Origin of the sequence: Sulfitobacter donghicola DSW-25 = KCTC 12864 = JCM 14565, assembly GCF_000622405.1 — a bacterium.
GTDB classification, from domain to species: Bacteria; Pseudomonadota; Alphaproteobacteria; order Rhodobacterales; family Rhodobacteraceae; genus Sulfitobacter; species Sulfitobacter donghicola.
The window spans coordinates 1-224,057 of the sequence record NZ_JASF01000005.1 but is presented as its reverse complement, the minus strand read 5'-3'; the positions used below and the strand labels follow the sequence as shown (position 1 = coordinate 224,057).

Genomic DNA, 224,057 nt, shown 5'->3' with positions numbered 1-224,057 from the left:
GCAGGAATCCAGATGCCATGACCTACCACTTGTGGAATTACGATGCTTTTAGAGGCGTGGCGACTAAAAAGTAAGCTCAACGATTAAAAATTAATCTAAATTGAATCGCTCAACTTGGTGCTGTCGCAGGGGGGGGGCCGAGTGTGCTGGCTCAACCCGAAAAACCCCGGGCGCTGCCGGGGTTCATAGGAATAGACAATAGGCTTTGCTTAGGCGGCGTGAAGTACCTGACCACGGGCGCGTGCGCCGTCGGCTGTGCTAACTTCCAGACCATCCGCATATAGAATATGCGGCCCGTCACAGAAGAACTGGAACAATGTCTGTTCTTGCATGCCTTGGTCGCGAATGAATTCGCCGTCAACCAAGGTGCGCGCAGCAACCAGTGCGCGATCCGCACCGAACATCGCCTGTGCGCGCCAGTCGCGGATCAAACACATCTGATCGCCAGCCAGCACAACATCCCGTTCCGGACGTGTGTGGCCCAAAGAGCCAGCCGCCAATTCGATGGTATGCACCAAACGCGTAGAGCGCTGGATGTGCAGGATGCGGGTGATGCCGCTGTCACGTGTAATTACTTTGTCGCCGACATTGATAAATTCGACAGGCATTTCGCCTTCGAGTGTCAGCAGTGTGGTGCCTTTTAGCAATCCAGTATCGCGGTTTGCATAAGGCGCATATTGGCCCGTTTGTGGAGTTTTTCCACTAACGCACCCGACCGTATTCGGTTTCATGGGCGTCTCACTTTTATTGTCTAAACCTGCCTCAGGTTATCCAGCAGAATATGACAAAAAAAAGTAAATGTCTTGCTCTTTTTGAGAGAGTTTTAAAGGTGAGTCATAAATGTTGGCTTTTCTCTTCTGCGCGGAAGGTATGATTTGTCTTTTGGAAAATTCAAGCAAAAACAGTCGCTTGAGGGGGTGATTGATCCGGTCTTGAGTTGTGTTTTTTGAGGCGGGAGATCGGTTGGTTATCTATGGCTCATTTGAATCCCAATTAATCTAATTTCATTTGCGCTCCAAAAAACTTGGCAGGGTTTGTTGCAACCCGGGGGAGGCGGCGATGCCACCTAACCCAAAAAGCCCAAGAAAAGGGGCCTGTGGCGGAGTAAAAAGGGAAATTCTTTAAATTTCTTTGCTTTGAAGGTCAGGAACTATGCCTGAGCCCATTGACACCACCGCAGTCGACAGTATGTAGGCCCCCATGCGGGTGTGGCGGAATTGGTAGACGCACCAGATTTAGGTTCTGGCGCCTATGGCGTGGGGGTTCGAGTCCCTTCACCCGCACCACTTCTTTCTTCTAACAGTTTGAATATATCGTCTGGCGCGCAGCGTTTGCGGCTGCGCCCGATTGTTATCGGCATTGGGTCGCTTGTGGTTTGCCGTTTTGATGCAAAAAGGTAAGCTGGATCAGAAAAAGCGATCAGTGAGGCGCAGATGATCAAAAGCCAGATAACCCTAAAGCAACTAGAAGCATTTGCCTTTGTGGTGGATACTGGCACCTTTCGCGCAGCAGCCGCGGCGTTGGGCACAACGCAGCCCAACATCTCGGCGCGCATAGCCGCGCTGGAATCTACGCTGAATGTCGTTTTGTTGATCCGCGATTCAGGCTCTGTCAGATTGACGGCCAAGGGCGAAAAGCTGTTGCAAAAGGCCCGTGACGTTTTGTGGGCTGGTGAGGCGCTGTTGGAAGAGGCCGCTCGGCAGGATTTGATCGAAGAGACCCTAAGGCTAGGGGTGACCGAGCTGGTCGCTTGCACGTGGTTGCAGGATTTTCTGCGGTTGATCAAAGAGGCCTATCCCAATCTGCGCATTCAGCTGGAGGTCGACATTTCCACCGCGATTGATGCCCGCTTGATGGAGGGGCAGCTGGACCTTGCGTTGCAAACAGAGCCCTTTAAATCAGCCAGTTTTGCCAGTGAACCCCTCGGCCAAGAGGCATATTGTTGGGTGGCAAGTGCAGAATTATCCTCGGCGCTAGACGCGGCGGCAGGCATCGAGGAATTATTTGATGCTACGATTTTAACGCATGCAAAACATACACAGGCCTGCGCGTCCTTGCATCAGATGGCAGCAGATCGCGGGCTGCCGCGAGACCGGATCGTTCATTCCAGTGCGTTATCCGCCTGTTTGCCCATGGTCCTCGAGGGGATGGGGGTCGGGATGTTGCCAGAGCGGTTGGTGGAGCGTGAGATTGCAACAGGCAAGCTGTATCAGATCCAGACAGGCTGGCTGCCTGATCCTTTGTCTTTTTATGCGCGCTATGCGCAATCACGGGCAGGTCTTTACGTGAAAAAAGCCGCCCAGCTCGCAAGCCTCGCGATGAATGCGCGCGCGATAAATAAAATTGATTAGGGTGAGAAGATTAATCAATTTGATTATCCGCCCTCTTTCAGGCCATCTAACCCTGTAACATCCAGCAGGAGCCCGAAATGGCATCAACATCCATTCGCCTTGGCGTCGATATCGGCGGTACTTTCACTGACGTTGTTTTAGAAAAAGACGGCGCGTCCTTTTCAACAAAAGTTCTGACGACCTATGCGGCGCCTGAAAACGCGATCATCGACGGGATGCATCAGGTCTGCAAGAAAGCGGGCGTGTCGCCCTCTGACATTGGGCAGATCATTCACGGAACCACGCTTGCCACGAATGCGTTGATTGAACGGCGCGGCGCCAAAACGGCACTGATCACCACCGAAGGTTTCCGCGATGTGATCGAAATGCGAACGGAATCGCGGTTTGAACAATATGACCTGAACCTCAACCTGCCTGATCCGCTGTTGCCGCGGCACATGCGCTATACTGTGGCAGGGCGGGTTGATGCGAATGGCGAGGTCTTGATCGATATGGATCGCGCCGAGGTCGAGGCCGTTGTCGAAAAGATCGCCGAGGCCGGATTTGAAAGCGTCGCAGTGGGGCTGATCCACTCCTACCTTAACCCCGCGCATGAAGAGTTAGTGCGCGAAGTGCTGGCAGAAAAACTGCCCGATGTCTCGGTTTCGATCTCATCCGAGGTTAGCCCGCAGATGCGCGAATACGAACGGTTTAACACCGTTGTAGCCAATGCTTATATCAAACCACTGATGGCCTCCTATCTGGGCCGTCTTGAGGATCGCCTGAAAGGGGAGGGCGTATCCTGCCGTATCTTCCTGATGCATTCGGGTGGTGGGATTATCTCGATCCAGAACGCGGCGGATTTCCCTGTGCGCTTGGTTGAATCCGGTCCTGCGGGGGGCGCGGTTTTTGCGGCCCATATCGCGGCGCGCTATGGGTTGGACAAGGTGCTTTCATTCGACATGGGCGGCACCACGGCCAAGATTTGCCTGATCAAAAATCAAACGCCCAAAACGTCACGTGTTTTTGAGGTCGCCCGAACCTACCGTTTCAAAAAAGGCTCTGGCATGCCCATCTCGATCCCCGTGATCGACATGGTCGAGATCGGCGCAGGGGGCGGATCATTGGCCCATGTCGACGCCATGCGCCAAATCCGCGTCGGCCCAGAAAGCGCCGGCTCCGAGCCTGGTCCGGCCTGTTATGGCCGGGGTGGCGAACGCCCCGGCGTGACGGATGCCGATCTGGTCTTGGGCAAACTTGATCCGGATAACTTTGCAGGGGGCTCGATCAAACTGCACCCAGAGGAGTCAAAAGCCGCGTTGAACAAAAACGTGGGCGATATTCTGGATATGGACGCGGTTGAGGCGGCCTTTGGTGTGGCTGAGGTGGTGGATGAAAACATGGCCAATGCTGCGCGCGTTCACGCGGTAGAAAACGGCGAAGACCTAAGCGAATACACAATGATCGCATTCGGGGGCGCGGCGCCGCTGCATGCTGGGCGCCTTTGTGAAAAGCTGGGTGTTGATCGCCTGTTGGTGCCACCAGGGGCTGGGGTTGGCTCGGCCATCGGGTTCTTGCGGGCGCCTTTCAGCTTTGAGGCGAACCGATCTGTTTACATGAAACTGTCCGATTTTGACGGCGAGCGGATCAAATCCTTGCTGTCCGACCTCAAGGCAGAGGCGACAGGTTTTGTACGCACCTGTGATGAGGTCAGCCCGATCCTGTCCGAGTTCAAAGTCTATATGCGTTATACGGGGCAGGGCTGGGAAATCCCGATTGAACTGAGCGAAGAGCAGGCGATGAACCCCGATGCTGCCGTCTTTGAGGCGCGGTTTATCGAAGATTACAGCAAGCTGTTTGGCCGCCCCGTGGAAGGCATGGATATCGAGATTACCGTTTGGTCGGTGAATGCAACCACGCCGCCAGAACAGGTTGCGCGGATGGATGAAACCACAGGTGCCGAGGCGGCAGAGCCTGCAGGCACGCGCCAATTGTTTGATGCGGCATCCGCCAAATACCTCGATGCGCAGATTGTGAACCGCTTTGATATGCCAGCGGGTCAACGGGCGTCAGGGCCTGTCGCCGTTGTCGAGGATGAAACCACCATCATCGTGCCCGCCAGTCGGGATGCGGTGCGCCAGCCTGATGGCTGCATTGATGTTGTGAAGAAGGGATAAATCGATGGCTACGGAACATTCAAAAGTCGCCTATCAGGTCATGTGGAACCGCCTGATCTCGGTTGTCGAAGAGCAGGCCCAAGCATTGGTGCGCACCGCGTTTTCCACATCGGTACGCGAAGCGGGGGATTTGTCGGCGGGGGTGTATGACACGCAAGGCCAGATGTTGGCCCAAGCTGTCACCGGCACGCCGGGGCATGTGAATGCCATGGCCGATGCGGTGGCGCATTTCATCCGCCGGATTGGCCGCCCAAACATCATGGAAGGGGATATCTATATCACCAACGACCCATGGGAAGGTACAGGCCACCTGCATGACATCACCATGGTCACCCCGTCCTTCCACAAGGGTGCATTGGTCGGATTTTTCGCCTGTACGGCACATATCGTGGATATTGGCGGGCGTGGTTTCGGGGCCGACGCGCAATCGGTCTATGAAGAAGGGCTGTACATCCCGATCATGAAATTTGCTGACAAGGGCGAGGTGGACCAGACGCTGGTGTGTATCATCCGTGGCAACGTGCGCGAGCCCGACCAGCTGATTGGCGATGTTTATGCTTTGGCAACGTGCAATGAAATCGGCCACCGCCGTTTGATCGACATGATGGAGGAATTCGACCTCGAGAGCCTTGAGGGTATTGCCGAATTCATTCTGGACAACTCCCGCCGCGCCACGATTGAACGCATCGCAGCCTTGCCGCAAACCTCAGCTGAGGGCGAGATGACAATGGACGGTTTTGACCGCCCGATCACCCTAAAGGTCAAGGTGAGCGTCGAGGGCGACAAGATTGTCTCGGATTTTACCGGCACCACGGGCGTCGACAAAAAAGGCATCAACTGCCCGCTGGTCTATGCCAAAGCCTATGCGTGTTATGCGTTGAAAGTGGCGATAGCGCCCGAAATCCCGAACAATGCCGCCTCGCTGGCACCGTTTGAAATCACCGCACCTGAAAACACCATCGTTAACGCCGTGCATCCCGCACCCGTCGCGTTGCGCCACATCGTGGGGCACTTTGTGCCTGATGCGGTTTACGATGCCTTTGACAAAATCGTGCCGGGATTGGTTCCTGCCGAAGGGGCAGGGTGTTTGTGCAACTTCCAAGTTTCCCTACGCCCCCGTATGGATGCGCCTGCACCTGCAAACGCCCGCCGTTCCGAGGTGCTGACCTTTAACTCTGGCGGTTCTGGCGCGCGGCCAGAACATGACGGGCTGAACGCAACGGCCTTCCCATCGGGTGTGATGACCATGCCGATTGAGGCAACTGAACACGCAGGCCCCGTGATCATCTGGCGCAAAGAATTGCGGCCCGATTCAGGTGGCGCTGGTAAAACCCGTGGTGGACTGGGCCAATACATGGAAGTCGGCGCGCAAGAAGGGCACGAGTTTGACATCCAAGCCATGTTCGACCGTGGCGAACACCCCGCAAGGGGGCGCAGAGGTGGCAAAAACGGCGCGAACACAACCATCGTTCGCAGCGATGGCGCCGAGATGCACGTAAAGGGCAAACAATTTGTCCCACATGGCGAACGTGTGATCATGGCCTTCCCAGGGGGCGCGGGCTATGGCGCGCCAGCGGATCGTCCTGTTGAACTGGTCAAGCGGGATCTGGCCCGTGGCTATATCTCGGCCGAAACAGCGGCCAAGGAATACGGCCTCTCCGACGCCGAAATTGCCCAAGTTGCAGCTGCCGTTGCAAAGGGCGATGTCCAATGACGCGCTTATTGCCCACGCAGGGCAACTAGGATGTGATCCGTGTCAGGGGCCTTAGCCTAAGGTCCCTGACGCATGCCCGCCTTTTCCAGAGGGCTGGCCAAGGCAAGGGATGCCTTGTTGGCACAGGCCTTACGCCGAGGCGAGCTCCAATCCGGAAAGATGCCCCAAACATTCAATCACCTCGCCCACACCTACCGATTGTTTGAGGTTGGTGAAGAGGAACGGACGCCCTTCGCGCATGCGTTCTGCATCACGCTGCATCACGTCCAAAGAGGCGCCAACGTAGGGTGCCAGATCGGTTTTATTGATGATCAGGATGTCGGATCGCGTCAGCGCAGGCCCGCCTTTGCGGGGGATTTCCTCGCCAGCGGCTACATCAATCACATAAATCGTCACATCGGCCAGTTCGGGACTAAAGGTTGCCGACAGGTTATCGCCCCCGCTTTCGATCAGCACCATCTCTAGGTCTGCGTGCCGGTCTTGCATTTCGGCCACCGCCGCAAGGTTGAGCGACGCATCCTCGCGAATGGCTGTATGCGGACAGCCGCCCGTCTCGACCCCAATAACGCGATCCTGCGGTAGGATTTGCATGCGCATCAGGGCTTCGGCATCTTCCTGCGTATAAATGTCATTGGTGATCACCCCGAGTGAGAGCTGGTTTTTCAGCACCTCTGACAAGCGCGCGGTCAGCGTGGTTTTGCCTGCACCAACAGGCCCCCCGATGCCTACGCGCAATGGGCCGTTCATCTTTGTCATGATTGGAAAATCCTTGGTTCAAGTGTTTCGTGCCGCATGGCCGATATGTCAGAAAGAAAGGCGCTGCCCGAGATATCATCAAGGCCCTTGCCGTCGGTCTTTTGCGCAACGTCAATGCAAACGGCGTTCAGCTGGGCCAGTACGGATTGCGCGCCTGTTTGCCCCAGCGGCATCAGCCGTTGCGCCGCAGAGACGAGATTGCCCAGAAACGCCTGAAGGAAAAGGGTGATCACCTCGTCGACGGGCAAATCCGCCAGCTTTGCAGCCCGCCCCAGCGCGATTTGAAACTGATAAGCGGGAAGCTCCATGTCCCAAACCTGTGACGTGATCCGCGCAAAGGCTTGGCCCTGCCTTTCGCCTTCGCGCAAACGCTCGTGACAGGGGGCATAGGCGCGGCACTGCTGGTTCAGGATGTGCAGCGCCTGCGCGCCCTCGGCCTCATAGGCCAAACGAAGCCAAAGGGCATCAGAATGCCCCGCGCCGTGCCGCGCGATATCCTCTAGCCATTCGCGCAGCTCTGCTGCGTCTGTGATCCAGCCACTGTGAACCGCCTGCTCCAGACCATGAGAGAAGGCAAAAGAACCCAGCGGATAGGCAGGGGATAGCCATTGGGTCAGGGTGAGCAGCTTGGGGTCAATGGGCATGGGCGGAATGGCCGTGTTCGTGCGCATGTGTGCGCCCGTGCCCATAGGCGCCGCCCTCGGGCGTGAAGGGTTCGGTGGTTTCCACAATCGTTGCACCCAGATGTTCCAACATATGTTTGATCACTGGGTCGTTCATGATCACCAGCCTGTCTGCTTCGATCTGGCAGGGCGTGTGGCGGTTGCCGATGTGCCATGCAAGGCGTTGCAGGTTGTCGCCTGTCACAGATAAAACCGCCTCGGGGGCTGCCCTGACCGCGATCAGGCGGCCATCGGATAGCTCCAATGCATCGCCTTGATCCAGCGATTGGGTTTTCTCAAGATCGACAACAAAGGACAGGCCGCCGTCCGTGTCCAGCCGTTTGCGCCGCAAAAACCGGTCGTCATAGGGCAGGGTGATCGTATCTGCATGCGCGGCATGGGAATGGCGGTGCAGGGTTTGAGCCAAAGGGAGTGTTGTCATAGCCGCCTCAATACAAAAAGTAACGCTGCGCCATGGGCAGCTCGGTTGCAGGTTGGCAGGTGAGCAGCTCACCATCCGCGCGCACCTCATAGGTTTCGGGGTCTACCTCAACCTCTGGCGTGGCATCATTCAGCTTGAGATCGGATTTGCCGATGGTTCGCGTGTTGCGCACGGCCAAAGTTTTCTTGGCAAGACCTAGCTTGTCGCCGATGCCCTCGCTTTGCGCGGCCTCAGAAACAAAGACAACGGCCGAGTTTTCAACCGAGCGGCCATAGGCGCCGAACATGGGGCGTGAATAGACCGGCTGAGGTGTCGGGATCGACGCATTCGGGTCGCCCATTTGCGCCATAACAATGCTGCCACCCATCAATACCATCTCCGGCTTTACCCCAAAAAACGCAGGGTCCCACAGGACAAGGTCAGCCCGTTTGCCTTCGCTGATCGAGCCGATTTCGTGGCTGAGCCCATGGGCAATGGACGGGTTGATGGTGTATTTTGCGATATAGCGGCGCACACGGAAATTGTCGTTGTCGCCGGTTTCCTCAGACAGGCGTCCGCGCTGCTTTTTCATCTTATCCGCTGTTTGCCACGTTCGGATCAATACTTCGCCAACGCGGCCCATGGCCTGACTGTCTGAGGCGATGATCGAAAACGCGCCCATGTCGTGCAGGATGTCCTCGGCGGCGATGGTTTCACGCCGGATACGGCTTTCGGCAAAGGCGACGTCCTCGGGGATGGATTTATCGAGGTGGTGACAGACCATCAGCATGTCCAGATGCTCTTCGATGGTGTTGACGGTAAAGGGGCGTGTCGGGTTTGTGGAGGAGGGCAGAACGTGATCTTCGCCGCAGATTTTGATGATGTCGGGCGCATGCCCGCCGCCAGCCCCTTCGGTGTGGAACGCGTGAATGGTGCGCCCTTTCATTGCGGCAACGGTGTTTTCGACAAAACCGGATTCATTGAGCGTATCGGTGTGGATCATCACCTGAATGTCCATGGCATCCGCCACAGACAGGCAGCAATCAATCGTTGCAGGGGTGGTGCCCCAATCCTCGTGCAGCTTTAGCGCGCAAGCGCCCGCTTTCACCTGTTCTTCCAAGGCGGCGGGCAGGCTGGCATTGCCTTTGCCCGCAAAGGCAAGGTTCATCGGAAAGGCATCAGCCGATTGCATCATCCGCCCAAGGTGCCAAGGCCCCGGGGTGCAGGTGGTGGCCAAGGTGCCATGGGCAGGGCCAGTGCCGCCACCCAGCATGGTGGTCAGGCCCGAATGCAAAGCATCTTCGATCTGCTGGGGGCAGATAAAGTGGATGTGGCTGTCAAATCCGCCTGCCGTCAGGATACGCCCCTCGCCAGCAATGGCTTCGGTGCCTGGACCTACGATAATATCGACGCCCGGTTGGGTGTCGGGGTTTCCAGCCTTGCCGATTTTGTAAATCCGGCCATCGCGTAGCCCTACATCGGCTTTGTAGATGCCCGTGTAATCGACGATCAGCGCGTTGGTGATGACCGTATCAACGGCCCCCTCGGCGCGAGTGATCTGGGATTGCCCCATGCCGTCGCGGATGACTTTGCCGCCGCCGAATTTGACCTCTTCACCATAGGCCAGCGCGTTCTGGCCAGTGCCACCCGTTAGCGCCGCGCCTGCGCGCTCGGCGGTGAGGTCGCGTTCGACTTCGATGATCAGGTCGGTGTCAGCCAGACGGACCTTGTCCCCGACAGTAGGGCCAAACATGGCGGCATAATCGGATCGTTTGATGGTTGCTGGCATTAGAGCGCTCCCATAACTTTTTGATTGAAACCATAGATTTTACGCGCCCCGCTAAAGGGGATCAGCTGGACTTCGCGGCGCTGTCCGGGTTCAAAACGAACGGCAGTGCCTGCAGCAATGTCCAATCTGCGCCCGTGGGCGACATCGCGATCAAAATCCAGCGCGGGGTTGGACTCGGCAAAGTGATAGTGGCTGCCAACCTGCACAGGGCGGTCACCAGTATTGGCCACCATTAGCGTAATGGCCTCGGCCTGCGCATTCAGGACCAATTCGCCCGCGGCGGGGATGATTTCACCAGGCTTCATGAGCGTTTCTCCGCACGGGCAGCTTTCAGCCGTTTAGCGGCAAGAACGGTGAAACATGTCCCCACAAGGAGGGCGCCGATGATCCAGTTTTCAGAACCATGCGGGTGCAGATGGGCGCCAGTATGGGCAAGGGCAGGAGAGGCGAGCAAAAACAAAGGCAAAGCGAATTTCATTGGGAATCTCCTAGCGGATCGGGTTGTGAACGGTGACCAATTTCGTGCCATCGGGAAAGGTGGCCTCGACTTGGACTTCGTGGATCATGCTTGCGACGCCATCCATACATTGATCGCGGCTGACGACTTCGGCACCTGCCTCCATCATGTCCGCAACAGAACGACCGTCGCGCGCCCCTTCCACAACCGCATCCGTGATGAGGGCGATGGCTTCGGGGTGGTTCAGCTTGACGCCTCTGGCCAGCCGCTTGCGGGCGACCTCGGCGGCCATGGCAACCAAAAGCTTGTCTTTTTCTCTTGGGGTGAGGTTCATTTTGTCAAAGTCTCCATGACGTGGGGAGCTGGTCGTTCGTCAACCGCTCCAGAATGGGCATCAGGGTTTTCCGCATCTCAAAACCGTCTGCAGCAATGAGGCGAAGGGTAAGGAGGTCTGGCCCCAGCAGGCTGCATCCGCCTGTTGCGGGCAGCGCGTTGCGCAGGGGTTCTAGATGGGTTTCAGCATTGGGCGCGACATAGGCAAGGCTCACCATGGCGCGCGCCCCCCCAGCCACAGCCCTGCGCGACAGGTGGCGCATTGTATCCCCATCCAGATCAAGCCCGTCCCAATATAGCGGCTTGCCGCCGCGGTTGATCCGAACGCGGTCTTTGAACGAAACCGATGTCAGGGTTTCGCCCATGGCTGCGCGGCCAAAGATGATGGGTTCCACCATCAGGAAACGCCCGCCTTGATCCAGATCGACCGTCAGATGGCGGTCTAATGCGGAACCTTCAAAAAGGATCATCTCTTGGGGGAGCCAGTTGATCTGGGCATTTGCCTCAACCTGAAGCGTTGCCGTCATGCGGGCGCGCCCGCTGTGGGCACGATACGCCCGTTCCGCCGCCTGCGTGGTTAAGGTCAGCGTGCTGCCCTCGCTGGCGCTGGCCGAGATATCAATCTGATCGCCCCCCGTCAGCCCACCAGATGTATTGATCAGAATGGCCTGCAGATCATCAGCGCGCGGGAACAGGGCCTTCATCGCGCCAGATGTGCGAAAGCGATTGATGCCGCTTGTGCCCTCCACCCGTTTCGAAGACAGCATGAGCGTGCCTTTGGTGCGCGGGACGGGCCCAATGGCGGTCTCGATCTTATGTGCAGCTTTCGCGGTGATGGCCTGATTCCTGTATTGGTTCTGCTGCATCTTTGGTCAATGGGCGCCAGAAGTGATTAGTTTGGGGCAGAATTAGGCTGCGGAACGCTGGGTTTGAGTAAAAATTAACCGAACGTTAGAATTATAGCCTAAAAATTAGGCGTTCGAGATTGAGGGGGCCGCGTTTCGCCCTCCGTCGTTGAAACCAAAGCGGACACATCCCTTCATGTTGCCACCTTCTGATGAGCATTCGCGCGTTGGAGGGGATTGGGTGTGTGACGGCCAACCGATTGGACCTCGAAGAGGCCGCCACACGAAATGCAACAAACGTTGCGGAGATAAGGCTACGCTTTCATGTGCATTCGTGCAATGCGGCGTGCGCTCCGCGGGGAGTTAAAATGATCAAATTCACCAAAACCCTGACCAGCGCAGCTGCGCTCACCATTGCAGGCACCGCAGCTATGGCAGCGGATTGCACCGTCAAAGTGGGCGTTCTGCATTCGCTTTCTGGCACCATGGCGATTTCTGAGACCACATTGAAAGACACGATGCTGATGCTGGTTGAACAGCAAAACGCCAAAGGCGGCGTTCTGGGCTGTGACCTAGAGGCGGTTGTTGTTGACCCTGCTTCGGACTGGCCACTGTTCGCCGAAAAAGCGCGTGAGCTGCTGACAACACACGAAGTCGATGTGATCTTTGGCAACTGGACATCTGTTTCGCGTAAATCCGTTCTGCCTGTGATCGAAGAGCTGAACGGCTTGCTGTTCTACCCTGTTCAGTATGAAGGCGAAGAGTCCTCCAAAAACGTATTTTACACAGGCGCCGCGCCAAACCAGCAGGCGATCCCAGCGGTTGACTATTTCCTCGAAGAATTGGGCGTAGAAAAGTTTGCGCTGCTCGGCACTGACTATGTTTACCCACGTACCACCAACAACATCCTCGAGCAGTATCTGCAGGATAACGGCATCGCAAAAGACGATATCTTTGTGAATTACACGCCGTTTGGCCATTCCGACTGGGCAACGATTGTTGCGGATGTTGTGGCCTTGGGTGAAGACGGTAAATCCGTTGGCGTTATCTCGACAATTAACGGCGATGCGAACATCGGCTTTTACAAAGAGCTGGCAGCGGCGGGCATCTCGGCAGACGATATTCCGGTTGTTGCCTTCTCGGTTGGCGAAGAAGAGCTGTCTGGTCTGGACACAACAAACCTCGAAGGTCACTTGGCCGCTTGGAACTACTTCCAATCCGCAGAATCCGATGCGAATGCTGAATTTATCGATGCATGGAAAGCCTATGCAGGCGCAGATCGTGTGACCAATGACCCAATGGAAGCGCATTACATCGGTTTCAACATGTGGGTGAACGCGGTTGAAGCAGCAGGGTCCACAGATGTGGATGCGGTGCGCAGCGCGATGTATGGTCAGGAGTTTCCAAACCTGACAGGCGGTACTGCGGTAATGTTGCCAAACCACCACCTCGCGAAACCGGTTCTGATTGGTGAAATTCAGGCCGATGGCCAGTTCGACATCATCTCGAAAACTGCCGAAGTTCCAGGTGATGCATGGACAGATTTCCTGCCTGCTTCCGCGGTTCTCAAATCCGATTGGAAAGATCTGGAATGCGGTATGTACAACACGGAAACCAACTCCTGCGTACAGATCAAATCCAACTACTAATCTGATCTCGTAAAATCCGGCCAAGGCGGCGTTTTCGCCTTGGCCTCACTTTAATTGGTGCATTCCCCCATGATCCGTATTTTGACCTTTGTGCTGGCCCTGTTGTGCCTGCCGTTAACCGTGCACGCCCAAGACCTGCAAAACCTGTTGCAGGAACACCAGAAAGTGGTGGCAAAGCCTTCGCGCAAGACGGTTGGCCCGCTGTTAGAGGCTTTGGTGACATCGGGTCTGCCGAACGTGCCGCAGTTTTTGGAAAACTGGCAGGAGAAAAAGGTCTATAACCGCAAGGATGACGGGCTGTTCTTTTATGGGGAGGAAACGGATGGCACTTTGGGGTTTATAGATCCCGATACGGGTGGCGCCGTTGCCGTAGAGGATGTGAAATCCCTTAAACAAATCAAACCCAATGGCGGCGTTCGTAAAGAAATCGCCTCGGCATTGGTGCAGTTTCAACTAAGCGACCCCGACCTGAACCGCCGCAAAGATGCCGTAAACGCGATTGCACGCAATATGGTGGGAAGCATGCTGGCTCCGTTGCTTGGCTCTATCGCGCAAGAACCCGACGCCGCATTGAAGGCGCGCAAAGAAAAGCTGGCAAACTACCTTGGGGCGCGGTTCTCAGAGGATAGCGCACAGCGCATCGCCGCGATTGAAGGCATCGCAAAAGACCTGAGCGTCGAGGGCCGAGCCACTTTATCGCAAATTCTGGCAAGCAAGATTGAAGTGTCAAAGGGCGCATCCCAAAGCAATCTGGCCAAGACATTGATCGTCGGCCAAGACATCACCCGCCAAGAGGCTTATTCATATCTGGTCGAGGAGGCTGGCCTAACGCCGCTGCTCAGCGAAAATGAGCTGCGCCTTGCCCTTGAAGCCCATGTTGACGGGGGGAAGATCGCGGGGGTGCCGGTGGCCCAGCTGGATGATCTGGAACTGCGGGTAGAGACCTATGATGCCCTTGCCGCGCAGGGCGTGGTGCCTGAACGGGTCACCGAGGCCGCAGTGGATGATGCCCTTAAGCTGTACAAAATCCACAAGGTTTATCTAGAGCAGGACAGCAAGGTCACCGAGGCCGCTTTGATCGCGCAATCGGCTGTGCAAACGCGGGTTGGCGTGAACCAGTTCTTTGATCTAAGCCTTGATGCGGTTTCGCTGGCTTCGATCTATTTCCTTGCTGCTGTTGGCCTCGCCATCACCTTTGGTGTGATGGGGGTGATCAACATGGCCCATGGCGAATTCATCATGATGGGCGCCTATACTGGCTATGTGGTGCAAAGTTTTGTGCCCAATTACACCGCCTCGCTGATCGTGGCGCTGCCTTTGGCCTTTATCGTGACCTTTGCCGCAGGTGTCGCGATGGAGCGGCTGGTGATCCGCTGGCTTTATAACCGCCCGCTAGAAACCTTGCTGGCGACTTTCGGGATTTCCGTGGCCCTTCAGCAGCTGGCCAAGAACATCTTTGGCACGCAGGCGCGCCCGCTGACCTCTCCGGGGTGGCTGGATGGCGCGTGGATCATCAATGACGTGGTACAGATCAGCTATATCCGCATTGCGATCTTTATCTTGGCTTTGGTGTTTCTTGGGCTGCTTTTGTTTGTTCTGAAAAGAACCCGTCTGGGGCTGGAGGTGCGCGCAGTCACTCAAAACCCCAGCATGGCCGCCTCTATGGGGATCAATCCGGATAAAATCAAAATGCTGACGTTTGGGCTTGGCTCTGGCATCGCGGGGATTGCGGGTGTTGCGATTGGTCTCTTTGCCAAAGTGACCTCTGAAATGGGCTCTGACTATATCGTGCAATCCTTTATGACGGTTGTTGTCGGCGGGGTTGGCAATGTCTGGGGGGCGCTTGCGGGGGCGGCGATGATCGGCACCTTCCAAAAAGGGGTTGAATGGCTCAACCCGTCGAACACGCTGGCGGCGCAGACCTATATGATCCTGTTTATCATCCTCTTTATACAATTCCGGCCAAAGGGCATCATCGCCCTCAAAGGCCGCGCAGCAGGAGATTGATCCCATGCGCAAGAGCTTTTTTGCCGATAACCCCTCTGTCCTTTGGTTCCTTGCCTGTCTTGGCCTCTTTACGCTAGCGGTTACCCTGTTGTCCGAGGCCACAGGCGCGGGGGTTATCTCGACCTCTTTTGTCAAAACCTTGGGTAAGGTGCTGTGCCTTTGCCTTGTTGCGGTGGCGATGGATGTGGTCTGGGGCTATTGCGGTATCCTTTCGCTGGGGCATTTCGCGTTTTTCGGGATTGGCGGCTATGCGGTGGGCATGTGGCTGATGTTTGCGCGTACCGAAACGATCGTGACGCAAAACTTGGCCGAGCGGGTCATCCCCCCAACCCCAACCGAAATAAACGATGCCATCGCCACGCAAATCTTTGGTGTGGTGGGCGCGTCCGAATTTCCGCTGATCTGGGCATTTTCCCATAGCCTGCTGTTGCAGTCGCTGATGGTGGTTCTGGTGCCGGGGCTATTGGCGCTGATCTTTGGCTGGCTTGCGTTCCGGTCGCGTGTGACGGGCGTTTACCTGTCGATCCTGACCCAAGCGATGACACTGGCGCTGGCCCTTTACCTGTTCCAGAACGACAGCGGTCTGCGCGGCAACAATGGCCTGTCCGGCCTGCAAAACATCCCCGGATTTGAAAGCGTGCCGCAATCGGTCGTTTCCATGGGCTTCTTTTGGGCCTCTGCTGTTGCCTTGGCGCTGGGCTATGTCCTGTTTGCCCGTATTCTGACAGGCAAGATGGGCAGTGTTATCCGCGCTATTCGCGATGATGAATCCCGCGTGCGATTTCTTGGGTATCAAGTGGAAAGCTACAAGCTGTTTGTCTTTACCCTTACCGCTATTGTCGCGGGAATTGCAGGGGCGCTTTATTATCCCCAAGCAGGGATCATTAACCCCGCCGAAATCGCGCCGATTGCCTCTATCTATCTTGCGGTATGGGTGGCGATTGGCGGGCGCGGGCGGCTTTATGGTGCGGTGATCGGGACGGCCTTTGTATCGCTGCTGTCCAGCTGGTTCACGGGCGGCAGCGCGCCTGACGTTAATCTCGGGTTTTACACGATCCACTGGACCGATTGGTGGCTTGTGCTGCTTGGTGTGTCCTTTGTGGCGGTGACGCTGTTCTTCCCAGGGGGCATTGGCATGATCTTTGACAAGCTAAAGAGGGACGCATCATGAATACGCTTCTTGAGCTTTCGGGCGTCTCGGTTTCCTTTGACGGGTTTAAGGCGATCAACAATCTGGCCTTTCAAATTGCCGAACCTGAAATGCGCGCGATCATCGGGCCGAATGGTGCGGGAAAAACCACCTTTATGGATATCATCACGGGCAAGACCAAACCGGATGAAGGGCGCATCCTATGGGGTGAGAAATCAATCGAGCTGATTGGCAAATCCGAAAGCCAGATCGCCCGCGAAGGCATTGGCCGTAAGTTCCAGAAACCAACCGTGTTCGAAGAACAAACAGTGCGCGAAAACCTTGCCATGGCGTTGAAAAACCCGCGCGGCCCTTTCGAGGTTCTCTTTTACCGCAAAACCGCCGAGGGCGCTGCGCGGATCAAAGCCTTGGCCGAGCAGATCAGCCTGACCGATCAGCTGGCCCGCAAAGCAGGCGAGCTAAGCCATGGTCAAAAGCAATGGCTCGAGATCGGCATGCTTTTGGCCCAAGATCCGCGGCTGCTGTTGGTAGATGAACCCGCAGCAGGGATGACATTGGCCGAGCGTGAAAAGACCACCGAGATCCTTGTCGAGGCGGCCAAAACACGCGCTGTTGTCGTGGTAGAACACGATATGGAATTTGTGCGCCGCCTGAATTGCAAAGTGACTGTGCTGCACGAAGGGTCTGTTTTGGCCGAAGGGTCGATCGACCATGTCACCCAAAACCCCGAAGTTATTGATGTATATCTGGGACGTTGAACTATGCTGAATGTCGAAAACCTGACCCTGCACTATGGTCACTCGCAGATTTTACATGACGTTTCGATGTCGGCGAACTTGGGGCAGGTGACCTGCCTTATGGGGTCAAACGGCGTGGGGAAAACCAGCCTGCTCAAAGCGATTTGCGGGGCCCACCCGCGATCTGGTGGCACTGTGTCGCTGGACGGCCATGCCATCGCGCAATCCGCACGTGCCCATGTACTGGCGCGCGAAGGGGTCGGTTATGTGCCCCAAGGGCGGGATGTGTTCCCCTTGATGACGGTTCGCGAAAACCTTGAAACTGGTTATGCCTGTCTGGATCGGGCCGAGCGGATGGTCCCTGACGAGATTTTTGAACTGTTTCCCGTCCTTCAGGAAATGCGCCACCGGCGGGGCGGGGACCTGTCGGGCGGGCAGCAGCAACAGTTGGCGATTGCGCGGGCTTTGGTTGCCAAACCCAAATTGCTCCTGCTGGACGAGCCGACAGAGGGTATTCAGCCAAACATCATCAAACAGATCGGAGATGTGATCCGCTTCTTACGGGATCGCGGCGATATGGCGATCATCCTTGTTGAGCAGTTCTTTGATTTTGCTTTTGATCTGGGCGATGAATTTGTGGTTCTGAAACGGGGGGAGGTCACGCTCAGCAGTGACAAAGCCTCAACCGAGCGGCAGAAGCTGCTGGACGCGGTCACGATCTAACGTGCCAGCAAAGCGGGGGCGTTTGCCATTTGCGCCTTGTTTGCGCTAGACCTCTTCACAGGGTGCAGTAGAACAGATGTAACTTACCCTCGGAGCAAGAGATGATCAGGGAAACCCTTACGTCGCTATCATCTATCGCCGAAATCGGGGCCGATACGATCATCGATGTGCGCGCCCCTGCCGAATTTGCACAGGATCACATCCCAGGTGCGATCAACCTACCTGTCCTAAGTGATGCACAAAGGGCCGAGGTGGGCACGATCTATGTTCAGGACAGCCCGTTTCGCGCGCGCAAAATCGGGGCCGCTTTGGTGGCGGCGAATGTTGCGCAGCATTTGCAGGGGCCCTTGGCCGCACAGCAAGGGGATTGGCAGCCGCTGGTCTATTGCTGGCGCGGGGGGCAGCGATCAGGGTCGTTTGCGACAATTTTGGAACAGGTCGGCTGGCGCGTTCGTTTGATCGAAGGCGGCTACCAAAGCTATCGCCGCAAGGTGAGCGAGGCCTTGTATACGGCGCCTGTTCAACATCGGCTCATGCTGATTTCTGGCGGAACAGGCACGGCCAAGACGGCCCTTTTACATCACCTGCACGCCCAAGGGGCGCAGGTTTTGGATCTGGAGGGGATGGCCCAGCATCGCGGTTCCTTGTTCGGGGCCATGAAAGGCGGACAACCCGCGCAAAAGATGTTTGAATCGCGCCTTGCCGCAGCGCTAAGCGGCTTGGACCCTGCCAAGCTGACGTGGGTTGAGGCGGAAAGTAACAAGATCGGCGCGCGGGTGATCCCGCCGATGCTGTGGCACGCAATGCGCGCGGCCCCTCGGATAGAGGTACAAGCCGCGCTGGCAGAGCGCGGCAGGTTCCTTGCCACGGCCTATCGTGATTTGATCGATGATCCTCAGGGTTTGGTCGGTTTGATCGATCAGTTGCGGCCTTACCATGCTGCCGCCCATATCGACAGCTGGCGCGCGCTGGCCAAGGCGGGCGATTGGCCCCGTTTGGCCGCGCAACTGATGCAAGAGCATTACGATCCGCGCTATGCGAAATCTCAGGCACGCGCTGCACCACCCGTTATGGCCACCACATTGCCGAGTTTAGACGATGACGGGCTGCACCACGCCGCAATACAATTGCACGCGCAATTTAGCTGACTTTGATCGCAGCCTCCCCACGGGTGAGCTGGCCAATGATAACGGCTTCTTGGCCTTGCTTGGCCATCTCGGAAATGGCCTGTTCGGCGGCGGCTTTGGGCAAGGCGGCCAGCAATCCACCAGCGGTTTGTGGATCATGCAGCAAGGGATCAGAAATGCCGCTGGTTGGCGCCGCTGCAATATTCGCGCTGAGCAGGGATGATTGAAAGCCCGCTTGGGACAAGGCCTGAGCGCCGTCATAAAACGGGATTTCCTTGTGCCACAACTCGGCCTGAAGGCCCGAGGCCTTACAGATTTCCTGCACATGACCTGCCAGACCAAAACCCGTGGTGTCCGTCATTGCGTTGGCATGCTGTAGCGCCTTTGCCGCGATGATCTGGGGCTGTTCCATCTGGGCGAGGGCCTTTGTCACGGTGGCAGCAGGGGCAGCGCCAGCCATATGGGCGGCAAGGATCACGCCAGAGCCGATAGGGCGCGTCAGAACCAGAACATCCCCGTCTTGCGCGGTTGCAACGGTAAGGGGCATTTCCGCTTTTGTACCTGTGAGCGTAAAACCAATCGTCATTTCGGCCCCCATTGTGGTGTGCCCCCCCACAATACTTGCGCCTGCTTGGGCGAAAATTTCTCCCGCTGCCGCATTGATTTCCTTGAGTGTGCGTTCCTGAAGGGCGGCCGACATGCGCGGCAGGATGATGCTAGAGAGGGCCGTCTGAGGTGCCGCGCCCATAGCCCAGATATCCCCCAGCGCATGGACCGCAGCAATACGGGCCATTTGCACAGGGTCTAGGATAAAGGCGCGCAGGTGATCCACGCTGATTACCTGAAACCCACCCCCTGATTGGCGTATAACGGCAGCGTCATCACCGGCTCCTGTTACAATCTCGGGCGCATGGGCCTGCGGTAACGCGGATAGCGCCTGCTTTAGCGCCTCACTACCAACCTTTGCGCCGCACCCTCCACAAAGAGGAAGGGAGGGGGCCTCATCCGCGCCAAGGGCCCGTTCAGACGGGGGAAGCTGCTGAGCCATTAGGGGAAGTTCATCGAGCTGGTTCATAAAGCTGCGATCGATCTTGTCTTTCCATTTCCACAGCAAAGGGCCAGCAGGGGCAAAGCCGTATTTCTCGGCCATCGCAGATTTGCCACCCAGCGAAATCAGCTTGAGATACGAAGATTGAGGTTTGAATGGTTTTAGCGGCCCATTGGTGAGAACTGCCCGCATGTTGTGATGCAGCACTGGGGCTGCACGAACGGCAAAAACACCCGCCTTTGGGCGGGGAGCAAAAGGCATATGGGCGCAGTCACCGACAGCAAACAGGGTCTCATCCCCTTTCACGCGCAGATCAGGATCAACCACGATGAACCCCTCGGCTAAGGGCAAATCGGTTGTCGCCACCCATGGGTGGGGGAAGGCACCAGCCGCTCCAACACAAAGGGCCGCTTGAACCGCAGGCTGATCCTTTATCACGACTGAGCCAGCCGCAATGCGTTCGATCTGTGCATGGGGTAAAAACGTAATCCCCATATCGATCATACTGGCGGCCAGTTTTGCACGGGCAGGGGCGCCGACACCTGATATTTCAGGGCCGGATTCGATCACGGTAACTTGGGGCTTTGCGCCGGATTGGCGCAGGGAAAATGCCATGGCCATGGCCAATTCGCATCCAGCTACGCCACCGCCAATCACCGCAACGCTTGGTTCTTTTTGCCCCGATTGAACCGCCGCCAGAAAATCACGCCATTCGCGTGCATAAATGTCCAAAGGTTTCGCACCGACCGCGTTTTGCGCAAACCCGTCGATATCCATGCGGGCCGTGATGCCGATATCAATAGAGGCAACATCATAGGAGAGCGGCGCGCGCCCTTCGACAGAAACAGTTTTGGCAACGCGATCAATACCGGTGGCATGGCTAAGGATCAGCCGTGCCCCTGCAAAACGGGCAAGACGGACCAGATCAATTTCCAGCGTGTCGCGGTCATAATGCCCCGCAATATGACCCGGCAGCATCCCGGTATAGGGCGCTGTTGGCCCTGGATTGATCACCGTTAGCCGGGCACCGGGTAGCGGGTTCATACCCCACTTGCGCAAGACCAGAGCATGGGCATGCCCCCCTCCGATAAACACAAGGTCGCGTGTGAATGTGGTGGTGTTATGCATCGGGGCGCTCATACGTTATAGGGATGTATTCAAGGAATGTGATATCTTGGCGAAAGGGGGATTGTCCAAGCTCAATCGCACAAATAGTTGTGAAGTTTATTAAAAGGCGCTGAGAGGCGGCGGCGTTCAAAGTGACGCTACGTGACCAAGGCGCAGTTTTCCACATACAGATGGACAGCGCCTGTGATCTTTGGCTTATTCCAATGACCGGTGCGGGGAATGGCCTTTTACGGGAGGATTTATGGCGCATGACTGTGTAATCGTCGGTAGCAGCTTTGGTGGCGCGACAGCCGCTGCGCGAATGGCAAACTGGATGGAACCTCTGCCAGTTTGTCAGAAGCGGGAGATGCGAAACAACAGCAAAGGCAGTGCCAGATTTCTATCGGTAAATCCCTTGGCACCCATGCCAAATGCGCAGGGGTGATGGCGCAGGGCTGCCAGCCGCCACGCATGGGAATAATATAGCGCCCCCGATGATAATCGCGGAACGCGCAGTAAATTTAATCAAGGCAGATAGGGTTTCCCCAACACCTGCTTGGACACTGAAGACACTTTAGGAGAAAATAGAATGCTCGGACAAATGATGCATATGCCGCTAACGGTCGGCAGCTTGATCGACCACGCGGCGCGGTTTCATACCAAAGGCGAGATTGTTTCGGTTGAAACGGCGGGTGGCATTGAAAACACCACATGGGGCCAAGTTGGCGCCAACGCGCATCGTCTGGCCTCTGCATTGCGTAAACTGGGCCTTTCCGAGGGCGCGCGTTGTGGCACAATCGCATGGAACAACCGCCGCCATCTGGAAATTTACTTTGGTGTCGCGGGCGGCGGTTTTGTTTGCCACACGATTAACCCCCGCATGGGCCCCGAGCAGATGGTCTATGTGATCAACCACGCCGAAGATCAGGTGTTGTTTATCGACGGAACCTTTGTTCCGGCTGCTGGTCAGTTGGCACCAGCGCTAAAGCACACAAAACACATCGTTATGTTAGGCCCGCGCGACGAGGCCGCCGCCAAAGCGGTTCCAGGGCTGTTGTTCTTTGACGAGTTGCTAGAGACTGGTGACGCGTCCGAGCCATGGCCCGAGATCGACGAAAACGCCGCCTCTAGCCTGTGCTATACCTCTGGCACCACAGGCGATCCCAAAGGCGTGCTATATTCCCACCGCTCTACAGTTTTGCACTCAATCGCGGGGAACCAGCCAGACGGTTTGGCAATTTCAGCGATGGATACGGTTTTGCCCGTTGTGCCCATGTTCCACGTAAACGCATGGGGCGTGCCCTATGTGGCGGCGGCAACGGGGTGTAAACTGGTGCTACCAGGGCCAAACCTTGACGGTACCAGCCTTGTGAACCTGATCGACAGCTCGGAGACCACTTTGGCGCTGGGCGTGCCGACAATCTGGATGGGGCTGTTGGCCGCGTTGGAGGAAACCGGTTCAAAAATGCCCAGCCTGAAGCGCACGGTTGTTGGGGGCTCGGCCTTGCCTCCGTCGATGATCCCGAAGTTTGCCGAATATGGCGTGGACCTGATCCACGCATGGGGCATGACGGAAACCTCGCCACTGGGGTCGTTGAACCAGCTTTTGCAGCGCCACACCAAACTATCCGCCAAAGAGCAGGCGGAAATCCGTCTGGGGCAGGGGCGCCCGCCTTACGGCGTTGATCTGCGCGTCCTTGATGAAAACGGCAACGAGTTGCCCCACGATGGAGAGACGCAGGGCGATCTGCAAATTCGCGGTCCTTGGATTGTGGACACCTACTTTGGCAAGGATGCATCGGCGCTTACGGCGGATGGTTGGTTTGACACGGGCGATGTGGCCACCATTGACGAAGAAGGGTTCATGGTGATCCGCGACCGCTCCAAGGATATCATTAAATCCGGTGGAGAGTGGATTTCTACGGTGACGTTGGAAAATATCGCCATTTCGCACCCCGCCATCGCGAATGCGGCGGCCATTGCCGCCTTGCATGAGAAATGGGATGAACGCCCCGTTTTGGTGGCCATCAAATCCGGTGAGGTGAGCGAAGAAGACCTGCTGGCCTTTTATAAAGGCAAGGTCGAAAGTTGGCAGATCCCTGACCGTGTGATTTTTGTTGAGGAATTGCCAATCGGATCTACGGGCAAAGTCCAAAAGAACAAGCTGCGCGAGGCCCATGGAAAAGTGCTGCTCGGCGCCTAAGCGGTGAGCGCATGAAATGATCGGGGCGTCGCGTTGTGAAAAACGCGGCGCCTTTTTTCTGTTTGCGGCTCCATTCCGAAGCCGCGCGTGTTTCAGGGACGGGCTTTGAACGCTGGATGTGTTGCTGCGGCGGCGCGGACCAGCGTCGCAATTTCCTCTAGCTGGCTGGCCAAGCCTGAGGTGCTGCGCCAAACCATGCCGACAGTTCGTTTTGGATGGGGGGCACCCATATTGGCAACCGCTACATTGGCTGAGCGCGTTTCAACCGGAACGGCCATCTCGGGAATAAGCGTCACACCTATCCCCGCGCCAACCATCTGCACCAATGTCGTCAATGATGACCCGTCCAACCCTTCACGCGGCAGGCTATTGCGCATCGAGCAAAACGACAGAGCCTGATCGCGAAAACAATGACCCTCTTCGAGCAACAGCAGCTTCATCTGGCTGAGCGTGTCCATATCTGGCACGGGGCGATCCGCATCATGGGCGGGGCGAACCAGCACCATCTCTTCGTCAAACAGGGCCACCTCGGTGAGAGAGGGCTCAGAGACAGGCAGGGCAACGATGGCGCAGTCCAGCTTTCCTGCGCCCAGCTCTTCGATCAGTTTGTGGGTCATCGTTTCACGAACCAGCAAATCAATCTCGGGGTGGGCGGCGGTGATGTGGCCGATCACAGAGGGCAGCAGATAGGGCGCAATGGTTGGAATGACCCCGATGCGCAACCGCGAGAGCGCATTGCTAAGGGCACCGCGCGCCATTTCCGATAACGATTCCGCATTCCGCAAAATCTCACGCGCGCGGACTTCGAATTCTTCCCCAAAGGGGGTGAGCTGTACGTGCCGCGCATTGCGTTCAAACAGTTGCAGGCCAAGGGCGGCCTCTAGGGCCGCGATTTGCGCCGACAGGGCGGGTTGCGAAATAGAACAAGTATCCGCCGCGCGGCCAAAATGGCCTTGCAGGGCGACGGCCTCGAAATATCTGAGCTGTTTTAGGGTAAAGTTTATCATAATCAAAACCTATTATAGGCATTGGAAAATCAAACTTAAAGATATCATTTCGGTTTGTTAGAACGAGTCTAGGGAAGGCGAATCCCTTCCCACAGAATTCACAACTTTCGGAGAGTATCATGGACGGATCAGATAACGGCGAAAAGGGCGGCTGCCCAATGGGCTTTGGCGCCAACAAACAGACAAACAACAGCGGCCGTTCCAATAGCGATTGGTGGCCAAACCAGTTGAACCTAAAGATGCTGCACCAGAACCAGCCCGTATCTGACCCGATGGGCGGCACGTTTGACTATGCCGAAGCGTTTAAAACGCTGGATCTGGATGCGTTGAAATCCGATATCTACGCCCTGATGAAAGACAGTCAGGATTGGTGGCCAGCGGATTATGGCCACTATGGCCCGTTCTTTATCCGTATGGCGTGGCACTCGGCGGGGACGTACCGGACCAGCGATGGACGTGGGGGTGCCAGCTCGGGCTCGCAGCGTTTTGCGCCGCTGAATTCGTGGCCGGATAACGTCAACCTTGACAAGGCGCGTCGCCTGTTGTGGCCGGTTAAGCAGAAATACGGCAATAAAATCTCTTGGGCCGATCTGATGGTTCTGGCGGGCAACTGCGCCTTGGAAGACATGGGGCTCAAGACCTTTGGCTTTGGTGGCGGTCGCGTCGATATTTGGGAGCCCGAAGAAGACATTTATTGGGGATCCGAGGAAATCTGGCTGGAAGAATCTGGTGGCGCGAACAGCCGCTATTCTGGCGAACGCGATCTCGAAAACCCTCTTGCCGCGGTGCAAATGGGCCTGATCTATGTGAACCCTGAAGGCCCAGACGGGAACCCTGATCCAGTCGCATCAGGTTTTGACATTCGCGACACATTCGGCCGCATGGGCATGAATGACGAAGAAACCGTGGCTTTGGTTGCGGGTGGTCACACCTTTGGCAAGGCGCATGGCGCTGGCGATGCTGGCCTTGTCGGGCCTGAACCAGAAGCTGCACCAATTGAGGCGCAAGGCCTTGGCTGGGTGTCAACACATGGGAATGGCAAAGGCGTCGACGCAATCTCCTCGGGGATCGAGGGCGCATGGACACCCACGCCAACAACTTGGGACATGAGCTTTTTTGACATGTTGCTGGATTATGAGTGGGAGCTGACGAAATCTCCTGCTGGGGCGCATCAGTGGAAGCCAGCTGGCGGTAAGCTGGGCAAGGCCGTGCCTGACGCGCATAGCGATGCCAAGCACCCGCCGATGATGACAACAGCGGATTTGGCGCTGCGTGAGGATCCGATCTATCTGGAAATCTCCAAACGCTTTAAGGCCAACCCAGACCAGTTCGCTGATGCATTTGCGCGTGCGTGGTTCAAACTGATCCACCGCGACATGGGGCCGATCAACTGCTACTTGGGCAAAGAAGTCCCATCAGAAGAGCTGATCTGGCAGGACCCGATCCCTGCGGCGACGGGGACGCTCAGCGATGGCGATATTGCAGCGTTGAAAGAGGCCGTTCTGGCAAGCGACCTGACCATTTCCGAGCTGGTCACAACCGCTTGGGCTTCTGCGTCGACCTTCCGTGGGTCTGACAAACGCGGTGGTGCAAATGGTGCGCGTATCCGTTTGGCTCCGATGAAAGACTGGGAAGTGAACCAGCCAGCTGAGTTGGCCAAGGTTCTGGAGCAGCTCGAAGCAATCCGCGCGGCGTCTGGCACGCCCATCTCGATGGCGGATATGATCGTGTTGGCGGGTTCCGCAGCCGTTGAAGCGGCAGCCAAGGCGGGCGGTCACGATGTGACAGTTGCGTTCACACAGGGCCGCGGTGACGCATCCCAAGAGCAGACAGATGTTGAAAGCATTGATGTGCTTCAGCCAGCTGTTGATGGCTTCCGCAACTATGCGTCGCGTGCATTCAGCGTCTCAGCCGAAGAGTTGTTGGTAGATCGCGCACAATTGCTGACGCTGACAGCACCAGAAATGACCGTTCTGGTTGGTGGCTTGCGCGGGTTGGGCGCCAACTATGCGGGCACCTCGCATGGTGTTTGGACGGACAAACCTGGTACGCTGAACAATGATTTCTTCAAGGCGCTGATGGATATGGGCGTGACGTGGAAATCTGTGGACGGTTCTGACGTCTATGAGGCACGCGACAACGCCACAGGCGACGTCAAGCGCACAGGCACACGTGTTGATCTGGTCTTTGGATCAAACAGCCAGCTGCGCGCCTTGGCCGAGGTCTATGCCTCGGATGATGGCGAAGCCTTGTTTGTCGAGCAGTTCGTCAACGCATGGGTCAAGGTAATGGAGCTGGATCGTTTTGATCTGTAAGCCTCTGCCTAACCTAGGCTGCACTTCATAAAGAAAGAGGCGCCTTCGCAGATTGCGAGGGCGCCTTTTTTGTGGGGCTGCCATTGGGAAGAACCCTTAGAATAGGGCCATCCAGATACCTGCAAACATTAGGATGCCGCCGATATTTACAAAAATATGCCAGATGGAATAACGGTATGGCATGGTCTTTTGCGCATAAAACACGGTGCCAATCACATAGCTTGCGGCACCTGCAATGATGCACCACAGGGTGGCTAAAGGCACTTGGGTAAGGTCGGGCAGGGCCATCAGGCCAAGGGCGCCCAATCCTAGGTAGGACGCGGTGGACCATTTTGATTTCACGGTGGCATTGGTGATTTTATTCCAGATTGCCAGCACGGTCAGCGCCCAACACAAGCACAGTAAAAACAACGTCCACGGCGTTCCCGCCTGCACAAAGAAGGGGGTGAAGGTGCCCGTGATGCTAGGATAGATCGCCGCGTGGTCGATGCGGCGCAGCAGCAGCCGTTTGGCGTGAAACGGCGAAAAGTGATAGGCAGAAGACGCAATGTTAGAGATCAGCAGACAAAGCACATAGATGACCGCCGCCACGATCAAACCGCCGCTCAGCGCTGCAAAGGCTTTGAACAGCAAGGCCGCGCCCGCAGTCAAAGTCAGGAATAGTCCGGCAAGGTGAACGGCTATATCTGCGCGTCGATGGGCGCGGATGGGGCTGGGGTAATTGGGTTCGGTCATGGCTGTCTCGACTGTGATTTCATTCGCGCTACGTGGCAGATGTGACAAAGTCCATATTAAGCGGCTGGTTACGCAGGGGCAAAATGCTTTTGCGGCGCCTCAAGATGAAATTTGGGGCAGGGTGGGGCTGCATTTTTCGAAACACCTTTACAAAACTAGTTTTATAGTTATGTTGGGTGGCATGAGTACAGCCAGCCCCACCGCCCGCGCCCTTGCCGCCCTTGGACATGATGTTCGCCTGTCTATTTTTCGTCTGCTTGTCAAAGCAGGGGAAGACGGGATGCGGATTGGCGATATTGGTGAACACCTTGATCTTGCGCCCTCAACATTGGCCCACCACTTGTCGACCTTGGTAGGCGCAGGGCTGGTTTTGCAAGAAAAGCAGGGCCGTGAAGTCACTAACAGAACGAACTACCCCGCAATGAACGAATTGCTGACCTTCCTATCGTCAGAATGCTGCGTTGGTGTGACTGCCATCATGAAAGAAGGCGCGGCATGAGCTTTTCAACTCAAACATAACTATAAAACTGGATATTTAGACATGAGCGATGTCACCCACCCCCAACACTCTACGCTTTCGGTTCTGCGAATCCTTTGGAAAGATCACCGGATCTGGATGGTTTCGGTTTTGATCTTGTTACTGCTGGCGATTTTTGATCGCCCCCAAGCGATCGATAGCGCGAATTTTGTGCTGGCCGCTGTGTTGCATACGGCGCCGTATTTGCTGCTTTCCATCGGGCTTGCTGCTTGGGCGGGCGCGACAGGCGCTGATAACTTGATTGCGCGTGCTTTTGTTGGGGCGCCTGCCTTGATGATTGTACTGGGCGCCTTGGCTGGGGGGCTTTCGCCTTTCTGCTCTTGCGGCGTAATTCCGTTGATCGCGGCGCTACTCGCGATGGGCGTTCCTTTGTCGGCTGTCATGGCCTTTTGGTTGGCTTCGCCGATCATGGATCCGTCGATGTTTTTCCTCACCACGGGGGTTCTTGATTTTGAGTTTGCGATTGCGAAAACTCTGGCGGCCCTTGGTCTGGGTATCTTTGGCGGCACCTTTGTGCATTTGATCGGACGCCGAGGCGTGTTTGATAACCCGCTAAGAGAGGGGATCGGTAACGGCGGATGTGGTGGTTCCAAAATCACCGCGCCAAAGCCTGTTGTATGGGATTTTTGGAAAGACTCGGAAAGGCGCGCCCGTTTTGGCCGCGATGCCATGAGCACCACGATCTTTTTGCTTAAATGGCTGACGCTGGCCTTCCTGATCGAAAGCCTGATGCTGGCGTGGATTCCAGCCGAAACCGTGACTTCGGCTTTGGGGGGGGAAGGCATCGTGCCGATCATCATCGCGACCTTTGTCGGGGTGCCCGCCTATCTAAATGGTTATGCTGCACTGCCGCTGGTTGCAGGTCTGATTGATCAAGGCATGGCACCGGGTGCTGGTATGGCATTTCTGGTGGCAGGGGGTGTCACGTCGATCCCTGCGGCGATGGCGGTCTGGGCTTTGGCGCGCCCTCAGGTGTTTGCGCTTTATATCGCGCTGTCGCTGTCAGGGGCGTTTATCGCCGGGGTTTTGTTCCAGATTTGGGCGCTCTGAAATCCCGTAGGCATTTCTAGTGAAAGCCCCTCAGCAGCAAGCCTGGTGAGGGGCTTTGGCGTTAACCAGCCCAGATGTTCTGGTAAAGCTGAACGATCTCATCCTGCCTTGGCACCCGCGGGTTGTTCTGCGGAGAGCCAGAGGCCAAGGCCTGCGCGGCCATGATCTCAAACTTGGCTGTATCTTCCTTGTGGCCAAGATCACGGGGGGAGGGGACCTTTAGGTCTGCATTCAGCTGCGTCAGGTTCTCGACCAGCTTACCAGCGGCCAGTGCGTCACTGTCCCCATCGCTTGCCCAGCCCATCACCCGTGCACAGGTCGCATAGCGATCCTCGGCGGCGCTGACCGAGAATTTTGTGATCTCGGGCAGCAGCATTGCATTGGACAACCCATGCGCCACATGGAAATGCGCGCCAATCGGGCGGCTCATCCCATGTACAAGGGCAACGGAGGCGTTGGAAAAGGCCATGCCAGCCTGCGAGGCGGCCAGCATCAGGGCCTCACGGGCCGGACCATTTTCAGGATCAGCACAGGCCGCCCTCACGTTGTTTGCAATTGCGGGCATAGCGGCCAGCGCAAAGGCGTCGGTATAGGCAAAGGATTTGCGGCTCACATAGGCCTCGATCGCGTGGGTCAAGCTGTCTACGGCTGTGTCTGCCGTAATGCGCCACGGTTTTGTCGTGGTAAATGTCCAATCGATCAGCGCCGCGGTCGCCACACAGGCAAGGCCCGAAAGGTTATATTTCTCGGTTTCTTTTGTATCTGTAATCACGCACCAACGGGTGAGTTCAGACCCCGTGCCGCCTGTCGTCGGGATCAGGATCACCGGAGGGCCGCATTTGTCGATCTGGTAGGGGGCTTTGTATTCCCTGACATGCCCTTCGTTGACGCTCATAAAACTGATCGCCTTGGCCGTGTCCATCGGGCTGCCACCGCCCAAGCCAATGATGCAGTCAAAATCATCTTTGCGAAAGGCGGCGATGCCTTCATCGAGGCAAGTATCAGTGGGGTCTTCGATCACGCCGTCAAAGACAGCCCAGTTCAGATTTGCCTTATCCAAAACATCCGTGACGGTCTGCACATGCCCCAAGGACACAAGATTCTTATCCGTAACAATCAAAGGGCGTGACAGCCCGAGCTGAGCCAGAACTTCCGCTGTTTCCTGCGCAACGCCCGCGCCAATGCGAATGACACGGGGGGATTGTACGCGGCCGATACCATCTAGGGTCATTGGAAATTCCTTAAAGTCAAAAATGAGAATCGTCTCATTATGACTTTAGGTCGTATTTACTCAAGCACATGCACAGCCCGAATGAATAAAGCGAATTAGGCTTGTCTTTTTACCAGCTTATGCTTTGAAATGGTGCCCCCACACGGACTCGAACCGCGGACCTATTGATTACAAATCAATTGCTCTACCAGCTGAGCTATAGGGGCACTGGGCGGTCGTTTAGACCCAATAGAAAGATGGTGCAAGAGGCTTTTATCATCCTTTTGCAGGTTTTCTCACTCTGCTAAAGAACTCGAGGCAAAAAACTAATCAGGTGGCAGGAAAAAATGAAACTGATCTTACATGCAGGTGTGCATTTTACCGAAGAAGACCGGCTGATGAAGTGTTTGCTTAGGAATGCAGATGACTTTGCGGCCAGAGGGGTCATGGTCCCTGGGCAGAGCAAATATCGTGGGATTATGCGTGAAACGTTGAATGCGATGGTGAGCGCACCTGCCTCGGAAATGGCGCGTGATGTGCTGATGGATGCGATGTTGGACGAAGGAGAGGCCGAGAGAGTGATTCTGTCGGACGCGAATTTCTTTCGAACACCAAAGACGGCCGTACAGGAGGGGATGTTTTATCCCGCTGCTCCGGTGCGCATGATGCGCATGGCCCAGATTTTTGACCAAGACGACGTCGAGATATTTTTAGGGATTCGGAATCCAGCGACGTTACTGCCCATTTTGTACAGCAAGGCCGAGGCCTCCAATCCTGCGGATTTCTGGGGCAGCCGCGATCCGCGGGACATTCTATGGTCTGATACACTGGATCTGCTACGCCAATCGGTTCCCGATGTTCCGATCACTGTGTGGTGCAATGAGGATACGCCGCTGATTTGGGCGCATATCATCCGGCAAATGGCGGGTCTGCCAGATGATCAAAAGATTATCGGCGGGTTTGACCTGTTGAGCTCGATCATGAGCAGTGAAGGGATGAAGCGGTTTCGGGCCTATCTAAAGGATCACCCAGTGATGACCGAACATCAAAAACGCCGTGCCATTGCAGCGTTTTTGGATAAATACGCGCTGGATGATCAGGTCGAAGAAGAGCTGGATATGCCAGGGTGGACCGAAGACTTGGTGGATGAGATGAGCGATATTTATGACAATGATGTCGCGACGATTGCCGCCTTGCCAGGTGTTCGGGTGCTCATGCCTTAGGCCTGCCTAGAGAGGTGAAATTCCTCTGTTGTTAAATTTCAGCTGCATGTGATAGCGGTTTTGTAACATAACGGCGGGGATTAGATATGAGCGAGTTTGAAAAAGCCTCAAAGGGCGCAAAAATGGATTTCTCACAGGACATGTCCTATGGGGATTACCTAGGGCTTGATCCGATCCTGTCTGCGCAGCATCCCTTGTCGGATGCACATGACGAGATGCTGTTTATCGTGCAGCACCAAACATCCGAACTATGGATGCGTCTGGCGATTCACGAACTCGAGGCCGCGCGCGAAGCAATGCTGATGGGGGAGCTACCCAAAGCGTTTAAAATGCTCACCCGTGTGGCGCGGATATTCGAACAGCTGAATTCGGCGTGGGATGTGCTGCGCACGATGACACCAAGCGAATATACTGCTTTTCGTCCCAGCCTTGGAAACTCTTCTGGATTTCAATCGCACCAGTATCGGCTGGTTGAATTCATCTTGGGTAACCGCAATAGCGCCTTGATGAAGCTGCATAAACACCGCGCAGAGGCCTATAGCCGCCTTGAGGGCGAGCTGGGCCGCGCAAGCCTGTATCAGGTCGCCATATCCATGCTATGCGCCCGTTTTGAGCAAGAAGACCTAGCAGGCCCCAGCGGCCAATCCGATTGGCAGGCCGATCCGCGCATTCAGGATCTGTGGCAGCGTGTCTACGAAGATCCTTCGGCCCATTGGGAGCTTTACGAGCTCGCCGAGAAGCTGGTTGATCTGGAGGATTACTTCCGCCGTTGGAGATTCAACCACGTCACAACGGTTGAGCGCATTATCGGTTTCAAAAAGGGCACGGGGGGCACGGCGGGTGTATCTTACTTGCGCAAAATGCTCGAAGTCGAACTCTTCCCCGAACTTTGGAACGTGAGAGGCGCTCTTTAAGGGCGGGAACCTTGGATAGAATAGGCGTGCATGCAGTGCCCTTTGGGGGTATTGAGTCGCGTTGAAAAAGCGAGGTGTTTTCAACGCCCTTTGCCGCGAAGGTGATGCATCGCCTTAACGCCTAAGGGCGCTTTTACTTGCGGGCTAGCAGCGGGGATATGGCCATGCTCAGCGCAAATAGCCCGCCTGCCATCGTTACAATGCTGGGGCCTGCTGGCGTGTCAAAGACGAAAGCCCCCCAAAGCCCGCCAAGCGCGGAAATGCTGCCTGCAAGGATCGCATAGGCTGCCATGGCTTCGGGCGTGCGCGAAAACGGGCGTGCCGTTGCAGCGGGAATGACCAGCATCGCCGCGATGAGCAAGGCACCCACAACTTTGATGGCCACAGCAACCGTAATGGCAAGGGCAAGGGTCAGCGCCAGCTGCTCGCGGCGCGGCGCGATCCCGCTGGCCGAAGCAAGGTCGGTCGATAGCGTTGATGTCAAAAGCGCCTGCCACCGCCATACCAGCAAGGCCATAACCATCGCTGCACCCGACCAGATCACCGCCAAATCGGTTTTGGTAACCGCTAGGATCTCTCCGAACAGGTACCCATCCAGATCAACCCGAATGCTGTCGATCAGCGAGACAGCCACCAACCCCAGCGCGAGGGCAGAGTGGGCCAGAACACCCAATAGGGCGTCCGAGCTGACCTGCTTTTCGGATAGGGCCGTGATGATCAGCGCCATGGCCAAGGCAATGCCCAAAACACCCGCAAAAACGGGCAGTTCAGTTGCCAGCGCCAATGCGACACCCAAAATCGCGGCGTGGCTGGTGGCATCCCCGAAATAGGCCATGCGGCGCCAAACCACAAAACACCCCAAAGGGGCAGCGGCCAAAGCTACGCCAAGACCCGCAAGCGCGGCCCTTACAATAAAGTCGTCGAGCATCAGGAGGCCTCTTTATGCGCGTGGTCGTGATCTGGGTGGTCGTGGTCATGATTGTGGTCATGTTCGTGGCGATACAGGGCCAGCGCCCCTTGGGTACCTGTACCAAAGAGGGCGCGGTATTCGGGTGCGTCCGCGACAACCTGAGGTGTGCCCTGACAACAGACATGACCGTTAAAGCAAAGCACACGATCCGAGGCGGCCATGACAACGTGTAGGTCGTGGCTCACCATGAGGACCGCGCAGCCGCGCGTTTGGCGCACAGATTCAATCTGGCGATAGAATTGGGCCGCTCCGGGTTGATCCAACCCTTGTGTGGCTTCATCCAGAATGAGGATATCAGGGGATTGTAGCAATGCGCGCGCCAGCAAAACCCGCTGAAACTGCCCCCCCGACAGTGCGCCAAGCTGGCGAGAGGCCAGTTCGGGCACGCCCGCATCTTCCAAAGCAACGCGCGCGGCTTCCTTGCTCACCCGTGAGGGCAAGTTCAAGAACCGTTTGACCGAAAGAGGAAGCGTAGCGTCGATGGAAAGGGACTGGGGCACATAGCCGATCTTTAGCCCCTCGGCACGGGTCACAATGCCTTTTGCGGGTTTCGCCGCGCCGATCAAGGCCCGCAGCAGAGAGGATTTACCAGACCCATTCGGCCCGACAATGGTAACGATTTCACCCCGATTGATTTCAATATTCACGTCGCGCAAAACAGTATTGCCGCCGTAAGCCAGCGTTAGGTCTTTGGTCTGGATCAGGCTCATTATGCCACGCCGTCCACGCAGTTTGAACACAGGCCTGTCGCCTCAACGACGGTGCGTTCAATCACAAATCCCGCCGCAAGGGCTGCTTCGCCAAGGCGCCCTTTGGCCGGCGCCGTTTCTGCTTCGGCGATGGTTTGGCACTTGCGGCAGATCAAAAACGCGGGCGCGTGATCATGTCCGGGATGCACACAGGCCGTATAGGCGTTCAGCGCCTCGATTTTATGGGCAAACCCAGCCTTCACCAAAAAGTCCAGCGCGCGGTAAGCGACAGGCGGCTGGGAGCCGAGCCCTTCTTGGGCCAGAATCGACAAAACATCATAGGCCCCCATGGCACGGTGGTCAGCCAGCAGGATTTCCAACGTGCGCCGGCGTACGGGCGTTAATCGCAAACCGTTCTCGGAGCAGTGTTTTTGTGCTTCGGCCAGCATGGTTGTCATGCAGTTATCATGGCTTTGGCATTGAAAGCCGATTGGATCAGACATTTAGCACCTGCATTCTTAAGGTGAAATTTAGTGATTGATATGTTATAACATACAAAGTAGCAAGTGCGACAAACATGAAACTAGGAGTCGCCATGCGCCGTTTACTGACCTCGTTAATTCTTCTTTCTAGCCCAGCCTTGGCAGATGATACACCCCGCGTCGTAACCGACATTGCGCCCATCCGCGCGCTGGTTGCGCAATTGATGGAAGGGGTCGGTGAGCCGGACCAGATCATCCCGACAGGCTCGGATCCCCACAGCTATGCGATGCGCCCCTCCGAGGCCCGCGCCCTGAGCAATGCTGATCTTGTTGTTTGGGTTGGCCCATCTTTGACCAATTGGCTCGAAGAGCCATTGGACACCTTGGGAAAAGACGCCCAGCAGGTGATCTTGATGGAGCAAGAGGGGATCGAAACCTTCGAGATGCGCGAAGCCGAAGAGCTGCTGGCGGCGAATAGTCACGATGACCATGACGGCCATGACGATCACGATGACCATGAGAAGCATGACGGCCATGACGATCACGATGATCATGAGAAGCATGACGACCACGATGACCACGATGATCATGACGATCACGAGAAGCACGACGATCATGATGGCCATGACGATCACGATGACCATGAGAAACATGACGACCACGAAGGTCATGATGATCACAAAGAGCATGATGACCACGAAGGTCATGACGATCATGCCGACGAAAAACACAGCGACGAACACGCCCACCACCACCACGATGGAGAGGATCCGCATGGCTGGCTGTCCCCCACAAACGCGGTTCTCTGGGGCGGTATTGTCGCTGGAAAATTGACCGAGCTTGATCCAGAAAACGCAGCGACCTATGCGGCAAACCTTGAAACCCTCGAGGGGGAATTAGCGGGCCTTAAAGAAGAGTTCACACCCGTGTTTGCCCCCTATAAAGACACGCCATTCATCGTGCTGCACGACGCGTTTCAGTACTTTGAACAAGCTTTTGATGTTCAGGCGCAGGCCTTTATCGTTCCCGGCGATGGTAGCTCACCTGGTCCTGCCAGCCTAAAGGCGCTGCGTGAGTTTTTGAAAGAAAACCCCGCCGAATGTGCCTTTATCGCGCCTCAGGAAAACGAAAAGCTGCTGCGTACCGCCATTCAGGGGCAGGGGACGCGGGTTGCTGTTCTGGATACCATGGGGGATGGCGAGAACCGCTATGGTGATTTCCTGCGCAAGTTCGCAACTGACATGGCGGATTGTTTTGCCGGTAAAGAGCAAGAGTAACAGCCTGCGCTTTTGTGCCGTCTAAAAAGAATAATGGCTCCGCTGATCTGCGGAGCCATTGATGTTGCTGAAAATGCTTTATGAAAATTCGTATCCGTTCAAAGTGGAACCGCTAGGGCGCCGGTCGTGATCTCAAACCCTGAATTCAGAAGGGCCTAAATACGGGGGCTATTTTGGCCCGATTCCGTCACAGGTTTATGACAGAAGGCCGAGGGGCGGTCTGTGGGGGCAAAAACTTTGGCTTTTCGAAAATAACTTAATCATCTTTTAACAAAAATGTTGGCGAACTGCCTTGAAGGCAAGCGTGCGCCAAGAAGCTGAACAAAGGATGATGATCTGCGTTCAGCCCCCCTTGAAGCTCCCCTTAAGCGAGACTAATCTTGTGCGAACGCTTGGGCGGGTATGGTCCCGTGCAACCCATTGAAGGCAGAGCATATGCAAGACCCCGTAGAGACATATATGAACCTTGTTCCTATGGTTGTGGAACAGACCAGCCGCGGAGAGCGCGCTTACGATATTTTCTCACGTTTGTTGAAAGAACGTATTATTTTCATCAACGGTCCGATCCACAGCGGGATGAGTCACCTTATCGTAGCCCAGTTGCTGCACCTTGAGGCGGAAAACCCCTCAAAAGAAATCAGCATGTACATCAACTCGCCCGGTGGTGAAGTATCCGCCGGCCTGTCGATCTATGACACCATGCAATACATCCGCCCCAAGGTTTCGACCCTGATTTGCGGCATGGCGGCCTCGATGGGGTCTGTCATTGCGGTGGGTGGTGAGAAGGGAATGCGCTTTGCGCTGCCGAACTCCGAAGTGATGGTTCACCAGCCATCTGGTGGCTCGCAAGGGATGGCATCAGATATCCTGATTTCGGCCCGTCATATCGAGCAAACCCGTGAACGGATGTACCAGCTTTATGTTAAACACTCGGGTCAGGATTATGAGACGGTCCAAAAAGCGATGGATCGTGACACATGGATGACGCCACAAGAGGCGAAAGAGTGGGGTCACATCGACGAGATCGTCGAAAGCCGTGGCAAACAAGATGATGACGATGCGCCTAAGGGCAAAAAGGGCAAGTAAGTCACAACAGGTCACACCTCGGTTTTCGCGATTGCAGGACCGGGGTGGCTGACTTAGACTTAATCCCAACTCACACCTTATCGCCTGCCTTTGGGCTGGCGTGATCAAGTTTAGACCTGAAAGGGCTCACATGGCCAATTCAAACTCCGGCGATAGCAAAAACACCCTGTACTGCAGCTTTTGCGGAAAAAGCCAGCATGAGGTGCGCAAGCTGATTGCAGGCCCAACCGTGTTCATCTGCGATGAATGTGTCGAACTGTGCATGGATATCATCCGTGAAGAGACGAAGGCATCAGGCCTAAAGGCTACGGATGGCGTTCCAACACCAAAAGACATCTGCGAAGTTTTGGATGACTATGTGATCGGTCAGGCAATGGCTAAACGTGTTTTGTCTGTCGCGGTTCACAACCATTACAAACGTCTGAACCACGCCCAAAAGGGTGGCGATATTGAATTGGCGAAATCCAACATCCTGCTGATGGGGCCAACAGGCTGTGGTAAGACGCTGCTTGCCCAGACGCTGGCACGGATTTTGGATGTGCCTTTCACCATGGCTGACGCAACCACATTGACCGAAGCGGGATATGTGGGCGAGGACGTTGAAAACATCATCCTCAAGCTGCTTCAAGCGTCGGAATATAACGTTGAACGCGCACAACGCGGCATCGTTTACATCGACGAAGTTGATAAGATCACCCGCAAATCCGAAAACCCGTCTATCACCCGCGATGTTTCGGGTGAGGGCGTTCAGCAGGCTCTGCTGAAGCTGATGGAAGGCACGGTTGCCTCGGTACCACCGCAGGGCGGGCGCAAGCACCCCCAGCAGGAATTCCTGCAGGTTGATACAACCAACATCCTGTTCATCTGTGGCGGTGCGTTTGCCGGTCTGGATAAAATCATCGCCGCGCGCGGCAAAGGTTCTGCAATGGGCTTTGGCGCGGATGTGCGCGATCAGGATGCCCGCGGCATTGGCGAAATCTTTACCGACCTTGAGCCCGAAGATCTGCTAAAGTTCGGCCTGATCCCTGAATTCGTTGGCCGTCTACCCGTTTTGGCAACGCTCGAAGATCTGGATGAGGACGCATTGGTCACCATTTTGTCCGAGCCAAAGAATGCTTTGGTCAAGCAATACCAGCGTCTGTTCGAGCTTGAAGATACGCAGCTGACCTTTACCGAGGATGCGCTGAAAGCCATCGCGAAACGCGCGATTGAGCGTAAAACCGGCGCGCGGGGCCTGCGTTCCATCCTCGAGGATATCCTGCTCGACACGATGTTCGAATTGCCGGGTATGGAGAGCGTGACAGAGGTTGTTGTGAACGAAGAGGCGGTGAATTCTGATTCCAAACCTCTGATGATCCACGCTGAGGCAGAAAAAGAGCCTGCAAACGCGGGCTGATTTTTGCAAAGATTTTTATATAAAGGGCAGGCCATTTTGGTCTGCCCTTTTTGCATTCAGGAGACGACATGAAACGCATTTCATCTGGTGGTGAGTTTGAAAAGAAGATCGGCTATTGCCGCGCTGTGGTCGCAGGGGGCTTTGTGCATGTCGCGGGGACTGTGGGGCAGGGCGACGATGTCGCGACGCAATGCCGTGACGCCCTGCGCATCATCAAGGACGCGCTGGAAAAGGCGGGCAGCAGCATGGAGAAAGTCGTACGCGTGACATACATGCTGCCCGACCGTTTCGAGTTTGAGCCCTGCCACGCTATTCTGGCCGAAACCTTTGGTGATCACCCGCCAGCGGCGACGATGATTGAATGCGGTCTGATTGATCCAAAATACCGCATTGAGATCGAAGTGACCGCATTGGCCTAAATGCTTCTGCGGAATGCGATATTGCTAACCGCCTTGACGGTTAGCGGGTGCCTCTTTGAGGATGAGAACCGGTTTGCCAGATCGATCTTTCCCGATCTGAGCTATGATGAGGTGCTGGCGTTCAAGCCTCGGTCGAAGCTCTCACATGGTTGTACCTATATTGTCTTGAGGCTGCCCTTAGGCGGGCCAAAGGCGCCGCCGACTGTCCAATTTCCCGACTTGTCATATTATGATGACCTTGTTCAGGCAGGGGTGTGGCTGCCAACTGGGGATACAGAGCAAATAAAACCTGCAAGCTTCCTTTGCCTGAATTCAGATCAATCGGAAAAGTTTGACGGAGCAGGGATCGCAGGGTTTGGAGATGAAATACTTCAGATCCTTAAGGGGGCTGACGCTTGGTTTGCGACTTACGGAGGTGTCGAGGGGCGAAAACTAGTGCTTTATGCGCCCGATGCACGGCTTGCCGTTTGGGTGCGGTTTGGCGACTAGGCAAGATACCCCCAATTTGCAGTTCTCATCACTGGACCTAAGTGCGTGAATGCGCCATATCAGAGGGAACTGAATAAGGAATTCTTTTATGGGACTCATCAACAGTTTGCTCAAAGCCTTCACGTGGTGGGACGGTCAGACGCTCAACACGCGGCTATTCACATGGCGCAAAGGCGAAAAAGTAGGCGAAGACCCTCAGGGCAACGTCTATTACCGCAATGCAGACGACAGCAAACGCTGGGTGATTTTCAACGGTGAAATCGAAGCAAGCCGTATTGATCCCGATTGGCACGGCTGGATCCACCGCACCTATGACGAGCCGCCAACAGATAAACCTTTGGTTCACAAAGAATGGGAAAAGCCGCATCAGGAAAACCTGACAGGCACAATGCTGGCCTATGCACCAGCAGGGTCCATTCGCCGTGAAAACCCAGCTGACCGCGGTGATTATGAGGCGTGGAGCCCCGAGTGATGCGCAAGCTAGCTTTGATTTTGGCGTTTTGCGCCTCTTCTGCTGCCGCGCAGCAGGCCAGCAAAGGGCAGGGTGCAATTTTGCGCGCGCTCGACAAAACGTCGGGCGCAACCGTTGATCTGTCGATTCCAAATGGGCAGGTTGCATCGCTTGGACGGTTACAGGTTGTTCTGCGCGAATGTCGTTACCCAAAAGGGAACCGTTCGGGTGATGCCTATGCGTCCTTGGAAATATCCGAGACAGGCCGCGCTGGTACTGTCTTCTCGGGGTGGATGGTGGCATCCGCACCTGCGTTGAACGCCATGGAACACCCGCGTTACGACATTTGGGTTATCCGCTGCATCACGTCCTGAGGCGTGGTGTGCAGGCCTGTTCCAAAGGCTGCGGGCTGATTTTTCGCCTCTGACAGCAGGGAATGATATTTATCGCGGCTGATCTCAATCGCGCCAAGAGAGGCGAGGTGATCTGTGATGAACTGCGTGTCAAACAGGGTGAACCCCCCGTCATTCAAATGTTGAACCAGACAGGCCAAGGCAATTTTCGAGGCATTTGTGCGCCGCGAAAACATGCTTTCCCCAAAGAAAGCCCCACCAAGGACAACGCCATATACGCCGCCGACCAGAGTTTGCCCGTCCCAAACCTCTAATGAATGGGCCTGTCCAAGGTTAAATAACATGCCGTAAAGCTTGCGGATTTCCGCGTTGATCCACGTATCTTCGCGATCAGCACAGCCATCCAAAACACCGTCAAAGTCGCGATCAACGGTCACCGTCCACGCGCTGCGCCGCATCGCACGGCGCAGGGAGCGGGAAATGTGGAAGCTGTCGAGGGGCAGGATGCCGCGCCTGCGCGGATCGACCCAGAAAACCTCTGGGTCGTCGCGTGATTCACTCATCGGGAAGATGCCGACGCTATAGCCGTGTAGCAAAAGCTCCGGTGTTAGCGTGGTCATCGGCCTTAGGCATCCCCAAAGGTAGTTTCCAGCCACTGTTCTAGCCAGTGGATGTTATAGCCACCAGAATGGATGTCTTTTTCCTGCAATAGCGCATGGAACAGGGGCACAGTGGTATCAACACCATCGACAATCAGCTCACCCAAGGCGCGGTTAAGGCGCGCCAAGGCTTCGGAGCGATCGCGGCCATGCACGATCAGTTTGCCGATCAGGCTGTCATAGTAAGGTGGGATCGAATAGCCGTCATAAAGCGCACTATCCATCCGCACACCCAACCCACCCGGCGCGTGATACTGGGTGATTTTACCAGGGCAGGGGGCAAAATTGGGCAGTTTTTCTGCGTTGATACGCACTTCAATCGCGTGGCCGTTGATGTCTAGATCATCTTGGGTAAAGGACATTTCCCGCCCTTCAGCCACGCGGATCTGTTCACGGACCAGATCAACGCCAAAGATGGCTTCGGTTACAGGGTGTTCTACCTGCAAGCGTGTGTTCATCTCGATGAAATAGAACTCGCCATTCTCGTAGAGGAACTCGATCGTGCCAGCACCGATGTAGTTGATGTTGGCCACCGCATCGGCACAGACCTTACCGATATGCGCGCGTTCTTCTGCTGTGATCGTCGGGCCGGGTGCTTCTTCGAATACCTTTTGGTGGCGGCGCTGTAGGGAACAGTCGCGTTCACCCAAATGCACAGCCTTGCCCTTACCATCGCCAAACACCTGAATTTCGATGTGGCGTGGCGTGGTCAGGTATTTTTCGATATAGACTTCGTCGTTGCCAAAGTTGGATTTACCTTCGGCACGGGCCGTTTGATAGGCTTTTTCCATGTCATCGGCGGTTTGGGCAACTTTCATGCCTTTCCCACCACCACCAGCGGTGGCTTTGATGATCACGGGATAACCGATCTCTTCGCCGATGCGCTGAGCATCTTCAAGGGTGGCAACACCGCCGTCAGACCCTGGAACACAGGGGACACCCAGTGCTTTCATGGTGTCTTTGGCCGTGATTTTATCGCCCATGACGCGGATGTGTTCCGCTGTGGGGCCGATAAACGTGAGGCCGTGATCTTCGATCACTTGAACAAAACCTGCGTTTTCCGACAAAAAGCCATAACCGGGGTGGATCGCCTCGGCGCCGGTGATTTCACAGGCTGCGATGATCGCTGGGATCGACAGATAGGATTGTTGGGACGAGGGCGGCCCAATGCAGACGCTTTCATCGGCCATACGCACATGCATGGCGTCGCTATCCGCAGTTGAATGCACAGCAACGGATGCGATGCCCATTTCACGCGCGGCGCGGATGACGCGCAGGGCGATCTCTCCGCGGTTGGCGATTAGGATTTTATTGAACATGGGTGATCCGCCTTATCCAAGGATCACAAGCGGCGCGCCAAACTCGACGGCGGCGCCGTCTTCGACCAAAATCCGCTTTACGGTACCCGCGCGCGGCGCTGGGATGTGGTTCATGGTTTTCATGGCTTCGACGATCATCAATGTATCGCCTTCGGAAACCTGAGAGCCCACAGAAATGAACGCAGGCGCACCTGGTTCTGGGGCTGTATAAACGGTGCCAACCATGGGCGAGCTCACTGCGCCTGGGTCGGTTGAGGGGTCTGCGCTGACGGCTGCTGGGGCTTCTGGAGCGGCAGCAGGTGCAGGGGCGGCAGCGATAGGTGCCGCGGCAGCCTGAACAGTTTGAGGGGCCATAATCTGCTGTGGAGGCTTGCGAGAGACGCGCACATTCAGGCTGTCGTCTTCGGCGTAATCGCGTTTAACCTGCAGTTCTGTAAGGTCATTTTCGTTCAGCAGTTCTGCCAAAGCGCGGATAAATGCGACGTCACCGTCATGTGTATTTTTTGTCATGTCGTTCCTCGACCGTTGCGAAGGGGGGCATTTCCATCATGCCGTTTGCAGGGCTTATATGGCATGGATAGGAGCATGGAAAGACGCGACTTTACCCGCGGTCATGCCCAACAAGGCCCGAGATGAAAATCAGAGGATGGTTGATGCAACGCGTGTGACCCGCGCCGAGCAATCCTGCGTAGTATTTAGCACTTGGGAAATATGGGGGTAGGGAGGCTTCACAAAACCGTGATCGGGGTCGCGCAGATGCCGGAAACAGAGTGTGGTTCCGTCTGTCTGAACCTTACCGTGCGCTTCAATTGGCCCAACCAGATGCATCCGGTTGGATGAGCTGCCCAAGCCCGACAATAAAGAGCTTTGCGCAAAATCTTTGGGCATAGAAAAGGGGGCAGATATTGCCCCCTGATCAAATCGCGTTAACCAACAATAAGGATATCGTCCAACAGGCCAAAGGCATCAGGGGACAGATCGGCCAGTGTCACATTGTTCACTGTCAGAACCGACCCGTGATCCAAAGGCCCCTCAGAGGCTAGGTTGTAAAGGGCGCTTAGGTTGATGACGGCATCGCCACCGGTGAAGGCGGTGTTGTCGATAACATCGTCATAAGCGATAGCCCCGCCAAAGGGCAGGAGGATATCAATCCGGTCGCCTGCGCCAAAGTCGGTGATTTCGTCGCGGCCGCTATTGCCCGCAAAAACAAAGACATCTGCGCCAGCGCCACCTTCCAACAGATCACGTCCCGCGCCGCCATCAAGAGTGTCATCCCCTTGGTTCCCGAAAAGGCGGTCATTGCCGGATTGGCCTGCGATATAGTCTTCGCCGTTGCCACCATAGGCCTGATCATTGCCTTGGCCTGCAAAGACGACATCATCGTCATTGCCGCCAAAAATCCGGTCGTTGTTGTTTCCGCCGTCGATCGTATCTGCGCCACTGCCGCCGGTGATCTTGTCGTTTCCGGCCCCGCCAAAGATCAGGTCGTCACCGCCATTGCCATTCAGCTGGTCTTTGCCGCCTTCGCCGGAAAGCGTGTCATTGCCCGTGCCGCCGTGGAATTTGTCGATCGCATTGCCACCAAGGAGTTCATCGTTGCCACTGCCACCAAGAACGTTACCAGCCGTCCCGCCAGAAGAGCTGAAGCCCTCAAATTCGAGGCTGAACAGATCTGTTACCGAATAGTGGTCATCGCCAGCACCAAGGTTAACATCCTTCAAAGTCCCAAGGTTCAAAACCGTGTCATTTCCCTGACCCATAAAGACGGTGCCAGTGATGGTGCCGATCGTGCTGCCGCCATCAATGCCGCCGATGCTTTGGTTTACCAAACGATCATTGCCAGAGCCCATTTCGACAGGTCCTTGGATGAGACCGCTGTTGAACAGGCTGTCCCAACCATTCCCGAAACGAACCTGTCCAGCGACCAGCCCATCGTTGAAAAAGTTACGCCCGCCGTTGCCGAGCAAATCAACAGCATAGGGGCTGCCTGCGGTTTTGGTAATCACGCCAGACAGCGTGTTTGTCAGCTCAATCCCAACATCCGAGTTCGCCTGAACAGGGCCAGAGATAAGACCGCTGTTAGTGACATACCCCCCAAATTCCGCAAAATCGAACCCCATCAGGGTTTCTCCAGCGAGGTTTTCACCCGTAAATGAATTGGTCTCAACGTTAAATGTAATAGGCATAAGTTCTTCCCCAAGAAATTCTCTGACACATTTACGCCTTATTTATTGAGCGACATAGAAAATTCGATTCTTTGTTTCGCGGTTCGGGACAAAGAGCGGCAGAGGCTAAGGACTATGAGAGCTTTGCAAATAAAAAGCCCCGCAAACTGCGAGGCTTTCCATATTTTGTCTTTTGAAATCGAATCAGATGGCGAGGTATTCCGCGCGCAGCTCTTCGTTTTCCAGAACCTCTTGGGCGCTACCGTCAAAGACGACCCCGCCTGTATCAAGGATAACAGCGCGATCAGCCAATTGTAGGGCGCGAACGGCGTTCTGTTCAACAAGGATGGTTGTGATGCCTTGTTCCTTAATGATGCTCAGGGTCTTTTCGATTTCGTCAACGATGACGGGGGCCAGACCTTCGTAGGGCTCATCCAGCAGCAACACTTTGATGTCGCGGCACAGGGCGCGGGCAATGGCCAGCATCTGCTGTTCACCACCTGAAAGCGTGATGCCTTCCTGCTTTTTGCGCTCGCCCAAGCGGGGGAACAATTCATACACGCGCTCTAGCGACCAGCCCAAAGGCGGGGCGATTTGCGCCAGCTTGAGGTTTTCCTCAACCGTGAGGCCCGCGATGATGCGACGATCTTCGGGTACCAGCGCAAGGCCGGCGGCAGAAGCTTCGTAGCTTTTCATCTTGTGAAGCGGCTGGTGGTCTAGCCAAACTTCACCGTGGGTGAGCTGTGGATCACCGATCTGTGCGATTGTGCGCAGTGTCGATGTTTTGCCCGCGCCGTTACGGCCCAAAAGCGCGAGGATCTCGCCCTCATGTACGTTAAAGCTGACGCCTTGAACGATGTAGCTTTCGCCGTAAGACGCATGGATGTCCCAAACCGACAGAAAGGCAGGAGCCGTGCTGGCGTGGTTGGCGTTTTTATTTCGTGTCTCGGTCATATCTATGTCCTTTAGATGGGGGAGGGGCAGGGCGCGTTAAACGGCCTGAGTCTCGCCCAGATAGGCTTCTTTAACTTTCGGATGGCCCTTGATGTTATCAGGGGTGTCTTCAACCAGTGGCGTACCTTGTGCCAACACGGTGATCCGTTCAGCCAGAGAGAAGACAACGTGCATATCATGCTCGATGATGGCGATTGTGATGTCGCGCTCTTCTTTAATCTGCTTGAGCAGGTCGATTGTGTTGTTGGTGTCGGCGCGCGCCATACCCGCAGTCGGCTCATCCAGCAGCAGCAGGCGTGGCTCTTGTGACAGGCACATCGCGATTTCAAGGCGGCGTTTGTCCCCCCGTGACATCGACGACGAATGCATGTCGCGTTTGTCATAGAGGTTCATGTCTTCGAGCATGGCTTTCGCCTTCTCATAGACGTCCTTTTCGCTTTCGACACTGCCGATGGCATGCATGCTATAGGCGCCGTCGCGTTTGGCAAAGCAAGGGATCAACATGTTTTCCATGACGCTCAGATCTCCAAAGATCTCTGGTGTTTGGAAAACGCGGGAAATACCCATCTGGTTGATCTCGAACGGTTTGCGACCCAGAACAGATTGCCCGTCGAACATGACAGAGCCCGTATCAGGGATCAGTTTGCCCACGAGGCAGTTGAGAAGGGTAGATTTACCCGCCCCGTTTGGCCCGATGATCGCGTGAACCGTGTTCTCTGCCACGCTGAGGTTTACATTCCCCAGCGCTTGCAGACCGCCGAAGCGTTTGTTGACATTTTTGACTTCAAGAATACCCATGTCGTGCGCTCCTTATTCAGCAGGTGTTGTGTTGCCGTCAGGCGATTTCGGTTCGGCGGACTTGCGGCGGAACATCTTACCGACGCGCTGACCACCCTCAACCAGACCACCAGGCAGGAAGATAACCACCAGCATGAAGACCAGACCAAGCGTCAGGTGCCAGCCTTTGCCCACGAAGGGGTAAACCAGCGCGACGAACAGGTCTTCGATACCATCGGGCATAAAGGCAAACCACTGTTCCAGAACCGTTTTGTTGATCTTGGATACGATGTTTTCCATGTATTTGATGATACCAGCACCCAGTACCGGACCAATCAATGTACCCGCACCGCCAAGGATGGTCATAACAACAACCTCACCAGAAGCCGTCCAGAACATACGCTCGGCGCCAACTTGGGTATCCATTGCAACCAACAGACCGCCAGCCAGACCAGCATACATGCCCGAGATCACAAACGCGGCCAATGTGTAGGGGCGTGAGTTAAGGCCAGTATAGTTCATACGCTGCTGGTTGGATTTAACCGCACGCAACATCATACCAAAAGGAGAGCGGAAGATGCGGATCGACAGGTAGAAGGACAGCAACATAACGATCGCCGCGATGTAGTACCCTGCGTTAAAGGTAAACACCCAGTCACCGATGTTCAGCTCCGAGCTTGCCTTCATGTCCAGACCGAACAGGTTGGCACGTGGGGACTGTCCATCAACCAAGGCACCATCAAGGACGCGTGGATCAGACAGCTTGGGCTGGAGGCCCGTTTCGCCGCCTGTGATCGGTGTCAGAACCGAGTAGGCCAAAGCATATGACATTTGCGCAAAGGCCAGTGTCAGGATCGAGAAGTAGATGCCCGAGCGGCGCAAGGAAATCCAGCCAACCAGAAGAGAGAAGACACCTGCAACGATAACCGAAATGATGATCGCTGGAATGACGTTCATCGTCAGCAGCTTCATCATCCAGATCGCAGCGTATGATCCCACACCCAAAAAGGCAGCGTGTCCAAAGCTGAGGTAGCCGGTAAGGCCAAACAGGATGTTAAAGCCGATGGCAAAGATACCAAAGATCACCAGACGTTGCATCAAATCGGGGTAACCCGCGTTGAACTGCGCCATAGCAGAACCTTCAGGGAAGGGGTTTAGAATGAAAGGGGCTAGCAAGCTCAGGATGGCGACAATCACCAACAGACCTGCATCGCGTTTTGTAAGTCCTAGCATGGTTTTAGTCCTCCATCACGCCGGCACGGCCCATCAGGCCACGGGGGCGCGTCAACAAAATGATGATCGCTACAAGGTAGATGATAATTTGGTTGATGCCCGGAATGATCTCCAGAACACCGGCCATTGAGGCAAAGCTTTCCACGACGCCCAGCAGGAAACCCGCCAGAACAGCACCCGGAAGCGAGCCCATACCGCCCACAACAACCACAACAAAGCTAAGCACAAGGAAGTCCATGCCCATGTTGTAGTTCGGCGAGTTGATCGGCGCGTACATCGCACCAGCAACACCCGTAACCGCAGCAGCAAGACCAAACATAAAGGTAAAGCGTTTGTCGATGTTGATGCCCAGCAAACCAACCGTTTCACGATCTGCCATACCCGCGCGAACAACCATACCAAAGGTGGTGAACTGCAAGAAGGCAAAGACGGCACCAATAACAACCGCAGCAAAGCAGAAGTAGATCAGACGCCAGTAAGGGTAGATGATGGTGTTCGGATCAAACCCAAGCATCGCGCCAAAGTCGAAAGACCCAGCAAAAGCAGCAGGTGCTGGCGATGGGTAGGGGTTTGCGCCGTAGAAATATTTGATCAATTCACCCAGAACAATCGCCAGACCAAAGGTCACAAGGATCTGGTCCGCGTGGGGGCGGTTGTAGAAGTGTTTGATCAGGCCACGCTCCATGATGAAGCCAATGGCGATCATCACTGGAATGGCGAAAAGGACGGAGAGGGGAACAGCCCAGTCGATCATCCAAGCACCCGTAGATTCGCCAAACCATTGCTGCACGTACAGCACGTCGTCGAATTTCGGATTGCCAAGGAAGTCAGTGCCGGAAGGCTCTGTCGCCTTATGGCTCAGGGTCAGGAGACCGCGAAATGTCACGGCGCAGAAGGCGCCGATCATGAACAAAGCACCGTGGGCGAAGTTAACCACCCCCAAGGTGCCGAAGATGAGCGTCAAACCAAGGGCAATCAGCGCATACGCCGAACCCTTGTCGAGGCCGTTTAAAATTTGAAGAAGGATTGCATCCATGGTCTGTCCCATCTGTCACAGGTGCCACACGCCCACCGAATAGAAGAGGGGCGTCTTGCGGATTTGCAGGCTATTTTTGAGTGGTGATACGAGGTGCAGGGCAGGCGCATAGCCCGCCCTGCAAAAGCGATAAGCTATTATGCGCCTGGGTTACATGTACCCAAGGAACCGCCAGCCATCTGTGGGTGATCTACCGCATACATGACCTGCTCTGCAGGTGTCACTTCTACGATTTCAACCAAGTCGTACTGGTTTTCTGGGTTCTCTTTACCCTTCACAACCAGAACGTCTTTGAAGCACTGGTGATCTTCGGCACGGTACAATGTTGGGCCGTTGCCCAGACCGTCGAATTCAAACCCTTCCATGGCTTCGCCAACGGAACATGGGTTGAAGGATTTGCCACGTGTTACAGCATCAGCATACAGCAGTGTCTGAACGTAGCATGTGTGCGCCGCCTGAGACGGTGGGAAGCCGTACTTTGTACCGAACGACTTAACAAAGGCGTTTGTACCAGCGTAACGGGAGCCCAGTTTATCTTCCAGCGACCAGTCCCAGTTCTGGGAGCCGATGATGCCTTTGATGTTGGCACCCGCACCACGAGCCATCAGCTCGGAGTAAAGTGGAACAACGATTTCGAACTGTTTGCCGTTAACGGATTGATCACGCAGGCCGAACTGAACAGCGTTGGTCAGAGAGTTGATCATGTTACCACCGTAGTGGTTCAGAACAAGCACGTCCGCGCCGGACTGGATCACAGGAGCGATGTAGGAAGAGAAGTCGGTGGATGTCAGCGGTGTTTTCACAGCGTTAACAGTTTCCCAACCCAGTGCCTCAGTAGAGGAGCGAACCGCTTCTTCTGTGGTGTAACCCCAGTTGTAGTCCGCTGTCAGGTGATATGCCTTACGGTCTTTGCCATATTCGTTGGCAAGGATTGGCGCCAGAGCCGCACCAGACATGTAGGAGTTAAAGAAGTGACGGAAGCCGTTGGCTTTCTTATCTTTACCCGTTGTGTCGTTGGAGTGTGTCAGGCCAGCCATGAAGATAACGCCTGCCTCTTGGCAAAGCGCCTGAACAGCAACCGCAACACCGGAGGAGGAACCACCGGAAATCATTACCGCGCCGTCTTTTTCGATCATGGACTTCGCAGAAGCACGTGCCGCGTCAGATTTTGTCTGCGTGTCACCTGTTACGAAGTTAACTTTTTTACCCAAGATGCCGGTACCGTCCAGCGCTTTGGAAGAGAAGGTCTGCAGCATGCCGCCGTCGCCTTCGCCGTTGAGGTGCTCAACAGCCAGCTCGAATGCGCGCAGCTCGTCCGCGCCCTCATCCGCATATGGACCAGACTGTGGAACGTTAAAGCCCAGCGTTACGGTGTCGCCGGTTGGTGCGTTGGTAAAGCCGCTGTGGCCGTCCGCGCGCAGATATGTAGGCAGTGCAAGACCAGCACCGGCAGCTGCACCGGCTTGGATCAGACCACGACGTGTCGGATTAAAGATTGACATTGATGTCCTCCCGAAAGTTTTCAAACAGCGACCGCTTCCTCTTGATGGGCGTTGGTGCTGGCACGGAATTCGTGCAAATCCAGTATCGGTTTGGGATTGGCGTCTCGCAACAAGGCCCTTGATGGGCGCGATTTATTTGTAAATAAGTAAACAGGCAAATTGTAATACCTGTAAATTAACTGATGTTGCAGCGCAGAAAGCCTCTGAAAACGGGCGATAATACTTTGGGAGGAAAATATGGACCGAGAAAGCCTAACAGGCAGCCGCATCCGTGAAAGAAGGGTGATGCAGGGGGTCAAGCAGGCTGACCTTGCCCGCGAAATAGGCATTTCGGCCAGCTATCTGAATTTGATCGAACACAACCGGCGCAGAATCGGTGGGAAGCTTTTGCTAGATATCGCCGCTGCTTTACAGGTCGAACCTCAGGCCCTCACCGATGGTGCCGAGGCCGCTCTTTTGGGCGCTTTGGGCGAGGCCGCGCAGGCGGCAAACCTATCGGCTGAGGATGCTGGCCTTGCGGATGCTTTTGCGGGGCGCTTTCCTGGCTGGGCCGAGGCCTTGGCCGCCAGTCAGCGCCGCGTTGCTGCGTTAGAGCGCACAGTTGAGACCCTGAGTGATCGCATTGCCCATGACCCACATCTGGCGGATTCGATGCATGAATTGCTGACAACGGCCGCCGCTGTGCGCTCGACAGCTGAAATTCTGGCAGATGAAAACGGGCTGGAGCCCGAATGGCAGGACCGCTTTCACGCAAATTTGGATGCGGATAGCCACCGTTTGGCGCAAAGTGCGCAATCCTTGGTGGGGTATCTAGAGCAAACCAATGGCCCAACCGCTTCCAGCCATTCCCCTCAGGAAGAGGTGGAACTGTTTCTTGAAGCGCGAAATTTCAGGTTTGAAGAACTGGAAAACGGCAATGAGGGGGTATCGGCCGAAGGGTATATCCTTCGAGAAGGGGGCGCTCTTTCTGAGGCGGCGCGTTTTATTTTAAAGGGGGTGATTGAACAGCTGCAAATTGACGCAAAAGCCATTCCCCTAGGCGCGCTGGAAAAGGCGTTAACCCATCAAGACCTCGATCCCGTTGCCTTGGCGCGCAGTTTTGGTGTGCCTGTGGTCTTGATGCTTCGCCGATTGGCCATTGTCCCGTCCTTAAATGCCGGTTTGGTTGTGTGCGACCGCTCGGGGACGGTTATCTTTCGCAAATCAACCGATGGTTTTTCTGTCCCTAGGTTTGATAGCTGTTGCCCGCTTTGGCCGTTATTTGCGGCGCTGGGGTCTTCGGGCACGGTATTGCGCGAACGGGTCGGGCAGCTAGGCCGTGGACAGGTTCAATTTGATGCCTATGCCACAACCGAACTGGCCTCGGCCTCGGCCTATAATATCCCTGCGCCCGCACGCGGGGTTATGTTGTTGCTACCTGTTCCTGCAGGGGATTCTACTGTTAAATCACGCTCGGTCGGGGCGACCTGTCGCATTTGCCAACATGATAACTGCCGAGCCCGTCGAGAGCCTTCGATAATGAAATTGCTATAGTTGTTACAATTCGACCTTTGATTTTGACTCGCCCTTCAGATGTGTGCATCCTAGGCGGTAGGTTGCAGGTGTAGAAACTGATGTCAGATCAGAACCGCGTTTGCGCCGATTGGGAGGAGCTAGCATGAGCAAGCATGTGGTGTTGGTGGAGGATGAGACCAACATAGCAGAAGCGATCCGGTTTTTACTGGGTCGTGACGGCTGGCGTGTTGAAACGCTGGCCAATGGCGGTAACGCGACCGAAGTCATACGTGGCGCAATGCCTGATCTGGTCATGCTGGATGTCATGTTGCCGGGTAAAACCGGATTCGAAATCCTTGCTGAATTGCGAGGGGATGAGGATTTGGCCGATCTACCTGTCTTGATGTTGACAGCACGGGGGCAGACGCGCGACCGCGAGATGGCGTTGCAGGCAGGCGTGAGCCGTTTCATGACCAAACCGTTTTCGAACGAGGAAATGCTAACAGCTGTACGTGAATTGACGGCGGGCCGCGTTAACTGATGCCCGAAATGCGGCTGTTTTTAGAGAGACGAAGCTATCGCCGCCGCCGGATGATGGATGCCGTCCGTGTCCTGCCGCTTCTTTGTACCTTGTTGTGGTTGCTTGTGCCAACCATGTGGCCCAACGACCCCGCTGACGGGGCACAAACGCCGCTCTCGACCGCTGTTTGGTATCTTTTTATTGTCTGGCTGATTGCGATTCTGGCCAGCTTGGCCTTGTGGCTCCGCATTCGGACACATGACGAAACCGACGGAGCCGCCCCGCAAGAGCCGCGTATCTAATGGTAACCCTCAACCAACTTATCGCCGTTAGCCTTGTCTATGTTGCGGGGCTGTTTTTTGTGGCCTTTCTGGCCGAGCGGATGGCCCTGCGCGGAAAAGCGGGATGGCTGTTGCGCTCGCCATTGGTTTATACGCTGTCTTTGTCGATCTATTGTACAGCTTGGACGTTTTACGGCGCGGTTGGCTATGCTGCGCGATCGGGGTTAGAGTTTATTACCATCTATCTGGGGCCGTCGCTGGTGATGATCGGCTGGTGGTGGATGCTGCGCCGTTTGGTGCGGATTGGCCGCGCGCAACGTGCGACATCGGTTGCGGATTTGATTTCGGCGCGTTTTGGTAAATCGAACCTTTTGGCGGTTATGATCACGGCCATGGCCGTTGTTGGGGTGACGCCCTATATTGCCCTTCAGTTACAATCAGTTACCCTATCGGTGTCGATCTTTGCGGCGCTGGATTTGGGCGAAATCGCAGGGGCAGAGCAGACAAAGAATGCAGCCTTTTGGGTCGCTGCGGGGCTGGCCATTTTTACCTTGTTGTTTGGCACGCGAAATCTGAACGCAAATGAACGCCACCACGGTGTGGTCATTGCGGTGGCGGTGGAGGCTGTCGTCAAATTGCTGGCGTTATTGGCTGTTGGTGCTTTTGTCGTTTGGGGCGTGGCGGGGGGCGTGTCGGATACGGTTGCGCGGATTGACGCTTCGCCCATCGGAACATGGCAAACGAGTGGGTCGCGTTGGAGCACGTTGATCTTGCTCTCTGCGTCGGCTTTTGTTTGTTTGCCGCGTATGTTTCAGGTGATGGTTGTTGAAAACGACGACGAGCGGCACCTGCAAATCGCCAGTTGGGCTTTCCCTCTTTACCTGTTGGCGATCAGTTTGTTTGTGGTGCCGATCGCTGTGATCGGTCTGGAACTGATGCCACAAGACGCCAATCCGGATCTATATGTTCTGACTGTGCCCCTTAGTCAGGGGCAAAACGGGTTGGCTATGCTGGCGTTCTTGGGGGGGTTCTCTTCTGCGACGTCGATGGTGATCGTGGCGACACTGGCGCTGAGCACAATGATGTCGAACCACATTGTAATGCCTTTGTGGCTGAAACTAAGCCCGATAGGGGTGCAGCAATCTGGCGATGTGCGCAGCGTTGTTATCCGCGCGCGTCGTCTGTCGATTATTTTGATTATCTCGCTTGGATACCTCTATTACCGCGGGTCTGGTGGCTCTGGCGCATTGGCCGCGATTGGCCTGATTTCTTTTGGCGGCGTGGCGCAGTTTTTGCCTGCGTTGCTTGGAGGGATTTTCTGGCGCGGGGCCACGCGCACAGGCGCGGTGAGCGGATTGGCCATTGGTTTTTTTGTTTGGATGTACACGATGTTACTTCCCAGCTTTGGGCCTGATGGTGTTCTTCCTGCATCTGTTTTTGAGACGGGGCCATGGGGGCTGTCGCTGCTGCGCCCCGAGGCATTGTTCGGGATCACCGGTTTGGACCCGACCGTTCATGCGGTTTGGTGGAGCCTGTCGCTGAACACGTTGTTTTTCTTTACGGTTTCCATTTTCAGCTTCCCAACCCCGTTGGAGCGTTTGCAGGGCGCACAATTTGTAAACGTGTTCGAACGCTCCTCTCGATCAGCACGGGGATGGAGTGCGAGCGAAGGCGGAGCCGAGGACCTGATGATCATGTCGCAACGAATTTTGGGGGCAAAAGAGGCGCAGTCGTTTTTCGCCAGTCAGGCTTTGGCGCAGGGGCGCGTGGGGATGCCGCCTGCGCCCACGGCCGAATTTGTTCAGGAACTAGAGCGCGAGCTGGCCGCCTCTGTGGGGGCTGCCACTGCGAACGCGATGATCGGCCAAATCATTGGCGGCCAAGCGATATCGGTTGAAGACCTTTTGGCTGTTGCTGATGAATCGGCGCAGATTCTGGAGTATTCCAGCCAGCTTGAGGTGAAATCGCGTCAGCTAACGGAAACAGCACGTGAGCTAAGCCGCGCAAATGAGAAACTGACACAGCTTTCCTTGCAAAAGGACAGTTTCCTTAGCCAGATCAGCCATGAATTACGAACGCCGATGACGTCCATCCGCTCGTTTTCCGAAATCCTGCGAGATATCGAAGGGTTAAGCGAGACCGAAAAGACCCGCTATGCGTCAATCATTCACTCCGAAGCCATTCGCCTGACGCGTTTGCTGGATGATTTGCTGGATCTCTCCGTCCTTGAAAACGGTCAGGTGTCGCTAAACCGTAAGACGGTAAACCTGCATGAGGTAATTGAGCAGGCCGTGACCACCTCTTTGGCGAGTTCGCCGCGTAAGTTGGATGTCCGCCGCCGCATGCGTCATGAGGACGTGGAATTGTTTACAGATGGTGATCGTCTGGCGCAGGTGTTTATCAATCTTGTGACAAATGCGATTAAATATTGCGATGCGGCAGCACCCTGCCTCACGATTTCGGTGCGCAGAGAAAGTGAAATTTGTGTTATTTCCTTTGCGGATAACGGCAGCGGCATCCCTGCGGATGCAGAAGCGCTAGTTTTTGAAAAATTCGCGCGATTGGGCAGCGGTGAAGGCGATGGTGCTGGCCTAGGATTGGCGATTTGTCGCGAAATTATGCTGCGCCTTGGCGGGGATATCAATTATGTGCCCGACCACACTGGCGGGCGGTTTGAGGTTCGCCTGAACAGCAATGTTTCTTACAAGTAAATGCTAACGGGCTGGCTGCTATAAAGGCGCTGGTAACCATTCTAGCTTAGCAAAAGGTCAAAGGCGGGGGTAAGCCGTCTGATTGGTCTACCCACTTGGTTGGTGGGGGCAGGCCTGTGACTAGAGGTAAAGGAACGCGGCGAGGATGAGTACGGAGCAAATGACATCGCTGGTACACCGTAAGGCGCGCACGGGGCGTGAAATACAGGCCGCGCGGTCCATGTCATTGGCGCGTGCGCTGCGGGTCACAGCCGCAAAGCAGGCAGATAGGCAAATGGGCCTAGCGGCGAGTGCGATTGGCGTGACACGCGAAACCGTCGGAGCCGAAGACATATCCGATTGTCTAAAGGATGATTGGCTGGTTCTATTGATGGATGGTGAAGGCGGGCAAGTTGGCGCGGTTTTGTTTGACCCATCCTGTGTTACGGGGCTGATCCAGCAGCAAACGATGGGTAAGGTTATCAAGGCCGCAGAGGAGGAAGAGGCCCGTCGGCATACGGCAACCGATGCGGCGTTATGCGCCCCTTTGGCTGAAGCTCTGTTGCGGAATGCAGCGGGGTTACCAGATGACCAAGAGGATTGTGAGCTGCTGGCGGGGTATCGTTTTGGCGTTTGGGCACAAGAAGTGCGTCAGGCGACGATGGCTTTGGAGGCGCCCAGCTTTGAAGTGGTGGAAATGGTTCTTGATCTTGCTGCGGGGGCGCGAACCGGCAAGGTAACGTTGATTCTGCCCGAGCCATTGCGCGCGCCGATCCCGCAAATAGATGAAGTCGAAGCCGTTGACGACGAAATTCCTGAGGTTGGCCAGACGCTTGTGGACAATACCATGGCCCTCCACGCGGATTTAACGGTCGCCCTGGCGCGGTTAAGCTACTCTATTCAGCAAGTGAGCGGGTTTAAGGTGGGCGATGTTTTAGACCTCAATATATCAACCATGACGCAGGCCCTTGTGATTGATGCAAATGGCAGGGCCATTTGTCGCGGCACGTTGGGGCAGGTTGATGGGGTGAGGGCTGTTCAGGTTCAGCATCAAAAAGGAATGCGAGATGCCGAGCCGCGCAGGCGCGCATCTGATCGGGAAGATTTGGACCTTCCTGATGTTACAGCGCCCCAACCCAGCCAACAGCCGCCACCGGTCCAAGAGGATCGAAGGGCACCGCCGGAGGTGGAAAGCCTGCCTGCGGCCTCAGACATCGATATTTTTGGAGATATCAAGGACCTCCCAGAGATGCCCGATATGGAGGAGGCCGCTCAGGCCGCCGATGATCTGGTTCGTGACTGGGGGGCAGAGGGGGCCGAAAACGAGGTCTCATAAGGTAAACAAGCGGCGCTTTGGGCACCGCTTGATCAAGTTTTTGTCCGCAGGATCAGGAAGATTGCTGTTCCAGATAAGGGCGGATGTTTTCGAGATCATAACCCGCCGCATGAGTTGCAGCGAGGATATCATCAGCAGATTGCTTTCCAGCTTGCCCAAGCGCCCAAGCAATGGAAGAACGGGTTCCGGATGCGCAATAGGCAAGGGTAACGCCATCCTGTTCAGCCCCAATGGAGCGGTTATGCGCGACAACCTCTTCGTTCATGGTTGCATGGGTCAGGGGCTGAACTGCAAATTCCAACCCTGCCTCTAGTGCTGCAGCTTGCATGGCCGCAGCAGAGAGGGTTGGTGGTACTTCTTCGTCCGGACGGTTGCACAGGATGCGGGTGATACCCGCTTCCTTTAGGGCAGCCATCTGATCTGGCGAAATTTGCGGTGCGACGAAATAGCGGGGGGTGATCTGTCTGATATCCATCCAAGCTAATTACTCTGCTGGAACGGATCTGTCCACCAAGGCGATGACGCGGGGGGCAAACCACATGCCGGCAACCATTGCAGCAAAGAAGATAATGCCCGATGCGCCACCATAGCTAAGCGAGGCGAGAGCAGGCCCAGGGCAGAGACCAACCAGCCCCCAACCAATGCCAAACATAACCGCGCCGCTAACCAGACGGGGATCAAGCTTTTGTTCCGGCTGGGATGGGAAGGTTCCCCCCACCAACGGGGTGCGGCCCCGTGTAGCGGCCCATGCGATGGCCATCGGGAGGATCGCGCCGCCCATGACAAACATGAGCGTGGGATCCCATGCACCAAACAGGTCTAGGAAACCCATAACTTTCTGCGTGTCTGTCATCCCTGACAGGTGCAGGCCAAGGCCAAACAGGCCGCCTGATATCATTGCAAGGATCAAACGCATTAGAACATCCCCCGAAGAACTGTAACGCTGATCACACCAGCGGCAATGTAGATACATGTTGCGACCATGCCGCGCAGGCTCAGGCGAGATATCCCGCAAACCCCGTGACCCGATGTACAGCCGTTTCCGACGCGGGTTCCAAGGCCAACCAAAAGGCCAGCGATAACCAACAAGAACCCGTTATCTGTCGCGTGGGTTTCTACCTGACTACCTGCCATGAACAGCAGGGCAGGCACGATGATCAGCCCCGCCAAAAAGGCCAGCCGCTCGGCCGCGGCATTACGTGCCGTGCCATCCACAAGCCCGCCCAAGATGCCGCTGGCACCCATGATACGTCCATTCCCAAGCAGATATACTGCACCGGCCGAGCCAATCAGCGCGCCGCCGATCAAGCCCCAAATCCAATCTATTGGCATTTTGTCATTCCTGTTTCGTAGGTTTTGAAAAAGTGAGCACCGCGATAGCCATTTTCAAGCGGTCACTGAGTGAGTGGAAGTAGGAAGGGGGGCTGATCGATCGGTCGTATCGGCGCGCGTGGGTTCGATAGCCCTAGGGAGGCCCCACAACTGCTCAAAGCCGAGCGGCATTTTTGTTAAAGGGGCCAAGCGCCCAGATCGAGACATTACACATTCCTATTTCGATATGTGTAACGTAGTGTTCTGGTTTTACATTGGCAAGTGGCGCAAAAACGCCTGTTTCAGGCGAGGAAAATACCCATAATAACCATCATCAATCCAATGACAGACAAAAAGAGCGCACCAAGGTTCAGCGGCACAACTTTTTTCAGCTCTTCGCGCATTTCGCTATCGTCCATTCCAGAGCGCTTTGCGCGGCTGACGCGGATGATGCAATAGACCAGCCCCAAAAGGCCCAGAAGGGAAAGCGCGGTGCCCACCCATACGATAATGTCAAAGACTGAAGAAGATGTTTGTTCCATACCCCCGCAAATAGGATAAACCGCGCCGTTCAGCAAGTGTACCTTGCAGGGGCGTTGGGGGCAGGGTAGCTAGACCTTTCAAACAACCGTTCCCGAGCAGTAAAAGGAGCCAACATGAGCGATTTCAGCACAAACCCAGCGCCCGCCGAGGATGCAGGCGATGCATCTTACCGCGTCACCGCAAACGAGCTTCGTCAGTTCGTGGAGCGGATCGAGCGTCTGGATGCCGAAAAGAAAGACCTCGCCGAGCAACAAAAAGAAGTGATGGCCGAGGCAAAATCGCGCGGCTATGACGTAAAGGTTCTGCGCAAAGTGATCGCACTTCGCAAACGTGAACCGGATGATATCGCCGAAGAAGAGGCGGTATTGGACATGTATAAAGAAGCGCTTGGCATGTAGCCAATGCGTTTTGCTGTTTGGATAGGGTGAAACGGTGCTTGCACGCAGCGCGCCCCCCAAATAGAAGAACACAAATTTTTCTGCCCGCGCGGAGTGGCGCGGCCAAACGCTATGGAGCAAACATGCAGGTCAAAGAGACGCTGAACGAAGGTCTGAAACGCGGCTATAACATCACCCTTACAGCCGCCGAGCTGGAAGCGAAGGTGACAGAAAAGCTGAAAGAAGCGCAGCCTGACGTGGAAATGAAGGGTTTCCGCAAGGGTAAAGTCCCTATGGCATTGCTGAAAAAGCAATTCGGCCAGCGTGTTATGGGCGAAGCGATGCAAGAAGCCATCGACGGCGCGATGAACGACCACTTCGAATCTTCCGGCGATCGCCCAGCGATGCAGCCTGACGTGAAAATGACCAACGAAGACTGGAAAGAGGGCGACGACGTCGAAGTCGAAATGTCCTATGAAGCGCTGCCAGCGATTCCCGAGCTGGACCTAAGCGGCATCGAGTTGGAGAAACTGGTTGTAAAAGCAGACGATGCCTCCATCGAAGAAGCACTGGCTTCCTTGGCGGAAACAGCTCAGGACTTCAAAGCGCGCAAGAAAGGCTCCAAAGCCAAAGACGGCGACCAAGTGGTCATGGACTTTGTTGGCAAGGTTGACGGCGAAGCGTTTGAAGGCGGTTCCGCCGAAGATTACCCGCTGGTTCTGGGCTCCAACTCCTTTATCCCAGGTTTCGAAGAGCAGCTGGTTGGCGTGAAAGCCGAAGAAGAAAAAGACGTAACAGTAAGCTTCCCTGATGATTATCAGGCAGAGCACTTGAAGGGCAAAGAAGCGGTATTCGCTTGCACCATCAAGGAAGTTAAAGAGCCTGTTGCCGCTGAAATCAACGACGAGATGGCGACCAAATTCGGTGCCGAAGACCTTGCCGCGTTGAAGGTTCAGATCGGTGAGCGTTTGGAAGCCGAATATCTGGGCGCCTCCCGCGCTGTGATGAAGCGTGGTCTGCTGGACGCGCTGGACAAAATGGTTGATTTCGATCTGCCACCGTCCTTGCTGGAAGCAGAAGCAGGTCAGATTGCCCACCAGCTGTGGCATGAAGATAACCCAGAAGTTGAAGGCCACGATCACCCAGAGATCGAAGCCACAGACGAGCACAAAACACTGGCAACACGCCGCGTGCGTTTGGGCCTGTTGTTGGCTGAGTTGGGTCAGAAAGCCGAGCTGGAAGTTACAGACGCAGAGATGACACAAGCGATCATGAATCAGGCGCGTCAGTACCCAGGTCAGGAACGTCAGTTCTTTGAATTCGTTCAGCAAAACCAGCAGATGCAGCAGCAGATGCGCGCACCAATCTTTGAAGACAAGGTTGTTGATCACGTGGTTGAGCAGGCAAAAGTCACTGAGAAAGAAGTTTCCAAGGACGATCTGCAAAAAGCTGTTGAGGCGCTTGAAGACGAGTAAGCCTCGTCCTTGCACCAGAGATAGAAAGGGCCGCCCTGTTGGGTGGCCCTTTTTCGTTTGGGGTCAGCCTGCCTTGAGGCCCGTTTCCACCAACATGCCGCGCCTCTTGGCCTCGTAATAATAGCCGCGCGCGTACCATTGGATCGCGGTGGCCTCATCCCCGTCTGATAGCAGCCACGCACCGCGCAGGTATTTCCCCGCAAATTCCAGATTGGTATCGGCGTTCAGCAGGTCATTCGGCTGGCCGCGAAACCCCATTGTCCGCGCCGTCTGTGGCAGGATCTGAAGCAAGCCATAATAGGGGCCATTGCGGGCCGCTGGGTTGTGGGTGCTCTCACGGATCGCAAGGCGGTGCACGAGACTGCGGGGGAGGCCGTAGTGGTCTGCCCAGCGGTTGATCGAGGCGCGCAGCTGGGGCGTCTCGTTGGGGAAGAGGGGCAAATCGGCTGGCTCTGGAGGGGTGTTTGGCGTCTTTGTGCTGCAAGCTGCTAGGCTGGCGAAACACAGGGTTAAAAACGAACGACGGGGGAGGTGGTGCATGACGATGTCCAAAGGAGTGGGTTTGCGTGGACATTAAGGGAGCAGAGAGCCGCGAAACAAGGCGCCGGCTTGGCGTGGGCATGGTTTCGCGTATAGATAGGCTATGCCTACCTATCCCTGTTGAGGGGCTTGGTTTGGCGGCGCCTCTATCAGATAGAAAAGTGAACATGCCAAGAATGACTGAAATTGAAACGATCTATTTCTACGCCCAAACGGATGATTACGCCGAGTTTTCCAATTTTGCGCCTTACGGTGTTGAGATGGACGACAAATGGTGGCGGACGGTCGAACATTACTTTCAGGCGATGAAGTTTCGTGACAGCGCCTATCAGGAAAAAATACGGGGGAGCGGCAAACCCAAAGCTGCCAAAGCTCTTGGTATGACACGCGAAATCAAGCTGCGGGAGGATTGGGAAGAGGTCAAAGACCAAATCATGCTGGAGGCTGTGCGCAAGAAATTCCAAACCCATGAGGTGCCCCGCCAGATGTTGTTGAACACAGGGCATGCAAATATCGTCGAGAATGCTCCGATGGATGCCTATTGGGGGTGTGGGCCGGATGGGGCGGGGTTGAACAAGCTGGGCAAGATTCTGATGGTTGTGCGTGATGAACTAACAAATGCCTGAGTTGAGGAGCCGCCAACGAAAAACGCCGCGCAAAATGCGCGGCGTTTGAATTTGTACAGAGACGTTAGACTTACTTGTCTGCGTCTTCCGCTGGTGCTTCTTCGTCGGAAGAGACAGCTTCGGCAAGATCGTCGTCGTCGGACGCGGCAGAGCCGATATCGTCGAACAATTCGGAAATCTCGAATTCTGCTGCTGCTTCTTCTTCTGCTGCCAGTTCCTGAATGGATTTACCAGCGGCCTGAAGTTCAGCTTCCTCGGGTGAACGGGCGACGTTCAGCTCGATTGTGGCTTCTACTTCTGGGTGCAGAACAACAGTTACATCGTGAACGCCCAAGTATTTGATTGGTGCGACCAGAACGACCTGCTTGCGATCAACGGTAAAGCCTTCGGCGGTTGCGGCTTCGGCGGCGTCCCGTGTTGTAACGGAACCATAAAGCGCGCCTGCGTCCGATGCGGAACGAATCACAACAAACTGTTGGCCGTTCAGCTTTTCGGACATTGCTTCTGCTTCTGCTTTCGTCTCGAGGTTTTGTGCCTCAAGCTGGGCTTTTTGGCCCTCGAATGCTTCTACGTTTGCTTTGGAAGCTGTCAGCGCCTTTTTCTGCGGGAGCAGATAGTTACGTGCGAAGCCTGGTTTAACGTCAACGACGTCGCCCATTTGGCCCAGCTTTGGAACGCGTTGGAGAAGGATAACTTGCATATTGTTTACTCCTTACTTCACTGCGTATGGCAGCAGGGCGAGGAAGCGGGCGCGTTTGATGGCACGGGCCAGTTCACGCTGCTTTTTCGCAGATACTGCGGTGATACGGGAAGGAACGATTTTGCCGCGCTCAGAGATGTAGCGTTGCAGAAGACGTGTGTCTTTGTAATCGATGGCCGGTGCATTGTCGCCCGAGAATGGGCAGACCTTGCGGCGGCGGAAAAATGGTTTTGCAGCCATGGGTTAAGTCCTTTTACTCAAGCTAAAATCAGCGACGCTCACGGCGCTCTGGGCGCTCGTCACGTTTTTGCATCTGAACCGATGGCAGGTCTTTGTGCTCATCGACTTTGATGGTCAGAACGCGCATTACGTCGTCGTGCAGACGCATCAGACGTTCCATCTCCTGCACGGCAGGTGCCGGTGCATCGGAGCGCAAGAAGGCATAGTGGCCTTTGCGGTTCTTGTTGATTTTATAGGCCATCGTTTTGACGCCCCAGTACTCGCTGTCTACGAGTGACCCGCCGTTGTCGGACAGGACTGTGCCAAAATGTTCGATCAGGCCTTCGGCTTGCGTGTTGGACAAGTCCTGACGCGCAATCATAACATGCTCATATAGCGGCATGTGTGCTCCACTTATTTCAAGGCGCATTTCATAGGCAGGGCGATGATCCTTTGCGGCCCCACCACGAGAGTCTGCGCGGTTAAATCGTCTAGCAAAGGAAGCCCCGCATATACACCGTTTGACGGTTTGTGCAAGCAGGCATGTCCGAGCGGAACATAAGATTTTATTAAATGCCGCGCGACCGCCGTGAGGGTGCCCCGTTTTAGTCCTTTTTCAACGTCAAACAAGGTGTTGAACGTACAAGGATTTTGCCATGACTTACGCCACCAACTCTTCCTTTGCGCCGGTACCGGCGATTGGTATTCCCTATCGGTTGAACGGCAACCGCTTGATGGGGCGTCTTGCGCAGCGCATGGGCGCGGCAACGATGATGTTTGTGGCATTGTTTGTTTGGCTTGCCCCTGGTGCGGGATGGGAAAGCGACATTATGCTGTTCAAGCTAATGGTTTCCATCATCGCGGCGTTTTTGTGTGTTGGTTTGTGGCAGGCAAGCTTGCCCCCCCTGCCGCCGATTGTGGAAATTGATGTCGCGGCTTGTGAAATCCGATTGGTCCGAGAGGGGGCACCTGCAGATCAGCGAATTCTTGAGCGCTGCGCTTTTTGTGATCTTCATCTGGTTGAACTAGAGGGGCGCCACATCACCTTCTGGGGGCACAGCAATCGTCTGCTGGCAGAGATCACGCTAAGCAATGCAACCGCCCATGCCTCCCTATTGGCGGCATTACGCTCAGCGGGAAAACTCCTTTAATTCAATATAGCTGGGCTTATGCGCTGTTGTTCACATGCGCGCACAAGGTGTTGATAGCTGCGGGATTGAGTTTTCGCAGGGGCGGGGCAATTATACCGCCATATTCAACATGGAGTATCCCCAATGAAATCTCTTGTAATGGCGGCTTTGCTGTCTGCTTCCGCGTCGATGGCGTTTGCCGCTGAAAAGTACACCCTTGATTCCAGCCACAGCCAAGTTGTGTTTTCTTATGAGCACTTAGGCTTTTCAACAACTTATGGCATGTTCTCGGGCTTTGAGGGCGAGATCATGTTTGATCAGGACAGCCCTGCAAACTCTTCCGTATCCGTTTCCATGCCGACCAAATCGATGTTCACCGGTTGGGAAAAGCGCGACAGCCACTTTATGGCTGACGACTTCTTTGGCGCGACTGACGAAGATGTGATCACGTTTTCTTCCACCAGCATCAAAGTGACAGGCGATGACACGGCCATGATCACGGGTGATCTGACAATGAACGACGTCACAAAATCCGTTGTGCTGGACGCCAAACTGAACCAAGTGGCGGACCACCCGATCGCGGGCAAGCCTTGGGTTGGTTTTAACGCAACCGCGACGTTGCTGCGTTCCGATTTTGGTGTTGGAAAATTCGCCCCCCACGTGAGCGACGAAGTTAAGGTTGTGATCTCTTTGGAAGCTGCAAAAGCTGAATAAGAAGCGATCAATCAAATAGAAAAGGGCCGCGGGAAGGATGCTTCCTGCGGCCCTTTTTTGTTATTGGTCCGCTGCCTTGGTTGCGGTGAGTTGCACAGATGTTTTCACCGCAAAGGCGAGTGAGCTTTCATCGGGCATATTCGCACCAATGCCAAAGTCGCGGCGATCCAGTGTCAGGTCGGCCTTCATATTTGCGGTATCGCCCTCAACGGACAGGTGGAAAGGCATCGACAGGGGGATTGTCTGATCTTTGATCGTCAATGTCCCCTCGGCCAAAAAACCATCAACACCAGTAATGATATCGGCTTTGAAAATGGCTTTGGTGAAGGTCTCGGCATCAAAGAAATCGGGTCCCATGGCCTGATCGGTCACCGAGCCGAGCGTGAGGGAGCCGATGGAGATAACCACCTCTACATTGCCTGAAGGGCCGCTGGGTACATCGGGGTCAAAGGCGATCTTAGCCGTCCAATCGGCAAAACGCCCCTCAACGGCCGAGCCGAACTGGGTCACGGCGATGTTGATGTCACCCTGTTGGACGGTCCAGTCAGAGGAGACCTCGGCCAAGGCGGCGGCCTGTGTGGTTGAGCCATGTGGCTGGTACAAGCCGCCCAAGCCACCGGCGGTTAGCGTGACTGCCCAGACCACAAACGCGCCAAGCAAGGGAGAAACCCCATGGCGGGAGGGGGGGAGGTCGGCCAATTCAGGTGCGCCGTTCAACATACGGCGCAAGGTTGCGTCCTTGTCGATGATTTGGTGTTTTACTGCGCCCAGAACATGCAGCGCGATTGTTGCGGCCATGACTTTGCCCAATACCCAGTGGGCCCCGCCAAACACGGCGGCGACAGTTTCTGATTTTGGCACCATTGGCAGGCTTTGCCCCAAGGGCCACCAGATAGGCGCAAAGCCGGTTGTGGCGGCGTGGTGAATCCAACCAGACAGCGGGACCAACATCAATGAGCCATAAAGCAGCCAATGTGCCACCTCGGCCAGAAAGGTCTCGGCCTTTGCATCTGGATGAAGGGGGGCGGGTTTTGGCTGGGAGATTGCCCAAAGGATGCGTGCAAGGGATACAAAGAAGACTGCGACGCCAAGCGTTTTGTGCAAGGAAAAGAACCATGCCTTACGGGTGAGCTCTTCGGAGGTGTCAAAAGGCAGGGCGTTGGCAACAAGGGCAACTGGGATCAAAGTGATTACCAGCAGCGCGGTAAGCCAATGGAGGGTGCGCGTAACGCTGCCGTATCGGGTGTGGGAATTGCGAATTGCCATGGGGGACTCCGGATTAGTTGATACGACTGTATCTAACTTGTCCTGCCTCGGGAACAATTGGCGTTTACGCAGAGGCAGTGTGCGCTCTTGTGACAGGGCGCGTGCTTCGTTACACCGATGCCGAACATTTTCAGGAGACAGTTCATGAGTACCGCATTCGTTTTCCCAGGGCAGGGCGCACAAACTATTGGGATGGGCCATGATCTGGCACAGGCCTATCCGGCAGCACGCGCTGTTTTTGAGGAAGTTGACGATGCTTTGGGTGAAAAGCTGTCTGCGCTGATCTGGGAGGGGGATATCGAGACGCTGACGCTGACCGAAAACGCCCAGCCTGCTTTGATGGCGACGTCTATTGCTGCGATGCGCGCGCTTGAGGCGGAAGGTATCGAGGTCAGCAGAGCGTCATTTGTGGCAGGGCACAGTTTGGGCGAATATTCGGCGCTATGTGCGGCGGGCGTTTTCTCGTTGGCGGATACGGCGCGTTTGTTGCGCACACGCGGTCGCGCGATGCAGTCGGCTGTTCCTGTGGGGCAGGGCGCAATGGCGGCGATCTTGGGGCTGTCTGGGGATGATGTGACGGCATTGGCGCAAGAAGCTGCTGGTGATGACGTGTGCCAGCTGGCGAATGAAAACGATCCGACGCAGAACGTTATCTCGGGCAGCAAGGCGGCGGTTGAGCGCGCAATCGACATGGCAAAGTCAAAAGGGGCCAAGCGCGCCTTGCCTTTGCCTGTTTCTGCACCTTTCCACTGTGCCTTGATGCAGCCTGCTGCTGATGAAATGGCCAAAGCTTTGGCCGGAGTTGAAATCAGCGCACCTGTGGTGCCTTTGGTTGCGAATGTTCTGGCCGAAGCGGTGTCAGAGGCTGATCCCATCGCTCAGTTGTTGGTCGAGCAGGTCACAGGCCGCGTGCGCTGGCGTTCCTCGGTCGAATGGATGGTGGCGCAGGGTGTGACCGAGTTTTGGGAAATCGGGGCGGGCAAGGCCCTATCGGGTATGATTCGCCGGATTCACAAGGAAAGCACCCTACGCAATGTTGGCGTATCTGCTGACGTGAAAGCTGCCGTTGAAGCCTAAGGTGCTCTCTCGACGCGCGCTTCTGATCTGTGCAGGCGCGGCCCTGTCCGGCTGTGGCGGGCAAATGCACGGGCTTCGCCGCAGGTTGGGTTTTGTCGTGGTGAACGAGCGATTGTTGCTGCACGGTGTTGTGGGCAGGCGCGCATTGGCCGAGTTTGTGGCCGTTCTGGCGGAAAACCCGCAGATCCAGACGATTGCCTTGCAAGATATACCCGACACGCGAGACGACGATGTCGTCATGGCTATGGGGCAGGAGATCCGGCAACGCGGCCTGAACACCGAGCTTCAAAGCGATAGCGACATCGCAGCGGGTGGCGTTTCGCTCTTTATCGCGGGAAAAGAGCGCCGGATGGTGAGTGGCGCTGGCATCCACTTAAGCAGTTGGAAAGACAAAGGCGTTGTCGGCAGTACCTTACCGAGAGAGTCTGATGCACATGAGAAGCGGCGGCAATACGTTGAGCAGATGCTCGGCTCGGACGCCTTTTACTGGTTTGCCTTGCAGGCAGCGCCAGAGGGCGGGATACATAAGATGAACGCGCAAGAGATTGTGCAATACGGGCTTTTGACGGAGCCTGTAAAAGTATGGAATGAAGAAGGATAAAATGATGTTTGATCTAACGGGAAAGAATGCACTGATTACGGGTGCATCAGGTGGCATTGGCGCCGATATTGCGCGTGCGCTGCATGCTCAGGGGGCTACCGTGGGTCTATCAGGGACGCGCACAGAGCCGTTGGAGGCTTTGGCCGCAGAACTGGGGGAGCGCGCCCATGTGCTGCCCTGTAACCTGAGCGATATGGAAGCTGTTGAGGCATTGCCGAAACAGGCGACCGAGGCGATGGGTTCGGTTGATATTTTGGTGAACAACGCGGGCATCACCCGTGACAACCTGTTTATGCGGATGTCGGATGATGAATGGCAGTCTGTTCTGGATGTGAACCTCACGGCGACGTTCAAACTGTGTAAGGGTGTCATGCGCGGCATGATGAAGGCCCGTTCAGGGCGGATCATCAATATTTCTTCTATCGTCGGGGCCACGGGGAACCCTGGGCAGGCGAACTATGCGGCATCCAAGGCTGGCATGATCGGCATGTCCAAAAGCCTGGCCTATGAGGTTGCCAGCCGTGGAATCACGGTGAATGCGATTGCGCCGGGTTTCATTGCGACAGCGATGACGGACAAGCTGACCGATGATCAAAAATCGGGAATCATGACGCAAATTCCGGCTGGTCGGATGGGCACTCCAGATGAGATCGCAGGGGCTGTTGTATATCTAGCCAGCGAGCAAGCGGCCTATATTACAGGGGCGACCTTGCATGTGAATGGTGGCATGGCCATGTTATAGACGCGCTTGGATAAGCGTTTGCGTACCCCGCATCATATGCTAAAGGGGGCGCAGGAAAACCAGACAGGCGCTTGATCGTGTCCTGTCCCTTGTGCAAACAAGGAAACGAGCCGCCCTAATTCGGGGCACCGTCTGACGCCGTGTTTTTGTGCGGTTGGCAGATACCCAAAAAGGGGCCAGTTGGCCCGATGAGTGAGGACTATAGTATGAGCGACGTCGCAGACCGCGTTAAAAAGATCGTTGTTGAGCACCTTGGTGTTGAAGAAGATAAAGTAGCTGAAAACGCTTCTTTCATTGACGATCTTGGTGCAGACAGCCTCGACACTGTCGAGCTGGTAATGGCATTTGAAGAAGAATTCGGCATCGAAATCCCCGATGACGCAGCTGAGAACATCCAGACTTTCGGCGACGCGGTAAAGTTCATCAAAGAAGCCTCCTAAGCGGCTTTTGGCCGGGGCTTCTCGGCGATAAAATTCTTAAAACGGCGCCTTCTTTTGCAGAACGGCGCCGTTTTTGATTCTATCGGTATTTTTGGCTTGTTCCCTTTGGCGGGAGGCGGCACTTGTTGGGGATCAATTGAATTCTACAGCAGAAAGCAGCCGCCTGAATGTCTCGTACCATTCCGACAATTAATACCCCTCGCGTTACGTTGCGCGGTATGCGCCCCGAAGATTTTTCCCGCTTCGCCGAGATTTGGGCGATGCCTGAGGTGGTCACTCATATCGGTGGGAAACCGCGGGCTAAATCTTTGAGCTGGGACTCGTTTTTGCGCAATGCGGGGCATTGGCAGATTGTGGGGTTCGGGCAATGGGCGGTGCAGATTCACGGCCATTCTGAAATGGCGGGGCAAAGCGGTTTTTTCTACGGCTCTCGTGGTTTGGGAGAGGATTATGATCCGTTCCCCGAGGCGGGGTGGTTGTTGGATCCGTCATTTCAGGGGCAGGGGTTTGGGTTGGATGCTGCAACGGCGGCGCATGATTGGTTTGATCGGGTGATCGCGGGGCGCACGGTTTGTATGCTGGCACCTGAAAACGAGGGTTCTTTACGGATTGCAAAGGCTTTGGGGTATGAACCGTTTCGGGAGGAAACCCTAGAAGGGGATACTGTTTTGCTGATGTCCAGGAATGGCCCGCCTGTTTAAGCGGTTTCGGGAATCTTCCCTTGTTTGGGGGGTATTCCTGCCTGTTGGTACCCTGAGACTTGAATATTGTCCTGAGGGCAAGGTATAGCCAAGTCTAAGCAAATATTACACCAAAGGGCAGAGCATATGCGCAGAGTGGTCGTTACGGGATTGGGTTTGGTCACGCCATTGGCTGACGGAGTTGAAGAAAGCTGGAAGCGGATTTTAGACGGGAAGTCCGGCGCGGGGCCGATTACGGTTTTTGACCCGAGCAAGGTTATCACGAAATATGCCTGCGAAGTGCCATTGGGAGACGGCACCGACGGCACATTTAACGCCGATAGCTATATGGCGCCAAAGGATCAGCGTAAGGTTGATACATTCATTCTGTTTGGTTTGGCTGCTGCGCAGCAAGCGGTTGAAGACGCGGGTTGGATGCCTGAGGACAAAGAGAGCCTTGAGCGCACGGGTGTTCTGATTGGTTCAGGTATTGGCGGTTTAAATTCCATCGCAAACACAGCCGTTATGATGGCCGAGAAGGGCCCCAAGCGGGTTAGCCCCTTCTTTGTGCCGGGCGCGCTGATCAACCTGATCTCGGGGCAGGTTTCGATTAAATACGGTTTCAAAGGGCCGAACCACTCGGTTGTGACGGCCTGCTCGACCGGCGCGCACGCGATTGGCGATGCAAGCCGCCTGATCCAATATGGTGATGCGGATGTGATGGTTGCGGGTGGCGCAGAAGCGGCCATTTGTGAGATCGGCATCGCGGGCTTTAACGCTTGTAAGGCGCTGAGCACCAAAGGCGAAGATGATCCACAAAAGGCAAGCCGCCCTTATGACAAGGACCGTGATGGTTTTGTGATGGGCGAAGGCGCTGGGATTGTGGTTCTGGAAGAATATGAGCACGCCAAGGCGCGTGGCGCAAAGATTTACGCTGAGGTGATCGGCTATGGCCTGTCCGGCGATGCCTATCACATCACGGCGCCGTCTGAAGATGGTGAGGGCGGCGAGCGTTCCATGCGTGCAGCCCTGCGCAACGCTGGTAAAGAGCCTAAGGACATTGATTACATCAACGCGCACGGTACCTCTACGATGGCGGATACCATCGAATTGGGCGCTGTTGAGCGGATGCTGGGCGAGCATGCAAGCTCGGTCACCATGTCGTCGACCAAATCGGCGACGGGCCACTTGCTAGGCGCTGCTGGTGCGATTGAGGGGATTTTCTCGATCCTTGCGATCCGTGACCAAATCGCGCCGCCAACGATCAACCTTGATAACCCAGCGGTAGAGACAAAGATTGATTTGGCGCCGAATGTAGCGGTAAAGCGTGAGATCAACGTCGCGCTGAGCAACTCATTCGGGTTTGGCGGTACAAACGCCAGCGTATTGTTTGGGAAGGTCGAATAATATGTGGCGCCATGTTGCGGCTAATGCTTTCACCTTTTTGATGGTGGGGCTTTTCCTGCTGGGCGGGCTGATCATGTGGGGCAAGGGGCAATATGATGCCCCTGGGCCGTTGACGCAGGCTGTTTGTGTGCAGGTAGCAGGCGGTAGCAACATGCGCCGAGTCAGTGAAAATCTGGCGGAGCAGGGGGCGGTTTCATCGGCCTCTATTTTCCGCATTGGCGCTGACTATGAGAAGAAATCCAGCAAGCTAAAAGCTGGCAGTTTCCTTGTTGAGCCGGAAGCCTCGATGAAAGAGATCGTCGATGTGATTACACGCGGTGGCGCCAGCACTTGCGGTACCGAGATCGTGTATCGCATCGGTGTAAACCGCGTGAGCATTCAGGTCCGTGAGTTGGATCCGGCGACAAACCGTTTTGCCGAGCTTGCTCAATTCACGCAAGGTTCAGATGAGGTGCCTGCGGAATACACGCAGATGCTAGAGCAGTCTGACGTGCGGTTCCGGATCGCAATGGCCGAAGGCGTGACCAGCTGGCAGGTTGTAAATGCGATTTCGGGCATGGACATCATGGAAGGCACGGTCGCTGAAACGCCTGCGGAAGGGTCATTGGCGCCAGACAGTTATGAGGTGCGTAAAGGGGATGATCGTGCAGCATTGATTGCGCGTATGCAGGACGCCCAAGAGCTGCTGGTGGCTGCAGCATGGGAAGCGCGCGCAGATGATCTGCCGATTGACAGCCCTGAAGAGCTGTTGATCCTTGCTTCACTTGTGGAAAAGGAAACGGGTGTTGCAGATGAGCGCAGACAGGTTTCCAGCGTATTTGTGAACCGTTTGAACCAAGGCATGCGTTTGCAAACGGATCCGACGGTTATTTATGGCATTACGCGCGGTGAAGGTATTCTGGGCCGTGGGTTGCGTCGCAGTGAGTTGCGCGCGGAAACGCCTTACAACACCTATGTCATTCCGGCCTTGCCTCCGACACCGATTGCAAACCCGGGGCGCGCCAGCCTGATGGCAGCCGCGCAACCGGATGAGACGCCATATATCTTCTTTGTGGCCGATGGTACGGGCGGTCACGCCTTTGCGGTCACGCTGGATGAGCACAACCGCAATGTCGCGGTGTGGCGTCAGATCGAGGCGGATCGGGCTGCCGCGGCGGAAAACGGTGACAACAACTAGTGTTGCACCGACCGTGCGTTGCGGCAGCGAACGGCTAACAATCACCTGATATACAAATCTCATGCTAGGAGATTTGGGACACGGCCCTAACGGATAGTTGGGGCCGTTTTTCATTTTTTTCGATTGGAGGAATCCAAGCGAAAGGACCGAGAACAGATGAATGTCGAGCCGGTGCCACAGTTCGACGAGCTTGCGCAAGCGGAGGCCATGTTTGCCTCCGTGCAGCGGACGCTTGCCGAGCTAAGAGAAGCATTAGAGAGCCTGAAGGAACAGGCCACAACCGGAGAGGAAATCGATGCAACAGCAGCGTCAAAGACCGTAAGCCAATTGGCTGAAACGGTTACGCGTTGCCAAAAAGCGGGGCTAATCCTGAATGACTGCCGAAATAAACAAGCGGGAATCGCGCGAGGGGGATATGCCCTCGATCTCGATCAGGCGCGGGCTGAAATCGGGTGCAAGCTGGATCGGCTCCGTTGCGCCATCGGTTCAGGAGAAGTTCCTGAATGAGCTGGAGGAGGGAGAGCTTCGTGCTCTCCCTTACCTGTTTGAATTTTGGGCGATGGCGCATCAACTGCCGCCTGAGGGGGATTGGCGGTCGTGGGTGATTATGGGAGGGCGCGGTGCGGGGAAAACCCGCGCGGGCGCTGAATGGGTTCGATCGGTTGTCGAGGGCGCGCGCCCTTTGGATGCGGGCCGGTGCCGTCGCGTGGCGCTGGTGGGCGAGACGATTGATCAGGTGCGCGAAGTGATGATTTTTGGCGATAGCGGTATCTTGGCTTGTTCGCCAGAGGATCGCCGCCCAGATTGGGAGGCAACGCGCAAGCGGCTGGTGTGGCCGAATGGGGCGGTTGCCACGGTGCATTCCGCCCATGACCCCGAGGGGCTGCGAGGGCCGCAGTTTGATGCGGCGTGGGTGGATGAGATTGCGAAATGGAAGAAGTCTCAGGACACGTGGGACATGTTGCAGTTTGCGCTGCGCTTGGGGGATCATCCGCAGGTTTGTGTAACGACGACACCGCGCAATGTTGGTGTGCTGAAGCAATTGTTAAAATCCCCATCTACCGTGGTCACTCATGCGCCCACTGAGGCGAACCGCGCGAATTTGGCGGCTTCGTTTCTGGAGGAAGTCCGCGCGCGCTATCGCGGGACGCGCCTTGGGCGGCAAGAGTTGGATGGTGTGCTGCTAGCGGATGCCGAGGGCGCGTTGTGGACATCGGAGATGTTGGAGGCAGCGCGGGTGAGCAAGATGCCCGCGCTGGATCGCATTGTCGTCGCTGTGGACCCTGCGACCACGTCTGGTGCGTCATCGGATGAATGCGGGATTGTGGTGGCTGGGGTGCAGAGCAGTGGCCCTCCGCAAGAGTGGTGCGCCTATGTTCTTGCCGATTGCACGGTTTCGGGATTAGGGCCGAGTGGTTGGGCGCGGGCCGCTATTCAGGCGATGGAGCGTTTCGGCGCGGATCGCCTCGTCGCTGAGACAAACCAAGGCGGGCAGATGGTACAGGAGGTGATCCGTCAGGTTGATCCTTTGGTGCCATATAAGGGTGTTCACGCCAGCCGCGGCAAGGCGGCGCGCGCCGAACCAGTCGCGGCGTTGTATGAGCAGGGGCGGGTCAAGCATGTTGCCGACCTAGATGGGTTAGAGGACCAGATGACGCGGATGACGCGCCATGGCTATGAAGGCGGCGGATCGCCTGACCGCGTGGATGCGTTGGTTTGGGCGTTACATGAGCTCATGATTGAACCCGCAGCCAAGTGGCGGCAGCCGGGGGTACGTTCATTATAGGTGTGATGTAGGGGGGCTTTGGCCTCCCTTTTTTGTTTGTGCGGGTGTTGCGCGGCCAGCGTTCGCATTGGTTCGGCAGCGTTAAACAATTGGTGAGAGATTGTTCTTCAGAGGCGCCCAAGCAGTCAGGCTGCCACGGGATTTGAGCAAGGAGAAGCTTAGGTGTTTGATTTTCTAAAGCGCGCAACGGTGGACGTTGCAGAGGCAAAGGCGTCATCAACGGGGCGGGTCGTTGCGATGCAAACAGGTGGGCGTGTGGCATGGAGCCCGCGTGATACTGTTTCGCTCACGCGCACGGGTTTTGCCGGCAATCCGGTTGGTTTCCGCTCTGTCAAGCTGATCGCCGAGGCTGCCGCTGCTTTGCCGCTGGTTCTGCAGACTGCGGAGCAGCGTTTTGAAACCCATCCTTTGTTGACGTTGATGAGCCGTCCGAACGGGGCGCAGGGCCGTGCCGAGCTGTTGGAAGCGCTATATGGGCAATTGTTACTGTCTGGTGATGGTTATTTGGAAGCTGTCGGCGGTGATGCTGGTGTGCCGATGGAGTTGCATGTGTTGCGCTCTGACAGAATGTCGGTTGTGCCAGGGGCGGACGGGTGGCCGATTGCTTATGAATATGCGGTTGGCGGGCGTAAGCATCGTTTTGACGCAACGCAGGGGGCGCCGATCTGTCATGTGCGCAATTTCCACCCTCAGGATGATCATTACGGGTTCAGCCCGATGCAAGCGGCTGCCACGGCTGTTGATGTGCACAACTCGGCTTCGCGGTGGTCAAAGGCGTTGCTGGATAATGCGGCGCGTCCTTCTGGCGCGATCATTTACAAGGGCGCTGACGGGCAGGGCGCCATGAGCACCGATCAATACGAGCGTTTGGTCAGTGAAATGGAAAGCCATCATCAAGGGGCGCGCAATGCGGGGCGTCCGATGTTGCTGGAAGGGGGGCTGGATTGGAAGCCGATGGGCTTTTCCCCCTCGGACATGGAATTCCAAAAGACCAAGGAGGCTGCTGCGCGAGAGATTGCTTTGGCCTTTGGGGTGCCTCCGATGTTGATCGGCATTCAAGGCGACGCGACTTATGCCAATTACCAAGAGGCGCATCGTGCGTTTTATCGCCTGACGGTTCTGCCGCTTGCTACGCGGGTCACGGCAGTGCTGGGGCAATGGTTGTCAGGGTTCACGGGCGAAAAGATCGATTTGAAGCCCGATCTGGATCAGGTGCCAGCGTTGAGCGCTGAGCGTGATGCGCAGTGGTCGCGGATTGCGGGGGCAGATTTTCTTACAGAAGCGGAAAAGCGTTCTTTGCTAGGCCTGCCTGCGGTGGTTGCGGATGAGTGAGCACCCGGTTGAACGCTTTCAATGTGCGCCAGGAATGCGGTTGCAAGCACATGAGCGGGTCAGCGCGATTCATTTTGAAAACCTCGCAAAGCGGTTGGACCGGATCGAGCTGATGATGGAGCGGTTGGAGCGGCGGTTGTGGCTCACGGTTTACGGGGTGGTCGCGGTGATCCTCGCGCAAGCGGTGCAATCGTTTCTGGTGGTGGGGCCTGCGGGCTGAACGGGTAAACAGGAGAAAACCATGAAGAGCAGTGGAAATACCTTCGCGCAGGTCGCGGAGAACGGGGAAGGTTTGGCCAATCTTGAGCGCAAGTTCATGCAATTTGACGATGTCGCCAAGGTAGATGGCGGCGTTGAGATCAAAGGTTATGCCAGCTTTTTCGGGGACGTCGATCAGGGCAATGACATTGTCGAAAAGGGTGCCTATGCAACCAGTTTGAGCGCGCTAAAGGCGGCCAATCGCGGTGTGAAAATGTTGTGGCAGCACGATCCCGCCCAACCGATCGGTGTTTGGGATGACGTGCGCGAAGACGCGCGGGGCCTGTTTGTAAAGGGTCGCATTTTGCAATCGGTTGAGAAGGGACGCGAGGCCATCGCGTTGATCGAAGCGGGGGCGATCGACGGGCTGTCCATCGGGTATCGCACTGTAAAATCCACAAAGAATACCAAGGGCCAGCGGCTCTTGCAGGAACTGGAGCTTTGGGAGGTGTCGCTGGTGACCTTTCCGATGCTGCCCAGTGCGCGGGTAGGGGCAAAGGCGGATGATTTCGTTCGCATTGGTGATGTCCTGCGTGAGATGGCGGAGGTTTTCGATACGGCGTGCGCCGCGATCAACCCTTTGCAACAGCAACCATAACGGGGGAATGCGAGATGAGCAGAACCGAACAAGATGCCAAAGGGGTTTCCCCTGCGGAGGACGTGCGACGTGCCGTGATGGGTTTCGTAACACAATTCAAGGGCTTCCAAGCCGAAATTGAGACCAAACTTCAACAAACAGAAGAGCGAATGACAATGTTGGACCAAAAGACAATGACAGCCGTACGTACTCCATTGGCGGGTGCCACGGATGCAGGTGCGCCCCATCAAAAGGCGTTTAATGCCTATGTGCGTTCAGGCGATGACGATGGCTTGCGTGGCCTTGAGCTGGACGGCAAAGCGATGTCTACGGCTGTGAATTCAGACGGTGGTTATCTGGTTGATCCACAAACCTCCGAGACGGTGAAATCGGTATTGAACACCACGGCTTCCATCCGCGCGATTGCATCCGTGGTGAATGTAGAGGCCTCGTCTTATGACGTTTTGGTGGATCATTCGGATGTGGGGGCTGGCTGGGCGACCGAAGCGTCGAACATCGGTGAAACAGACACACCGCAGATTGATCGCATTACGGTACAATTGCACGAGCTGAGCGCACTGCCAAAGGCGTCACAGCGTCTGCTGGATGATGCTGCCTTTGATATTGAAGGTTGGCTTGCTGGCCGCATCGCTGACAAATTCGCACGTGCCGAAGCGGGTGCGTTTGTGAATGGTGACGGTATCGACAAGCCAAAGGGCTTTCTTGCGCATGCATCTGTCGACAATGACGTTTGGGCGTGGGGTAATCTGGGCTATGTGCCAACGGGTATCGCAGGCGAAGTGACTGCGGATGCGATTGTTGATGTGGTTTATGCGCTGGGTGCGCAGTACCGCGCAAATGCTTCCTTTGTCATGAACTCTAAAACCGCTGGCCTTGTACGCAAGTTGAAGGACATGGACGGCCGTTTCTTGTGGTCTGACGGTCTGGCAGCGGGCGAGCCTGCGCGCCTGATGGGTTACCCTGTGCTGATCGCTGAAGATATGCCAGATGCGGCGGCAGACGAGATGGCTATTGCCTTTGGCGACTTCGCTGCAGGTTACACCATCGCCGAGCGCCCTGACCTTCGCATTTTGCGTGATCCGTTCAGCGCCAAGCCTCACGTCCTGTTCTATGCAACCAAGCGTGTTGGCGGCGATGTCAGCGACTTTGCTGCGATCAAGCTGTTGAAATTCGGCACCTCCTAAGGCGGAGAGCTGAATCCAGAGCGGGTGATCCTGCTCTGGTACGGGCGTGCGCCCTGAATACCCCTCCGCATTGTCTAGCTGCTCCCCTCTGACCGAGCAATGCGGAGATGCGGCGTGCGCCCGGTCTGGGGAGTTAGCCAGCAGGGGAGGAATGAATGGCCAGTTTTAGAGAGGCTTTTGGATGTTGATCGAAGAGACAAATGTGCCGGATGCGGCCCTGCCGGTTGCGGCGTTCAAAGCGCATATGCGTTTGGGCACCGGATTTGGCGAAGATACGTTGCAGGATGTCGTCCTAGGCAGTTTCTTGCGGGCGGCGATGGCAGCGATAGAAGCGCGCACGGGCAAAGTGCTGATGGAGCGTGAGTTCACCTTGGTGTCTTCGTTGCAAGAGCAGCAGTCGGCACTGGTGCTTAGTGTGGCACCTGTTACGGCGATTGTTAGCCTACAGCGTATCTCGCGTAGCGGGGCGGCTGAGGTCATCAGCTCGGATGCTTATTGGTTGGACCGTGAAGGCGGCGTACCGCGCCTGCGGCCTACGGGAACATGTTTGCCGCTGCCGGAAACCGGCGGTGAGTTGCGGGTGCAGTTTCTAGCAGGTTTCGGCCCTGAGTGGGACGATATCCCCGCTGATATGCAGCAGGCTGTGTTGATGCTGGCCGCCCATTACTACGAGTACCGACATGACACAGCGTTGAGTGATGGGTGCATGCCCTTTGGCGTGACTTCTTTGATTGAGCGTTTCCGTACCCTTCGCATGGGCCGTAGCGGGGCGGCGATATGAGTGTGCCGCATCTGAATAGGCAGCTTGTTCTGGAGGCCCCAAACACGCTGAGCGATGGGGCGGGTGGCCTGATCAATGGGTGGGTGCCTGTCGGCGTTCTCTGGGGCGAGGTGAGCATGCGCAGCGGGAGTGAAACGGCGCGCAATGGTGCCCGGGTCAGTCAGACGGGTTTTCGGATCACAGTTCGCGCAGCACCCGTGGGGAGTGCCCAACGACCACAATCACACCAACGGTTTCGTGAAGGAGACCGGATTTTCACCATTGAAGCAGTTTTCGAGGCCGACACAACGGGCCGGTATCTGACCTGCTTTGCACAAGAGGAGAAGGTTGTATGAGCTATGCGATTTCGGCCGCACTACAGGAGGCAATTTTTGGCGCATTGACTGCGGATGCTGCGCTGGGTGCTTTGGTTGGTGACGGGATTTATGACGCGCTACCAGTGGGCAGTCTGCCTGATTTGTATGTTTTGCTGGGGTCCGAGACGGTGCGCGAAGCATCCGACGGCAGCGGCGCTGGGGCGGTTCATTTCATCAATATATCGGTGGTGACAACGAATGCGGGCTTTAGCAGTGCAAAAATTGCTGCGGCCGCTGTGAGTGACGCGTTGCATGAGGCGCAGATGCCTCTGACGCGCGGCTCTCTTATTTCGCTGCGCTTTGAGCGGGCGACAGCGAAACGGGTGGATGCGGCGAGCGCCCGCCAAATCGATCTTAGGTTCCGCGCACGTGTGCAGGACGACTAATTCTTAACGCCGCAAGGCAATCATCAGGAGTACAGGACATGGCTGTTCAAGCAGGTAAAGACCTTTTGGTCAAAGTGGATATGAGCACGGACGGGAATTTCGAAACGATTGCGGGGCTACGTGCGACCCGTGTCAGTTTTAACGCAGAGACGGTGGATGTCACGACATTGGACAGCGAAGGCGGCTGGCGTGAATTGCTTGCCGGGGCGGGGGTCCGTTCGGCTGCGATTAGCGGTTCGGGGGTTTTCCGCGACGAGGCAACGGACGAGCGCGCGCGTCAACTGTTGTTTGATGGTCTGACGCCGAATTTTCAGGTGGTCATCCCTGAGTTTGGTGTTGTTGAGGGGCCGTTTCAGGTGACCTCGTTAGAATATGCGGGCCAGTTGAATGGTGAAGCGACCTATGAGCTGTCTCTCGCATCAGCGGGTCAGTTGCAGTTCGTTCCTTACGTAGATCCGATTGAATGATCATGGAAAATCGGTGGAGGGGAGAAGTGGTGCTGGTCGTGAATGGTCAGCACCACGTTATGAAGCTGACGCTAGGGGCCTTGGCGGAGTTGGAAGACGAGCTGGTTGAGGAGTCGCTGATGACTTTGGTCCAGAGGTTTGAAGGGGGCGGTTTCAAGACGCGCGATGTCTTGGCATTGCTGTCGGCTGGGATGCGAGGTGGAGGCGTTCAAATGGACGCTGACACACTCGCACAGGCTGACATTGATGGCGGCCCCATGCGGGCCGCACAAGCGGCGGCTGAATTGCTGGCCCGTGCATTCGTGGTGGCACCTTGAGTGAGGGGTTTGATTGGCCTGCGTTGATGCGTGGGGGGCTACACGGATTGGGTCTGACCCCTGATGTGTTTTGGTCGCTGACACCTGCTGAACTGCGCCTGATGTTGGGCAGCGAAACCAGCAAAGCTCCGATGTTGAGCGCTGGCCTTGAGGCGCTGATGGCGGCCTATCCTGATATTAAGAAGGACAAAAATGATGAGTGATGACGAAAGTTTCGAAGATCTGACAACAGATGCCTCTGAGTTAAACCAAACATTAGGTCAGACAAGCGTTCTGGTCTCTGGTTTTGACAGCGAGTTGCGCCGGATGAGCACATCACTGGCGGCAACTGGCAAGGATGTTGCCACCCTTGAAAAAGGGTTGAGCCGAGGTTTGAGGCAGGCATTTGATGGTGTTGTGTTCGACGGTATGAAGCTGTCTGACGCCCTGAGCACGGTTGCGCAGTCTTTGTCCAACAGTGCCTATAACGCCGCGATCAAACCTGTGACTGAACATTTTGGCGGGCTGCTTTCGCAAGGTGTCACCGGGTTGGTCGAAGGGATTTTACCTTTTGCCAATGGAGCGCCATTTAGCTCGGGGCGGGTGATGCCATTTGCGGATGGCGGCGTCATCTCTCAGGCGACCCATTTTGGCATGCGCGGTGGCATGGGGGTGATGGGGGAAGCAGGCCCCGAAGCGATCATGCCCTTGGCGCGCGGCGCCGATGGCAAGCTGGGGGTGCGCGCCGGAGGTGGCGGTGGGGGCAACAACGTTGTTGTGAACATCTCAACCCCGGATGTTGCTGGATTCCAAAGATCGCGCGGCCAGATCGCCGCACAGATGAGCCGAGCGTTAAGTGCTGGCCAAAGAAATCAATAAGAGGAGAGTTTGGCCATGAATTTTCACGAGGTGCAATTCCCTGCGAGTCTCAGTTTTGGCGCCCTTGGCGGGCCTCAGCGACGTGTTGACGTTGTCACGCTGGCAAATGGTTACGAAGAACGCAACACCCCCTGGGCGCATTCGCGGCGCGTATATGATGCGGGTTTAGGGCTGCGCTCATTGGACGACATTGAAACGGTTATCGCGTTTTATGAAGCGCGTTATGGTCAGATGTATGGTTTTCGGTGGAAGGATTGGTCCGACTATAAATCGGCAATTCCTTCTGCGGCGATCTCGCGAGAAGACCAGCTGATCGCGACGGGCGATGGTGAGACCTTTTCCTTCCAGCTCATCAAGACGTACCGCTCTGGCGGGCATAGCTATGCACGCCCGATTAAAAAGCCAGTGCGCGGCACGGTGCAGATTGCGGTTGAACAAGACGACAAGCAGGAGAACATCGATTACAGCGTCGATGAAACCACAGGGGTGGTGACGTTTTTCCACCCGCCAGATCCCGATACACGTGTTTATGCGGGGTACGAATTTGACGTGCCTGTGCGTTTTGACAGCGACAGCTTGCTGACAAACATGGCCAACTTTAACGCTGGCCAAGTTCCTGACATTCCTGTTCGAGAGGTGCGCGTGTGATGGCTGATTTCAATGAAGAACTTGCCGCGCATTTAGAGGGTGGTTTGACAACTGTATGCCATGCTTGGGCGATAACACGCAAAGATGGCGAAGTGTTTGCCTTTACGGATCATGATATGCCGCTGAGCTTTGCAGGGCTTGAGTTTCGGGCGGACACGGGGCTGAGTGCTTTGGCGTTGGCACAATCTACGGGGTTATCGGTTGATAACTCTGAGGCGTTGGGTGCGTTATCGGATGTTTCATTGCGCGAAGACGAGATTGAGCAGGGGCGATTTGACGGCGCTGAGGTCCGCGCGTGGAAGGTCAATTGGGCTGATCCATCCCAACACTGGTTGAATTTTCGTGGCCATCTGGGTGAGTTGATCCGCGCGGATGGTGGCTTTCGCGCCGAGCTGCGCGGCCTAACCGAAGAGCTGAACCGTCCTTTGGGGCGTGTGTATCAAAAACCATGTTCAGCAGTGCTGGGTGATGGGACGTGCCGCTTTAATCTGGCGCAGGATAGCTACTCTCAAACCTTACCTGTTCAGACGGTTGAAGGGGGGCGGCGTTTTGCGTGGCAGGACTTTTTATCCTTTGATGCGGATTGGTTCACACGGGGGCGGTTGGAAATTCTGGATGGTCCTGCCCAAGGGTTGTGGGGGACGATTAAATCTGACCGGATTGAAGATAACGTAAGGATCATTGAACTGTGGGAGCCAATCCGCGGCGACGTGGCGACAGGTACGCAGCTGCGTTTGGTGGCGGGTTGTGACAAGCGGTCCGAGACTTGCCGCCTGAAGTTTAACAACTTTATCAATTTTCAAGGGTTTCCGGATTTGCCGGGTGAAGACTGGGTCGTTTCGGTGCCAAGCAGCACAAATGTAAACGATGGCGGGTCGTTACGATGACAGGGCAAGATATTGTTGCGGTCGCGCGCGAATGGATCGGAACCCCCTATATTCATCAAACTGCGATAAAAGGGGCCGGTTGTGATTGTCTTGGGCTGATCCGTGGCGTGTGGCGAGAGGTCTATGGAAGCGAACCAGAAGCCGTTCCGGCCTATTCAATGGACTGGTCCGAACCGCAGGGAGAAGAGCGCTTATGGAAAGCCGCTCTGCGCCACCTCAAGCCAAAAGAAAAGACAGAGCTAGAAACGGGTGATGTCTTGCTTTTTCGTATGCGCCACGGCGCAGTCGCCAAACACCTAGGTGTGCTTTCGCAGACAGGTGAAACAAAGCGATTTATCCATGCTTATTCCCGCCAAGGGGTTGTCGAAAGCGCGTTAAGTGCGCCGTGGCAGCGCCGAGTTGTGGCGTGTTTTGAATTTCCAAAGGAGACAAGCTGATGGCTACGATATTATTTTCAGCAGCAGGGGCGGCCGTTGGGGGCTCTGTTGGGGGGACGTTTGCAGGCCTGTCTTCTGTCGCCATCGGGCGTGCCGTTGGCGCGACTGTGGGGCGTGTGGTTGACCAGAAAATTCTGGGGACAGGCAGTCAGGCTGTCGAGACGGGCAAGGTTGACCGGTTTCGGATTACCAGTGCAGGCGAAGGCGACCCGATAACGCAGCTATACGGGCGGATGCGATTGGGAGGGCAGGTGATCTGGGCTTCGGATTTCGAAGAGGTCAGCGCCACAACTGGGGGCGGAAAGGGTACCAGTTCGACTACAAAAACAACAACGTATAGCTATTCGGTGAACCTTGCGATTGCACTGTGCGAAGGTGAGATAACCCGTGTTGGCCGCATCTGGGCTGACGGAGAAGAGATCGCGCCGGATAGCCTGAACATGACGGTTTACACAGGCAGCGAAGACCAGCAGCCTGACTCGCTGATGGAAGCGATTGAAGGCACTGGATTGGTGCCAGCCTATCGCGGAACGGCTTACGTTGTTCTGGAAGGGTTGGGGCTGGAGCCTTTTGGCAACCGCGTTCCCCAGTTCAGCTTTGAGGTGATGCGCCCTGAGCAACGCGGCGCTGATGGTGCATCTCATGCGTTGAGCTATGGCGTTGAAGGGGTCGCGCTGATCCCTGGCACGGGTGAATATTCTCTTGCTACAACGCCGGTCAGCTATGGCGGAGAAAACGAGGCGCGCTGGAGTGCGAATATCAACTCGCCTTCTGGGAAAACCGATTTTTCGACCTCTCTTGAGGCGTTGGACGAAGAGCTGCCAGAGCTAAAGTCCGCTTCCTTGGTGGTTTCGTGGTTTGGTTCTGATTTACGTGCAAGCGAATGCCTTGTGCAGCCAAAGGTTGAGGACCCGCAGATTGAGGGTGAAGAGATGCCTTGGACGGTTGCTGGCGTGACGCGCAGCACCGCTGAAATCATCGCCCAAGGTGATGACGGGCGCCCGATTTACGGGGGCACCCCTGCGGATAAAGCGGTGGTCGAAGCCATTCAGGCGATGAACGAAGCTGGCAAAGCGGTTATGTTTTATCCGTTTATCCTGATGGATCAGCTTGAGGGGAACAGCCTGCCAAATCCTTACACAGGCGAAGATGGCCAGCCTGAATTGCCTTGGCGTGGACGTATCACGCTGGATGCGGCCCCCGGGCAGGATGGTTCTAGCGATGGAACAGCCGCGGCCGAGAATGAGGTTTCATCCTTTTTCGGCACTGTAACGGCGTCGGATTTTGCAATCGAAGACGGCGAGGTGACCTATACCGGTCCACAGGAATGGAGTTTGTCCCGCTTTATCCTGCATTACGCGGCATTGTGTAAAGCTGCTGGCGGGGTTGATGCGTTTTGCATTGGTTCAGAAATGCGCGGGCTGACGCAGATCCGCTCTGGCCGGAACAGCTTTCCTGCGGTGGAGGCATTCATTTTGCTTGCGGGCGAAGTGCGCAATATCGTTGGGCCAGATACCAAAATCAGCTATGCTGCTGATTGGTCAGAGTATTTTGGCTATCAACCTCAGGACGGCACAGGGGATCGCCTGTTCCATCTTGATCCACTATGGGCGGATGCAAATATCGACTTTATCGGCATCGACAACTACATGCCGCTGTCGGATTGGCGTGAAGGTGTGGATCATCTGGATGCGCAGAATTGGGACGATATTTACAATCTTGATTACCTTCAGGCCAACATTGAAGGTGGTGAAGGGTATGACTGGTATTATGGCTCTGTCGAAGAGCGGGAAGCGCAAATTCGAACCCCGATCACGGATGGCGACCATGATGAGGCGTGGATTTATCGTTACAAAGATATTCGAAACTGGTGGGGTAATCTGCACTACGACCGGATCGACGGAGCGCGCTCAAATGACCCAACTGTATGGTTGGCCGGTCAAAAACCGATTTGGTTTACCGAATATGGCTGCGCTGCGATCGATAAGGGTACGAACCAACCAAATAAATTTCTGGATCTGAAATCTTCCGAAAGTAGTTTGCCGCGCCATTCAGATGGGGCAAGGGACGATCTGATCCAGATGCAATATCTGCGGGCGATGATCGACTATTGGAGCAAGGCCGAGAACAACCCCGATGGGATCGAATACGACGGTCCAATGATCGACATGAGCCGCGCCTTTGCTTGGGCATGGGACGTGCGCCCCTATCCGTTTTTCCCGAACAACCGCGAATTGTGGAGTGATGGGGAAAGCTATGCCAGAGGGCACTGGCTCAATGGGCGGACCTCTTCGCGCAGCCTTGCTTCCGTTGTTGCAGAAATCTGTGCACGTTCTGGCGTATCGTCCTATGATACGACTGGTTTATACGGGTTGGTGCGCGGCTATGGGGTGAGCGAAGTCAGCGATGCGAGATCTTCATTGCAACCGTTGATGGTGCGCTATGGTTTTGATGCAATCGAACGGGATGGCGTATTGAAATTCCAAATGCGGGATGGGCTACGCGAGACATCTTTGGATGCTGAGCGCTTTGCCGTCAGTGAGGATTTGGATGGCATCACCGTCCAAAGCCGCGAAGCGGATGCGACCCTGTCAGGACGTGTCAGGCTGCGCTTTGTCCAAGCCGACGCCAGCTTTGATGTGATCTCGGAAGAGGCGGTTTTACCCGATGAAGAAACCCATGCGGTTTCAGCTTCGGAATTCTCGATGCTGATGACCCGCGCCGAGGGGAGGCAGGTGGCCGAACGCTGGCTGAACGAGGCGCGTATCGCGCGGGATAGTGTGAAATTCGCGCTGCCACCTTCCAAAATGCCGGTACGGGCAGGGGATGTTGTTTCGATCCCCGCTGACCAAGGAGAGGGCGCATCGCTGTATCGTGTGGACCGTGTCGATCAGGCCGAGCATCAACAGGTGGAAGCAATACGCATCGACCCTGAAATCTATGATCAGGCGCCTCTTGCGGATGAATTGGTCACGCTTCGCCGTTTCGTTGCACCTGTACCTGTAACACCGCTGTTCTTGGATCTGCCGCTTCTAACCGGAGACGAGACCCCCTATGCACCTCATATTGCGGCCAGTGCAAACCCTTGGCCGGGGAGTGTGGCGCTATACTCAAGTGCGACAGATCAGAACTATGCGCTTAATACCATACTCCCGCTCCGCTCGACGGTTGGCGTTACGCAAACGGCGCTGTCATGGGCCTGCTCAGGATTGTTTGATCGTGGAGAAGGGCTGCAGGTAAAGCTGGTCAGCGGCCAATTGGAAACCGTGGATGAGCTCGCCTTGCTGAATGGCGCCAATCTGGCGGCGATCGGTGATGGCAGCAGCGGGAATTGGGAGGTGATCCAGTTCCAAAAGGCTGAACTCATTGCGCCTCAGACTTATCTGTTAAGCGATCGATTGCGCGGGCAGGCGGGGTCGGATGGGTTAATGCCGGATGTTTGGCCTATTGGGTCTCAATTCGTTCTGCTGAATTCAGTGCCTCTTCAGATTGAAATGAATCGCAACCAAAGAGGGGTCGAGCAAAACTATCGCATCGGGCCGGCGCTACGGCCGGTAGATGATCCGTCTTATCGCCACTTGCAGCTCGCATTTGAAGGAAATGGTTTGCGGCCCTACGCCCCAGCCCACCTTCGGGCAGTTGAAACGGCGGGGGGGGATATATCTGTTACTTGGTTGCGGCGGACCCGTGTAGATGGCGATAGCTGGGACGTTGTGGACGTGCCCTTGGGGGAAGAGAGCGAAAGCTATCTCTTAAGGGTTGTCAAAGATGGCCAAACCCTCCGTGAGGAACTCCTTGCCTCGCCGAACTTTGAATATCCCGAAGCAAGCCAGTCTTCGGATGGGGCAATCGCACCCTTTCATATCGAAGTTTCTCAGGTCTCAGCGAGTTACGGCGCGGGGTTGCCCAAACGGATCGAGATCCAAGCCGCATGAGGCAAATCGGGTTGCCGGATCTGCTTCATGCTGCACGGGTCATTCAGGCCGCTCCGGTAGAAAATCGAAAAGAGACTGCTCGCCAACTTGTTTGGCGGGCACATGTTGCAGACAAATATGTCAAACGCCTGCGCAAGCTGCATCCCGAATGGGGAGATGGCAGTTTGCGAGGGGCGGCTGTTGCCAGCGGTTGCTTAACGGGCCAACCGTTTAACTCTTTGCATATCCAGCATTGTATCCTGATTTTACTGCAAGTCCTGCGTGACACGGAACACAAGAGTTCACGTAAAACTTAACCCAACGGGTTTGCACTTTTTCAGACAGGGGCTACATAGGAATGGCAGCCGCGTTTAAGGAGCAGCACAGATGGTTAATCCGCACAGCAAAATCACATCTGTTGATCCCGTCTGGGACCAGATCAAACTGGATGCGCAACAGGCCGTTTCGAAAGAGCCGCTTATCGGCGGCTTTGTGCATGCAACGATCCTGCATCATGCGTCGATCGAAAAGGCGCTGTCGTATCGCATTGCCGCAAAGCTGTCGTCGAACGAGATGTCGATGATGGTGGTGCGAGAGGTCGTTGAACAGGCTTATGCGGCGGATAGCTCGCTTGTTGATGCAGCGCGTGCGGATCTTGTCGCGATTTTCGAACGCGACCCCGCCTGCCATCGGTTGTTGCAGCCGATCCTATATTTCAAAGGGTATCAAGCGGTCCAAGCATACCGTGTTGGTCACTACCTGTGGCGCCAAGGGCAAGAGGATCTCGCGTATTTCTTCCAGATGCGTATTTCTGAGATTTTCGGCGTAGATATCCACCCCGGTGCAACAATCGGCAAAGGCATTATGATCGACCACGCCCACTCGATCGTGATCGGTGAAACCGCTATTGTCGGGGATAATGTTTCGATGCTGCATTCCGTCACCTTGGGCGGGACTGGCAAAGAAGAGGAAGACCGCCATCCCAAAATCGGCGACGGTGTTTTGATCGGGGCAGGGGCCAAGGTATTGGGTAACATTAAAATCGGGCATTGCAGCCGCGTGGCGGCCGGCTCGGTTGTGTTGGAAGACGTTCCAGAGTGTAAAACTGTTGCGGGAATCCCAGCAAGAATCGTGGGCGAGGCGGGCTGTGACCAGCCTGCTGTTTCGATGAACCATATGTTGGGCCCATGGGATGAATGAGGCCCCCACTACTGAATAACAAAAAAGGCCGGAGCAATCGCTCCGGCCTTTTTTGTTCCCGAGACTTGCCAGTATTAGGCAAGCATTGTCATGGGCGCTTCGAGGTTGGCTTTGATTGCATTCAACAACTCAGCACCCATGGCCCCATCAATCACACGGTGATCAACGGATAGCGTGACAGACATTACAGTTGCGATTGCTAGTTCGCCATCACTGCCAACCACTGGCTTTTTGGCGCCGGCACCGACGGCTAGGATCGCACCATGTGGCGGATTGATAACTGCATCGAAATTATCAATGCCAAACATCCCGAGGTTCGAGATCGCAAAGCTGCCGCCCTGATATTCATGCGGTGCCAATTTGCGATCACGTGCCCGCGATGCAAGGTCTTTCATCTCTGTGCTCAGCGCAGAAAGGGATTTCATCTCAGCATCTTGCAAAACCGGAGTGAACAATCCACCCTCAATCGCCACAGCAACCGCCACGTCGGAAGGCTTTAGTTTGAAGACCTTATCACCGGCCCAAACCGCATTGGCATCAGGCACTTGTTGCAAGGCAATTGCACAGGCTTTGATGATGAAGTCATTCACCGACAGCTTGATGCCGCGTGGCTCTAGTTGTTTGTTCAACTGCGAGCGGAACGCCAACAGCGCATCCAGCTGAATGTCACGGCGCAGATAGAAATGCGGTACAGTCTGCTTTGCTTCGGTCAGGCGCGCAGCAATGGTTTTGCGCATCCCGTTGAGCGAGATTTCCTCATACTCACGACCTTCATACATCTTGGCGATCGCATCACTGGATTGCCCCGCAGGAGCAGCTGCCGCAGGCGCAGCGGCGGCTGTCGAAGCGACCGGAGCAGATTGCGCCGGTGCTGCCGTTTGCGTCAAACCTTCAACATCGGCTTTTACAATCCGCCCATGTGGGCCAGAGCCCGCGATCTGGGACAGATCCAACCCTTTTTGCCCAGCAATCCGGCGGGCAAGAGGAGAGGCAAAGATGCGCATCCCATCCGCCTTGACCGGCGCAGGGGCTGCAACGGGGGCAGATGCGGCCTCGGGTTGGGCAGGGGCCGCCGCCGCCGCAGGGGCCGCCGCTGCTGGAGCAGCCGTGCCGATATCATCGGCGCTTTCGCCATCTTCCAGCAAAATAGCAATCGGCGCATTTACCTGAACGCCTTCGCTGCCTTCAGGCACAAGGATTTTACCGATGATACCCTCATCCACGGCTTCGAATTCCATCGTCGCCTTGTCGGTTTCGATTTCGCACATGACATCGCCAGAGGAGACTTCATCACCCTCTTTGACCAGCCATTTGGCCAATGTGCCTTCTTCCATTGTAGGGGAAAGGGCGGGCATTAGAATTTCTGTAGGCATTGTGACCGCTCCTTATTTGTACGTGACTTTTTTCACGGCTTCGATCACTTCTTGGGTGGTGATCAGCGCGTGTTTTTCAAGGTTCGCCGCATAGGGCATCGGAACGTCTTTGCCCGTGCAGTTGATGACCGGCGCATCAAGGTAATCAAACGCCTCTTGCATCACAACCGAGCTGATGTAGTTCCCGACCGAACCCTGCGGCCAGCCTTCTTCAACAGTGACCAAACGGTTGGTTTTCATAACCGATTTGATGATTGCAGGCGTGTCCATGGGGCGTAGCGTGCGCAGGTCGATGACCTCGGCCATGATGCCTTCTTCGGCCAGCTTTTCGGCGGCTTCCAACGCATAGGTCATCCCGATGCCAAAGCTGACGATGGTCACATCATCGCCTTCGCGCCAGATGCGCGCCTTGCCAAACGGTACGGTGAAATCATCCATCTCAGGCACGTCAAACGAACGGCCATAAAGGATTTCGTTTTCTAGGAAGATCACAGGGTTTGGATCACGGATCGCGGTTTTCATCAGCCCTTTATAATCCGAAGCCGAGTAAGGCATCGCAACCTTTAGGCCAGGCACTTGCATGTACCACGCAGCATAATCCTGCGAGTGCTGCGCGCCAACACGTGCGGCAGCACCGTTCGGCCCGCGGAACACCATAGGCGCGCCCATCTGACCGCCAGACATATACAATGTCTTGGCCGCAGAGTTGATGATGTGGTCAATCGCCTGCATGGCAAAGTTGAACGTCATAAATTCAACAATCGGGCGCAGCCCGCCAAAGGCAGCACCCGTTGCGATACCGGCAAAACCATGTTCGGTGATCGGCGTATCAATCACCCGTTTGGAGCCGAATTCATCCAGCATCCCTTGGGAAATCTTATAGGCGCCTTGGTATTCGGCCACCTCTTCACCCATCAGGAACACGTCGCCATCGCGGCGCATCTCTTCGGCCATACCGTCCCGCAATGCTTCGCGTACGGTTTGTTTCTTTAGGGTCGTCCCCTCGGGCCAATCTGGCGAGGTGTTGGTCTGGGGCGCTTCAGGGGCGGCGCTGGCTGCGACGGGTGCGGCTTCTGCTACGGGGGCAGGGGCCGCCGCTGCTGGTGCGCTGGAAACCGCGTCAGCTGCCGATGCATCTTCGCCGTCTTCCAGTAACACGGCGATCGCTGCGTTTACCTGAACACCTTCAGTGCCTTCAGCGACAAGGATCTTGCCAATCACACCTTCATCCACGGCTTCGAATTCCATCGTCGCCTTGTCGGTTTCAATCTCGGCCAGAATGTCACCAGAGGCGACCGTGTCGCCTTCTTTGACCAGCCATTTGGCCAATGTGCCTTCTTCCATTGTTGGGCTTAGGGCGGGCATCAAAATTTCAGTTGCCATGGTCTCAAGCCTCCTGCGACGTTTCTGTGGCGTAAATATCGGTCCAAAGTTCGCTCAGGTCCGGCTCGGGGCTTTCTTTTGCGAACTCCGCGCTTTCGTTGACGATGGCCTTGATCTCTTTGTCGATCGCTTTCAGGCTGTCCTCGGTGGCGTGTTTGCCAGTCAGCAGCAACGAGCGGACCGCTTCAATCGGGTCGCGTTCATCGCGCATCTTCTGCACCTCTTCACGGGTGCGGTATTTGGCGGGGTCCGACATCGAGTGCCCACGATAGCGGTATGTCTTGATCTCGAGGATATAGGGGCCTTTGCCCGAACGGCAGTGTTTAACCGCCGTTTCACCCGCCGCCTTAACAGCAAGAACATCCATACCATCAACCGCTTCACCCGGAATGCCAAAGGCAAGACCGCGTTCGTAAATCTCGGCAGAGGAGGTAGAACGCTGCTGCGATGTGCCCATCGCATATTGGTTGTTTTCAATGACAAAAATACAAGGCAGATCCCAAAGAGCCGCCATGTTAAACGCCTCATAAACCTGACCTTGGTTCGCGGCGCCATCACCAAAATAGGTAAAGGTCACGCGCCCGTTGTCTTTGTATTTATCGGCAAAGGCCAAACCAGCCCCCAATGGCACCTGAGCGGCAACAATGCCGTGACCGCCATAAAAATGCTTCTCTTTCGAGAACATGTGCATCGAGCCGCCTTTACCTTTGGAATAACCGCCTTCGCGGCCCGTCAACTCGGCCATCACGCCATTTGCATCCATCCCACAGGCCAACATATGCCCGTGATCGCGATAAGAGGTAATGCGCTTGTCGCCTTCTTCGGCAGCGGCCTCTAGGCCAACAACGACGGCCTCTTGGCCAATGTAGAGGTGACAAAAACCGCCAATCAGGCCCATGCCATATAATTGTCCGGCTTTTTCCTCGAACCGCCGTATCAACAGCATGTCACGGTAATAGGCCTCTAATTCTTCCCCAGACACATTCGCTGGGGCCGTTTTGGCATTTGGCTTTTTGGCAGCCATAAGGCGATCCTCCCGACAGCGCTGCACCGCATCGCTGAAAAATAGTTTAACGTTAAACTACATCTTACAGGATTCGGAGCGCCTTGGCGAGGGGGCAATGTGCAATGCAGCCATGCCCAATGTGGTTAGCTCATTAAACTAAATGTAAACTTTTAATGTTTAAGGGAAAATTCCCATAGCGGGCAGGGCGGGAAACCTTAGCGAATGACGATCTCATCCGCGCGCACCATGCCCAAGACGGATCGCGCTTGTTCGTCCAGCAGATCCAAATCCAGATAATCGTCAGAGAGGCGGTGGGTTAGGTTCTCCATCTGGGCAACCTCTGCGCGCACCTTGGTGAGTTGGTCGCGCATCTGGTTCGCTTCGGCCAGAATTTCGGCACGGCGGAACAGGCCGAAATCACCCTGCACAGCGGCAAACATGAAATACAGGCTCAATGCAAAAGAAATTGCAAAGAAGAATAGCGGGCCGAATGCGGGTTTGCTCATGGAATGACGCCTCAACGGGGTGCTTGTGAAATCTGCCAAATAAACCACCTCTTGTCGGGTGGTTCGCGCAGTATGCCACAGCTGATTCGCAAAGGGAATCCCCTGCGAATCGTCGATTGTCATTTACTCAAACATATGTGGGAAGAATGGCGCAGCTACGCCATCAGCCCCCCAATGCTGCAACACCGGGAAGGGTCTTGCCCTCCATCCATTCCAAAAACGCACCACCCGCCGTTGAGATATAGGTGAAATCATCCGCGGCACCCGCTTGGTTCAGGGCGGCGACGGTATCGCCCCCGCCTGCAACGGAAATGAGCGTACCCTGACGGGTGTGATCTGCTGCGGCTTTTGCGGCTGCAACGGTGGCTGTGTCGAATGGCTCAATCTCGAACGCGCCCATAGGGCCGTTCCAAATCAATGTCTTAAGGCCGGCGAATGCGATTTCCACCTGTGACACGGTTTCAGGCCCTGCATCCAGAACCATCTGATCATCGCCCAGAACCGTATCAGGGCCAAGCAGGGCAACTTCATGTTCTGCCCCTGCTTTGAACTCACGTGCAACCAAACCATCAACAGGCAATAGAACACGGCAGCCTGCTTTTGCGGCTTGGGCCATGATGTCACGGGCTGTGTCAAAGTAATCAGGCTCGCTCAGCGATGCGCCCATTTTCGCGCCTTGTGCGGCCAGAAACGTATTGGCCATGCCGCCACCAATCACCAATAGATCAAGGCGGTTCACTAGGTTTTCCAGCAAGGCAATCTTGGTCGAAACCTTGGCGCCGCCCACCACTGCGCCCACGGGGCGCTCGGGTTTGGACAATGCGGCCTCCAGCGCCGATAGCTCGGCCTGCATCAGGCGACCGGCACAAGAGGGCAGGTGGCGCGCCACCCCTTCGGTCGAGGCATGCGCACGGTGCGCAGCCGAGAATGCGTCGTTACAATAGATGTCACCCAGTTTTGCCAGGCGGGCGGCAAACTCGGGGTCATTTGCTTCTTCACCAGGGTGAAAGCGGATGTTCTCGATCAGAACCACTTCGGCAACGGCGGCCTCGGCAGTCAGGCTTTCGGCAGCGTCCAGAGTTTCAACCAAAGCAACCGTCCGCATCAGCGCTTTTTCAAGCGCAGGCAGCACCTGACGCAGGCTCATGTCTAGGTTTACCTTGCCCTTGGGGCGGCCAAAATGGGCCAGCAGGATCGGGGTGCCCCCCTTTGCCAGAATGTCGTGAACCGTAGGTACAATCCGTTCGATCCGCGTCGCATCGGTGACCTTGCCGTTTTCCACAGGCACGTTGATATCCACGCGCACCAATACGCGTTTGCCGTGTAGATCCATGTCGTCCAGTGATTTCCAGCCCATACCATGTCGTCCTTCGTGTCTGCGTTCAAAGTCATCTGTTGTTTTGCCGTTATCTTGCCTAGGGTCAATGCATCGCCTTGGCAATTCTGGTGATCAGGCTTAGGTACTCTGTATAAATATGAAGGAGAACGGCATGGCCGAGATCAAAGACCCAGAAAACACCATCTTGATGGAGCTGAAAGACGGCACCGTTACAATCCAGCTTTTGCCAGACGTCGCCCCCCAGCACGTTGAGCGCATGAAGACACTGGCCCGTGCTGGCGCATATGACAATGTTGCCTTCCACCGTGTGATCGACGGCTTTATGGCCCAGACTGGCGATGTACAGCACGCCAACATGGAAAAAGACTATAACCCACGTGCCGCAGGCACCGGCGGTTCCGAGCACCCAGACGTGCCCGCAGAATTCTCCAAGGTGCCACACGCGCGCGGCTCGCTTGGCGCGGCACGCTCCGCGAACCCGAACTCGGCCAACAGCCAGTTCTTCATCAACTTCAAAGACAATGATTTCCTGAACGGTCAGTACACTGTTTACGGTCAGGTTATCTCGGGGATGGAGCATGTTGACGCGATCGTTAAGGGCGAGCCACCTGCCAACCCTGACCGCATGATCAGCGTGAAAGTTGCCGCAGATGCGTAAGCTGTTGTCTGGCGCCATTCTGGCGACCCTCGCTGCCGGATCGGCCATGGCTTCTGGTCTGCAAATCGAAATTGCAGGTCAGGCCAATGGCACCGTATCCATTGATCTGCTCGAAGATGTGGCCCCTCAGCATGTTGAACGCATCACGGCCCTTGCCGCGAGCGGCCAATATGATGGCGTCGTGTTCCACCGCGTGATCGACGGCTTTATGGCGCAAACAGGCGACGTAGAGCATGGCCGCAAAGGCGGCGACATGCGCCGCGCAGGTACAGGCGGCTCTGACATGCCCGACCTTCCAGCCGAATTTTCAGACGTACCGTTTGAAAAAGGCGTGGTCGGCATGGCACGGGCGCAAAACCCGAACTCGGCCAATAGCCAGTTCTTTATCATGTTTGACGCAGCACCTTTCCTGAACGGTCAATACACGGTTGTTGGCCGTGTGACGGCTGGGCAAGACGTGGTTGACGCGATCAAGCTGGGAACAGGCGGCAACGGTGCTGTTGTTGGCGAGCCCGACATGATGAAAACGGTCACCGTCACAGAGTAAGCAAAGCCAAGTCTTTGACTTTGAAAAAAGAAAAGGCGCCTCATGTGGGGCGCCTTTTTTTGTCCTAGGCTGTGAAGGTTAAAAGCCAGTCGTGGAAAAGGGCAATTTGCTTTTGCTTTTTCGGATCAGATTGCGAGACCAGATAGAAATTATTTTGGGTCTGGATGGATTGCTTGAACGGTTCAACCAATGTGCCGCGCTGAATGTGGCTTTCTGAAAACATCCTGTTCACAATGGCCACGCCGCGCCCGCTTGCGATGCTCTCAAGGGCCAGCAGGGATGAATCCACCGGCATCCAAGGGGCGGGAACAGGGCCATCCACCCCCAAGGCCTGAAACATCAACGGCCAATCGCTTTCGATCCCGATGATGGGCACCGTGTCGGCGTCTTTCAGCGCGTTTGGGTCGCGTTGGAAACGGGTCGCCTCCTTGGGGCTACAGACCAGCGATGCTTGGCCTTGACCAAGGGGCCAGATGTTTTCCTCGGGCCAGTCACCGTTTCCATAGCGAATATCCACATCAATAGTCGCGTCATTCATGCGGTCCGACCAAACGGTGGTGGATAGAATAATGTCGATTTCGGGGTGGAGCGCGCGAAACCCATGCAACTGCGGCGCAAGAACCATAACGCCAAAGGAAATGGACGCCCGCACCCGCAGCGTGGTTTTGGATTTGGGTTGAAACAACCCCTCGGTCGCCGTTTGCAGCCCCTGAAACGATGCGCGAACAGGCTGGGCATAGGCCTGTCCGATGTCGGTCAGCTCAACCCCCTTGGGCAGGCGCCTGAATAACTTCATCTCTAGCGTTTCTTCCAGCAGCTTGATCTGCTGGCTTACAGCGGCAGGCGTCAGGTTCAGCTCCTCTGCCGCCGCCGCAAAAGAGCTGTGGCGTGCTGCGGCCTCAAAGCTTCGCAGCCAAGTGACATGTGGTATCTGTCTCATCGCGCAACTCCTATTGAGCAGGGGGCTAAGATGCCCAAACATCTTTTGTGCATAAGTCTGGGATGCACAACCAAAATCACCCCTAAGGCGAAAAACTGATTGTTTGATCAACTCGGCCAAAGCCCTTCAACTGTTCGTCCAAACAAATGTGGATGCGACCAATGGAGAATTCCGAATTCGATTATGTGATCGTTGGGGCTGGGTCTGCTGGATGTGTCATGGCCAATCGCCTTTCAGCCAGTGGGAAATTCACGGTTCTTTTGCTGGAAAGCGGTGGCAGCGACGCGCGGTTTTGGGTCAAAGTCCCTTTGGGCTATGGGATTAACGTTTCTAACCCTGCTGTGAATTGGGGGTATTTTACCGCCCCTGATCCAGGCCTTGCGTGGCGATCCATCTCGTGGCCGCGTGGCAGGATTATTGGCGGTTCAAGTTCGATCAATGCCATGGCCTATGTTCGCGGGCAGGCTGGTGATTTCGATGATTGGGCAGCAGCGGGCGCAACGGGGTGGCATTGGGACAATGTGCGCGCGGTTTATGATCGCATGGAAACCCATTGCGAAATCACCCCAACGGGCCAAACAACCCGAGGCAACGGGCCTGTTTGGGTGTCTGACCTGTCAGATCAAATGTCACCGTTTTCGAAAAACTTCCTAAAAGCCGCAGCCGAGGTGGGCTATAACATCATTCCCGATATGAATGCCCGTGATGGTGACGGGATCAGCTATTACCGCAGCACGGTTCGGGGCGGCCTGCGCTGGTCTTCGGCGGATGCTTTCCTAAGGCCCGCCCAGCGGCGCCCCAACCTTAGCACCCTGCGCAACGCCGAGGTCGCGCATCTGACCTCACTGAACGGCACTGTCACAGGTGTGAGCTTTCTTCACGGGGACAAGCGCAAAAACGTTAAGGCGCGGCGCGAAGTGATCTTATGTGCGGGGGCCGTTAACTCTCCGAAAATATTGCAGCTTTCTGGCTTTGGCCCTGCACAGCTGCTGCGCCAGCATGGCATCCCCGTCGTGCGCGATCTGCCGCACGTCGGGCAGGGGCTTCAGGACCATTTGGCAGTGTCCTATCAATTTCACGCCAAGGAGCCGACGTTGAACAACACGTTGGGGCGGACAATTGGCAAGCTGTTTGCTGGCGCTAGATACCTTTTAACCCGCAAAGGGCCGCTGGCCGTCCCTGTGAACCAAGTTGGCGGTTTTATTCGCTCAAAAGCGGATCACGAAACACCGGACGTACAGCTGTATTGCAATCCCGTTTCCTACAGCCTGTCAGAGACGGGCCAGACCATCGTGGACCAAACCGCGGGGTATCAGCTTTCGGCGCAGCCCTGTCGCCCGACCAGCCGAGGCGCGATCGAAATTGCCTCGGCCAATCCTCTTGAGGCCCCGCGCATCACGCCAAATTCATTATCCACCCCAGAGGATAAGGACACCGCCCTTGCTGCCAGCCAAATCCTGCAGAAACTGGCCAGAACAAAGAGCCTAAGCACGGTAACCAAAGCCGCGAAAGCGCCTGATTTGCTGGCTTTGGATGACGCGGGGCTGTTAGAAGATTTCCGCAACAGAGCCTCAACAGTCTATCACCCGACCTGCACTTGCAGGATGGGGCGGGATGATCAGGATTCAGTATTAGATGCGCGGTTGCGGGTGCACGGCGTGTCGGGCCTGCGCGTTGTTGATGCCTCGGCGTTTCCGAATGTGACTTCAGGCAATACAAATGCCCCAACGATGATGTTGGCCATGCGGGCTGCCGATCTCATTCTGGAGGATGCAGGATAATGGGCTGACACCCCTTTCGGCTTTGACACAACAAAAAACGCCGCAAGCGGGGCTTGCGGCGTTTCAAATCTAGTATGGCAGCTGCGCTTAGGACGCTGGGTTTGCCTTTTGGGCAGGTGCTGCTGCAGGTTTAGCGTTTGGGTTCAGTGGATCGTCCTGACGCTGAACAGAGCCCTCAAAGTGGGCACCGCTCTCTATAGCGATTGTTTTGTGGATGATGTCACCTTCAACGCGTGCAGTAGACGTCAGGCGAACCTTCAGGCCACGTACGCGGCCAACAATGCGGCCATTGATGACAACATCATCTGCGATCACTTCGCCTTTGATGGTTGCTGTTTCACCGATGGTCAGCAGATGCGCGCGGATGTCGCCCTCTACAGTCCCTTCAACCTGAATGTCGCCAGTGGTTTTCATGTTGCCTGTGACGTGCAGATCAGCAGACAAAACCGAGGCGGGTGGCTTGGCCTTTGGGGCGCTTGCTTTGAACTCGCTTGGCTTTGGGGCAGGCGCAGCTGGTGCTGCTGACGCTGGCATAGCTGGTGCTGCACCTGTTGCTGGAGTTTCTGTGCCACCAGTGGCTGGATCGTTGATTTTGCTCTTAGAAAACATCGTTTGCTGCCTTGATATAGATCATTGGATTAACAGGTTTGCCACCAACACGCACTTCATAGTGAAGGTGCACGCCGGTTACCCGTCCTGACGCACCCATATCACCAATCCGATCGCCACGCGATACTCTTTGTCCAACCTTCACGCGCATTTTTGACATATGTGCATAGCGGGTTTCGATGCCAAATTCGTGCTGAATCTTCACCAAACGTCCATATCCTGAGCCCCAACCGGCGTGAGTCACAACACCGTCCGCCGTCGCATAGAGAGGCGTGCCCAAACCTGCGGCAAAGTCGACACCGTTGTGCATGCGGCGACCGCCTGTTTTTGGATCACGGCGGAAGCCGAATTTGGAGGTGAATCGGAATGCGTTCTGCACGGGATTCGCAAAAGGTGCCTTGGAGGCGGCAAGGCGGTAAAGATTGAGTCGGTCCATCTGGTTCAACAGACGGTTCGCACGCAGCGTATCAACCGTTGGCTGATCGCCCCGTGTGGTAAAGCTAAGCGGCGTGAGCGGGCCACCCTGACCAGAGTAACCGCGACGGACGGTTTCCAGAATGCGGTCGGTGGGCATGCCAGCGGCGCGGAACATACGATCCAGCGGCGCAACCGACACGGTCATCGCTTCTTCGAGCTGGCGGAAGATCGCATCGTTCTGCTCTTGCATAACAGCGATCTGATCGGTCAGCTCTTCGGCTGCAAGCAGGGCATCTTGCGCATCAAGAACAACTTGGTCACGCTCTTTGGCCGTGCGGGCCAAAGCATCGGCCAGAAAATCCATCGGCGCAGTGCTGGCCGCAACCTGAACGGCGCCGCCGTCCTCGGATTGAAGCTGGGCGACCTGTTGGCGCGCGGTTTCGCGGTCCTTCATAGTGTCCCGCAGTGTGGATTGGATCACGTCGATGCCTGTTTCCAGTTCGCGGCGGCGTGTTTCGGATGTCAGCAATTCGGATTGCATGACGGAAATCTGGGTGAGGGCGGCGTTGAACCGCTCTTGCGCGGCTAGGGCCTCTTCGGCGCGTGTGTCGCGTTGTGCGCTTAGGTCGTTCAGGCGGGCCTGATAGGTGCGCTGATCCCGTTTCGCTTGTTCGCGAAAGTTACCAGAGCCGATACTGTCCATCAAAATGACCGCTGTGGCGATAATCGCCCATGCCACCAACAAAGAAGATCCAGCCAAGGCGACCAACTGCGTTGCAGGGCGTAGGCGGATGAAACGGGTGTCATTGTCTGATTTCAAAAAGACGCGTCGTTCTGGAAAATAGTTCTCCAAAAGAGCATTTGTTTTTATCGCGAGCTTTGTGCGCACTTATTTTTCCCTTCAGTCCCTCAGGCTTTGCGTGTCCCTCACAAAGCCTTAACGATATCGCAATAACTTTCACAAAGCCTTGGGGCAACCTTTATGGGGCGGACCGGTGTCGGTCCGCTTGAATATGTGGCAATTGGGCAAATTTCCGCCTATTTCAGCGCGTTAAATCGCAAAGTTTACAGGGTTTCGGCGAGAGGCCAGTAAAAGTCTGGTGGGATGCCGGCCTCGGCGCGTTTCTCTTCGTTGAAGGGGGGTTTGAGGTTCCCGTGGAAATATTTGCGCACTAACGCATGAAATTTCGGCGTCGGGTCCAATGCATCGCGGCCACAAAGATAGTGAAACCATTTAGAGCCATAGGCAACGTGGTGCACTTCTTCGGCATAGATAACTTCCAGCGCTTCAACAGCCTGATCTGCTTTGGCCTGTTTGAACACTTTGATCATACCCGGCGTGACATCAAGGCCACGGGCCTCTAGCACCATGGGAACAACGGCCAAACGGCCCATCAGGTCATCTACAGTATCCTCGGCCGCGCGCCACATGCCTGCATGGGCTGGCAAAGCGCCATAAAAGCTGCCCTCAGCCTCAAGGCAGTCACACATCAGATTGAAATGTTTAGATTCTTCATCTGCGGCTTTGACCCAGTCGTCATAATAACCAATCGGCATTTCAACATCCGAAAACCGCGCAATGATGTCCCAATGCAGGTCCACGGCGTTTAATTCGATATGGGCAACCGCATGCAACAGCGCGATCCGCCCTTCGGGAGAGCCAGGCCTGCGGCGCGGCACATCCCGTGGGCTCAACAGCTCGGGCTTTTCAGGGCGCGCAGGGTGAAGCGGCGGGGTTGCGGTGCCGATCTCTGGGTGGCTGCCATCCGCACGGGCGGCACGCCACTGTGCCGCAAAGTCACGTGAAATACGCGTCTTTTCGCGCCCATCGGCCGTGCGCAGAACGGTCTCTGCCATTTTCGCCAGCGGCATCATAAGGCGCGCACCGTTTCCAAAACCTCCTCAACATGGCCAGCAACCTTAACCTTGCGCCAGATTTTGGCGATATTTCCAGCCGCATCAATAAGGTAGGTCGCCCGCTCAATCCCCATGGATTTCTTGCCATACATGTTTTTTTCGACCCAAACACCATAGCTTTCGGTAACTGCCCCTTCCTCATCTGACAGCAACGGAACCGTTAGATCATGTTTGGCTGTGAATTTGTCATGCTTTGCCATCGTGTCGCGGGATAGGCCGAAAACTTTGGCTCCTGCCGCTTCAAAAGCCTCCAAATGCTCGGAAAACCCGATGCTTTCCTTGGTGCAGCCGGGCGTGTCGTCGCGTGGGTAAAAGAACAACACAACAGGCGCGCCTTGCAGCGCTGATAGCGTCACGTCGCCGCCGCCAGTGACGGGCAGGGTGAAATCGGGTGCGGGGCTGGAAAGTTCAGGCATATCAAAACTCTTTGTTGTGAGAGAGGTGGCCTTGGACGGCGGCCATACCTCTGTCATAGTATTGCTGTAGCGTCGCGGAAAGGCTGCGCTGCCTGTGATGTAACACTCTTTACCAGTGACCGGAACCTAATGGCCGACCCAATCCCGCAAATGCCTCCCAAAAAACGGCACCGCGAACGCGGCTGGTTTTTGCTGTTGCTGGGTTTTTGCAATGCTGTGTGGTCCTTGCTGGTTTTGGTGACGGTGATTGCTGTGGGGGCGGTCTATTTCTTTTATGACCGTCCAGTTGTTGTGCCTGCATGGGTCGAAGCCAAAATCCACGACCGTTTGGAAACCGAATTCCCCGATGCCGAGATCAAGATCGGAGAGCTTCGCCTGCTGATGGAGGAAGGGTGGCGCCCAAGGGTGCGCTTGCGTGATATTTCCGTGTCCAACACCAAGGGGCGCGAATTGGTGCGTTTTTCCGAAGCGCGGGTGCGTCTGTCGATGGCTGCCCTGCGTGAGGGCAAGGTCCAGCCTGCCGAGGTCGCCCTACAGGGCGTTTTTGCGACGATTGTCCGTGAAAAGGACGGGCGGCTGGGGTTGCAGACCGATATCGCGGCACCCTCTGGCGGGCAAACGGGCGGGGCCAATACCCCTGGCGCGCTTGTTTCACGTATTGACGAGACGCTGCAGCAGCCTGGCCTTGCCGCGCTTTCCCATGCCGAGCTGCGCGGCCTGACGTTGCAATTCATTGATCGGCGCGCAGAACGGGCCTTTACCCTTGATGGTGGGCGGCTGATTGCAAAACGCGAAGACGGCGCGCTGGTTGTGACCTCGGATCTTGCGGTTTTGGGGGATGGCGCTGCCGCGACAACCCTTTCTGCGAATTTCACCAGCGAGATCGGATCGCTACAGGCAGAATTCGGTGTTCAGCTAAAGGACGCATCGGCCAGTGACATTGCCACGCAAAGCCCCGCTTTTGCATGGCTTGGGGCGCTGCGGGCGCCGATTTCAGGCGCTGTGCGCTCGGGTGTGTCAGAGGATGGCACGCTGGCGCCATTAAGTGCGACATTGCAAATCGGCGAGGGCGTGTTGCAGCCCAATGAGGGAACACGCCCGATCCCGTTTGAACAGGCGCGCAGCTATTTCACCTATGATGCAGCCGACGGGCTGATTGTGTTTGACGAACTGTCAGTGCGCAGCAAATGGGTGACAGCAAACGCCAATGGCACCGCCACTTTGGCGGGGCTGCGCGAAGGCGCGCTGGAAACCATGGTTGGCCAATTTGAAGTGACCCAGTTGCGCGCCAACCCGCTGAATTATTACCCCGAACCTGTCGAACTGGACGGAGCCGAAGTTGATTTCAAACTCCAGACGGCGCCTTTCAAGATTGATATCGGGCGGTTGGATGTTTTTGATCAGGGCCAGACCCGCCACGCCTTTGGTACGCTTGAGGCCAAGCCCGAAGGCTGGCAGCTGGCGCTGGATGCACGGGCCGATACCCTCACGCCTGAACGGATCATGGAGCTGTGGCCAGAGCCGGTAAAGGTCAAGACCCGCAATTGGCTGGTCAATAACCTGATTTCCGCTGATATCAACAATGCCGACTTTGCCCTACGCATCCAACCCGAAGAAAAGCCACGCCTTTTTCTGGCCTTTGATTTTCAAGCAGCCCATGTGAAGTTCCTAAAGAACCTGCCGCCCATCACGCAGGCCAGTGGCCACGCCAGCCTTGTTGGCACCCGCTTTGTGGCCTCGGTTGATGAAGGGGTTGTGCAGGCGGGCAGTGGCGGCGCGGTACAGGTTGAACGCTCGGCCTTTATTATCCCCGATACGACGGTCAAGGACGGCGCGCCTGCGATTGTTCGGCTGAATGCGCGCTCTTCGCTAACGGCGGCATTATGGACCATCGACCAACCTCCTATGGAGGTGATGAAAAAGACAGGGCTATCGACCAATCTGGGCGAGGGGCAGGCGATTGCCACAGGCACGCTGGCCTTTCCACTGAAACGTGGCGGCAGCCCTTCGGACATCAAATTTGACGTGACGGGCGATCTGGTGAACCTGTCCAGCACCCGTTTGATAAGCGGGCGCAGCCTGAAATCAAAACGCATGTCCCTTGTCGCCAATAACAAAGGGGTCGAGATCGCTGGCGCGGGCAGTTTGGAAGGCGTGGCCTTTGACGGGCGTTGGCGCCAACCCATCGGGGCGGGTTCAAACAAAAGCACCCTGCGCGGGACGGCGCAGATCACGCCACAGGCGCTGAGCGCGTTTAACGTGGCGCTGCCCAAAGGCATGGTGCAGGGCAGCACCCCAGCCAGCATCGGGATCAACTTTGAAAAAGGGCAATCCCCTAGGATGACGATCAGCAGCCAGTTGCAGGGCGCAACCTTGCAAATCCCGCAGCTGGGCTGGCGCAAAAGCGCGGGCACAAAGGGCCAAATGGATTTGGCGATCCGGCTGGGGGCGCAGCCCGAAGTCACCAGCATCTCTTTGAACGCTGCGGGTTTGGCGGCAAAGGGGAATATCACCTTGGCCAAAAATGGCGGGCTAGGGGTGATGGAACTATCCCAGCTCAAGCTCAAGGATTGGCTGGATGTGCGCGCCGCTTTGGTCGGGCGCGGGTCTGGGCGCTCGCCTCAGGTGGTTGTGCGCTCGGGCAGCCTTGATATGCGCCGCGCTGAATTTGGCGGCAGTGGTGACAGCAGCGGAGGGGGCGAAGCGCGCTCGGCGGCGGCGCCTATGCAGGTGCGTCTGAACCGCTTGCAAGTCACCGATACCATCTGGCTTCAGGGGTTGGCGGGTACGTTCCAAACCACGGGCGGGTTGGATGGCCCGTTCGAAGCACGGATCAACGGGGGCACGGGCATTTCGGGTCGCGTGGTGCCGCAAAACGGGCGCACGGCTGTGCGGGTGACTTCATCGAATGCCGGAGGGGTTTTGAAATCTGCCGGTGTCCTGCAACAGGCCGTTGGCGGCGCATTGGATTTGTCTTTGCTGCCTGTCGGCAAGGGCGGCGCGTTCGACGGCAAGCTCAAAATCGATGGGGTCTCGATCAAAGATGCGCCCTCTATGGCGGCGCTGGTGAATTCCCTTTCGATTGTCGGGCTGGTGAATGAGATGAACGGCGATGGCATCTTTTTCGATGAGGTCGAGGGAGAGTTTCGCCTCACGCCTGGTCGCATGACGATCAAAGAGGGCAGCGCGGTTGGGGCCTCGCTCGGGCTGTCCGTGGATGGGGTTTACGCCACCGATACAGGGCAGATTGCCATGCAGGGGGTGATTACACCTGTTTATCTGCTGAATGGTATCGGTTCGCTTTTCACGCGCAAGGGCGAAGGGCTGCTTGGCTTTAACTATCGCCTGACGGGAGAGGCGAAAAAGCCGAAAGTGTCGATCAACCCGCTTTCTGTCCTGGCGCCAGGTGGTTTGCGCAATGTGTTGCGCGCGCCCAAAACCGAATTGCCAGCCGTTGAGGGCGAAACTTTGCCTGAACCGGACGAAACACAGAAAACCCGCGTTGAACCTGCCTACGAAGGCCGTTAGGGGGCGGTTCTATGAAGCTAAGTGATTTTGATTTTGACCTCCCCGAAGAGCTGATCGCAGTGCGCCCCGCGCAGCCGCGCAGCTCGGCCCGTCTATTGGTTGCGCAAGCAGACGCGATCCATGATCAACATGTGTCCGATCTGGTCAGTTGGCTGCGCGCGGGCGATCGGCTGGTGCTGAATGATACGCGCGTTATTCCGGCGCGCCTCACCGGAGCCCGCCATCGCGAAACAGGGCAGGGGCCGGTCTCGGCCAAAATCGAGGCAACCCTGCTGGAGCCACAGGCCGATGCGGGGGTGTGGTCTGCTTTGGTCAAACCGCTAAAGAAGCTGAAACAGGGCGAAGAGATCGTTTTTTCGCCAGAGCTAAGCGCGACTTTTGAAGGGATCGATCAGGGGCTTGCCTATCTGCGGTTTAACCTAACGGGTGAAGATTTTGACACTGCGCTAGACGCGGCAGGGGCGATGCCTTTGCCGCCCTATATCGCGGCCAAACGGCCTGCGGATAGCCAAGATAAAACAGACTATCAAACCGTCTGGGCAAAAACGGCAGGGGCCGTGGCCGCACCAACGGCATCGCTGCATTTTGACGCCGCGCTATTGCAACAGCTGCGCGATTTGGGCGTGTCCTTTACCTATGTGACCCTTCATGTGGGCGCGGGGACGTTCCTGCCAGTTAAGGTTGATGATATTTCAGATCACAAGATGCATGCCGAATGGGGGCAGGTCAGCGCGCAAGCCGCCCAAGAGATCGCCCAGACCAAGGCCGAAGGCGGGCGCGTGATCCCCGTTGGCACAACGGCCCTGCGTTTGATCGAAACCGCAGGACGCCAAGGCGAAATCGCCCCATGGGAAGGGGATACAGATATCTTCATCACACCGGGGTTCCAGTTTAACGTGGCGGATGCGCTGATGACGAATTTCCATTTGCCAAAGTCGACGTTGATGATGCTGGTGTCTGCCCTGATGGGCCAAGAAACCATTCGCAACATCTATGCCCATGCGGTGAAAACCGGTTATCGTTTTTTCTCATACGGTGACGCATCCTTGTTACTTCCTGCGCGTAAAAGCGACTAACAAGGTCGCTGCCAAGCAGGACACCGCCAAAACGGTTCCGCTACGGCTAAGGTGACAATTTCGGAGCAACGCAATGATTCAGGTCCTCTCCAGCGCTTGGGCGCTTTTGTTTGGCATGTGCCTTTTGATGGTCGGGAACGGCATGCAGGGCACATTGATGGGTATTCGGGGTGACATCGAAGGGTTTGATACCTTTATGATGTCTATTATTATGTCTGCTTATTTTGTCGGGTTTCTGGGCGGCTCTCGCCTTGCCCCTAAAATGATCCGGCGCGTGGGCCACGTGCGGGTTTTTGCCGCCCTTGCATCGGCGATTTCTGCGGTGATGATCATCTATCCGACTTTCCCGAACGTCGTTGTTTGGACCTTGGGCAGGATATTGATCGGCTTTTGCTTTTCAGCCGTTTATGTGACGGCGGAAAGCTGGTTGAACAACGCGGCAGATAACTCGAACCGCGGCAAAGCTCTGTCTCTTTATATGATCGTGCAGACCTTTGGTATTGTGGCCTCACAGGCGCTTTTGCTGACGGCTGAACCTGATGGTTTTATCCTGTTTATCATTCCATCCATCTTGGTGAGCCTTGCAATCACCCCTATTTTGCTCAGCATCACGCCGACACCTGCTTTTGAAACCACCAAACCGATGAGCCTGCGCGAGCTGATGAATTTTTCGCCGCTCGGTTGTGTAGGCATGTTTCTATTGGGGGGGATTTTCTCGGCTCAGTTTGGGATGTCATCGGTTTATGGCTCAGAGGCGGGCCTGAGCGTTCCCCAGATTTCCACATTCGTGGCGACCTTCTTTATCGGGGCGGTGGTTCTGCAATATCCGATCGGGTGGATTTCCGACCGTATGGACAGACGATACCTGATTATCATTGTTTCGATCATCGGTGTTGTCGGATCGTTCATGGGCATGTTTCTGGGCAGCGTGTTTTGGTTGCTGCTTGTGTCGGCGTTTGTCGTCGGGGGCATGTCCAACCCGTTGTATTCCTTGCTGATGGCGCACACGAACGACTTTCTTGAGCATGACGACATGGTCGCGGCTTCGGGGGGGCTGATCTTTATCAACGGGCTTGGCGCGATTTTGGGGCCGATGATCACAGGGTGGATCATGGGGACGTCATTAGGGCCAGGGGGGTTCTATTTGTTTACGGCGGTTCTTTTTGGCGGGATCATCCTTTATGCGGGCTATCGCTCGACTGTTCGCTCGGCTTTGCCTGCCGAAGACACGGGATCTTATGTTCCGATGCCCCCAACAGCCACGACTGTTGCTGTTGAGATCGCGCAGGAATACGCAATCGAGACTGAAATCGAAGAGGAAGAAGCCGCTTTGGCTGAGGAAGAAGCCCTTGCTCAGGAGGCCGAGACCGCTGAGGAGCCAGCAAATGCACCCTGAATTTGCTTCCTAAAGGAAACCTAATCCCAGCCGCGAAAAATGGTTGCGCTAAATGTGACGCTTTTGTTGCAATTTGTGTGTTTCATAAAAGTTTAATCTGTCCTTAACTGAACGGGTTAGGCGCATTTTTGCGCGGAGGAGGTAACAATGGTTGGTCCCGATAAGGTACTAGAGTTTTGGTTAGACCGTGTAGGGCCAAAGGGGTGGTATAACTCTGATGCGGCTTTGGACGCGGAAATCCGTGAGACGTTTCTGTCCACATGGGAGGCAAGCCGGGAGGGCAAGCTGGACCATTGGCTGAGCTACCCATCCGGTGTATTGGCGTATTTGATCGTGACCGATCAGCTGTCGCGCAACATGTTCCGCGATAGCGGCGATGCATTTGCGACCGACGCGGCCGCCCTTGCGATCGCTAAACGCGCGATCTGTAAAGGCTGGGACATGAAGATCGACGAGCCGACGCGCCAGTTCTTTTATCTGCCGTTGATGCATTCAGAGAACCTGTGTGATCAGGATCGTTGCATCCGCCTGATGGTCGAGCGGCTGCCCGAAACGGGGCAGAGCAACCTGCTGCACGCGCAGGCCCACCGCGAGGTTATTCGCCAATTCGGCCGCTTTCCTTATCGCAATGCTGCGTTGGGACGGTTGGAGACGCGCGCAGAAAAAAACTATGCCGCGCAGGGCGGTTACGGGTTTACGTTGCGCCAGCTGCAAATGGATTTGGCAGCTTAATTAAATATTTACACAGCTGTTTCACAAAGCCCGCAAGCGCCCGATGGTGTTTGCGGGCTTTTGCATAGCTGCCTTGTTGCTCTCGCCATTGCTGAACTTATCTCTATAGTTTAAGGGTGAACTAATTTTTCTAGTGACTTGCGCGAGGTGCAAAATGGCTGATTCATCCTTTGATCTAATTGTGATTGGTGCAGGGCCGGGCGGCTATGTCGCCGCGATCCGTGGTGCACAGCTGGGGATGAAGGTCTGTATTGTCGAACGTGAAAACCTCGGCGGGATCTGCCTCAACTGGGGCTGTATCCCGACAAAAGCGCTGCTGCGCTCTTCCGAGGTGTTCCACCTGATGCACCGCGCGAAAGAATTCGGCCTAAAGGCTGACGGGATCGACTATGATCTGGACGCGGTTGTGAAACGCTCGCGCAAAGTGGCGGGGCAGCTCTCGGGCGGGATCGGCCACCTGATGAAAAAGAACAAAGTAACGGTCGTCATGGGCGAGGCCACGATTGCCGCAAAAGGTAAGGTCAGCGTCAAGACGGACAAGGGCACAGACACGCTCAGCGCGAAAAACATCATCGTCGCAACCGGCGCGCGCGCACGCGAGCTTCCAGGCCTTGAGGCGGATGGCAAACAGGTCTGGACCTATCGCCACGCGTTGCAGCCCCCCCACATGCCGAAAAAGCTGCTGGTCATCGGATCGGGCGCGATTGGCATTGAATTCGCCAGCTTTTATAACACGCTGGGTGCCGACACGACTGTTGTCGAAGTGATGGACCGCGTGCTGCCGGTAGAGGATGAAGAGATTTCAACCTTCGCCAAGAAAGCATTCGAAAAACAGGGCATGAAGATCATGCAAAAGGCGATGGTCAAAAAGCTGGACCGCGCCGCAGGGAAGGTCACCGCGCATATCGAAGTGGGTGGCAAGGTGGAAACCCATGAATTTGACACCGTGATCAGTGCTGTCGGCATTGTCGGCAATGTTGAAGGGCTTGGCCTAGAGGCTGCTGGTGTCAAAATTGACCGCACCCATGTTGTCACCGATGAATATTGCCGCACAGGTGTTGACGGGCTTTATGCCATTGGCGACATCGCGGGCGCGCCTTGGCTGGCCCATAAGGCCTCTCATGAGGGCGTGATGGTTGCCGAACTCATCGCTGGTAAACATGCCCACCCCGTCAAACCCGAAAGCATCGCAGGCTGCACCTATTGCCACCCGCAAGTGGCATCGGTCGGCTATAGCGAGGCAAAAGCCAAAGAGTTGGGGTATGAGGTAAAGGTCGGGCGCTTCCCGTTTATCGGTAACGGCAAGGCGATTGCACTGGGCGAAGAAAGCGGGCTGATCAAAACCGTATTCGACGCCAAGACAGGCGAATTGCTGGGCGCTCATATGATCGGTGCCGAAGTGACCGAGCTGATCCAAGGTTATGTGGTGGGGCGCCAGCTGGAAACCACCGAAGAAGACCTGATGAACACGGTCTTCCCGCACCCGACCTTGTCCGAGATGATGCATGAGTCCGTTTTGGACGCCTATGGCAAAGTCATCCACATGTAAGATTTTCGCCTGCGCGGGTGCTTTACGACCCGCGCAGGCGCTGACATACTCAACCCATGGTAAGCCTGAATCGCGTTGTTATGGGTCCTGCGTCGCGCAAGATGATCCAAGAGCTCAAGCCTCAACGCTTGAAAGTAGCTGAGATATCAGGCCACTACGGCCAGCAGTTTGCCTTCAAAAGCTATACGCAGTTCCGTTATCCCGAATATGATATTTGCGCCGGACCCTACCTTGATCCTGTATCGGGCAAGCCGCGCAAATTTGATCTGATCCTCGCGAACCAAGTGTGGGAGCATCTGGACCGCCCCTATACTGCAACCCGCCATGTGCGCCAGATGCTGAAAAAGGGCGGCAAGTTCTGGGTGGCAGTGCCGTTTTATGTGCCGTTTCACGCCGCGCCGATGGATAATTCGCGTTGGTCTGCGCGGGGGTTAAAGAATTTCTTGATCGAATGCGGGTTTGAGGAGCATTTGGTCCAGTCGTATCAATGGGGCAACCGCCACGTCGCGCAGCGCAACCTCGAAGAGGTTTGGCCGCCGGAATACGTTGAAGGCGTTGACGACATAGAAAACGATCCCGAGATGCCGATTTGCGCATGGGCCATGGCTGAACGCAGCTAAATCCTCGTCTTCCTATTGATGTTTATCTTTTGCCCGCTCTGCTGTGAAAGATGCGATGTTTACTGTTTGTTCACATTTTTCCATTGGAGAATCCCGCCACCCCGCCTATATCCGATAGGAACGACAGGGGGCCCAACATGGCTGAGCTAAAGAACATCGAAGTCCGCGGCGCGCGCGAGCATAACCTCAAAAGCATTGATGTGGATATTCCGCGCGATCAGCTGGTGGTGATTACGGGGCTGTCTGGCTCGGGCAAATCCTCGCTTGCCTTTGATACGATCTATGCCGAAGGGCAGCGCCGCTATGTCGAAAGCCTTAGCGCCTATGCACGTCAATTCCTTGATATGATGCAAAAACCCGATGTCGATCACATCTCGGGTCTGTCGCCTGCGATTTCGATCGAGCAAAAGACAACCTCGAAAAACCCGCGCTCAACCGTCGGCACCGTGACCGAGATTTACGACTATATGCGTCTGCTATTCGCCCGTGTCGGCACGCCCTATTCTCCGACCACAGGCAAGCCAATCGAGGCCCAGCAGGTCCAAGACATGGTCGACCGCATCATGGCCATGGAGGAGGGCACACGCGCCTATCTGCTGGCCCCCATCATCCGCGACCGCAAAGGCGAATACCGCAAAGAATTCCTCGAGCTGCGCAAATCTGGTTTCCAGCGGGTCAAAGTGAACGGCGAATTCTATGAATTGGACGAGCCACCCACGCTGGACAAGAAGTTCCGCCATGACATCGACGTGGTTGTCGACCGCATCGTGGTGCGGGAAGGGCTGGAAACCCGCCTTGCCGACAGCCTGCGCACCGCTCTTGATCTGGCCGATGGCATTGCCATTCTGGAAACCGCACCCAGCGAGGGCGAGGCCGAGCGTTTCACCTTTTCCGAAAAATTCGCCTGCCCAGAGAGCGGCTTTACCATCCCCGAGATCGAGCCGCGCCTGTTTTCCTTTAACGCGCCCTTCGGGGCGTGCCCGTCCTGTGATGGTCTGGGCAAAGAGCTGTTCTTTGACGAACGTCTTGTGGTGCCCGACCAGAACCTGAAAATCTATGACGGGGCGCTGGCACCATGGCGCAAGGGCAAAAGCCCGTATTTCAAACAGACCATTGAGGCGATTGCCAAACACTATGGCTTTAGCCCGAATACCAAATGGAAAGACCTCGACGCCAAGATCCAAAAGATCTTTCTTTATGGATCGGGCAAAGAGGAAATCCAGTTCCGCTATGACGAGGGCGGGCGCGTGTATGAGGTAAGCCGCGTCTTTGAGGGGGTGATCCCCAACATGGAACGCCGCTATCGCGAGACCGATAGCAACTGGATCAGAGAAGAGTTTGAGCGCTATCAGAACAACCGCCATTGCGGCACCTGTGAGGGCTATCGCCTGCGCCCCGAAGCACTGGCCGTAAAGATCGGTAAAGAGGCGCATCTGCTGCATGCAGGGCAGGTTGTACAGATGTCGATCCGCGAAGCATTCGCGTGGTGCGAGACAGTTCCAGAGGCTCTGACCCTTCAGAAAAACGAGATCGCCAAAGCGATTTTGAAGGAAATTCGTGAACGCCTTGGATTCTTGAATAATGTTGGATTAGAATATCTTACGCTGGCACGTTCAAGTGGTACATTAAGTGGCGGAGAGAGCCAACGCATCCGTTTGGCCTCTCAAATTGGCTCGGGGTTAACTGGGGTTCTTTACGTCTTGGATGAGCCATCCATCGGGCTGCACCAGCGCGACAATGACCGCCTGTTGCTGACGCTCAAGAACCTGCGCAATCAGGGTAATACCGTGATCGTGGTTGAACACGACGAAGAGGCAATCCGCGAGGCCGACTATGTCTTTGACATCGGGCCAGGGGCGGGGGTGCACGGCGGGCAAGTGGTTAGTCATGGGACGCCAGAGCAGGTCGCCGCTGACCCGAACTCGGTCACGGGACAATACCTCACAGGCGCGCGCGAGATCGCCGTGCCAGCCACGCGGCGCAAAGGGAACAAGAAGAAGGTGCAGGTGGTCAAGGCCACGGGCAACAACCTGCAAAACGTGACGGTTGATTTCCCACTGGCCAAGTTCGTCTGTGTCACAGGCGTATCGGGGGGCGGTAAATCCACTCTTACGATCGAGACCTTGTTCAAAACCGCCTCGATGAACCTGAACGGCGCCCGTCAAACGCCAGCGCCTTGCCAAACGATCAAAGGGCTAGAGCATCTGGACAAGGTCATCGACATTGATCAGCGCCCCATCGGCCGCACGCCACGGTCAAACCCTGCGACCTATACAGGGGCCTTTACACCCATCAGGGATTGGTTTGCGGGCCTGCCAGAGGCCAAGGCGCGTGGCTATAAGCCCGGTCGTTTCTCGTTCAACGTCAAAGGCGGACGCTGCGAGGCCTGTCAGGGCGACGGTGTGATCAAGATCGAGATGCACTTCCTGCCGGATGTCTATGTGGAATGCGAAACCTGCAAAGGCGCGCGCTATAACCGCGAAACGCTTGAAATCAAGTTCAAGGGCAAAAGCATCGCCGATGTGCTGGATATGACGGTCGAGGATGCGCAGGCGTTCTTTACCGCCGTGCCGTCGATCCGCGAAAAGATGGATGCGCTGATGCGCGTTGGTCTGGGCTATATCAAGGTTGGCCAGCAGGCGACCACCCTGTCAGGGGGCGAGGCGCAGCGCGTCAAGCTAAGCAAAGAGCTCAGCAAACGCTCGACAGGTCGTACCCTGTATATTCTGGATGAACCGACAACGGGTCTGCATTTCGAGGATGTGCGCAAGCTGTTGGAAGTGCTGCATGAATTGGTCGATCAGGGGAATTCGGTCGTGGTGATCGAACATAACCTCGACGTGGTGAAAACAGCCGATCACATCATTGATATCGGGCCAGAAGGCGGCGATGGCGGGGGGCGCGTTGTGGCAACGGGCACGCCTGAACAGGTCGCCGAGGTCGAAGAAAGTTATACAGGCAAATACCTCAAGCCGATGCTCACCGCGCGCGCCGCTGCTGAATAATCACGTCGCGTTCAGGCGCGAGTATTGCATTAACGACGGCTTTAGGGGGTATCCCTTTGCATAGCCCCCTCAGCCTAGGCTGAAGGGGCCTGTGGGAAAGGCCTGTTTGCGAACCTAGCTGTCCCGACCACGCGCGGCGAAACGAGGCAACATCGCTGAAAAATCGCGCCCCTTGCCATCCTCATTCTCTACGAATTCTGCGTATAGTTCACGGGCGAGGGCACCCATGGGCGTGTCGGCGTCTACCGCTTTGGCGGCCTGCTGGCTGAGGCCAAGATCCTTGAGCATCAGCTCGGCTGCAAAGCCGGGGGTGTAATCATTATCCGCAGGGGATTGCGGCCCAACGCCGGGGGCAGGGCAATAGGCGTTCATCGACCAGCTATAGCCCGACGACGTGCTGACCACATCGAACATCTTTTGGCGATCAAGGCCCAGTTTATCTGCCAAAGCAAAGGCTTCGCAGGTGACGGCCATGGTTGCGCCAAGGATCATGTTGTTACAGATTTTGGCCGCTTGGCCTGCGCCTGCTTCGCCGCAATGCACGGCCTTTTGCCCCATGATGTCAAACAACGGGCTTGCCGCTGCAAAGGCCGCATCGCTGCCACCTGTCATAAAGGTCAACGTACCGCCAGAAGCGCCGCCAACACCGCCAGACACAGGCGCATCAACAAACCCCAGCCCCATTTCAGCAGCCTGAGCGCCAACATGGCGCGCGCTATCCACGTCAACGGTGGAACAATCAATCAAAACCGCGCCGCTTTTCATCGCGGGGAGGGCCTGATCCGCGACAGCACGCAAAATCGCGCCATTGGGCAGCATTGTGATGACAAAATCCGCATCCGCGCAGGCAGCTTGCGCGGTTTCGGCCACGGCCACGCCCTCTGCGGTTGTGCCAGCGGTATCAAACCCGACGACGGTGTGACCCGCCGCGGCGAGGTTATGGGCCATTGGGCCGCCCATGTTGCCTAGGCCGATAAATCCGATTGTAAAGCTCATATCTGTCTCTCCCTCAGAGTGTGAGTGCGTTTTTTCCAAGCGGTGCCAGCATTTTAGCAACGGCGGCTATTGGGACGTCGCCCGTTGCATATTGCCAGCTTGGATTGCGGTCTTTGTCGATGATAGCGGCGCGAATACCCTCTAGGAAATCGCCATGCTCGGAGGCGCGGGATGTAAAGCGGTATTCAAGGTCCAGCGCCTTTTCCAAGCTGAGAGATGGGCCGCGCAGGCGGTGGATCATCTCGACAGTGGCGGCCATGGAGAGGGGAGCATTGCGCCCCATTGCCTTTAGGGTCTTGGCAGTAAATTCGCTGTCATCGTCGGCCAACATACGGCGGATGTCTTCCAGCGCTTCGCCGGTGAAAAGACGGTCAATCTGCTCTTGATGCTGGCGCAATGTGCCTTCAGGGGCAGGTTTGATGTGGGGCTCTAGCTGCGCAACATCGCCAGTTTCCTCAAGCGCCGAGATCAGATTTATCCACATTGACTGTGGAATGTAACTGTCTGCAAATCCTGCATAAATAGCATCATCTGCATTCATGCGACTGGCAGTTATCCCCAGATACTCACCCAGTCTCCCAGGGGCGAGGGCCAGCATCAATGACCCCCCAACATCAGGGACCAAACCAATACCAACTTCGGGCATGGCGATCTGGCTGGTTTCACCAACGATGCGGTGAGAGCCGTGACACCCAATGCCAACACCGCCCCCCATGGTGAAGCCCTGAAGAAAGGAAACCACAGGTTTGGGGTAGGTGAAAATCTTGTTGTTCAGGCGGTATTCATCCGCCCAAAACTTTTGCCCATAGGCGTAATCGCCTTTGGTGCCTGTCTCATATAATTCGGCAATATCACCGCCTGAGCAGAAGGCGCGGTCGCCCTGCGCATCCATCACGATGACATGGACCTCGTCATTGTTGCGCCATGTGTCCAGCGCATCTTCGATCGCTAGGCACATCTCATATGTCATTGCATTCAAGGCCTTAGGGCGGGTCAGAGTGATCCGACCTGCGCGCCCGACAATGCGGATTTGAATATCGCTCATCGGTTTTTCAACATGTCGCGGGAGACGATGACGCGCATGATTTCATTTGTGCCTTCGAGGATCTGGTGAACACGTAGGTCGCGCACCAGCTTTTCGATGCCATAATCGGCAAGGTAACCATAACCGCCATGCAATTGCAGACATTGGTCAACCACGCGGCTGCCCGCATCGGTCACAAACTTTTTCGCCATGGCGCAATGTTTGGTTGCATCCGGCGCGCCATTGTCCAGCTTCCACGCCGCTTGCCGCAAGAACACGCGTGCGGCCTGAAGCTCAATCTCCATATCCGCGAGGCGGAATTGCAGGCCTTGGAACTGGTCGATGGGTTTCCCAAACGCCTTACGCTCGCCCATATACTCCAAAGTTTTGGTGAGCGCGGTCTGCGCGGCGCCAAGGGAACAGGCGGCGATGTTCAAACGGCCGCCATCCAGCCCTTTCATCGCATATTTGAAACCATTACCTTCTTCGCCAACCAAATTCCCTGCGAAAATGTTGCAATTGTCAAACTGTACTTGCGCCGTTGGCTGGCTGCGCCAGCCCATTTTATCTTCCAATCCGCCAAAGCTAAGGCCCTCTGTCCCGTCTTCGACGTAAACGGTGGATACGCCAGCCGCGCCGTCATCACCTGTGCGCACCATGCAAACGTAGGCGTCGGAATAACCGCCGCCAGAGATGAAGGCTTTGGTCCCGTTGATGGTATATCCCTCGTTGGTGCGTTCCGCGCGCGTCTTGAGCGCGGCTGCATCCGACCCAGAACCGGGTTCGGTCAGGCAATAGCTGAGAACGGTGTTCATCGAGAGCACATCCGGCATGATCCGCGCCTTCAGCTCGTCCGAGGCGAAACTGTCCAGCATCTTGGCGCACATGTTGTGGATCGACAGAAAGGCCGCAACAGAAGGGCAGGCCATGGAGAGCGCTTCGAACACCAGCGTCGCATCCAGACGCGACAGGCCAGAGCCGCCACCTTCCTCGGATACGTACAATCCGCCAAAGCCAAGCTCGGCAATCTGTGGCCATAGCTCTTTTGGAATGGTCTCGGCCTTTTCCCATGCTTGGGCATTGGGCGCGATATATTCTTGGCCAAAGGCGTAAGCCATATCAAAAATAGCGGTTTGTTCTTCGCTGAGCGCAAAATCCATGTCGTCCTCCCGAGGATATTGGGCGCAAGATAGGTGCAAAATCTTGCGAGAGTTTTGCAAGGGCGCGCCTGTTCACGCGCCCTTGGCTGTCTTATTCCCGAAAGGGCTTATTCCATCACTGGGATAGAGAATTCGCCGCCTTCTTTAATGCCCGAGGGCCAGCGTGCGGTCACGGTTTTGGTGCGTGTGTAGAATTTGAACGCGTCAGGACCGTGCTGGTTCAAGTCACCAAAGACGGATTTCTTCCAGCCGCCAAAGGTGTGATAGGCCAGCGGCACAGGGATTGGCACGTTGATGCCGACCATGCCCACGTTGATCCGGTTGGCAAAGTCACGCGCCGCGTCACCGTCACGGGTGAAAATCGCGGTGCCGTTGCCGTATTCGTGGTCCATGGCAAGGCCGATCGCCTCTTCATAGGTTTGCGCACGGACACAGGTCAGAACAGGCCCAAAGATTTCCTGCTGGTAGATGTCCATGTCTTTTGTGGCATGGTCAAACAGGTGTGGCCCGACGAAATAGCCGTCCTCATAGCCTTGCAGTTTGAAATCACGGCCATCAACAACCAGCTTCGCACCTTGGTCGATACCCGTCTGAACCAGACGTTCGATGTTTGCCTTGGCAGCGCCCGTCACAACAGGGCCGTAATCAACGTCATTGCCAGCGGTATAGGGGCCAACTTTCAGTTTTTCGATACGGGGGACCAGCTCTTCGATCAGGCGGTCAGCGGTTTCATCGCCAACAGGAACCGCAACCGAAATCGCCATGCAGCGTTCGCCCGCCGCGCCATAGCCTGCGCCGATCAAAGCATCAGCCGCTTGCGCCATATCGGCGTCTGGCATGATGATCATGTGGTTTTTAGCGCCGCCAAAACACTGAACGCGCTTACCTTGGGCACAACCCGTGCCATAGATGTATTCCGCAATCGGGGTAGAGCCAACAAAGCCAACGGATTGGATGACATCGTTGTACAGGATCGCATCAACGGCTTCTTTGTCGCCATTCACAACCTGCAAGATACCTTTTGGCAGGCCCGCTTCTTCGGCCAGTTCGGCCAGCATCAGCGGCACAGATGGGTCACGCTCGGACGGTTTCAGGATAAACGCGTTGCCGCAAGCGATGGCAGGGGCAAACATCCACATCGGGATCATCGCAGGGAAGTTAAACGGGGTGATGCCCGCCGTCACACCCAGCGCCTGACGCATGGAGTACATGTCGATACCAGGGCCAGCAGAATCGGTGAACTCACCCTTCAACATATGAGGCGCGCCGATGCAGTACTCAACAACCTCAAGACCGCGCTGAACATCGCCAGCAGCGTCAGGCAGGGTTTTACCGTGCTCGCGGCTGAGGGCTTCGGCCAGTTTGTCCATGTCGCGGTTCAGCAGGTCGACCAGCTTCATCAGCACGCGTGCGCGGCGCTGTGGGTTGGTTGCGGCCCATTTCGGCTGGGCTGCGGCGGCATAGGCTACTGCTTGTTCCAGCTCTTCTTTGCTGGCCAGTGGGCATTTTGCCTGCACTTCGCCAGTGGCAGGGTTCATAACATCAGCGAAACGGCCGGACGTGCCTTTGACGTGTTCGCCGTTGAGGTAGTGCGTAAGTTCTTGCATCGGGATCTCCTGTTACGTTGAGCGCAGTCTAGTCTTGCAAAAAGCCTTGGGGTAGGGGCAAGAGGGCAAAATTGCTTTGCGTTTTTGTCGGTATGCTGTTTGATGTGTGATGCTCTGCTGCAAAGCGTTGATCGGGAGATGAAAATTGAAGAACTGGGATGATCTGCGCCTGTTTCTGGCTGTCGCGCGCGAAGAAAGCCTGTCTGGCGCGGGCAAGGCGCTGCGGCTTGATCCCGCGACCTTGGGGCGCCGTATGGCGCGGCTCGAGAAAGACATGCAGGCGGCGCTATTTGTGAAATCGCCGCAAGGGTATGCGCTTACCCAAGCGGGGGAGAAGTTGTTTGAGCGGGCGGGGGCCGTAGAGCAGGCCATGCGCAGCACCGCAATCGAAGAAACCGCCCATAGCGAAACCCTGAGCGGGCAGATACGTTTAGGCGCACCAGATGGCTGTGCCAATTTTCTTTTGCCGCAGGTTTGTGCGGCGATCGGGCGGGAAAACCCCGCGTTGGATATCCAGATCGTCGCCTTGCCGCGTGTGTTTAACCTTACGCGGCGCGAAGCGGACATGGCCATCGGGGTCAGCGCCCCCACCGCTGGGCGGTTGGTGGTGCGACAAGTGTCCGAGTACCGTTTGCACCTTGCCGCTTCTGAGGAATACCTCAACGCCCATGGCCCGATCCCTGATCTGGAAACCTTAAAATCGCATCCCATGGTGGGCTATATTCCTGATATGATCTTTGACCGAGAATTGGATTATCTCGCGGATCTGGGGGCAGGGCGGGTCGCCTTGGCGTCAAATTCTGTTTCCGTTCAGTTGAATATGCTACGTCAAAGTGCGGGTGTCGGCGTGGTGCATGACTTTAGCCTGCCATTTGCGCCAGGGGTGCGGCGTATCCTCACAGAAGAGGTCAGCCTGACCCGCGCATTTTACCTGATCCGCCATGTGGATGATGCAAAAAACCAGCGATTAGCGCGGTTTGCAGATTTGATGGCAGCGGGGCTCAAGGCCGAGGTTGCCCGCCTCGAAGCATTAAGCACAGAGCATGAGCGCCCTTGACAGCGGCGCCTTGGACGTCAACCATGAGGGAACACAACAGCTGCGCATGGGAGGATGAACAATGTTGGTATCACAAATCCTAAAGTCCAAGGCAGACGATAGTATCGTCACGACCTTACCATCCACCACAATCGCACAAGCCGCCCAGATGTTATCCGAGCGCCGCATCGGTACGCTGATCATCTCGCGTGACGGTGAAACGCCTGAGGGGATTACATCGGAGCGCGATATCGTGCGCCAGCTGGGCAAAGCCGGCGCAATCTGTCTGACCGAAACGGTCAGCAGCATCATGACCAAAAAGCTGGTGACCTGCACGCGTGATATGCGCGCAGACGCGGTGCTGGAAAAGATGACCGAAGGCCGTTTCCGCCACATGCCTGTTCTCGAAGACGGCAAACTGGTTGGCCTCATTTCATTGGGTGACGTTGTTAAGGCGCGCTTGATGGAGCTGGCCATGGAAAAAGATGCCCTCGAAGGCATGATCCGAGGCCACTAGGGCATCGCTTGCATCTGCTGGCGGCTTCTGTTTGCTTAGCGTTCGTTAATACTCATACCAAGGAGCGCCGCATATGCGCGTTGGCCTATATCCTGGCACTTTCGATCCCATTACTTTGGGGCATATAGATATTATTCGCCGCGCGGCGTCGCTGGTGGATAAGCTGGTCATTGGCGTTGCAATCAACCGCGATAAGGGGCCGCTTTTTTCCTTGGAAGAACGCGTGGCGTTGATCGAAGAAGAATGTGCGGCACTGGCGGTTGAGACCGGCATCGAGATCGTCGCGCATCCGTTCGAGAACCTGTTGATCAACTGTGCGCGCGATGTTGGCGCAGGTTTGATCGTGCGGGGCCTGCGGGCTGTTGCGGATTTTGAGTATGAATATCAGATGGTTGGCATGAACCGCCAACTAGACGCCGAGATCGAAACCGTTTTCCTGATGGCCGATGCCCAGCATCAGGCAATTGCGAGCAAACTGGTGAAAGAGATCGCCCGCCTAGACGGGGACGTGAGCAAATTCGTCACGCCCCGCGTCAATACCGAGCTGATCGCCCGCTTTAAAAAGGGGTGATCAGGCCCGCGCCATTGCGGCGGCGGTGTCCAGCATTCGGTTGGAGAAACCCCATTCATTGTCATACCATGACATGACGCGCACAAGGTTGCCCTGTTGCACGCTGGTTTGATCCAGCGCCACAACCGAGCTATGCGGGTCGTGGTTGAAATCAATCGAGACCAAGGGGCGGGTGGTTGTTCCCATCACGCCTTCCATCCCCTCAGAGGCTGCCACGATCGCTGCGTTCACCTCTTCGGCTGTGGCGTCTTTGTTCAGTTCAACAACCAGATCTACGCAAGAAACATTCGGGGTAGGGACGCGGATCGCGGTGCCGTCGATTCGCCCCTCTAGCTCGGGCAGGACAAGGGCGATGGCTTTTGCCGCGCCTGTTGTCGTTGGCACCATGGAAACAGCCCCCGCGCGCGCGCGGTATAGGTCCTTGTGGGCGCCATCATGCAAGGCCTGATCGCCTGTATAGCTGTGGATCGTCGTCATATGACCGCGTTTCACACCAAAGGCGGCGTGCAGCGCATTTGCCAGCGGCGCAAGGCAGTTTGTTGTGCAGGATGCGTTGGAAACGATGGTGTCTCCGCTGGTCAGATCACCGTGGTTCACGCCATAAACGATGGTTTTCATCTTGCCCTTACCAGGTGCCGAAATCAGCACCTTGTCCGAGCCGTTTTTCAGGTGGCGCGCAGCGCTTTCATCCGTGTTGAAAAAGCCTGTGCACTCCAAAGCGATATCAACATCACCCCAAGGCAGTTTTTCCGGCTCACGCTCGGCTGTGACGCGAATGGGGCCACGGCCCACATCCATCATGCCATCGGCAAATTTTACATCGCCAGCAAAGCGCCCGTGCACGCTGTCGAACTCAAACAAATGGGCGCTGGTGGCGGGGGGGCTAAGATCGTTGATAGCAACGACTTGGATATCCTCGCGGCCATCCTCGATCAATGCGCGTAGCACGTTGCGGCCAATGCGGCCAAACCCGTTGATTCCGATCTTGATGGTCATATTTCACCTGTAATAAGGAATGTTTGCGCAAACATACGGCGCAAAGCACAGCTGTCAACAGCAACCATGCAGAAGTTACAGGCGTTAAGATTTAGCTGTGAAAAGGGGTTAGCGCCAAAAGGCGAGCCATTCGATCAGCTCGGCCAGTTTTTTGCCAAGGAACACAATGTGTTCGGTTCCGAAATAGACATAGTCCAAGACGAGGGCGCAGACGATAATTAGTCCAAGAACTAAAGCGATCCGGTTTGTCATGCTGCACCCTTTATCATTGCCCGCCCTTTCTAGGGCAGGCAACAGCTGGCAACAAGCCTTAGCCCAATTGGCCCATGACAGTGGCCAAATCGGCCATACGAACAGAGAAGGCCCATTCGTTATCATACCATGCCAGAACCCGCACCGTGCGGCCTGCCACAACGATGGTCTGATCGGGCGCAAAGATCGAGCTGTGCTCGGTCTGGTTAAAGTCGATCGACACTTTTGGCGCAGGATCATAGGCAAATACCCGTGACATTGCCCCTTCAGCAGCGGTTTTCGCAGCGAGGTTGATCTCTTCTACGGTCACATCGCGCGAAGCGGTAAAGGTCAGGTCAACGGCGCTGACGTTTGGCGTCGGAACACGCATCGCTGTTCCGTCCAAGCGGCCTTTCAGGCTTGGCATGACTTCGCCCAGTGCTTTTGCAGCACCTGTCGATGTCGGGATGATTGCCATCGCTGCCGCGCGTGCGCGATAGAGGTCGCTGTGGCGGCGGTCCAGCGTTGGCTGGTCACCTGTATAGCTGTGGATGGTCGTCATCAGACCGCTTTCGATGCCAACGGCTTCGTGCATCACCTTGGCAAGCGGCGCGAGGCAGTTCGTCGTGCATGAACCATTCGAGATCATCGTCTCGGAGGCCAGCAATTCGTGGTCGTTCACCCCAAATACAACAGTACGATCAACGTTTTTACCTGGCGCAGACAAAAGAACCTTTTTCGCGCCCTGTTCGATGTGGGTGCGGGCCTTGTTACCGTCGTTGAATTTGCCAGTACATTCCAGAACCACGTCACAACCGGACCAGTCCAGCTCTTCCATGTTATAGGTCGACATGACTTCGATGTCGTTCTGGCCGAGGTTCAAATAGTTTTCGTCTACGGAAACTTCATTCGGGAAACGCCCGTGAACAGAATCGTAGCGCAGCATGTGGGCGGCTGTTTCGATGGGGCCTGTCGCGTTCAGCTTGATCACTTCGATATCTTCGCGTGCAGAGCGCGCGATGTGTGAAAGGGTGCAGCGGCCGATGCGGCCAAAACCGTTGATCCCGACTTTGATGGTCATGATAGGCTCCTTTGTGTGATCTTGTTGGGCACGCTATAAACGGCGAAACCCCAGAGGGGCCAGAGCCAAAACCATCCGCTTGCCCGATGTTAGCGTTAAAGTTTTGAGTTAGCGGTAACGGTTTGGACGTATTGGAAAATCTCGCCTGATGGTTTAGCAGATCGGGTGGAAATGACGGAGAGAAATGATGAGTGGACTGATCGCCCTTTTGGATGATGTCGCAGCAATTGCCAAAGTTGCGGCATCCTCGGTGGATGATGTGATTGGGCAGGCGACCAAGGCTTCGGCCAAGGCGGCAGGGGCCGTGATTGATGATGCTGCCGTTACGCCAAAATACGTTCAGGGGTTTGAGGCGGACCGCGAGTTGCCTGTGATCTGGCGGATCACCAAAGGGAGCCTGCGCAACAAGCTGCTTTTTCTACTTCCTGCTGGGCTGGCTTTGTCAGCCTTCGCGCCATGGGCCATTGCACCGCTGTTGATGCTCGGCGGGGCTTACCTGTGTTTTGAAGGCGCCGAAAAGGTCGCCCATGTCATGGGGTGGAGCCACGGCCACGAAGATCACGCGGGCAAGGAAGACACCATATCCGATCCTGCCGCGCTGGAAGAAGAAAAGGCGCAGGGCGCGATCAAGACCGATTTTATCCTGTCAGCCGAAATCATGACGATCACCCTTGCCGCCATTCCGCCCAGCAGTTTCTGGATGGAGGCGGCAACGCTGGCCGCTGTTGCCGTGATGATTACGGTTGCGGTTTACGGATCGGTGGCCTTGATCGTTAAAATGGACGACATCGGCTTGGCCATGGCCAACAAAAGCCGCCTTTCGGGTGTGCGCGCCATGGGCCGTGGGCTGGTCAAAGGGATGCCAGGGTTTCTAAAGCTGCTCACAGTTGTGGGTACCGCCGCGATGTTGTGGGTTGGCGGGTCAATCATCGTGCACGGGCTCGAAGAAGTCGGTGTCGGCGCCCCTGCGCATCTGATCCACGATGTGGCTTATGATTTAGGGCACGCCGTACCTGCCGCATGGGCGGGATTCACCGAATGGCTTGTAAAAGCGACGATTGATGGGGTTCTTGGCCTCGTTCTGGGCCTGATGCTCATCCCTGTGGGAGAGAAGGTCGTGACGCCAATCTGGCGGCGCGTGTTTTCAAAGAAATCGTAAGTTTTAGCCCGAAAGCATCTGGTGATCTGCCCTAGATGGGGCGATCACCGCGGTTACGAATGCCGTGTTCAGCTTTGTTTCGAATTGTTCATTGCCGCGCTCATCACAGCTGCAGTGGCCAGCGCTGCCATGCCTAAATGGCCGAACAAAACATAGTTCCAAAGAATTTCACCAAAGCTGCCACCCGTAAACAATGAAAGAAGAGCAGCAACGCCGCCGGTCATAATCGCTGTCAGGATATAGGCCATCTTATGTCTCCCTCGCTTATTTGTTTCTTATTACAGGTTGTGCCCTAATCGTTAAGCGAGAATTAATTTCGATCAAGACCCCCTCTGTTTAGAAGCCTGTTGTGGCTGAACATCGCCGGAAATGTGGCAGAATTGGTACGAATAAGGCGCAATAGGGCATCAATCTGTTTCGTCGGCTGAAACAAAAACGGCGGCGCCTTTTAGAAAGCGCCGCCGTGAAAATGTGATTTGGGATACCTTACAGGAGGGCTTTTGCCTTTTCTGCAACGTTCTGGGCCGTGATGCCGAATTTTTCGAACAGCTCACCAGCAGGGGCAGAGGCGCCGAAACGCTCCATTCCGACAAAGTCCGCTTTGCCCCATTTGCCGCGCTCGCCCAGCAGCCACTGATCCCAGCCTTGGCGCATGCCAGCCTCAATGCCAACACGTACCGCGCCACCTGGAAGGACGCGCTTGCGATAGGCTTCGTCTTGCTGTGCAAACAGTTCCATACACGGCATGGACACAACGCGGGTGCCGATGCCTTCGGCCTGTAGCAGATCACGGGCTTTCAGCGCGATCTCAACTTCGGAGCCCGTAGCGATCAGAATAACCTGACGTTTGCCTTCGGCTTCTGCCAATGTGTAGGCACCCTGCGCGGTCAGGTTCTTTGTCTTATGCTCGGTCCGCACAGTTGGCAGGCCCTGACGTGTCAGAGATAGAACAGAAGGGGTGGCTTCCTGTGTCAGGGCCACTTCCCATGCCTCGGCGGTCTCTACCGTGTCCGCTGGGCGGAATACCAATGTGTTTGGTGTCGCGCGGCTCATGGCTAGGTGCTCAACAGGCTGGTGCGTTGGGCCGTCTTCGCCCAAACCGATGCTGTCGTGTGTCATCACGTAGACAACAGGCATTTGCATCAGGGCCGACAGGCGCATCGCAGGGCGCGCATAATCGGTAAAGCACATGAATGTACCAGAGTAGGGGCGCACACCACCGTGCAGCGCCATGCCGTTCATCGCCGAGGCCATGCCGTGCTCACGGATGCCCCAGTAGACATAGCGGCCATCGCGGCTATCCAGATCAAAGACGCCCATGTCTGACGTTTTGGTGTTGTTGGAACCGGTAAGGTCAGCGGAGCCGCCTACAGTTTCAGGCATGATCGGGTTGATCACTTCCAACACTTTTTCAGACGACGCCCGTGTCGCCAGTTTTGGCGCGTTTTCGGATGTTTGCTTTTTGAAGGCTTTGATCGTCGCGCTGAGTTTCTTTGGCGCTTCGCCAGCTAGGGCGCGGTTGAATGTCTCGCGCTTGGAGCGGGGCATCTTGTCAAAACGTTCTTCCCACGCGCGGCGGGCGTCTGCGCCGCGGCTGCCAATGGCTTCCCATGCGGATTTGATGTCGGCAGGGATGTCGAATGGCGCTGCTGTCCAGCCCCATGCTTCTTTGGCGGCAACCATTTGTGCAGGGTCGGTCAACGCACCGTGGCCTTTGGAGGTGTCTTGTGCTGCGTGACCCAACGCGATGTGGGTTTTGCAGGCGATCATGCTTGGCGTGTCGGTCTTGCGCGCCGCTGTTAGGGCTGCGTCGATCTCAACAGGGTTATGGCCGTCGATTTCCTGAACGTCCCAACCTGCGGCACGGAAACGCGCAACCTGATCAGAGGTATCGGACAGGGTCACTGGCCCGTCGATGGTGATGTTGTTATTGTCCCACATCACGATCAGCTTGCTCAGCTTGTGACGACCCGCAAGGGTGATCGCCTCTTGGCTCACACCTTCCATCAGGCAGCCGTCACCCGCGATGACATATGTGTTGTGATCTACCACTTTGGCGCCATAGGTGGCGCGCTGGATTTCTTCGGCCATGGCAAACCCGACCGAGTTCGCAATACCTTGGCCCAGTGGACCCGTGGTGGTTTCGATCGCATCGGCTAGGAAGTTCTCGGGGTGGCCCGCCGTGCGTGCGCCCATCTGGCGGAAGTTGCGGATCTCTTCGATCGGGAACTGCGCATCGCCAACAAGGTGCAGCAGAGAATAGATGAGCATCGAGCCGTGGCCAGCGGACAGGATGAAACGGTCACGGTCAGGCCAGTTTGGATCAGCCGCGTCGAATTTTAGGTGGTTTTCGAACAATACGGTCGCAACATCGGCCATGCCAATCGGCATGCCAGAGTGGCCCGAGTTCGCCTCGGCAACCGCGTCCAGCGTCAGGGCGCGGATGGCGGCCGCCTTGGACCAATGTTCGGGGTGGGCGGTTTGAAGAGCTTTGAGATCCACGCGCGGTGACTCCTGTATAAGAGGGGCAGTGTTAATAAGAGCGGTTTGGCGCTGCATATCAGGGCAGCGCAAAAGATCAAGCATAGGAAACAGGGCGTTTGTTCACGTGGGGCATGAAGTTTTGGGGCCAAGCCGCTGTTCTGAAAGGGGGGCAGCAATTTATCCCCAGTTTAGGTAGGATTACTCCAATATTGTGCGCGAACCGATTCGCACCATGCAAGGGTCGGTACGCGGTTGAGTAACCAAGAGGGGCATATGAGCGATATAGAAGAGCTACAGCGGCGGATTACCGCAGCAATAGATCAGGTCGCGTTCGGGCTGGATAAACTGGGGGCTGCATCTGCTGGCCCTGATGAGGAAACGCTGCGTCTGCTAGAGGACGAACGAACCGCCAACGCACAATTGCAAGAACGTGTGCGCAGCCTGCGCACCAAATCCGAAACCGAGCTGGCCGCCCTGCGCGCGCAGGTTGACGAAGGACAGGCGCGTATGGCGCAGCTGGATATCGAACTGCAACGTGTCCGCCGCGCCAATGCACAGCTGAATGATGCCTGCTCGGCCCTGCGCGAAGCCAACGCCGAAGGCGTGGGGGAACCCCATCTGATCAACAAGGCAATGCTGGCCGAGCTGGAAGCCCTGCGCGCTGCCCGCGCTGCCGATGTCGCCGAAGCTTCGGTGATCCTGTCCAGCCTTCAGCCGTTGGTAGATGCTGCCTCGGACAATAAGACCCCTCAGGAGGACGCATAATGCCAGAGGTAAAGATTTCGATTGGCGGTCGCCATTTTGATGTGGCCTGTCAGGAGGGCGAGGAAAGCTATCTGCACTCAGCCGCCAAAATGCTGGACGACGAAGCCCAAGTGCTGGCCGATGCGGTAGGGCGTATGCCCGAGGCGCGGATGTTGTTGATGGCGGGGCTGATGCTGGCGGATAAAACCGCAAGCGTTGAGGATAAGATCGTCGAAGTGCGCGCCGAGCTGGCCGAACGTGAGGCCGAGCTGGAAGGGCTGCGCAATGTGGTGGTCGAGCCAGAGCGCATCGAAGTGCCCGTTGTGCCGCAATCGGTTACCGACACATTGGCCGAAATTGCAGCCCGCGCAGAATCGCTTGCGGCTGAGGTCGACGAAAAGGTCGGCGGCTAATCAGCCCCCCGATAAAGTTCACTTAAAATGAAGAAAGCGCATCTTGATCCCAAGCTGCGCTTTCTCACTTTTGGAGGGCATTTTAACCCAAGGCTTAGCCGTTGGCTTCGCGTATCTTATCAGCAGCTTCTTTATCAAAGGTTACGCCGTTCTCGGCGAACAATGTATCCAGCTCACCTGACAGGGTCATCTCGGTGATGATATCGCAGCCGCCGATAAACTCACCCTTAACGTAAAGCTGGGGGATGGTGGGCCAATCAGAGAAATCCTTGATCCCCTGACGCAGGGTTTCATCGGCCAGAACGTTCACATCAGCATAATCGATGGCCATATAGTTCAACACGCCCGCCACGCGTGAGGAAAAACCGCATTGCGGCATTTCTTTTGTGCCCTTCATGAAAAGAACCACGTCATTCCCTGTGATGGTGTCTTTGATGGCTTGGTTTGCATCGCTCATTTGTCTTTGTCCTTGTTCGTGTCTTTGTGAAACGCGGCGTGATAGCGCGCGCTATAGGTTTCATTATCCGGTAGGGAAAGCCCCTCGGGGTCGATGATATCGTCTAGCTCCGAGCCTTTTTTCCCGAATAGGCGGGGCGATAGAATGGTAGAGCGCTCTAACCCTTGGTTCATGCGTTGGGCGCGGTGTACACCGCTCATGTCCAGCGCTTCGTAACCAAGGGGCGTTTTTTGCGCCGCTTCGCGCCGCCGCTCGGGTTGGCGTTGGCTAAGGGGCACATAGCTGCGATTGGCAGCGCGGTATTGCGCGGCGCTGATCACAACCACGGCCAAGACGACCACCCCCAAAAGCCAAAGCCACACGGGGCGGTTACTCCGGCACTTTGGTTGTTAGGGCCAGCGCGTGCAGATCCCCGTTTGATCCGTCCATCTTGCCCTTTAGGGCTGCGTATACGGCGCGCTGTTGCTGAACGCGGTTTTTGCCGCGAAAGCTTTCGTCGACAACCATAGCAGCCATATGCACGCCATCGTTGCCTTCGACCACAATCTGCGCATCGGGAAAACTGATCCGCAGAAGGTCTTCGATCTCACTGGCTTGCATGGGCATGGGCGGGCTTCCTTTTGGATTGGGGCTGTGTTTTTCTAGATGTAATAGTGCAGGGGCTTGCACGCAAGGGAACACAATCCCACCTTGCACAGAACAGCGGATTGTCAGACGGTGGGGGCTCTTTTGTTACGCCATGCCACAGAAATTTCCAAAAAGGCTTTTGAAGATGACAAACATATCAGGAGCACCCGAACAGGCCTTGGCCTGGATTTCGGGGGGCAAAAAAGCCGCAATTGCCACTGTGGTCGAAACATGGGGCTCTGCGCCGCGCCGCGTGGGGGCGCAGATGGTTGTCTCTGATGCCGCCGAGATGGAGGGCTCGGTTTCGGGTGGATGTGTTGAGGGGGCGGTCGTTGTTGAAGCATTGGAAGCCCTAGAAGACAATGAAACCAAATTGCTGGAATACGGTGTCAGCGATGGCGATGCCTTTGCCGTTGGGCTGGCCTGTGGCGGCACCATCCGAGTGCTGGTTGAACCCATCGGAGAGGGCGGTATGCCGCTGGCACTGCTAGAGCAGCTCGTCGCGGCGCGCCAAGCCCGTAAACCGATTGCCTATAGCGTCGCCTTGGATGGCACGGCCCATAGTCTGGTTACGCATGGCCATGAAGAGCGGTTTCGCAAGGACCGCTCGGGCATATTGGAAGACGAAAAGACCTTTGTTGCCATCCATAACCCGCCTTTGCGCTTGTGCGTTGTTGGCGCCGTTCACATCGCGCAGGCTTTGGTCCCGATGGCGCAGATTGCGGGGTTTGACCCTGTTGTGATCGACCCGCGCGAAGCTTTTGGCTCGGCCGCGCGCTTTCCTGAGGCGCGGGTGATTAATGATTGGCCCGATGCGGCGCTGAACGATTTGGGGCTGGATGCGCGCACGGCTCTTGTCCTGCTGACCCATGATCCAAAACTGGATGATCCTGCGCTTCTTGTCGGCCTGAATTCCGATGCGTATTACATTGGGGCGCTGGGCTCTAAACGCACCCATGCAGGGCGGGTTGAGCGGCTGAACGCCGCAGGGTTTGATCCCCATGCCATTGGGCGCATACGGGGGCCTGTGGGGCTGGATATCGGGGCCTCTGGCCCTGCCGAGATCGCGGTTTCTATTCTGGCTCAGATGATCGAAGCCCTGCGCACGCTATGAAGTTCGGATCGCGCCCTCTTACTCATGCGTTGGGCCATGTGCTGGCCCATTCCGTGGCTGTGGCGGGGGGGCGCCTGCGCAAGGGCCGCGTTTTGGACAGCGATGATATTGCAGCCCTCAGGGCGGCAGGCCTAACAGCGGTGACCGTTGCCAGCCTAGAGGCCACAGACCGTGGAGAGGATGAAGCGGCAGATGCGTTGGCAGATGCGCTGCTGGTGGGGCAAGAGGGGTTGAGCCGCAGTACCGCCTTTACCGGACGGGTAAACCTGATCGCGGATCACGCGGGCGTTGCAATGCTGGATGTCGAGGCGCTGCACCGCGTGAATGCCATAGACCCCATGATTACCGTCGCCACAGTGCCCCCCCATCACCAACTAAGGGCAGGGGATATGGTCGCCACGATCAAGATCATCTCTTATGCGGTGCCCGAGGAGAACCTGAACAAGGCGATCCAAGCGGCAAGGGGCGCGATTGGCATCGCAACGCCTAAACACCGCGCTGCAACCCTGATCATCACTGAGATATCCGGAGGGGCCAGCGACAAGGGCCGCGACGCCATAGAGGGGCGCCTGAACGCGCTGGGCGTAGAACTGGCCGCAGTGCCAAAGGTTCCCCATGAGAAAGAGGCATTGGCCAAAGCCGTCCAAGCGGCCGAGACCTCGCTTGTGTTAATCCTGACTGGATCGGCAACGTCGGACATTGATGATGTGGCATCTTCGGCGGTTGTTGACGCTGGGGGGGAAATCATCAGGTTCGGTATGCCCGTTGACCCGGGGAATCTCTTGTTTCTGGGGGCGGTTGGTAAACAATCTGTTATCGGCTTGCCGGGATGTGCGCGCTCACCTGCGCTGAATGGGGCGGATTGGGTGCTGTCGCGGGTGATTTGTGGGGTTAACGTTTCATCCGCTGATATTGCGGGCATGGGGGTTGGCGGGCTTTTGAAGGAAATCCCGACACGGCCACAGCCAAGGATGGCCCGCCGATAGGAAACGGATTCGGGTCCGTTTGGGCCTCGTCAAGAAAACTTTTTTGTTCTCAACCTGCATTTGCCATGCTTAACTCACCCTCAATGATAGAGAAATTGATTTTTTGGGAGGAAATGAATGGCACAAGTGAAAATGACCGTGAACGGCAAAGCCGCGTCCGGTGATGTAGAGGGGCGCACGCTGTTGGTTCAGTTTTTGCGCGAAGACCTAGGGATGACAGGCACGCATGTAGGCTGTGATACCAGCCAATGTGGCGCTTGCGTTGTGCATGTGGACGGCGTTGCGGTGAAATCCTGCACCATGCTGGCGGTAGAGGCCGACGGCGCCGAGGTTGCCACCATTGAAGGGCAGGCGGCTGCGGATGGGACGCTGAACACCATCCAACAAGCGTTTCAGGATCACCACGGCCTGCAATGCGGCTTTTGCACACCGGGGATGGTGATGTCAGCGGCGGCATTGTTGAAAGACAACCCAAAGCCCACCGAAGAAGACGTGCGCCACTACCTAGACGGCAACATCTGCCGCTGCACGGGGTACCATAACATCGTTAAGGCGATCATGGCGGCCTCTGGTCAGGATGTAAGCTCGATCGCGGCAGAATAACCGCAAGGGGACCAGCCCAACAGGAATGGCCCGATAGGCGGAATGTGAAGGGAGAGATCACAGGCCGCGCCAACTTCGGAGAATGCTCATTCCACCTTATGCCCGCACCAAAGGGCATCAGAAAAAGCCACATCCGTTTGCCAACAGGGCGGTTGTGTTCAAATTCATAGATAAAAGAGGCACGCCACTGTGTGTGCCGCCTTAGGGAGGAATTGAAATGCCAAAGGATAGTGGTATCGGCGCCAGCAGCAAACGGCGCGAAGACGTCCGGTTTTTGACCGGAGAAGGCAACTATACAGACGACATCAACGTAAACGGGCAGGCGCATGTGTATTTCCTGCGCTCGGATATTGCCCATGGCACGCTGAACAGCGTGGATACCTCAGCGGCTGAGGGCATGCCCGGTGTGGTCAGGATCTTTACAGGTGCTGATTTTGCTGAGGTCGGCTCGGTCCCCTGCGGTTGGCAGGTGACGGATAAACACGGCGAACCGATGCAAGAACCCCGCCACCCTGTGCTGGCCGAAGGTAAGGTGCGCCATGTGGGCGAACCCATCGCAGCTGTCGTTGCTGAAACTCTGGAAGAGGCCCGCGACGCCGCCGAAGCGATTGAGGTCGATATTTCCGAACTCCCCGCCGTTGTTGATATGAAAGACGCGGTAAAGGCTGATAGCGTAAAGGTGCACGACGATCTGACGTCGAACCTGTGCTATGACTGGGGCTTTGTTGAGGAAAACAAAGGCGCGGTGGATCAAGCCTTTGAAGAGGCCGCACATGTCACCACCCTAGAGCTGGTGAACAACCGCCTTGTCGCCAACCCGATGGAGCCTCGTGTGGCTGTGGGGGATTATGCCCGCGGTACAGGGGATCATACGCTATACACCACCTCCCAGAACCCCCATGTGATCCGCTTGCTGATGGGCGCATTTGTTTTGGGCATTCCAGAGCACAAGCTGCGCGTTGTGGCGCCAGATGTAGGTGGTGGTTTTGGCACGAAAATCTTCCACTATCAGGAAGAAGCCTTTGTCACCTTCGCCGCCAAAGCCTGTAACCGTGCGGTGAAATGGACCTCTTCGCGCTCCGAGGCGTTTATGTCGGATGCCCATGGGCGCGACCATGTAACCAAAATTCAGCTGGCGCTGGACAAAGACAACAACTTTACCGCGCTGCGCACAGATACCTATGCCAATATGGGCGCCTACCTTAGCACCTTTGCGCCTTCGGTGCCCACATGGCTGCATGGCACGCTGATGGCAGGGAACTATAAAACCCCGCTGATCTATGTGAACGTCAAGGCGGTGTTTACCAATACCGTACCCGTAGACGCCTATCGCGGCGCTGGGCGCCCCGAGGCGACATATCAGCTAGAGCGTTTGGTGGATAAAGCCGCGCATGAGCTGAAGGTTGACCCGATCAAGCTGCGCCGCCAGAACTTTGTCACTGAATTCCCGTATGCCACGCCAGTCGCCGTGGAATATGACACGGGCGATTACGTGGCGACGATGGACAAGCTCGAAGAGATGGCCGACATCGCAGGCTTTGAGGTGCGTCGCGCGGCGTCCGAGGCGGCAGGCAAACTGCGCGGCTTTGGCGTGAACTGCTATATCGAGGCCTGCGGCATCGCTCCTTCCAACCTTGTTGGGCAACTCGGCGCGCGCGCTGGGCTGTTTGAGAGCTGCACCGTGCGGGTGAATGCCACAGGTGGTCTGGTTGTGATGACAGGCAGCCACAGCCACGGGCAGGGGCATGAAACATCCTTTGCGCAGGTGGTTGCGGAAATGGTTGGCATCCCCGAAGAAATGGTCGAGATCGTGCATGGCGACACCGCCAATACGCCAATGGGCATGGGCACTTACGGGTCGCGCTCGCTTGCGGTTGGGGGATCGGCCATGGTGCGCGCCACCGAGAAAATCATCGCCAAGGCAACCAAAATCGCCAGCCACCTTTTGGAAGCATCAGAAGCGGATGTTGAGCTGAAAGACGGGGCGTTTACCGTTGCAGGCACGGATAAATCCGTTGCTTGGGGGGATGTGACACTGGCCGCCTATGTGCCGCATAACTATCCGCTCGAAGACATCGAACCGGGTTTGGAGGAAACGGCCTTTTACGATCCTGCCAACTTTACCTATCCCTCAGGGGCCTATGCCTGCGAGGTGGAACTGGATCCGGAAACGGGTCAGGTCACGATTGAACGCTTCTCGGCGGCGGATGATTTTGGCAATGTGGTGAACCCGATGATCGTGACAGGGCAGGTTCATGGAGGCCTTGCCCAAGGGATCGGTCAGGCATTGCTGGAAAACTGCGCCTATGACAGCGATGGCCAGTTGCTGAGCGCAAGCTATATGGATTACGCCATGCCGCGTGCGTCTGATTTGCCGTTCTATGCGGTGGATCATTCCTGCCAAACCCCCTGTACCCATAACCCGCTGGGGGTAAAGGGCTGTGGCGAGGCAGGGGCGATCGGCTCTCCTCCGGCTGTTGTGAACGCTGTACTGGACGCGATGCGCTCAGGTGGCAAAGACATCGGCCATATCGACATGCCTGTTACGCCGTCCCGCGTATGGGAAGCGATGAACAGCTGAGATTGACAAAGTCCGGTATCCGCCAAAGGGTATCGGATGTATTCTGAGATATAGAAAGGGTGCCGTGGTTCGCCCAGCACCTGAAAGGAAGACAAGATGTATAATTTTGATGTCGAAACACCCAGCACTGTCGCAGAAGCTGTCAGCGCGCTGTCACAAGACGAAGCGCAACCGCTAAGCGGCGGCCAAACGCTGATCCCGACGCTCAAGGCGCGGCTGGCGGCACCATCGGTTTTGGTGTCCTTGCATGGGATCGACGAGATGAAGGGCGTCTCAAAGGATGGTGCAACGCTAAAGGTTGGCGGCGCGACAACACACGCCACTGTGGCTGCCGAAGCTGCGGCCAGCTATCCCGCATTGGCCTCGCTGGCGGCGCGGATCGGTGACCCCGCCGTGCGCAATCGCGGCACAATCGGTGGCTCTGTAGCCAATAACGACCCGTCCGCCTGTTATCCCGCTGGGGTTCTGGCCTCAGGTGCAACGGTTGTCACCAATACCCGCGAAATCGCAGCCGACGACTATTTCCAAGGTATGTTCGAAACCGCATTGGAAGAAGGCGAAATCGTCACAGGGGTGAACTTTCCCATCCCAGAGGCGGCACATTACGAAAAGCACCTGCAACCCGCATCGCGTTTCCCGCTGGTTGCTGTGTTTGTCGCCAAATTCGCTGACGGCGTTCGCGTCGCGGTCACTGGCGCCTCGGAAAACGGGGTGTTCCGTTGGAGCGAAGCCGAAGCCGCCCTTAGCAGTAACTTTAGCGCCGATGCTGTGGCGGATCTGAAAGCAGATGGATCAGAGATGATCAGCGATTTGCACGGTTCGGGCACCTATCGCGCGCATCTGGTTGGCGTTATGACAAAGCGCGCAGTTGCGGCCATAACTGGCTAAGAAATATACGTTTTTCCAAAGATAGCCGCGTGTAACAACGCGGCTATTTTTATGTAAAGGACACGCGGTGCAGCGCCAGCACGGGCAAAAGGACGCTGCCTTACCGCAGCTTCCGAGAATAGACATTATTCAGATATGAGTTGCCATCGATGGTGAACTGGGTCTCGCCCAGCTGTTCAAAACCTTTGGACAGGTAAAATGCAATGGCTGGCGCGTTTTCTGCATTCGTCGCGAGCCAGACAGAGCTGACACCCAGCTGCGCCGCATATTCAAACGCCGCCTCCAGCAGCCGCGTACCGATTCCTTTGCCGTGATGGCGTGGCTGGATGTAAAAGGTGGATATTTCCAAGTCAGAGCAACCAGAGACAGGCGCGGCGCTGTTTGATGTCAGCCGAATGTAACCATCAATGCCCGTTTCATTGTCAGAGACCAGAATGAATTCTTTCGGATCAGCAATCAGGGCGGCAATCTTTGATGGGGTGAATGCGTCTAAAACGAAATCCGCAAAGTGCGGGCTAACGCCTTCCTTTAGATAGGTGCCGACCCAAACCTCGATCGAGAGGGCCGCAAGGCTGGAGGCATCTGTTGTATCTGCTTTTCTAAATGTCATCACGGTTTCTAACATGGATTAGCGCGCTTGTTGAAGGTGAAGGGCTGGCCCGAAGGGGCGGCACCCCTCAAACAAAAAACGCCCCGGCCGATGGGGCGCGGGGCGTTTCAAATCTCTGGCGGGTGCCGTTGGTTTACTTGCTCGGAAGCGGTCCGATCAGCATGACCATCTGGCGGCCTTCCATCTTTGGAAAGTTTTCGACCTTGCCGTGCTCTTTGGTGTCTTCTGCAACACGTTCCAGCAGCTCACGACCCAAGTTCTGGTGCGCCATTTCACGGCCACGGAAACGTAGGGTGATCTTTACCTTGTCGCCGTTCTCGAGGAACTTATAGACGTTGCGCATTTTCACGTCGTAATCATTGGTGTCAGTGTTCGGGCGGAACTTGACCTCTTTGATCTCGATGATCTTTTGCTTTTTGCGCGCTTCGGCTTCGCGTTTTTGCGTCTCATATTTGAACTTGCCGAAATCCATGATCTTACAAACAGGGGGATTCGCGTTCGGCGAGATTTCTACAAGATCAAGTCCTGCTTCATCGGCCATATCCATAGCGCGGGCAGGGGTGACAACACCCACGTTTTCGCCATCGGCGCCGATCAGGCGGATTTCATTGGAACGGATGTTTTCATTGACGCGCGGGCCGGTGTCACGTTGCGGCGGTGCGTTATGGGGTCTACGAGCGATGGTGGTTGTCCTTTGATGGTTGAATTACCAGTTTCGCAAGGTAAACAGCCATGGGCCGTCCTTCAAGGCGAAAATCATGCAAGCTTGCTCAATAACTGCATGTTTTCCCCTTGAACATGCTGGTTTTGGGGGGCATTTGAGCGCCAATGACCGGTGCGGTGGCCTTCTGCCATGCGGTACCGCGAAAAAAGGGGAAGTACTTATGAAGAATCTGGTTTGGATTGTTGTTGCAGCTATTATCGGTGTGGGCGGTTATGCGCTTTACTCTGGGCGCAGCGTTCAGGAAATCGCAGCAGATGTTACTGAAACAGCAACATCCGCAGCAGGTAACGCCGTTGATGCGGTTGCAGACACAGCCGAAGGTGCGGTTGATGCCGCAACAGAAGCAGCATCTGACGCCGTTGAAGCAGCGACAGACACAGCAGCTGCCGCAGCGGACGCAGTAGCCGACACAGCCGAAGCTGCAACAGAAGCAGCATCTGACGCCGTTGAAGCAGCGACAGACACAGCAGCCGCCGCAGCGGATGCCGTAGCTGACACAGCCGAAGCTGCAACAGAAGCAGCATCTGACGCCGTTGAAGCAGCAACAGACACAGCAGCCGCCGCAGCTGATGCAGTAGCCGACACAGCCGAAGCCGCAACAGAAGCCGCATCCGATGCCGTTGACGCAGCAACAGACACAGCCGCTGCCGCAGCGGACGCAGTAGCTGACACAGCCGAAGCCGCAACAGAAGCCGCAACAGAAGCCGCATCTGACGCCGTTGACGCAGCGACAGACACAGCAGCCGCAGCAGCGGACGCCGCGACAGACACAGCAGCAGCCGCAGCTGATGCAGTCGCCGACACAGCCGAAGCCGCAACAGAAGCAGCATCTGACGCCGTTGACGCAGCAACAGACACAGCAGCTGCCGCAGCGGATGCAGCAACAGACGCAGCAGCCGCGACAACAGAAGCCGCAACAGACGTTGCAACTGAAGCCGCCGAAGCAGCGACAGACACAGCAGCAGAAGCTGTTGAAGCAGCGACAGACACAGCAGCAGAAGCTGTTGAAGCCGCAACAGATACAGCGACAGAAGCAGCCGAAGCCGCAACTGACGCCGTGACAGAAACAGCGACAGACGTTGCAACCGAAGGCGCAGGCAGCATCATGTCCGAGCTGCTGACCGTTGACGGTTTCAACCTCGATAAAGTGACTGAAATGCTGGATGGTTCCGAATTGGGCGCAGTACAAAAAACTGTACTGACCAAAGGTCTGGAAGCCGCCAAGGACAACCCAGAATTGCTGCAAACAGCGCTGGATAAAGTCCGCGAAGCACTTGGCTTGTAAGCCAATAGGCATAGCCTAGCGAAAGCCGCTCCCAGCATGGGGGCGGCTTTTTTTATGGGCGGTTGGGAAAGGTGAGGTTGCTGGATTGGCCTAAGATCTTGCGAAAGCTCCAGAGGATCACAACCGCGCTCAGCACCAGCCACAGCCCGCCCCACATTACTGTTGCGCCGCCAAACTCATGGGCCAGCATATGCGCATCAGAAGGCAGGCTGGACCGCGCGATGGTATCATCGAAAATGTCATAGGGCACATAGATCAGGCTGCTCAGCCCGATAACCCGCAGAATCATGTCATTGGCCGCATGCCCCAAAAACCGCGCCGCGCCCAACAGGATCAGCCCCGTTGCGATGCAAAACAATGCAGCAAACAGATCGCGGATATAAAGCGCCGTCACCAATAGCATCACCGCCCCGAGAAGCGCGGTAACCCCACGGTCCAACGCGCTGCGCAGGGCAAGCATGAGCAACCCCGCCCCGATGAGAAGCGACCCCAGATACCCCGCCGTTAGGATGGCAAAGCGATTGCCCCCTCGGGTGATCGCAAACCCGCCTTGTTGGGGCGAGAGCGATATCTGCTCGACCGATCCACCGGTGAGCCATGCCGCCATGGCGTGAGATAGCTCGTGAAAGAAAACGACAAGGATTTTCAGCGGCACAACAACGGGCGTCTGCCAAAGCGCAAAGACCGCCGCGATCAGGGCCAGTAACTGCCAGTGTGATTTTAGATATGTCATACCCTGATCACGCATGGGGCGGCAGCGAATGTCAATTCACTGCCGCCCCGAATGCTTTGGACGAAAATGTTCCGCGCGGCGTTAGCCTACAAAGGCTTTCTCGACCACATAGTGTTTAGGGTCGGAATTCGCGCCTTCTTCCAGACCAAACCCTTCGAGGATTTCCTTGATGTCCACGTTCAACCCCATCGAGCCACAAACCATCGCGCGGTCCGTATCTACCGAAATACCATCAATCCCGAGATCGCGGAAAACCGTGCCATCCGACAGCAAGGTCGTGATGCGGCCCATTTTGGGGCTCTCTTCGCGGGTGGTGGTGGGGTAATAGCGGATTTTGGCGAGATGCTCGGCGCCGATGAGTTCCTGCATCAACTCGTCACTTTGCAAATCTTCGATCAGCTTGCGCGAATATTCCAGCTCGGCAACATCGCGGCAGGTGTGGGTGATGATGACCTCGTCGAATTTTTCATAGGTCTCAGGATCGCGCAGAAGGCTGGCGAAAGGGGCAAATCCCGTACCCGTCGAGAAGAACCAGATGCGTTTGCCCGGCAACAAGGCGTCATGCACCAGTGTGCCCACAGGTTTGGGGCGCAAGATGATCTCGTCACCTTCTTTGATGTGTTGCAAGCGCGAGGTCAGCGGGCCGTCTTGAACCTTGATCGAGTAAAATTCCAGCTCTTCGTCCCACGAAGGTGAGGCAATGGAATAGGCGCGCAGCAGCGGCTTTTGCTTGCCTGTCTCAGGGTGGGGTTCACCCATCAGGCCAATCATCACAAACTCGCCCGAGCGGAACCGCAACGAGGCAGGGCGCGTCACGCGGAATGAAAACAATCTGTCTGTCCAGTGGGTTACCTTGGTAACGGTCTGTGCATCAGGCAGGGTGGGGACGGCTTTTGCTGTTTGTGTAGTCACGGGAGATTGCTCTGTCATGATTTATCCGCAGAGCGCGAGGCTCCGCAGTCCTTCTATAAAACTAGGGATGGAGGATGCGCAATGTGCGCTTTAGCCGCGCAAGCGGGCCTGATAGTCATGTGCCTTCCAATCGGCGCGAAACTGCCACTGATCCACGGGCTGGCGGGCGGCAAGTGCCTCGTCGATTTCGACTTCGTCAAATCCTGAACGGCGGGCCATCGCGTATTGATCCGCTAGCACCTGACCGCGCGCGCGCAGGCGCCCCGTATAGCCGCGCAGGCGCAAAGCCCGTGCGATCGTGAAACCGCGGCCATCCGCCGAAGAGGGGAAATCAATCCGGATCATTTCAATCTGCGACGACAGCTCAACCTTTTCGGGGTGGATGTCTGAGGGCAGGTCAAGAGCGGTGCAATCATTTGCGGCTCCAGAGGCGCTAAAACCCTTGTCCCAATCGTCTGAGGCAAAGCCGTTATCAGTTACAATAATCGTCATGTTGGTGCTCCTACGCGAACCATTTTACCATTCACAAAATGGATGCCACATTCATCTTTGTCTTCGCCGCGCCAGCGTCCGGCGCGAATATCTTCACCCTCTGCAACCGGCGATGTGCAAGGCGCACAGCCGATCGAAGGATAACCTTTGGCCACCAGCGGATGGCGCGGCAGGTTGTTTTCTTCGATATATTGCAGCACATCTTCGCGGGTCCAATGGGCCAGCGGATTCACCTTGATCCGGCCTGTGCCTTCTTCGGTCTCAAACGGAACCAGTGAAGATCGCTCGCCCGATTGGAACCGTTTCCGGCCTGTGATCCAGCCGTCATAGCCCGACAGGGCCTTATCCAGCACACGGGTTTTGCGCAAATCACAGCAGGCATCGGTGTTGCGTTGAAGCAGCGTGTTGTCAGGGTCTTCCAAAGCCGTATTGGCACGCAAAACCTGCACGCGGCGCAATCCCAAGGTCTTGGCGACCTCTTTTTGATACTGCAAAGTTTCTGGAAACAGCAACATCGTATCAATAAAGATCACCTGCACATCTGGATTGACGCGCGAGGCGAGATATAGCAACGCAACACTTTCAGCGCCAAAGCTAGAGACCAGCGCCAGATTGGGCACCACGTCAAACGCGGTTTTCAGGATATCTGGCGCCGAGTGGTGCTTTAGCGCCGCGTTGAGCATTTCAACGCGGGCTTGGGGGGGCAGGTTACGCGGCATTTACCTTAACCTCTGGATAAAGGACTGCTTTGAACGGCGCGAGGCCGAGGCGGCGGTATGTTTGCAAAAAGGTCTCGGACGGGTCAGAGCGCAGATCCAGATAACCCAGCACCAAACGCTCGATGGCCGGAATGATCTCCTCCGCGGAAAAGCCGGGGCCTGCACGTTCGCCGATGCTGGCATCTTCCGATCCATCACCGCCCAGCGTGATCTGGTAGTTTTCCACGCCAGCACGATCTAGGCCCAGAATGCCGATGTGACCCACGTGGTGGTGACCACAAGCGTTGATGCAGCCCGAGATTTTGACCTTGAGCGGCCCCACCTCATGTTCCAGCTTCAGCTCGTCAAACCGCGTGGCGATTTCCTGTGCAATCGGGATCGAACGCGCCGTGGCCAAGGCGCAATAATCCATACCAGGGCAGGCGATGATATCCGAAATCAACCCGATATTAGCGGTGCCCAAACCAACGGCCTTTAGGGCGGCGTGAACGGCAGGCAGGTCGGCGCGGTGAACATGGGGCAGGATGACGTTCTGCTCATGGCTGATGCGCAGCTCATCGTGACCGTATTCTTTGGCCAGCTCTGCCATGACACGCATCTGTTCAGATGTGGCATCCCCCGGTGTTGCGCCATGCGCCTTGAGCGAGATGGACACAATTGCATAACCCTCTTCGCGGTGCGCGGCGAGGTTGGTATCTGCCCATGAACGGAACACCGGATCATTGGTATAGGCGCTCTCAAACGGGGCGATTGATTTGGTGTTAAACTTTGGCAGGGCAAAGTCATCTTCGATCCGCGCCAGCATCTGCTGGTCAACGCCGGTAAACAGCGGGCGGATCAGCGCATAGCGCGCATCAACGCGGGCGCGAATGTCTTCGATGCCGTTTTCATGCACGGTGATCTTGATCCGCGCCTTATATTTATTATCGCGGCGCCCCAACAGGTTATAAACCGATACAATGGCTTCCAAGGTTGGCAGCAGATCTTCGCCAGAGACGAAATCATACAGGGTTTTGCCGATCATCGGGGTGCGGCCAAGGCCCCCACCGACGATCACTTCATAGCCCAGCACACCGTCACGTTCGACGATCTGGATGCCAATGTCATGGGCTTTCAGCACAGCGCGGTCATGGGGCGCGCCAGAGACTGCAACCTTGAACTTGCGCGGCAGGGCTTGGAATTCGGGGTGGTCGGTGGACCACTGGCGGATCAGCTCGGCCACAGGGCGGGGATCGGCGATCTCATCCGCGGCGGCGCCAGCGAAATGGTCTGCCGTCACGTTGCGGATGGTGTTCCCCGAGGTCTGGATCGCGTGCATGTTCACCTCACCCAAAGCATCCAGCATGTCAGGCACATCGCGCAGCTTGGGCCAGTTGTACTGGATGTTCTGACGGGTGGTGAAATGGCCATAGCCCTTGTCCCATTTGTCAGCAATATCCGCCAGCCTATGCATTTGCGCGCCGTTCAACGTGCCATAGGGGATCGCAACCCGCAGCATATAAGCATGCAGCTGAAGGTATAGACCATTCATCAGGCGAAAAGGCTTGAACTCATCCTCGGTCAGGCTGCCATCAATGCGGCGCTCCACCTGAGAGCGGAACTGGGCGTTGCGTTCGGCCAGAAAATTGGCGTCAAAGTCTGTATAGCTGTACATTATGCGCGCTCCTGTTTGCCATGGGCATAGTTGGAAGGTCCGGTTGCGCGGAATTCTTCGCGAAAATGGGTGGTCTGGATGGTGCCGTCTTCGGTGGCGACAGGGGTCAGGTAGACGCCGACAACCTCGGCGGCACGCGCTGACGCTTTTGTCAGGCGGTCGTTGGCCTCTGCTTCGTCGGCGATAACTTCGGCATCGCTCAAGGCACGGACCCAGTCCGCGCCGCTCAGATACACCACATCTCCTTCAAGAAGGTCATTGGCCGTAATAACGGAAGGTTTGAATGCTTTTGCCATCAGGCGAATTCCTCAATCTGAAAGGTAGGAGCAAGAGCCACAGCCGCACGAGGGGCGAGGCCAAGAAAGGTGAGCGCCGGACCCGTGAGGGCAGCGGCATGAAGCGTCGCGGGCAGGGCGTCTAGCGTGGTTTCAATCACCCGCTGATCCGCGCGCGAGGCGTTTTCGATGATTGTGATCGGGGTCTGACGGTCCGCGCCATGCATCAACAGGCGACCCTGCACAAACCGTGCCGATTTTTTGCCCATATAGATCGCGGCAACCTCGCCCGCGCGGGCAAGGGCAGACCAATCATGATCGGCAAAGCCTTTCATGTCGTGCCCCGTCAGGAACCGAACAGAAGCATTGCGCCCGCGTTTGGTCAGGCTTTGCCCGATCGCTGCAACCGCAGCCGAGGCCGAGGTGATCCCGGGAACGATATGCCAGCCGATGCCATGGGCATCGACCGCGTCTATTTCTTCGTCCAAACGCCCGAAAACAGTTGCATCGCCAGATTTCAGGCGCACAACCTGCGCACCAGCTTTGGCATGTTTGACCAGCAATGCGTTGATGTATTCCTGCGGCGTATGTTCGCCAAAGCCTTCTTTGCCCACGTCAATCATGGTGGCTTCGCGGCGGGCCAGTTCCAGAATTTCTGGACTGATCAGGCGGTCGTAAATCACCACATCGGCCTCGTCCAAAGCGCGGCGCGCCTTGAGCGTCAGCAGCTCGGGGTCACCTGGGCCACCCCCGACAAAAGCGATGTGACCGCTGCGGGCGGTTTTGTTCAAATGATTGTCCAATAGTTTTTCAAGCGCGGGTTGTACCTGCGCATGCCCCTCGGCAATCGCCTTTGGGCCAGCGTCAAAATAATAGCCGCGCCAGAAATCACGGCGCGCACGGCCAAACGGCAGCGCTTCTGCTGCGGCGCGAAAGGTTTTGCCGATACGCGCCAGCGTGCCCAGCGATTGGGGAAGGCGCTCTTCCAGATCAGCCTTAATCGCGCGGGCCAGAACAGGGGCGGCTCCTTCGGTGCCAATGGCGATTGTGACGGGGTCACGATCAACAATGGCGGGGGTGATAAACTGGCTGTCTTGCAGGTTATCAACGATGTTTACCAGAACGCCATCTTTATGGGCCAATGCAGCGGTACGGGCATCTTCAACCGCATCCTCATTGGCGCCGTAGAACAATGCGGCCTGTGCTGTGTCACCCTCCGCCAGAGCGCGGGCATGAAGGGAAAGTTTACCTTCGCGATGCCAGCGTTCGATCTCTGGTGCGGGATCTGCTGCAAAAACCGAGATGCGCGCAGAGGATTTCATCAACAGACGCAGCTTTGCCACGGCGGCATCTTGGCCTCCGGAGACAATGATATGTGCGTCTTTTGTGCTCAGAAAGATCGGGAAGTGGTCCATCGGGGCGGTTTCCTCTGTGTTGTTAGGGGTAATATAGGATATTTTCCTATTATTTCGCCATATAGGTGGCTAGATAAGGACATATGTTCTATCTAGAGTGCAAAAGAGAACATCCAGACCAAAAGGACCGGAGAAGCAGAATGAACGTTCGAATAGACGATACAGATCGGAAAATTTTGGCTGCACTGCAGCAGGACGCCAGCCGCTCATTGGACGATATTGCCCGCGAAGTGGGCAGTTCCAAGACGCCCGTCTGGAACCGGATTCGCAAAATGCGCGAGGCTGGGGTGATCGGTCAGCAGACTGTGGTGCTGGATGCCGAGGCGCTGGGGTTTGAGGCGTGTTTCTTTGTTCTGATCCGCACCTCCGAACACGAAGCCGATTGGCAGGGGCGCTTTCTCAAGGCGCTTCAGGATCGCCCCGAGGTGCAAGAGGCGCATCGCTTGGCGGGGGACATCGACTATATCCTAAAGGTGCGTGTGGAAAACGCCCGCGCCTATGATCGCTTTTATCAGGCGCTGATCGCCGAAGTGCGCGTGCACAACGTAACGGCGTTGCTGTCGATGGAGCAGATCAAATCAACCACGATGCTACCGCTTTAGCCCAAGCCGCTGACCATCAGGCGGTCGAGTTTGTGAAAATGGTAGCTGTCGGAAAACACGGGCTCCTCGGCCAAGGCGAGGGTTGGAAAACGGGCAAAAAACGCAGGCAGGGCGATCTGCATCTCCATCCGCGCAAGCGGCGCGCCGACGCAAAAATGTAACCCGCCGCCAAAGGCGGCATGGGGTTTGCCGTTGCGATCATAGCGAAATGTCGCCGCGTCAGCATAGACCGCAGGATCACGCCCAGCCGCCCCAAGAACCAGCCCCACACGGCTGCCCGCCGGCAGCGTTTCGCCCGCGATTTCAACATCCTCGTAAACATAGCGGTCAAACATGTGCAGGGGCGGGGTATAGCGGAACAGCTCTTCGCAGGTGCCTGCAATGGCGCTGGGGGTTAACGCCTCGGAGGGGGTTGCGTTTTCCAGCAGGCATTTCACCGCATTGCCCAAACTATGCACGGTCGCCTCGTGCCCTGCGTTTAGCAGCAGAACACATGTGCCGATCAGCTCGTCTGTGCTCAGCTTTTCGCCATCTTCCTCAGCGGCGATCAGTTGGGTGATGAGATCATCGGCAGGCTTGTTGCGGCGCGCGTCGATGTATTTGGTCAGGAATTCGGAAAACTCGGTCGCAGCGGCTGCCGCAGCATCCTCGATTTCCCGCGTACGGCCTGCCTGATACATGGCGACCATATCGTTGGACCAGTTCAGCAGGTCAGGGGCCATTCCCTCTGGCACCCCCAAAAGGCGGGCAATGATGCGCACAGGCAGCTGCGTGCAAAAGGCGGGGATCAGGTCAAAGGCGCAATCATGGGGGAGCGCCGCCAAAAGCTCGTCAGTGACAGCATGTATATCGGGTTCTAACGATTTGATCCGCCGCGAGGTGAACGCCCGTAACACCAATCCGCGCAGGCGGGTGTGGGTTGGTGGTTCGAGTTCCAGCATCGAGTGTTGCTCGATCGCTTGAAAGGGCACGAGGTGATCGGGCACCTTGCGCCGTTGATCCGCAGGCGCTGCGCGGCCCAAACGGCGATCCCGCAGCAGCGCATTCACCGTTGCCGCATCAAAGGCACAAGGCATGGCGTAATCCTCCCAATAGGTAATCGGGCCAAGGCTGCGCGCGCGGTCATAAAACGGATAAGGGTTTTGGATAAACGCGGGATCATGCGGGGATTGGTGCAAGTGAATCATAGCGGCATCAAGGCGCAGATGTGCTGGCCAATGCAAGGTAGCTCGCGTAAATTGTTGCCATGAAACTTGGAAATGGCCGTCGTGGTCTCAGCATTGTTGTTTTCTTGATCTGTGTCGCCGCTCTGTCTACGGGGGTGTGGCGCTATGCGGTGCATCGTGGCATGGCACAGCTGGCGGCGCGCGGCACTGCGGATCTGGCATTGGCGAGTGACCGTTTGGTGGGGCAATTACAGCGCTACCGCGACCTTGCCGTTATCATGGCGGACCACCCGCAGGTGCTAAATGTGTTGGCCCAGAACGGCGCCGGTCCCTCGGATAATGATCTGTTGCAAAGCGCTGCGGATAAGGCGGCGGCGTTGGATGTGATGGTGGTTGACCGTTCAGGGCGCGTGCTGGCTGCCGCAGGAAATGGCGCTGGCATAACGGGGGCAGGGGCCTTTGTGCGCCGCGCTTTGAACGGCGCGTTAGGGCGCGGCTATGGCGCGGGCTCTGGGCGTAGCTACTTTTACGCAGCGCCGGTTTTTGCGGCCTCTGGCGAAACGATGGGGGCGCTTGTTGTCTCTACTGATCTGGCGTCAGTTGATTACGCATGGCGCGGTGATACGCCACCGGTATTTTTCACCGATGGGCAAGGCCGCGTTCAGGTTTCCAACCGATCCGAGCTGGTTCTGTGGCAACGGCCTGATCGCGATGATCTTGTGCAGCTTGCCCAGCAGATGGATTTCGAAGAATCCCGTATCGCAGGCCATGAAATCTGGCGTTTGCGAGGGGGGCCCTATCTGCCCCAAGACGCGCTGCACCTCACCCAAGATTTGCCCGTCATCGGCATGACAGGCGAAGTGCTGCTGGATGTGGCGCCTGTGAGGCGGCTGGCGGCATCACAGGCCGCTGCGGTTGCGGCGCTGTGCCTTGCGTTTGGTGCGCTCTTGTTTCTGGCGACAGAAAGGCGGCGCACGCTGGCATTGGCCAATGCCCAGCTAGAGGCACGGGTAAAGGCGCGCACACAGGCCTTGCGCGACATCAACAACGAATTGCGCCGCGAGGCCGCAGAGAGATCCGAGGCACAACTGGCCTTGGCCCAAGCACAGGATGATCTGGTCCAAGCCAGCAAGCTGAGCGCGTTGGGGCAGCTTAGCGCGGGGATCAGCCATGAGCTGAACCAGCCGCTGATGGCGGTGCAATCCTTTGCTGAAAACGGGGTGAAATTCATCGAGCGCGACAAACCCGAACGCGCAGCTGAAAACCTGTCCCGTATCTCGGATATGGCCGATCGCATGGGGCGGATCATCAAAAACCTGCGGGCGTTTTCCAAACAGGAAACCGTGCAGCAGGTGCAGGTTGATCTGGGGCGGGTGCTGGGCTCGGCTCTTGAGCTGACACAGGCGCGGCGCGCGACCATGGCTGTGACGCTGGAGTTTGAGGCCCCACAGGCCCCGATCTGGGTGCAGGGGGGCGAGGTCCGCCTTGGTCAGGTTTTTGTGAACCTCGTCACCAACGCTTTGGACGCGATGCAGGATGTGCAGGAGCGCCGATTAGAGATCAAGATCGCTCAGGCTGACGCCGTTACCGTGACAATCACCGATACAGGCCACGGCATAGAGGCCCCTGAACAGGTATTTGACCCCTTTTATTCAACCAAAGAAGTTGGCGCCGCCAAAGGTATTGGGCTGGGCCTGTCGATCAGCTATGCCATTGTGCAAAGCGTCGGAGGAGAGATCAGGGTGCATAATACAGCGCAAGGGGCGTGCTTTACGGTGATGTTGCTGCCGATGAAACAGGACCGTGCAGCATGAGCCGCCGTGTCTTGTTGGTAGATGATGATGCCGCCGTCCGCGAAGCTTTGTCACAGACGCTAGAGCTGGCCGATATCGGCTGTATTGCCGCTGGATCCTTTGTGGTGGCCGCAGATCATATCACCCGTGATTTTGAAGGGGTGATTATTTCCGACATCCGCATGCCGGGGCGGGACGGTTTCCATTTGCTGGCCCATACCCATGCCATTGATCCCGACCTGCCTGTCATTTTGTTGACGGGGGAAGGCGATATTCCCATGGCCGTAAAGGCGATGGGCGATGGCGCCTTTGATTTTCTGGAAAAACCCTGCGCTGCCAAAGATTTGCTGGCCGTTGTTGAGCGGGCTTTGAAAAACCGCGCCTTGGTTCTGGAAAATCGGGAATTGCGTCAATTGATCGAAAGCGGAGACCCCGCTGCGCGCATGATCTTTGGGGAATCCGATCTGGCCCAAGCGCTGCGCGGGCAGGTGCGGCGGGTTGCGCAAGCAGGCGGCGAAGTTTTGATCAACGGGGCCCAAGGAACAGGGATATCCAAGATCGCCGAGGTCATCCACCTCAGCTCGACCCGCTCAAAACGTCCGTTTTTGAAACGTGCAGCCCATGATCTGGACGCCGATACGCTGGCGGCCGCATTTCGCGATGGCGACGGGGGCAGCCTGTTTATCGACGAAATCAATATGCTTCCAGCGCAAAGCCAGCTGGCCTTGTTCGAGATATTGGAAGAGGCGCCCGCGACCCGTTTGATCGCCGGTAGCACACGTGATTTGGCCATAGAATTGGACGAGGGGCGCTTTCACGGTGATCTATATTACCGCCTAGCTGTGATGCCTGTTCGCATTCCCGCGCTCAGCGAGCGGCCAAAGGATATTCCGGTCCTGTTTCGCCGCTATGTCGCCCAAGCCGCCGAGCAAAGCGGCCAGCCAGCGCCGGAAATCACCCCGCAGATCACCGCCGCCTTGATGGCACGCGAATGGCCCGGCAATGCCCGTGCGCTGATGACCGAGGCCATGCGATTTGTCATGGGCGTTTCAGACGCGCCAGAGGTCGACGAGGGCGTAGGGCTGGTTGCACAGCTTGCCCAGATCGAACAATCCTTGATCGAAGGGGCCTTGAAAGGGGCGCAGGGGCAGGCCAGCGATGCTGCGCGCGCGCTCAAGCTGCCGCGCAAGACTTTTTACGATAAATGCACACGCTACGGGATCAAACCCGAGGATTACCGCGGCTGAGTCGCCCTTGGGGGTGTGCGGATTTCCGCACAATGCTGCGGCTGCGGGTGCGGGAATTCGCACGATCGCGCTAAAATGCTGCATTTGCACAGTGCTGATATTTGCAGCAAGGCGCTGAATAATAACGCAAAATGAAACAATTCCTCACAACTTCTTGTGGTGTGCGGTTCTTCGCCCAATAGTACCGCCACCGCGGCGCAAGCCGTCTGACTTTGAACTCCTGGGAGGAGATACCATGAAATTTATCACTGCGGCCGTTCTGGCCCTGTCCGTTTCTGCTGGCGCCGTTTCTGCGGCCTGTGACGATGGTGAAATCGTTATCAAGCTGAGCCACGTCACCAACACTGACAAGCACCCAAAAGGCATCGCGGCCTCTTTGCTGGAACAGCGCGTCAACGACGAGATGAACGGCAAAGCCTGCATGGAAGTTTTCCCGAACTCCACGCTGTACAACGATGATCAGGTTCTCGAAGCTTTGCTGCAGGGCGATGTTCAAATGGCGGCCCCTTCGCTGTCCAAATTCGAACAGTTCACCAAGCAGTTCCGCATCTTTGACTTGCCGTTCATGTTCAAAAACATCGACGCAGTAGACGAGTTCCAGAACTCTGAAACAGGTCAGGCGATGAAAGAATCCATGACACGCCGCGGCCTGCTGGGCCTTGCCTTCTGGCACAACGGCATGAAGCAGATGTCTGCAAACAAGCCTTTGAACCTGCCAACAGACGCAGCTGGCCTCAAGTTCCGCGTGCAGAACTCGGACGTTCTGAAGGCACAGATGGCGGCGATGGGTGGCTCACCCCAGCCAATGGCATTTTCTGAAGTATACGGCGCGTTGCAGACTGGCGTTGTTGATGGCCAAGAGAACACATGGTCCAACATCTATGGCAAAAAGTTCTTCGAAGTTCAGGACGGTGTGACCGAAACCAACCACGGCATCATCGACTATCTTCTGGTGACCTCCACCGATTGGGTCGACTCCCTGCCAGCGGACGTGCGTGAGCAGCTGATGACAATCGTTGGCGAAGTAACTGCCGCGCGCAACTCTGAGTCCACACAAGTGAACGCAGACGCCAAGCAAGCCATTCTGGATGCTGGCGGTGTTGTTCGTGAACTGGACGCAGCACAGCGCGAGGCATGGGTTGCGACGATGAAACCCGTTTGGGAACAGTTCATCGGCGACGTTGGCCAAGAAAACGTAGACGCAGCGCAGGCGATCAACGCCAAGCACTAAGCGTCATTTGCGGCCAGCCTGAACACGGGCTGGCCGCTTTCCTATTTTCTGAAATTCAATGAGGCAGGGGGTGCTTGCTATGTCGGGCCATTCGTCTGATCAAAGCGGGCTTGCGCGCATCGTAAGCGAAATTGAGGAGACGGCGATTGCGCTGATCCTCGGGTTGATGACACTCATCACCTTTATCAACGTGGTGTTACGCTATGGGTTCAACACGGGCCTGATTTGGGGCCTTGAGATGGTCACCTTTCTGTTTGCGTGGTTGGTGCTGTTTGGCATGTCCTACGCCGTCAAAGTGACCGCCCACCTTGGGGTGGATGCCGTTGTAAACCTGTTTGGCGAAGGGCCGCGCAAGGTTTTGGCCTTTGTCGTTGGTCTGATTTGTGTCGCCTATGCGGGCCTGTTGCTAAAGGGCGCGTGGGATTACTGGGCGCCTTTTGCAGGGCTTGATGCCACCAGCGGGCGTTGGTTCCCGACGGGGTTTGAAAACAGCCGCGATCAGGCGTGGTACGAAGTCATCGACATCCCGATCCCAGAATGGCTGCGCTTTATCGAGCCGATCATGAATGAGGGTGAGGAATACGAAAAACTGCCCCGCTTCATCCCCTATGCGATGCTACCCTTTGGGGCGGCGCTGTTGCTGCTGCGGTTTGTTCAGGCGGTGATTAAAGTTGCCCAAGGGCGTCAACACGCGCTGATCGTGAGCCATGAAGTCGAAGACATGGTCGATGAAGTCAAACATATGAACGCGGAGAGCTGATCCCATGGAAGTCATTATTCTTTTTGCCATGGTCGTAGGCCTGATGTTGATCGGTGTGCCGATCGCCATCTCTTTGGGCCTATCCTCCATTTTGTTCCTGCTGGCGCTGTCAGATACGTCTATGGCGTCGATTGCTCAGACCTTCTTTCAGGCGATGGCGGGGCACTATACGCTGCTGGCGATCCCGTTCTTCATCCTTGCTTCCAGCTTTATGTCTACGGGCGGCGTGGCGCGGCGGATCATCCGCTTTTCCATCGCGCTGGTGGGGCATTTGCCCGGTGGTCTGGCGATTGCGGGCGTGTTTGCCTGCATGTTGTTCGCAGCCCTTTCAGGGTCTTCCCCTGCAACGGTGGTGGCCATTGGTTCCATCGTGATCGTGGGCATGCGCGAAGTCGGCTATACCAAGGACTTCGCCGCAGGTGTGATCGCCGTGGCTGGTACGTTGGGCATCTTGATCCCGCCCAGCATCGTGATGGTGGTTTACGCCTCTGCTACGGATGTATCGGTGGGGCGGATGTTCCTTGCGGGTGTTATTCCGGGTTTGCTGGCTGGCTTTATGTTGATGCTGACGATCTACATCATCGCCCGCGTGCGTAACCTGCCCAAGGGCGAATGGCGCGGCTGGGGCGAAGTGCGCTCAGCTGGTTTTGAGGCGGGCTGGGGCCTGTTCTTGATCGTGATCATCTTGGGCGGCATCTATGGCGGTATCTTTACCCCGACAGAAGCGGCGGCGGTGGCGGCGGTCTATGCCTTCCTGATCTCCTCTTTCGTTTACCGCGATATGGGGCCGCTGCATGTAAAGGGCGAAGGGCGTAACCTTGCGCTATGGGAAAAGCCAAAGGCGTTGCTGACGGTGTTTTTCCACCGCGATACACGCGACACGCTGTTTGAAGCGGGCAAGCTGACGGTGACCTTGATGTTCATCATCGCCAACGCGCTGATCCTCAAGCACGTTCTAACGGATGAGCAAATCCCACAGCAGATTTCGGCGGCGATGCTGAACGCGGGCTTTGGCCCTGTGATGTTCTTGGTCATCGTTAACGTGATCCTGCTGATCGGTGGCCAGTTTATGGAGCCCTCAGGCCTGTTGGTGATCGTGGCACCACTGGTGTTCCCCATCGCAATCGAGCTGGGGATTGATCCGATCCACCTTGGTATCATCATGGTGGTGAACATGGAGATCGGGATGATCACGCCGCCAGTTGGGCTCAACCTGTTTGTGACCTCGGGCGTGGCGAATATGCCAATGATGAATGTTGTGCGCGCAGCGCTGCCATTCCTTGCGGTCCTCTTTGTCTTCCTGATTATGGTGACCTACATCCCATTCCTATCAACGTGGCTACCCACGATGATGATGGGGCCTGAGATCATCACCAAATAGGGTGACTGAAATGACAAAAGGGGCGCCCGCGATTATCGCTGGCGCCCCTTTTTTGTGCCTAAACGTTTGGATCGCGGTGTTAGCTGTCAGCCAAGGCCGAAATGATCGGCGCAAAATCCGCAGCCTTCAAAGACGCGCCACCAACCAATGCACCATCCACATTTTCCGCTTTGAAAATCATAGCCGCATTGTCGGGTTTGACCGAGCCGCCATAAAGCAGCGGGATCATATCGCCGATTTCAGCACCAAAGCGGCTGATGATCTTGCCGCGGATGAAATCATGCACCTCCACAATCTGCTCCAGCGTGGGCACTTTGCCCGTACCAATGGCCCAGATCGGTTCATAGGCGATCACCGTGTTGGTGGCCGTCATCCCATCAGGAAGAGAGCCCGCCAGCTGCCCCGCAATAATATCCAGCGTGTTGTTCGCACTGTGGTTATCCGCGCTTTCGCCGATGCAAATCACCGCCGTGAGGCCCGCCGCCCATGCGGCTTTGGCTTTCTTGCGCACATCGCTGTCATGCTCTTCATAGGCTTCGCGCCGTTCCGAGTGGCCGACAATCACGTGCGAGGCCCCCGTGTCGGCAATCATCGCGGCCGAGATATCGCCCGTAAACGCACCGCTGTTTTGTGCATGGCAATCTTGGGCGCCGATCTGGATGCCGGTTGCGCGCGCGGCCTCATTTGCACGAAACAGCAAAGGGGCAGGCGGGCAGATCAACACATCCGGTGCATTCTCGGGCATCAGAGCCTTTAGCGCCTCCAGTTCCGCAAGGCTTGCTGCGGTTCCGTTCATCTTCCAATTGCCTGCTGCCAGTTTGCGTCGCATCTATCGCCCCTTGTTTGTTTCCTGTCTCTACCACTGCAACACAGGGGTTTTCAACGATTGGGTTGGCGCGGGAGGCTGCAAAGGGTAGGAGAGCGCAAATAAGTAAGGAGAAGGCGATGATCCCGTCTATTGATTTGCAAGCGCTTCGCGCAAGTGACCCCGCTGCGGTTGAGGCGATGCACGATGCTGCAACCGGTGTTGGCTTTGCCACGGTTCACAACACAGCCCTTAGCGGCGCGCGTGTAAAAGAGGTGATCGAATGCTATCGCAGCTTTTTCAAACTCCCTGAGGCGGAAAAGCAAGCCTATAACATGGCCAACACGGGGTCGAACCGTGGCTGGGGCGCTGCGGGGTCTGAACAGGTCGATCCGGATGCAAATCCCGATTACAAACAATATTTTGACAGCGGGGTGAGCCTGCCTGCGGATAATCCGCTGCGCGAGATGTCGGTTTATGCGCCCAACGTCTGGCCGCAAAACCCACCCGCGTTCAAATCTATCATCAGCAGCTATTACAACGAGGCACGCGGCGTTGCCATGTCGGTGCTGCGCGGCGTGGCGCAATCTATCGGTGCGCCCCGTGATGCGTTTGATGAAGGGTTCGAGACCCCGATGGCTTTGCTGCGTGGCAACTATTACCCCTCACGCCCTGATTGGGCAGGGGCAAAGGATTTCGGCATCGCAACCCACACCGACTATGGTTGCCTGACCTTGCTGGCCACCGATGGCTCTCCGGGGTTAGAGGTGCGCAAACGTGGGGGCGGCTGGATCCCGATCAGCGCCGAGCCGGGAACCTTTGTGATCAACTTTGGCGAGATGATGGAGGTCTGGACCGATGGCCGTGTGCGCGCAACGCCCCACCGCGTTGTTGGCGGGCTGAATGAACGCATCTCAGTGCCGCTGTTCTTTAACCCCTCACATGATACAAACGTTGGCCCCATGGGCACGGATCAGGTTGTGCTGGCGGGGGAGCACCTCGCGGCGCGGTATGAGGAAACCTATGTGCACCTGAACAAGAAATGAGCGCGCATTACGAGGCCGAAGTGCTGCGCGTATGGGGCACGCAGACAGATGGGGCGCATGATGTCTGGCATTTGCGCCGCGTCTGGGCCTTGGCGCAAAAGATCGCAGCAGCTGAGGGCGGCGATCTGGAGGTGATCGAGGCGGCCTGTTTCCTGCACGACATCATCAATCCCCCCAAAGACAGCCCCCAGCGTGCGCAGGCCGCAGCCCTGTCTGCCGCCCATGCAACGCAGTTTCTAAACGCCCAAGGCATGACGCCAAACCGCGTGAGCATGGCCGCCCATGCCATTGAGGCCCATAGCTTTTCCGCAGGTGTCACCCCGCGCACAATCGAGGCGCAGGTGGTGCAAGACGCGGATCGCCTAGAGGCTTTGGGCGCCTTGGGCATTGCGCGCTGTTTCAATGTGTCTGGCCAGATGGGCGGCGCGCTGTTTCATGGTGGCGATCCCATGGGTGACAGCCGCGCCCTAGATGACCGCGCCTATGCGCTGGATCATTTCGAGGTCAAGCTGCTGCGCGTGGCCGAGACTCTCAACACCGCCACAGCCCGCGACATGGCGGCGCAGCGGGTGGCCTTTATGAAAACCTTCCGCGATCAGTTGCTGGCCGAGGTGCTGGTCTAGCGCAGCGCGTCCAAGGCTTCGCGCGCAAGGGCGCAGGCCTCTTCTGGGTCATCCAGATAGGCGTCTGGCAGGGTCCAATAGGGCATGGCAGATTGCGTGCCGCTTTTGCGGGTATAGGTCCATTCCTCACCGCCAAGCGCGGCCATACGATCGGCAAACGGGCCTTTGGCCGCTTTGAGCATCAGCCGCCCATCCGACATCATTAGGGCAAATATCACCCCTTCGGAATAGAGCCCCATGCCGCCGAACATGCGGCGGGTGGTTAGATCGGGGATGTCAGAGAGCAGCTCGCGGGCGAAGGACATATCCGCTTCGCCAAGGCTCATTTTGCAAAGAGAGAGTCGTCAAATTTGATGGATTCACCGCACCCGCATGCCTCGGAGACATTAGGGTTGTTAAACTTGAACCCGCTTTCCAGCAGCGAGGTTTCATAGTCGATTTCAGTGCCAAACAAAAACATCTGCGCCATGGGCGCGATCATCACGCAGGCGCCGTCTTGTGTGACGACTTCGTCATTGGGATCGGCCTCGTCCACATATTCCATGGTATATTCCATACCCGCGCAGCCGCCTTTTTTCACGCCAATACGCAGGCCTGCATGGCCTTTGGCGGTCATCAGTTTGATGATTTGCGCTGCTGCTTTATCGGTCATACTGACCGCTTGTTTGCCTGGAATACCGAACATGTTTTGTGCTCCTTTACCCCTAGATAGGGCGAGGGGGGGATGATCTCAAGAGGTTAGTAGCCCAGCGCAGCCAGTGTGGCCATGGTGGCAAAGCTGGCCGCCAGCGCCCAACCGAATGAGGCAAGCGTGCCGATGATGACATATTCGCTCATCTTTTGGTCGCGTGAAACGGTGTCAAAACGCAAAATGGATTTTGCGGCGATCAGGAAGCCGATGCCAGAGGGCTCGCCGATCATCACCATCAAAAAGATAAGCCCCCGTTCCATCAACCCGATGATGCGGCCCGCATATTCCAACCCGTCAGGCTGGGCGGCAAATTTGTAGCGCGCCATCAGGTGCCCAACCGCAGGGCCCCCCGCCATGGTCGCTGTAATCAGCCCGCTGGTGACCAGCGCGACCTGTATCATATCGGTGCTAAGGGGCGGCCACCAAGGCTCTAACAGCGCGTCGGGCAGCCACATCACGGCAAGCAGCAGCACAACCAGATGCGCGGCCTGATCCACCAGATAGCTGCGCAGGTCATCAGGGGCAAAGCGCACCTTGACCGTGTCGATGGCAACATGTGTCAGCGCAATGCCAAGGCTTAGCACCATCGCACCACCCGACAGCAGCGCCGTCAGGGCAAACACATGTATTCCATGCATCAGCATAAACACGGGGCGGTGTTTGTTGATCACCATATTTGTCGTTTGAAACACAAAATCGGCCAGCAGATGCGCACAGACCAGCGCGATCAGCAGCTCGATGGTGAGAAGGGGCATGATGGGTAGAGTCATATGAAAAGGGTTGCTTTCATTGATTGCAACTTAATTTGGTTGCTTTTGGGGCGTTTCATACAGGGTGCAACTGTCCAGCAGCGCAGAAACGCCTGCGGCATCGGCCTGCTTTTGGGTCATCTGGCGGCTGCGCTCTAACGTAAGGGCCAGCGCCTCTTGGGTTGGGGCATCTGGTGCCAGCAGCGCAAAGGCGACTTGCGCTTGTTTCGGGGTCCAACCTTGGGCGATGCGATCCGCAAGGGGCAGGGCGATCTGCAACAGCGCAGGCGCATCGGGCGCGGCCATGCGTGGCCCACGTCCGATCCCGTCCAGCGCGCGACCTGAGCTTAGAAAGGCATCGCCTTCGCCGCTGGCCAGATTGCCATTTGAGAAATCCGCCGCGCCCAATCCGATCCCGATGCGGGTGTCATGGCCTTTGCCCGTGCTGCGCACGGCAGCACGGACAACCAGCGCGCCGCGCAGCGCATAGGTTTCGGGCAGGGCCATCTGCCAGCCATCCCCGCGAAAGCGTTCAAAGGCGGTTTCACTGCCCGACCATTGCGCAATCGCCTTGGCCGCGCCCTCTAACGCCGCGAACACGTCTTGCAACGCCTCACGACCCATCTGGGTCGAGCGCACGATGTCTCCGGTGAAAACCGCGGAATTCTGCATGATCGCCTCTTGCTGCATCTTGTTCTTGATTAACAGTCTGACAGGCCAACCCCGCCAGAGCAACAATGCAAACGGGCCGCCCTGTTTCCAGAGCGGCCCGCATAACACAAAAAATGTAGGAAGCTACATAAAGCCCAGTTCGAGGCGCGCCTCGTCCGACATCATCTCCATACCCCAAGGCGGCTCCCAAACCAGCTCAACATCGACTTGCTTGACACCAGGCAGTGGTTCAATCGCATCAGCAATCCACCCCGGCATTTCACCCGCAACAGGGCACCCCGGCGCGGTGAGGGACATTTTGATCGCCACTTCGTTTTCGGCATTTATGTCAATGGTATAGATCAGGCCCAGCTCGTAAATATTCACGGGGATCTCGGGGTCATAGACCGAACGGCAGGCTTCAACCACCTGATCGAACAGCGGGTGGTCCGTGCTGGACGGCGCAATCAGCGGTGTACCTTCGAGAGGGGGAGTGGAATCTGTCATCTGGGCCTCGTCCATAATCTTGACCAATTATATATGGATTGGGTGGGGCAAGGTCCATAGGGGCAGCACAAACAAACGCCTGTCGCTGCAAAAAGCTCTCTCGCACGGTAACGCGCGAAAGAGCGGTTCGTGTGTTAGTCGTCAGAGCCGGTGATGCGGGCGCGGTGCAGCAAGCCACCAATCGCGCCACCAATCAGCGGTGCAACGATGAATACCCAAAGCTGCGCCAGTGCCGTACCGCCCACAAACAGGGCAGGACCAACAGAGCGCGCAGGGTTCACGGAAGTCCCCGTGATGGTGATGCCCACAAGGTGGATCATGGTCAGCGTCAGGCCGATCACCAAACCAGCCATCATCGGGCTGCCGTTGCCTGATGTCACACCAAGGATCACAACCAGAAAGACCGCTGTTGCGATGACCTCAAAGAGGAAGGCAGAAATCATAAAGAATTCACCACCATAGCCAGCGCCCCAACCGTTCTGGCCCATGCCGTTGGCAGCTACATCATAGCCCCCCGCCGAGTTTGTCGCGAGCGTATAGATCACGCCAGCCGCAATAATCGCGCCAAGTGTTTGGAACAGCGCATAGCCGATGAAATCAGCCATGTTGATGCGGCCCGCCACCAATGCGCCCATGGACACCGCAGGGTTTAGATGGGCACCAGAAATCTGACCGATGGAATAGGCCATCGCCACAACCGAAATACCAAAGGCCAGCGAAATGCCTGTAATGTTGATCGGGCTTTCCAGCCCCATACCGCCGCCTGCCAGCACGGCAGAACCGACACCAAAAAAGACGAGCACGAATGTCCCGATGGCTTCCGCAATATATTTACGCATGAATTTTCTCCCTGAAATGTTCACAATTTACGGCGGAACAATCTCCGCTGCTACATTCTGACGCAGCGGGCGCGCAGCTGTTAAGGGGGAAAAGAAGGGAACCTCCCCCTCAACCTAAAAGGGAGGGGAAGGGCAAAGGCACCAAAGGCTTAGTTTTCGTTAATGTCTTTGGTCACCACACGGGCGCCGCTGGACTGGTTTTTGAACGCGATTTTCAGCGCGATCCACGCCGCCAAAGACAGACCAGCAAAGAGGGCCAATAGCGCCGAAGTGTTCGTGATGCCACTGACGGCGACCACCACAACCATGCCCAAGGCGCCCAAAGCAAACCCCAAAAAGATCGACGCAGGGGCGATGACCTCAACCACAGCCAATGCCAAAGCAGCACAAAGCCAGACCCACCAGACGGTTAGCAGACTACCCATTAGCCGCGCCCCTTAAGCAGTTTAAACGCATCGCCAAAGGCCGCCAGCGCCTCTGAGGGAACAACGATGGTTTGGCTGCCAGAGCCGCTGCTCATCGTGCCCAAGGCTTCGACCTGTTTCAGCGCGATCTGGTATTGCGCGGCCTCTAGGCCGTTTTCATTGATCGCAACCGCGACAATCTGGGTGGCGTAGGCTTCGGCATCGGCCAACACACGGCGCGCTTTTGCGGTCTGCTCCGAGGCGTAAAGCTCGGCATCAGCGGCCAGCTCAACCGCCCGTTTCGAGCCTTCGGCCTCGGTCACTTGGGCGCGGCGCGCGCGCTCGGCGTTGAGCTGCTGCATCATCGCAGCGCGGGTGGCTGCATCTAGGTTCACATCCAGAATTTCAGCACGGGTGACCTCGATCCCCCAGTTATCAACAGCATCCTCGACAAAGGCTTTGATGGTGGTGATCAGGGCCGCACGGTTGGCCTGCACTTCGTCCAAGTCCATTTTACCGATTTCAGCACGCACAATCCCTGCAACAGTTGTTGCAATGGCGCTATCTACATTGCGGATACGATAAACCGTCTTTTCCGGTTCGATGATGCGGTAGAATACGGATGTATCCACCTGCACCAACACGTTGTCACGGGTAATCGCGTCTTGGGAGGCGATGGGCAATTGACGCTCTAGGATCGAGATTTGATGCGCGACCTTGTCAAAAAAGGGAACGATCAAGTTGATGCCAGGCCCAAGGACCGAGCGCAGGCGGCCAAACCGCTCAACCACATGTTGCTCTGACTGGGGGACGATCTTGACCGCCTTTAGCACCACAACAACCAATAATACGGCCAGTAACACCCAGCCCAAATTCTGTTGTAGTAATCCTGTCAAAAGCTCTTCAATGTCCAATGTTCTATTCCTCCGATAAAAATAACTCCTTTATATGTGGGGATTAGAGCGCCCGATTGCAAGATGGGCCAACCTGCGTTAGGCCACGCCCAACAGCCGTGTAAGGAGCCCGAAATGACCGAGATTTCCTATCAGATCAACGCAACAGACGGGCGCGCGCGCACAGGCGTGATCAACACGCCGCGCGGCGAAATCCGCACACCCGCCTTTATGCCCGTGGGCACAGCGGCGACAGTAAAGGCGATGATGCCCGAAAGCGTGCGCCAGACGGGTGCCGATATCCTGCTGGGCAATACCTATCATTTGATGCTGCGCCCCACAGCTGAACGCGTCGACCGTCTGGGGGGGCTGCACAAGTTCATGAATTGGGATCGCCCGATCCTGACGGATTCGGGTGGGTTTCAGGTGATGTCGCTGGCATCTTTGCGCAAGCTGACCGAACGCGGCGTGACCTTCAAAAGCCATATCGACGGCTCCAAACACGAAATCACGCCAGAACGCTCGATGGAGATCCAAAAGCTGCTCGGCAGTGACATTGTCATGTGTTTTGACGAATGCCCCGCATTGCCCGCGGATCGCGATCGCATCGCCAGCAGTATGGAGCTGTCCATGCGGTGGGCGAAACGCTCGAAAGATGCCTTTGGTGATCGGCCAGGCCATGCGCTGTTTGGGATTCAGCAAGGTGGCCTAGAGGAAGACCTGCGCCAGCAATCGGCAGATGCGCTGCGCGATATCGGATTTGGCGGCTATGCCATTGGCGGTCTGGCCGTGGGTGAGGGGCAAGAGGCGATGTTTGGCTGCCTTGATTACGCACCTGAACAACTGCCGCAAGATAAACCGCGCTATCTGATGGGCGTGGGCAAGCCCGATGACATCGTTGGCGCCGTAGCGCGCGGCATTGATATGATGGACTGCGTTTTGCCGTCGCGTTCAGGCCGCACAGGGCAGGTATTCACCCGCAAAGGCGTGCTGAACATCAAAAACGCACGTCACATGGATGATCCGCGCCCGCTGGACGAAGATTGCGGCTGTCCCGCCTGCCAAAACTATTCCCGCGCCTATCTGCACCATGTTTTCCGCAGCCAAGAGATGATTTCGTCGATGTTGCTGACGTGGCATAACCTGCATTACTATCAGGACCTGATGGCGGGCATGCGCGACGCGATCACAGCGGGCACGTTCGAGGCATGGCAACGCGATTTCCACGCCAACCGTGCGCAGGGTGATATTGATCCGCTGTAGCGGCGGTTGATCAAATTTTACGAAAGATAAACCCTAGGCAAGGGAACCAGAGCAAATGGAAAGCAACATAACAGCTAATGGCAACAGCTGGGAGATTGTCCCCACGAACCCCGCTGTAAGTATTGTTCTAGCGATCCTGTTTTTCTACCTGTTCTTCCGCCATGTCCTTTTTGTTTTTATGGTTATGGACATCGTCCTTGGCTGGTTGCGTAAATTCAGCTGGTTTCCAAAAGAAGGAAAGCGGGCCAAGACGGCCCTGCATTGGGTGATCGCCTTGGGCGCATTCGTGGGGTTTTTGGGGATCGCGGGGGCGGCTGGCTGGCTCGCCTTCATCCCGCAATAGCTGCGCGCATTTGCGGCGTGAAATACCCTAACCCTCAACCGTGACCGAATAGCCAAATGCCACGCTCTGATGTGATGGCAAGGTGATGCTGTTGGGGCGCGCGCCAATCTGCGGCCCATCCCCCACATAAGACGCCGTGCCGTGCCATGGCTCGATACACAAAAAGGGCGCGCCTGTGGGGCGCCAGAGGGCCAGATCGGGCAGGTTATGAAACGTAAACGCCAGCGCGGTGCCCGATTTTGGGCCATAGCGCAGGCTATCGGTGCCATTGGGAAAGACCAACGCGCCATCGTCAAAAAGATGTTCAGCGATTTCGAGGTCACCGTCGACAAACGGACCGGCAAGGGGCTCTGGCCGCAGCAGCCCCTCATCAATAGCGCGCAGATCAGGCGCGCCCCCTGAAGCAAGGGTCACGTGGTGGGGGTGCCCATCGGCATTCGGCAGGGGCCAGCAAAACGCGGGGTGAAAGCCGAACCCAAAGGGCATTGGCTGGGCGTCATTATTGGTAACACGGGCCTCGACATGCAGGGTTGCGCCCTCGATCCTATGGGTCAGGCTGAGGGAAAAGGCAAAGGGATAGGCGGCGTGGGTTTCGGGCGTATCGGTTAGGACATGGTGGCACATCGTGTCAGACTGCTCGACCAGCTCAAACAGATTACGCCGCGCAAACCCGTGCTGGGGCAGGGCGCTGCTATGATCACCCACGGCAATTTGGTCATCCACCGCGCGGCCAACAATCGGGAATAAAACAGGCGCACGGCCTGTCCAAAATGCTCCATCCCCGTGCCACAGCAGTTCATCCCCCGCGGCAGTGCGCAGATATTGCATCTCGGCCCCCATCGAGGCGACGGCAAGGATTAGATGATCGTTTTGTAGCGTGGTCAGGTCGGATGACATAGGTTTCCCCAAATGGTTAGGGCCGCCAAACGGGGGCGGCCCTATCTATGTCTACGCGTATGCGTTCATCGTCAACAATTCGTATTCCGCGACGATCTCGTCATCCTGATTGGTCACGGTTACATGCCAACGCACCTGCCCGTATTCCTCGGTGCGGGGGGTCTTTTTCTTGACCGTCAGGCGGACCTTGATCTCGTCATCGGGCGAGACAGGTTTCATGAAGTTCAGGTTCGCAAGGCCCGTGTTTGCCAGCACAGGGCCAGGATCGGGCTGCACAAACAGACCCGCCGCAAAGCTAAGCAGAAGGTAGCCGTGTGCCACACGACCCGGGAAGAACGGGTTGGCCGCAGCTGCGTCTTCGTCCATGTGGCCATAGAAGGTATCGCCTGTGAAATGCGCAAAGGTTTCAATGTCTTGTAGCGTCACCTTGCGCGAAGGCGTATAAAGCGTATCGCCCAGTTGGACCTCGTGGAATGTCTTGGTGAATGGATGCGCGCCGCCTGTGTTTTCGCTGGCACCAGGAACCCATTGCCGACCAATCGCGGTGAGGATATCAGGGCTGCCTTGCACGGCTGTGCGTTGCATATAATGCATCACACCGCGCACACCGCCCAGCTCTTCGCCGCCGCCCGCACGGCCCGGACCGCCGTGAACCATATGGGGCATCGGCGCGCCGTGGCCTGTGGCTTCGGCCATGGAATCCGCATTGTTGAAATAAAGACGCCCATGCCACGCAGCAGAGCCCATCACCATCTGGCGGGCAAAATCCCCGTCGCGCGTGATGACCGAGGCCACCAGCGATCCCATCCCGCGATTCAGCAACTGAACAGCGTGATCCGCATCGCGGTAGGGCATGATGGTGCTCACAGGGCCAAAGGCTTCGGTGTCATGCAGGTGCGTGGCGCGATCTGGATCGGCACAGTGGAACAACATGGGCGGCAGGAAGGCGCCTTTTTCTTTGTCCGCACCGTTGACAGTGAACCCTTCGGGATCGCCAAACACCCGCTCGGATTGTGTGCCCAGCAGGGCCACCTTTTCCAACACATCCGCGCGTTGGCTGCGGCTGACCAAAGCGCCCATGCGCGTGGCGGGGTCACGCGGATCGCCGATGACGGTTTTACCCAAACGGGCGCTCAGCGCCTCGATCACCGCTTCCACATGGGCGGCTGGGGCCATAATGCGGCGAATGGCGGTACATTTCTGGCCCGCTTTTGTCGTCATCTCGCGGTGGACTTCTTTTACGAACAGATCAAATTCGGGCGTGCCAGGGGCGGCATCGCGCCCCAGAACGGAAGCGTTCAAACTATCCTGCTCAGCGACAAACCGAACCGAGTTTTCCAGCAGATGCGGGGTGGAGCGCAGGCTCAGCGCGGTTTGGGCCGAGCCGGTAAAGCTCACCACGTCTTGCGCGTCTGTGTGCAGCAACAGATCACCAACACCGCCTGAAATCAGCTGCAATGACCCTTCGGGCAGGATGCCACTGTCCAGCATCAGCTGCACACATAGATGCGTCACATAGCAGGTCGAGGTGGCGGGTTTCACAATGCTGGGCACCCCAGCAAGGAAAGTCGGCGCGAATTTCTCTAACATGCCCCAAACGGGGAAGTTATAGGCGTTGATATGGATGCCAACCCCTTGCAAAGGAACACAAACATGCTGCCCTTGGAAGGTGCCAGTGCGGCCCAGCTGCTCTAGCTCGCCGTCCAGATATATCTGCGCATCAGGCATTTCGCGCCGCCCTTTGGAGGCAAAGACAAACATCGTGCCGATGCCGCCGTCGATATCAAAGGCGTGGTCAGCTTGGGTGGCGCCTGTTTCAAACGACAGGTCATATAGCTTTTGTTTGTGCTCAGTCAGATGCAGCGCCAGCGCCTTGAGCATCCTTGCGCGATCATGAAACGTCAGCGCGCGCAGGGCAGGGCCACCGACATCGCGCGCATAGGCATGCATGCCAGCCACATCGAGAGCGTTATTGCCCGCTTGGGCGATCACTTCGCCCGTAACGGCTGAGGCGATCGGGCGCGCGCCGCTGTCGGGGGCAACCCATTGGCCTGCGGCAAAAGAAGGGATCATCATCATGGGCTGGCCTTTACTGGTCATAGTCAAATTTCACCGTGTCGGTGAGCGGGTAACATTGGCACGTCAGCACAAAACCAGCGGCCACTTCGTAATCTTCCAGCGCATGGTTGGTCAGCATCTCGACCTCGCCTTCGGTTACGCGCGCACGACAGGTCGAACACACCCCCGCTTTGCAGGCAAAGGGCGCGTCTACGGCGTTATCCAGCGCGGCATCCAGCAGGCTTTGATCGCGCGGCATGGTAAAGCTGCGCACAGCGCCATCCATTTTAACCGAGGCCTCTGTTGTGGCATGGGCGGCGGCATCGGTTGCCGAAACCTTGCGCTGTTTGGCGCGCCCCTGCTGGGACGCGGCGAAAAGTTCAAATTTGATCTGCTCGTCGCTTAATCCATGGCTGCGCAAGGCCGCCGCAATGCCCAGCATCATCGGCTCGGGGCCGCAAATGAACGCGGTGTCTACGCATTTGATATCAATCCAGCTGCTGAACAATTTGGCGCATTTTTCCTCATCCACGCGACCTGTGAACAGGTCAATGTCCTGCGCGTCGGCCTCGAGCACATGAATGATGTTCACACGGCCCATATAGGTGTTTTTCAGGTCTTCCAGCTCGGCGCGGAACATGATCGTGTTCACCGCGCGGTTGGCATAGACCAGGGTAAAGCGCGAGTTCGGCTCGCGCGTGAGGACCGATCGCAGGATCGACAGAACAGGGGTGATCCCCGACCCACCCGCAAAGCCCAGATAGTGGTTTTGCGCATCCGCGTTGAGGTCGGTGTAAAACCGTCCCTGTGGCGGCATCGCCTCTAGGGTGTCGCCGACCTTTAGCTCTTCGTTGGCCCAAGTGGAAAAAGCGCCGCCCTCAACCCGTTTGATACCGACCTGTAGCGTGTTGTCGTCTAGGCCTGCGCAGATCGAATAGCTGCGGCGCAGCTCTTCGCCATCAAAATCGCGGCGAAAGGTCAGATACTGCCCTTGGATAAAGTCAAAATCATCACCTTCGGGCGCCGCAAGGCTGACCACAACGGCGTCGCGGATGGTTTTGTGAACGTCTGTGACGGTCAGGGATTGGAAACGCGCCATGTTTACCTCAGATACATTTGAAATAGTCGAAAGGCTCTAGGCAGCTCAGACAGCGCCAATGGGCCTTACAAGGGGTCGAGCCGAACTGGCTCACTTTTTGCAGATCGGTTGATTTGCAGCGGGGGCATTGCGCGGGACCACCAGCGGGAGAGGGCGGGGCGATCCCGTAATCCTCCAGCTTGGCCGCGCCTTTGGGGGATAGCCATTCGGTGGTCCATGGGGGCGATATCTGGGTTCTGAGCCGGATATCCGTCAGCCCGCGATCGCGCAGCGCCGTTTCAACATCCAGATTGATGATGCTGGTGGCAGGGCAGCCTGAATAGGTCGGCGTGATCGCCACCTCCAGCGTATCGCCCTGCCAGCTGACATCGCGGATGATGCCCAGATCCACCACTGAAATCACAGGGATTTCAGGGTCGGGAACTTCGTCCAGCCAGCCCCAGATTGTCGCCACATCGGGTTTCACCAGTTGGCACCAGGATAGGCGCGTTGCAGCCACTGCATTTGCGTCAGCATATGACCCAGATGTTCGGTATGGCGCGCGCCACTGCGGCCGCCTTTATGGGCAAAATCATCCTCTGGGATGCTGAGGGTCGCCTCAGCCATGACCTGAGAAACCTTCTCCATCCATTCCGCCCGCAGGGGCATTGGATCGGGCAGAACACCTGCGTCGATCATCAGCTGATCGGTGGCATCCGCCTCAAACATCTCGCCCGCATAGGGCCAAAGCAGGTTCAGCGCCTCTTGCATCTTGGCATGGCTTACCTCGGTGCCATCCCCAAGGGCGATGACCGTTTCCGCCGAGCGTTCAAGGTGATAGGTCGCTTCCTTCACCGATTTCGCGGCGATTTCCGCGATGCGCGTATCCGAGGACGTGCTCAGCGCGGCCAAAAGGGCGCGGTGATAGGCGTCAAACAGGAATTGGCGCATCATTGTATGGCCAAAGTCCAGATTGGGGCGTTCAACCATCAGGATATTCCGGAAATCCCAGACATCGCGCAGAAAAGCGAGATCATCCGCGCTGCGGCCTTTGCCCTCAACCTCGGCGGCATAGCCCAGCCACATCTGCGTCTGACCGATGAAATCCAGCGCGGTGTTCGCAAGGGCGATATCTTCTTCCAGAACAGGGGCCTTGCCGCACCATTCCGAAACGCGGTGACCCAGAACAAGGGTATTATCCCCCAGCCGCAGCAGGGTTTGAAAAAGCGCGTCTTGGGTCATTACATATGGCCCACTTCGTCTGGCACATCAAAGAAGGTAGGGTGGCGGTAGACCTTGTCGTTTGACGGATCATACAGCGCCTCTTTGTCACCGGGCGCTGAGGCATGAATGGCCTCGGCTTCGACCACCCAGATCGAGACCCCCTCATTGCGGCGCGTATACACATCGCGCGCATTTTTCATCGCCATTTCAGCGTCAGGCGCATGAAGCGAGCCGACGTGGCGGTGGCTCAGCCCGTGCTGACCACGGATGAAAACTTCGAATAGGGGCCATTCGCCCGTGCGTTTTGGTTGGGTCATTGTGGTTCCTCCGGTGCGCACGCGGGGCGCGGCACGTCTGGTTGATGTCGTTTAGGGGCGCTGCAAGGGCGCTGTTACGCGGCGGCCATTTACTCAGCAGCCATTTTTGTGGCGCGTTTCTTTTCTGCGTGGGCCAGCATGCCATCGCGCACCCACGCGCCATCATCCCACGCCTTTTGGCGGGTGCTGAGGCGGTCATGGTTGCAAGGGCCGTTGCCTTTGAGCACGTCAAAGAATTCGTTCCAGTCGGGTTCAGCGAAGTCATAGCCGCCTTTTTCCTCGTTCCATGCCAGCGTATCGTCAGGCACGCTGAGGCCAAGGTATTCGGCCTGCGGCACGGTCTGGTCCACGAACTTTTGGCGCAGCTCGTCGTTGGTGTTCATCTTGATCTTCCACGCCATGGATTGCGCCGAATGCACGCTGTCTTTGTCGGAGGGGCCAAACATCATCAGCGAAGGATACCAAAAGCGGTTCAACGCATCCTGCGCCATCTTCTTTTGCGCTTCCGAACCGTCACACATCTTCATCATGATGTCGAAGCCTTGGCGCTGGTGAAAGGATTCTTCCTTGCAAATCCGCACCATAGCGCGCGCGTAGGGGCCATAAGAGGTGCGCTGAAGCGGGACTTGGTTCATGATGGCCGCGCCATCCACCAGCCAGCCAACGGCCCCCATGTCGGCCCATGTCAGTGTGGGGTAGTTGAAGATGGAGGAGTATTTCATCTTGCCCGCGTTCAGGGCCTCGAACATCTCGTCGCGGGTGATGCCCAGCGTCTCAGCGGCACAATAAAGGTACAGGCCGTGGCCTGCCTCATCCTGCACCTTGGCCAGCAGGATCGCCTTGCGTTCCAATGTCGGGGCGCGGGTGATCCAGTTGCCCTCGGGCAGTTGGCCCACAATTTCCGAATGCGCGTGCTGGCCGATCTGGCGGATCAGGTTCTTGCGGTACCCGTCGGGCATCCAATCTTTCGGCTCGATCTTGCCGCCCGCGTCGATACGCTCTTGAAAGGCGCGTTCTTGCGGGTCCATCTCATCAAGGGTTTTAACGCCTTGGCCAGTGGATTTGATCATCTGTGCATACATGGTCTCAGATCCTTTCAGAAAGCTTCGGGTGGGGTGGGGCGCCTAGCTGGCGCGTTCAAGAATAAGGGCGACACCTTGGCCAACGCCGACACACATGGTGCACAGCGCATAGCGCCCGCCTGTGCGCTGAAGCTGGTAGGCCGCGGTCAACGCCAGACGAGAGCCAGACATGCCCAGCGGGTGCCCAATCGCAATCGCGCCCCCGTTGGCATTTACATGCGGCGCGTCATCCGCCACGCCCAAAGCGCGCAGAGTGGCAAGCCCTTGCGAGGCGAAAGCTTCGTTCAGTTCAATTACATCCATCTGGTCGATGGTGAGGCCTGCGCGCTCTAGCACCTTTTGGGCGGCTGGGATCGGGCCAATGCCCATCACCCGCGGCGCCACACCAGCAGCCGACATGGCAACAATTCGCGCCATGGGTTTCAACCCGTGCTGGGCAGCCGCCGCTTCAGAGGCGATCAACATCGCCGCCGCGCCGTCATTCACGCCCGAGGCATTCCCAGCGGTTACCGTTTTATCAACCCCGTTGATGCCGCGCAGCTTGGCCAATGCGGCTGCTTCGGTCTGGGGGCGGGGGTGTTCGTCGCGATCAACGATCTTTGGATCCCCTTTGCGCTGCGGGATGGTGACAGGAATGATTTCCTCGGCAAAGATGCCAGCGGCATCGGCTGCGGCCCAACGTTGTTGCGAGCGAAGCGCAAATGCATCCTGATCGGCGCGGCTGACGCCGTGGTCATCCGCAACATTGTCTGCGGTTTCGGGCATGGAATCCACGCCATATTCGCCCTGCATCTTTTTGTTGACGAAACGCCAGCCGATGGTTGTGTCATAAACCGCATTGGCGCGGCCAAAGGCGGTTTCGGCCTTGGGCATCACAAAGGGTGCGCGGCTCATGCTTTCGACCCCACCGGCGATGGCCAGATCCATGTCACCTGCGCGGATGGCGCGGGCGGCTTGGCCGACCGCATCCAATCCAGAGGCGCAAAGACGGTTCAACGTGATCCCGGGTACATCAACAGGCAGGCCAGCCAGCAGGGCAGCCATACGGGCGACATTGCGGTTGTCTTCTCCTGCTTGGTTCGCGCAGCCCATGAAAACATCGTCAATCTGCGTCCAGTCGACACTGCCATTGCGCGCCATAAGAGCGGCTAGCGGGGCCGCGGCCAGATCATCGGCCCGCACAGAGGACAGACCGCCACCGTAACGCCCAATAGGTGTGCGCACTGCGTCGCAGATAAAGGCATCAGCCATGTTGATCTCCTCCCGATAGATTTATTTCGGCGAGGATAGCGCCGTTTGGGGTGTCGATCAAGGATTGCGTTACAAATTTGGAAAATTGCTGCCTGAATGGTAACGTTAATGCGGTTTTCTGCCAAAGCACTGAAGATTTCTCTCAAACGTAGGCCATTCGGCAGTTGCCCATAGTTAGCGATCACGCCATGTTATAGCAAACGGGCCGAAAAAAGCAGGCTCACCATTGAAACAGGCGGGTAGGGTGCCCAAATATCCTATCCATACAGGAAGCGGTCGAAAGTTGCCTCAAAGAGGGACTGGTGCCGCTTTGCCAAGATAAGGAAAAGAGCATGCACGAGCCTCTGAACGCGAGCTATCCCGTACTTCCATTGCGCGATATCGTCGTATTCCCACATATGATTGTTCCCCTTTTCGTCGGTCGCGACAAATCTGTCCGCGCCCTTGAGGAAGTCATGGGGGATGACAAACAGATTCTATTGTCCAGCCAAATGGACCCAGGTGTTGATGATCCAGAAAGCGATGGCATTTTCACGACGGGTGTTCTGGCCAATGTGTTGCAGCTGCTGAAACTGCCCGATGGTACCGTAAAGGTGCTGGTCGAAGGGCAGGCGCGTGTGCAAATCACCGAATACCTCGAGAACGACAGCTTCTTTGAAGCGCGTGCCGAATACCTGACCGAAACCGCTGGCGATCCTGACACCACCGAGGCGCTGCTGCGTTCCGTTGGGGATGAGTTTGAGCGCTATGCCAAGGTCAAGAAAAACGTCCCCGAAGAGGCGCTTGCCGCTGTGGGTGAAGCCTCTGATCCTGCGCGTCTGGCGGATTTGGTTGCAGGGCACCTTGGGATCGAAGTTGATCAAAAACAGGACCTGCTGGAAACGCTCAGCGTGTCTGAACGCCTTGAAAAGGTCTATGGCCTGATGCAGGGCGAAATGTCTGTGTTGCAGGTTGAGAAAAAGATCAAAACCCGCGTCAAAACCCAGATGGAGAAAACCCAGCGCGAATATTACCTGAATGAGCAAATGAAAGCCATTCAGAACGAGCTGGGCGATGGCGAGGACGGCAAAAACGAAGTTGTCGAACTGGAAGAGCGGGTCGCCGCGACCAAGCTCAGCAAAGAAGCCAAAGAAAAAGCGGATGCAGAGATCAAGAAGCTCAAAAATATGAGCCCGATGTCTGCCGAAGCGACCGTTGTGCGTAACTACCTCGATTGGATGCTGTCCATCCCGTGGGGTGTTAAGTCACGCGTCAAGAAAGACCTCGCAAAAGCCGAGGCTGTTCTGGATGCGGATCACTATGGTCTGGAAAAAGTCAAAGAACGCATTGTGGAGTACCTGGCGGTGCAACAACGTTCGTCCAAGCTGAAAGGCCCGATCATGTGCCTTGTCGGCCCTCCTGGTGTGGGTAAGACGTCGCTTGGGAAATCTGTGGCCAAGGCAACGGGTCGTGAATTTATCCGTATCTCGCTGGGCGGGGTGCGTGACGAATCCGAAATCCGCGGCCACCGTCGCACCTATATCGGCTCTATGCCTGGTAAGATCATTCAGGCGCTGAAAAAGGCAAAAACCACGAACCCGCTGATCTTGCTCGATGAAATCGACAAGATGGGGCAGGATTTCCGTGGCGATCCGGCCTCGGCGATGTTGGAGGTTCTTGATCCAGAGCAGAACGGCACCTTTGTCGATCACTATCTTGAGGTCGAATATGACCTCAGCAACGTGATGTTCCTGACCACCTCTAACAGCTATAACATGCCCGGGCCTTTGCTGGACCGGATGGAGATTATTCCGCTGTCGGGGTACACCGAGGATGAAAAGCTGGAGATTTCCAAGCAGCATTTGGTGAACAAGCAGATCAAAAACCACGGCCTGAAGGCCAAGGAGTTTGAGATCGAGGATTCCGCCCTGACTGGTATGATCCGCTATTACACCCGCGAGGCTGGCGTGCGGAACCTTGAGCGCGAGATCGCAAAAGTCACGCGCAAAGCGCTGACCAAGATCGTGCGTAAAGAGGCCGACAGCATCACGGTGACGGGCGACAACCTTGATGACTTCCTTGGCGTGCAAAAGTACCGCTATGGGTTGGCTGAAAAGGATGACCAGATCGGTGTTGTAACCGGATTGGCCTATACATCGGTCGGCGGCGAATTGTTGCATATCGAGGCGCTGCGCCTGCCGGGTAAAGGGCGTATGAAAACAACGGGTAAGCTGGGCGATGTGATGAAAGAAAGCATCGACGCGGCAAGCTCTTATGTGCGCTCAATCAGCCCGCAGATCGGTGTGAAGCCGCCGGTGTTTGATACGGTCGATATCCACGTGCACGTGCCCGATGGTGCAACGCCCAAGGATGGCCCTAGCGCGGGTCTGGCGATGGTAACATCGATTGTCTCTGTGTTGACCAAGATCCCCGTGCGCAAGGACATCGCCATGACGGGTGAGGTTTCGCTGCGCGGGAATGCAATGCCAATTGGCGGCCTCAAGGAAAAACTGCTGGCTGCGCTGCGCGGTGGTATCAAAACGGTGTTGATCCCGCAGGAAAATGAAAAAGACCTGCCGGACATTCCCGACAACGTAAAAGAGGGGCTGACCATTATTCCAGTGAGCCATGTCTCGGAGGTGTTGGAACACGCGTTGGTATCACAGCCCGAGCCCATTGAATGGGACGAAGCGGCAGAAGAAGCAGCGGCAGCAGCCGCGCTTGCGGCCAAGGCTGGTGGCGCAGACGGTGCCACAGCCCACTAACCGCTGAAAAATGATTGAATGACGCCCCTCAGGAAACTGGGGGGCGTTTTTCGTTTCAGGGTAGGGGGTGCCATAAAAAACGGCTTGCCCCATGGCAGTGGGGCAAGCCGTTGAATGTCATTCGGGCTTTGATTAGTCGGTCAGCAGTGGCAACGACAAAAGTAGGCCCAGCAGTGCAACTGACAATGTGCCGCTGCTTGAGCTTGAAGCGTCTTCCACGATGACGGGTGCTTCGATAACCGGATCAGCAAGCGAGCCTGCTGTGGCGGTTGATGTAAGAGCGGCAAAGGCCAGAAGTGCAACGATAGGTTTCATTTTATCCCCCAGTTAGTGTTGATACCCATTTGTCACGCTAAATGTTGATGGGGTCAAGCTTAGGTGGATTTTTCCGCCGGATTCTTATAATAATAAAAGAAAAACCCAAAGCATTGAGCGAAAGAGCGGTAAAACATGGCGACGACAGCAAAAACATCTTCGAAAACAGCGGTTCCAAAAACCAGCAAACGCAAAACAAAAGTGCCGGCACCTGTAGTGGATTCAGTGACAGAGGTGGACACGTCCAACACACCTCGCGCCAACACAGCGACACCTTCGGTCGTGGATACGCTTTCACCCGTTGTGATGAGCAATGATCTGCGGAAAAAGGAGCTTTTTGAATTGGTTGTCGAACGTTCCGGCATGAAGAAGAAAGACGTGAAGCCCGTCGTTGAGGCGATGCTGGCCGTGCTGGGGGATGCTTTTGGCGAGCAGCGGGAAATGAACCTGCCTCCGCTTGGAAAGTTGAAAGTACAGCGTGGCAAGGAATTGCCTGATGGCCGTGCTTTGGTTGTGAAGCTGCGCCAGAAAACCTCGCAACTGAACGCGGCACCAAAACCTGAGGGCGACGCAGCAGAAGAGTAACATCTGTTGCACTCTGGTTTGGGGCATCCCTGACATCTTGGAACCATCGCAGAGGGCGCATTGCGCCCCCTGAATCACCCGCAAGCGAGTCGCGTTTGTGGCACCAAAAATCCCGAAAGCTGATTTGTGACTAATTATCCCGATCTTTATGTTCTTCGTCATGGCGAAACCGAATGGAATGCCCAAGGAAAAATGCAGGGCAGCCTGAATTCTCCGCTCACGGCTGAGGGGAAAAAGCAGGCGCAGCGGCAGGCGGAAATCCTCGAAACTGTGGACCTGACGGGGTTTGATATTCTGTGCAGCCCGCAGGGGCGTGCCTTTGAAACGGCGGCAATTGCTTTGGCGCGGCAGGTTACCCATATCCATACAGATGCTCGCCTGCGCGAAATCGGCGTGGGCGATTGGGCAGGGCGCAAGCGCAGCGAACTGTCTGAAGGCAAAGGGTTTTTGGATGGTCCTGATGGCGCGCTAGAGCTGTATGAAATGGCCCCGAACGGCGAGGGGTTCATCGCGTTAGAGCAAAGATGTACCGCGTTTCTGAACGATCTAAAGGGGCCTTCGGTCCTGATTACCCATGGCATTACCTCGCGTATGATCCGCGCAATTGTCACCGGCGTAGGGCGCGATGGGCTGGCAGAAATGGGTGGCGGACAGGGCATAATATTCGCCTTGAAAAATACTGTGCAAAAACGTCTCGAATGAGGCTTGCACTACCCGAAGTGTTAGTCTAAATCACGCTTCATCGGGTCGTTAGCTCAGTTGGTAGAGCGCTTCGTTTACACCGAAGATGTCGGGAGTTCGAGCCTCTCACGACCCACCATTCCACCCCTCGGGGCGGGAGACATATTGCCCCCACCAAAGGGCAGCACTGCGCGGTTGTAGCTCAGCTGGTTAGAGTACCGGCCTGTCACGCCGGGGGTCGCGGGTTCGAGCCCCGTCAACCGCGCCACTTCTCCTTTTTCGAAATGTCATACCGTACGCTGGCAACAGGTGTCATCGGTTTTGCGCGAATCCTGTTTTTGAGGGTTAACGCCATAGCACGTTGGGTTTGCGCGATGTGATCCCTGTGCACGGCGCGTACACCGCGCGTACACCGATTTTGCGGCATTCACGCAGTAACAGGGCGTGCGGTGGCATTGGTTAACATTAGATGAAGGGTTGTGAGGCAGCGCAGAGTAGGTTGTTTTGCGTAGATGGTGGGAGGAACAGGCGGATGCAAGGCTGGGTCGTGGAGGCTCGGTTCGTTACCTGAGAAAGGGCCAGATGGCGTGCCCGATCCAATAGGGTCCGGCTCTTCCTGCGTGTCCCGCCCGTGCGACGCCTTTCATGCATCGCGGTGCTAATGCCCCAATGTAGCATTTTTCTTGAACGTCGGATGACCCAATCTTTTCACCAACAACTGTCCCAGACAATTGGAACCGGACGTTCGGGCAAAGGGCGGCGAATGGCAGGAATGAGCCCACTTTACCGTTTTTCTGCGACGCGACGAAGGTCAACTTTCCCCAAACCGGACGCTTGCTAACCGCTTGACGACGGAAAAATTTCAGACTAGCCAACGTGTAGGCTGTAGACGCCTGCCTCCCGCTGACATTTGTCTTGGTTAAGTTCTGCGACGTAATTCTCTATATACCTCTTTCCGCATATCGCGCGGATGGTAATGCGGGTCCCATCTCAAACTGCGCGATCAGGCAAGAGAGATATGGGATATGACTGATACCCCCGCCAATACATTCACGGATGGACCACTTGGCACCATCTACTTTAAGACCGCACTCCCGATCATTTTTGTGATGGGCATGAACGGGCTCCTGTCCGTTGCAGATGCGCTATTTCTGGGCATTTTTGTTGGTCCCGATGCGCTGGCGGCGGTCACGGTGATGTTTCCGATCTACATGCTGATTGTGGCGCTTTCCACGTTGGTGGCGAACGGCATGTCGAGCCTTCTGGCGCGTTCCCTTGGCGCTGGCGACATGAACAGCGCACGTGACACGTTTGCGGGCGCACATGGGTTGGCCATTGGGTTGGGCATCGTTCTGATCGTATTGTTCATCCTATTGGGGCAGCCAGTTGCATTGCTGGCCGCTGGTGGGTCAGAGACTTTGGCTCAGATGGGGTTCGTCTACCTGCGGATTACGGTGTTATTCTCACCGCTGTTGTTCGTGTTGTCGGTCAATTCTGATACGCTGCGCAACGAAGGGCGCGTAGGTTTTATGGCCGCGATGAGTCTGCTGGTGTCGATTGCAAACATCGGGTTCAATTACGTGTTCATCGCGGTTCTGGACATGGGCGTCGCTGGGTCAGCTTACGGGACTGCGGCGGCACAGGCGCTCGCGTTTGCGATCATTTTTGCGTTCCGTGTGTTTGGAGATACATCGCTGCGTCTTGCGACCCTGCTGTCCCATTCCCTGCGCGGAAAATGGGGGCAGATCCTCGCACTAGGCGCACCACAGAGCCTTAATTTCATCGGGTTAGCCCTCGGGTCTGCTGCGATCATCGCAGCCCTGCAATGGGTTGGGCGCCCGGGTTATGCTGACACCATCACAGCTTACGGGATCATTACTCGGGTCATCACGTTCGCCTTCCTTCCGCTTTTGGGGCTGTCGTTCGCTATGCAAACGATCACGGGCAACAACTATGGCGCCGGGCTCTGGCAAAGGTCAGATGCAAGCCTGCGCTTTGCGCTTTGGATCGCGCTTATTTACTGCACAATCGTCCAGATTGCGGTGATGAGCTTGCCGACTCAAATCGCCAGTGCATTTGTAGAGGAGCAAGCCGTCATTGATGAGGTCGCTCGTATCTTGCCTGTGATGACCAGTGTCTTCTTCATGATGGGCCCGTTGATGATGGTCGCGACTTATTTTCAAGCGATTGGGTCCGCTGGAAAGGCTGCTTTGCTGGGGCTTACAAAACCCTACGCCTTTGCGATCCCCTTGACCTTCATTTTACCCGTCTGGTTTGGTGAAATTGGCGTCTGGTACGCGGGTCCGTTTGCGGAACTGATGTTGTTGGGCCTTACCGCTGTGGTGTTGTGGAACGCGGGCCGTAATTCCACGTTGAAATGGGGAATATTCCACATGGAAGGAGGAACAGAAGCATGACAATGCTACTTTCGTCAGCAGCGCAAGCCAAGGCTCAAGCAAAACGTTTGCGCTACAAAATGGCCGAAGACGGGGCGGAGATTGGACATGCCAAGTCCCTCGAATTGGTCGCCCACCAACATGGGTTCCGTGATTGGAACACGATGCTTGCCGCCATCGGAAACGAGCCGCCCAAGGGCTGGGCCGTCGGTGAAAGGGTTAGCAGAACATATCTATCGAAACCGTTCACTGCAAAGGTAGTGTCAATTTTGAATATGAGGCCAGGATGGTTCCGGCTCGAGCTGCAATTTGATGAAGCCGTTGATGTTGTCACGTCCGATGGTTTTTCAAATTTCCGCTCGCGCATTCGTGGTGTAATTGGTCCCAAAGGGCATTCAGTTGAAAGAACAAACGACGGGCAGGCACACCTTCAAATCGATTTATGGTGACTGAGAAGGTCGGTTCTTTTTCTGTAAGCGGCCATTGGCACGATTGAAGCCAATGGCCGTTTTGTCCGCACTCCGAACATCAAGCCAAGTTGCGCTTATTGTCTGGTTTGGGCGGAATTACTCGACGGGGGCCTGATGGTCTGATTGAGAAACGCCGTGGTATTGGGGCAAGTGCCCGCGCGTGGTTCTATCATATAGTCGATAGGGCGTTTAAGCCCTTGTGACACACGCGCGGGCGATCAAAGAGGGATCTTGGGGCGGTTTGGTGATCGCCTTAGGGCTGGTAGGGCAGTGAGGAGTGGTGGAGGACGATGCGCAGATTGCCGTCGGCGTCCTTTTTGTATCCAAAGCTTTTGTCGACGGTGGTCACGGCGCCATTTTTATCGGTCAGCTTGACCCAGCCCATCCACATTGCAACATCGCCCTGAATAAAGCTGGCCGAGGTGATGCTTTCCATTGAGCGCCACCCCATGATCGCAAACCCATTGTCGAGCGGGTATTCTTCTGAGTGGCCGCAGAAATAGGCCAGTGCCCCTTCTTTGGTGGGGCGGAACGTCTGGGCGCCGCTGGCCATTGTGGGTTTGAACAGAACAGGCCCAAGGTTGTAGCCATAGTAGTTATCGATATTGGCCGAGGCGATCTTGCGGGCTGCTTCGATACCGCCTTCTTCGAATGCTTTCGAGATGGTAACTTTGCCGTTGCCCCAGATGGTTAGGGCTTTTTCGATGTCGGTTTGGGTGATCTGCAAGGGACGCTCCTGTTTACGATACGGGTAGTGACGGCAAAAGCCGTGGCAAATTTCAGGTTGGGCTGGAAAATTGCGCCACCCCAGTTTTCGCCGCGCGTAGCTATATCAGGACTGAGCCTTCGGGGATAGGGTTAGTTCGCGTAAAGCTGTTTGGCCTGCGCCTGTGCGGGGTCAGTAGGGGAAATTGGTGGTGTCGACCATCATGCCGCCCGATTGTTCCTGTGACGGGTTTCCAGCCTTGCAGCGCATCAGCAGCATTTCAAGACTGGCCTCAAGCTCTGCTTTGGCCATGTCGCGCGCGATGATAACGACGCGGCTGGTGGTGTCTGTGCCAGACCAGCTTTTGAACGGGACAGGCGCGTCAAAGATGTGCTGCACGCCGTGAAAGATGAACGGGTATTCCAGCCCCTCAACATGTAAAATACCTTTCATCCGCAGGATGTTAGGCCCGCGCAGGGCGATCAGCGTATCCAGCCAGAAATCAAAAACATTCGCAGGGATAGGCTCGGCCACGGTGATCGAGGCAGAGTTGATCCGATGATCATGGGCGGCGGGAGCGGCGGGGGTAAACGCGGCCGGAGGCGCGGGTGCAGGGGCTAAGCCGGAAAGCCCTGCGAGCGGATCAGGTTTAACCGTTTCCTGCGCTATGCCTAGCCAATCGTCTAGCTCGTCGGTGCTCACCCCTGTGCGCATCGCGGAGAGGCCAAACAGCGTCCCCATGGGCACGCAGCCCTGATCTGCGCGGATGCGGCGCGCGGATGTGTTTATCCCATCAAGGCGCTTTTCAAAGCGGGAGAGGTCGAAAGGATCTACCAGATCGGTTTTGGACAGGATGATCACGTCAGCCATGGCGATTTGGTTCACCGCTTCGAACTGTTGATCCAGCGTTTTCATGCCAGTCGCCGCATCGGCCAGTGTGACCACGCCGTCTAGGCGAAAGGCCTGAGCGATCCCGAAATCGGTGGCGAGCGTGTGAACAATCGGCGCGGGTTCGGCGATGCCGCTGGTTTCGATCACCACGCGGTCAAAGCTGATTTGCCCTGCTTTGCGTTTTGCGATCAGCCCTTCCAGCGTCTTGGCCAGATCACCAAGGATGGCACAGCACAAGCACCCTGATTGCAGCAAAACGGTTTCTTCGGTGGCCTCTTCGATCAGGTCATGGTCAAGGCCCACATCCCCGAATTCGTTCATGATGACGGCAACGCGTCCGGCATCGGGGTCGCGGATCAGGTGGTTCAGCAGCGTTGTTTTGCCAGCGCCCAAAAAACCGGTGAGCAGGGTGACGGGAATGCGGGTGTCATCGGATGTCATTCTGGTTTGCGCCTCTTTACAACGGGAAAGCCTATGTGCATTTAAGTTATGTTATAACATAAGCGCCTGCAAGAGGCCTAAGATCCCCAGATGCCACACCGAAACCCTCGCCCTCGTTCGGGCGCCGATAGGCGGGGCATGGGCCTTGGTCGGGTGGGCTTGGACGGCTTGTGATAGGGGAAAGCTGATGGAAGGGATGCGGGATGACTGAACGCGCACCAATGGGGATGGCAAAAACCTTGTGGCACACACAGCGTGTGAAAGGATTGGTGCGAGAGCGCCTTGGCCAAGGGGCGGCTTGCATTGTATCGGTGCGTGAGACGATCTGCACTGATCCCAGCTGCCCAGGGCCTGCGACTTTGGTCCGTATTACGGATTTAAGCTTTCGCGAAAAGCTCCTGACGATTCACAAGCCAGTTTCAAAGGTGGGTTACCCCGATATTGCCGAAGTGATTTGAAAGGGGCTGGCTGGTTTGGCCTTTGCCAATGGGGGATCATATCTGCGCAACAAGGCGCCCCTGAAGCCAGAGGATGGACGGGTAGGCCGAGATCCAGAACCACACAAAACGATTAAGTCCGAACAGGCAGGCATTTGCCACGTGGAAGCTGGCCGCGATGAGCAGGGCAAGGGTAAGGGCCACGGGGGAAAAGAGGCTGAGGGGGAAGGCGAGCTCAAACAGAATAACGGCCCATGAAGCCGCCCACAGCAGGCGAGGGCGCAGAGAGAGGGCGCGCAGGGATTGGGCAACGGGATAGGCGGAAAAGCTGAACACATCTTGCAAGGCGCGCCCGCTACGCCATTCGGGGTTAACGATTTTGACCTGACCAGAGATGAAATAGGACAGGACCACCTGAAGGCCCAGATAGCCGAATGCGGCTTCGGTGGCGATGCCGTCGGGCATCCAGCGCGCAAGGCTAAGGCAATACAAAACCAACAGCCCCATGCGGTCACTGCCGCCGTTATAGGGCCCTTGATAACGGTGCAAAACCAATAGGCTATGGGCAGACAGGGCTAACAATACCCATTGGCTGTGGCTGCCCGCCAGCAACAAAAGGCTGAGAATCGCGCGCGGGGTGAACAACAGGCGCGATCCACGCGACCCAAAGATATGTTCGGCGCATTGCTGCAAAAAGGCCAGCGCGACAAGGATTTCGGTTAAGCGCATCGCGCTGTCCAAGGCCATCATGATTGTGGGTCCACTGTTGCAAAGCGATCCGAGAGGAACACAACCTCTTGGACCAGATCGTTTTGGTCGCGATGCACAAACACCAGTCTGAATTGGAAATACGTGTCAGGATTGGCAAGGCTGCGTTTTTCGATTTCGGGCAGAATGCGCCGTCGGATTTCGTTTATGCTGTGGGCGGTTGGCTGTAGCTGGATGCGTTCGGCGCAGCTGACGACGAATAGCTCTTCGTTGCGGTCGGGGTTCCAGAAAAGCCGCATCATCATTTGCAGCGCCCCAACGGTTGCTGGGCGGGGGTGGAATTCATGCCAATCGGCAGATTTATCGGTATTGGACGCGCGCAGCACCCATTGGACCCTCGGAGAGGGTTCGATGGACTGAAAAAAGCTCCAAGACGGGATAAGGACGGGCAGGACCAAAGACAGGGTTTTGAACATAGGCCGAGTTAACGGAACCTGCGTTAAGGCCGTGTGAATCCTATGACATACCTCGTCTTTGGCCTTTGGTTTGGCTGCTCAAGGGCGACGCGTGATACATCAAATAGAAAAGAAAACGCCCCAGCGCTCAACTAATCTCTTGACGCATCAAAGGGGTTGGCCTATTCCGCACGAACGCTCTGAGGTTTAGGCCAAAGAGACGCAGCGCGCGGTTGTAGCTCAGCTGGTTAGAGTACCGGCCTGTCACGCCGGGGGTCGCGGGTTCGAGCCCCGTCAACCGCGCCACTGCTGCATTGAAAAGGTCTCCTTCGGGAGGCCTTTTTGCGTTTTGGGTGTTTGTGATTTTGGGCGATGGCGGTTAGGGCGCAAAGCCTAGGGCGGTTTCGATCTCGGAATCGAGTTGGCTGTTCATCCATGTGATATCGTCGGCGGCCCATGTGTCGGGCGCGGGGGCGCGTGTTTCTACCGCAGCGGTCCAGCGGTTGCCCATGCGGCGCGCAACGGGGGCGTAGCCTTTTTCGGTGAAGGCCAGGTCAAAGGCGGCTGAAAGATCGGCAAGGAAGGCCTCGGGGGCTGCGTTGAACGCATCAAGCGAAACATAGACCACGGATGCGCCTCGGGTGGGCAGGCTAAGCAGGGCGCGGTGTTTGAGGTTGCGCATGGCAAAGATGTTTTCATACCGCGCACCCGTGATCGGGTGGCGGTCCCATTGCAGCTCTTCGCCCAGCGGATGCAGGCGCGGCGCGACCCCGTCGAAATGGCCCAGTTTATCCACGTAGGATTCCCAAGGAGAGCGCAGGAAATCGACAAAGCCCAGCGATTGCACATGCGGCGCGGCGTGCCACGGGCGTTTATACAGCGAGTGCGCCCATTTTTGCGGTGCACGCACAGCGCAGATGGTGAGAAAGGTCGGGGGCAGGGCGATCATATTCGGAACGCCATGTTTCCAGCCCAAAGCCTCGGTGCGTTTGATGTTCAGCGCGTCCTGAACCGTCTTGCGAATGACGTTGGTGCCGCAGCCGCGCTCGCCCAGAACTTGGAACCGATCAAAGGGGCCATCGGTGGATTTGTGAAAATGCCAGCCCGTTTTGCCCATGTCAGCCGCCAGATCACGTGTGAAATCGGCAAAACCTGCGGGTTCTGGGGGCAATATCGTCTTTGGGGCCATTGTCATTTTACGTCTCTCACGGCTTACTGCGCTTGCAACCCGCAGTGTGCGAAATTCGGCGGGGAATGAAAAGAAGGAAGAGGCATGCAGACAGTTGCCGCAGTCACAATGGTGCGCGATGACGCGTTTTTTCTAAAGGCGTGGTTGAAACACTATGGCGAGATGTTCGGCCGCCAGAATTGCTATGTGATCAATCATGGTTACGGGGCCGAGGTGGCCGAGTTGGCCGTGGGGTGCAATGTGATTGGCATTCCAGGTGATCCGCATAAGAACTTTGACGTAAAGCGTTGGGGGCTTTTGAATAATCTCGTTGGTGGTTTGCGCCGTTACTACAAGCACGTGATTGTGGGCGATGTGGACGAGCTGGTGGTGGTGGACCCTGCCAGCGGCAAGAACCTGCTACAGTTTCTAGAGGAGGCGCCGGAAAAGCGTATCCTCACGCCGCTGGGGTTAGAGGTTATTCACCGCATTGATATCGAGCCCGAGGAGATCACCGACAATATCATTGGGCCGCGCCGCTATGTGCGCCCTGCGCCGCATTATTCCAAACCCTGTGTTGTCTCTGCTCCGGCCAAGATTTCGCGTGGGGGGCATTTTGCGCAATACCCCAAGCTGCACACGCCAGATGACCTATATATGTTTCACCTAAAGTTCTGTGACTTTGGCCAATACACAGGCGCAATGGACCGTCGCAACGCGGTGACCAGCGAGATGGGCGATGACATCAAAGGCACGTCAATCGGGCGGCACTGGTTTTCAGAGGCGCGCGGCGAAGACCGTGAGATGTTTGAAGGGTTCGAGGCGCTGAAGCTGGAAGAGGGGTTTGACCTTGGCTTTATGCGCAAACGCATGCAGCGGTCGTTCAAACCCAGAGGGGACACGGGATTTTTCGAATTCAACCGCCCCGCCTATGATACGCAATATCAATTGCCGGATCGCTTTGTCGGGCTGATCTAGGCCGTCGTTTTGGTGGCGGGGATTTCCCCGCCACCGTTTCTTTAGCCGCGTTTGTCGGCAACGCGGGCTTGCATCTGATCCAGCGGCAGGTAGCCGCGCAGCAATTCGTCCTGCAGGATAAAGGTGGGCGTGCCGTTGATCGCCAAAGTCCCCGCCAAGGCGCGGGTTGCGGCGATTTCGGCTGTGACTTCGTCGCCGTTCATCCGCTCTTCGACGGCGGCCATGTCCAACCCAAAGGTGCTGCCCAAACGGCGCAGGGCGGGCATAGAGATGTCCCCTTGGAAGGTCATCAGCGCATCGGCAACGGCCTTATAGCTATCATCACCCGAAACCTGTTTCACAGCCACGGCAAAGCGCGAGGCCAGCACCGAGGCTTCGCCCAAGATTGGCAGCTCTTTCACGATCAGCTTGATGTTGCCATCGCTTTCGAGCAGCTGCGCGACCTCGTCATGGGCGCGTTTGCAATAGCCGCAGCGATAGTCGAGGAATTCGACCAGCACGATATCGCCTTCGGGGTTGCCGCCCACCCATGAATAGCCGTCGTTAAAGATTGCATCGGCGTTTTGGGCCACCAGATCAACGTCGGCCTGAACCTGTTGCTGCTGCTCGCGTTGTTGCAGGATTTCGACGGCCTGCATGATCACCTCGGGGTTCTCAAACAAATAGGCGCGGACTTCGGCGCGAAACAGGGCGCGCTCTTCGTCGCTCATTTCTTTGAGGTCGGCGGCAAAGGTGCCTGTGGCAAGGGTGCCCAGCAGGGCAGAGGTGGCGAGAAGGCGTTTCATGTTGTTTTCACTTTCGTTTTGCAGCGCGTTGGGACGCAATCAACACATCTTGGGCGCGCTGCCAAGGGCCAGAGCCCTGTGACAAAAGGCCTGATGCGCGTCGCGCGTGAATTCCGGCGTCTTTCAGCCGTCCACCCAGCGCAAAGCGCTCGGCGGTGATGAGGGCGGCCATGCCTTGCTGGCCTGTCTTTGCATAGGCGGTTGCCAGATCGCGCAGCATCGAGCCATCGCGGTAATCCTGACGGCGCGATTTTTCGAGCACGCCGAGCGATTTTTTCACCTGACCAGCGGCCAGCAGGGCGCGGCCATAGCCCGAGAGCACCAGCGGATCGTTTGGCGCGTATTTAACGGCGCTGGCATAGGTATTGGCGGCGGCGGCAAAATTGCGCGTCTCTAGCTGGATTTGCCCCTTTTGATCGCGCAGGAAGGCATCATAGGGGCGCGCGGCGATGGCGCTGTCTATCGCGGCAAGCGCCTTTTTGGTTTTGGAGTTGCGATGCAGGGCAACGGCTTCGCGCAGCAGGCGCACATCGGGGTAGGGTTCTTTGTTCAGGCGGCGCAGCGTCCAGCTGGGTGCGCGGGTATAGGCGGTGATTTTTCCCTTGAGGCGCGCAAACCAGTATTCCGCGGTCTCGTCTTTGGGGAGGGTGCCATAGCTGGCGACATAACCTGCAACAGCGCGCATGCGGTCGCGGCTGAGCGGGTGAGAACGCATATAGGGGTCTTGGCGGCCCGCGCTGAGCGTTTCTTGCCCTGCAAAGATACTCAGCGCATCGAACAGGCCCTGCGGGGAGGCGCCTGCGGCCTTCATATAGCGCACGCCAGATTGGTCGGCCGAGGCTTCTTCGGCGCGGGTGTGGCTGAGAAAGGCGCGTTGTGCGGATGTTGAGGTGCCAAGGGCGATGCCGCCTGCTGCGCGGCTATTGCCTGCGGCGGCAGCGGCGGCGGCCAATGCAATGCCCAAGCCCGAAATGGTACGCGCATTCGACAGGTTGCCCAAGCGCCGTGCGATATGGCCATTGGCGATATGGGCTGCTTCATGGGCGATGATGCCTTGCAACATGGTTGCCGTTTGCATTTTGTTGATCAGCCCATAGTGGACAAAGATAGCGTCATTGCTGACCACAAAGGCGTTTAGCGTGGCTTCGTTCACCACCAGAATTTTCACGCGGTTCGGGTTCAGCCCTGCCGCCCGCAGGATCGGCGCCGAGATTTGTTTCAGCGCATGTTCCATATCCGCATCACGCAACAGGCTGGTTGCCTGAGCGGGGAGGGCAAGAAGCGCCACGACAAGCATCGCTGCTATTGACGGGACAAGGCGGATCAGGTGAAAGCTCATGAAAACCAGTTTAGGAGCGCAACCATGCGGAATTCAACCCGATCCGAGGTCGATCCCTTTATTGTGATGGACGTCATGCAGGCCGCAGCAGCAGCCGAGGCGGCGGGGCGTCATATCATCCATATGGAGGTCGGCCAGCCCGGTACAGGTGCGCCAAAGGGGGCGGCGCGCGCTTTGACGGCGGCGATGGATGCGGGTCCGCTGGGGTATACAGTGGCCTTGGGGCTGCCTGCGCTGCGCGAACGTGTCGCACGGATGTATGGCGAGTGGTATAACGTCGATCTGGATCCTGCGCGGGTGGTGATTACTTCGGGGTCGTCTGGCGGCTTTATCTTGGCGTTTACCGCGTTGTTTGACAGTGGCGACCGTGTGGGCATCGGCGCACCGGGATACCCGAGCTATCGCCAGATCTTGGGCGCCTTGGGTATGCAGCCCGTTGATCTGCCCAGTGCTGCGGAAAACCGTTTCCAACCTGTGCCAAGCGATTTTGCGGGGATGGATTTGCAAGGTTTGATGGTGGCCTCACCTGCCAACCCGACAGGCACGATGCTGGATCGCCCCGCCATGTCGGCGCTGATCAACGCGTGCCATGATACGGGGGCGTCTTTCATCTCGGACGAGATTTATCACGGGGTCGAGTATGAGAAAAAGGCGGTGACCGCGCTGGAGATCACGGACGAAGCCTATGTGATCAATAGCTTTTCCAAATATTTCTCGATGACAGGCTGGCGCGTCGGCTGGATGGTTGTGCCCGAAGATCAGGTACGCGTGGTGGAACGGATCGCGCAAAATATGTTCATCTGCGCGCCCCATGCCTCGCAGGTGGCAGCCCTTGCCGCGATGGATTGCGAGGATGAGTTGCAAGCCAATATGGATGTCTACCGTGCCAACCGCGCCTTGATGCTGGACGGGCTGCCCAAGGCGGGGTTTGACCGCATCGCGCCACCAGACGGCGCGTTTTACGTCTATGCTGACGTGAGCGAGATCACCAATGACAGCCGCGCCTTGGCGGCCGAGATTTTGGACAAGGCGGGTGTTGCCGTCACTCCGGGGTTAGATTTTGATCCGATCCGTGGCCATACCACGCTGCGGTTCTCTTATGCGCGTAGCACGGATGACATTCGCGAAGGGCTGGCGCGGCTGGCGGCATTCATGCAATCGCGTTGAACCGCTGGACCCTGCACAACCCAGAGTGATAGGATGCAGCCAAAGAGCCAGACGCATCTTGGCCGGAGCGGTGATGAAAACAGTTTTACTTAGCCTTATCTGTGCCTTGGCCTTCGCATCTCATGCGGTGGCTCAGGGGCTTACGGCCCATGCGCGGGTCGATGCGGCCAGCAGTTCCATTACGGATGGCTGGTGGGGGCGCACGGAATTGTCCCTCGCGCTGAGCCAAGGTGTGCCTTTCCGCGTCTTTACGCTCAGCGATCCTGCGCGGCTGGTGATTGATTTTCGCGAGGCGGATTTTTCTGGCGTGACGGCGGGGGATATTCTGCCCGAGCAGGGGCGCGTGAGCGCGGTGCGCTTTGGCGCGTTTCAGCCCGGATGGTCGCGCTTGGTGGCGGATTTGGCCGAACCGATGCTGCCCAAAGAGATCGGCATGCCCGTTGATCCAAATACAGGGCGCGCCACGTTGCAGATATCGCTCAAGACCGCGGATGAAGCGGATTTTGTCGCGGCCTCTGGCGCGCCTGCCGATCCCAATTGGGCGGGTGGTTTTCTGCGCGCTCAGCTGCCGAAGGTACCCGATGACGGAAAGTTTACCGTTGTTATCGATCCCGGCCATGGCGGCATTGACCCCGGGGCCGAGCGCGAAGGCGTGAGCGAAAAGCACATCATCCTGAGCTTTGCGCGCACCTTGGCGGATGCGCTGCGTCGGGCGGGGGTGAATGTGGTGCTGACCCGCGATGAGGACATTTTTGTTGCGCTGCAAACCCGTGTGGCGCTGGCCCATAGCCACCATGCGGATTTGTTCATTTCGCTGCATGCGGACATCCTGCGCCAAGGCGGGGCAAAGGGGGCCACGGTGTACACGTTGTCCGAAGGCGCGGCGGATGAGGCGACCCAGCAGTTGGTTGCGCGCCATGACCGATCCGATGTGTTGATCGGGATGGATTTGACGGGATCGGACGATCAGGTCGCAGAAATTTTGTTAGATTACGCACGGTTAGAAACCACGCCGCGCTCGCTGGCGCTGGCCCAGCATTTGGCCGCAGGGATGGCCGAGGCCGGAGGGCCGATGAACCGCCGTCCGCTGCGCGAGGCGGGTTTTTCGGTTTTGAAATCGGCAGATATCCCTTCGGTGTTGGTGGAAATCGGGTTTCTCAGTTCGGATCGTGATCTGGCAAACCTCAGCGATCCTATCTGGCGGCAGGGCATGGCCGAGGGGATCACAAAATCGGTTTTGGCATGGCGGGACGCGGATGAGGCCAACGCGGCGTTGATCCGCCAATAGCACGCGCGCCTTGCGGTAGGGGGTGCGGGTTTCGCGTTGGGATATTGGGCGGCGTTTCGCCACAATTCCCCGTGCTTGCCTTTTGACCATTGGCGCTGATGCGCGTATAGGGAAAGCTAATTCAAGCAGCCAATTAAGGAGCTGTCGCGCGTGTTTCGGATGATCCTATCTTTCTTTGGGGGTATTTTTACCACCCTAACAATGTCTATTGGCATGGTGGCCCTGACGATTGGGGCGATTTTCTGGATGTATGGACGCGATCTGCCCAGCCACGAATCTCTGGCTTCATACACGCCGCCAACGATCAGCCGGATTTATTCGGGCCAAGGGCGGCTAATTGATGAATTCGCCAAAGAGCGCCGCCTGTTTGCCCCTGCCGATACGATTCCCGACCTGATCAAACAGGCGTTTATCTCGGCTGAGGACAAAAACTTTTACGACCATGACGGCTATGATTTGCGCGGTATTGGCGCGGCTGCGGTGGATGCGGTGCGCTCACGCGGGAGAGATGTGCGCGGGGCCTCGACCATCACCCAGCAGGTGATGAAGAACTTTTTGCTGTCGGGGGACCGCCGCGCCGAGCGGAAGATCAAAGAGATCATTCTGGCCGCGCGTGTTGAGGAGGCTTTGGACAAAGAGAAGATCCTTGAGCTTTATATGAACGAAATCTTCTTGGGGCAGAACTCATACGGGGTTGCTGCGGCCAGCCAGACCTATTTCAACAAAACGCTGAGCGAACTTGCCCCGCATGAGGCGGCAATGCTGGCCAGCCTGCCCAAGGCGCCCTCAGATTTCCACCCTGTGCGCCGCAAGGATCGCCTGCTGGCGCGGCGAAACTTTGTTCTGCGTGAGATGTCCGAAAACGGCTATATCACCGAAGCAGTCTATATGCAGGAGCGCGAACAGCCGCTGCGCTCGGTTCAGAATGGTGATTTTGAAAGCTTTAAGGCGGATCTGCCGCCGCGTGACTATTTCTCGGATGAAATCCGCCGCCAGCTGTCCGAAGACTTTGGCGAGGGTGAGTTTTTCACAGGCGGTTTGACGGTACGCGCAACCATCGACAATGAGATGCAGCCGATTGCGGCTGATGCGCTGCGCCGCCAGCTAGAGCAATATGACCGCAGCCAAGGTGTTTGGCGCGGTACAAGGGAAACCCTGCCGCCCGAGGCCTTGGTAGACGAGGCGACATGGCGCGAAGCGCTGAGCAATTTGCGTGTGCCGCGTGATATTTTCCTTGAGACCCAATGGTTCCCCGCTGTGGTTTTGGAAGTCGGTGATAAGGGCGCGCGTCTGGGGATTGAAAGCGTAGAAAATGCGCAGGGCGGCAACTGGGTTCCGCCAAAAGATATGGCGTGGGCGCGCAAGCGTCTTTCCGATGGCAAGCTGGGCCCGAAGGGCAAATTGGTTGAGGTTGGCGAGGTCGTGCTGGTGCGCCGTATGGTGGCGGATGCGGATGGTTCTTTCATTCGCTGGACCTTGCGGCAGGTGCCGCAGGTGCAGGGTGGTTTCGTCGCGATGGACGTGAACACAGGCCGTGTGATCGCGATGCAGGGTGGCTTTAGCTATCAGGCGTCGGTGTTTAACCGCGCGACACAGGCCAAACGCCAGCCTGGTTCCAGCTTTAAGCCGTTTGTTTTCGCGGCTGCGCTGGACAGCGGCTATTCCCCAGCGACCATCGTTGTGGATGCCCCGATTGAGATCAACACACCCCAAGGCGTGTGGCGCCCGAAAAACGCCTCCAAACGCTATTACGGTCCGACGCCGCTGCGCACGGGGATTGAGCAGTCGCGTAACCTGATGACCATTCGTTTGGCGCAAGAGGTCGGGATGAACGTTGTTGGTGATTACGCTGAACGTTTCGGGGTATATGAGAACCTTTCGCCTGTTTTGGCGAACGCACTGGGGTCCCAAGAAACGACCTTGTACCAGATGGTTGCTGCCTATGCGATGTTCGCAAACGGGGGCGAGCGGGTTGAGCCGACATTGGTTGACCGCGTGCAAGACCGATATGGGCGCACCGTGTACAAGCACGACAAGCGTGTGTGCGACGATTGCAAGCAGCCGACCTTGGAGGCAGGGCGCCGCCCGCGCGTGGTTTCTAACCGTGAACGTGTGATGGACCCTGTGACAGCCTATCAGCTGACGTCGATGATGAAGGGTGTTGTGGATCGCGGGACAGCGCGCAAAACGGTGAACCTCAGCGTGCCAGCAGCGGGTAAGACGGGCACAACAAACGATGCAAAAGATGTGTGGTTTGTCGGCTTTACCTCAAACATCGTTGCGGGGTGTTACATCGGGTACGACCAGCCGCGCAGCTTGGGGCGTGGGGCATCAGGTGGCGGCATGTGTGGCCCTGTTTTCCAGCGCTTTATGTCCAAGGCGGTCAAGAAATACGGCGGCGGCAAGTTCAGCGCGCCTGAGGGATGTGAATTCATCAAGATCGACCGCTTTACCGGCGCGCGATTGGGCGCAAATGCCAAAGGCAAAAATGTTGTGTCCGAGTGTTTCCGCGAAGGCGAATTCATCAACTTTGGTGTGACCTTTGATGGTGGCTTTGCCATGGGGGCTGATCTGCCGCTGGTTGAGGAAGTCGGCGGTTCAAAAGCCAAAGAGGTCACAACCTCGACCGGTAAGAAGGCGATCGTTGGTCCAAAGGCGGGCTTTGGCACGCTTAGCTCGGGTGGTTTGTACTAAGGCAAACGGGCGGCGGGCTGGCAAAACCGGTTTGCACGTCTTGTAGCGGATCAAGTGCTGGTCTATCACATGGGCGGCCCTACGCAGACGCGGGGGCCGCTCTTTTATTTCGGGACAGAACATGCGCGCAGAAGTACAAAGCACCGTCGATAAAATTGGCAAATCGTTGGAGCTTTTGGCTCAGCGGTTAAACGTCGAGACGGCACCGTATCGGTTGGAAGAATTCAACGCGCGGGTTGAAGATCCCACCCTGTGGGATGATCCGGAAGCGGCGCAAAAGCTGATGCGGGACCGTCAAAATCTGGTGGATGCGATGGCCACCTATGAGGGCATCAAGACCGAGCTACAAGATAACATCGATCTGATCGAACTGGGCGAGATGGAAGAAGACGGCGAGGTTGTCGCCGAGGCCGAATCCGCCCTAAGCAAGCTGGAAGAGACCGCAGCCAAGAAAGAGCTGGAAGCCCTGTTGGACGGTGAGGCGGATGCCAATGACACCTTCCTTGAGATCAACTCGGGCGCGGGCGGGACCGAGTCCTGTGACTGGGCCAGCATGTTGGCGCGGATGTATGTCCGCTGGGCCGAGAAGAAGGGCTATACCGTCGAGCTTCAGTCCGAAAGCGCGGGCGAAGAGGCGGGGATCAAATCCGCCGCCTATAAGATCAGCGGTCACAACGCTTATGGCTGGCTAAAATCCGAAAGCGGCGTGCACCGTCTGGTGCGCATTTCGCCGTTTGATAGCGCCGCAAAGCGCCACACGTCTTTTACCTCGGTCAAAGTTTATCCGGTGGTGGATGACAACATTGAAATCGAAGTGAACCCCAGCGACATTCGCATTGATACCTACCGAAGCTCTGGCGCGGGGGGGCAGCACGTGAACACCACGGATTCCGCGGTACGGATCACGCACCACCCCACAGGGATTGTTGTGACATCCTCCGAGAAGTCTCAGCACCAGAACCGCGATATCGCGATGAAAGCGTTGAAATCACGCCTGTACCAGATGGAGCTGGATAAACGCTCGGCCTTGGTGAATGAGGTGCATGAAAACGCGGGCGATGCGGGCTGGGGCAACCAGATCCGATCCTATGTTTTGCAGCCCTATCAAATGGTCAAGGACCTGCGCACCAGCTATGAAACCTCGGATACCAAAGGCGTGTTGGACGGCGATCTGGACGGCCTCATGGGCGCCACGCTTGCGCTGGCGGTATCGGGCAAAAGCCGCGCTGAGGCACAGGGCGAGTGAACCGCGCCTCTGGCGGCATCCTGATAATCTTAGCGGGATTGGTGCTGGGGTATGTTGGCATTTCCCAGTGGTTGGGAACGCTTGATCGTTATGGCGCGGCAGGCTGCGTCATAGCGCCCGACGCCGAGCGGCCATTGCGCGCAAAAGTTGCCCGCGCTTTGGGGCAAGCCCATGATGAGGGTGATTGGCTAGTGATTGGTCCCAAGCTGTGCACGATCACCTTTCCTGACATTGAAACCCCTATTTCAGCCAAAGAGCCGGACGTTGCTGTCGCGATTTCAGCGGTGGATGAATATGCGGAACATGGCGATATAGGGTGCTTTATCTCTCGGGATTTGTTGGAAGACAGTTTGAAGCTGTCGCGAGGCTGGGATGAGGATCAGGTATTCCGCGCCTATATTCAAATGATGGCTGCGGGGGTGATGGATGGAAGCTGGCAGTTTTTCGGAGAATCTCCGCTGCGAACGCCGGTTTCATTTCAATATCTCGGCGGCACGTGCGGAGAGGTTCCCAATGCCGCAAAAATGGCCAACAGCCATGAGGTGTTGAAAGAGACCTTTGACAGTTTCATCCGCGCCAATGCGCCCTATGTCCCCTGTGGAGAGGGCGGCAACGTCTTTCAGCCGCAATGGGCCGAGGTTTATAAAGGCCTTGGCAGCGGGGATCCGGTAAATGCATGGTATCCCTTAGAGATTATGTTTGTCGGGCTTGCGGCCGAATGGGTGGAAGGCGCAACGCATGACAGCAAAGGTTTCACGCGGCCGCCTTTGTGTAGCTTTCAGGGCGATGCGCGCTAATTCCGTTGCACAAGGGGAAGTCGCGCTGCAATACTTGCCCGTATGGATATTTTGGATATGGATGCGCGCGCCCAGTCTGCCGCGCTGGAAAAGGGCGAGATTTCAGCGGTTGAGCTGATGCAAGCCACATTGAGCCGCATTGCAGATGTTAATCCGCAGGTGAACGCCATTGTCAGTCTGGCGGATGAGGATCAGCTGATTGCACAGGCGCGCGAGGCGGATAACACGCCACGCAAGGGGTGGCTGCACGGGATGCCCATAGCGATCAAGGATTTGGCGAATGCGGCGGGTTTTCCAACCTCGCGCGGCTCTCCCTTGTTTGCAGGGCAGGTGGCGAAGGACGACGATTTGATTGTTGCGCGTCTGCGCGCTGCTGGTGTCATTGTGATTGGCAAAACCAACACGCCTGAGTTCGGCCTAGGCTCGCATACGTTTAATCCGGTGCATGGGGCCACTTGCAACCCCTATGATCTGTCAAAATCTGCGGGTGGTTCCTCGGGTGGGGCGGCGGCGGCATTGGCGGCGGGCATGCTCAGCGTGGCTGACGGGTCTGACATGATGGGCAGCCTGCGCAACCCTGCGGGGTGGAACAACGTGTACGGCATGCGCCCAACATGGGGCACGGTGCCCGCTGATCCTGTGGGGGATATGTATATGCACCCGCTGGCCACCTCTGGCCCGATGGCGCGCACGCCTGCTGATCTGGCGGCTTTGTTGGATACGATGACGGGAATTGATCCACGTCAACCGCTCACCATCGCAAGTGATGCTACACTGCCGTCGATAGAAGAGACGCCGCAGGGCCTGCGCATCGGATGGTTAGCTGATTGGGGAGGGGCGCTTCCCTATGAAGAGGGGATCACCGAGATTTCGAGCGCGGCCCTGCAGCAGATGGCGGGTTTGGGGCATCACGTTGAGGATGTGGCCGCGCCCTTTGATGCTGACGCGATGTGGGAGTCGTGGATTGATCTACGCTCGTTCGCGGTATCGGGCCTGTTGGGGATGGATTACGCGGATGAAACCCGCCGCAAGGGGCTAAAGCCCGCCGCGATTTGGGAGGTCGAGCGGGGGCTGAACATGTCGGCGCGCGCGGTGCAGCGCGCCAGTGCGACGCGATCAAACTGGTTCAGAAAAACCTCTGAACTGTTTGAGAGGTTTGACGTTTTGGCGCTGCCCTCCGCGCAGCTATGGCCGTTTGATGTGAATTTGGTGAACCCAGAAAACATCGCAGGCCAGCAGATGGATAGCTACCACCGTTGGATGCAGGTGGTTGTGCCAGCAGGGCTGATTGGCCTGCCGGTGGTGAACATCCCCATCGGGTTTGGCGCAAAGGGCCTGCCTGCGGGGATACAATTGATTGGCCCGCGCGGGAGCGACGGGGCGCTATTGCAGCTTGCGCAGCACTGGCACGCAGAGACGAAATGGCCTGAGCGGGAGCGGCCAAACCTATAGGGAGGAACAATGGGCTATTCAGGGACAAGAGAACACGGCGCGCCTGCGCTGGCGGTTCCAACTGCGGCGCTGTTGCGCGGGGCTTTGGCAGCGGGCTGGCAGGATTTTCGCGCGGCACCTGCCTTTGGTTTGATCGTCGCGGTTCTATCCGTCATCACGGGATGGGCCATGGTGGGGATCACCGTTTGGGCGGGGCATACGTTTTGGCTGGTGTTGGGGGTTTTCGGCTTTCCTTTGGTTGCGCCTTTTGCGGCCTTGGGAACCTATGAGGTCTCGCGCCTGCGGGGGCTGGGGGAAAAGCCGACCGTGGCGCGCGTGGCCCAAGTGCTCTGGGCCGAGCTGGGCCGCCAGTTGCCGCCCCTATGTGCCTTGATGATGTTTATGCTGCTGTTCTGGTTCTTTCTGGGGCATATGATCTTTGCCTTGTTCCTTGGGCTAAAGCCGATGACAAACATCATGTCATCGCTGGATGTTTTCCTGAGTATCGACGGTTTGATGATGCTGGGGCTGGGGTCAGCGGTGGGGGCGGCCTTTGCGCTGCTGCTTTATGCGATCTGTGTGATCGGCCTGCCGATGTTGCTGGACCGTGAGGTGGATTATGTCACCGCGTTGATCACCAGTGTCGGGATCGTCAAAGCAAACCCCGTTGTGATGCTGGCATGGGCCATTTTCATCGCGGTGACCTTGTTTATCGCGATGATCCCTGGATTTCTGGGGCTGTTGATTGTGTTGCCGTGGCTGGGCCATGCGTCGTGGCATGTTTATGCGGCCCTGCGCGACAGCTAGGCCTCGACTTCGCGGCCATGGGTGACAAGGCGCGCGCGCAAGTCCTGTGCGCGCGGGTCTGCGGCCTCTAGTGCAAAGACATAGGCGTGGGTCAGGAAAAAACACTCAGCATCCACGTCATCTGCACGGTCAGCGGCCTGTGTATAGAGGCCGATCAAGGCGCCCTTATCATCGGCGGCATGCGCCTCGAGCATGAGGGTGTGTAGCGTGATCATTCCGCGGCGAGCGGCGCGCGGTGGCGTTCGAGCTGTGCTGCAACCCAGTCGTGGAACATATGCGTCGGCCCATCCATCGCAGGAGAGAACCGCCCCCCGTCAAAGCCAACCGCATGGCGGCCACGCTGCATGCCCTCAATGACAAAGATGTCTTCCTCGAACACTTCTTTCCACTGCTCGGTGTTGCGCGCGCGCAGCTCAGCATCGGTGTCGGGCTGGGCGTAATAGAGGTGGATGTGTTCCACCGTGCGCTGCGTGGTTTCAGGGACAAGGATGATTGCAAATGTGTGGTCGCGGTGAACCCCCAGCAACACGTTGGGGTAGGCGGTGATATATTCCGCTGCGGTGTCCCATTTGTCGCTTAACCCGTCAAAATCGGGAAACACATTGCCCTTGTCACCTTTGAGCTGGCGATAGACCAGCGTGCCTTGGCCCGAGAATTTGCCCGCGTTTTCGATGTGATAGTGATCTTCCAGACGGGAATAGCTGTTTAGGCCGGGGTGGACCCACGGCAGGTGATAGCTTTCGCAGTAATTCTCAACGGCCAGTTTCCAGTTGCAGTTCACCGCCAGCTCAAAGCGGCTGTCGGCGCCGCCGTGGTGTAGCGGTTTGTCAAACTCGGCCCAGCGGGCGAGCAGATCTGCGTTTGCGTCCTCGAACGGCAGGGCAGTGCCCGAGACGTTGATCCAGATGACATCCATCCAGATGTGGCTGCGCACTTCGATCAGGCCCAGCAGGGCGCGGTCGATGCCGTCATGGGTATTGTGCCCCGGACCGCCCACATGGGGCGTGCTGACCAGCTTGCCCGAGGTGCTGTAGCACCATGAATGATAGGGGCAGCGGATTGCGCCTTCGATTTTGCGGGGCGCGTCGACCAAGATCATGCCACGGTGGCGGCAGATGTTTTGAAAGACGCGCACAGTGCCAGAACGATCGCGCACCATCAGCAGCGGCATCCCAAGGAAGGTGAGCGGAACCGCATCGCCAATTTCAGGCACATCCGCGCCGACACCCAGACCAGACCAATTATCAAACAGAACGGCCTGACGTTCTTCGTCAAACACGGATGGGTCAATGTAGTGGGCATTTGGCAGGCCGTTTGCAGTTTCCAACGGACGGCGCACGGTGCTGAGGTCTGATCGGTCCATGATGCTCTCCTATGTGTTTCCACAAGGGTTGCACGCAGGCCAAGGCGCTGCATCGCTATCAGCGACCCAGTTTGTTTATTGGCGACATGGTGGGAAAAAAGGAAAAAGGCGGCCCTGTAGCGGGCCGCCGAATGGGTTATTCGCCGCGCGAAAGGGCGGCCACGCCCGTGCGGGCCACATCCACAAGGCCCAAGGGGCGCATCAGATCGGCAAAGGCGTCGATCTTTTCCGGCGCGCCAGTGATCTCGAAGACGAAGCTGGAGAGTGTGCTGTCCACGACATTGGCGCGGAAGATATCGGCAAGGCGCAGCGCCTCGACCCGTTTGTCGCCTGTGCCGGTTACTTTGAACATGGCCAGTTCGCGTTCAACGCTGGCGCCTTCCACGGTGAGGTCATGGACCTCGCGCACGGAGATGATGCGGCCTGTCTGGGCCTTGATCTGTTCAATCACCTGCGGTGTGCCGCGGGTGACGATGGTGATGCGGCTGAGATGGCCCTCATGATCCACTTCGGCCACTGTGAGGCTGTCGATGTTATAGCCGCGCCCCGCATAAAGGCCGATCACACGCGCCAGAACACCTGGTTCGTTTTCGACCAGCAGGGCGAGGGTGTGGCGCTCTTCCACGTCCGAGAAGTTGGGGCGCAGGTTATAGGCGGAATGGCTGGTGGCGCCTTTTTTGATGTTTAGTGCTGACATGGGTTTAGTCCTTACCAGATTTCTAGCCAGAGAGATTTGTCGCGGTCGAGAATTCTAATCTCTACAATGTCGCCGCGTTTTTTCTTCTTGCAGTGTTGTTTACCGTAGATCGGTCTTTGTGTTCTGTAGGTTTCTCCGAAAACATTTGTTGTTTCTGGGTCTGACCTGGGTGAGTTGAGCGGAATGTAGTATTGTTGAGTGCCCCAAATCCGCTCTTTGCGATTGATAGTGTTGAAATCACTGCATCCAGTTTTATAGGCGGGGCAAAAGCAATATTCCGTGTCGAACGGGGCTATTAATTCTGCGGACCATCCTGCGGAGGTTTTCTGCCATGCCGCATCCAACGGTTTGGCAAATGAGACTCCAAAGACCAGAGCAACGCAGAGAGCGAAACCAATTATGATTAGGATCGCTCTCTTCATCTTTTAAACCAGCACCTTACCTTCTGCATCAATGGCGGTTTGTGTGTCCACATCGCCCATGATCATCTCGTTGTGCGCCTTGCCCGACGGGATCATCGGGAAGCAGTTTTCGTGCTTCTCCACAAGGCAATCAAACAGAACAGGGCCGTCGTGGTTGATCATTTCCATGATCGCCTCGTCCAGATCTGCAGGATCGGAGCAGAGGATACCTTTGGCCCCAAAGGCTTCGGCGAGCTTTACAAAATCGGGCAGGCTTTCGGACCAGCTGGAGGAGTAGCGCTCTCCGTGGAGAAGTTCCTGCCACTGGCGCACCATGCCGAGGCGTTCGTTGTTGAGGATGAACTGTTTGACGGGCAGGCCGTATTGCATCGCTGTGCCCAGCTCTTGCATGTTCATCAGCCATGATGCTTCGCCCGCAACGTTGATCACCAGCGCCTCGGGGTGGGCCATTTGCACGCCAACGGAGGCCGGGAAACCATAGCCCATGGTGCCAAGGCCCCCAGAGGTCATCCAGCGGTTTGGGTCTTCAAAGTTGAGGTATTGCGCGGCCCACATCTGGTGCTGGCCGACTTCGGTGGTGATATAGCGGTCGTGCTCTTTGGTCAGGGCCTCAAGGCGGGCAAGGGCGTGTTGGGGTTTGATCACCGCGCCTTTCTGCTCGAACTTGAGGCAGTTCACCGCGCGCCACTCGTCGATCTGCTTCCACCATTTGGCAACGGCGGCAGAGTTCGTTTTGCGACCGCGTGATTTCCAGACCTTGAGCAGGTCTTCCAGCACATGGGCAACGTCGCCCATGATCGGGATATCGACGCGGATGATTTTGTTGATCGAGGAGGGGTCGATGTCGATATGCGCTTTTTTCGAGTTGGGGCTGAATTTGTCCACAACGCCAGTGATGCGGTCATCAAAACGGGCGCCGATGTTGATCATCAGATCGCAGCCGTGCATCGCCATGTTGGCCTCGTAGAGGCCGTGCATGCCCAGCATCCCCAGCCATTTGTCACCAGAGGCGGGATAGCTGCCCAGACCCATCAGGGTCGAGGTGATCGGGAAACCTGTGCCCTCAACCAATTCGCGCAGCAGCTGGGAGGCTGCTGGCCCTGAGTTGATCACGCCGCCACCTGTATAGAATACGGGGCGTTCGGCCTGTTCCAAGGCTTCGACCAATTCGGTGATCGCCTCCATGTCGCCCTTTAGCTGGGGCTGGTAATGCGAGGTCGAGGTGGTTTTGGGCGTATAGCTGCCGTTGGCAAACTGCACATCCTTTGGAATGTCGATCAAAACGGGGCCGGGGCGGCCGCTGGTGGCGATGTGAAACGCCTCGTGGATGGTGCTGGACAGGTTGTCCGTCTCTTTGACCAGCCAGTTATGTTTGGTGCAGGGGCGGGTGATGCCCACGGTGTCGGCCTCTTGGAAGGCATCCGAGCCGATCATAAACGACGGCACCTGACCCGTCAGAACAACAATCGGGATACTATCCATCAACGCGTCCGTCAGGCCCGTCACGGCGTTTGTCGCGCCCGGACCAGATGTTACCAGCGCAACACCGGGTTTGCCTGTTGAACGCGCATAGCCTTCGGCGGCGTGAACCGCGCCTTGTTCGTGGCGCACCAGAACGTGTTTGATGTGGTTTTGCTGAAAAATCTCGTCGTAAATCGGCAGGACAGCGCCGCCAGGATACCCGAATACGGTATCGACACCCTGATCAATCAGGGCTTGGACGATCATTTTGGCTCCGGTCATTTGGCGTGTCATGGTATTGCTCCGTAGGACGTATATTATCTTGTGCTTGGCATAAAAAAGCCCCCGAGTATGTCGGGGGCGCATGGGGTGGAATATGGTCTTACCGTTACCGGCCCATGCGCGTGTGTTTCAAAATGACGACTAGATCGTTCATGCCCAAAGGCTCCTTTATGCGTTTGGGTGGACATTATGAGCGGATTTCAGGGGCGTCAACCTGCAAATCTACATTATTGTGACGTTTGGGGGTGTGATTTTGTATTTTTATTGCGTTTGGCGGGTTTATTTTTGAAATTTTAGTAATTTCAGGGGCGTCTGGCTGAAGGTGAATGGTGTTTTTACCTGATGACGTCCCGCAAATCTTTGCTGCGCGGTACGGGGTAATGTCGCTTTTATCCCTTAAAAGGCGGGTTGTGTATCGGCAAAGCTGCGCGGGGTTGATAGGCTTTGGCTCATTATTTCTACGAGGCTATCAACGTGATCCAATTATTTTCCGATTTCAATTTGGCGCTCTTATTTGCAACGATAAATATGGCCACAGCTTTGATGCTGGGGGCGATCATTGGATCGGAGCGCCAGTTTCGGGGGCGCATGGCGGGGCTGCGGACCAATGCGTTGGTTTCCCTCGGCGCGGCGGGGTTTGTGGTTTTTGCAGCTCTTTTCCCGACAGATATCAACCCGACACGTGTTGCAGCGCAGGTTGTGTCTGGCATTGGCTTTTTGGGCGCGGGGATTATTTTTCGCGACGGGTTGACCATTCAGGGGTTGAACACGGCAGCGACACTTTGGTGTTCAGCGGCTGTGGGGCTGATCTCGGGGACGGGGCACCTGATGTATGCAATTGCCCTGACGGGATTGATCGTCTTCTCTAATCTGGGATTGCGCCCCTTGGTGCGGCGCCTCAAGGCCGCATCGGCCAAGGCAGGTGCCTCGGAAGAGTTCTTTTGCCTGACGTTTGAATGTTCACATGAGGTGGAAAAAGACATTCGCGCGGCCTTGGTGGCGTGTCTGGAGAAGGAACCTTTGCAGATCAATCGGATCTCAAGCCGTTCCAGCAAAAATGCTGTTGAGATTTCAGCCCAGTTGAAAGGGCCCAGAGACGCCACATCAAATGTGGAGAAGATCATTTCAAAGATGTCACTGAATGCGGGTTTGTTGCGCGCCCAATGGGCGGCGGGCGATGACGTAGACGAGGATACGCACTGAAAACGGCGCGCAGGTTTTTCGGATCGTTTTAGGGCTGGATCCTGTCGCGGGTTAGGTGCCCGTTCCCTGCAATACACCATGTTCCAAAGCATAGCGTGTCAGGCCAGCGGTGCTGGAGATGCCCAGCTTGCGTTTGATATTCTTGCGGTGGGTTTCAACCGTGCGCACCGAGATATCCAGCGTGAGGGCGACTTCCTTGTTGGATTGACCTTGGGCCAGTTGCAGCAGGATCGTCTGTTCGCGCCCTGTCAGGGTTTCGCGCGCGCCGCCCTCTTTTGGGGTGAGCGACCCTTGGGCGCCTGTGCATAGATAGCGTTCGCCGCGCATGACCGTATCAATCGCCAGTTTGATTTCATCCGTTGGAACGTCTTTTAGCAGATAGCCCATCGCGCCATGGTTCAGAGCAGATGAGATATATTCAGGGCTGTCGTGCATGGACAGGATCACGATGCGCGTGCCGGGGCGTTGTTCCAAAACGATCTCGGTGGCTGAGAGGCCGCCAAGGTCTGGCATGTTCAGGTCCATCAGGATCACATCGGGGTTAAGGGTCTCAAGCTGCTCAATAACCGCGCGCCCGCCTGTCAGCGTGCCAACAACCTCAACGTCATCATAGCTTTCCAGAATGCTTTGGATGCCTTCGGCGACCATCGGGTGGTCATCAACGATGGCGATGCGCAGGGTTTGGGTGGTCATTCTGCGTCCTTTCCTGTGTCGGGCTTTGCTGCGGTTTTTACTGCGGTTTTGACTGCGGTTTTTGCTGGGCAGGCGGCAGCATATGAGAAAGGGGCGCGATGGCTTTGATCTCTAGGCCTTTGCCTTGGGCGGGTCGGATGTACAACAGGCCGCCCAATTGATCCATACGTTCCTGCATATTTCGCAGGCCAAGGCCCTGATTGTTTTGATCGGGTGTAAAGCCACGGCCATTATCGACGATCCGCAGGGTTGCACCATCTTTGTGGCCGCGAAGGTCAATGATGACATGGGTTGCGTCCGCATGGCGTTCGATATTGGTGAGCGCCTCTTGGGCGATGCGGTAGAGGGCGGTTTTGGCATTTACATCCAAGCGGTTACGGAACACCACGGTGGAATAGCTCACATCTATCCCAGTGCGATTGCCGAAATCCTCGGCGAGGGTGCGCAGGGCAGGGCCGAGGCCCAGATCATCCAGCACACCGGGGCGCAAATCACGGCTGATGCGGCGCACTTCGGAAATCGCCTCGGCCAAGGATGAAATCCCCTTGGCCAGTGGTGCAGCCGCGGCTGGATCACCGCGGTCTAGGCGACGACGGGCATTATCCAGCGCATAGCGCACCCCGACAAGGATCTGGCTGATGCCATCGTGCAGTTCACGCGCCACGCGGCCGCGCTCTTCTTCTTGGGCATCAAATACGCGCTGGGTCAGTTTTTTCAGTTTGGCATCGGCCAGCCAGCGTTCGCGCAGGTTCAACCCCATGCCGCTGGCAAACACCACCAGCAAAGCCGCCAGCGCAATGGCGCCGATATAGAGGAAAGTGCGCTGAACACGGTCTTCGACTTCGGCGCGCGAAGAGGCAACAGAGGCGAGGATATCATCAATATAAACGCCAGTCCCCACGGCCCATCCCCAAGAGGGAAAGGAGGTGACATAGACGATCTTTTGCGCAGGCACACCGCTGGAAGGTTTGGGCCATGTATAGGTGTGATACCCCGCGCCATCGCGGGCAATTTCGATCAGGCGATCAACAACAGGGGCGCCATCGCTGTCAGTTTCACCTTTGAAATTCTGCCCGATGCGTTCAGTTTCACGGGGGGAAACAATGGCCGTACCGTCATAATCATAAACGAAAAACTGCCCTTCTTCGCCGTAAATCATGGCCGATAAAATCTGGGCGACGCGTTCTTTTGCGATGCCATCATCGGGCGCGGCGTTGCCGTAGATGAAATAAAAGCCGTTGCGCGCTTGGGTGACATAGTTTCGCAGCTCGGCCTTTTTGGCCTCAATCAGTTGGGTTTCCAGCGCGCTGATCTCACGTTCGGCCAGCGCGCGCGATTGCGCCGCGACCACAAATGCAATCGCCGCAACGGCGATGACCAAGGGCAAAGTGGCCAAGAGGGCCAGCTTTTGACCATAGGGAATATTCAGACGGAATAGGCGGTTCATATTGATTCGATACGCGCAAACGGACGGGTGATCAAAGGCAAATCGTAAAAGTTAAAAGAAAGTGAAAAGCCGCAAGAGGGGGTGTTTTGCTGGTAAAAATGAGCAAAAGCACAATTTTTCACCAGTAAATTCCGATGTTTGCCCGTTTCTACGCAGTAGTAGGTATTTCATATTCCTGTAGCGGCGCTAGTCTCGGGCCACTTGAAACGACCTGCACGGATTCTCTGTTACGTGTGGGCGAAAAACTTCCGGGAGGATACCTATATGGATCGTCGTTCATTTTTGAAGACATCTGCACTTGGCGGCACAGCAGCAGCAGCAACAACACTTGCGGCACCTGTTTACGCGCAAGGCAAAAAAACACTGACAATGGTTACATCATGGCCACGCGGTTTCGCCGTTCTGGATGATGCGGCTACTTACATGAACAACATGGTTAACGAGATGTCTGACGGCACCTTGACCATCGAGAAAAAAGCTCCGGGTGAGCTGGTTGGCGCGCTGGAAGTGTTTGACGCGGTTTCCTCCGGTCAGGCCGACATGTACCACTCGGCTGATTACTACTACATCAACCAGCACCCAGCGTTTGCGTATTACACAGCTGTTCCATTCGGCGGCACCGCACAAGAGCTGACAAACTGGTACCACCACGGTGGCGGCCATGAGCTGCACAACGAGCTGGGCGAAGTGTTCAACCTCAAGTGCTTCTTGGCAGGTAACTCTGGTTCGCAGTCCGGTGGCTGGTTCCGCAACGAAATCAACTCTGCAGCAGACTTTAACGGTTTGAAATTCCGTATGCCTGGTCTGGGCGGCAAAGTACTGGGTAAACTGGGCGCATCTGTTCAGAACATCCCAGGTGGCGAATTGTACCAGGCACTTTCTTCGGGTGCTTTGGACGGTCTGGAGTGGGTTGGCCCATTCGCGGATGAGCGCGCCGGCTTCCAAGAAGTTGCAAAAGTATACTACACAGCGGGCTTCCACGAGCCAGGTTCCGCTCTGTCGTGCAACATGAACCTTGATGTCTTCAACGAGCTGTCCCCAGCGCACCAGAAGATCATCGAATACTCCACAATGGCGACAACGCACCTTCAGTTGGCTGAAACGCTGGCAAACAACGGTGCTGCATTGTCCCGTCTTCAGCAGCAGGGTGTTAAAACCATGCAGTTCTCTGACGATGTATGGGATGCATTTGGTAAAGCTTCTGCAGAAGTTATGGACGAAAACATGGGTGACGAACTGTTCGCGAAAACACGCGCCAGCTTCGAAGCATCCCTCACGTCTTCTGCCGAGTGGCTGTCCAAGTCCGACGCATTCTACGTCGAGCAGCGTGAGCGCGTACGCGCCAGCTTGTAAGCTGATTGAACACAACCAAGGGCCGCTCTTTCGGGCGGCCCTTGGCTTTATCTAACATCCGGAAATCGCATACCGGAAACTGGTACACCTAGAGGTACCAATTGCGCGACCCGGGGAGGGGACACATGGCAGACGATATTGTATGTTCGGGGTTTTTCCGCGCAGCTGAGGGTGCAAAGCTCAGCTGTCTCGATAAGTTCCAAGAGAGTGGTTTAATCCAGTTCGTTACAGGTAACGTGCTGGAAGCATTCTATAATTTCTTTGCTGCGCTGATTAATCCAGCGATGTGGCTAAACTGGTCTGACGGCCAAGCCATGATGCGGTTCATCTATTATGGTGGCTCGGTCGAGTTGTTTTTTGTACTGGCGACCATCCTTGTTATCGTCACCGCCATCGGCATGCGTAAGCGGGCGATGATGTGGGGCATGGTGCGCGGCCTTGAAGGGTTCTCCAACACGGTTGGGCGGCTGTTTGCTTGGGCCGGTCTGATCATGGTGCTGCAACAGATCATCATTATCTTTATGCAGCGGATTTTCACACGGCCCGATATTGTTGTCGGCTTTGGTATTCCGCTTCAGTTCGACATCAGCTGGTATGCAGAAGAATTAAAGCTTTTCAATGCTTTGGTGGTTTGTATGTGCGTTGGATATACCTTTGTTCAGGGCGGCCACGTGCGCGTTGACCTGTTCTATGCAGGGGCCAAATTCCGCACCAAAAAGATTGTCGACATGATGGGCGCGGTCTTCTTTATGATGCCTTTTGCCATTCTGACATGGATGTATGGCTGGTTCTTCCTGTGGCGCCATCTGGTCACGCCGAACCCATCCGCATCTGACAAGCTAGAGCTGTTGCTGCGCAAGTCGCGCCTGCTGAAGTGGAACGTAGAAACCATCGGTTTCTCCCCCAGCGGTTTCAACGGCTATTTCATATTCAAAGTTCTGCTTTGCCTGTTCTGCATCATGGTGATGGTCCAAGCAATTGCAGTGTTCTACCGGTCTTATTGCGAGCTGCGCGAAGGTCCGGAGAGCGAAGGAAAATACCTCGACAAGGATACCCTTGGCGAGGGCGAAGAAGCCTATGAGGGAACACACTAATGTTTTTCGGTTTGGACGGGGTCGAAGTAGGCCTGATCATCGTATTTGTGTGTCTCTTCGGGGGCATTCTGTCTGGCTTTCCGGTGGCCTTTGCCATCGGTGGTGCTGGTATCATTTCATTCGGTATTATTGCCGCTCTGGATAGCGCGGGTCTGTTGATCCATCAGGCGATTGATACATCTTCGGATGCCTATCGCGCGCTGATCAATTCGGGCATCAGGGAGGATACGGTATCGCTGTTCCGATACCCTGATTTGCCGCAAATCTCTGAACCGGTGTTCCCATCGGGTTGGGAAGTGGCGCTGGATCGTAACGTATCCTTTATTGTGAACCGGATGAACGAACGTGTTCTGGCGGGTCAGTCCATTGAAACACTGTTGGCTGTTTTGATGTTCGTCCTGATGGGCATCACGCTGGAGCGTTCCAAGATCGCAAATGATCTGCTGACAACCATGGCGCGGGTCTTTGGCCCACTGCCAGGTGGTTTGGCTGTATCCATCGTTGTTGTGGGCGCGTTTCTTGCCGCCTCCACAGGGATTGTGGGCGCGACGGTTGTGACCATGGGTCTGTTGGCTTTGCCGACGATGCTGCGCAACAACTATTCGCCTGAAATCGCAACAGGCGTCATCGCGGCCTCTGGCACCTTGGGCCAGATCATTCCGCCGTCGATTGTTATTGTTCTGCTCGGCACCCTTGCCGGTGACCTCTATTCAGCTGCGCAAGAGGCGCGTGCCTCGTCATTTGGATGTACCGATGCGTTGACCTATCTGGGTGAGCCAGCGGTTGTTTCTGTGGGTACGTTGTTTCAGGCGGCCTTGTTGCCGGGTATCATGCTTGCGCTGCTTTATGCGCTATATGCCTTTGGCTATGCGTTGATGAACCCTGATAAGGCGCCAGCGGTGCCGATGGGGGCCACCAACGCCGAGCCTGTGACGCGCTCTGAGGCCTTCACATGGTTTGTTGGCGCACCTGTTCTGCTGATCGTCGGGACAATTGTTCTGGGCAGCTTTGGCATTGTCGGCTCGCAAGACACACGCGTCTCCAGCTTTTCCGACATCGGTGAAAACGCAACCCTGCGGACCAGTGTAGGGGAGCAGTGTAAGGCCGCGATGATCGAACTTCACGGTCAAGAGCGTTGGGACCTTGCGGTTGAGCAGCAGGCGGCCATTGAGGCCTCTGGTGGTCTGGCAGCAAGTGAAAAGCTGACTGACGAAGAATATGCTGCCGCACAGGAAGCCAAGATTGCAGCCGCTGCGCCGATTGGCACAGGTATTGCGATCATGATGATCCTGCTCAGCCTGTTCATGACAACCGCGCGCGGTGTATCGCCGTCATCGGATACACGTCCGCTGTTGATCGGTGGTATTGGTGTGGTCTTGTTGGTGCTGGTAGATATCCTGCTGGTCAAGCCAACCACATCTTCGGGGATGATGGTTGTGCTGATGGCGCTGCCGTTTATCGCGGTAATGTATGGTGTGGTCTATGCGACCAAGCTGTGCGCCCGTAACGAGCTGATCCGCGTTGTTTTCCCACCGCTGGTTCTGATCGTTGCTGTTCTCGGCTCGATCCTTGGTGGGATCACAAACCCGACGCCCGCTGCGGCGCTGGGGGCGGGTGGTGCGATTATGCTGGCGGCTTACCGCAAGCTGAAAGACCTTGATCGCTCACCAAAGGTGATCATCTGGTCCGCTTTGGCCATTATCGTCTGTATCCTTGTCGGCGTGAACTTTGATCTGCGGATCAATCAGGACGACGTGAGCTTTGAAAGCTGGATGGCGTTCTTTGTGGCTTATGGTGCGTATCTTTACGCAGTATTCGGCCTGTTGTTCAGCTGCTGGATCCTGTTCACAAACGGTGTTCTGACACCTGTTGTGCGCGAAACGGCCAAGGTGACGTCGATGGTGTTTACCATCCTCATCGGCTCTCAGTTGTTGAACCTTGTGGTCATCAGCTTTGGCGGCGAGCATTATATCCAGCAGTTCCTGAAATCCTTTGACAACGAGCTGACGGTCTTCCTGATCGTGATGTTGGTGCTCTTTGTCCTTGGCTTTGTTCTGGACTTCCTCGAGATCATCTACATCGTTGTGCCGATTGTGGGGCCGGTTATCTATGGCGGGTCGTTCGATCCGAAATGGGTCACCATCATGATCGCGGTGAACTTGCAGACTTCCTTCCTCACACCGCCGTTTGGCTTTGCGCTGTTCTATCTGCGCGGGGTTGCACCGGCCAGCGTGACGACCCAGCACATCTATCGCGGTATCATCCCGTTTGTGCTTATTCAGGTGGCGGGTTTGGCGATCTTGTGGTTCTTCCCAGCGATTGTGACGATCATCCCTGATCTGATCCCGTAAAAGGGCCATGATAGAAAGTTAACAAAGGGCGCCTTGCGGGGCGCCCTTTGCGTTTCAAGATACGTGATAGGACAGAAGATGCGCCAATCTCTCAGAGACAAAGCCATTGGCATTTGCGAGGCAAAGATCGCCAAAAAAGGCGAGGGGGTTGGCCTGTCGTTCTATGCCTTCTTTGCCAATCGAAATGATGATCCCGATCTGTTGATGGAGGCCGCGACATGGTGGATCAAAACCCACCAGTTGGATCATTTTGAGAAAGCCGTGAAAATCCGCGATATGATCGCCGCAGGCCAGTGATCCTAGCGGCGTTAGCCGCGTTTTGGGGTCAGATCGGGAAGCGAGATATTTGCCACCTGTTCCGCGATAGGATCGGTGTTGAGCGGGTGTTTATCCGCTGAAAAATCCGCAGGATCGCGCATAGGCTGCCACGCACCGCCTATGAAGACTTCCAGCCCTGAAAACTTGGCCTTGTAATCCATCTTTTGGCTGCCAGGCACCCAATAGCCCAGATAGACATAAGGCAGGCCAGCGCTGCGGGCGATTTCGATATGGTCAAGGATGATATAATTGCCCAAGCCATCGCGCGGACGGTCAGGAGAGTAGAAGGAGTAAACCATGCTCACCCCATCGCCCAAAACATCCGTGAGGCACACGCCGATCAGCTCGCCTGTTTCATCGTCGCAATATTCGATCACGCGGGTGCGGATCGGCGTTTCTTCGATCATTGCGGCAAATTCAAACACATCCATATCCGCCATGCCACCGTCTGAGTGGCGGCTGCTGAGATAGGTGCGAAACAGCTCGTATTGATCTTCGGTGGCCCAAGGCGATGTCGCACGGCGCGTCAGCCCTGTGTTGCGTTTGACGGTTCGGCGTTGGCTTTTGCTGGGCGTGAATTTCGACACATCAATACGGGCGGACAAACAGGCCGAGCATTCCGCACAGGAAGGGCGGTAAAGCACATTCTGGCTGCGCCTGAACCCTTGCGCAGACAGGCTGTTGTTCAGGGTGTCGGTGTTGTCGCCCTGCAAGGCGGTAAACAGCTTTCTTTCCATCCGGCCCTCAAGATAGGGGCAGGGCTGCGGTGCAGTCACATAGAACTGCGGTGCAATAGGAAGCGAGTGGCGCATAAATGGGGTCCGGGCTGCTTGGTTTTTGTTAGGTTAGCCTTTGAAAGGAAAAGGGCAAAGCCTAAAATGAATTAGGGTGAACAGAGGCTTGGCCTTGCCTATCTTGGGGTTAGCCGCGCCTGTTTAACGCGACCGTTCCCAAAACCATATCGGTCAGCCCTTGGCGACGATCCGTGCTGAGCATCAGAACAATCGAGATCAATTGCAGCAGGGGCATGGTGATCGAAACCGTATAGCCCAGCGTATGAAGCACGGCTGTCGGTAGGTCGAATTTCTGGTCATCACGGGTGCGCATCTCGATCGCCATAAACTGCATCCCCCATGTGGCAGAGCTGCGCGACAGCGTCACCACACGGTAGGCAAAGCCCAAAACGATAAAGAGAAAGGGCAGAAAGAACAGGCCGATAAACGCGGTAAAGGGGATCACAACCAGCGTCAGCACAAGGATAATGATTGTATCTGCCCCCCATGCCAAAAGGCGTTTGGTGGGGACGCTATCGTAAAATTGCGGCTGTGTATCAGGATCAGGTGTCATCGGGCTCTTTCAGGGTGGGGCACAGGTGCACGCCCCCAGATTTGGGAGCGCGCGGGGCTGCTGTCAAGCAGCGGGGGGAGGTTAGGCTGCTGCTTCGTCGTCGTTGCGGGCAGCGCGTTCGTCCATAAAGGCATCGAATTCGGATTTGTCTTTTGCTTCACGCAGGCGCTCAAGGAAGCTTTCAAAACTGTCTTGCTCTTCCTCTAGGCGGCGCAATGTGTCGGCCTTGTAGGCGTCAAAGGCTGCGTTGCCTGTCGGGCGCCCCATTGCCATATGACGATGCATTTTGCGGCGGCGGTTACAGGCGTGAGAAGAAGAATTAAACATACGTTTGCTCCAGATCATATAAGCGAGAAGGGCAAGGCCAACAGGCCAGAAAAAGATAAACCCAAGAACCATGGCGGCGATCCACGCGCCTTTGCCGCGCTCGTCCAGCCAGCTTTCTGAGCGGGTAAAGAAATTGTCGCGCGAAGAGTTACGCGAAGATGGGTAGGTGTCGGTCATCGTGGTCATTATAGTCCCCTCAAATTTGCGGTGCGCTGCCGCCGGGTTTGGGGCGCTTCACCGGAGAAAGGACTGGAATGTAAATGCCTTTCACATCACTCAATTTGGGTATGGTTGGCGCGATTGCAAGATTGAATGTGAAAGATATTTACATTTTTCTTTTTAATTCTTTTATTTCAGTCGGATGGGCGGAAAAGAATTTTGACACAGATCATTGACGCGCCCCCCGACACGGGCAATTCTGGCCCTATGAACAACAAAAACCTTTCCAGCCGCCTTACCCGATGCCCCCGTTTGATCGGGGAGGCAGATGATGATTTGCAGCTTGATCGTTTTGATCGCGCAATTCGCCCGCTATTGGCCAGTACGGCCGCCTTGGCCCCGTATCTACGTAGTTTGATCGAGAAAGAGGCCGCGTGGCTAGAGGGCGCATTGGACGACCCCGAAGCCGCGCTCGCTGGGGTGTTAACAGCGCCAGAGGTGCTTCAGGCCGATACGCTAAGTTCTGGATTGCGGCAGGGTAAGCGGCGGGTGGCGTTGCTCAGCGCTTTGGCCGATCTTGGCGGGGCTTGGTCATTGGAGGAGGTCACGGGCGCGCTGACGGATTATGCTGATGCGGCCACACAGGCGGCGTTGCGGGTGGCCGTTGCCGCTCAGATTCGGCGCGGAAAATTGCCGGGATTGGTCGAGGAAGACGCCGAAACCGGTGGGGGCATGACCGTACTGGCGATGGGCAAGATGGGCGCGGGCGAGTTGAATTATTCTTCCGATATCGATCTGATCTGCCTCTTTGACGAAAGCCGCTATGATCCCGATGACTTTCAAGAGGCGCGGGCAGGGTTGATCAAAGCCACACGCGCGATGGCCTCTACCCTCAGCGAGATCACCGCCGAGGGCTATGTGTTTCGCACCGATCTGCGTCTGCGCCCTGATCCTGCGGTCACCCCCGTTTGCGTGGGGCTGCTGGCAGCCGAACGCTATTACGAAAGCCTTGGGCGCACGTGGGAACGCGCCGCCTATATCAAGGCGCGCCCCTGTGCGGGTGACATCGCCGTGGGCGAGGGGTTTTTGCAAACCCTGCGCCCGTTTGTCTGGCGCAGGCATCTGGACTTCGCCGCCATTCAGGATGCCCATGACATGCGCCTCGCCATTCGCGAGCATAAAGGCCTCGGCGGAGAGATCACCCTGCCTGGTCACAACATGAAACTGGGCCGTGGTGGCATCCGCGAGATCGAATTTTTTACCCAGACCCGCCAGTTGATTGCGGGCGGGCGCGACGCGGGGTTACGCCTGCGCGGCACCAAAGAAGGGCTTGCGACGCTGGCGGCAAAAGGATGGGTGCCCCAAGACGCCGCAGAAACGCTGACAGATCACTATACGTTCCACCGCACGGTCGAACACCGTTTGCAGATGGTGCAGGATGCCCAAACCCATACGCTGCCCAAATCGCCAGAAGGTATGGCGCGGATTGCGGCGATGATGGATATGGATCAATCCGCGCTGGAGCAAGAGCTGCGCGACCGTCTGGGCGCGGTCCATGAAATCACCGAAGGGTTCTTTGCCGAAGCCAGTGGCACAGCCGAACCTGAACTGGCCCATGAGTTTGACGTCGCGGTTATGGATCGTTGGCCAAACTATCCGGCGCTCAGGTCGGATCGCGGATCAGAATTGTTTGAGCAGCTAAAGCCGGATTTGCTGGGCCGTTTGGCGCAGGCGGATAAACCGGATGAGGCGCTATTGGCTTTTGACGGGTTTCTGGGCGGCTTGCCTGCTGGTGTGCAGCTGTTTTCCTTGCTCAAGGCCAATCCGCAATTATCCGATCTGTTGATTGATATCGTATCGGTCTCTCCGATGCTGGCGGCGCATCTGTCGCGCAACGCCTCTGTTCTGGATGCGGTGATCGGGGGTGATTTCTTTGCCGATTGGCCTGGTGAAGAGGCGTTGGCCGCGGCCCTTGGCACCCGCCTGAAAGAGCTGGATGACTATGAAACCCAGTTGGATGGCACGCGGGTCTGGGCGCGCGAATGGCATTTCCGGATCGGGGTGCATCATCTGCGCGGTCTGACGGATGGGGCACAGGCGGCCGAGCAGTATAGCGATCTGGCGCGCGCTGTTTTGCGGGCCCTGTGGCCTGTTGTCATCGCTGAAATCTCGCGCCGCCATGGCCCACCTCCGGGAAAGGGGGCGGTCATTGTCGGGATGGGCTCGCTTGGGGCGGGGCGGCTGACCGCGCAATCCGATCTGGATATGATTGTGATCTATGATGCGGATGGGGTAGAAGCATCAGAGGGGCCGCGCCCTTTGGCTGCGCGCCAGTATTACGCGCGGCTGACACAGGCGATGATTACCGCGATGAGCGCCCCCATGGCGCATGGGCGGCTGTATGAGCTGGATTTGCGTCTGCGCCCTTCAGGGAACAAAGGGCCGGTGGCGACATCGCTTGAGAGTTTCGACAGCTATCAGAAAAACGAGGCATGGCTGTGGGAGCATCTGGCCCTGACCCGCGCCGAAGTGATCGCGGGGCCGGATGTTCTTGGGCAGGCGGTGGAAACCTTGCGCGCAGACATTGTAAGGTCGAAACGCGATGTCCAATATGTCTGCACCCAAACCGCCGAGATGCGCGCGCGGATTGCTGCGGCAAAATCGGCAGAAGGGGTGCTGGATGCCAAAATAGGCGCAGGGCGTTTGCAAGATATCGAATTATTTGCGCAGGCTGGTGCCCTGATCGGGGGGATCGTTGCACGGGATATTCCCGCAGGTCTGGCCGCGGCGCAGGCTGCGGGGGTGATATCGCAGGAGGACGAGAAACGCCTAAACGACGCGTATGAATGCCTGTGGTCGCTTCAATCCGCCACGCGCCTGCTCTCGTCCAAGCCGCTAGACCTTGGCGCTTTGCGAAATGCGACGCAGCGGTTTTTGGTCCATTCGGTTATACAGGTTGCGGAAAACGACACGGTTCAGGCATTAGAGGCGCAACTGGCACAGACTTATGAAGTCGCAGACAGCATTATTTCCATGGCGCTGGTAAAATTTTCCACTGGAGATACGTAATGGAAAAAGTCACATCTGATGACCCAAAGGGCTTGATCTATGAAGCCTATCGGATTGAAGGGGTCTCAAAATCGGAATGCCGGTCAATCTTTTTGGATTGGGCGCTGAGCCTTGAAGAGGGGGCGGAAACCCATCCTGCCATGCGCCGTTTGCTAGAGCGCTATGGTCAGGATCCAGAACATCCGATGTCCGAAGTTCTGGCCGAGGGGTTACATTCAATCGCTACACCGCGGCGGCGCGGGGGGTGGCGCAGCCGTAAACGGGATTGATTGATCCAGACTAGGTTCCTTCAAGTTAAGTTAACAAATCGTTAATTTGTGCTAAGTCTGGCGCGAATTTGTCTCAAACTTGCCTCAATCGGCGGACAAAACTGGGTTTGTAACCAGTTTTAGGTCCGTTGACCTGAGGAGACCGAGATGAAAATGATCAAGCTTGCATGCGCCCTGAGTATTGGTGCCGCTCTGAGTGCTTGTGGTGGCGCAGATATCGTGAGCCGCGATGCGCCTTTTAGTGAACAACAACCGCCAAGGGCGACTTATTCGCAAACAGATGTGTCAATTGTATCTGAATCAAATGTTCGACGCACTGTCCGCACCGTTTCCGAACAAAAACAAGCGCCACGCACGATCCTGCCCGCAGCAATCCTGCGCCAGATCAACGTAGCTAAGGTGAACGTTAGCGTTCCGACGTCGCTGAAAGTCTCCGAAGCAAACCGGTATTACCCGAACGGTGATATCGTTTGGCGTGAAGACCCGATTGGCAACCGTCATGCGCAGGTGTCTAAGATCGTTCATGACGCGATGACCGCTGGCGTGTCCACGTTCCAAGGTCCGGTGCCTGTTCTTTTGGACATCGAAGTTGTCCGTTTCCACGCGCTGAGTGAAAAAGCGCGCTATACCGTGGGCGGCGATCACCACATCGTTTTCAAAATGGTACTGCGCGATGCCGCCACAGGTGAGTTCCTGTCAGAGCCGCGCCAGATCACAACCGACCTCGAAGCCTTTGGCGGTCAGCAGGCGATCAGTGCCGAGGCCCGTGGCCTGACCCAAAAGGTCCGTATCTCTGGCCATCTGGCCGAAGTTATTCGCCAAGAGATGACCGAACCCGCAGGTTATAAGAACGCTTCTTTCGGCTTCTACCAGCTGGTCAACAGAATCTAGGCTTTCCCTTCTCATGGGAACCGACTAGGGAAGGGCGCTATGACAGCGCCCTTTTCCACATCCGCCCCGCTCCCCGTTGTACGCCTTATGCCAAAGGCCAACGCGCGCGCCATTCGTCATGGTGCGCCTTGGGTTTATGCAAACGAGTTGGTCACAGACCGCCGCACCAAGGGGCTTGCCGCTGGTGCGATCGCGGTGCTGGAGGACAGCCTGCGCCAGCCTTTGGGGGTGGTGACGGTCAATCCGAACTCTAAAATCATTTGCCGTATGATGGATGCAGATCCCGAAGCGGTGATTGATCAGGCATGGATGGCCGGCCATTTGCGCCGCGCGCTGGCCCTGCGCGAGCGGATGTTTGACGCGCCTTTCTACCGTCTGGTCCATGCCGAAGGCGACGTGCTGCCCGGTGTGATTATCGACCGCTTTGGCGATACCTGCGTGATCCAGCCCAACGCCGCTTGGTCTGACGCGTTGATCGAGCCGCTGACCGCTGCTTTGATTGAGGTCACAGGCGTTAAAAATGTCCTGAAGAACGCCTCAGGCCGCACGCGCAGCCTTGAAGGGCTCGACGATGTGAGCGGCGTTCTGGCGGGCAAGGCGCCAGATGCGGCTGTGCCTGTTTTGATGAACGGTGCCACTTATATGGCGGACCTCACAGGGGGCCAAAAGACAGGTATTTTCTATGACCAGCGCCCCAACCACGCTTTTGCTGCGACACTGTCGCGCGGTGCGCGGGTGCTGGATGTGTTTTCCCATGTGGGGGGCTTTGGCCTTGCCGCAGTGGCAGGCGGCGCGGCTTCTGCGCTCTGCGTTGATGGATCGGCACCAGCGCTTGCCTTGGCCGAAGAAGGTGCGGCAGCGATGGGCGTTTCTGACCGTGTGAGCACCCGTCAGGGGGACGCATTTGACGTGCTTGCAGCCTTGCGCGCCGAAGGCGCCGAATTTGATGTCGTCATCTGCGACCCACCTGCCTTTGCCCCTGCAAAACCAGCCTTGGAAGCGGGTCTGCGTGCCTATGAACGTATCGCGCGGCTTGCGGCGCCTTTGGTCGCTGAGGGCGGCATTCTGGGGCTATGCTCATGCTCGCATGCGGCGGATCTGACGGCCTTCCGCAGCGCCTCTGTGCGCGGTGTTGGCCGTGCAGGGCGCCGACCCAGCCTGATCCACACAGGGTTTGCGGGCGCAGATCACCCGCAACTGCCCCAATTGGCCGAGACAGGGTATCTTAAATCCCTGTTCTTCCACCTGTAACCTCATGAAAATGCTGCTCGACGCCTGTGTAATCTATCCCACCGTCATGCGGGAGATGTTGCTGGGCGTCGCGCGCACGGGGGCCTACACGCCGCTGTGGTCAGACCGCATTCTGGAAGAATGGGCACTGGCCGCACGCAAGCTGGGCCCAGAGGGCGAAGCGATTGCGCGGGGCGAAGTGGCGATGCTGCAAGCAGCCTTTCCCAAGGCGTCTGTCCCACGTCACGCGGGGTTAGAGGCGCGGCTGTGGCTGCCTGATGCAAATGATATCCACGTTTTGGCAGCCGCGGTTCACGGCAATGCAGACGGCATTGTGACGATGAACGCCAAGGATTTCCCGCGCGGTATTCTGGCCGAAGAAGGGCTGAGCCGTAACGACCCTGACGCCTTTCTGCTGGGCCATTTCCAAGCCGCTCCAGAGGCCGTGAAACCCGTTGCCGAAGCTGTTCTAGCCGAGGCACGCCGCCTGTCGGGGGAGGATTGGACCCTGCGATCGTTGATGAAGAAAGCCCGCCTGCCGCGCCTTGGCAAGGCGCTGGTTTCTGATTGATGTTTTGGGTTAGGAATGGTCGGTAACTTGCTGGTTTAGCGTTCCCATTCTAGTTTCATCTTTTCCAGCGCGGCGATGCGATCCTTGGTATGGGGGTGGGTCAATAGCCACGCGGGCGGGCGCCCACCACCAGTTTGCGTCAGCGCATCCAGCTTTTCAAACAGTGAGATTTGCGGCGCAATGCCGATGCCGGCTTTGGTCAATAGCGCGGCCGCATAGGCGTCGGCCTCAAACTCATCACTGCGCGATAGTTTCGCCGCCAGCAGCGATGTCAGCCCATTAGCAATCCACACCCCAATGCCTGGGATAATACGGCTAAGCACCATGCCAAGCGCCGCGCGCATGGCGTTCTGGCCGGAAAAATCGATCATGCGGCGGCGCGAGTGGCCAAGGGCGACATGGCCCAGCTCATGGGCGATGACGCTGGCCAATTCATCGGCGGTGACCTCGCCAGCGCGGAATTTGTTATAGAAACCACGGGTGATGAAGATACGCCCGTCAGGGGCGGCAAGCCCGTTCACGGGCTCGATCTCATAAATATGCACCTTGATCCGCGCCAAATCCAGCGCATGGGCCATCTTGTTGCTCATCTCGACCAGTTCCGGGTCGGCCAATACGGTTGATTTTTCGTCCAGCTCACGCCCCGTGCGCCAAACGGAGAAACGATACATGGCCAGACCATAAAGAACGGCCAGCAGGATGGGGATGGTTTTGATCATGGGTTTAATATGGTGTTGATACGGGCAGGAGCAAGGGACTAATAGCTTAGTCCGCTCTGCGGACAGAGCGGTCGTTGAGTTTTCGGAGACCAATGTCAGCTTTGCTAGGAAAATGCCTCGCTTGTTGAATTTCTATGATGACTATTGATAAGCTTTTCTGACCAAACGAAACCGTTGCTTGCCTTGATTGCCATTTAAGCTGCCGTTCCCTGCATTGCCACGTTCATCTAGGTCAATTTGACCACCAAACAGCGGCTTTCCGTCAGCGCCATACTCAGTGAATTTCAGCCCCTTGCGGGTAGCCTCTGTAATTCTCAAACGGGTTTCTTTTTCCCATCGGATCCAGTTTGCGTGTACTGGCAACGTCCAAGAGTTCTTGTACAGTCGTGAGGGCGAAACTTCAGCTCAAACCCATCCTGCCTGACCCAACGAACCTGATTTCCGTCTTTATCCAAATAGGTAGTGAATACGGGACTTCCCGATGGCGACGAGCCGCGAAAACTCTCAATTACATACGAACGGCCCGCTTTCCCTCGAAAAACGTGGTGGATAAGGCCGCCTTGGCTTTGGTCGATGCTGGTGTAGTCGCCAGGCGATAAAGTTTCGGGCTTCCAGCGAATGCCTTCGGCAAAGGCAGCGTTTGACGCAAGTGCAACCAAAAAACCAAAAACAGTCGCAACTTTCATGGAACGTACCTTTTGCTAAATCTCAAAATACCAACCATGCTAATTGGACGGCTGCCGTCTCCAGACTTTGGTGCATCTTGCAGCATTTGTCAAAATGGCCACTAAGCGGACTTTTGTAATTTTTGCCCCAGATTGGTGCGGGCTACAAACTCGGCCAACCCAGCAAAACTCGCTGGATCTAGCGCGTGAGCGTCTTCATCCCGCGCGACAGGCCTTCCAGCGTCATGGGAACCATGGCCTCTTGGCCGAATATCTCTTGGATCATGGTGATTGACTGGGTGTAGGACCAGTATTTTTCAGGGATCGGATTGATCCAAAGGTTGGATTTCCACTGCTCGCGGGCGCGCTCCAGCCAGACAGAGCCGGCTTCGGGGTTCCAATGTTCATTCGCGCCGCCAGGGTAGGCGATCTCATAAGGGGACATGGAGGCATCGCCGACAAAGATGCAGCGGTAATCGGGGCCATAGGTGCGCAGGATTTCATGGGTGGGGGTCTGTGCATCCCAGCGGCGGCGGTTGTCGCGCCATACGCCCTCATAGAGGCAGTTGTGGAAGTAGAAGGATTCCATGTGCTTGAATTCGGATCGTGCGGCGCTGAACAGCTCTTCCACCACCTTAATGTGGGGGTCCATCGAGCCGCCAACATCCAAGAATAACAGCACCTTAACCGCATTGCGCCGCTCGGGGCGGGTTTTGACGTCAAGATAGCCCTGCTCGGCGGTCGAACGGATGGTGCCGCCCAAATCCAGCTCTTCGTTTGCGCCGTCGCGCGCCCAGCGGCGCAGGCGTTTCAGCGCGACCTTAATGTTACGCGTGCCCAGTTCGACTGTATCGTCGAGGTTCTTGAACTCGCGCTTGTCCCAGACCTTTACCGCGCGGCCGTGGCGACCTTCCTTTTGGCCAATGCGCACGCCTTCGGGGTTATAGCCATAAGCGCCAAAGGGCGAGGTGCCGCCGGTGCCGATCCATTTGTTACCGCCCTCATGGCGTTTTTCCTGTTCTTTCAGGCGCTCTTTGAGCGTCTCCATCAGCTTTTCAAAGCCGCCCATGGCTTCGATCTCGGCCTTTTCTTCCTCGGACAGGTGCTTTTCCGACATCTTTTTCAGCCACTCGGCAGGGATGTCCACCGCTTCAAGAACCTGCTCTATCGTTATGTTTTCCAATCCGGAAAACGCCGCCGAGAAGGCCTGATCGAATTTATCGATGTTGCGTTCATCCTTCACCATGGACACCCGCGCAAGGTAATAGAAGGCCTCGACATCATAGGTGGCAAGGCCCGCAGACATGCCATCTAGAAAGGCCAAAAATTCCCGCATGGAAACGGGAACTTTATGGGCGCGCAGGTGTTCAAAGAAGGGTAGAAACATTAGCTGACAATCCGGTCGATGATAACTGTCAGAAACATACCCACAATTAGAAACGCCATGCCATAGCCAGCTGCGTATTGAGCGATATCTTTGCGATTTCCGTTACGTTTCCGCGCGGTCATCCCGCCGATAATAGCGCCCAAAATCGCCAACCCGATTACAATCATACTCTAGCCCTTTGTGTTTGCGGGCTATCCTTTGAGCGGGTTGAGCGATGAAATCTCACGCAGCTTGGCCCGCACAGCCCAATCTGAGCCAAATCCGTACCGTGCCCATCCCAAACTGTCCATACGAACGGCTTTCGCTTCCGAGGGGCGGTTTTCCAGATCCAATGCCTCGGCGCGTAGCAGCAACAAAGTCGAAAGCAGGGCGGCATTTTCGTTTGCTCGGGCTGTTTCCACATGGGGGGCGATCAATTGCAACGCTTGGGCGCCTTGGCCCTGACTTACGGCAAAGGCCGAAAGTTGGGTGGCGACATAGGCCTGATGCAATTTGGTGCCCGGCGTCGCAGCATAATATTGTTTGGCTGCGGAATAGTGGCGCTGTGCTTCTTTCGGGTTATCACGTTGCAGAACGCGACCCATGGCGTAATGGGCAAAGGCGCGGCGCTGGTCCTGCCAACCCATTGCCTTGGCGATGCGCAAGGCTTCGGAGGCGCCTTCCAAACGTTCACTGCGCGATGAGGCTGGCCCAAGGGCACCTTCAATGGCTTTTTTCCACTGAATTGGTGTGCGGGTTGGGAAGTTGGCTGATGCTGCTTCGCCGCGCGGGTTAATCTGCCGTAGGATGTGGGGCAGGGTGGCTGCCACCTGTCCGCGTGACATACCGTTATGCAGCTGAGGCGAATAATAGGCCCGCAACATCAGCATATCGAAACCGGTCAACACGGTGTGGACGTTATCATCGTTAAAGACGGAATCTGGCAGACGATACAAATCGTTCAGCGGCCCAAGGGACTGGGCGACCTCTTCGTGCAGACAATCGCGCACTTCTTGTGGGCTGACGTCATTGGGCAGGAAAATTGCCAGTCGCTCTCGTTTGCGCAACAGGGACCAGTTGGCTTTTTTGGTTTTGCGCGCTTTGCGGTATTCGTCCAACGTGCTGACGTTGGGGGCGACAAAACATGCGGCCTGCGGCAATAGTTTGCGGATCTCTTTACGCGGCACGGCGTTGATCGTGATGTTGGCACGTGGGGCATTCACCTGCGAGATGTTGATCCGTGCCTCGGTGCGAAGGCGGTTCAAAAGGCGCGTTAGATCGTGCTGAAGGGAGGGGGGCTGTTGCCCCACAACTGTGACGGTTACAGGGCCTTCAAAACGGGTGAAAACGGGTAATTCACGGCCGCTTTCCAATTTGAAAGAAAGCTCGATAAAGTCCAACGCCAGATCATTGTTCGCCCGAACAGGGCCAGCATGATAGCTGTTGCTAAAGACCTTTACAGGCGGCAACGAGCTGTTTGCGATGGGCATTGCCCGTGAGACTTCGCTCACGTTGGTGGGGGTACAGGCGTTTAACGCCATTGCAAGGATGAGGGCAGCGCGCGATTTCATGTCAGCGCCACCTCTTGTGAGGAATTCATGTAGGTCGTTGAAAAGCGTGCAAAAAACACGCGCACAAACTGTGCGTTCTGGATACTCATAACTCTGCCTGCCTGCCCTTTTTGAGCTTCGATGGAGATCTTTTCGCCTCTCAACCTGTCCTCGGTAGGGAGCAATTAAGGCAAAATAGTGGCAATTTTTACGGAATGAGGCGCAGCTAGGGCTGAGGATGCGAAAAAGCCACAGTTTAGAAGGGGTTGCCTTACCAAGGGCGCCCTCACGTCAACCACGCGGCACGTGGTTCTTGGCGGACAATCCTGCCTTGGCCTTTAAAGGCGGCTAACAGCTGAAAAAGGGGAGAGAGAATAGGCCAAAACCTATGGGGTGCGGATATAGCGGTATGGCCGAAATCCGAAAATTCAGCGGCGCACCCCGAACCCGATAGATCGGTTTGCGCCGCTGGTAACGTCTTAGCGTCCGCCGCGCGCCATAAAGGCGAGGCGTTCAAACAGATGCACGTCCTGTTCGTTCTTGAGCAAGGCGCCATGCAGTTTGGGCAGGGCAGAGGCGCCATCGGATTTCAGGTCTTTGGCCTCCATGTCTTCGGCCAGCAGCAGCTTGAGCCAGTCGATGACCTCGGAGGTTGATGGTTTCTTTTTCAAACCCTGCTGGTCGCGGATTTCGTAGAATTGGGTCAACGCGGTGGTCAGGAGCTCGGATTTGATCCCAGGGTGGTGGACTTCGACAATCTTTTTCAGCGTCTCCATGTCGGGAAACTGGATATAGTGGAAGAAGCAGCGGCGCAGGAACGCGTCTGGCAGCTCTTTTTCGTTGTTCGAAGTAATGATCACAATCGGGCGCACGGCCGCTTTGATGGTTTCGCCCGTTTCATAGACGTGGAATTCCATTTTATCGAGCTCTTGCAGCAAGTCGTTTGGAAACTCGATATCCGCTTTGTCGATCTCATCAATCAGCAGAACCACTTTCTCGCCCGCCTCAAAGGCTTCCCATAGTTTACCTTTGCGGATGTAGTTGGAAACATCATGCACGCGCTCGTCGCCCAACTGGCTATCGCGCAGGCGGCTTACGGCGTCATATTCATACAGGCCCTGCTGTGCGCGGGTTGTCGATTTGATGTTCCATTCGATCATCCGCAGGCCCAAAGCCGCAGAAACCTGACGGGCCAATTCTGTCTTGCCTGTGCCGGGTTCGCCTTTCACCAAAAGAGGGCGTTCCAGCTGCACGGCAGCATTCACCGCAATTTTCAGATCATCGGTCGCGACATAGTCAGCGGTACCTTGGAATTTCATATCGTTATCAACTTTCTAGTGCATACACTTTGCATGGTTCGATCGCGATAATAACGCGTGATTGTGTAGTGACAATCTCTCATCCGTCCTATAGACCCCGCGCCAAGGGAGATGTCGTGATAGGGTACTCCGCACGGCATTGTCGAAAACCTCCGAGGGGATAGACAAAGTGAAACAGGAAAACTTTTTGCCGGATGACTATCGTCCAACCGACGACGAGCCATTCATGAATGACAGGCAGGTCGAGTATTTCCGCCGCAAGTTGTTGGATTGGAAAGCGGAACTGCTGGAGGGCAGCCGCGACACAATCGAGACGCTTCAGGATGGAACGCGCAATATTCCGGATGTTACGGATCGCGCTTCGGAAGAAACCGACCGCGCGCTGGAACTGCGTACACGTGATCGTGCGCGCAAATTGGTCAGCAAAATTGACGCTGCGTTACGGCGCATTGAGGAAGATGAATTCGGCTATTGCTCGGTCACGGGTGACCCGATTTCTCTAAAACGTCTGGATGCGCGTCCAATCGCAACGATGAGCCTTGAGGCGCAAGAGCGTCACGAGCGCCGCGAAAAAGTACACCGCGACGATTGATCGCCAGTACAGGCCAAGTTGGGCATAACCTGCCGTGATTTGGAGAGAATATTGGGCGCCGCAGTGCAAGCTGTGGCGTCTTTTCATTATGGGGGAGGTCATGATGGGTGTGAGTAACGCAATAGTAATCGGGGCAGGCATCGGCGGTCTGACGGCGGCGATCGCACTGGCGCGAGGGGGCGTGGCCGTTACCGTCCTAGAGCAGGCCCCAGAGATCCGCGAAGTTGGCGCGGGGTTACAGATAAGCCCGAACGGGCTGGCCGTGTTGCGCGCGCTTGGGCTGGAAAAGCGTTTGACGGATCGCGGTGCAGTAAAGGGCAAGGCCGTTGTGATGCGGGCCTTTGACAATGCCAGCGACGTTGCCCGCCTTGACCTGACCCGTTTACCCAGCGATCAAACCTACTACTTTATGCATCGCGCTGATTTGATTGATGTTTTGGCACGCGCCGCGCGCGAGCAGAATGTCTCGTTCGAGATGGGCGTGCAGGTGCAATCGGTTCGCGGTGGCGATATTCCCGAACTCACCCTTAGTGACGGGACCACCCGCCGTGCGGAACTGATTGTAGGGGCCGATGGCATCCATTCACCTACACGCAAAACGCTGAACGGCGCGGATGAGGCATTTTTCACGGGGCAAGTTGCATGGCGTGCCACCGTGCCAAACCATTTCGATCACCCAGACGTGGCCATGGTCACCATGGGAAGCAAACGTCATTTGGTGAGCTACCCGTTGCGGGGCGGCGACAGGGTCAACCTCGTCGCGGTGGAAGAGCGCAGCGATTGGGCGGATGAGGGATGGAACCACACGGATGATCCTGCCAATCTGCGTGCTGCCTTTGCCGAATTTGAAGGTGCCGCGGGGGAGATGATCAATGCGGTAACCGAAACAACGCTCTGGGGCCTGCACCGTCACCCTGTGGCTGATGTCTGGCAGCAGGGGGGCGTGGCCCTGCTGGGCGATGCTGCTCACCCAACGCTGCCGTTTTTGGCGCAGGGCGCAAATATGGCGCTAGAGGATGCATGGGTTTTGGCCGATCACGTCCTAAAGGGCGGGGTTGCTGCCCTTCCTGCCTATCAGGCGGCGCGTAAACCACGGGTAACCCGTGTGATCAAAGCGGCCGAGGGCAATGCGTGGCGTTACCACTTGCGCCCTGGGCCGCTGCGCTTGGCCGCGCATACGGTGCTGCGTTTAGGGAGCCGTTTCGCGCCCAAGCGGATGTTGGGCGCGTTTGACTGGCTTTATGGGGTGGATGTCACCCAGCAGCGTTAGGTCACTTTGCGCGAGAGACCATGCCGAATAGATCGCGCGGATCATCAGGGTCTGCCAGCATGTCCAGCGGCGTGAAAAAGGACGTATCCTTGATCGCATCACGCACATAGCACAGCGCCGAGAAATCCTCGATCGCGAAGCCGACACTGTCAAACAGGGTGATCTGTTTGTCGTCCTTGCGCCCCTGTGCCGCGCCTGTGATGACCTCCCACAGTTCGGTGACAGGGTGGTCATCGTCTAGTTGCTGGATTTCGCCCTCGATGCGGGTTTGTTCGGGATATTCCACAAAGATTTCAGAGCGGTGCAGGATCGCTGGGGCCAGTTCTGTCTTGCCCGGGCAGTCACCGCCAATGGCGTTGATGTGCACGCCAGCGCCAACCATATTGTCGGTCAGGATAGTGGCGTATTGTTTGTCAGCGGTGCAGGTGGTGATGATCTGCGCGCCCAAAATCGCCTCTTCGGCGGTTGCGCAGCTGACCACCCGCAGGCCAGTACCTTCGAGGTTGCGCGCGCATTTGGCGGTGGCGGCAGGGTCTACATCATAGAGGCGGACTTCTTTCAGGCCCAGAATTGCCTGCATGGCTAGGCTTTGGAATTCGGATTGTGCGCCATTGCCGATCATGGCCATCACTTCTGATCCTTTAGGTGCCAGAATTTTGGCCGCCAATGCGGATGTTGCTGCGGTGCGCAGTGCCGTGAGGATGGTCATTTCAGAGAAAAGAACGGGATAGCCCGTGGCCACATCCGACAGCAGGCCAAAGGCCGTGACCGTCTGCAGCCCGTCTTTGGTGTTATCTGGGTGGCCGTTGACGTATTTGAATCCGTAAACATCCCCATCCGAAGTCGGCATCAGCTCGATCACGCCAACATCGGAATGCGAGGCGACCCGCGGTGTTTTGTCAAACAGGGGCCAGCGGTGGAAATCCTGTTCGATCCGGTCGCAGATGCCTTGCAGCATGGGCGCGATCCCGATGTGGTGGATCAGCTGCATCATGTGATCGACGCTGACAAAAGGAACAAGGGCTTTTTGGGAGGGTTGTGTCATAATACTCATCTTTCAGAAAATGCGGGAAAGGCTCAGCCCCGCAAGGCGCCGAGCCTTTGGCAAAGAAGGGGGAAGCGTTAGAAGGCGCGGGTAGGGCGATCAAACACGTTGCGCCCCATGGCAGAGGCGGCCAGATCGACCAACAGCTCGGCGGTGCGGCCGCGTTCGTCCATAAACGGGTTCAGCTCAACCAGATCGAGCGAGGTCATCAACCCGCTGTCGTTGATCATCTCCATGACCAGATGCCCTTCGCGTACGGTTGCACCCCCGGGAACAGTGGTGCCAACAGCGGGGGCAACAGCAGGGTCGAGGAAATCCACATCCAGCGACACATGCAACATGCCGTTCGCAGCCGTCACACGATCCAGAAACGCGCCAAGCGGGCGGGCGATGCCTGTTTCATCGATTTCGCGCATATCAACGCGGGTGATTGCGGTGTCTTGCAGCGCTTCGCGCTCTGCCGGATCAACGGAGCGCAGGCCGATCATCGCGATGTTTTCATAAGGAAGAGGCGCGGGCAGGGCGGGCCAATCCGGAAAGGCGCTGCGCCCTGTGACATAGCCCATAGGCGTGCCGTGCAAATTGCCGCTATCGGTGCTTTCTAATGTGTGGAAATCGCTATGGGCATCCAGCCAAAGCACAAACAAAGGGCGCTCTTGGCGGGCGGCGTGACGCATCGCGCCCAGAACCGTTCCTGCAGCCAGCGCGTGATCTCCTCCCATCGTGATGGGCAACCCTTGGTCAAAGGCGGTCTCGGTGGCATCGGCCAGTGCATGTGTCCATGCAATGGTTTCCGACAGGCGGTGCAATTTGGGGTGTGGAGCATCTGTGAAAGGGGCAGGTGCGATATTACCGATGTCGGTGACACGGTGCCCAAGGCTGCTCAAAGCTTCGGCAAGGCCAGCTGTGCGCAAGGCGTCTGGGCCCATTATACAGCCACGACGTGTCTTGCCGCAATCCAGTGGGGCGCCTTGTAAGATACAGTGATGTGGTTTCATGAAAAGCCTCTTTCGCTACAGATTATTCTTTATAACTTGGTAAAATGGATTGTTAGTAGCATGCAATTTGGCCATAATGTTTACAGTTTGACCAAATTGGATAGAAAAATGGACGATATGGATCACCAGCTGATCGGCGCGTTGCGCCATGATGCGCGCGCGTCTTTGTCTGATCTTGCTGCGCGGTTAGGGGTGTCACGTACAACCCTAAGGGCACGGTTGTCGCGCCTTCAAAACCGCGGCGATATTGTCGGGTTTTCTGTCATCACCCGCGCGGATGTTGCGCAGGATCCTGTGCGCGGGTTGATGATGATCGGGATTGAGGGGCGCGGCACAGAGCGTATCAAACGCCAGCTGTCCGCCATGGCCGAGCTGCGAGCGGTGCATTCTACCAACGGGCGTTGGGATTTGATCGTCGAAATTGGCACTTCCACTTTGGCCGAGCTGGACATCGTGCTGGGGCGGATACGCAATCTGGACGGTGTGGCGAGTTCGGAAACCAGCCTGCTGTTAAGCACACAAAAGGTTGGCTAGCCGCGGCGCGCCGCCGCCACCCAGACCACAGCCAAACCAACAGATAGGATCGCGTTCCAACCTGCCATGCTGATCCCTGCCATTTGCCAAGGGATGTCATCGCAACGCACCAGTGGCGCGGCGAGAATCTGGTTCAGCAGGTCTTCGGCGCTGACATTGGACACACCCGATGAGGTGCAGCTGGTTGGCCCTTCCCACCAGCCTTGCTCGACTCCGACGTGGTAGGCGGCGATGCCTGCCGTGCTCAGCGCAGCGATCGCGCCCAGCCAAGCAAGGCGTATCTCTCCCGTGAGAACAATCAGGGCGCCAATCAGCGCCGCAGCCGCATGGGGCCAACGCTGCCAGAGGCACAGTTTGCACGGGGGCATGCCACCAATATGTTGAAAGGCGTAAGCCCCCAGCAAAACAGCAGCCGAGCCGATTGCAGCCAGAAGAACCAGACGTTTCACAGGAATTTCACCACGAAAAAGCCCCCGATGAGCAGCGCAAGCGCAAGGGTGAACATAAGGGGAAGGCGTTTTTCAATGAAATCACGAATAGGTGCACCAAATTTCCACAGCAGCAGCGCAACGATAAAGAAGCGCAACCCCCGTGCAAGGATAGATGTTGCAATAAATGTGCCCAGCGGCATCGCGGTCCAACCCGACATGATCGTAATGACCTTATAAGGGAAGGGGGTGATCCCTGCCGCCAGAACGGCCCAGAAGCCCAGATCGTTAAATCGTGTGGCAAATTCAGCCATCGAATCCGCTTTGCCAAGGGAGTTGAGGATCGGTTCGCCCAAAGCCTCAAACGCCAAAGCGCCAATGGCATAGCCCAGCATCCCCCCCAAAACGGAGGCGACCAGCGCAACCCCAGCAATCAAAAACGCGCGGCTAGGGCGGGCAATGATCATCGGGATCATGATAATATCTGGCGGGATCGGAAAGACCGAGCTTTCGATAAAGGCCACAAATGCAAGCACCCAAAGGGCGTGGCGGTGATCGGCTAGACCAAGTGTCCAGTCATATAGGCGTTGGATCATGGGGGCTGCTCCGTGTTTTTAACGTCAACACCACGTGAAGCGTTTCAGGTCAAGGGAGCGCGAAAGGGCAAAGCAGAGAAAAAGGCTTCGATTTGGGCTTGCCCACCGCGAAAGCTCAGGCTACATCACCCCTCAGTGCCCAAGTGGCGGAATGGTAGACGCAGGAGATTCAAAATCTCCCGCCGCGAGGCGTGCCGGTTCGAGTCCGGCCTTGGGTACCAACCTGACGTGTTCAGGTCTCCGTTTTTTTTAAAAAAATCCGCTTGACGCTATTTGGGCTTTTTAAGGCCTAGATGTGGTTACGGTTGTTTCTGTGGAACAGAAGTTTGAGCGCGGTTGATGCCGTTAACTAAAATCCGTTGTTTTACAGTGCGATCCAATAAGCGTGAATTGCGAAGGCAAAGCTGCGAAAGCGTAAAGCCGTTTGATTCGTTGAATTGTGGCGGACCTTACGTCAAGTTTGGCCAATTTCCCCGTTTCAATTGGATTGGTTCCGAGCTGTAAACAAGCAAATGTGACGGGCGGCGGAGAGCTGCCTGTCAAATGGGGCAAGCTGGTGTTTCGGAGATGGAAACACTGGGTGCACGGATTGGTTGTGTGGGTTTTGTTGGAACTGTCCTAAACCCCCTGTCTTTATGGGCGAACGCCCATAAACGCTGTTCAGGAAATGGAAACAGTCTTCACTTTTGGCGGGAAGGGCAGCTTGTCTGACTTAAAAAAGCGACGCAACGTGGGCCCGTTCGTGACACTTTTCAAACATTTTTCCCTTTGTGCGCCATATTTTAAAAGGTATCAATTGAGTTGCCCAACTGGGGGGCGACGATAATTTGGTCCGGGGGCGGCCGCACATTGACTGCATTATATGGTGCAGGAGAGGTGTAGGGCGCATGTTTGCGACTGCTGCACATAGAACTTTGAAGCATCTTCTATGTTTCTTAGTTTGGCCATAATTTGGCCTGTCTCTCCCTCCATCACTGGCGCTGCTGTGTGCGTGTTGATTTCGGACCAGTTTCGAACCTCACGGGGTTCAAGAGTATGAATGGAGACGAACATGAAAACGTGTTGTGCTTTAAAACGATATATGACGGGCCTATCGAGGGCGACCGTCAGTCTTCGGCATACCTTTGGTAACCTCACAGATTACACATCTTCCCATCCGGCCGCGACCCGCGCCGCGCGTGTTGCTGCATAGGAGCAAAAAACATGATCAGAACTATCGACTTTAATAATCTCGCCACTGGTGAAAACGTAACCAACCAATATGAAGACATTGGTGTAACGGTTTCTGCTGTTGCAAATGGATCTGGTGTAGATCAGGCCATGATTTTTGATTCAAACAACCCCACGGGCGGGGATGATGATCTGGCGACAGATAATCTGGACAATGTGTTGATCATTTCCGAAGACGGTGACTCATCTGATCCGGATGACAACGCGGCAGGCGGCACATTCACTTTTGAATTTGACAACGCGGTGTCGATCAAATCCCTGACGTTCCTTGACTTGGAACAGCCAGCTACAATGTTGTTCTTTGGCGAAGACGGGTCGCTGTTGAGCGAGCAAACTGTGCCTGTAAACGGTGACAACGGCCAATCGGTTGTTCAGTTGTTTGTCCCTGGTACGGTTCGCTTTGAAATCCAGCTGCAAACCTCGGGTGCTATTGATAACCTTGTGTTTGAAGATAACACACCTATCACGGATGGGGATGGTATCGTCTCTGGTGATGATGGTGCAGACGTTATTGATCTGGACTATACGGGCGACCCTGATGGTGACCGGATTGATGCAAGCGATGCGTTGATCGCTGGCGAAGCCCCAGAAGACGATATAGTTGACGCGTTGGGCGGCAACGACACGATCACTTCCT

At 56.4% G+C, this 224,057-nt stretch carries 228 protein-coding genes, 6 tRNA genes and 1 pseudogene; 122 read left to right on the top strand and 113 right to left on the bottom strand.

What is annotated here, in order from left to right; translation table 11 throughout:
* Positions 1–209 precede the first annotated feature (209 nt).
* Positions 210–731, bottom strand: coding sequence for a Hint domain-containing protein (locus Z948_RS0102045; RefSeq protein WP_025057913.1), 522 nt, complete (start codon positions 729–731; stop codon positions 210–212).
* A 471-nt stretch (positions 732–1,202) separates the two neighbouring features.
* Here Z948_RS0102045 and Z948_RS0102040 point away from each other — a divergent pair.
* From Z948_RS0102040 to Z948_RS0102025, 4 genes are all read left to right on the top strand, one after another.
* Positions 1,203–1,286, top strand: a tRNA-Leu gene (locus Z948_RS0102040).
* 147 nt (positions 1,287–1,433) lie between these two features.
* Complete coding sequence (locus tag Z948_RS0102035; RefSeq protein ID WP_025057912.1) at positions 1,434–2,351, top strand: LysR family transcriptional regulator; 918 nt, start codon at positions 1,434–1,436, stop codon at positions 2,349–2,351.
* A gap of 77 nt (positions 2,352–2,428) precedes the next feature.
* The gene (locus tag Z948_RS0102030) at positions 2,429–4,507 is read left to right on the top strand and encodes a hydantoinase/oxoprolinase family protein (RefSeq protein ID WP_025057911.1); all 2,079 of its coding nucleotides are present in this window, start codon (positions 2,429–2,431) and stop codon (positions 4,505–4,507) included.
* 4 nt (positions 4,508–4,511) lie between these two features.
* Entirely contained in the window at positions 4,512–6,221 is a 1,710-nt protein-coding gene (locus Z948_RS0102025) for a hydantoinase B/oxoprolinase family protein (RefSeq protein ID WP_025057910.1), read from the top strand.
* 129 nt (positions 6,222–6,350) lie between these two features.
* Here Z948_RS0102025 and ureG read toward each other — a convergent pair whose 3' ends face one another.
* Genes ureG through Z948_RS0101985 form a run of 8 tightly spaced genes read right to left on the bottom strand, consistent with a single transcriptional unit; the run spans position 6,351 to position 11,505 of the window.
* Positions 6,351–6,977, bottom strand: coding sequence for an urease accessory protein UreG (gene ureG, locus Z948_RS0102020; RefSeq protein WP_025057909.1), 627 nt, complete (start codon positions 6,975–6,977; stop codon positions 6,351–6,353).
* Complete coding sequence (locus tag Z948_RS0102015) at positions 6,974–7,648, bottom strand: urease accessory protein UreF (RefSeq protein ID WP_245604539.1); 675 nt, start codon at positions 7,646–7,648, stop codon at positions 6,974–6,976. The genes ureG and Z948_RS0102015 overlap by 4 nt, the downstream gene beginning before the upstream one ends.
* Positions 7,611–8,081, bottom strand: a complete 471-nt coding sequence (locus tag Z948_RS0102010; protein ID WP_025057907.1) for an urease accessory protein UreE — start codon at positions 8,079–8,081, stop codon at positions 7,611–7,613. The genes Z948_RS0102015 and Z948_RS0102010 overlap by 38 nt, the downstream gene beginning before the upstream one ends.
* 7 nt (positions 8,082–8,088) lie before the next feature.
* Complete coding sequence (gene ureC, locus Z948_RS0102005) at positions 8,089–9,849, bottom strand: urease subunit alpha (protein WP_025057906.1); 1,761 nt, start codon at positions 9,847–9,849, stop codon at positions 8,089–8,091.
* A complete protein-coding gene (locus Z948_RS0102000) occupies positions 9,849–10,154 on the bottom strand; it encodes an urease subunit beta (RefSeq protein WP_025057905.1) in 306 nt (101 codons plus the stop codon). The genes ureC and Z948_RS0102000 overlap by 1 nt, the downstream gene beginning before the upstream one ends.
* Positions 10,151–10,327, bottom strand: coding sequence for a hypothetical protein (locus Z948_RS19060; RefSeq protein ID WP_169736152.1), 177 nt, complete (start codon positions 10,325–10,327; stop codon positions 10,151–10,153). The genes Z948_RS0102000 and Z948_RS19060 overlap by 4 nt, the downstream gene beginning before the upstream one ends.
* A gap of 10 nt (positions 10,328–10,337) precedes the next feature.
* A complete protein-coding gene (locus Z948_RS0101990; RefSeq protein WP_025057904.1) occupies positions 10,338–10,640 on the bottom strand; it encodes an urease subunit gamma in 303 nt (100 codons plus the stop codon).
* A gap of 4 nt (positions 10,641–10,644) precedes the next feature.
* The gene (locus Z948_RS0101985; protein WP_245604538.1) at positions 10,645–11,505 is read right to left on the bottom strand and encodes an urease accessory protein UreD; all 861 of its coding nucleotides are present in this window, start codon (positions 11,503–11,505) and stop codon (positions 10,645–10,647) included.
* A gap of 347 nt (positions 11,506–11,852) precedes the next feature.
* Here Z948_RS0101985 and urtA point away from each other — a divergent pair, with 347 nt between their 5' ends.
* From urtA to mnmH, 6 genes are all read left to right on the top strand, one after another.
* Positions 11,853–13,133, top strand: coding sequence for an urea ABC transporter substrate-binding protein (gene urtA, locus Z948_RS0101980; protein WP_037951719.1), 1,281 nt, complete (start codon positions 11,853–11,855; stop codon positions 13,131–13,133).
* 69 nt (positions 13,134–13,202) lie between these two features.
* On the top strand, positions 13,203–15,140 hold the full coding sequence (gene urtB / locus Z948_RS0101975) for an urea ABC transporter permease subunit UrtB (RefSeq protein ID WP_025057901.1): 1,938 nt from the start codon (positions 13,203–13,205) through the stop codon (positions 15,138–15,140).
* A gap of 4 nt (positions 15,141–15,144) precedes the next feature.
* The gene (gene urtC, locus Z948_RS0101970; protein ID WP_025057900.1) at positions 15,145–16,311 is read left to right on the top strand and encodes an urea ABC transporter permease subunit UrtC; all 1,167 of its coding nucleotides are present in this window, start codon (positions 15,145–15,147) and stop codon (positions 16,309–16,311) included.
* A complete protein-coding gene (gene urtD, locus Z948_RS0101965; protein WP_025057899.1) occupies positions 16,308–17,048 on the top strand; it encodes an urea ABC transporter ATP-binding protein UrtD in 741 nt (246 codons plus the stop codon). Before urtC ends, urtD begins: the two co-directional genes overlap by 4 nt.
* Positions 17,049–17,051: 3 nt before the next feature.
* Complete coding sequence (gene urtE / locus Z948_RS0101960; RefSeq protein WP_025057898.1) at positions 17,052–17,750, top strand: urea ABC transporter ATP-binding subunit UrtE; 699 nt, start codon at positions 17,052–17,054, stop codon at positions 17,748–17,750.
* A gap of 101 nt (positions 17,751–17,851) precedes the next feature.
* Positions 17,852–18,898: a tRNA 2-selenouridine(34) synthase MnmH gene (gene mnmH / locus Z948_RS0101955; protein ID WP_037951723.1), complete on the top strand. Its 1,047-nt coding sequence runs from the start codon at positions 17,852–17,854 to the stop codon at positions 18,896–18,898.
* Here mnmH and selD read toward each other — a convergent pair.
* On the bottom strand, positions 18,891–21,065 hold the full coding sequence (gene selD, locus Z948_RS0101950) for a selenide, water dikinase SelD (RefSeq protein WP_245604537.1): 2,175 nt from the start codon (positions 21,063–21,065) through the stop codon (positions 18,891–18,893). The genes mnmH and selD overlap by 8 nt on opposite strands.
* A 556-nt stretch (positions 21,066–21,621) precedes the next feature.
* On the opposite strand from selD, the gene Z948_RS0101940 reads away from it, so the two are divergent.
* Positions 21,622–23,235, top strand: a complete 1,614-nt coding sequence (locus tag Z948_RS0101940; protein ID WP_025057894.1) for a long-chain-fatty-acid--CoA ligase — start codon at positions 21,622–21,624, stop codon at positions 23,233–23,235.
* Positions 23,236–23,327: 92 nt separating this feature from the next.
* On the opposite strand, the gene Z948_RS0101935 is transcribed toward Z948_RS0101940, so the two are convergent.
* Complete coding sequence (locus Z948_RS0101935; RefSeq protein ID WP_025057893.1) at positions 23,328–24,242, bottom strand: hydrogen peroxide-inducible genes activator; 915 nt, start codon at positions 24,240–24,242, stop codon at positions 23,328–23,330.
* 119 nt (positions 24,243–24,361) lie between these two features.
* On the opposite strand from Z948_RS0101935, the gene katG reads away from it, so the two are divergent.
* Positions 24,362–26,557, top strand: a complete 2,196-nt coding sequence (gene katG, locus Z948_RS0101930; protein WP_025057892.1) for a catalase/peroxidase HPI — start codon at positions 24,362–24,364, stop codon at positions 26,555–26,557.
* A gap of 96 nt (positions 26,558–26,653) precedes the next feature.
* Here katG and trhA read toward each other — a convergent pair whose 3' ends face one another.
* Positions 26,654–27,292 carry a PAQR family membrane homeostasis protein TrhA gene (trhA, locus tag Z948_RS0101925; RefSeq protein WP_025057891.1) on the bottom strand — a complete coding sequence of 213 codons (639 nt, stop codon included), beginning with the start codon at positions 27,290–27,292 and terminating at the stop codon, positions 26,654–26,656.
* Between the two features lie 181 nt (positions 27,293–27,473).
* On the opposite strand from trhA, the gene Z948_RS0101920 reads away from it, so the two are divergent.
* Together Z948_RS0101920 and Z948_RS0101915 are read left to right on the top strand one after the other, a co-directional pair.
* Positions 27,474–27,791 (top strand): ArsR/SmtB family transcription factor, encoded by a 318-nt coding sequence (locus Z948_RS0101920; protein WP_025057890.1) that lies wholly within the window; start codon positions 27,474–27,476, stop codon positions 27,789–27,791.
* Positions 27,792–27,833: 42 nt separating this feature from the next.
* The gene (locus Z948_RS0101915; protein ID WP_025057889.1) at positions 27,834–28,880 is read left to right on the top strand and encodes a permease; all 1,047 of its coding nucleotides are present in this window, start codon (positions 27,834–27,836) and stop codon (positions 28,878–28,880) included.
* A gap of 61 nt (positions 28,881–28,941) precedes the next feature.
* Here Z948_RS0101915 and Z948_RS0101910 read toward each other — a convergent pair whose 3' ends face one another.
* Complete coding sequence (locus Z948_RS0101910; protein WP_025057888.1) at positions 28,942–30,111, bottom strand: iron-containing alcohol dehydrogenase; 1,170 nt, start codon at positions 30,109–30,111, stop codon at positions 28,942–28,944.
* 130 nt (positions 30,112–30,241) lie between these two features.
* Positions 30,242–30,317, bottom strand: a tRNA-Thr gene (locus Z948_RS0101905).
* Between the two features lie 120 nt (positions 30,318–30,437).
* On the opposite strand from Z948_RS0101905, the gene Z948_RS0101900 reads away from it, so the two are divergent.
* Together Z948_RS0101900 and Z948_RS0101895 are read left to right on the top strand one after the other, a co-directional pair.
* On the top strand, positions 30,438–31,313 hold the full coding sequence (locus Z948_RS0101900; RefSeq protein ID WP_025057887.1) for a hypothetical protein: 876 nt from the start codon (positions 30,438–30,440) through the stop codon (positions 31,311–31,313).
* Between the two features lie 86 nt (positions 31,314–31,399).
* Positions 31,400–32,227 carry a tryptophan 2,3-dioxygenase gene (locus Z948_RS0101895; protein ID WP_025057886.1) on the top strand — a complete coding sequence of 276 codons (828 nt, stop codon included), beginning with the start codon at positions 31,400–31,402 and terminating at the stop codon, positions 32,225–32,227.
* 133 nt (positions 32,228–32,360) lie between these two features.
* Here the strand turns inward: Z948_RS0101895 and Z948_RS0101890 are convergent, their stop codons facing one another.
* Genes Z948_RS0101890 through Z948_RS0101880 form a run of 3 tightly spaced genes read right to left on the bottom strand, consistent with a single transcriptional unit; the run spans position 32,361 to position 34,389 of the window.
* Positions 32,361–33,155: a metal ABC transporter permease gene (locus Z948_RS0101890; RefSeq protein ID WP_025057885.1), complete on the bottom strand. Its 795-nt coding sequence runs from the start codon at positions 33,153–33,155 to the stop codon at positions 32,361–32,363.
* On the bottom strand, positions 33,155–33,907 hold the full coding sequence (locus Z948_RS0101885; protein WP_025057884.1) for a metal ABC transporter ATP-binding protein: 753 nt from the start codon (positions 33,905–33,907) through the stop codon (positions 33,155–33,157). Before Z948_RS0101885 ends, Z948_RS0101890 begins: the two co-directional genes overlap by 1 nt.
* Positions 33,907–34,389 (bottom strand): Fur family transcriptional regulator, encoded by a 483-nt coding sequence (locus Z948_RS0101880; RefSeq protein ID WP_025057883.1) that lies wholly within the window; start codon positions 34,387–34,389, stop codon positions 33,907–33,909. Before Z948_RS0101880 ends, Z948_RS0101885 begins: the two co-directional genes overlap by 1 nt.
* Positions 34,390–34,463: 74 nt before the next feature.
* Between Z948_RS0101880 and Z948_RS0101875 the strand changes: the two genes are divergently transcribed.
* The 6 genes from Z948_RS0101875 (at position 34,464) to Z948_RS0101845 (ending at position 39,860) form a co-directional block, all read left to right on the top strand.
* On the top strand, positions 34,464–35,645 hold the full coding sequence (locus tag Z948_RS0101875; RefSeq protein WP_081784016.1) for a zinc ABC transporter substrate-binding protein: 1,182 nt from the start codon (positions 34,464–34,466) through the stop codon (positions 35,643–35,645).
* Positions 35,646–36,080: 435 nt separating this feature from the next.
* On the top strand, positions 36,081–36,731 hold the full coding sequence (locus Z948_RS0101870) for an ATP-dependent Clp protease proteolytic subunit (protein ID WP_025057881.1): 651 nt from the start codon (positions 36,081–36,083) through the stop codon (positions 36,729–36,731).
* Between the two features lie 130 nt (positions 36,732–36,861).
* Positions 36,862–38,127: an ATP-dependent Clp protease ATP-binding subunit ClpX gene (gene clpX / locus Z948_RS0101865; protein WP_025057880.1), complete on the top strand. Its 1,266-nt coding sequence runs from the start codon at positions 36,862–36,864 to the stop codon at positions 38,125–38,127.
* A 68-nt stretch (positions 38,128–38,195) separates the two neighbouring features.
* The gene (locus tag Z948_RS0101860) at positions 38,196–38,546 is read left to right on the top strand and encodes a RidA family protein (protein ID WP_025057879.1); all 351 of its coding nucleotides are present in this window, start codon (positions 38,196–38,198) and stop codon (positions 38,544–38,546) included.
* Between the two features lie 577 nt (positions 38,547–39,123).
* On the top strand, positions 39,124–39,507 hold the full coding sequence (locus Z948_RS0101850; RefSeq protein WP_025057877.1) for an NADH:ubiquinone oxidoreductase subunit NDUFA12: 384 nt from the start codon (positions 39,124–39,126) through the stop codon (positions 39,505–39,507).
* The gene (locus tag Z948_RS0101845; protein WP_156023492.1) at positions 39,507–39,860 is read left to right on the top strand and encodes a DUF2155 domain-containing protein; all 354 of its coding nucleotides are present in this window, start codon (positions 39,507–39,509) and stop codon (positions 39,858–39,860) included. Before Z948_RS0101850 ends, Z948_RS0101845 begins: the two co-directional genes overlap by 1 nt.
* Here Z948_RS0101845 and aat read toward each other — a convergent pair.
* From aat to Z948_RS0101795, 9 genes are all read right to left on the bottom strand, one after another.
* Entirely contained in the window at positions 39,824–40,459 is a 636-nt protein-coding gene (aat, locus tag Z948_RS0101840; RefSeq protein ID WP_025057875.1) for a leucyl/phenylalanyl-tRNA--protein transferase, read from the bottom strand. The genes Z948_RS0101845 and aat overlap by 37 nt on opposite strands.
* Before the next feature lie 5 nt (positions 40,460–40,464).
* On the bottom strand, positions 40,465–41,817 hold the full coding sequence (gene accC, locus Z948_RS0101835) for an acetyl-CoA carboxylase biotin carboxylase subunit (RefSeq protein WP_025057874.1): 1,353 nt from the start codon (positions 41,815–41,817) through the stop codon (positions 40,465–40,467).
* 12 nt (positions 41,818–41,829) lie between these two features.
* Positions 41,830–42,327 (bottom strand): acetyl-CoA carboxylase biotin carboxyl carrier protein, encoded by a 498-nt coding sequence (accB, locus tag Z948_RS0101830; protein ID WP_025057873.1) that lies wholly within the window; start codon positions 42,325–42,327, stop codon positions 41,830–41,832.
* 416 nt (positions 42,328–42,743) lie between these two features.
* Positions 42,744–44,003, bottom strand: a complete 1,260-nt coding sequence (locus Z948_RS19250; RefSeq protein ID WP_025057871.1) for a calcium-binding protein — start codon at positions 44,001–44,003, stop codon at positions 42,744–42,746.
* A 183-nt stretch (positions 44,004–44,186) separates the two neighbouring features.
* Complete coding sequence (locus Z948_RS0101815) at positions 44,187–44,936, bottom strand: ABC transporter ATP-binding protein (protein ID WP_037951733.1); 750 nt, start codon at positions 44,934–44,936, stop codon at positions 44,187–44,189.
* 36 nt (positions 44,937–44,972) lie between these two features.
* A complete protein-coding gene (locus Z948_RS0101810) occupies positions 44,973–45,734 on the bottom strand; it encodes an ABC transporter ATP-binding protein (protein WP_025057869.1) in 762 nt (253 codons plus the stop codon).
* 12 nt (positions 45,735–45,746) lie between these two features.
* Positions 45,747–46,946 (bottom strand): branched-chain amino acid ABC transporter permease, encoded by a 1,200-nt coding sequence (locus Z948_RS0101805; protein ID WP_025057868.1) that lies wholly within the window; start codon positions 46,944–46,946, stop codon positions 45,747–45,749.
* 4 nt (positions 46,947–46,950) lie between these two features.
* Positions 46,951–47,982, bottom strand: a complete 1,032-nt coding sequence (locus tag Z948_RS0101800; protein WP_025057867.1) for a branched-chain amino acid ABC transporter permease — start codon at positions 47,980–47,982, stop codon at positions 46,951–46,953.
* A 137-nt stretch (positions 47,983–48,119) separates the two neighbouring features.
* The gene (locus Z948_RS0101795; protein WP_025057866.1) at positions 48,120–49,484 is read right to left on the bottom strand and encodes a substrate-binding protein; all 1,365 of its coding nucleotides are present in this window, start codon (positions 49,482–49,484) and stop codon (positions 48,120–48,122) included.
* Between the two features lie 237 nt (positions 49,485–49,721).
* On the opposite strand from Z948_RS0101795, the gene Z948_RS0101790 reads away from it, so the two are divergent.
* The 5 genes from Z948_RS0101790 (at position 49,722) to Z948_RS0101770 (ending at position 55,805) form a co-directional block, all read left to right on the top strand.
* The gene (locus tag Z948_RS0101790; protein ID WP_025057865.1) at positions 49,722–51,017 is read left to right on the top strand and encodes a helix-turn-helix domain-containing protein; all 1,296 of its coding nucleotides are present in this window, start codon (positions 49,722–49,724) and stop codon (positions 51,015–51,017) included.
* Positions 51,018–51,141: 124 nt separating this feature from the next.
* The gene (locus Z948_RS0101785) at positions 51,142–51,519 is read left to right on the top strand and encodes a response regulator transcription factor (protein WP_025057864.1); all 378 of its coding nucleotides are present in this window, start codon (positions 51,142–51,144) and stop codon (positions 51,517–51,519) included.
* Positions 51,520–51,527: 8 nt separating this feature from the next.
* Positions 51,528–51,800: a hypothetical protein gene (locus Z948_RS0101780; RefSeq protein ID WP_245604536.1), complete on the top strand. Its 273-nt coding sequence runs from the start codon at positions 51,528–51,530 to the stop codon at positions 51,798–51,800.
* On the top strand, positions 51,800–54,490 hold the full coding sequence (locus Z948_RS0101775; RefSeq protein WP_025057862.1) for an ATP-binding protein: 2,691 nt from the start codon (positions 51,800–51,802) through the stop codon (positions 54,488–54,490). The genes Z948_RS0101780 and Z948_RS0101775 overlap by 1 nt, the downstream gene beginning before the upstream one ends.
* Before the next feature lie 145 nt (positions 54,491–54,635).
* Positions 54,636–55,805 carry a FliM/FliN family flagellar motor switch protein gene (locus Z948_RS0101770; protein WP_081784015.1) on the top strand — a complete coding sequence of 390 codons (1,170 nt, stop codon included), beginning with the start codon at positions 54,636–54,638 and terminating at the stop codon, positions 55,803–55,805.
* Between the two features lie 52 nt (positions 55,806–55,857).
* On the opposite strand, the gene Z948_RS0101765 is transcribed toward Z948_RS0101770, so the two are convergent.
* The 4 genes from Z948_RS0101765 to Z948_RS0101750 form a co-directional block, all read right to left on the bottom strand.
* Positions 55,858–56,280 (bottom strand): protein tyrosine phosphatase family protein, encoded by a 423-nt coding sequence (locus Z948_RS0101765; RefSeq protein ID WP_025057860.1) that lies wholly within the window; start codon positions 56,278–56,280, stop codon positions 55,858–55,860.
* Between the two features lie 9 nt (positions 56,281–56,289).
* On the bottom strand, positions 56,290–56,721 hold the full coding sequence (locus Z948_RS0101760; protein ID WP_025057859.1) for a DUF6691 family protein: 432 nt from the start codon (positions 56,719–56,721) through the stop codon (positions 56,290–56,292).
* Positions 56,721–57,137 (bottom strand): YeeE/YedE family protein, encoded by a 417-nt coding sequence (locus Z948_RS0101755; protein WP_025057858.1) that lies wholly within the window; start codon positions 57,135–57,137, stop codon positions 56,721–56,723. The genes Z948_RS0101760 and Z948_RS0101755 overlap by 1 nt, the downstream gene beginning before the upstream one ends.
* Positions 57,138–57,418: 281 nt before the next feature.
* Positions 57,419–57,658, bottom strand: a complete 240-nt coding sequence (locus Z948_RS0101750; RefSeq protein ID WP_025057857.1) for a hypothetical protein — start codon at positions 57,656–57,658, stop codon at positions 57,419–57,421.
* 114 nt (positions 57,659–57,772) lie between these two features.
* Between Z948_RS0101750 and Z948_RS0101745 the strand changes: the two genes are divergently transcribed.
* Together Z948_RS0101745 and tig are read left to right on the top strand one after the other, a co-directional pair.
* A complete protein-coding gene (locus tag Z948_RS0101745) occupies positions 57,773–58,057 on the top strand; it encodes a DUF2312 domain-containing protein (protein WP_025057856.1) in 285 nt (94 codons plus the stop codon).
* 122 nt (positions 58,058–58,179) lie between these two features.
* Positions 58,180–59,511 (top strand): trigger factor, encoded by a 1,332-nt coding sequence (tig, locus tag Z948_RS0101740; protein WP_025057855.1) that lies wholly within the window; start codon positions 58,180–58,182, stop codon positions 59,509–59,511.
* 63 nt (positions 59,512–59,574) lie between these two features.
* Here tig and Z948_RS0101735 read toward each other — a convergent pair whose 3' ends face one another.
* A complete protein-coding gene (locus Z948_RS0101735; protein WP_025057854.1) occupies positions 59,575–60,051 on the bottom strand; it encodes a lytic transglycosylase domain-containing protein in 477 nt (158 codons plus the stop codon).
* A 176-nt stretch (positions 60,052–60,227) separates the two neighbouring features.
* Here Z948_RS0101735 and Z948_RS0101730 point away from each other — a divergent pair, with 176 nt between their 5' ends.
* Positions 60,228–60,677 (top strand): riboflavin biosynthesis intermediates N-glycosidase, encoded by a 450-nt coding sequence (locus Z948_RS0101730; RefSeq protein WP_025057853.1) that lies wholly within the window; start codon positions 60,228–60,230, stop codon positions 60,675–60,677.
* 70 nt (positions 60,678–60,747) lie between these two features.
* Here Z948_RS0101730 and rplI read toward each other — a convergent pair whose 3' ends face one another.
* The 3 genes from rplI to rpsF are packed head-to-tail and all read right to left on the bottom strand — an operon-like array spanning position 60,748 to position 61,999.
* Complete coding sequence (gene rplI, locus Z948_RS0101725; protein ID WP_025057852.1) at positions 60,748–61,377, bottom strand: 50S ribosomal protein L9; 630 nt, start codon at positions 61,375–61,377, stop codon at positions 60,748–60,750.
* Between the two features lie 12 nt (positions 61,378–61,389).
* Complete coding sequence (rpsR, locus tag Z948_RS0101720) at positions 61,390–61,617, bottom strand: 30S ribosomal protein S18 (RefSeq protein WP_005852865.1); 228 nt, start codon at positions 61,615–61,617, stop codon at positions 61,390–61,392.
* Between the two features lie 28 nt (positions 61,618–61,645).
* Positions 61,646–61,999, bottom strand: coding sequence for a 30S ribosomal protein S6 (rpsF, locus tag Z948_RS0101715; protein ID WP_025057851.1), 354 nt, complete (start codon positions 61,997–61,999; stop codon positions 61,646–61,648).
* Between the two features lie 253 nt (positions 62,000–62,252).
* Here rpsF and Z948_RS0101710 point away from each other — a divergent pair, with 253 nt between their 5' ends.
* Both Z948_RS0101710 and Z948_RS0101705 read left to right on the top strand, forming a co-directional pair.
* A complete protein-coding gene (locus Z948_RS0101710; RefSeq protein WP_025057850.1) occupies positions 62,253–62,747 on the top strand; it encodes a hypothetical protein in 495 nt (164 codons plus the stop codon).
* 123 nt (positions 62,748–62,870) lie between these two features.
* Complete coding sequence (locus Z948_RS0101705) at positions 62,871–63,440, top strand: YceI family protein (RefSeq protein ID WP_025057849.1); 570 nt, start codon at positions 62,871–62,873, stop codon at positions 63,438–63,440.
* Positions 63,441–63,500: 60 nt separating this feature from the next.
* Here Z948_RS0101705 and Z948_RS0101700 read toward each other — a convergent pair whose 3' ends face one another.
* The gene (locus Z948_RS0101700; protein WP_025057848.1) at positions 63,501–64,706 is read right to left on the bottom strand and encodes a cytochrome b/b6 domain-containing protein; all 1,206 of its coding nucleotides are present in this window, start codon (positions 64,704–64,706) and stop codon (positions 63,501–63,503) included.
* 144 nt (positions 64,707–64,850) lie between these two features.
* On the opposite strand from Z948_RS0101700, the gene fabD reads away from it, so the two are divergent.
* From fabD to cysE, 26 genes are all read left to right on the top strand, one after another.
* Positions 64,851–65,783, top strand: coding sequence for an ACP S-malonyltransferase (gene fabD / locus Z948_RS0101695; protein ID WP_025057847.1), 933 nt, complete (start codon positions 64,851–64,853; stop codon positions 65,781–65,783).
* Position 65,784: 1 nt separating this feature from the next.
* Positions 65,785–66,384 (top strand): hypothetical protein, encoded by a 600-nt coding sequence (locus Z948_RS0101690; protein WP_156023493.1) that lies wholly within the window; start codon positions 65,785–65,787, stop codon positions 66,382–66,384.
* Between the two features lie 4 nt (positions 66,385–66,388).
* Positions 66,389–67,126 carry a 3-oxoacyl-ACP reductase FabG gene (gene fabG, locus Z948_RS0101685; RefSeq protein WP_025057845.1) on the top strand — a complete coding sequence of 246 codons (738 nt, stop codon included), beginning with the start codon at positions 66,389–66,391 and terminating at the stop codon, positions 67,124–67,126.
* Positions 67,127–67,332: 206 nt separating this feature from the next.
* Entirely contained in the window at positions 67,333–67,566 is a 234-nt protein-coding gene (locus tag Z948_RS0101680) for an acyl carrier protein (RefSeq protein WP_025057844.1), read from the top strand.
* Positions 67,567–67,733: 167 nt separating this feature from the next.
* Complete coding sequence (locus Z948_RS0101675) at positions 67,734–68,267, top strand: GNAT family N-acetyltransferase (protein ID WP_025057843.1); 534 nt, start codon at positions 67,734–67,736, stop codon at positions 68,265–68,267.
* A 126-nt stretch (positions 68,268–68,393) separates the two neighbouring features.
* Complete coding sequence (gene fabF / locus Z948_RS0101670; protein WP_025057842.1) at positions 68,394–69,653, top strand: beta-ketoacyl-ACP synthase II; 1,260 nt, start codon at positions 68,394–68,396, stop codon at positions 69,651–69,653.
* A 1-nt stretch (position 69,654) separates the two neighbouring features.
* On the top strand, positions 69,655–70,830 hold the full coding sequence (mltG, locus tag Z948_RS0101665; protein ID WP_025057841.1) for an endolytic transglycosylase MltG: 1,176 nt from the start codon (positions 69,655–69,657) through the stop codon (positions 70,828–70,830).
* A gap of 156 nt (positions 70,831–70,986) precedes the next feature.
* On the top strand, positions 70,987–71,337 hold the full coding sequence (locus Z948_RS19010) for a hypothetical protein (protein WP_025057840.1): 351 nt from the start codon (positions 70,987–70,989) through the stop codon (positions 71,335–71,337).
* Positions 71,246–72,616 carry a terminase large subunit domain-containing protein gene (locus Z948_RS0101655; protein WP_174416578.1) on the top strand — a complete coding sequence of 457 codons (1,371 nt, stop codon included), beginning with the start codon at positions 71,246–71,248 and terminating at the stop codon, positions 72,614–72,616. The genes Z948_RS19010 and Z948_RS0101655 overlap by 92 nt, the downstream gene beginning before the upstream one ends.
* Before the next feature lie 162 nt (positions 72,617–72,778).
* Entirely contained in the window at positions 72,779–73,948 is a 1,170-nt protein-coding gene (locus Z948_RS0101650; protein ID WP_025057838.1) for a phage portal protein, read from the top strand.
* A complete protein-coding gene (locus tag Z948_RS0101645; RefSeq protein ID WP_025057837.1) occupies positions 73,941–74,168 on the top strand; it encodes a GTA head formation protein, RCAP_rcc01685 family in 228 nt (75 codons plus the stop codon). Before Z948_RS0101650 ends, Z948_RS0101645 begins: the two co-directional genes overlap by 8 nt.
* A 21-nt stretch (positions 74,169–74,189) precedes the next feature.
* On the top strand, positions 74,190–74,804 hold the full coding sequence (locus Z948_RS0101640; RefSeq protein ID WP_025057836.1) for an HK97 family phage prohead protease: 615 nt from the start codon (positions 74,190–74,192) through the stop codon (positions 74,802–74,804).
* A 14-nt stretch (positions 74,805–74,818) separates the two neighbouring features.
* Positions 74,819–75,988: a phage major capsid protein gene (locus Z948_RS0101635; protein WP_025057835.1), complete on the top strand. Its 1,170-nt coding sequence runs from the start codon at positions 74,819–74,821 to the stop codon at positions 75,986–75,988.
* Positions 75,989–76,169: 181 nt separating this feature from the next.
* Positions 76,170–76,769 carry a head-tail connector protein gene (locus Z948_RS0101630; protein ID WP_025057834.1) on the top strand — a complete coding sequence of 200 codons (600 nt, stop codon included), beginning with the start codon at positions 76,170–76,172 and terminating at the stop codon, positions 76,767–76,769.
* Entirely contained in the window at positions 76,766–77,104 is a 339-nt protein-coding gene (locus tag Z948_RS0101625) for a phage head closure protein (protein WP_025057833.1), read from the top strand. The genes Z948_RS0101630 and Z948_RS0101625 overlap by 4 nt, the downstream gene beginning before the upstream one ends.
* A complete protein-coding gene (locus Z948_RS0101620) occupies positions 77,101–77,511 on the top strand; it encodes a DUF3168 domain-containing protein (protein ID WP_025057832.1) in 411 nt (136 codons plus the stop codon). The genes Z948_RS0101625 and Z948_RS0101620 overlap by 4 nt, the downstream gene beginning before the upstream one ends.
* A 38-nt stretch (positions 77,512–77,549) precedes the next feature.
* Positions 77,550–77,978 carry a phage major tail protein, TP901-1 family gene (locus Z948_RS0101615; protein ID WP_025057831.1) on the top strand — a complete coding sequence of 143 codons (429 nt, stop codon included), beginning with the start codon at positions 77,550–77,552 and terminating at the stop codon, positions 77,976–77,978.
* A 2-nt stretch (positions 77,979–77,980) separates the two neighbouring features.
* Positions 77,981–78,295, top strand: coding sequence for a gene transfer agent family protein (locus Z948_RS0101610; RefSeq protein WP_025057830.1), 315 nt, complete (start codon positions 77,981–77,983; stop codon positions 78,293–78,295).
* Entirely contained in the window at positions 78,292–78,498 is a 207-nt protein-coding gene (locus Z948_RS18680) for a rcc01693 family protein (protein WP_025057829.1), read from the top strand. The genes Z948_RS0101610 and Z948_RS18680 overlap by 4 nt, the downstream gene beginning before the upstream one ends.
* Positions 78,491–79,153 (top strand): phage tail tape measure protein, encoded by a 663-nt coding sequence (locus tag Z948_RS0101600; RefSeq protein WP_025057828.1) that lies wholly within the window; start codon positions 78,491–78,493, stop codon positions 79,151–79,153. The genes Z948_RS18680 and Z948_RS0101600 overlap by 8 nt, the downstream gene beginning before the upstream one ends.
* A 15-nt stretch (positions 79,154–79,168) precedes the next feature.
* The gene (locus Z948_RS0101595; RefSeq protein WP_025057827.1) at positions 79,169–79,801 is read left to right on the top strand and encodes a DUF2460 domain-containing protein; all 633 of its coding nucleotides are present in this window, start codon (positions 79,169–79,171) and stop codon (positions 79,799–79,801) included.
* On the top strand, positions 79,801–80,688 hold the full coding sequence (locus tag Z948_RS0101590; RefSeq protein ID WP_025057826.1) for a DUF2163 domain-containing protein: 888 nt from the start codon (positions 79,801–79,803) through the stop codon (positions 80,686–80,688). Before Z948_RS0101595 ends, Z948_RS0101590 begins: the two co-directional genes overlap by 1 nt.
* A complete protein-coding gene (locus tag Z948_RS0101585; protein ID WP_025057825.1) occupies positions 80,685–81,125 on the top strand; it encodes an NlpC/P60 family protein in 441 nt (146 codons plus the stop codon). The genes Z948_RS0101590 and Z948_RS0101585 overlap by 4 nt, the downstream gene beginning before the upstream one ends.
* A complete protein-coding gene (locus Z948_RS0101580) occupies positions 81,125–85,060 on the top strand; it encodes a baseplate multidomain protein megatron (RefSeq protein ID WP_025057824.1) in 3,936 nt (1,311 codons plus the stop codon). Before Z948_RS0101585 ends, Z948_RS0101580 begins: the two co-directional genes overlap by 1 nt.
* Before the next feature lie 11 nt (positions 85,061–85,071).
* Complete coding sequence (locus Z948_RS0101575; RefSeq protein ID WP_156023494.1) at positions 85,072–85,356, top strand: DUF7742 family protein; 285 nt, start codon at positions 85,072–85,074, stop codon at positions 85,354–85,356.
* A 70-nt stretch (positions 85,357–85,426) separates the two neighbouring features.
* Positions 85,427–86,239, top strand: coding sequence for a serine O-acetyltransferase (cysE, locus tag Z948_RS0101570; protein WP_025057822.1), 813 nt, complete (start codon positions 85,427–85,429; stop codon positions 86,237–86,239).
* A 74-nt stretch (positions 86,240–86,313) separates the two neighbouring features.
* Here the strand turns inward: cysE and Z948_RS0101565 are convergent, their stop codons facing one another.
* The 5 genes from Z948_RS0101565 to Z948_RS0101545 all read right to left on the bottom strand — a co-directional run bounded on the left by Z948_RS0101565 (position 86,314) and on the right by Z948_RS0101545 (position 91,864).
* Complete coding sequence (locus Z948_RS0101565) at positions 86,314–87,612, bottom strand: pyruvate dehydrogenase complex dihydrolipoamide acetyltransferase (RefSeq protein ID WP_025057821.1); 1,299 nt, start codon at positions 87,610–87,612, stop codon at positions 86,314–86,316.
* Between the two features lie 12 nt (positions 87,613–87,624).
* A complete protein-coding gene (locus tag Z948_RS0101560; protein ID WP_025057820.1) occupies positions 87,625–88,995 on the bottom strand; it encodes a pyruvate dehydrogenase complex E1 component subunit beta in 1,371 nt (456 codons plus the stop codon).
* A gap of 4 nt (positions 88,996–88,999) precedes the next feature.
* A complete protein-coding gene (pdhA, locus tag Z948_RS0101555; RefSeq protein ID WP_025057819.1) occupies positions 89,000–90,019 on the bottom strand; it encodes a pyruvate dehydrogenase (acetyl-transferring) E1 component subunit alpha in 1,020 nt (339 codons plus the stop codon).
* Between the two features lie 197 nt (positions 90,020–90,216).
* Complete coding sequence (locus tag Z948_RS0101550; RefSeq protein WP_037951865.1) at positions 90,217–90,507, bottom strand: FtsB family cell division protein; 291 nt, start codon at positions 90,505–90,507, stop codon at positions 90,217–90,219.
* 163 nt (positions 90,508–90,670) lie between these two features.
* Entirely contained in the window at positions 90,671–91,864 is a 1,194-nt protein-coding gene (locus Z948_RS0101545) for a phosphoglycerate kinase (RefSeq protein WP_025057817.1), read from the bottom strand.
* A gap of 133 nt (positions 91,865–91,997) precedes the next feature.
* On the opposite strand from Z948_RS0101545, the gene Z948_RS0101540 reads away from it, so the two are divergent.
* Both Z948_RS0101540 and Z948_RS0101535 read left to right on the top strand, forming a co-directional pair.
* Complete coding sequence (locus Z948_RS0101540; protein WP_025057816.1) at positions 91,998–92,504, top strand: peptidylprolyl isomerase; 507 nt, start codon at positions 91,998–92,000, stop codon at positions 92,502–92,504.
* Positions 92,497–93,051, top strand: a complete 555-nt coding sequence (locus Z948_RS0101535) for a peptidylprolyl isomerase (protein ID WP_025057815.1) — start codon at positions 92,497–92,499, stop codon at positions 93,049–93,051. The genes Z948_RS0101540 and Z948_RS0101535 overlap by 8 nt, the downstream gene beginning before the upstream one ends.
* A gap of 64 nt (positions 93,052–93,115) precedes the next feature.
* Here Z948_RS0101535 and Z948_RS0101530 read toward each other — a convergent pair whose 3' ends face one another.
* On the bottom strand, positions 93,116–93,991 hold the full coding sequence (locus Z948_RS0101530; RefSeq protein WP_025057814.1) for a LysR substrate-binding domain-containing protein: 876 nt from the start codon (positions 93,989–93,991) through the stop codon (positions 93,116–93,118).
* A gap of 161 nt (positions 93,992–94,152) precedes the next feature.
* On the opposite strand from Z948_RS0101530, the gene Z948_RS0101525 reads away from it, so the two are divergent.
* Positions 94,153–95,772, top strand: a complete 1,620-nt coding sequence (locus Z948_RS0101525; RefSeq protein WP_025057813.1) for a GMC family oxidoreductase — start codon at positions 94,153–94,155, stop codon at positions 95,770–95,772.
* Between the two features lie 87 nt (positions 95,773–95,859).
* On the opposite strand, the gene Z948_RS0101520 is transcribed toward Z948_RS0101525, so the two are convergent.
* The 4 genes from Z948_RS0101520 to Z948_RS0101505 all read right to left on the bottom strand — a co-directional run bounded on the left by Z948_RS0101520 (position 95,860) and on the right by Z948_RS0101505 (position 99,131).
* Positions 95,860–96,381, bottom strand: a complete 522-nt coding sequence (locus Z948_RS0101520; protein WP_025057812.1) for a bactofilin family protein — start codon at positions 96,379–96,381, stop codon at positions 95,860–95,862.
* The gene (locus Z948_RS0101515; RefSeq protein WP_025057811.1) at positions 96,371–97,687 is read right to left on the bottom strand and encodes a M23 family metallopeptidase; all 1,317 of its coding nucleotides are present in this window, start codon (positions 97,685–97,687) and stop codon (positions 96,371–96,373) included. The genes Z948_RS0101520 and Z948_RS0101515 overlap by 11 nt, the downstream gene beginning before the upstream one ends.
* Positions 97,688–97,863: 176 nt before the next feature.
* Positions 97,864–98,673, bottom strand: coding sequence for a ferritin-like domain-containing protein (locus tag Z948_RS0101510; RefSeq protein WP_025057810.1), 810 nt, complete (start codon positions 98,671–98,673; stop codon positions 97,864–97,866).
* Positions 98,670–99,131 carry a peroxiredoxin gene (locus Z948_RS0101505; RefSeq protein ID WP_025057809.1) on the bottom strand — a complete coding sequence of 154 codons (462 nt, stop codon included), beginning with the start codon at positions 99,129–99,131 and terminating at the stop codon, positions 98,670–98,672. The genes Z948_RS0101510 and Z948_RS0101505 overlap by 4 nt, the downstream gene beginning before the upstream one ends.
* A 129-nt stretch (positions 99,132–99,260) precedes the next feature.
* Here Z948_RS0101505 and Z948_RS0101500 point away from each other — a divergent pair, with 129 nt between their 5' ends.
* The 7 genes from Z948_RS0101500 (at position 99,261) to uvrA (ending at position 111,037) form a co-directional block, all read left to right on the top strand.
* Positions 99,261–102,659 (top strand): YhdP family protein, encoded by a 3,399-nt coding sequence (locus tag Z948_RS0101500; RefSeq protein ID WP_025057808.1) that lies wholly within the window; start codon positions 99,261–99,263, stop codon positions 102,657–102,659.
* Positions 102,660–102,670: 11 nt separating this feature from the next.
* A complete protein-coding gene (gene queA / locus Z948_RS0101495; RefSeq protein ID WP_025057807.1) occupies positions 102,671–103,735 on the top strand; it encodes a tRNA preQ1(34) S-adenosylmethionine ribosyltransferase-isomerase QueA in 1,065 nt (354 codons plus the stop codon).
* 73 nt (positions 103,736–103,808) lie between these two features.
* Positions 103,809–105,131, top strand: a complete 1,323-nt coding sequence (locus Z948_RS0101490) for an MFS transporter (RefSeq protein WP_025057806.1) — start codon at positions 103,809–103,811, stop codon at positions 105,129–105,131.
* Positions 105,132–105,278: 147 nt separating this feature from the next.
* Positions 105,279–105,863, top strand: coding sequence for a DUF924 family protein (locus Z948_RS0101485; RefSeq protein ID WP_025057805.1), 585 nt, complete (start codon positions 105,279–105,281; stop codon positions 105,861–105,863).
* Between the two features lie 154 nt (positions 105,864–106,017).
* On the top strand, positions 106,018–107,412 hold the full coding sequence (gene lpdA, locus Z948_RS0101480) for a dihydrolipoyl dehydrogenase (RefSeq protein WP_025057804.1): 1,395 nt from the start codon (positions 106,018–106,020) through the stop codon (positions 107,410–107,412).
* A 56-nt stretch (positions 107,413–107,468) separates the two neighbouring features.
* A complete protein-coding gene (locus Z948_RS0101475; protein ID WP_025057803.1) occupies positions 107,469–108,032 on the top strand; it encodes a class I SAM-dependent methyltransferase in 564 nt (187 codons plus the stop codon).
* Positions 108,033–108,169: 137 nt separating this feature from the next.
* Positions 108,170–111,037, top strand: a complete 2,868-nt coding sequence (uvrA, locus tag Z948_RS0101470; RefSeq protein ID WP_025057802.1) for an excinuclease ABC subunit UvrA — start codon at positions 108,170–108,172, stop codon at positions 111,035–111,037.
* A 114-nt stretch (positions 111,038–111,151) separates the two neighbouring features.
* On the opposite strand, the gene mmsB is transcribed toward uvrA, so the two are convergent.
* The 4 genes from mmsB to Z948_RS0101450 all read right to left on the bottom strand — a co-directional run bounded on the left by mmsB (position 111,152) and on the right by Z948_RS0101450 (position 115,824).
* The gene (gene mmsB / locus Z948_RS0101465) at positions 111,152–112,033 is read right to left on the bottom strand and encodes a 3-hydroxyisobutyrate dehydrogenase (RefSeq protein WP_025057801.1); all 882 of its coding nucleotides are present in this window, start codon (positions 112,031–112,033) and stop codon (positions 111,152–111,154) included.
* A gap of 13 nt (positions 112,034–112,046) precedes the next feature.
* Positions 112,047–113,078 carry an enoyl-CoA hydratase/isomerase family protein gene (locus Z948_RS0101460; protein ID WP_025057800.1) on the bottom strand — a complete coding sequence of 344 codons (1,032 nt, stop codon included), beginning with the start codon at positions 113,076–113,078 and terminating at the stop codon, positions 112,047–112,049.
* Positions 113,075–114,217 (bottom strand): acyl-CoA dehydrogenase family protein, encoded by a 1,143-nt coding sequence (locus tag Z948_RS0101455; RefSeq protein WP_025057799.1) that lies wholly within the window; start codon positions 114,215–114,217, stop codon positions 113,075–113,077. Before Z948_RS0101455 ends, Z948_RS0101460 begins: the two co-directional genes overlap by 4 nt.
* A gap of 107 nt (positions 114,218–114,324) precedes the next feature.
* Complete coding sequence (locus tag Z948_RS0101450; RefSeq protein WP_025057798.1) at positions 114,325–115,824, bottom strand: CoA-acylating methylmalonate-semialdehyde dehydrogenase; 1,500 nt, start codon at positions 115,822–115,824, stop codon at positions 114,325–114,327.
* Between the two features lie 145 nt (positions 115,825–115,969).
* Here Z948_RS0101450 and Z948_RS0101445 point away from each other — a divergent pair, with 145 nt between their 5' ends.
* The 3 genes from Z948_RS0101445 to coaD all read left to right on the top strand — a co-directional run bounded on the left by Z948_RS0101445 (position 115,970) and on the right by coaD (position 117,948).
* A complete protein-coding gene (locus tag Z948_RS0101445; protein ID WP_025057797.1) occupies positions 115,970–116,881 on the top strand; it encodes a LysR family transcriptional regulator in 912 nt (303 codons plus the stop codon).
* 61 nt (positions 116,882–116,942) lie between these two features.
* Positions 116,943–117,377 (top strand): CBS domain-containing protein, encoded by a 435-nt coding sequence (locus tag Z948_RS0101440; protein ID WP_025057796.1) that lies wholly within the window; start codon positions 116,943–116,945, stop codon positions 117,375–117,377.
* Positions 117,378–117,450: 73 nt separating this feature from the next.
* Positions 117,451–117,948 carry a pantetheine-phosphate adenylyltransferase gene (gene coaD, locus Z948_RS0101435; RefSeq protein WP_025057795.1) on the top strand — a complete coding sequence of 166 codons (498 nt, stop codon included), beginning with the start codon at positions 117,451–117,453 and terminating at the stop codon, positions 117,946–117,948.
* Here the strand turns inward: coaD and gap (Z948_RS0101430) are convergent, their stop codons facing one another.
* From gap (Z948_RS0101430) to gap (Z948_RS0101420), 3 genes are all read right to left on the bottom strand, one after another.
* Positions 117,949–118,944, bottom strand: coding sequence for a type I glyceraldehyde-3-phosphate dehydrogenase (gene gap / locus Z948_RS0101430; protein WP_025057794.1), 996 nt, complete (start codon positions 118,942–118,944; stop codon positions 117,949–117,951). It lies immediately after the preceding gene.
* Between the two features lie 108 nt (positions 118,945–119,052).
* The gene (locus Z948_RS19055; RefSeq protein WP_025057793.1) at positions 119,053–119,196 is read right to left on the bottom strand and encodes a hypothetical protein; all 144 of its coding nucleotides are present in this window, start codon (positions 119,194–119,196) and stop codon (positions 119,053–119,055) included.
* A 58-nt stretch (positions 119,197–119,254) separates the two neighbouring features.
* The gene (gene gap / locus Z948_RS0101420; RefSeq protein WP_025057792.1) at positions 119,255–120,256 is read right to left on the bottom strand and encodes a type I glyceraldehyde-3-phosphate dehydrogenase; all 1,002 of its coding nucleotides are present in this window, start codon (positions 120,254–120,256) and stop codon (positions 119,255–119,257) included.
* A gap of 187 nt (positions 120,257–120,443) precedes the next feature.
* Between gap (Z948_RS0101420) and Z948_RS0101415 the strand changes: the two genes are divergently transcribed.
* The gene (locus Z948_RS0101415) at positions 120,444–121,415 is read left to right on the top strand and encodes a DUF808 domain-containing protein (protein WP_025057791.1); all 972 of its coding nucleotides are present in this window, start codon (positions 120,444–120,446) and stop codon (positions 121,413–121,415) included.
* Positions 121,416–121,483: 68 nt separating this feature from the next.
* On the opposite strand, the gene Z948_RS0101410 is transcribed toward Z948_RS0101415, so the two are convergent.
* A complete protein-coding gene (locus Z948_RS0101410; RefSeq protein ID WP_025057790.1) occupies positions 121,484–121,663 on the bottom strand; it encodes a hypothetical protein in 180 nt (59 codons plus the stop codon).
* A 238-nt stretch (positions 121,664–121,901) separates the two neighbouring features.
* Complete coding sequence (gene tkt, locus Z948_RS0101405; protein WP_025057789.1) at positions 121,902–123,917, bottom strand: transketolase; 2,016 nt, start codon at positions 123,915–123,917, stop codon at positions 121,902–121,904.
* A 255-nt stretch (positions 123,918–124,172) separates the two neighbouring features.
* Here tkt and Z948_RS0101400 point away from each other — a divergent pair, with 255 nt between their 5' ends.
* A complete protein-coding gene (locus Z948_RS0101400; RefSeq protein WP_025057788.1) occupies positions 124,173–124,664 on the top strand; it encodes a hypothetical protein in 492 nt (163 codons plus the stop codon).
* Positions 124,664–125,056, top strand: coding sequence for a cell division protein ZapA (locus Z948_RS0101395; RefSeq protein WP_025057787.1), 393 nt, complete (start codon positions 124,664–124,666; stop codon positions 125,054–125,056). Before Z948_RS0101400 ends, Z948_RS0101395 begins: the two co-directional genes overlap by 1 nt.
* A 94-nt stretch (positions 125,057–125,150) precedes the next feature.
* On the opposite strand, the gene grxD is transcribed toward Z948_RS0101395, so the two are convergent.
* Genes grxD through Z948_RS0101380 form a run of 3 tightly spaced genes read right to left on the bottom strand, consistent with a single transcriptional unit; the run spans position 125,151 to position 126,119 of the window.
* On the bottom strand, positions 125,151–125,513 hold the full coding sequence (gene grxD / locus Z948_RS0101390) for a Grx4 family monothiol glutaredoxin (RefSeq protein ID WP_025057786.1): 363 nt from the start codon (positions 125,511–125,513) through the stop codon (positions 125,151–125,153).
* Positions 125,510–125,875 carry a hypothetical protein gene (locus Z948_RS0101385; protein WP_052033088.1) on the bottom strand — a complete coding sequence of 122 codons (366 nt, stop codon included), beginning with the start codon at positions 125,873–125,875 and terminating at the stop codon, positions 125,510–125,512. Before Z948_RS0101385 ends, grxD begins: the two co-directional genes overlap by 4 nt.
* A 7-nt stretch (positions 125,876–125,882) precedes the next feature.
* Positions 125,883–126,119: a BolA/IbaG family iron-sulfur metabolism protein gene (locus Z948_RS0101380; RefSeq protein ID WP_025057784.1), complete on the bottom strand. Its 237-nt coding sequence runs from the start codon at positions 126,117–126,119 to the stop codon at positions 125,883–125,885.
* Between the two features lie 166 nt (positions 126,120–126,285).
* On the opposite strand from Z948_RS0101380, the gene Z948_RS0101375 reads away from it, so the two are divergent.
* From Z948_RS0101375 to Z948_RS0101355, 5 genes are all read left to right on the top strand, one after another.
* A complete protein-coding gene (locus Z948_RS0101375) occupies positions 126,286–127,254 on the top strand; it encodes an XdhC family protein (RefSeq protein WP_025057783.1) in 969 nt (322 codons plus the stop codon).
* A complete protein-coding gene (locus tag Z948_RS0101370) occupies positions 127,251–128,240 on the top strand; it encodes a molybdopterin-binding protein (RefSeq protein ID WP_025057782.1) in 990 nt (329 codons plus the stop codon). Before Z948_RS0101375 ends, Z948_RS0101370 begins: the two co-directional genes overlap by 4 nt.
* A 117-nt stretch (positions 128,241–128,357) precedes the next feature.
* Complete coding sequence (locus Z948_RS0101365) at positions 128,358–128,843, top strand: (2Fe-2S)-binding protein (protein ID WP_025057781.1); 486 nt, start codon at positions 128,358–128,360, stop codon at positions 128,841–128,843.
* A gap of 217 nt (positions 128,844–129,060) precedes the next feature.
* Positions 129,061–131,424 (top strand): xanthine dehydrogenase family protein molybdopterin-binding subunit, encoded by a 2,364-nt coding sequence (locus tag Z948_RS0101360; RefSeq protein WP_025057780.1) that lies wholly within the window; start codon positions 129,061–129,063, stop codon positions 131,422–131,424.
* Positions 131,425–131,520: 96 nt separating this feature from the next.
* Complete coding sequence (locus Z948_RS0101355; RefSeq protein ID WP_025057779.1) at positions 131,521–132,312, top strand: FAD binding domain-containing protein; 792 nt, start codon at positions 131,521–131,523, stop codon at positions 132,310–132,312.
* Between the two features lie 100 nt (positions 132,313–132,412).
* Here Z948_RS0101355 and Z948_RS0101350 read toward each other — a convergent pair whose 3' ends face one another.
* Positions 132,413–132,922 carry a GNAT family N-acetyltransferase gene (locus Z948_RS0101350; protein WP_025057778.1) on the bottom strand — a complete coding sequence of 170 codons (510 nt, stop codon included), beginning with the start codon at positions 132,920–132,922 and terminating at the stop codon, positions 132,413–132,415.
* A gap of 133 nt (positions 132,923–133,055) precedes the next feature.
* Positions 133,056–133,604 carry a translation initiation factor IF-3 gene (gene infC, locus Z948_RS17750; protein ID WP_037951739.1) on the bottom strand — a complete coding sequence of 183 codons (549 nt, stop codon included), beginning with the start codon at positions 133,602–133,604 and terminating at the stop codon, positions 133,056–133,058.
* A gap of 202 nt (positions 133,605–133,806) precedes the next feature.
* On the opposite strand from infC, the gene Z948_RS17745 reads away from it, so the two are divergent.
* Positions 133,807–134,931: a hypothetical protein gene (locus tag Z948_RS17745; protein WP_037951742.1), complete on the top strand. Its 1,125-nt coding sequence runs from the start codon at positions 133,807–133,809 to the stop codon at positions 134,929–134,931.
* A 52-nt stretch (positions 134,932–134,983) separates the two neighbouring features.
* Here the strand turns inward: Z948_RS17745 and Z948_RS0101330 are convergent, their stop codons facing one another.
* The 7 genes from Z948_RS0101330 to cysG form a co-directional block, all read right to left on the bottom strand.
* Positions 134,984–135,664, bottom strand: a complete 681-nt coding sequence (locus Z948_RS0101330) for a M50 family metallopeptidase (protein WP_025057776.1) — start codon at positions 135,662–135,664, stop codon at positions 134,984–134,986.
* A gap of 81 nt (positions 135,665–135,745) precedes the next feature.
* Complete coding sequence (locus Z948_RS0101325) at positions 135,746–136,594, bottom strand: ferredoxin--NADP reductase (RefSeq protein WP_025057775.1); 849 nt, start codon at positions 136,592–136,594, stop codon at positions 135,746–135,748.
* 72 nt (positions 136,595–136,666) lie between these two features.
* Entirely contained in the window at positions 136,667–137,068 is a 402-nt protein-coding gene (locus Z948_RS0101320; protein WP_025057774.1) for a DUF934 domain-containing protein, read from the bottom strand.
* Positions 137,065–137,787, bottom strand: coding sequence for a phosphoadenylyl-sulfate reductase (locus Z948_RS0101315; RefSeq protein WP_025057773.1), 723 nt, complete (start codon positions 137,785–137,787; stop codon positions 137,065–137,067). The genes Z948_RS0101320 and Z948_RS0101315 overlap by 4 nt, the downstream gene beginning before the upstream one ends.
* Positions 137,777–139,441 carry a nitrite/sulfite reductase gene (locus Z948_RS0101310; protein WP_025057772.1) on the bottom strand — a complete coding sequence of 555 codons (1,665 nt, stop codon included), beginning with the start codon at positions 139,439–139,441 and terminating at the stop codon, positions 137,777–137,779. The genes Z948_RS0101315 and Z948_RS0101310 overlap by 11 nt, the downstream gene beginning before the upstream one ends.
* Positions 139,441–139,737: a DUF2849 domain-containing protein gene (locus Z948_RS0101305; protein WP_025057771.1), complete on the bottom strand. Its 297-nt coding sequence runs from the start codon at positions 139,735–139,737 to the stop codon at positions 139,441–139,443. Before Z948_RS0101305 ends, Z948_RS0101310 begins: the two co-directional genes overlap by 1 nt.
* The gene (gene cysG / locus Z948_RS0101300; protein WP_025057770.1) at positions 139,737–141,131 is read right to left on the bottom strand and encodes a siroheme synthase CysG; all 1,395 of its coding nucleotides are present in this window, start codon (positions 141,129–141,131) and stop codon (positions 139,737–139,739) included. The genes Z948_RS0101305 and cysG overlap by 1 nt, the downstream gene beginning before the upstream one ends.
* A gap of 140 nt (positions 141,132–141,271) precedes the next feature.
* Here cysG and Z948_RS0101295 point away from each other — a divergent pair, with 140 nt between their 5' ends.
* Entirely contained in the window at positions 141,272–141,733 is a 462-nt protein-coding gene (locus tag Z948_RS0101295) for an Lrp/AsnC family transcriptional regulator (protein ID WP_025057769.1), read from the top strand.
* Here the strand turns inward: Z948_RS0101295 and Z948_RS0101290 are convergent.
* A complete protein-coding gene (locus Z948_RS0101290; protein ID WP_025057768.1) occupies positions 141,730–142,920 on the bottom strand; it encodes a cytochrome P450 in 1,191 nt (396 codons plus the stop codon). The two genes, Z948_RS0101295 and Z948_RS0101290, sit on opposite strands and share 4 nt — an antisense overlap.
* 59 nt (positions 142,921–142,979) lie before the next feature.
* Between Z948_RS0101290 and Z948_RS0101285 the strand changes: the two genes are divergently transcribed.
* The 5 genes from Z948_RS0101285 (at position 142,980) to Z948_RS0101265 (ending at position 149,311) form a co-directional block, all read left to right on the top strand.
* Positions 142,980–144,713, top strand: a complete 1,734-nt coding sequence (locus Z948_RS0101285) for a sensor histidine kinase (protein WP_025057767.1) — start codon at positions 142,980–142,982, stop codon at positions 144,711–144,713.
* Positions 144,710–145,939 (top strand): sigma-54-dependent transcriptional regulator, encoded by a 1,230-nt coding sequence (locus Z948_RS0101280; RefSeq protein ID WP_025057766.1) that lies wholly within the window; start codon positions 144,710–144,712, stop codon positions 145,937–145,939. Before Z948_RS0101285 ends, Z948_RS0101280 begins: the two co-directional genes overlap by 4 nt.
* A 235-nt stretch (positions 145,940–146,174) precedes the next feature.
* A complete protein-coding gene (locus Z948_RS0101275) occupies positions 146,175–147,170 on the top strand; it encodes a DctP family TRAP transporter solute-binding subunit (RefSeq protein WP_025057765.1) in 996 nt (331 codons plus the stop codon).
* A gap of 79 nt (positions 147,171–147,249) precedes the next feature.
* Positions 147,250–147,930, top strand: coding sequence for a TRAP transporter small permease (locus Z948_RS0101270; RefSeq protein WP_025057764.1), 681 nt, complete (start codon positions 147,250–147,252; stop codon positions 147,928–147,930).
* Between the two features lie 4 nt (positions 147,931–147,934).
* Entirely contained in the window at positions 147,935–149,311 is a 1,377-nt protein-coding gene (locus tag Z948_RS0101265) for a TRAP transporter large permease (RefSeq protein ID WP_025057763.1), read from the top strand.
* Between the two features lie 79 nt (positions 149,312–149,390).
* Here Z948_RS0101265 and tpiA read toward each other — a convergent pair whose 3' ends face one another.
* Positions 149,391–150,140, bottom strand: a complete 750-nt coding sequence (gene tpiA / locus Z948_RS0101260) for a triose-phosphate isomerase (RefSeq protein ID WP_025057762.1) — start codon at positions 150,138–150,140, stop codon at positions 149,391–149,393.
* A 116-nt stretch (positions 150,141–150,256) separates the two neighbouring features.
* Here tpiA and Z948_RS0101255 point away from each other — a divergent pair, with 116 nt between their 5' ends.
* Positions 150,257–151,162 carry an isopenicillin N synthase family dioxygenase gene (locus Z948_RS0101255; protein WP_025057761.1) on the top strand — a complete coding sequence of 302 codons (906 nt, stop codon included), beginning with the start codon at positions 150,257–150,259 and terminating at the stop codon, positions 151,160–151,162.
* Entirely contained in the window at positions 151,159–151,785 is a 627-nt protein-coding gene (locus Z948_RS0101250) for an HD domain-containing protein (RefSeq protein WP_025057760.1), read from the top strand. The genes Z948_RS0101255 and Z948_RS0101250 overlap by 4 nt, the downstream gene beginning before the upstream one ends.
* On the opposite strand, the gene Z948_RS0101245 is transcribed toward Z948_RS0101250, so the two are convergent.
* The 8 genes from Z948_RS0101245 to Z948_RS0101210 all read right to left on the bottom strand — a co-directional run bounded on the left by Z948_RS0101245 (position 151,782) and on the right by Z948_RS0101210 (position 156,540).
* Positions 151,782–152,111: a TfoX/Sxy family protein gene (locus tag Z948_RS0101245; RefSeq protein ID WP_025057759.1), complete on the bottom strand. Its 330-nt coding sequence runs from the start codon at positions 152,109–152,111 to the stop codon at positions 151,782–151,784. The two genes, Z948_RS0101250 and Z948_RS0101245, sit on opposite strands and share 4 nt — an antisense overlap.
* Positions 152,108–152,470, bottom strand: coding sequence for a HesB/IscA family protein (locus Z948_RS0101240; RefSeq protein WP_025057758.1), 363 nt, complete (start codon positions 152,468–152,470; stop codon positions 152,108–152,110). Before Z948_RS0101240 ends, Z948_RS0101245 begins: the two co-directional genes overlap by 4 nt.
* A gap of 53 nt (positions 152,471–152,523) precedes the next feature.
* Positions 152,524–153,231: a DUF3307 domain-containing protein gene (locus tag Z948_RS17740; protein WP_037951747.1), complete on the bottom strand. Its 708-nt coding sequence runs from the start codon at positions 153,229–153,231 to the stop codon at positions 152,524–152,526.
* Positions 153,232–153,276: 45 nt separating this feature from the next.
* On the bottom strand, positions 153,277–153,897 hold the full coding sequence (locus Z948_RS0101230; RefSeq protein WP_156023496.1) for a hypothetical protein: 621 nt from the start codon (positions 153,895–153,897) through the stop codon (positions 153,277–153,279).
* A gap of 123 nt (positions 153,898–154,020) precedes the next feature.
* The gene (locus Z948_RS0101225; protein WP_025057756.1) at positions 154,021–154,383 is read right to left on the bottom strand and encodes an SUF system Fe-S cluster assembly protein; all 363 of its coding nucleotides are present in this window, start codon (positions 154,381–154,383) and stop codon (positions 154,021–154,023) included.
* A gap of 134 nt (positions 154,384–154,517) precedes the next feature.
* Positions 154,518–155,222 carry an aquaporin gene (locus Z948_RS0101220; protein ID WP_025057755.1) on the bottom strand — a complete coding sequence of 235 codons (705 nt, stop codon included), beginning with the start codon at positions 155,220–155,222 and terminating at the stop codon, positions 154,518–154,520.
* A 149-nt stretch (positions 155,223–155,371) separates the two neighbouring features.
* The gene (locus tag Z948_RS0101215) at positions 155,372–155,647 is read right to left on the bottom strand and encodes an NfeD family protein (RefSeq protein WP_025057754.1); all 276 of its coding nucleotides are present in this window, start codon (positions 155,645–155,647) and stop codon (positions 155,372–155,374) included.
* Positions 155,647–156,540 carry an SPFH domain-containing protein gene (locus tag Z948_RS0101210; RefSeq protein WP_025057753.1) on the bottom strand — a complete coding sequence of 298 codons (894 nt, stop codon included), beginning with the start codon at positions 156,538–156,540 and terminating at the stop codon, positions 155,647–155,649. Before Z948_RS0101210 ends, Z948_RS0101215 begins: the two co-directional genes overlap by 1 nt.
* A gap of 114 nt (positions 156,541–156,654) precedes the next feature.
* Between Z948_RS0101210 and tgt the strand changes: the two genes are divergently transcribed.
* Positions 156,655–157,782, top strand: coding sequence for a tRNA guanosine(34) transglycosylase Tgt (gene tgt, locus Z948_RS0101205; protein ID WP_025057752.1), 1,128 nt, complete (start codon positions 156,655–156,657; stop codon positions 157,780–157,782).
* Positions 157,783–157,837: 55 nt separating this feature from the next.
* Entirely contained in the window at positions 157,838–158,125 is a 288-nt protein-coding gene (locus Z948_RS0101200; protein WP_025057751.1) for a hypothetical protein, read from the top strand.
* 27 nt (positions 158,126–158,152) lie between these two features.
* On the opposite strand, the gene Z948_RS0101195 is transcribed toward Z948_RS0101200, so the two are convergent.
* The 8 genes from Z948_RS0101195 to pcaF all read right to left on the bottom strand — a co-directional run bounded on the left by Z948_RS0101195 (position 158,153) and on the right by pcaF (position 166,032).
* Positions 158,153–159,022 carry an aldose 1-epimerase family protein gene (locus tag Z948_RS0101195; protein WP_025057750.1) on the bottom strand — a complete coding sequence of 290 codons (870 nt, stop codon included), beginning with the start codon at positions 159,020–159,022 and terminating at the stop codon, positions 158,153–158,155.
* Between the two features lie 51 nt (positions 159,023–159,073).
* Positions 159,074–161,101: a phenylacetic acid degradation bifunctional protein PaaZ gene (gene paaZ / locus Z948_RS0101190; RefSeq protein ID WP_025057749.1), complete on the bottom strand. Its 2,028-nt coding sequence runs from the start codon at positions 161,099–161,101 to the stop codon at positions 159,074–159,076.
* A gap of 10 nt (positions 161,102–161,111) precedes the next feature.
* On the bottom strand, positions 161,112–162,179 hold the full coding sequence (gene paaE / locus Z948_RS0101185; protein WP_025057748.1) for a 1,2-phenylacetyl-CoA epoxidase subunit PaaE: 1,068 nt from the start codon (positions 162,177–162,179) through the stop codon (positions 161,112–161,114).
* Between the two features lie 7 nt (positions 162,180–162,186).
* A complete protein-coding gene (gene paaD / locus Z948_RS0101180; protein WP_025057747.1) occupies positions 162,187–162,645 on the bottom strand; it encodes a 1,2-phenylacetyl-CoA epoxidase subunit PaaD in 459 nt (152 codons plus the stop codon).
* A complete protein-coding gene (gene paaC / locus Z948_RS0101175; RefSeq protein WP_025057746.1) occupies positions 162,642–163,400 on the bottom strand; it encodes a 1,2-phenylacetyl-CoA epoxidase subunit PaaC in 759 nt (252 codons plus the stop codon). The genes paaD and paaC overlap by 4 nt, the downstream gene beginning before the upstream one ends.
* Positions 163,400–163,699: a 1,2-phenylacetyl-CoA epoxidase subunit PaaB gene (gene paaB / locus Z948_RS0101170; RefSeq protein WP_025057745.1), complete on the bottom strand. Its 300-nt coding sequence runs from the start codon at positions 163,697–163,699 to the stop codon at positions 163,400–163,402. Before paaB ends, paaC begins: the two co-directional genes overlap by 1 nt.
* A gap of 89 nt (positions 163,700–163,788) precedes the next feature.
* Entirely contained in the window at positions 163,789–164,781 is a 993-nt protein-coding gene (paaA, locus tag Z948_RS0101165; protein WP_025057744.1) for a 1,2-phenylacetyl-CoA epoxidase subunit PaaA, read from the bottom strand.
* Positions 164,782–164,823: 42 nt separating this feature from the next.
* Positions 164,824–166,032, bottom strand: coding sequence for a 3-oxoadipyl-CoA thiolase (pcaF, locus tag Z948_RS0101160; RefSeq protein ID WP_025057743.1), 1,209 nt, complete (start codon positions 166,030–166,032; stop codon positions 164,824–164,826).
* A gap of 332 nt (positions 166,033–166,364) precedes the next feature.
* Between pcaF and lon the strand changes: the two genes are divergently transcribed.
* Positions 166,365–168,776, top strand: coding sequence for an endopeptidase La (lon, locus tag Z948_RS0101155; RefSeq protein WP_025057742.1), 2,412 nt, complete (start codon positions 166,365–166,367; stop codon positions 168,774–168,776).
* Between the two features lie 132 nt (positions 168,777–168,908).
* Here the strand turns inward: lon and Z948_RS0101150 are convergent, their stop codons facing one another.
* A complete protein-coding gene (locus Z948_RS0101150; protein ID WP_025057741.1) occupies positions 168,909–169,091 on the bottom strand; it encodes a hypothetical protein in 183 nt (60 codons plus the stop codon).
* A gap of 135 nt (positions 169,092–169,226) precedes the next feature.
* On the opposite strand from Z948_RS0101150, the gene Z948_RS19150 reads away from it, so the two are divergent.
* From Z948_RS19150 to Z948_RS0101120, 6 genes are all read left to right on the top strand, one after another.
* Positions 169,227–169,676, top strand: a complete 450-nt coding sequence (locus Z948_RS19150) for an HU family DNA-binding protein (RefSeq protein WP_025057740.1) — start codon at positions 169,227–169,229, stop codon at positions 169,674–169,676.
* A 126-nt stretch (positions 169,677–169,802) separates the two neighbouring features.
* The gene (locus Z948_RS0101140; RefSeq protein ID WP_025057739.1) at positions 169,803–170,378 is read left to right on the top strand and encodes a histidine phosphatase family protein; all 576 of its coding nucleotides are present in this window, start codon (positions 169,803–169,805) and stop codon (positions 170,376–170,378) included.
* Between the two features lie 42 nt (positions 170,379–170,420).
* Positions 170,421–170,496, top strand: a tRNA-Val gene (locus tag Z948_RS0101135).
* 52 nt (positions 170,497–170,548) lie between these two features.
* A tRNA-Asp gene (locus Z948_RS0101130) sits at positions 170,549–170,625 on the top strand.
* 757 nt (positions 170,626–171,382) lie between these two features.
* Positions 171,383–172,774, top strand: a complete 1,392-nt coding sequence (locus tag Z948_RS0101125; RefSeq protein ID WP_025057738.1) for an MATE family efflux transporter — start codon at positions 171,383–171,385, stop codon at positions 172,772–172,774.
* Positions 172,771–173,202, top strand: a complete 432-nt coding sequence (locus Z948_RS0101120; RefSeq protein WP_025057737.1) for a glyoxalase superfamily protein — start codon at positions 172,771–172,773, stop codon at positions 173,200–173,202. The genes Z948_RS0101125 and Z948_RS0101120 overlap by 4 nt, the downstream gene beginning before the upstream one ends.
* A gap of 274 nt (positions 173,203–173,476) precedes the next feature.
* Here Z948_RS0101120 and Z948_RS0101115 read toward each other — a convergent pair whose 3' ends face one another.
* Together Z948_RS0101115 and Z948_RS0101110 are read right to left on the bottom strand one after the other, a co-directional pair.
* Entirely contained in the window at positions 173,477–173,950 is a 474-nt protein-coding gene (locus Z948_RS0101115) for a hypothetical protein (RefSeq protein WP_025057736.1), read from the bottom strand.
* Between the two features lie 171 nt (positions 173,951–174,121).
* Positions 174,122–175,261 (bottom strand): CobW family GTP-binding protein, encoded by a 1,140-nt coding sequence (locus Z948_RS0101110; protein ID WP_025057735.1) that lies wholly within the window; start codon positions 175,259–175,261, stop codon positions 174,122–174,124.
* A gap of 203 nt (positions 175,262–175,464) precedes the next feature.
* Here Z948_RS0101110 and Z948_RS0101105 point away from each other — a divergent pair, with 203 nt between their 5' ends.
* Positions 175,465–175,719 (top strand): hypothetical protein, encoded by a 255-nt coding sequence (locus Z948_RS0101105; RefSeq protein ID WP_025057734.1) that lies wholly within the window; start codon positions 175,465–175,467, stop codon positions 175,717–175,719.
* A 36-nt stretch (positions 175,720–175,755) separates the two neighbouring features.
* On the opposite strand, the gene Z948_RS0101100 is transcribed toward Z948_RS0101105, so the two are convergent.
* Both Z948_RS0101100 and Z948_RS0101095 read right to left on the bottom strand, forming a co-directional pair.
* Positions 175,756–176,448 (bottom strand): HTTM domain-containing protein, encoded by a 693-nt coding sequence (locus tag Z948_RS0101100; RefSeq protein ID WP_245604535.1) that lies wholly within the window; start codon positions 176,446–176,448, stop codon positions 175,756–175,758.
* Positions 176,445–176,882 (bottom strand): hypothetical protein, encoded by a 438-nt coding sequence (locus Z948_RS0101095; RefSeq protein WP_025057732.1) that lies wholly within the window; start codon positions 176,880–176,882, stop codon positions 176,445–176,447. Before Z948_RS0101095 ends, Z948_RS0101100 begins: the two co-directional genes overlap by 4 nt.
* Before the next feature lie 208 nt (positions 176,883–177,090).
* Between Z948_RS0101095 and Z948_RS0101090 the strand changes: the two genes are divergently transcribed.
* Positions 177,091–177,167: transfer RNA gene (locus Z948_RS0101090), tRNA-Asp, on the top strand.
* A gap of 73 nt (positions 177,168–177,240) precedes the next feature.
* Here Z948_RS0101090 and Z948_RS0101085 read toward each other — a convergent pair.
* Positions 177,241–178,056, bottom strand: coding sequence for a hypothetical protein (locus Z948_RS0101085; RefSeq protein WP_025057731.1), 816 nt, complete (start codon positions 178,054–178,056; stop codon positions 177,241–177,243).
* A gap of 78 nt (positions 178,057–178,134) precedes the next feature.
* On the opposite strand from Z948_RS0101085, the gene Z948_RS0101080 reads away from it, so the two are divergent.
* Positions 178,135–179,007: a glycosyltransferase family protein gene (locus Z948_RS0101080; protein ID WP_025057730.1), complete on the top strand. Its 873-nt coding sequence runs from the start codon at positions 178,135–178,137 to the stop codon at positions 179,005–179,007.
* Between the two features lie 41 nt (positions 179,008–179,048).
* Here Z948_RS0101080 and Z948_RS0101075 read toward each other — a convergent pair whose 3' ends face one another.
* A complete protein-coding gene (locus Z948_RS0101075; RefSeq protein WP_025057729.1) occupies positions 179,049–179,792 on the bottom strand; it encodes a DsbA family protein in 744 nt (247 codons plus the stop codon).
* Positions 179,793–179,799: 7 nt separating this feature from the next.
* Positions 179,800–181,131: a M48 family metalloprotease gene (locus tag Z948_RS0101070; protein ID WP_025057728.1), complete on the bottom strand. Its 1,332-nt coding sequence runs from the start codon at positions 181,129–181,131 to the stop codon at positions 179,800–179,802.
* Positions 181,132–181,155: 24 nt separating this feature from the next.
* On the opposite strand from Z948_RS0101070, the gene Z948_RS0101065 reads away from it, so the two are divergent.
* From Z948_RS0101065 to Z948_RS0101035, 7 genes are all read left to right on the top strand, one after another.
* Complete coding sequence (locus Z948_RS0101065; RefSeq protein ID WP_025057727.1) at positions 181,156–182,298, top strand: pyridoxal phosphate-dependent aminotransferase; 1,143 nt, start codon at positions 181,156–181,158, stop codon at positions 182,296–182,298.
* 73 nt (positions 182,299–182,371) lie between these two features.
* Positions 182,372–183,586: an N-acetylmuramoyl-L-alanine amidase gene (locus Z948_RS0101060; protein WP_025057726.1), complete on the top strand. Its 1,215-nt coding sequence runs from the start codon at positions 182,372–182,374 to the stop codon at positions 183,584–183,586.
* A 150-nt stretch (positions 183,587–183,736) separates the two neighbouring features.
* Positions 183,737–186,280, top strand: coding sequence for a penicillin-binding protein 1A (locus Z948_RS0101055; protein ID WP_025057725.1), 2,544 nt, complete (start codon positions 183,737–183,739; stop codon positions 186,278–186,280).
* 121 nt (positions 186,281–186,401) lie between these two features.
* On the top strand, positions 186,402–187,526 hold the full coding sequence (prfB, locus tag Z948_RS0101050) for a peptide chain release factor 2 (protein ID WP_025057724.1): 1,125 nt from the start codon (positions 186,402–186,404) through the stop codon (positions 187,524–187,526).
* Entirely contained in the window at positions 187,523–188,323 is an 801-nt protein-coding gene (locus Z948_RS0101045; protein WP_025057723.1) for a hypothetical protein, read from the top strand. The genes prfB and Z948_RS0101045 overlap by 4 nt, the downstream gene beginning before the upstream one ends.
* A 42-nt stretch (positions 188,324–188,365) precedes the next feature.
* Positions 188,366–189,775, top strand: a complete 1,410-nt coding sequence (locus Z948_RS0101040) for an amidase (RefSeq protein ID WP_025057722.1) — start codon at positions 188,366–188,368, stop codon at positions 189,773–189,775.
* Between the two features lie 9 nt (positions 189,776–189,784).
* Positions 189,785–190,561, top strand: coding sequence for a DUF2189 domain-containing protein (locus Z948_RS0101035; RefSeq protein WP_025057721.1), 777 nt, complete (start codon positions 189,785–189,787; stop codon positions 190,559–190,561).
* Here Z948_RS0101035 and Z948_RS0101030 read toward each other — a convergent pair.
* The 5 genes from Z948_RS0101030 to Z948_RS0101010 form a co-directional block, all read right to left on the bottom strand.
* Positions 190,558–190,776 carry a hypothetical protein gene (locus Z948_RS0101030; protein WP_025057720.1) on the bottom strand — a complete coding sequence of 73 codons (219 nt, stop codon included), beginning with the start codon at positions 190,774–190,776 and terminating at the stop codon, positions 190,558–190,560. The two genes, Z948_RS0101035 and Z948_RS0101030, sit on opposite strands and share 4 nt — an antisense overlap.
* Entirely contained in the window at positions 190,773–191,924 is a 1,152-nt protein-coding gene (locus Z948_RS0101025; protein WP_025057719.1) for an aromatic ring-hydroxylating oxygenase subunit alpha, read from the bottom strand. The genes Z948_RS0101030 and Z948_RS0101025 overlap by 4 nt, the downstream gene beginning before the upstream one ends.
* Before the next feature lie 136 nt (positions 191,925–192,060).
* Positions 192,061–192,621 (bottom strand): acetolactate synthase small subunit, encoded by a 561-nt coding sequence (gene ilvN, locus Z948_RS0101020; RefSeq protein ID WP_025057718.1) that lies wholly within the window; start codon positions 192,619–192,621, stop codon positions 192,061–192,063.
* An 11-nt stretch (positions 192,622–192,632) separates the two neighbouring features.
* A complete protein-coding gene (locus Z948_RS0101015) occupies positions 192,633–193,043 on the bottom strand; it encodes a hypothetical protein (RefSeq protein WP_025057717.1) in 411 nt (136 codons plus the stop codon).
* Between the two features lie 3 nt (positions 193,044–193,046).
* Positions 193,047–194,798: an acetolactate synthase 3 large subunit gene (locus Z948_RS0101010; protein WP_025057716.1), complete on the bottom strand. Its 1,752-nt coding sequence runs from the start codon at positions 194,796–194,798 to the stop codon at positions 193,047–193,049.
* 516 nt (positions 194,799–195,314) lie between these two features.
* On the opposite strand from Z948_RS0101010, the gene Z948_RS0101005 reads away from it, so the two are divergent.
* Positions 195,315–195,989, top strand: a complete 675-nt coding sequence (locus Z948_RS0101005; protein WP_156023550.1) for an MgtC/SapB family protein — start codon at positions 195,315–195,317, stop codon at positions 195,987–195,989.
* A 51-nt stretch (positions 195,990–196,040) separates the two neighbouring features.
* Here Z948_RS0101005 and Z948_RS0101000 read toward each other — a convergent pair whose 3' ends face one another.
* Together Z948_RS0101000 and Z948_RS0100995 are read right to left on the bottom strand one after the other, a co-directional pair.
* Entirely contained in the window at positions 196,041–196,682 is a 642-nt protein-coding gene (locus Z948_RS0101000; protein WP_025057714.1) for a response regulator transcription factor, read from the bottom strand.
* 37 nt (positions 196,683–196,719) lie between these two features.
* Positions 196,720–198,129 carry a cache domain-containing protein gene (locus Z948_RS0100995; RefSeq protein WP_025057713.1) on the bottom strand — a complete coding sequence of 470 codons (1,410 nt, stop codon included), beginning with the start codon at positions 198,127–198,129 and terminating at the stop codon, positions 196,720–196,722.
* Positions 198,130–198,393: 264 nt separating this feature from the next.
* Between Z948_RS0100995 and Z948_RS0100990 the strand changes: the two genes are divergently transcribed.
* From Z948_RS0100990 to Z948_RS0100975, 4 genes are all read left to right on the top strand, one after another.
* Entirely contained in the window at positions 198,394–199,482 is a 1,089-nt protein-coding gene (locus tag Z948_RS0100990; protein WP_025057712.1) for a TRAP transporter substrate-binding protein, read from the top strand.
* Between the two features lie 125 nt (positions 199,483–199,607).
* On the top strand, positions 199,608–200,576 hold the full coding sequence (locus Z948_RS0100985) for a TRAP transporter small permease subunit (protein WP_025057711.1): 969 nt from the start codon (positions 199,608–199,610) through the stop codon (positions 200,574–200,576).
* Entirely contained in the window at positions 200,576–202,927 is a 2,352-nt protein-coding gene (locus Z948_RS0100980; protein ID WP_025057710.1) for a TRAP transporter large permease, read from the top strand. Before Z948_RS0100985 ends, Z948_RS0100980 begins: the two co-directional genes overlap by 1 nt.
* Before the next feature lie 78 nt (positions 202,928–203,005).
* On the top strand, positions 203,006–203,224 hold the full coding sequence (locus Z948_RS0100975) for a DUF6500 family protein (protein WP_025057709.1): 219 nt from the start codon (positions 203,006–203,008) through the stop codon (positions 203,222–203,224).
* Positions 203,225–203,235: 11 nt separating this feature from the next.
* Here the strand turns inward: Z948_RS0100975 and Z948_RS0100970 are convergent, their stop codons facing one another.
* From Z948_RS0100970 to Z948_RS0100960, 3 genes are all read right to left on the bottom strand, one after another.
* Positions 203,236–204,057 (bottom strand): arginyltransferase, encoded by an 822-nt coding sequence (locus Z948_RS0100970; protein WP_025057708.1) that lies wholly within the window; start codon positions 204,055–204,057, stop codon positions 203,236–203,238.
* A gap of 109 nt (positions 204,058–204,166) precedes the next feature.
* Positions 204,167–204,592, bottom strand: a complete 426-nt coding sequence (locus Z948_RS0100965; RefSeq protein WP_025057707.1) for an RDD family protein — start codon at positions 204,590–204,592, stop codon at positions 204,167–204,169.
* Positions 204,593–204,673: 81 nt separating this feature from the next.
* Positions 204,674–205,105 (bottom strand): DUF2852 domain-containing protein, encoded by a 432-nt coding sequence (locus tag Z948_RS0100960; protein ID WP_025057706.1) that lies wholly within the window; start codon positions 205,103–205,105, stop codon positions 204,674–204,676.
* Positions 205,106–205,345: 240 nt separating this feature from the next.
* On the opposite strand from Z948_RS0100960, the gene Z948_RS0100950 reads away from it, so the two are divergent.
* The 5 genes from Z948_RS0100950 to Z948_RS0100930 all read left to right on the top strand — a co-directional run bounded on the left by Z948_RS0100950 (position 205,346) and on the right by Z948_RS0100930 (position 211,108).
* Positions 205,346–208,147 (top strand): [protein-PII] uridylyltransferase family protein, encoded by a 2,802-nt coding sequence (locus Z948_RS0100950; RefSeq protein ID WP_025057705.1) that lies wholly within the window; start codon positions 205,346–205,348, stop codon positions 208,145–208,147.
* A complete protein-coding gene (locus tag Z948_RS0100945; protein ID WP_025057704.1) occupies positions 208,147–208,416 on the top strand; it encodes a hypothetical protein in 270 nt (89 codons plus the stop codon). Before Z948_RS0100950 ends, Z948_RS0100945 begins: the two co-directional genes overlap by 1 nt.
* 147 nt (positions 208,417–208,563) lie before the next feature.
* Positions 208,564–209,307: a DUF6778 family protein gene (locus Z948_RS0100940; RefSeq protein ID WP_025057703.1), complete on the top strand. Its 744-nt coding sequence runs from the start codon at positions 208,564–208,566 to the stop codon at positions 209,305–209,307.
* A 39-nt stretch (positions 209,308–209,346) separates the two neighbouring features.
* Positions 209,347–210,558, top strand: a complete 1,212-nt coding sequence (locus Z948_RS0100935) for an RSP_2647 family RNA methyltransferase (protein WP_025057702.1) — start codon at positions 209,347–209,349, stop codon at positions 210,556–210,558.
* Between the two features lie 4 nt (positions 210,559–210,562).
* Positions 210,563–211,108: an RSP_2648 family PIN domain-containing protein gene (locus tag Z948_RS0100930; RefSeq protein ID WP_025057701.1), complete on the top strand. Its 546-nt coding sequence runs from the start codon at positions 210,563–210,565 to the stop codon at positions 211,106–211,108.
* Positions 211,109–211,143: 35 nt separating this feature from the next.
* Here the strand turns inward: Z948_RS0100930 and Z948_RS0100925 are convergent, their stop codons facing one another.
* From Z948_RS0100925 to Z948_RS0100890, 7 genes are all read right to left on the bottom strand, one after another.
* Complete coding sequence (locus tag Z948_RS0100925) at positions 211,144–211,827, bottom strand: M48 family metallopeptidase (RefSeq protein WP_025057700.1); 684 nt, start codon at positions 211,825–211,827, stop codon at positions 211,144–211,146.
* A gap of 141 nt (positions 211,828–211,968) precedes the next feature.
* Positions 211,969–212,145: a hypothetical protein gene (locus tag Z948_RS18855; protein WP_156023549.1), complete on the bottom strand. Its 177-nt coding sequence runs from the start codon at positions 212,143–212,145 to the stop codon at positions 211,969–211,971.
* The gene (locus tag Z948_RS0100915) at positions 212,142–212,513 is read right to left on the bottom strand and encodes a hypothetical protein (RefSeq protein WP_025057699.1); all 372 of its coding nucleotides are present in this window, start codon (positions 212,511–212,513) and stop codon (positions 212,142–212,144) included. The genes Z948_RS18855 and Z948_RS0100915 overlap by 4 nt, the downstream gene beginning before the upstream one ends.
* 178 nt (positions 212,514–212,691) lie before the next feature.
* The gene (locus Z948_RS0100910) at positions 212,692–213,879 is read right to left on the bottom strand and encodes a vWA domain-containing protein (RefSeq protein WP_025057698.1); all 1,188 of its coding nucleotides are present in this window, start codon (positions 213,877–213,879) and stop codon (positions 212,692–212,694) included.
* Entirely contained in the window at positions 213,879–214,046 is a 168-nt protein-coding gene (locus tag Z948_RS0100905; protein WP_025057697.1) for a hypothetical protein, read from the bottom strand. Before Z948_RS0100905 ends, Z948_RS0100910 begins: the two co-directional genes overlap by 1 nt.
* Positions 214,047–214,070: 24 nt before the next feature.
* Positions 214,071–215,429 (bottom strand): DUF2927 domain-containing protein, encoded by a 1,359-nt coding sequence (locus tag Z948_RS0100900; RefSeq protein ID WP_025057696.1) that lies wholly within the window; start codon positions 215,427–215,429, stop codon positions 214,071–214,073.
* Between the two features lie 458 nt (positions 215,430–215,887).
* Positions 215,888–216,727 (bottom strand): AAA family ATPase, encoded by an 840-nt coding sequence (locus Z948_RS0100890; protein ID WP_025057695.1) that lies wholly within the window; start codon positions 216,725–216,727, stop codon positions 215,888–215,890.
* A 169-nt stretch (positions 216,728–216,896) separates the two neighbouring features.
* Here Z948_RS0100890 and dksA point away from each other — a divergent pair, with 169 nt between their 5' ends.
* Both dksA and Z948_RS0100880 read left to right on the top strand, forming a co-directional pair.
* Positions 216,897–217,319, top strand: coding sequence for an RNA polymerase-binding protein DksA (dksA, locus tag Z948_RS0100885; protein WP_025057694.1), 423 nt, complete (start codon positions 216,897–216,899; stop codon positions 217,317–217,319).
* A gap of 103 nt (positions 217,320–217,422) precedes the next feature.
* Positions 217,423–218,589, top strand: a complete 1,167-nt coding sequence (locus Z948_RS0100880) for an FAD-dependent monooxygenase (protein ID WP_025057693.1) — start codon at positions 217,423–217,425, stop codon at positions 218,587–218,589.
* Between the two features lies 1 nt (position 218,590).
* On the opposite strand, the gene Z948_RS0100875 is transcribed toward Z948_RS0100880, so the two are convergent.
* Entirely contained in the window at positions 218,591–219,634 is a 1,044-nt protein-coding gene (locus Z948_RS0100875) for an ornithine cyclodeaminase (RefSeq protein ID WP_025057692.1), read from the bottom strand.
* Between the two features lie 77 nt (positions 219,635–219,711).
* Complete coding sequence (gene rocF / locus Z948_RS0100870) at positions 219,712–220,632, bottom strand: arginase (RefSeq protein ID WP_025057691.1); 921 nt, start codon at positions 220,630–220,632, stop codon at positions 219,712–219,714.
* A 108-nt stretch (positions 220,633–220,740) separates the two neighbouring features.
* Here rocF and Z948_RS0100865 point away from each other — a divergent pair, with 108 nt between their 5' ends.
* Entirely contained in the window at positions 220,741–221,166 is a 426-nt protein-coding gene (locus Z948_RS0100865; RefSeq protein ID WP_025057690.1) for an Lrp/AsnC family transcriptional regulator, read from the top strand.
* On the opposite strand, the gene Z948_RS0100860 is transcribed toward Z948_RS0100865, so the two are convergent.
* Together Z948_RS0100860 and Z948_RS0100855 are read right to left on the bottom strand one after the other, a co-directional pair.
* Positions 221,163–221,615 carry a disulfide bond formation protein B gene (locus Z948_RS0100860; protein WP_025057689.1) on the bottom strand — a complete coding sequence of 151 codons (453 nt, stop codon included), beginning with the start codon at positions 221,613–221,615 and terminating at the stop codon, positions 221,163–221,165. The two genes, Z948_RS0100865 and Z948_RS0100860, sit on opposite strands and share 4 nt — an antisense overlap.
* Entirely contained in the window at positions 221,612–222,190 is a 579-nt protein-coding gene (locus Z948_RS0100855) for a YqaA family protein (protein ID WP_025057688.1), read from the bottom strand. The genes Z948_RS0100860 and Z948_RS0100855 overlap by 4 nt, the downstream gene beginning before the upstream one ends.
* A gap of 137 nt (positions 222,191–222,327) precedes the next feature.
* Between Z948_RS0100855 and Z948_RS0100850 the strand changes: the two genes are divergently transcribed.
* Positions 222,328–222,411: transfer RNA gene (locus Z948_RS0100850), tRNA-Leu, on the top strand.
* A 982-nt stretch (positions 222,412–223,393) separates the two neighbouring features.
* Positions 223,394–224,057: pseudogene (locus Z948_RS17730) on the top strand (Hint domain-containing protein); the annotation flags it as partial.

What these genes read in the sequence shown, in the direction of transcription:
- Z948_RS0101900 (WP_025057887.1), top strand. Translation starts at nt 30,438, where the DNA reads ATGAAACTGATCTTACATGCAGGTGTGCATTTTACCGAAGAAGACCGG.
- Z948_RS0102000 (WP_025057905.1), bottom strand. Translation starts at nt 10,154, where the DNA reads ATGAAGCCTGGTGAAATCATCCCCGCCGCGGGCGAATTGGTCCTGAAT.
- Z948_RS0101320 (WP_025057774.1), bottom strand. Translation starts at nt 137,068, where the DNA reads ATGACGATTATTGTAACTGATAACGGCTTTGCCTCAGACGATTGGGAC.
- Z948_RS0101540 (WP_025057816.1), top strand. Translation starts at nt 91,998, where the DNA reads ATGGCCGAGATCAAAGACCCAGAAAACACCATCTTGATGGAGCTGAAA.
- Z948_RS0100940 (WP_025057703.1), top strand. Translation starts at nt 208,564, where the DNA reads ATGAAAATGATCAAGCTTGCATGCGCCCTGAGTATTGGTGCCGCTCTG.
- Z948_RS0101455 (WP_025057799.1), bottom strand. Translation starts at nt 114,217, where the DNA reads ATGGATTTTGCGCTCAGCGAAGAACAAACCGCTATTTTTGATATGGCT.
- Z948_RS0101780 (WP_245604536.1), top strand. Translation starts at nt 51,528, where the DNA reads ATGCGGCTGTTTTTAGAGAGACGAAGCTATCGCCGCCGCCGGATGATG.
- cysG (WP_025057770.1), bottom strand. Translation starts at nt 141,131, where the DNA reads ATGGACCACTTCCCGATCTTTCTGAGCACAAAAGACGCACATATCATT.
- Z948_RS0101485 (WP_025057805.1), top strand. Translation starts at nt 105,279, where the DNA reads ATGGTTGGTCCCGATAAGGTACTAGAGTTTTGGTTAGACCGTGTAGGG.
- Z948_RS0100880 (WP_025057693.1), top strand. Translation starts at nt 217,423, where the DNA reads ATGGGTGTGAGTAACGCAATAGTAATCGGGGCAGGCATCGGCGGTCTG.
- queA (WP_025057807.1), top strand. Translation starts at nt 102,671, where the DNA reads ATGAAGCTAAGTGATTTTGATTTTGACCTCCCCGAAGAGCTGATCGCA.
- lon (WP_025057742.1), top strand. Translation starts at nt 166,365, where the DNA reads ATGCACGAGCCTCTGAACGCGAGCTATCCCGTACTTCCATTGCGCGAT.
- Z948_RS0101490 (WP_025057806.1), top strand. Translation starts at nt 103,809, where the DNA reads ATGATTCAGGTCCTCTCCAGCGCTTGGGCGCTTTTGTTTGGCATGTGC.
- Z948_RS0101705 (WP_025057849.1), top strand. Translation starts at nt 62,871, where the DNA reads ATGAAATCTCTTGTAATGGCGGCTTTGCTGTCTGCTTCCGCGTCGATG.
- Z948_RS0101565 (WP_025057821.1), bottom strand. Translation starts at nt 87,612, where the DNA reads ATGCCTACAGAAATTCTAATGCCCGCCCTTTCCCCTACAATGGAAGAA.
- Z948_RS0100915 (WP_025057699.1), bottom strand. Translation starts at nt 212,513, where the DNA reads ATGAAAGTTGCGACTGTTTTTGGTTTTTTGGTTGCACTTGCGTCAAAC.
- Z948_RS19010 (WP_025057840.1), top strand. Translation starts at nt 70,987, where the DNA reads ATGAATGTCGAGCCGGTGCCACAGTTCGACGAGCTTGCGCAAGCGGAG.
- Z948_RS0101000 (WP_025057714.1), bottom strand. Translation starts at nt 196,682, where the DNA reads ATGACCACCCAAACCCTGCGCATCGCCATCGTTGATGACCACCCGATG.
- Z948_RS0101095 (WP_025057732.1), bottom strand. Translation starts at nt 176,882, where the DNA reads ATGTTCAAAACCCTGTCTTTGGTCCTGCCCGTCCTTATCCCGTCTTGG.
- Z948_RS0101755 (WP_025057858.1), bottom strand. Translation starts at nt 57,137, where the DNA reads ATGCCAATAGATTGGATTTGGGGCTTGATCGGCGGCGCGCTGATTGGC.
- Z948_RS0101065 (WP_025057727.1), top strand. Translation starts at nt 181,156, where the DNA reads ATGCGGAATTCAACCCGATCCGAGGTCGATCCCTTTATTGTGATGGAC.
- Z948_RS0101500 (WP_025057808.1), top strand. Translation starts at nt 99,261, where the DNA reads ATGGCCGACCCAATCCCGCAAATGCCTCCCAAAAAACGGCACCGCGAA.
- Z948_RS0101770 (WP_081784015.1), top strand. Translation starts at nt 54,636, where the DNA reads ATGAGTACGGAGCAAATGACATCGCTGGTACACCGTAAGGCGCGCACG.
- Z948_RS0101700 (WP_025057848.1), bottom strand. Translation starts at nt 64,706, where the DNA reads ATGGCAATTCGCAATTCCCACACCCGATACGGCAGCGTTACGCGCACC.
- Z948_RS0101935 (WP_025057893.1), bottom strand. Translation starts at nt 24,242, where the DNA reads ATGATAAACTTTACCCTAAAACAGCTCAGATATTTCGAGGCCGTCGCC.
- Z948_RS0101600 (WP_025057828.1), top strand. Translation starts at nt 78,491, where the DNA reads ATGAGTGATGACGAAAGTTTCGAAGATCTGACAACAGATGCCTCTGAG.
- Z948_RS0101785 (WP_025057864.1), top strand. Translation starts at nt 51,142, where the DNA reads ATGAGCAAGCATGTGGTGTTGGTGGAGGATGAGACCAACATAGCAGAA.
- Z948_RS0101675 (WP_025057843.1), top strand. Translation starts at nt 67,734, where the DNA reads ATGTCTCGTACCATTCCGACAATTAATACCCCTCGCGTTACGTTGCGC.
- cysE (WP_025057822.1), top strand. Translation starts at nt 85,427, where the DNA reads ATGGTTAATCCGCACAGCAAAATCACATCTGTTGATCCCGTCTGGGAC.
- Z948_RS0101230 (WP_156023496.1), bottom strand. Translation starts at nt 153,897, where the DNA reads ATGCAGAATTCCGCGGTTTTCACCGGAGACATCGTGCGCTCGACCCAG.
- Z948_RS0101410 (WP_025057790.1), bottom strand. Translation starts at nt 121,663, where the DNA reads ATGGCCTATATCCTGACAGCGATTATGACCGGCGGCGTTGCTGCTCTT.
- Z948_RS0101400 (WP_025057788.1), top strand. Translation starts at nt 124,173, where the DNA reads ATGAGCGATATAGAAGAGCTACAGCGGCGGATTACCGCAGCAATAGAT.
- Z948_RS0101285 (WP_025057767.1), top strand. Translation starts at nt 142,980, where the DNA reads ATGAAACTTGGAAATGGCCGTCGTGGTCTCAGCATTGTTGTTTTCTTG.
- Z948_RS0101890 (WP_025057885.1), bottom strand. Translation starts at nt 33,155, where the DNA reads ATGCTCGACGACTTTATTGTAAGGGCCGCGCTTGCGGGTCTTGGCGTA.
- gap (WP_025057794.1), bottom strand. Translation starts at nt 118,944, where the DNA reads ATGACCATCAAGATCGGAATCAACGGGTTTGGCCGCATTGGCCGCAAC.
- accC (WP_025057874.1), bottom strand. Translation starts at nt 41,817, where the DNA reads ATGTTCAATAAAATCCTAATCGCCAACCGCGGAGAGATCGCCCTGCGC.
- Z948_RS0100965 (WP_025057707.1), bottom strand. Translation starts at nt 204,592, where the DNA reads ATGACACCTGATCCTGATACACAGCCGCAATTTTACGATAGCGTCCCC.
- Z948_RS0101030 (WP_025057720.1), bottom strand. Translation starts at nt 190,776, where the DNA reads ATGATCACGCTACACACCCTCATGCTCGAGGCGCATGCCGCCGATGAT.
- ureG (WP_025057909.1), bottom strand. Translation starts at nt 6,977, where the DNA reads ATGACAAAGATGAACGGCCCATTGCGCGTAGGCATCGGGGGGCCTGTT.
- Z948_RS0101920 (WP_025057890.1), top strand. Translation starts at nt 27,474, where the DNA reads ATGAGTACAGCCAGCCCCACCGCCCGCGCCCTTGCCGCCCTTGGACAT.
- uvrA (WP_025057802.1), top strand. Translation starts at nt 108,170, where the DNA reads ATGGCTGAGCTAAAGAACATCGAAGTCCGCGGCGCGCGCGAGCATAAC.
- Z948_RS0101270 (WP_025057764.1), top strand. Translation starts at nt 147,250, where the DNA reads ATGTCGGGCCATTCGTCTGATCAAAGCGGGCTTGCGCGCATCGTAAGC.
- aat (WP_025057875.1), bottom strand. Translation starts at nt 40,459, where the DNA reads ATGACCACGCTAACACCGGAGCTTTTGCTACACGGCTATAGCGTCGGC.
- Z948_RS0101525 (WP_025057813.1), top strand. Translation starts at nt 94,153, where the DNA reads ATGGAGAATTCCGAATTCGATTATGTGATCGTTGGGGCTGGGTCTGCT.
- Z948_RS0101845 (WP_156023492.1), top strand. Translation starts at nt 39,507, where the DNA reads ATGCGCAAGCTAGCTTTGATTTTGGCGTTTTGCGCCTCTTCTGCTGCC.
- Z948_RS0101545 (WP_025057817.1), bottom strand. Translation starts at nt 91,864, where the DNA reads ATGGGCTGGAAATCACTGGACGACATGGATCTACACGGCAAACGCGTA.
- Z948_RS0100865 (WP_025057690.1), top strand. Translation starts at nt 220,741, where the DNA reads ATGGACGATATGGATCACCAGCTGATCGGCGCGTTGCGCCATGATGCG.
- accB (WP_025057873.1), bottom strand. Translation starts at nt 42,327, where the DNA reads ATGACAAAAAATACACATGACGGTGACGTCGCATTTATCCGCGCTTTG.
- Z948_RS0101730 (WP_025057853.1), top strand. Translation starts at nt 60,228, where the DNA reads ATGACTGAAATTGAAACGATCTATTTCTACGCCCAAACGGATGATTAC.
- Z948_RS0101100 (WP_245604535.1), bottom strand. Translation starts at nt 176,448, where the DNA reads ATGATGGCCTTGGACAGCGCGATGCGCTTAACCGAAATCCTTGTCGCG.
- gap (WP_025057792.1), bottom strand. Translation starts at nt 120,256, where the DNA reads ATGACCATCAAAGTCGGGATCAACGGTTTTGGCCGCATCGGCCGCTGC.
- Z948_RS0101775 (WP_025057862.1), top strand. Translation starts at nt 51,800, where the DNA reads ATGGTAACCCTCAACCAACTTATCGCCGTTAGCCTTGTCTATGTTGCG.
- Z948_RS0100945 (WP_025057704.1), top strand. Translation starts at nt 208,147, where the DNA reads ATGGAAAAAGTCACATCTGATGACCCAAAGGGCTTGATCTATGAAGCC.
- paaC (WP_025057746.1), bottom strand. Translation starts at nt 163,400, where the DNA reads ATGACCCAAGACGCGCTTTTTCAAACCCTGCTGCGGCTGGGGGATAAT.
- Z948_RS0100905 (WP_025057697.1), bottom strand. Translation starts at nt 214,046, where the DNA reads ATGATTGTAATCGGGTTGGCGATTTTGGGCGCTATTATCGGCGGGATG.
- fabD (WP_025057847.1), top strand. Translation starts at nt 64,851, where the DNA reads ATGAGTACCGCATTCGTTTTCCCAGGGCAGGGCGCACAAACTATTGGG.
- Z948_RS0101580 (WP_025057824.1), top strand. Translation starts at nt 81,125, where the DNA reads ATGGCTACGATATTATTTTCAGCAGCAGGGGCGGCCGTTGGGGGCTCT.
- Z948_RS0101595 (WP_025057827.1), top strand. Translation starts at nt 79,169, where the DNA reads ATGAATTTTCACGAGGTGCAATTCCCTGCGAGTCTCAGTTTTGGCGCC.
- Z948_RS0101125 (WP_025057738.1), top strand. Translation starts at nt 171,383, where the DNA reads ATGACTGATACCCCCGCCAATACATTCACGGATGGACCACTTGGCACC.
- Z948_RS0101640 (WP_025057836.1), top strand. Translation starts at nt 74,190, where the DNA reads ATGAAGAGCAGTGGAAATACCTTCGCGCAGGTCGCGGAGAACGGGGAA.
- Z948_RS0101810 (WP_025057869.1), bottom strand. Translation starts at nt 45,734, where the DNA reads ATGGGTATTCTTGAAGTCAAAAATGTCAACAAACGCTTCGGCGGTCTG.
- Z948_RS0101805 (WP_025057868.1), bottom strand. Translation starts at nt 46,946, where the DNA reads ATGCTAGGACTTACAAAACGCGATGCAGGTCTGTTGGTGATTGTCGCC.
- Z948_RS0100930 (WP_025057701.1), top strand. Translation starts at nt 210,563, where the DNA reads ATGAAAATGCTGCTCGACGCCTGTGTAATCTATCCCACCGTCATGCGG.
- Z948_RS0100995 (WP_025057713.1), bottom strand. Translation starts at nt 198,129, where the DNA reads ATGAACCGCCTATTCCGTCTGAATATTCCCTATGGTCAAAAGCTGGCC.
- mnmH (WP_037951723.1), top strand. Translation starts at nt 17,852, where the DNA reads ATGATCAGGGAAACCCTTACGTCGCTATCATCTATCGCCGAAATCGGG.
- Z948_RS0101560 (WP_025057820.1), bottom strand. Translation starts at nt 88,995, where the DNA reads ATGGCAACTGAAATTTTGATGCCCGCCCTAAGCCCAACAATGGAAGAA.
- prfB (WP_025057724.1), top strand. Translation starts at nt 186,402, where the DNA reads ATGCGCGCAGAAGTACAAAGCACCGTCGATAAAATTGGCAAATCGTTG.
- ilvN (WP_025057718.1), bottom strand. Translation starts at nt 192,621, where the DNA reads ATGTCAGCACTAAACATCAAAAAAGGCGCCACCAGCCATTCCGCCTAT.
- lpdA (WP_025057804.1), top strand. Translation starts at nt 106,018, where the DNA reads ATGGCTGATTCATCCTTTGATCTAATTGTGATTGGTGCAGGGCCGGGC.
- Z948_RS0101910 (WP_025057888.1), bottom strand. Translation starts at nt 30,111, where the DNA reads ATGACCCTAGATGGTATCGGCCGCGTACAATCCCCCCGTGTCATTCGC.
- Z948_RS17740 (WP_037951747.1), bottom strand. Translation starts at nt 153,231, where the DNA reads ATGCCCCTTCTCACCATCGAGCTGCTGATCGCGCTGGTCTGTGCGCAT.
- selD (WP_245604537.1), bottom strand. Translation starts at nt 21,065, where the DNA reads ATGAGCGCCCCGATGCATAACACCACCACATTCACACGCGACCTTGTG.
- Z948_RS0100935 (WP_025057702.1), top strand. Translation starts at nt 209,347, where the DNA reads ATGACAGCGCCCTTTTCCACATCCGCCCCGCTCCCCGTTGTACGCCTT.
- Z948_RS0101365 (WP_025057781.1), top strand. Translation starts at nt 128,358, where the DNA reads ATGGCACAAGTGAAAATGACCGTGAACGGCAAAGCCGCGTCCGGTGAT.
- Z948_RS0101105 (WP_025057734.1), top strand. Translation starts at nt 175,465, where the DNA reads ATGACTGAACGCGCACCAATGGGGATGGCAAAAACCTTGTGGCACACA.
- tpiA (WP_025057762.1), bottom strand. Translation starts at nt 150,140, where the DNA reads ATGCGACGCAAACTGGCAGCAGGCAATTGGAAGATGAACGGAACCGCA.
- pcaF (WP_025057743.1), bottom strand. Translation starts at nt 166,032, where the DNA reads ATGGCTGATGCCTTTATCTGCGACGCAGTGCGCACACCTATTGGGCGT.
- Z948_RS0100960 (WP_025057706.1), bottom strand. Translation starts at nt 205,105, where the DNA reads ATGACCACGATGACCGACACCTACCCATCTTCGCGTAACTCTTCGCGC.
- Z948_RS0101795 (WP_025057866.1), bottom strand. Translation starts at nt 49,484, where the DNA reads ATGTCAATCTTTAATCCGACACGTCGTGGTCTGATCCAAGCCGGTGCA.
- Z948_RS0101315 (WP_025057773.1), bottom strand. Translation starts at nt 137,787, where the DNA reads ATGCCGCGTAACCTGCCCCCCCAAGCCCGCGTTGAAATGCTCAACGCG.
- mltG (WP_025057841.1), top strand. Translation starts at nt 69,655, where the DNA reads ATGTGGCGCCATGTTGCGGCTAATGCTTTCACCTTTTTGATGGTGGGG.
- Z948_RS0101735 (WP_025057854.1), bottom strand. Translation starts at nt 60,051, where the DNA reads ATGCACCACCTCCCCCGTCGTTCGTTTTTAACCCTGTGTTTCGCCAGC.
- rplI (WP_025057852.1), bottom strand. Translation starts at nt 61,377, where the DNA reads ATGCAAGTTATCCTTCTCCAACGCGTTCCAAAGCTGGGCCAAATGGGC.
- Z948_RS19060 (WP_169736152.1), bottom strand. Translation starts at nt 10,327, where the DNA reads ATGAAATTCGCTTTGCCTTTGTTTTTGCTCGCCTCTCCTGCCCTTGCC.
- Z948_RS0101015 (WP_025057717.1), bottom strand. Translation starts at nt 193,043, where the DNA reads ATGAAGAGAGCGATCCTAATCATAATTGGTTTCGCTCTCTGCGTTGCT.
- Z948_RS0101415 (WP_025057791.1), top strand. Translation starts at nt 120,444, where the DNA reads ATGAGTGGACTGATCGCCCTTTTGGATGATGTCGCAGCAATTGCCAAA.
- Z948_RS0101880 (WP_025057883.1), bottom strand. Translation starts at nt 34,389, where the DNA reads ATGTCTGATCCAATCGGCTTTCAATGCCAAAGCCATGATAACTGCATG.
- pdhA (WP_025057819.1), bottom strand. Translation starts at nt 90,019, where the DNA reads ATGGCTGCCAAAAAGCCAAATGCCAAAACGGCCCCAGCGAATGTGTCT.
- grxD (WP_025057786.1), bottom strand. Translation starts at nt 125,513, where the DNA reads ATGAGCGATGCAAACCAAGCCATCAAAGACACCATCACAGGGAATGAC.
- urtC (WP_025057900.1), top strand. Translation starts at nt 15,145, where the DNA reads ATGCGCAAGAGCTTTTTTGCCGATAACCCCTCTGTCCTTTGGTTCCTT.
- Z948_RS0101535 (WP_025057815.1), top strand. Translation starts at nt 92,497, where the DNA reads ATGCGTAAGCTGTTGTCTGGCGCCATTCTGGCGACCCTCGCTGCCGGA.
- Z948_RS0101635 (WP_025057835.1), top strand. Translation starts at nt 74,819, where the DNA reads ATGAGCAGAACCGAACAAGATGCCAAAGGGGTTTCCCCTGCGGAGGAC.
- fabF (WP_025057842.1), top strand. Translation starts at nt 68,394, where the DNA reads ATGCGCAGAGTGGTCGTTACGGGATTGGGTTTGGTCACGCCATTGGCT.
- urtD (WP_025057899.1), top strand. Translation starts at nt 16,308, where the DNA reads ATGAATACGCTTCTTGAGCTTTCGGGCGTCTCGGTTTCCTTTGACGGG.
- Z948_RS0100990 (WP_025057712.1), top strand. Translation starts at nt 198,394, where the DNA reads ATGGATCGTCGTTCATTTTTGAAGACATCTGCACTTGGCGGCACAGCA.
- Z948_RS0100980 (WP_025057710.1), top strand. Translation starts at nt 200,576, where the DNA reads ATGTTTTTCGGTTTGGACGGGGTCGAAGTAGGCCTGATCATCGTATTT.
- Z948_RS0101990 (WP_025057904.1), bottom strand. Translation starts at nt 10,640, where the DNA reads ATGAACCTCACCCCAAGAGAAAAAGACAAGCTTTTGGTTGCCATGGCC.
- Z948_RS0101290 (WP_025057768.1), bottom strand. Translation starts at nt 142,920, where the DNA reads ATGATTCACTTGCACCAATCCCCGCATGATCCCGCGTTTATCCAAAAC.
- Z948_RS0101590 (WP_025057826.1), top strand. Translation starts at nt 79,801, where the DNA reads ATGGCTGATTTCAATGAAGAACTTGCCGCGCATTTAGAGGGTGGTTTG.
- Z948_RS0100910 (WP_025057698.1), bottom strand. Translation starts at nt 213,879, where the DNA reads ATGTTTCTACCCTTCTTTGAACACCTGCGCGCCCATAAAGTTCCCGTT.
- Z948_RS0101765 (WP_025057860.1), bottom strand. Translation starts at nt 56,280, where the DNA reads ATGGATATCAGACAGATCACCCCCCGCTATTTCGTCGCACCGCAAATT.
- Z948_RS0101380 (WP_025057784.1), bottom strand. Translation starts at nt 126,119, where the DNA reads ATGCCCATGCAAGCCAGTGAGATCGAAGACCTTCTGCGGATCAGTTTT.
- Z948_RS0101375 (WP_025057783.1), top strand. Translation starts at nt 126,286, where the DNA reads ATGACAAACATATCAGGAGCACCCGAACAGGCCTTGGCCTGGATTTCG.
- Z948_RS0101615 (WP_025057831.1), top strand. Translation starts at nt 77,550, where the DNA reads ATGGCTGTTCAAGCAGGTAAAGACCTTTTGGTCAAAGTGGATATGAGC.
- fabG (WP_025057845.1), top strand. Translation starts at nt 66,389, where the DNA reads ATGTTTGATCTAACGGGAAAGAATGCACTGATTACGGGTGCATCAGGT.
- Z948_RS0101035 (WP_025057721.1), top strand. Translation starts at nt 189,785, where the DNA reads ATGGGCTATTCAGGGACAAGAGAACACGGCGCGCCTGCGCTGGCGGTT.
- Z948_RS0101550 (WP_037951865.1), bottom strand. Translation starts at nt 90,507, where the DNA reads ATGAGCAAACCCGCATTCGGCCCGCTATTCTTCTTTGCAATTTCTTTT.
- Z948_RS0101450 (WP_025057798.1), bottom strand. Translation starts at nt 115,824, where the DNA reads ATGCAAGAACTTACGCACTACCTCAACGGCGAACACGTCAAAGGCACG.
- Z948_RS19055 (WP_025057793.1), bottom strand. Translation starts at nt 119,196, where the DNA reads ATGACAAACCGGATCGCTTTAGTTCTTGGACTAATTATCGTCTGCGCC.
- urtA (WP_037951719.1), top strand. Translation starts at nt 11,853, where the DNA reads ATGATCAAATTCACCAAAACCCTGACCAGCGCAGCTGCGCTCACCATT.
- Z948_RS0101350 (WP_025057778.1), bottom strand. Translation starts at nt 132,922, where the DNA reads ATGACATTTAGAAAAGCAGATACAACAGATGCCTCCAGCCTTGCGGCC.
- paaB (WP_025057745.1), bottom strand. Translation starts at nt 163,699, where the DNA reads ATGACCCAACCAAAACGCACGGGCGAATGGCCCCTATTCGAAGTTTTC.
- Z948_RS0101460 (WP_025057800.1), bottom strand. Translation starts at nt 113,078, where the DNA reads ATGAGCGATATTCAAATCCGCATTGTCGGGCGCGCAGGTCGGATCACT.
- Z948_RS0101195 (WP_025057750.1), bottom strand. Translation starts at nt 159,022, where the DNA reads ATGTCATCCGACCTGACCACGCTACAAAACGATCATCTAATCCTTGCC.
- Z948_RS0100925 (WP_025057700.1), bottom strand. Translation starts at nt 211,827, where the DNA reads ATGATCAAAACCATCCCCATCCTGCTGGCCGTTCTTTATGGTCTGGCC.
- katG (WP_025057892.1), top strand. Translation starts at nt 24,362, where the DNA reads ATGGACGGATCAGATAACGGCGAAAAGGGCGGCTGCCCAATGGGCTTT.
- Z948_RS0101075 (WP_025057729.1), bottom strand. Translation starts at nt 179,792, where the DNA reads ATGAAACGCCTTCTCGCCACCTCTGCCCTGCTGGGCACCCTTGCCACA.
- Z948_RS0101060 (WP_025057726.1), top strand. Translation starts at nt 182,372, where the DNA reads ATGAAAACAGTTTTACTTAGCCTTATCTGTGCCTTGGCCTTCGCATCT.
- tgt (WP_025057752.1), top strand. Translation starts at nt 156,655, where the DNA reads ATGACCGAGATTTCCTATCAGATCAACGCAACAGACGGGCGCGCGCGC.
- Z948_RS0101245 (WP_025057759.1), bottom strand. Translation starts at nt 152,111, where the DNA reads ATGAGCCTTGGCGAAGCGGATATGTCCTTCGCCCGCGAGCTGCTCTCT.
- Z948_RS0101625 (WP_025057833.1), top strand. Translation starts at nt 76,766, where the DNA reads ATGAGTGTGCCGCATCTGAATAGGCAGCTTGTTCTGGAGGCCCCAAAC.
- Z948_RS0101510 (WP_025057810.1), bottom strand. Translation starts at nt 98,673, where the DNA reads ATGATGCCGCTGGCGAAAATGGCAGAGACCGTTCTGCGCACGGCCGAT.
- Z948_RS0101585 (WP_025057825.1), top strand. Translation starts at nt 80,685, where the DNA reads ATGACAGGGCAAGATATTGTTGCGGTCGCGCGCGAATGGATCGGAACC.
- Z948_RS0101645 (WP_025057837.1), top strand. Translation starts at nt 73,941, where the DNA reads ATGAGTGAGCACCCGGTTGAACGCTTTCAATGTGCGCCAGGAATGCGG.
- Z948_RS0101760 (WP_025057859.1), bottom strand. Translation starts at nt 56,721, where the DNA reads ATGCGTTTGATCCTTGCAATGATATCAGGCGGCCTGTTTGGCCTTGGC.
- rpsF (WP_025057851.1), bottom strand. Translation starts at nt 61,999, where the DNA reads ATGCCGCTATATGAGCATGTTATGATTGCGCGTCAGGACTTGTCCAAC.
- Z948_RS0100975 (WP_025057709.1), top strand. Translation starts at nt 203,006, where the DNA reads ATGCGCCAATCTCTCAGAGACAAAGCCATTGGCATTTGCGAGGCAAAG.
- Z948_RS0101915 (WP_025057889.1), top strand. Translation starts at nt 27,834, where the DNA reads ATGAGCGATGTCACCCACCCCCAACACTCTACGCTTTCGGTTCTGCGA.
- Z948_RS0101885 (WP_025057884.1), bottom strand. Translation starts at nt 33,907, where the DNA reads ATGAGCCTGATCCAGACCAAAGACCTAACGCTGGCTTACGGCGGCAAT.
- Z948_RS0101330 (WP_025057776.1), bottom strand. Translation starts at nt 135,664, where the DNA reads ATGACATATCTAAAATCACACTGGCAGTTACTGGCCCTGATCGCGGCG.
- Z948_RS0100875 (WP_025057692.1), bottom strand. Translation starts at nt 219,634, where the DNA reads ATGACACAACCCTCCCAAAAAGCCCTTGTTCCTTTTGTCAGCGTCGAT.
- rocF (WP_025057691.1), bottom strand. Translation starts at nt 220,632, where the DNA reads ATGAAACCACATCACTGTATCTTACAAGGCGCCCCACTGGATTGCGGC.
- Z948_RS0100970 (WP_025057708.1), bottom strand. Translation starts at nt 204,057, where the DNA reads ATGCGCCACTCGCTTCCTATTGCACCGCAGTTCTATGTGACTGCACCG.
- Z948_RS0101225 (WP_025057756.1), bottom strand. Translation starts at nt 154,383, where the DNA reads ATGACAGATTCCACTCCCCCTCTCGAAGGTACACCGCTGATTGCGCCG.
- Z948_RS0101325 (WP_025057775.1), bottom strand. Translation starts at nt 136,594, where the DNA reads ATGACAGAGCAATCTCCCGTGACTACACAAACAGCAAAAGCCGTCCCC.
- Z948_RS0101870 (WP_025057881.1), top strand. Translation starts at nt 36,081, where the DNA reads ATGCAAGACCCCGTAGAGACATATATGAACCTTGTTCCTATGGTTGTG.
- rpsR (WP_005852865.1), bottom strand. Translation starts at nt 61,617, where the DNA reads ATGGCTGCAAAACCATTTTTCCGCCGCCGCAAGGTCTGCCCATTCTCG.
- Z948_RS0101800 (WP_025057867.1), bottom strand. Translation starts at nt 47,982, where the DNA reads ATGGATGCAATCCTTCTTCAAATTTTAAACGGCCTCGACAAGGGTTCG.
- Z948_RS0101080 (WP_025057730.1), top strand. Translation starts at nt 178,135, where the DNA reads ATGCAGACAGTTGCCGCAGTCACAATGGTGCGCGATGACGCGTTTTTT.
- Z948_RS0101440 (WP_025057796.1), top strand. Translation starts at nt 116,943, where the DNA reads ATGTTGGTATCACAAATCCTAAAGTCCAAGGCAGACGATAGTATCGTC.
- urtE (WP_025057898.1), top strand. Translation starts at nt 17,052, where the DNA reads ATGCTGAATGTCGAAAACCTGACCCTGCACTATGGTCACTCGCAGATT.
- Z948_RS0101355 (WP_025057779.1), top strand. Translation starts at nt 131,521, where the DNA reads ATGTATAATTTTGATGTCGAAACACCCAGCACTGTCGCAGAAGCTGTC.
- Z948_RS0101750 (WP_025057857.1), bottom strand. Translation starts at nt 57,658, where the DNA reads ATGGAACAAACATCTTCTTCAGTCTTTGACATTATCGTATGGGTGGGC.
- Z948_RS0101255 (WP_025057761.1), top strand. Translation starts at nt 150,257, where the DNA reads ATGATCCCGTCTATTGATTTGCAAGCGCTTCGCGCAAGTGACCCCGCT.
- Z948_RS0101110 (WP_025057735.1), bottom strand. Translation starts at nt 175,261, where the DNA reads ATGACATCCGATGACACCCGCATTCCCGTCACCCTGCTCACCGGTTTT.
- paaZ (WP_025057749.1), bottom strand. Translation starts at nt 161,101, where the DNA reads ATGATGATGATCCCTTCTTTTGCCGCAGGCCAATGGGTTGCCCCCGAC.
- Z948_RS0101120 (WP_025057737.1), top strand. Translation starts at nt 172,771, where the DNA reads ATGACAATGCTACTTTCGTCAGCAGCGCAAGCCAAGGCTCAAGCAAAA.
- Z948_RS0101250 (WP_025057760.1), top strand. Translation starts at nt 151,159, where the DNA reads ATGAGCGCGCATTACGAGGCCGAAGTGCTGCGCGTATGGGGCACGCAG.
- Z948_RS0100900 (WP_025057696.1), bottom strand. Translation starts at nt 215,429, where the DNA reads ATGAAATCGCGCGCTGCCCTCATCCTTGCAATGGCGTTAAACGCCTGT.
- Z948_RS0102015 (WP_245604539.1), bottom strand. Translation starts at nt 7,648, where the DNA reads ATGCGCACGAACACGGCCATTCCGCCCATGCCCATTGACCCCAAGCTG.
- Z948_RS0101745 (WP_025057856.1), top strand. Translation starts at nt 57,773, where the DNA reads ATGAGCGATTTCAGCACAAACCCAGCGCCCGCCGAGGATGCAGGCGAT.
- Z948_RS0101360 (WP_025057780.1), top strand. Translation starts at nt 129,061, where the DNA reads ATGCCAAAGGATAGTGGTATCGGCGCCAGCAGCAAACGGCGCGAAGAC.
- Z948_RS0101530 (WP_025057814.1), bottom strand. Translation starts at nt 93,991, where the DNA reads ATGAGACAGATACCACATGTCACTTGGCTGCGAAGCTTTGAGGCCGCA.
- Z948_RS0100855 (WP_025057688.1), bottom strand. Translation starts at nt 222,190, where the DNA reads ATGATCCAACGCCTATATGACTGGACACTTGGTCTAGCCGATCACCGC.
- Z948_RS0101085 (WP_025057731.1), bottom strand. Translation starts at nt 178,056, where the DNA reads ATGACAATGGCCCCAAAGACGATATTGCCCCCAGAACCCGCAGGTTTT.
- Z948_RS0101070 (WP_025057728.1), bottom strand. Translation starts at nt 181,131, where the DNA reads ATGAGCTTTCACCTGATCCGCCTTGTCCCGTCAATAGCAGCGATGCTT.
- paaE (WP_025057748.1), bottom strand. Translation starts at nt 162,179, where the DNA reads ATGGCGCGTTTCCAATCCCTGACCGTCACAGACGTTCACAAAACCATC.
- Z948_RS0101610 (WP_025057830.1), top strand. Translation starts at nt 77,981, where the DNA reads ATGGAAAATCGGTGGAGGGGAGAAGTGGTGCTGGTCGTGAATGGTCAG.
- Z948_RS0101275 (WP_025057765.1), top strand. Translation starts at nt 146,175, where the DNA reads ATGAAATTTATCACTGCGGCCGTTCTGGCCCTGTCCGTTTCTGCTGGC.
- Z948_RS0101860 (WP_025057879.1), top strand. Translation starts at nt 38,196, where the DNA reads ATGAAACGCATTTCATCTGGTGGTGAGTTTGAAAAGAAGATCGGCTAT.
- Z948_RS0101475 (WP_025057803.1), top strand. Translation starts at nt 107,469, where the DNA reads ATGGTAAGCCTGAATCGCGTTGTTATGGGTCCTGCGTCGCGCAAGATG.
- Z948_RS0101680 (WP_025057844.1), top strand. Translation starts at nt 67,333, where the DNA reads ATGAGCGACGTCGCAGACCGCGTTAAAAAGATCGTTGTTGAGCACCTT.
- Z948_RS0101815 (WP_037951733.1), bottom strand. Translation starts at nt 44,936, where the DNA reads ATGACCGAGACACGAAATAAAAACGCCAACCACGCCAGCACGGCTCCT.
- ureC (WP_025057906.1), bottom strand. Translation starts at nt 9,849, where the DNA reads ATGCCAGCAACCATCAAACGATCCGATTATGCCGCCATGTTTGGCCCT.
- Z948_RS0101305 (WP_025057771.1), bottom strand. Translation starts at nt 139,737, where the DNA reads ATGGCAAAAGCATTCAAACCTTCCGTTATTACGGCCAATGACCTTCTT.
- Z948_RS0101010 (WP_025057716.1), bottom strand. Translation starts at nt 194,798, where the DNA reads ATGACACGCCAAATGACCGGAGCCAAAATGATCGTCCAAGCCCTGATT.
- Z948_RS0101655 (WP_174416578.1), top strand. Translation starts at nt 71,246, where the DNA reads ATGCCCTCGATCTCGATCAGGCGCGGGCTGAAATCGGGTGCAAGCTGG.
- Z948_RS0101985 (WP_245604538.1), bottom strand. Translation starts at nt 11,505, where the DNA reads ATGCAGCAGAACCAATACAGGAATCAGGCCATCACCGCGAAAGCTGCA.
- clpX (WP_025057880.1), top strand. Translation starts at nt 36,862, where the DNA reads ATGGCCAATTCAAACTCCGGCGATAGCAAAAACACCCTGTACTGCAGC.
- Z948_RS19150 (WP_025057740.1), top strand. Translation starts at nt 169,227, where the DNA reads ATGGCGACGACAGCAAAAACATCTTCGAAAACAGCGGTTCCAAAAACC.
- Z948_RS0101395 (WP_025057787.1), top strand. Translation starts at nt 124,664, where the DNA reads ATGCCAGAGGTAAAGATTTCGATTGGCGGTCGCCATTTTGATGTGGCC.
- Z948_RS0101295 (WP_025057769.1), top strand. Translation starts at nt 141,272, where the DNA reads ATGAACGTTCGAATAGACGATACAGATCGGAAAATTTTGGCTGCACTG.
- Z948_RS0102025 (WP_025057910.1), top strand. Translation starts at nt 4,512, where the DNA reads ATGGCTACGGAACATTCAAAAGTCGCCTATCAGGTCATGTGGAACCGC.
- Z948_RS0101710 (WP_025057850.1), top strand. Translation starts at nt 62,253, where the DNA reads ATGACTTACGCCACCAACTCTTCCTTTGCGCCGGTACCGGCGATTGGT.
- mmsB (WP_025057801.1), bottom strand. Translation starts at nt 112,033, where the DNA reads ATGAGCTTTACAATCGGATTTATCGGCCTAGGCAACATGGGCGGCCCA.
- Z948_RS0101265 (WP_025057763.1), top strand. Translation starts at nt 147,935, where the DNA reads ATGGAAGTCATTATTCTTTTTGCCATGGTCGTAGGCCTGATGTTGATC.
- Z948_RS0101875 (WP_081784016.1), top strand. Translation starts at nt 34,464, where the DNA reads ATGAAACTAGGAGTCGCCATGCGCCGTTTACTGACCTCGTTAATTCTT.
- Z948_RS0101215 (WP_025057754.1), bottom strand. Translation starts at nt 155,647, where the DNA reads ATGGGTAGTCTGCTAACCGTCTGGTGGGTCTGGCTTTGTGCTGCTTTG.
- Z948_RS0101940 (WP_025057894.1), top strand. Translation starts at nt 21,622, where the DNA reads ATGCTCGGACAAATGATGCATATGCCGCTAACGGTCGGCAGCTTGATC.
- Z948_RS17745 (WP_037951742.1), top strand. Translation starts at nt 133,807, where the DNA reads ATGAAGAATCTGGTTTGGATTGTTGTTGCAGCTATTATCGGTGTGGGC.
- Z948_RS0101620 (WP_025057832.1), top strand. Translation starts at nt 77,101, where the DNA reads ATGAGCTATGCGATTTCGGCCGCACTACAGGAGGCAATTTTTGGCGCA.
- Z948_RS0101310 (WP_025057772.1), bottom strand. Translation starts at nt 139,441, where the DNA reads ATGTACAGCTATACAGACTTTGACGCCAATTTTCTGGCCGAACGCAAC.
- Z948_RS0100985 (WP_025057711.1), top strand. Translation starts at nt 199,608, where the DNA reads ATGGCAGACGATATTGTATGTTCGGGGTTTTTCCGCGCAGCTGAGGGT.
- Z948_RS0101505 (WP_025057809.1), bottom strand. Translation starts at nt 99,131, where the DNA reads ATGCCTGAACTTTCCAGCCCCGCACCCGATTTCACCCTGCCCGTCACT.
- trhA (WP_025057891.1), bottom strand. Translation starts at nt 27,292, where the DNA reads ATGACCGAACCCAATTACCCCAGCCCCATCCGCGCCCATCGACGCGCA.
- Z948_RS0101520 (WP_025057812.1), bottom strand. Translation starts at nt 96,381, where the DNA reads ATGTTTTCTAAGAGCAAAATCAACGATCCAGCCACTGGTGGCACAGAA.
- paaA (WP_025057744.1), bottom strand. Translation starts at nt 164,781, where the DNA reads ATGTATGCACAGATGATCAAATCCACTGGCCAAGGCGTTAAAACCCTT.
- Z948_RS0101850 (WP_025057877.1), top strand. Translation starts at nt 39,124, where the DNA reads ATGGGACTCATCAACAGTTTGCTCAAAGCCTTCACGTGGTGGGACGGT.
- Z948_RS0101790 (WP_025057865.1), top strand. Translation starts at nt 49,722, where the DNA reads ATGGACCGAGAAAGCCTAACAGGCAGCCGCATCCGTGAAAGAAGGGTG.
- Z948_RS0101005 (WP_156023550.1), top strand. Translation starts at nt 195,315, where the DNA reads ATGGCCACAGCTTTGATGCTGGGGGCGATCATTGGATCGGAGCGCCAG.
- Z948_RS0100950 (WP_025057705.1), top strand. Translation starts at nt 205,346, where the DNA reads ATGAACAACAAAAACCTTTCCAGCCGCCTTACCCGATGCCCCCGTTTG.
- Z948_RS0101220 (WP_025057755.1), bottom strand. Translation starts at nt 155,222, where the DNA reads ATGCGTAAATATATTGCGGAAGCCATCGGGACATTCGTGCTCGTCTTT.
- Z948_RS0101200 (WP_025057751.1), top strand. Translation starts at nt 157,838, where the DNA reads ATGGAAAGCAACATAACAGCTAATGGCAACAGCTGGGAGATTGTCCCC.
- Z948_RS0102045 (WP_025057913.1), bottom strand. Translation starts at nt 731, where the DNA reads ATGAAACCGAATACGGTCGGGTGCGTTAGTGGAAAAACTCCACAAACG.
- Z948_RS0101025 (WP_025057719.1), bottom strand. Translation starts at nt 191,924, where the DNA reads ATGGACCGATCAGACCTCAGCACCGTGCGCCGTCCGTTGGAAACTGCA.
- Z948_RS0101150 (WP_025057741.1), bottom strand. Translation starts at nt 169,091, where the DNA reads ATGAAACCTATCGTTGCACTTCTGGCCTTTGCCGCTCTTACATCAACC.
- tig (WP_025057855.1), top strand. Translation starts at nt 58,180, where the DNA reads ATGCAGGTCAAAGAGACGCTGAACGAAGGTCTGAAACGCGGCTATAAC.
- Z948_RS0102010 (WP_025057907.1), bottom strand. Translation starts at nt 8,081, where the DNA reads ATGACAACACTCCCTTTGGCTCAAACCCTGCACCGCCATTCCCATGCC.
- Z948_RS0102030 (WP_025057911.1), top strand. Translation starts at nt 2,429, where the DNA reads ATGGCATCAACATCCATTCGCCTTGGCGTCGATATCGGCGGTACTTTC.
- Z948_RS0101370 (WP_025057782.1), top strand. Translation starts at nt 127,251, where the DNA reads ATGAAGTTCGGATCGCGCCCTCTTACTCATGCGTTGGGCCATGTGCTG.
- Z948_RS19250 (WP_025057871.1), bottom strand. Translation starts at nt 44,003, where the DNA reads ATGCCTATTACATTTAACGTTGAGACCAATTCATTTACGGGTGAAAAC.
- Z948_RS0101240 (WP_025057758.1), bottom strand. Translation starts at nt 152,470, where the DNA reads ATGTTCGGTATTCCAGGCAAACAAGCGGTCAGTATGACCGATAAAGCA.
- Z948_RS0101280 (WP_025057766.1), top strand. Translation starts at nt 144,710, where the DNA reads ATGAGCCGCCGTGTCTTGTTGGTAGATGATGATGCCGCCGTCCGCGAA.
- Z948_RS0101895 (WP_025057886.1), top strand. Translation starts at nt 31,400, where the DNA reads ATGAGCGAGTTTGAAAAAGCCTCAAAGGGCGCAAAAATGGATTTCTCA.
- urtB (WP_025057901.1), top strand. Translation starts at nt 13,203, where the DNA reads ATGATCCGTATTTTGACCTTTGTGCTGGCCCTGTTGTGCCTGCCGTTA.
- Z948_RS0101630 (WP_025057834.1), top strand. Translation starts at nt 76,170, where the DNA reads ATGTTGATCGAAGAGACAAATGTGCCGGATGCGGCCCTGCCGGTTGCG.
- coaD (WP_025057795.1), top strand. Translation starts at nt 117,451, where the DNA reads ATGCGCGTTGGCCTATATCCTGGCACTTTCGATCCCATTACTTTGGGG.
- Z948_RS0101040 (WP_025057722.1), top strand. Translation starts at nt 188,366, where the DNA reads ATGGATATTTTGGATATGGATGCGCGCGCCCAGTCTGCCGCGCTGGAA.
- Z948_RS0100890 (WP_025057695.1), bottom strand. Translation starts at nt 216,727, where the DNA reads ATGAAATTCCAAGGTACCGCTGACTATGTCGCGACCGATGATCTGAAA.
- Z948_RS0102035 (WP_025057912.1), top strand. Translation starts at nt 1,434, where the DNA reads ATGATCAAAAGCCAGATAACCCTAAAGCAACTAGAAGCATTTGCCTTT.